The following is a 230,686-nucleotide window of genomic DNA, read 5'->3' as shown; positions in this document are numbered from 1 at the left end:
AATAATAAAATGGCACCTGTATATCTCCCGACTTTAATCATTGGACACCCCTTTCTCGTTCATTATTTCGAACGTGTTCTTAAGAGCAAGAATAATCCTGCTACAATGAGAATCACTGCGCCAAAATAGGGACCGCCGCTCGAGAATAAAAACTGGAGCCAAGCTGGATTGACACTAAACATCAACACAAAGACGCCGCACACAACAAGCACAATGCCAAGCGAGCTGCCTTTGAAAGCCACTCCGCCATTACTTATTAAAGGTGTCATGCCTTCTGGCACAAATCCATAGATGCGCTCTGCATTTACTCGATCCGTACATTGTAATGCGTCGAACAAATTATAGAAATAGATGCATGGAATCAAGAGACTTAACAGCACGATTATAGGCAAGCTTCCGCCTTGCGGTAAGTTGACACTATACACGATGGCAACGATATTCAGCGCTAAGCTTAACATGACCGTTAACCCGCGCTGCATCAGACCGAGATAAAAGTGTCCCAGCCCCGGGATAAAAAAAGCAAGCAAACCAGCTAAAAATTTACTCTTACGGGGTACATTGCTGCCATAAGGATGATTCGAGTTCGGAAATGCATTCATCATTGGCGGGGTATTCAATTGATGCATACGTTCATCCAAAAAAGGGTCATAGGTCGATTGTCTGTCTTTATTCGAATGCGTCATAGTTAGATCTCCTCCTAGAACGGGATAATGTGTGTAATGATTTCTATACCAGCTTCAACCACATGTTGGACTTTCGTTTTCATTTGATATTCAAGTTTGAAGGCATCCATTGCAAGGAGAGATTGCAAAATACCGGTTGTTATAAATAGATAAGTCGCTGCGCCAGCAACAGCAAAATGAATGAATTGCTTCCGCCGTGTAAAATAATTCACGGTCGGCGACGAAGCTGCTGTCGCGGGTTTTCTACTTCCTTGTGATGAGATACGCTGCATGATAACATCTGTAAACTCAGGAGATGTCTCATGGATAGGCATCTGTTCAATGACTTTCACTCGTTCCATCGGTAGGACATTAGCTTGATGAGGCGTTGTCCAGTCTTTTCTTAGATGCTGATGGCGTGGCTTTTCCTGGAATCGTCTTCTCATGAACTTGCACCTCCGTCCATAAACGTTCGAATTGTTGTTTGGCCCGATATAGACGCGTCTCTACGGTCCGAATTGGAATTTCTAGAATGGCTGCTATTTCTTGATAAGTAAGCTGTCTCATATGATAAAGCTCAAGAATAATACGATAGTTGTCCTTCATCTTTCTAAGTACACGCTGAACCTCAATCTGCTCTTCCTTCAGCAGCAGCCGTTCTTCCGGCTCTTCTTCTTCTGGAGATCTAAACCATGATTTAATCGAATCAATCAAGCTGGTCAGCGGCTTACGCTGCTGCGTGCGCCGATAATCCGTCAATGTATTAATCGCTAACCGATACATCCAAGTCGTAAACTTCGCCTCCCCACGGAAATGGGGCAAGTAGCGGTAAAGTTTAATAAAGACTTCCTGAGCGAGGTCTTCCGCGGTCTCACGATGGCCCAGCTCTCTGAACATCAATGTATAAATGTAATTCTTATGTCGATCAACCAAAATTCGATAAGCATCCTGATTCCCTTGACGGATCTGGTCAATAAGCTGTTCATCCGTCTGATTGTCCACCGTAATCCCCCCTCTCTCCATTTGAATCTATATTTATGACGTACCCATTTCAATAAACCCTTCAAAACTTTTCAAAAAAAATAACCTTCCCATCAGGAAGGTTATCGTAAGAGATGGACCCTCTTACTCATTCTACCGAAACATTAAATACACCAGCAATGGATTTTAGTTCCACGATCAGATGAATCGGCTCTAAATGCTTCGGTGCTGTGACATGCAACTGAAGCTCCATTTGCAAATCAATCTCGTGTTCTGTCACATGTCTCGACTCTGTTAATGCCATCTTCTTCGTCGTAATGGCGTGGGAAGCGAGCTTCGCAGTAACCTCATCCAGAAGGTCATGCTGCCCGATCGCTCGAATGGTGATGATTCGAACTTTCTTCCCTCGCAAGAAACGCTGTTCAATCTTATTCAAGACCCATAAATTAAGTAATACCAGAATTGTCGCCGCAACCGCTGCAAAATAGAAGCCCGCTCCAATAGCTAACCCTATGGAGGCAACGACCCACAGTGACGCCGCTGTCGTGAGGCCCGTAATTGATTTGCCTGTGAATAGAATCGTTCCAGCACCTAGAAATCCGATCCCTGTAATGACCGAGGCCGCAAGCCGCGCTGGATCACGATTCAAGGTCACAAATTCAGCAAATCCATAAATGGATAACAGCATGATTAAGGTGGAACCAAGACAGACCAGAATATGTGTCCGAAGGCCAGCCGCATGATTGTTATGTTCTCGTTCAAATCCAACCAAGCCGCCTAACAGCATCGCAAGCAGTAGTCTGATCATGACATGTAAATTATCAATGACCCATGGATCGTGCATGCTTACTCGTTCCTCTCGAATTATCCTTTGAGACGCTCCGCTAACAGCTGATTCACAAGCGCTGGATTTGCTTTACCGCGTGATTCTTTCATCACTTGACCGACGAGGAAGCCAATCGCTTTGTCTTTCCCCGCACGGTAATCCTCAACGGATTGCGGGTTCGCTTCCACAACTTTGTCAACAATCGCTTTGATTGCGCCTTCGTCGCTAATCTGAACAAGGCCTTTCTCTTCAACAATCGCTTGCGGCGCTTTACCGCTATCGATCATTTCTTTGAAGACGGTCTTCGCAATCTTGCTGCTGATCGTACCTTTCTCGATTAAGCCGATCATCTCGCCAAGCCCTTGGCCTGTAATCTTGACGTCGGACATTTCCAGGTTATTCGCATTCAAATGTGCAAGCAAGTCGCCCATAATCCAGTTCGCTACGGATTTGGCATCCTTCGTATACTTCAAACTTTCTTCGAAGAAATCAGCGAGCGCCATCGAAGCTGTGATCACGTCTGCATCATAGGTTGGCAAACCATGCTCCGCTGCATAACGTGCTTTACGTGCATCCGGCAATTCAGGGATCGATGCCTGAACACGGGATTTCCATTCGTCGTCAATCAAGACGGACACAAGATCTGGGTCCGGGAAGTAGCGATAATCATGCGCTTCTTCCTTACCACGCATCGAGAACGTCTTACCTTGCGTATCGTCCCAACGTCTTGTCTCTTGCACAACGACACCGCCGTCATCCAAAATTTCAGCTTGACGATATTCTTCATATTCAATCCCGCGTTGAACGCCGCGGAAAGAGTTCATGTTCTTGAGCTCGGCACGAATACCGAATTCCTTCTGTTCATAAGGACGAAGACTGATATTCGCGTCGCAGCGAAGCGATCCTTCTTCCATTTTCACATCGGATACGTCACAATATTGCATAATCGCTTTAAGCTTCTCAAGGTATGCCTTCGCTTCTTCCGCAGATCGCAAATCAGGCTCTGATACAATCTCTAACAGCGGCGTACCTACACGGTTAAAATCAACCAGTGAAGCATAACCGCCATCTACGTGCGTCAGTTTCCCTGCATCTTCTTCAAGGTGAAGACGTGTTACGCCAATCCGCTTGGTCTCACCATTCACTTCAATATCAATCCAACCATTCTCACCGATCGGTTTGTCGTATTGCGAGATTTGGTAAGCTTTTGGTGAGTCTGGGTAAAAATAGTTCTTACGATCAAACTTGCTCTCTGTTGCAATCGTACAGTTCAGCGCCATCGCAGCTTTCATCGCATACTCAACTGCTTGACGGTTGAGTACAGGCAATACGCCTGGATGTCCAAGACAGATTGGGCATGTATTGCTGTTCGGCGAAGCACCGAAGGATGTCTTACAGCCACAGAAGATTTTGGAATTCGTATGAAGTTCAACGTGAACTTCTAAGCCGATGACGGTTTCGTATTTCGATGTAGACATGGGAAACCTCCTCTTTACAACTGCGGGCGCAGCTTATGATGTTCTGTGTTCTGCTCGAACGCATGCGCTACACGCAGTACAGTCGATTCATCAAAAGCTTTCCCGATAATTTGCAATCCGACAGGCAAGCCATCAGCAAGTCCACATGGAACACTGATCGCTGGCACGCCCGCCAAGCTGACCGGAATGGTCACAATATCATTCATATACATCGTTAATGGATCATCTACTTGCGATCCGATCGGGAATGCCGTTGTCGGTGCTGTAGGTCCAATAATGACGTCATAGTTCGCGAATACTTGATCAAAGTCTTGCTTGATGAGCGTACGGACTTTCTGTGCTTTCAAATAATACGCATCGTAATAACCAGAGCTTAGTGCATAGGTTCCGAGCATAATCCGACGTTTCACTTCATCCCCGAAGCCTTGGCTTCTGGATTTCACATAGAGATCTATCAGGTTATCCGGATTCTCTGCACGAACGCCATAACGTACGCCGTCAAAGCGTGCCAAGTTCGAAGAAGCTTCCGAAGAAGCAAGCAGGTAATACGTCGCAACCGCATAATCCGTATGCGGTAAGGACACTTCGTCCCATGTTGCGCCAAGACCTTCTAGCACTTTGAGTGCAGAAAGAACCGATTCTTTCACTTTCGGATCGATACCTTGTCCAAGGTATTCTTTTGGTACCCCAATACGAAGCCCTTTAATATCTCCGTTCAATGCGCTGATATAGTCAGGAATTTCAACATTCGCCGATGTGGAGTCCATGTTGTCGTATCCTGCAATAGCTTGCAATACATACGCGGAGTCTTCAACATTCTTCGTGATCGGTCCGATTTGGTCCAGAGAAGAAGCAAATGCTACGAGTCCAAAACGGGATACGAGTCCGTAGGTTGGTTTCAAGCCTACAACACCGCAATAGGATGCCGGCTGACGGATCGAACCGCCTGTATCTGAACCGAGCGTGAAGTACGCTTCGCCCGCTGCAACCGCTGCAGCGGAACCACCACTAGAACCACCTGGTACATATTCTAAGTTCCATGGGTTACGTGTCGGATAGAAGCTGGAATTCTCGTTCGAACCCCCCATCGCGAACTCGTCCATATTCAATTTGCCCAGCGTAACGGATTGGGCTTTCTTCAACTTCTGAACAACCGTTGCATCATAGATCGGGTCATAATTCGAGAGGAATTGACTCGCACAAGTCGTGCGCAATCCTTCCGTCACGATATTATCTTTTATCCCTACGGGAAGTCCGAACAACAATCCACGAGGTGCATCCGTCGCGAGCTGCTCGTCCAATAATCTCGCATGCGCGCGAGCATGTTCTTCATTTAAAGTCAGGTAAGCTTTCACCTGGTCTTCTGTCTTGGCAATACGTCCATAAGCTTCGCTTACCAGATCCGTGACGGACAATTCTTTGGTATTAAGCTTGTTATGTATTTCCTGCAACCGCAAATCAAATAATGACAAGGGAATTCTCCTTTCAACCATTCAAAATAATATATGAATTCGTACCTTACGCTCTGTCAATTATTCAAGGACAGCCGGCACACGAATTTGATCGTCTTCTTCGTCTGGCGCATTGCGCAGCACTTTCTCGATCGGGAGTGACGGTCTTGTCTCGTCTTCACGCATCACGTTACGAATCTGTAGCACGTGTGTCGTCGGCTCCACTTCATCTGTATTCAATTCGTTCAATTTCTCCGCATATTTCAAAATCGCATTTAATTGACCTGTAAACTGCTCTTTCTCTGCATCCGATAATGCGAGTCGCGCGAGCTTAGCAACATGCTCAACGTCTTTCACCGTAATGCTCATCGTTACGTAATCCCCCTTAGGCTCTAATTTATATAGTATAGCGTAGTTGTTTTTCATACTCAATGCAGGGACCAAAATATGTATGGCCCCAATTCTTCGGGCCTATTCGATCTCGATCGGAATTTCGGCGCTGAATTTTCGATGCTGCGTCTCGTCCGAGGGATCGAACTTCTCGCCAATGTAGAACTCGGCATGTACCTTGATCGTGTAACGACCTTTGGGGAGGATATGGGGACGCGGGGTTTCTTGCAAATATTTATCTATATATGTAATCTGATTTTTGCTTGCCCAGTACGTAGTAAAGAGCCCGGGATCCAAAAACGAGACCACATTATCCCCTTGTTGAAATTTTTCATATACCAGCATAGCAGTCTTCACATATCCTTCCGTATACTCGTCTTCGTCCATTAAACTAAAATAGAGTAACGAACCGCCGTGCGATACCGTGATCGGTTCCTTGCCCCGGTACGTCAATGAACTCCAGATCTTGATCGGATCACCCTGCTTGTACTTTGCACTGGCTGACGAGAGACTAAGATCAAAATCCCCTTCTGTTCGTGTCGCGTTGAGCTTGGACTTTGTGCTTTCCTTGTTATTGTAGTCAATATACACATTGCGTGAAGTAGGATCGTAGCCTACTAAAGCGCCCATCTCGCTCGCTATAAATCGTAAGGGGACATAGATTTGATTCTTATAGTTCAAAATTTCAGGCATGGAATCAGCATGAAGCTGGACGTTATTAACGATCATAAACACATTGGAAACCGCCGCTTTGACGAGTAAGTTCACCGCTTCTGCCTTAGCCCCATACAACATAAACAAGACTGCGCAAACGGCTGCAATTTTCGTTTTCATCACGAACCTCCTAAAAAATATGGAATCTATTTATTGAAAATATTACCATATTCTACGAGGGTTCACCTACATCGTTCGATCTAACGAATCCTGTAATGCTTATTTAGGCGGAAATAGCCCTTTTTCCAATCTAACGAATCTCAAACGCCTTATTGTGTGAAAAATGACCGAATAAGAGCCGATTTGCCATGAATAACGTGCTTAGAGTTCGTTAGAAATTCTAAACGCGATATTTTGACCCAATAAGGTGATCTAGGTTCGTTAGCCTTAACGAGATGAAAAGCACAAGCGCGCTGCACAAAAGAAAAAGCCCGGCACAATGGCCGAGCTATTAAATCCATGCTTTGAGATTGACTTGTCGGATAAACTCCTCTTGCGAAATTTCTTCCGCTTCGGCCTCTTCTTCTTCGACGACTTCCTCACCACGGTTCATTACGCTGCGGAACAGCTCCTCATTGCGCGTAGCAAGGGCAAAATCGATCAAGGCTTCTCGCTCGATTCGCTCAACCTCTTGTTCAATCAACACTTCTTCGACTTCGATATCCGTGTATGGCACCGCAATGTTACGATTCACCTTCGGCACCCGAACGACATAGTCAAAAGCATTATCCGCATTACGATCATATGCGATTATATAACCATATTCCCCAATCGGAATGTTCTGTTCAAATCGATCAGCGACGATAATCACTTTTTGGCCTAAACTTAACATCGCTTCTTCCCCCTAGCTGTCCATCTATCATTTTATTTCCTCTATCCTACTACAAAAAAAATAGTACGTCCACGAGGGCAGAGGAAAAGAAGCGAAGTTCTACTGCGAGACATCCTGCTAACCTATGCTTTCGCTGAAATCGATTCTTGTGATTGCATCCGATAGACTGCTAACATCACACAAATGAGTACACTGCATAGGCTTATCCATAATACAGGCCCTACGGATGACAACGTCTCGACTTTCGTCAATATCTCCGATGCGATCGTACTCAGTCGACTCGGGCTCCATGATAAATATCGTGAAAGAAGACTCGTTCCGAAACTGAGCAGCATGATGAATGCCATCGTCGTAAAAGCGACCCCAGCCGAGTTCGGCAGCCATGCGCTAATTAGCAGCAGGACCGAAATAACGAAAACGAACCATAACATATACATGAGGCCTGCTTGAATGACGGTTCCGACATCCAGCGAACCAATCAACTGTATGGTATAGTAACAAGCTCCCGCGTAACCACAGGCAAATGCAGCGACCGTTAAGGTCAGCATGCTTGCCCATTTGGCAGTCATATAAGCAATGAATGAGACAGGCTTAGTAAAAATAAGCGAGGTCACACCGCTCTGCCGTTCACCAGATACGATCCCCATCATCGATAACACGAGCACAAGTACGCCGATGGTGCCAAATTGATTAAGGGTCTGCGCCAATACTTCACCCGATGTAGGTGTTGGCATGGTGATGATCGTACCTGCAGGCATATTGCCAGCGTGCTTCAGAATTTCAGGCATATAGTATGTTGTCACGGGTTGCATCACACCGAGAAGCAGGAATACCATCGGTACCCAAATCCACTTGTAACTGCGTGCCATCTCCAGCATTTCTTTCCGATAAAAGAGACCGAATTGCCTCATGCCCGCACCACCTTCATGAATAAATCTTCTAATGTGCTATGACCCGCTTCCAATTTACGAATAAAAATGTGGTGCTGCACAGCTTCCGTCATAATCCCCCGTTCAGCTTCTTCAAGATTAGAAACCGTTACACGAAGGGTTTGATGCTCAGACGCTACATGGTGCACATAAGGTTTATTTCTGATTGCGATTTCTAGCGCCTTGGCCTGTGCCTCGTTCAAGGTCTCAATCATGATCATCGGTTCGCTATGAGATTGACGTATATGCTCCAGACGTCCTTGAACCGCAATCTCGCCTTGCTCGATCAAAATGATATCATCACAGATCTCTTCCGCATCATGCAAAATATGTGTCGAGAACAAAATCGTCGTCTCTTGACGAATCCGCTCCAAAATCCGTAATACATCTCTCCGTCCAATCGGATCTAGTGCAGAGACGGGCTCATCCAGAATAAGCAGCTTGGGCCTATGAATGAGTGCCTGCGCAAGACCAAGCCGCTGCTTCATCCCACCGGAATATCCGCCAATGCGCCGCTTAGCTGCATCTTGAATACCTACGATTTCAAGCCACTCCTCCGTACGGCGTTCAGCTTCTTGCCTGGATAAGCCCGCGAGCTGCCCTGCATATTGGACAAACTCACGCCCCGTCATCCACGAATAGAAGACAGGCATCTGCGGCAAATATCCCAGATGAGGCCTTCGATCCGCAACCTGCTTACCTTGGAGATACAACTGGATATCGCCGGATGTTGGACGAAGCAAGCCGGTTAACATGTGTATCGTTGTCGTCTTACCCGCTCCATTCGGACCAAGCAAGGCGACACAGCGCCCTTCTTCAATAGAGAAGCTAATCTTCTTCACTGCTTGATGCTGTTTAAACTGCTTCGACAACTGATCAACCTTCAGCAGCGTCATGATCTATCGTTCCTTCCTACAACAAAATATAGAATAGGCCCGAGAATTTGACCGAAGACAATAATCAGCACCCACATCCATTTCGGCCCTCGTGTTGCGTCGGCCTTGTAGAGGGAAGTTAAGGCGGTCACCATGAGGATAAGTTGTATAACTAAAATCGGGGCAAGCAGCCCCCAATTCACTTCAAGATTCATATACATCCCTACTTTCTCAATTTAATAAACAATTGAATAATTAGGATGGATCACGATTAGTCTTTGACCTGCGATAGGGCAAGTATATATGAAATATGCTATAGAACAGAATCGGCATCGGAAATTGGATCAGTCCCCAAATCCCCCAGAACCAACGATTCTTCTCCCGTCGGCGTGCATCCGTGAATAACCAGAAGCTCTGCGTCATCAAAATCATGACGATAAGGACGACAACCCACCAAGGAATTGGATGGTAATACTCACTTGGCATGTCGAACATCCCCTTTTTTCTTGCGACGTACATAAGAGCCGAATAGGAACCCTAGTGCTGCCATGAACGTCACACCTTGAAAAATCCCGAATGCCGTCCAACTCGTCATGACGAGCAGTGTATTTCCACCGATCAATACCAAGGCAACAAGGAAGAAGCAAAGGAGCTCCAATTGATTACGTCGACGTACCGCCAACTTCTGCTCCGCAATCAACTGCTCTAGATGTCCCACATGCGGTGCGGTATTATGCGGGATCACTTGATCCATCTGCTGAAAACTCAGCATCAGTTGATCGATTAACTCTTGATCTTCCTGAGAGACGTGTGGTTCTGAAGATGAATTAGGCAATGACTGTTGATTCAAGTCAGATTTATTCTTTCGCATTCGGCATGAGCTCCTTTCGCAATTGTTGTAGCCCGTTATAAATTCGTGATTTCACCGTTCCTTGCGGGATGTCCATCATCTCTGCAATTTCATCGTATGCGTACCCATAATAGTGCTTGAGCAGGATTGGCAATCGCATATCGTAACGAAGTCTCGACAGTGCGTCAATCGCATCCGTCCACGCCTCTTGGTGCTGCTGCATATGCCACTGAACCCCGCGTAATGCTTGTTCCTGCTCTTGCCAACGCTGCTCTACTTTTCGCTTCCGCATCATGTCAATGTATAACCGTGTAGCGATCGTAATCATCCATGAGGAAAATTTCGATGATCCATTATAATAAGAGATTTTCTCGATACATTTGAGCATCGTCTCCTGCACCAAGTCTTCTGCAAGGGACGGATTCATTGTCACTTTGATCAAATATTTCATCAAAAAGGTGTAATGCTCGTGCAGCAATTGAGCTAACGCCTGGTCGTCACCGCGGATAGCCAAGTTTATTCGTTGTTGTTCATCCATTGCTACATCCTTCCCCCTTTTTGATATAAAACAAGTTGTGATTTGCAAATCAACCATAATACGAGTAGCTAAGCTAAAAAGTTCAGTGCGGTCAAAAATAAATAAAGAAGTTCTCATCGATGAAATGGATCCCACGAATAAAGAACTTCTTAGCGCGTTAATTATGAGAATAGCGAAGATAGCATCGAGTTAAATATAAATTCGCTCTCATCTTTATTTTCATCTAGATATTTTACCGTATCTCTCGCATCCTGCGGTATATCCGTAATGACACCATCGACGCCCATATAATAATACCCCTCGATATCAGGTGTATTGTTCACCGTCCAGACATAGAGCGTTTTGTTGAGTAATTTAGCAGATGCTATTGCACGTTCTGTCACCATAGACTCTTCCAATACGATAAAGTCAGCATGGATCCATGACATGACACCAGTACTCGCAAACACAACGTAACCTGTCTTTAGCTTAGGCTCCACTTCTTGCACCTTAACAACTACATGATAGTCTAAGGACTGAACGACACATTGTTCAATAAACTGATGTTTGTGGATAACAGCAACGACTTTGTCGACAATATTTTCTTGCTCACGGCCGTGCAGCTTGATTTCGATATTCAGCTTAATTTTACCTTTGGCATACACAATGAACTCTTCGAGGGTATGGATTCGACCCTTGAAATCGTCTTGCCTCAGCTCTAGCTTGCGAAGCTCATCCATCGTTAGATCATTCACCGCTACGTTACGGCCTGTGAGTCGTTTCAGATTCGTATCATGAATAACCGCCAGTTGACCATCCTTCGTTAACTGAACATCAATCTCCGCATAGTCTGCTTTTGCATCAATGGCTCCCTGGAGCGCCTCCAATGAATTCTCAACACCCTTCATGCTATATCCACGATGCGCCATAATGGTAAACGGATGCGAACGCTGCTGCTCCGTAAAATGGAACGAATAATCCAACAATAGTGACCCTGTGATTACCATCAAGCATAAGATCGCAAGTCTCCCACGATAAATTTGCAATCGAGTGCGATAACCCCGGGAATAAAAATGCTGTTCCCTGTCCCAATCGGCATGTCTGACCGCCGCATCCATCGGCTCCGCCTTATCCATATAGAACGCTGTAAGTGAATGTATGAAGAGCGGTGAAGCAAAATATGATGCAAAAAATAATGTGAAAATTGTAATCGAAGATAGAATTTTCACAAATAGCGGACTGTTCTCCAGATCTACCTCTTGTGCAACATAAGAAATGACGCTTACGAGAATAATGAACAGGATTAATAATAGAACGAACAACACGAAATATATAATGAAACCATACATAATGGTCAGGAACATTTTCCAATACGACTTTCGCATCATCCTTGCGCTTTTGCGGGCAGATTCAATAAATCCTTGCTTGCCTTCAATAACGATCATATGAAGCGACAAGAGCCAGCGAAAATAAAAAAGCGCAATAACAACAAAGGTTCCCCCAAGAATAAGCATCCCGACGTTCGTCTTGTACAATTCTCCTGTAATAAAATTAGGGATTTGTAGATAAGGCAGCAAGGTAGACGAAAATCCAATATTCAGCAGTGGGGTTATGAATAAGAAGTACAACGCCCATCCAAAGAAACCATACCGAAACATAAAAGGCAAGTACGTTAATGACTGCAAAAAGGAAGGTATAAGTTTAACCCGTTCCCCTTGGTGTGCGTAATACGATAGCAGAATAAGAACCGTAACTTCTATAAAAATAATAACCGTAGCGAGCGGAATGATGATCAAAAAGCATAAAATGCCGTAGGGGTTCAATGCGAATTTCAATAATTCATAATTGGTTGCACCCGCAAACCCACTTATTTGCACCGCCTGGTGAAAAATATAAGAAAAAAATGGTACAAAGATCGTAATCGTTAGCGTTTTATACACCAGCTCGAAAATAAAAGATTGCCAAAATATCAATTTGAATGATTTCAATGTACTTAGCATTAACCGAAATGCCGATTTATTGCGATAATAATTACCCCGCATGCGAACCCCTCCTCTCTCTACACATCACTAGGATATCCATATTGCAATATGTTCTTACGCATGGCAAGGGCTAGACGTGGATTTTGCTAATCTAGTGTACCGCCTACCACACGAATATCTTCGTGCTGCCGCAAGCTAACCTCCACGGCAATACGGATCCCTTGTACAATCGTATCCAGCGACATGCTCGGCTGATTGCTATATCGAGCGGCTTGCTCTGGCAAGAAGGGAATATGAATAAATCCTCCCTTTCCTTCGCTCGATCCCTCTGCAATTCGGTGCATCAGGCCATAAAAAAGATGATTGCACACATACGTCCCTGCACTATGCGATACCGATGCGGGAATTCCCTTCTCCTTCAAGGCATGTACGATTGACTTGACCGGAAGTGTCGACCAATAAGCTGTTGGGCCGTTCTCTACAATGGGGCTATCAATCGGTTGATTCCCGGCATTATCAGGTATTCGCGCATCGTCCATATTAATTGCGACACGTTCCACGCGTATATCGGAGCTACCACCCGCTTGTCCAACACAAATGGTCAGCACAGGAGAGGTCCGTTCTTGCACCTCCGCTAGCTGTCTAATCGAATCACCAAAGACCGTCGGAAGTTGGATCGATTGGATCCGCACGGTCCCCGAAATGATCTCCCCATCCAGACGTTTCACGGCTTCCCACGCTGGGTTCATCGTTTCCCCACCGAATGGATCAAAGCCTGTTAATAGAACTGTTCTCATGATTACCCACGCTCCTATTCCACTAACTTCCTATTGTATACTAACACAGTGATTATGACATCAAGGAGGACTTGTCGTTCATGTATACACCGATAACTTAACTTCTTTATCTTAAAATAAGATTTTCCACAAAAAAAGAGGCCTCCCTTAGCAGGTTCTGCTAGAGGTATGCCTCTTTCTCGTTCATTGCGTTAGCATCATCTATATCGTTAGAACACCTTCGCGTGAGATGGTAAGCTGCTCGAACCCTGTATCTGTAATAAGGTACGTATTCTCAATCCCCACAACCCCACGGCCTGGGAAGGTGAATTTCGGTTCAACAGCGATCACCATGCCCGGCTGCAGCGGAATCTTGAAGCCGCGTGCGAGAACAGGAAGCTCATCAATTTCGAGTCCGATGCCATGGCCGAGGAAACGAACCTGATCTGCGCCGAACCCCATAAAATGTTCCGCCAGTCCGCCCTCTTCTGCCATCTTCAGCGACTCAAAATAAAGCTGCTCCACGAGAGTTCCTGGGACAAGCTGTTCTTCCGTGCGTCGAATGATCGCTTCCGACAAATCGTATGCAGCCTGCAAATCGGCATCAAGCTGCCCAATGCAAAGTGTGCGTGTCTGGTCAATCACGTAACCATCGACGTTGCAGCCAATATCGAGCAGGATCGGCTCTCCTGCTGCAATCGGTCTTAAGCTTGCGCTCTGCGGATAAGCTGCACTCATCCCCCGCCCTCCTGCTGGCCCGTCGAAGTACGTCGGCTCCGCTGCTGCCTCACCTGCGCCGACCATGCCAGTCACAATCTCCTGATTGTAGCCGCGCATGCGCATGATGCCGAGATGGCCCTGACGCCGGAACGTGTACTCGATCCGGCTCATCAATTCCAGCTCGGTCATGCCCTCGCGCAGGTAGGACACCGCATCTTCGAGTGCGGTGTCTGCCAGTTGGGCCGCCCTACGGATGGCGGCCACCTCGAACGCGGATTTCACCATCCGCGTCTCACGGACCAGCTGCGAGCCGTCCACCCAGCGGGTCGACGGCGGCAGCAGTTCGACGAAGCGCTGGTACAATTGTACCGGCAGCACGTCGAACTCGGTCGCGAGCACTGGCGCAGCGCTCGCGAACACGTGCGGGAAGTCTGCCGCCAGCGTTTCGCCGAATTGGCGAAACGAGCCCAGCGGCTGGACCCGCACGTGCGATTCCTGCGCCGCGCGCGTTAAGCTGCGGCGCACGTAATAGACCGGCTCGCCTTGCGCCGGGATAAAGGCATAACCGGTCTGCATCGACCCGGTGAAATAATATAGATCGACATTTTGCGTTATAAGACAACCGTCTATCTGCTGATCGCGGCATTTCAACTTCAAACGTTCGATGCGGTTCAACATTTCCTGCTTCGGGATCGTCATCATACATTTCCTCCAATGCTAACAAGTGCTTCTTAATTATGTTCGCGCTTCATGACTGATATCCCTTGTAGAGGTTGTTCAAAAAGTCGTCATTTGATCACGAAGTCATTCAAGAAGCATAATCGACATCGAATCTTGCGAGAACCTTCTCGGTGCTGAATTGCTTACTTTTTGAACACGCACTTGTAGCAAATTCGGCGGATTCACTTGATGATCGACACACCAAGCCACAAAAACAAAAAAAGAACGCAAACCGGGAGCTATTCTCCTCAGCTTGCGTGCTTCGCAAAGTTAAGTATATCTAATTGAGTCTAGTATATCAGCACCTAGTGCTAAAGTCTAGTCTCATAATGTCGAAATTTGTAGATATGTCGAAGTGTTCACATAATGTTCTTACACGTATGGATTGTTCGCACGTTCAAATCCAATTGTCGTCCGCGGTCCGTGTCCGGGATAGACTTTCACCGCGTCGTCCAGCTTGAACAGCTTCTGATGTATGGAATCGAGCAAATCATTCTGACGTCCGCCTGGCAAATCCGTGCGTCCCACTGACATGCGGAAGAGAACATCCCCTGCGAACAAATCATTCCCATGCAATAAGCTTACGCTACCTGGCGAATGGCCTGGCGTATGCATCACTTGGAACGTATGTCCGATCAGCTCCAGGCTCTGACGATCTTCCAGAGCATATTCAGCTGGATCCGTCGACAAAGGTTCGGTCACTTGCGACCAGCGAAGCGATCCATTGAGCTTTGGATCTGTCAGCCAGTCCGCTTCCAGATCATGAATATACACAGGGCAATTCTTCAGCTTGCGAACTTCGTCCACGCCGCCCATATGGTCGAAATGCGCGTGCGTCAGTACAATCGCTTCCACGTCCAAATCCTGAATCCGACGAATTAATGCTCCTGGATTCATACCTGGATCAATGACAATAGCCTTATGAGTCTCCGCATTCATCACGAGATAACAATTCGTCTCAAGCGGCCCCAGTTGAAAAGATTCAATCTTTAACATGATAGTTCTACACTCCTGCTAGTAAGTCACGAAGCTCTGCTGCAATGACAGCCTGATAGCCCGTACCTTCTCCATATTCTTGGATCATTTTCTGACGAACGATCTGAATTTTCTCTTGATAATCAGGTGCTTCCCGATCTGGATTCTCGAGCTTAAATGCATTCATATGCGCTTGCACCGCTGCTGGACGAGGACCCCATTGCCCTAGGACATAACCGCCTGTATCAGCAATGATGATCACGGGCACAGATCGTCCGCCATTCGTCAAGAACTGATCCATCAAATCCAAATGCTCTTCCATGATGAATACCTCTGTTGGAATCCCTGCCTTCTCCATCAGATGGAATACGACCGGAACGTTGCGAACGACATCACCGCACCAATCCGCCGCAATGATTAGACATCGTAAATCATCACGATTGTTCAATGATTCGAAGAACTCTTCATCTTCTGGATTGTGCCACGAAAATGAATCGTACCAGCCATTGAATGCATCTTGATTTTTCTGCATCCCATCCATAAATTGCTTCGGTGTAATTCCTCCGTGCAACTTGCCAGACACATTTTTACTCATGAGACATCCTCACCTTCATTTTGCGGTATAAGAAACGTATCCATTAACCTCGTTTGGCACGGGTTTTGGAACGCCATATTTTAACGACAACATAAACAATTAACAAAGCAAGTGCAATAAGGAGCGTTGGCTGTACATATGGACCTGCCTGTTCACTCACATGCTGCCACTGATCGCCCATCTTCCATCCGAGGAAAACGAATATAAGCGACCACGGAATCGATGCAAGCAATGTTAACAGCGTGAATAAACCGAATGACATCCTTGCCATCCCGGCAGGCACCGAAATAATCTGACGCATGAACGGAACGAACCTCGCCGTGAATACAATGCCGGCGCCATACTTATTGAACCAGCCTTCCGCTATTGTCAGATGCTTCTCTTTGATCTTCAAATACTTGCCGTATTTCTCGAAGAACGGACGGCCTGCAAATCGGCCAATTGCATATAGAATCCAGTTCTGGCCCACCGCGCCGATCGTACCGAAGATCACGGCTCCAACAAAGGATATTTCCCCAGTCGAGACTAGGTATCCCCCATAGGCAAGAACAACTTCACTCGGAATGACTTCGAGCATCAGACCCAGCACAATACCAAAGTACCCTAACCCTTGAACCCATTGGAAAATGTCATTAATAATTGCGTGAATTGTATCCATTCTGCCCCCCAGTTATTTTCTCCCATTCCAGTATTAAGTTTTAATCTATATTATTCTAACACACGGTGGGACATGACTTCTACTTCTTAGGCATGGCTTGACCCACTCGCGCATACACTTGTCTCAAATGCATGATTCGAGGTGAATAAAGTGTCTAGAATCTGGGTTATTAATAAACGACAAGTCCAATGGATCGCCGTCGCGATGTTCGCTGTCATGCTGACGATCGCATATTTGCGCTGGGAACAATCCAAGCCCGTCAATACGGATCTACCGGAAGAACGCACCATTCATATCGTAACCGGTGAATTCAAGACCAAAACTGCGGATGGCAAGGAAATTGAAGTCTATCGCTGGGACCCAGGTACGATTCCAGCACGACTCGGGGAGAATCTCAAACTTAGTATTTATGGCGTCAATGGGGCGAATCATCAATTCTATATCGAAGGTACAACGATTCGTGGGGAAGTGCGTAAAGGGCGAGAGACGGTTGTCACTTTCACACCGGAGAAAAAAGGAATCTATCGTCTGATCTGCACCACGCATTCTGGCCATCTTGCCACGAATACAGAGAACAAAGAGAACAAGGAGAACAAACCCATGAGCCATGAAGAAGTAGCTGCCCCGATGATCGGATATATTGTCGTCGATTAGAATCGAAAGTCTACGCGGTAGCCTCTCCACTCCAGCCTGCATACATTGATATGGAGAGGAGTCGATGCCACGTGGCGAATCCGCATCAAACAGCCAAGCATACAGAGAAGCATCATGCCAATCTACCTTCCGCCCGAAAAATCCGCAGAACCTGCAATACCGAACTATATCGCGCCGTCAAACGTATGAAAGTATGGATTCCCGAAGAATCTATGAAGCAAGGAGAAACCCTCTATTTCCACAAAGTCATAGGCAATCTCATCTGGATTCATGAAAATTCCAGCAATCGCAAGCTTCTATCAGATTGGTGGGACGAAGCAGTCAGCGAGGAATTAGCCACACTCTGGAATGTTGATCGCCAGAAGCTGTGCCGCGCTTTTCGCGAGTCATTCGGAGGGTGAATTGGCAAGCAAAAAACAGGTAGCTGTCCAGCGTATGGACGAAGCTACCTGTTTTATTGTAACCCGAATAAATCTGCTATTGGGCCGTCTTTATCTTTAACTTCATCATCTCGTAATGGTTCTCGATTTGCTGCTTCAGAATAAACGCTCTTAAATTACGCTCATATTCTTCAGAGACCTCCAGCAGCTCTGCCCCATAGAAGATTCCCTCTTCCGATACTTGCTTGCGAACGATCATGAAGATGCACGGGAATCGATATCCTAGATCCAATTCACCATGAAACTTCGTATGGATGGAGAACAACTCTGTCTTGGGCAGCATGAAGCCTATCCCTTCCAGGCTGATATTCGACAAGTTAAACGACAACGGCTCATCTAATACGAACAAATCCTCATGACGTACAATTTTAAGAATATGGCCGCCCTTATTCGTCGCGATCCGTGGATACTTCCGCTTGTCCTCGAACTTGCTCTGATGGTTCGGGGGATGAATAATGAGGATGGCTCCCTCATATTTTGCAATGACAGAAGATTGCAGAATATGGATACCTACCGGCGAATAGATTGTAATTTTGACCGATTCACCGAGCTCGAAATCTTGGTATTCCGCAATTTCGACTTCGAGTAAATCGCCTTCCGCATACGTCAGCACACCCGTTGAAACATAATCTTTCCGTTCTACGACTGTCCTGCAGTCGAGTAATGAGGTTAGCGGAACAGATTCCCGTTCATTCGTATACTTCTTATCTTCCAACCTGCCGTCCCTCCAAATCTGGTCACATCTTCGTTTACACCATATATTACCATAGACACTTTAAGACGAACACCCATCCTAGAAAAACAAGGGCTACTTACGCGTTAGTGGCGGTAGCAAATCTTGGCAAGCCCGCTCTAGATAAGGCGATATATGAAGGAAATCGCGGTATTGCACGTACTCCTTAACCCACTGCTCTCGTTGTTCTACGGATGCATTGCCCTTCACTGCTCGAATCAGAATATTCTTCGGCGTATGCTCCATATCAATGAACTCGAGTAGTTGCGTACGATAGCCAAGAAGGTCAAGCAGCTTGGCACGCGCCGCATCGGTTGCGAGTGCAGAGAACCGTTCTTTCAATATGCCATGGGACAACAATGGCTCAAGGGCCGGATTATCGATCTGGCGGAATAATTCATGCTGACAGCATGGGACAGAGAGAATGACATTCGCTCCCCAACGCACGGCTTTCTCGAGGGCCGCATCTGTCGCTGTATCACACGCATGAAGCGTTACGACCATATCCACCTGCTCTAGTTCATTGTACTCGGCAATATCGCCGACGAGGAATTGCAGCTGCCCATAATCGAGACGTTCTGCAAGCTGCTGACAATGTGCGATGACATCGGCTTTGAGATCAAGTCCTACGACATTCAGGGACAAGCCTTGCTGCACATGCAAATAATGATACATCGCAAAGGTCAGATAAGACTTCCCGCAGCCAAAATCAACGATCGTAATCGTCCGATCCTTCGGCAAATGCGGCAATACATCTTGGATCATCTCCAAGAACCGATTGATCTGCCTGAACTTATCGTATTTCTTCGCTAGCACTTTTCCGTCGGCATTCATGATCCCGAGTTCAATCAAGAACGGAACGGGTTCCCCTTCTTCGAGGACATACTGCTTCTTCCGATTATGTGTTAAATCCGCTGCGACAGCAGCCGTCTTCTTCCGGATCACCGTCACCTTGTTCTTCTTCGAGAGCAGCACTTGCAGCTCCTCCGAAGTCGTCCGAAGCAGACCCTGCCGGAATGTGTGCTCGAAGAGCTCGGCAAGCTTCGCCCCAGCCTCTTCAAGCAGGACATTCTCATGCGTGACCCGCTTCGCATAATGATATTCAAACTGTACATATAACTGCTTCCGAAGTTCAATTGTCTTCAAAAGCACCTTCGAATACGTATCTGGCACTTTATGCCGTAATTGACTCATCGTCCCGGACACCAGCTTACCTTCTTGAATGAGTCCATTGAGCATTTCGCCCAAGGATTCAATTGTATAGGATTCATTAGCCAAAATTGTTGCCTCCATTTCTTACTTGAGCCTTCCATCGTCCTGAAGCTGGGCGAGCCCTTGCTGCACTTCCTCCCTAGGAAGTCTACCCTGCTCAAGTGCCTCATCCGCCTGCCCCAACAAGCGATTATAGAAGGCAATGCCTTCCGAGAGGATATCGGGATCTCGATGATAGAGATGGAAGAGATGATCTTCGGCCTTCGCATAATTTCCTATTCCCTCGTAGTGTTCCCACAAAAGCCGATGCAAGGCATTCGAGAGATATACACCTTGCAGCAGAGCTTCAAGCTCACCGATTTCATCGCATGTCTTCACCCATTTGACTGGATAACCCTGCGTTGATGCATAGGCTAACAAATGCAATGCTTTGATTCGAAGCTGTGCTGCTTTCTCGATATCCTGCCTCTTCTCTTCAATCATCGCCTGCTGCTTTATGAGCAGTGCAACCCCATGCAATCGATCCGACTCGAGCACACCATTAAAGGTGATCATCTTGATCAGATCCTCGGCAGATAGCGATTGAAGCAGCGGGCCGCGAAGACGGAATTTACGCTGCAAGAGCTCATCGATTTCCCACTCCGCCTCCGTCAATTTATTATCCTGACGAAGACCCATCACTTTGCCGAGCACACTGGTCATCTCTTCAATTAATCGCACCAGATAATCTCGCTGGAACATCCATCTCACCTGCCTGTCATATCAATCAATCTATGACTTGAATCCTTTCCGATACAGCATATAGGAATAAATCGTCGGTATTATGGTGCTTAGTAACAGTACAGTAATAAACGTCACCAAGAAATACGCTGTTGGGAAGAAGGCCGCAATGATCATCACCAATCCGCCAACGAACCAGCACTTCCCGCCGAAGCGGTGCGTCCTCCGCCAGACTTCCTCACTCGCAAGCGTCCAAGGGGTACGAATCCCCATAAAATAAGTAAATCGAATTCGGCCCATCACGTTCCCGATCATAATCCATAAGATCCCAAGACCGAGCGATACAGCCATGTTCATGGAAACCGGATACCCTAAATTATACGCAATCCCAAAGCCAAAAATAAAGTGAATGAACAAGACAACCGCCCAGCGTGAAAGTTGAAATGTCGATTCGAACAGCGAATAGTTGGCTTTGCGCGGATCGAGGTTTCGTGTCATTTTAATAACGATCGGCAATAAGATGGCCAACCCGCCATACAATAACCAGAATGCCCATTTGTCCATCGTCCGCGTAGGATTTCCATTCAGATCGAATTTCGAGATGACTTGGTCGGGCAGCCGCGGATAGAACAAGGAAGCTAGCACGAACAAGAGGGTGCTGACTACGACCAGTATAGTATCCTTGCAATCCCATAGCTTCGATGGATTGTCTTTCGTTGTTGAGGTATTCATCGCCTTTTCCCTCCTATTTATCCTTCTGAATCATGTTCAGGAACCAACCGAGCGCCTCTTGAATGACGGTCGTATTGAGCGAATAGATAATGTTCTGACCCTGACGTTGATCCACAATTAATTGTGCATGCTTCAGACTGTTCAGATGATGTGAAATACTTGGTTTCGTCATGGCAAAATGATCGGCGATTTCGCCTGCGGACATATCCCGTTCTTTCAACAACACCAGAATCTGACGTCGCGTCGGATCTGCCAGTGCCTTGAAGGCATCATTCACGGGTGCTCCCTCCATTCCTTAGATAATTAGGTAATCTTCTAAATGTATTTTATGCAATCCTAAGCAATGTGTCAATAAAACCTCCTTCCTCAGCAAAAAAGAGGCCTTCGCATCCAAAAATAGGACAAGCTTGGGCCTCTCTCTATGAAAATCTATCCATACACTCGCTGCAAAAAGCTTCGCAGTACAGGTACAAACTTGTCCGGCGTCTCCATCATGCTCATATGCCCCGCAGCAGGGATAATTGCTGGCTCAATATGCGTTGCTTCTACGGTGAACGCTTTGTCTGGCGGCACGATCTGATCCTGCTCTCCAGCAACGATCAGAACCGGCAATTGCGTCTCTTGCAATACGTGATTGCGATCAGGACGCGCTCGCATCGCAAGACTCGCACCGGTTGCACCTGCTGGTGCCGTTCCATAACCAATTTGCTTCGCCTGCTCAACAAGCTCTGGCATCATCGCGACATGTTCAGGTGCGAACAATTTCGGTACAAGGCCATCGACAAATGTCCGGATGCCTTCTTCTTCAATCGTCTTCACTGCTTTTAACCGGTTCTCACGCGCTTGCTCCGCATCGGGATTCGCCGTTGAATGGACAAGGGAGAATCCATGAAGTCGTGCAGCATATTGTTCAGCGAATGCTAGGGTTATATAGCCTCCCAGCGAATGTCCGAATAAGACAGTCTTCGCAATCCCTAGCTCGTCCAGCAATTCCACAATATCTTGGGCCATAGCTTCGATCCCGAACACCGTATCGATCACGGCCGATTGTCCATGCCCCCGTAAGTCGGGTGTAATGACCTGATATCCCTGTGCTATAGCGGGAACGACAGCTTCCCAATAATCTGAACTGCCGCAAAACCCGTGCAGCATCACAATGGGATTCCCTTCACCTTGAACCTTGTAAAATAATCCTGCCTTTGTCTTTCCTTGTTCGATTCCTGAGCTCATTTGCGTCCCCTCTTTTCAATCTCTATTTCGATGTTGAGATCACGACGCTTCGCGTCTGATTATAGGCGAATTCATGTTCAGGGTCTGTGACGATGAGTGTATGTTCCCCTCGCAAGTCATTCCAGAAGCATTCCACACCTTTGCCTTGCGCAGTCCCCCCGAACATTTTGCAGCCTACACAATAACTCATCAATTGCTGTTCATTGAAATTAACAATTTTATTACGCATGCAGCAATAGACTTGTCCATCCTTCGATTTTATATTCACATGATTCATCCATGTCATTGTCCATCTCTCCTCTCGGCCTCTAGAGCACCTGTGTATTAGCGTACCTAGATTATATGCGGCCTATATTAAAAAGAGACTCGAATTTTGTAAACAAATTAAAAAAATTTCTGCATGCGGATTGTCCTGGATCTACTGGCTCAAGAGCGCATGTGCAAGCCCTTCATCAACCGCGCTGGCAATCTGCTCCGCCATCTGCATCACATGATAAAGCGAAGTCATCTGCAGCGTCCAATACGGCTTCGGCCCACTTACGTTCACGACGCCTGCAACGCTGTAATGCCCGACCTCCGGCAGTCGCCCTCCTACGGATTCCGCAGGCTTCAGCGGTTTACACGACACATAGTATTGTCCGACCATTGAAGGATGGCCTAGACAGGCGTCGACTGCCACGACGATATGATGCTGCGGGATGGTCTTCAATCGGGTTGTAAGATTCGTCGCATCGCATGGATTGGCCAGCGTACCGATCACATGCTTGAATCCACGCTGTTCCAGCAAAGTGCCAAGGAAGGGACCGAGTGCATCTCCTGTCGAACGATCCGTACCAATACAGACGAACGAGAGATGATCCACTGAATGTGCGGTGAAAATCGACTGAAAAAAAGACGATAACTGATCCGCTGTCATTTTCTGCCGAGAGCTCCCTACCGATGAACTCGAATTCAATTCATGCATCGTCACCCAACCCCTCCTTGCATTAATCTGTCCGTATATTGCTATGATTGTAACTGAACAATATGTTCATGGCAATTTTTTGAGCACCTGTGATTTGAATCATGCTACAATAAAGATATTGAACCTGGAAAGGATGAATAATGTGGATCTTACTCAACCAACACAAGAAAACGTAGAATATATGATTGAAGCCATCAAAACCAAGCTCAAAATGGCAACCGCCGCTGCGATGCAAGCTTCATCCTTCTCCGTCGAACGTTATGAAGATATTCAAGAACTATACGATATCGTCGTAAGTAAACAGAACTTCAGCATTAGCGAAATCGAGGCTCTAGTCTCCGAATTAGGCAAACTCAGACACGCCTAATTCATGTGTAAAATCGAAAAACAGGCACTGCTCTTGCCGAAGAGCGGTGCCTGTTCTGTTCTATTCTATGTATTAGGCATGCAAAATGGAACGTACCGCAGCCATTCGCTCCGAATCGATCGGTGCAAGGGACTTGCCGTTTACTCGCACACCTGATCCGAAGTGAACCTGCTGTACACCTGTCTCATGTAAGAAAGGTACAAGCTTCTCCGCTTCCGGCGATAACCCGCTCCCCGCCAAGATCGTACAATGCGTTCCGGCCGTACGCTCGACCATCGCTCGAATGCGATCCGTTGCATGGAGAACATTCGGCTGTCCGCCTGAAGTAAGAATGGTCGTTATCTGTGGATAGACAAGGATCTGCTCGAGCGCCACCATTTGATCCTGAACTTCATCAATGGCACGATGGAACGTCATTTTCATATCTCCAGTGCGATCCAATACCCGTTCCAGCAATCGAATATCGATTTCGCCTTTGGGCGTTAGAGCCCCGAAGACTATCGCATTCGCACCTGCCCGTTTAATATGCCGAACCTCCGACAGCATCGTACGAATATCTTCACGATCATATTCGAAAGAACGGCTGTGAGGTCGAATCATAACATTTACTGGAATATTGACCAATTTGACCGCTTCCTCGATCAAACCTATGGACGGGGTCAAGCCCCCCTCCTGCATCGCCGTGATGAGCTCAATCCGATCCGCCCCATACGCGGCAGCCGCTTTAACTTCCGTTAAAGTCGTCGCAATCACTTCGAGAATTACACGCTGCTTCATAGCTTAAATACCCCCTTGCTGTAGCCTACAATTTTGCCCGCATCATTCCGGATGTCTGCAGGGAACCGCTCATGAATTCGCTCAATCGTCTCGCGATTGTCATATTGAATCTGTTCTAGAATCGAGACCACGATACGCGCCCATTCTTCATCGGAACCGTCAATAATTTTGAAGGCGAATCCAAGTTGTTCCTTCCTTAGACTAAACCCATAGATCCCTTTGAAGCCGCCTTTAGCGACAATGTTCGAATCTTGCAGCAAAGTCGAGCAAATCCGATTCGTACCCGAGACATTCTCAGGATACGCATGCATCGCTGAAGTGATCTTACGAACCGCTTCTCGTGTCTCTTCATCTTCGATCAACTCTGGACAAGCCAGCTTCAAGTAAGCAGTGGCAATATTCCGCAGCGGAAGCGCAAATACGGGAAGCCCGCAACCATCAATTCCACGCGCAATTTGATCTTCAGGCATCTCAGCCATCATGGCGAGTGTCTTCACAATCTCAAGCTGTGCCGGATGATTCGGGTCCTCATAGCCTTCGAGGGAATAACCCAACAGCTTGCAGTAAGATAGTACACCGAAATGCTTGCCTGAGCAATTATGATAGATCCGTCTTTCATGGCCTTGATCACGAATGATTGTCTCTCTTGACGCACGGTGCATTGGATAACTCTTCGCGCAGACCAAGTTCGACTCCTCAAGCCCCGTATGCTTCATGAAATCCTGTAATGTATCCATATGAAAAGACTCGCCGCGATGCGAAGCCGTCATAATCGCAATCTCGCGATCCGTTAAGTCATACGCTTCATGAATACCGGCCCGAATCCCCGGAATGGCCTGAAATGGCTTGCCAGCAGAACGCAGGAATGCCACATAATCGGCGTCGCCTACCTCATATTTCACTTGTCTATCTATTCCAACACCGCAAATATGACCACGATGCAAACATTCCAGTGTCTCGTTACGGTATTCCTCCACCAACACTTGTTCCATGATGATAACTCCCTTTCGGATCGTACTCCCTTTCAAGTATACAACAAAAAGCTACCCTCGGGCAGGATAGCTCTTCCTTTGAAGCTTCTTCACTTCATGGCTTTCTGAACATAGACATGCAGCTGTCTCCACTTGCCGTCCTCCCAAGTCCATAAGGAATGCACATAGGCAATCACGTCATCATCGCTGGCACCCGTAACCTTCTGTACACCCTGTAAATCCGTCGTTCCGTTCTTATCGAAATCAACAGGCTGAATCACTTCGAAAGATGCATTCGACACCTTCGTTGGACGCAGCAGCTTACCATTTTTATAATAGCCTGCTGCATCGTACTTTTCCTTCCGATCCCTCATATTTACAGCGTAGGTCTCTTGCCCCTTCGCCTTCAACGTAATCGTGTAATCATTCTCCAGTTGGCCGACGATTTCGATCGGATTCGGTGCAGGCATCGGAACAACCTCTTGGTTCTTCACCGTATACAGTCGATAATTTGCTTTCTCTGTGTTGCTTCCTTTTGGCAGCTTCACAAGAACATCATTCACCTGATCCCCATTCAAATCGCATACGACCATGCTCGGTCGATACCCGCCTTGGATGAACGTGACACTGGTCTTCTGATGTTTCACATCTTTATAGATCAGGTAGACGAGCTGATAATGATCCGAATTGGGATCGTCCTTGCCGCCCAGCAACCCGATCTGTTCCTGCTCACGATCCCCTGTTATGTCTCGCGCATCCGTCTGAAGCCATTGCAAATTCCGAAGCGCATTTAGCTGCGGATGATCTGGAATTTCCATTGGTACCGTTACGGACTGCTCAGGTGCAACTGTTACAGGCGATGACCCAGAAGAAGCGGAAGCACGCAAAATGCCTGGGAATAAGGTACTTGACATAAAGGTAATACAGATGACAGCAATCCAACTCGATATCGCGCGTTGCTTCATACAGCACATCCTTGTCTCTATCGTTTATTACCGATTAGGATGGCAAGATCGACCAAGGATTATGTACCGATACAGCACTCACTTACGTAAGATGATTATTTGGACTCGGAATTCTCAATCACTTGCTTGAAAATCGAAGTCAGATGCAACACATCCTCATCCGATACGTTACCGAATAAATCGTTCATCAGCTCATGTCTGCGCTTCGCGATTTCCTGCAGCGTCTGAATCCCCTTCTCCGTAATTTTCAAATATACAACGCGCCGATCCCGTTCATCGCGCAGCCGCTCTGCATAGCCGCCAAGAATCAGCTTGTCCGAGCATCCGGTAACAGCACCTGCTGTAATATAGATGGCATCGGCAATATCTGAACCTTTCATAGGACCTTCTACATACAATTTATCGAGTACAAGAAATTGCGTCCTTGAGAGCTCACTATTTACATTTCTAGCCCATTCAGACTGCACTTTTCTCATGAACTTTCTAAATTCATTCTCCATTTCCATAAGGTTCTCACGTTTAGCCAACGTACAACCTCCTCTAGGTCATAATAATTGTAACCACTCCATGAACCATCCAACAGTATATGACTTTTTCTTGATAAGGGTCAATACCCGCCATCACCTTCCCTATAGGGATTATCCCGGTTGAGGCTTCCTTCGTTCGACAGGATTCGTAATCTTATTTTAAATAGATTGATACCTTGATGTAACCCTAGGCCGTTTGAACACGTATAAAATATAGATGTAGAATACATATCCAACCCGCCCGAAATATGCTAATGACAAGGACGGACTGACAGGAGGTACATCATTTATGAGACAAAAAATCATGGCACTGACCCTATCGTTATCGATTCTCGCCACATTCCCTGCAGCGGCGTTCGCTGCAGACCACACGAAATCCGGTTCAGACAACCCGCCTAAAATTGGACAAACTTTTTCACTAGATGGCGTAACCGTTCCAGAGAACACCGTGCTGCTCGACCAGCAAAAGATTGATGTAAACAAAGACGGCGTTCTGGACACTGCGTATGTGGTTGGAACCCGTGAAGATAAGGAATCCCCTTTCTCCCAAGACATTAACCTCATTGTTGTCGATGGCAAAACATCCAAAATCATGAACGCGAACCTTATCGGATTCGATGGCTACATGCCTTATATTAATTTTGCAGGCGACTTCAACGGCGATAGAGCAAATGACATTATGCTGACAGCTGATACCGGCGGGTCAGGCGGCTATATTACGAGTCGCATCGTCTCGTTCTATAACAATACGCCCAAAGTTATTCTATCCGATAATTTACGGATTAAAGGCAATCTAGCCACATTCAATTCTCTTGATCCCCTCGACACGAATGGGGATGGGATCTACGAATTACTCGGCGAAGAACGACGTACCGGGGATAGCAATGCCGAAACCATCGGCTATGTGAACACCACGCTATCCTACCGAAACGGCGAGTTCACCGTCATGAAGCAAGCAAAGACGAAAGATGCACTAAGCTCTATTCATACGAGTCCGGCTCAAGATTTCATGTATGTCATCCCTGCATCATGGGACGGCATTGTGGATATAGAGAAATTGAACCAAGCGAAGCTGGACAAGATGAAACACGGCGGCGTTTACTCGGAACGGATTATGTATACACCAAGAGGGTCCAAAGCCAATGACGAGATGATCCTCTCCATCACGAAATATACGAAGAAAGAGTGGGCATCCCTTGCCAAGGGCCCGAATAATGGCGTTATTGTTGGAACGCAAAATGATAAGGTCTACGTGATCGAGACACCGCAGTCGAATCCATATCCTAATGGAAGTAAAGAGGCGCGAATCTTCAATGATCTCGTCTCATACATTCCAACATTCAACCGGATGTTCAGCGTAACGACACCAACATTCAGTAAGCCTGACAAATCTTACTCAATTACCAAACCGATTACGGCACACAAAACAACTACAAGTAAAGCACTCGGTACGTTGATGCCTCAGATCGTCACGATTAACAATGAGAAGCTCGATACGAAGGGGAACAAGTGGTATCAAATCCGCGATACGAAATTCGGAGAAATCTGGTTTCAAGTCCCTAAGTAATCTCTAATCGTTATATTTCAAAACAAGCCCACTGCGCAGTTCATCTGTTCAGTGGGCTTATTGGTATGATGTTGCCTTCTATAATTTAACTGGAACACCAGTCGTTGCGGAATGTAATGCAGCTGTTGCAATCCGCTGCGATTGGATCGCATCCTGATAGGTGGAACGAATATGCTGGGTATCTCCAGTGCGTACCGCATGGATGAACGCTTCATTTTCATGGACATACGGATTGGATTGGTTCTGAAGTGTATACGTCTCATCCTTCGTCCGATCTACAAGTTGGTTCGAATGAATCTCCATCACGCCTTGATCGGTATAAATATGAAGCCCTACTTGACCGGATGTCGGCAAAATACACGTATTCGAGATGTTCGCCACTGCTCCGCTCGCAAGCTTCAAGGTCACGGTACCGACATCTGCAACGGTAACGCCTTCCTCGACCTGATGCATGACGCGATTCGCATAAGCAGCATAAACTTCGGTCACTTCACCCAGCGTATAACGGAGTAAATCAACCATATGCGTCGTCTGCTCGAGGAATTGACCGCCAGAGCCCTCCTGCTTGCGCCACCATCCGACCTGCGGCATCCCTCCCATCCATGTACCGAGTGCCATCCCTACGGTTCGACCCTGTAAGAGCTCCAACGCTCTCTGCGCCGCATCGGTATACCGGAAATGATAGCCTACCGAAGTAATAAGGGATTTCTCCTGAATGTGTGCGTAGAGCTCCGCAGGGAGCTGATCATCTAACGCAATCGGCTTCTCGACAAAAAACGGAATGTTCCGTGCGATAACCGACTTCTCCATCTCCCCATGCGCAAATGGAGGTACACAGATATAGACGGCATCCAGCTTCTCCTGATCGAGCATATTCTCAACATTCTCGTAAGCCGATACATCACGCCATTTTCCTGCCAAGCGCTCAGCCTTCTCCATACTTGTCCCACATACAGCGCTTACATGTACACCTTCCATTTGCTCTAATAAATTGCAGTGCATCTCCGAGAACCATCCGGTTCCGATCATCCCAATCTTCATTGACCCATTCCTCCCCATTCATTGAAATTCATCATGCATGACGACCATCCCAAATCTCGTAACCTTCTAGCCCCATCCACGGCCCGTGCGCTTCACTTCATCCATGATCGCTCGTACACCTTCTTCAATGCGATCCTCGTGAACACGAGTAATACTTAGCCGAAGGAATTTGGAAGACGGCGTATGACCTTGCAAAAAGAAATGTTTGCTTGGTACCGTAATGATGTTAGCCCGCTTCAGCTTCGTATGCAGCTGATCCATATTGACGACTTTCGGCAGCACTAGCGAAATATACACGCCTTGTTGGACGGGAGCGACTTCTACCCATTCTGATGCTTGTACTTGCGTAAGCGCTTGGTTCATCCGATTCATCCGATCCGCATAGAGCTGTATAATCTTGCGCTTATGCCGGTCGAACATCCCGTTCTTGAGGTAAATCTCCAGTGCCCCTTGAGAGACAATCGAAGAATCGGCATCAGAAAAGGTCTTATATTGCACGAAGGTCGGATGAAGCAGCTTGGGTACTACCGCTGCACCGATTCGAAGCCCTGGGAATATGACTTTGGAGAAGCTTTTCAAATAAATCACATGTTCAGACGTATCATAGCTATAGAGCGGATTCATCCGAACCTCGGTTCCCAAGTCCCCCATATAGTCATCTTCGACAATATAGACATCATACCGCTCGGCTAGCCGAACAATCGCTTTCCGTTCTATAAGGGTAAAGGAAGTTCCCAGCGGGTTCTGATACCTCGGCATCGTATAGAAGAACTTGATATCCCCGTGCTTGAACATCTTCTCCAGCTCGTCCAGATCCAGGCCACGAGTTGTTCGGGCAATGCCTGCGACGTTCACGCCTTCCAGCTCTAGGAACCGCTGATAGATCTCATAGCTTGGCTGCTCAATCAGAATAACGGATTTGCCATTCGGAAATGGCATGCGGGTCAGAATGTTCAGCGCTTGCTGTACACCCGACGTGACAACGATCTGATTCAGCTTCGCGAACACTTGATCATCGGCAAGATGCTTCACCAGCATATGACGGAAGCTCTCTAGGCCTTGAGAATCGCCATACGTGAACAATTGATATTGATAGGTGTCGATCGCGCGATTCAGACAATGCTGAAAATCAAGGTACGGGAAAATATGCAGGTCTGGTGATGCCGACGAGAAATCCAGCTTGTCGTTGTCCTTCCCTTGATCCCACTGTTCTCCGCGACGATCTACCACATAATATCCACTCTGCGGCATCGCATAAATGATATGTAGACGTTCGAGTTCTGCATAGGCACGAATAATGGTGCTCTTACTGCATTCATACATCTGGGATGCATCACGGATCGAGGGGAGCTTGTGACCAGGAACATACTGACCTGTGCGAATTCGTTCTTCCATATCCGTCAGTACGGATACATATTTAGCCATCAACACACCGCGTTTCTATATAAAAATCATGAACCACTTAAAACTGTACCGATACAATTTAGTTAAATCCATCTCGTCAACTTCTAGTTATTATCGTATCTTCAGTATAACGATTCACACTATCACTGAATAGAAGGAAGATCGTCATTTTCAATAAATCCATGGGATTTATTCTAGGAGGAATATTTGATATGAATTCACAACAAAGCAATAAACTTGCCGTCGTATCCGCGGTCATCAACGCTAGCATCATCGGATTATCATTCTTGTTCATGAAGAGCGCGCTCCAATCGGCGGACCCCTTCACCACGTTAGCCTATCGGTTTATCCTGTCGTTCTTGGTTCTTAGTATCCCTGTTGCGCTCGGGTGGATCAAAATCGATCTTCGCGGCAAATCACTACGTCCGATTCTAGGCATGGCGATCTTGTATCCGACTCTATTCTTTGCGCTCCAAGCCTTCGGATTGCAGCACGCATCCTCTGCTGAAGGAGGCATTCTCTATGCATTTACGCCCGTCTTAACGGTTCTGTTCGCTGGATACTTCCTGAAAGAACGTACTACGCTTAAGCAAAAGTTAGCCATTGCACTCTCGGTATTTGGGGTATTGTTCGTGGTTATTATGAAAGGCACGAAGCTGGATATGTCTCATCTTGCGGGGATTATCTTGTTGTTCCTATCCGTCTTATCCTTCTCAGGATACAGCGTATTCGCCCGGAAGCTCACCGGCCAGTTCCGTCCGATCGAACTGACTTATATCATGATGGCGATCGGCAGCGTGGCCTTCGGTGCCATGGCACTGATTCAGCATGGCGTGAACGATACGATGGAGCAATTGATTCAACCCTTGTCCATCGGCTCCTTCTGGATTGCGATTCTCTATCTAGGATTACTCTCTTCCCTCATGTCGCTGTTATTACAGACGTATACGTTGTCCAAAATGGAAGCTTCCAAAATGAGCGTATTCTCCAATCTCGCAACTGTCGTGTCCATGATTGGCGGGGTGCTTGTATTCGGTGAACAGATCACAATCTATGATATGCTCGGGTCTGTCATGATTATCATCGGCGTTATCGGTACACTCATATGGGGAAAGCGTAAGACAGAGCAAGCAGAATCACTGAACACGAACAGCCATGCCGTGACGCCTCCCTCACAAGTACGTGCGAATCAATAAGTTTGCGATTGAGCTTGAACGACGAGCACTTCGCGAACGAATCGACCTTTATGAACCTGACAGCGGTCTACAATCTCGAAGCCAGCATGGGCAACCGATTCGTCGATCGGTTCCGTTGTAATCAATACGACGCGATCTGCGAATCGGTGCGCACTGCGCAGCATGGACAGCCGCTCTTCATCCGAGAGCTTCGAGCATAGGTTATAGGGCAGATCGATGATCGCCGTATCATAATGATCCGTAATATCCCGCATATCGCCTAACGTAACCACATTCGGGTAGCCAAAGTGCGCAAGATTCAGTCGTGCTCCACGGGTCGTTAACGGGTTGATATCGCGACCAACAATGTCGATTCCCATCGATAATGCTTCAAGCAATACGGTCCCAATGCCGCAGCATGGATCTATGACTCGAACGCCCTCCACTTCGGGGACGGCAATATTGGCGACGGCACGCGCAAGTCTTGTACTCAGTGCCGTTGAATAATTCTGAGGCTTGTCTTGATGATTCTTCCAGATCGCCTTACTCTGCATGCACTCACCGAGTATCCAACCCTCCGCATGCTTCGTAACGCCGAATATAAGCTCTGGGTTGCGCATATCCACCTTGCCGCGGATCGCTGCTCCGAGCTTCCGTTCAATCACCCGCTCCTCATCATAGGATACAAATTTACCTGATTTATAATATACGACCTTAAATGTCTTTCCCTGCTGGATTTGTAGGGAATCAACCTGCTCAACCAGCTCGTCAAGGGTCGGGGCCGTGTATTCGATTGTAATCCGTTCATGAATGAAAGGACTCCGGCTTGGATCGATAAAGCGCTCTGAGATAAGACTCTTGGCACCGATCTTCGCTCCTCTGAACAATGTACGTAGTTCCAATTGACACAACGCTTGTTCATCTTCATGTGCTGCATACGTATATAAATAGCTCTTCATTCGTATTAACCTCTTCCGTTATTCAACCTCTAGCCAGTATAGCGGATATTCACAGCCTGCTCCAGCAAAATAGCCATGACAGATAGCCGATCCTACATCGCTATCTATCATGGCTATTCTAAGTTTCTTTTCAAATGATATGCGAACTCATACCGTTATTGTGCGTAGTGCTGCTTGTACCAAGAAGCAGCTGCATCTACCTCTGCTCCAGTGAGCTGGTGACCTGCATTTCCCCAGTGAAGCGTCACCGAAGCCCCTGCATCACGCAGAAGTTGATCCAGCTCCTCGGATTCGGATTTCGAACAGATCGGATCATTCGTACCTGCACCAATAAAGACTTCGGTCCCCTCTAGATTCGGCAACGCGACTCCGCGGCGTGGAACCATCGGATGATGAAGAACAGCGCCTCTGACAGCGTTCGCGTAATGGAACAACAAGCTACCAATAATATTAGCACCGTTCGAATACCCTACGGCGATGAAATTGCTGCGATCTAATCCATATTGCTCAGCTGCTTGATCTAGGAATTCGTAGACTTCTGTCGTGCGGAAGATAAGGTCCTCTTCATCGAATACCCCTTCGGCCAACCGTCTGAAGAAACGAGGCATGCCGTTCTCCAGTACATTCCCTCGAAGACTGAGGATGCTTGACGATGGAGCGATATGCTTCGCAAGCGGTAATAGATCGCGCTCTGTGCCGCCTGTTCCATGAAACAGTACAAGTGTTGGTGCATTCGGGTCTGTGCCCTGCTCGAATAAATGAATCATACTTGACCCCCTCCTAAACTTCGAACTTCGATTGGAAGTAAATTCGCTTCTACCTGCGCTCGTCTTGGCTCGAACCAATGCGGTAGCATGAGCTGCTCGCCAAGTGCATCCGGATCCTCATCGCGTGCGAAGCCTGGAGGATCTGTTGCAATCTCGAATAGGATGCCTCCAGCTTCACGGAAATACAGCGCATGGAAATACTGGCGATCAAGAATATCTGTCGGTTTATAACCGCCTTGGATGACAGCCTGCCGCCACTGCGCATGCTCTTCATCGTCTTTGGCACGCCATGCTATATGATGCACGGTACCTGCGCCGCCATGGCCCCATTCCACATTATTGGCGCTAACATCAATTAAGTTGCCAATTTCTCCGGTTGCTTGATAACGTATATAACCTACATCTTCTCCAACCTTCGTTAGCCCCAACACATTCTCCAGTACGTCCATCGTACGCGCTGAATCCACGCTGAACAGCACAGCCCCGCCGAAGCCTTTGATTGCTGCCGATGTCGGAATACCGTCGAATGACCATGCACTCGGTTTTCCTTCCTCGCGTTCAACGAGTTCCAGCTGCAAGCCTTCTCGATCTGCGAATTGCAGATATTTCTCGCCGAAGCGCTCTGCCGTCGAGATCGAGATCCCAAAATGTTTCAATCGGTCTTCCCAGAAGCCCATAGCGCCTCGCGGAATCACATATGTCGTTCTCCCCACTTGTCCTCCACCAACCCGTCCTCTGCGAGATTCAGGCCAAGGGAAGAACGTGATAATCGTACCTGGATTACCAGCCTCATCGCCGAAATACAAATGATAGACCTCTGGCGCATCAAAGTTAATCGTCTTCTTCACAAGTCTTAACCCAAGAATTCCTGCGTAGAAATCAACATTCTCTTGAGGATTCCGAGCAAACGCCGTAATATGATGAATCCCAGCTGTTCGTAATGACATGTTCCCCTACCCCTTTCCAACCATAATTTATTGTGAAATTTCGGTATTATAGCTAACGAACTCCGCTATCGGCTTGCGGTAACCGCGCGGTCTTTGTCCCGCTACCTGCTCTTGCCCAATGACGATTAACATCGCTGGTACATATCGAGTTGAGATATGGAGTGCTTCTCTTATTGCTTCCGCATCGAACCCGATCATCGGACATGTATCCCAGCCCTTCTCCTTGGCAATCAACATGAACAGCATTGCGGATAAGCTCGCATTACGTATGGCTTCATCACGCTTAAAGGTATCGCCGCGGTCTTCATAGAACGATGTCACCGATTCAACGGTCATATCGTATTCTTGCTTATTCATGACCCCAAGATGAAGCATCCCTTCATTGAGCTCACCAACCTGCGTGTACGCCTCCAGATCGCCAAGTACCAGAATGGCAGCAGATGCCGATTGGACCTTATACTGCTTATTCGCCGCTTCATAGATCTTCCCATTCTTGAGCACCTCATCATCGATAACGATATAGTGTGCATGCTGCAAATTAAACGCCGACGGTGCATATTTGACGAGATTAAACATCTCATTGAGTTCTTCTCTTGTAATATGTACCTCTGGCTTAAATTTCATAGCCGATCTACGGTCCTTCACCACTTGCATGAAATCAGTCATGATATGTTCCCCCTACTGGATGATATATGAATTATTTCGTTCCATGATTCGCTCGTTATTTATAACTTGATTATAGTATATAACAAAAAGTAAGTCAATAACAATAAAAAAAGAAACGCTATCGCACTTGTTTTCAAAGTGGAAACGTTCCCTTTATCCTAACCCTTTATTTTAAATATAATCGTCGTCTTCGATCACATTGGATGCATGCTGCATCGATGCATCGGGAGCCGCAGGTGTTGCGGATGGAATCGCATTCCCTTCTTGCACATCATCACGCCCAAATTGCATCGATGTTAGTCCTGCACTAGCCGATGTTGCTGCATTCATCGATTCGAAATCCGCTTGAATCGCATCTTGAACAGCTTTTCTACTCTGATCTGACATGGTTGTCTCCTCCTCGTTCTCAAGCTTTTGCGTACAAGGATAGCGTGACCATTTCCGGAAAAACTATGTATTCGGCCTCATCCAAGGTAGGATTAACACTTTTCATAGTTGATTGCTTCTCTAGAAAGCCTTTAAATAAGAATATAACCGATACAACAGGAGGTACTTTCGCTATGAAATCATCTTATTCATCTTTCGATCAGATTACGAACCGATTCGGCACCAACAGCGATAAGTGGGATATCATGGCTCAGCAATTCGGGCAGAACCAAATTGCTCTCTCCGTCGCCGACATGGATTTGCTGACGCCCGAAGCCATCCAGAAATCCATTCGACGCATGGCAGATCACGGCATTTACGGCTATACGAATCTATTCGCACCTTATTATGATGCGGTCAAGCGATGGATGCGCAGCGCCTATTCATGGCAAATAGAACAAGAATGGATCGTCTTCTGTCCACGTATCGTCCAAGCAGTCTCTTTAATCATTCAGCATTTTACAGAGGAAACGGATCGGGTCTTGATTCACACGCCATGCTATCAGCCAATCCCGCGATCAGTTCGTCTGAATCATCGCACCTTGGTGGAGAGTCCGCTTCAGCTTATCAACGGACGGTATGAAATGGATTTTGATGATATGGAACGCCATATGCAGGAAGGAATCAAAATTCTATTATTCATCTCCCCGCACAACCCGACGGGACGGGTCTGGACGCGGCCTGAACTGGAGCGTGTTGCAGCGTTATGCGAGAAGTATGATGTACTTATCGTCTCAGATGAAATCCATGCGGATTTCGCACATGTTGGACATGAGCATACCGTCATTGCCACCTTGTCCGATGCGATCGCACAACGCTCCATCATCTGCACCTCCCCAGCCAAAACCTTCAATCTGGCAGGTCTCGAAATTTCGAACATCATCATTCCGAATGCAGAATTACGTGCAGGCTTCCGGACGCGTATGCTTCAATCTGGCGTATTCGATCCGACCTTCTTCGCTGTCCCGGCACTCGAAGCTGCTTATACAGCTTGTGATGAATGGCTTGGGGAGCTACGCACATACATTCAAGGCAATATTGCATTTGCGAAGCAATTCATTACGGAACATATGCCAGAGTTAGTCGTCATTGAACCGGAAGGCACGTACCTGCTGTGGGTGGATTGCCGTGCGGTTAGTAGAGATGAGCAGGCATTGAAGCAATGGATTGAGCAGGAAGCTGGCGTCACTGTTAGCTTCGGTACGGCGTTCGGCACTGGTGGAGATGGCTACATCCGTATCAATTTAGGCACACCGCGTGCATTGCTGCAAGAAGCACTTGAACGAATTCAGAGAGCCTATCCCTTAGCGAAGAGGTAAATGACGGACTTCTGGATATTCTAAACGTACAAAGGAGTCGTGCCGATGCATCCCTATTCTGAACAACTCGAAGCGTATTTCCGAACTCACGCGAGTGCTAAAGAAGCCATTCCGATGGCAGCTTATATGCGGGATCAATTCCCCTTTCTCGGTATTCGAACGCCAGAAAGAAGTCAATATTTACGCCAGTTCATGCAGGCGAATCCACTGCCTAAAGGTGAAGAACTTGTTCAAGTTGCCGACGAAGTATGGTCACTGCCTGAACGAGAATTCCAATATGTCGCGATGATTCTCTACGAGAAACACCGGAAGCATGCCGAACAAGCACATATCGATGTTTTAGAACACCTTGTTACAGATAAATCCTGGTGGGATACGGTCGATCTAATCTCCTCGCGGTTGATTGGATTCCATCTCGCCAAATATCCGGAGCTGATTACGTCCTATACAGAACGATGGATTGAATCCGATAACTTCTGGCTGCAGCGTGCTGCCCTGCTCTATCAGTTAAGTTATAAGAAGAATACCGACGAAGAACGATTGTTCCGATACATTCGGCGCCGTGCGGAAGAGAAGGAATTCTTCATTCGCAAAGCCATCGGCTGGGCTCTTCGAGAATACTCGAAGACAAATGAAGCGGCCGTGCGTAAATTCGTAGCGGAGACAGCCCTCTCGCCGCTAAGTCAGAAGGAAGCGCTCAAACATGTTGAGCGAAAGAACGCATGAAGCTATTTGACTTAGATCACATAGAACAGTCGATCACTACGCATGCGCTCCGAAGCTGTATTTTGGCAAAAGGCGATCAAATACTGTTCGAGTACCATCGGGAACCTGACTCAGCAGACGCACTGCATAAGATCAACTCCTGCACCAAAAGTGTGTTATCCGCACTCGTCGGGATTGCGATCGATCAGGGGATTTTGCCAGGGACTGACGCACCGATCTATCCCTTCTTCCCACAGCTGGAACAGGATGCCGATGCGCGTAAGCGCAGTATAACGATCGAACATTTACTCTCGATGACTGCAGGGTTCGAATGGATGGAGTTCGGTGGGCTAAATTCGTTCCCTCGCATGACAAAGACGATGAATTGGGTAGATTTCACATTAGCATTACCTTTGTCAGATCCTCCAGGTGCGCGAATGATCTACAATTCCGGCTGTTCGCAGCTGCTCGCGGCTATGATCATGCAAGCTTCTGGGCAATCGGTTGAAGAATTCGCCAAGCACCATCTCTTCCACCCTCTTGGTATAGAGGAATGGCAGTGGGAAGTCGATCCGCAAGGCATTCACACGGGAGGCTTCGGCCTCTATATGAAGGTTCGGGATATGCTTAAGTTCGGGCAGCTCTATCTGCAAAAAGGTCGATCACAAGATATGCAGATTCTTAGCGAGACATGGATCGAGCAATCGACTTTGCCGCGTGTGCATGTTAGTAAACCGCGCGAAGGCATGTACGGCTGGCATTGGTGGGTATCTACTTTCACGACCGAGCAAGAACCGGCGATAGAAGTTCCTTATTACTTCGCCCTCGGATTCGGCGGTCAATATATTATCGTTGTTCCGTCTCATGATCTGGTAGCCGTCCTTACCAATGACAAGCATAAGAAAAGGAAGCCGCCCATCGATGTGTTCCTTCAGTATATTGCTCCTACGCTTGTCAAATGAAAAAAGGCTTGTCCTCCTGTACAGTGGACAAGCCTTTTCTTATTGATTTACTTCCTACCATAGTCGGCTCGAATCTCGCCCCAGCTCTGTGTCTCCCACTTCAGGACTTTATTCTTGTACGTGTTCGTCCTAAGCCACTGTTCCGCTCGATCAACCAGGGTCCAGATCTCTTCCGTCGAAGCATCGCGAACAAGCGTGGAAGATACTTTTTTCTGCTTAAGCCATTTCAGCGCATTTGCCGAATCGCTATAGATTGTCTGTGTGCTGTCCTTCTGTTTCAGGTAGGCCAAACCATGTACAATGGCAAGGAATTCGCCAAGATTGTTCGTTCCCTTCGCAATTGGGCCATGTGAGAACAATACATCCCCTGTCTGAGTATCCACGCCTTTGTACTCCACCGGCCCAGGATTCCCACGCGTCCCGACGTCGACCGAAATGCTGTTATAATCAATTTCCGATAAAGGCACATCCTTAGCCGCAGGCTTACGCGATCCCGATGTCTTGGCAGCCCCGCTACCTTTCGCCCCTGCTTGATTCCAATACGACTTCGCTCCGCCTTGATAGGCTTTCTCCGCTTCCGCTAAGGTCTCATACGATTTATACTTGGCCTGCGGGAAATGATTGACCTGCTCTTGGCACTCCGGCCATGTCTTATAAATCCCCGGCTTTTTCCCAGCCCATACGACATAATACTTCTGCTTCGCCATTCTTGTCCTCCTCGTACCCTACTTGTATTTCCTTATTATAATGGAAAATGGACGACAGAAGAAATGGGGTGCTCGTCACCTTGCTCACATATCTGCCTCAAGTGAGAAACTGCCATGATTAATCTTCGGTAAACCTGCTTTACATTCAACATTTTCTTCTCCATAATGATCATAATTATGATTCTTGCATCATTTGATTATAGGGGATATGACATGGAAGACAAACTTGATCATTTAACATATGAGACCATCGAAATCTGCCTGCTCGCCGGCAAAATTATGCTACAGAGCGGTGCAGAAACATCTCGTGTTGAAGATACGATGACACGGATGGCCACATCGCTTGGTCTCCCACGTTCGCATAGTTATGTCACACCGACGGGCATTATTTTCTCGACGGATGGCGCAGAACCTGCCAAGTTAATCCGAATCACAGAACGAACGACAGATTTATCCAAAGTCGCCGAAGTGAACAATGTGTCTCGCGCACTAACAAGCGGCGCAATCACGATGCCAGAAGCCCGGCTGCGACTACGCGAAATCGAACAAGCTAAACATACGTACCCGATCTGGTTCCAGATCGTTGCTGCGGCGATTTCCAGCGGTTGCTTCCTGATTATGTTCCGAGGCGGCTGGTACGATTTCATCCCTGCTGTCCTATGCGGAGGTCTCGGACTTGCATCCGTCATCTACTTCCAGCGGATCGTGGCTGTGAAATTCTTCGCGGAATTCTCAGCATCCTTTCTGCTCGGTCTACTCGCCTTCTTATTCGTTAAGCTTGGAATTGGGTATGAAGTAGATAAGATCATCATCGGGTCGGTCATGCCGATCGTTCCTGGCCTGTTAATTACGAATGCTGTCCGTGATCTGATGTCCGGTCATCTCGTCTCAGGGATCTCCAAGGGGGCAGAAGCGTTCTTAACCGCCTTCGCTATTGGAACAGGTATTGCCCTCGTCTTCATCTTACTCTAACCAACTCATTCGAAAGAGGTCAATCTATGATCGCACAACTCATTACCAGTTTTATTGCCTCCGCCGCCTTCAGCGTGATCTTCAATGCCCCAAGACGTTCGCTGCCGCAATGCGGCCTTGTCGGCATGGTCAGCTGGGCTGTCTATATTTTGTTGAACGGAAGCTACAGCACCGTTCTAGCAACGTTCGCTGCGACATTCGTCGTCGGAGCGACTAGTATTGTGTTCGCGCGGCTGTATAAGACGCCCGTCATCATCTTCAGTGTCTCCGGGATGATCCCCCTTGTACCCGGCGGCATGGCCTACGATGCGATGCGCCATTTCGTCGAGAATGACTACAATGTCGCGCTGCAGCTCGCGGCCCAAGCCTTCTTCATCTCTGGAGCGATTGCGATTGGCCTTGTGCTTGCTGAGGTGCTGAATCAGATGCTGCGCAAGGTGGGGAGTAGGATCTGAAGGCTAGCTACATTAATAAAAATGCCCAGTAAGCAATAAATTTGCTTGCTGGGCATTTTTATTTGATGCGGGTCGTTTGGGCTGGTTCGGCGAAATAACTGCACTTTTGCAGTTATTTCGTCCAAGAGAGCAACTTTCTAGCCATTTAACTGCACTTCTGCAGTTATTTCGCCCAAGCGGGCAGCTTTCCCACCAATTAGCTGCATTTCTGCAGTTATTTCGCCCAAGCGGGCGGCTTTCCAGCCATTTAACTGCACTTCTGCAGTTATTTCGCCCATGCGGGCAACTTTCCAGCCATTTAGCTGCGCTTTTGCAGTTATTTCGCCCAAGCGGGCAACTTTCCCGCCAATTAGCTGCATTTCTGCAGTTAATTCGTCCGAGCGTGCAACTTTCCCTCCATTTAACTGCACTTTAGCAGTTATTTCGCCCAAGCGGGCAACTTTCCCACCATTTAACTGCATTTATGCAGTTATTTTCGTCCTCCCGCGCGAATTTCACGCCAAGGTAAACCACCGTTATGCAAGCTGCACCGTCCGCTGAAAGCTGCGCGCGGTGCCATAAGACACAAAAAAGGCTTGGCCCCTACGCCAAGCCTTTCTATATTTAAGCAACTTCTTGCTTTGATGCAACTGCTGCTTTCTCTTTGTGATTCGGAATCAACAGATTTAACAATACTGCCGCAAGTGCACCTACTGTCAGTCCTGAAGATAGAACATAATTTACGAAATCAGGCAATCCGTCCGTCGCGCCTTTCGGAAGCACTGTAATCGCAATCGTTAACAATACCGGAATACCAATCACCATCATATTGCGATCATCGAGCACGACGTGCTGGATAACTTTCAGACCATTAATGACAATCGCTACACAGACAATACAGAAGATGCCGTTAATTACGGGTTCAGGAATACAAGTAATCAATGCGGACAATTTCGGCATCAGTCCGAGCAAGACAAGAATACCGCCGCCCGCCATAATCGCCATCCGGCTGCCTACACCAGTAATTGCGATCAAGCCAGCATTCGAAGAATAACCCGTCATTGGCGTACCTCCAAACAACGAGCCGACAAAACATCCAAGACCTTCACCAAAAGATGCGCGGTTCAGACGCTCGTTCGACAGATCCTCGCCTGTAACAGAAGAAATAACGAACCATGTACCCGTCGTCTCAATCAAGACGATGAAATATACGAATACCATCGTAAGAATGGCACTAGTATCAAACACAGGTGCTCCAAAAGGGAACAGTTTCGGGAAAGAGAACCAAGCGGCATCTTTCACAGGTGAGAAATCGACTACGCCGAACAACGATGCGGTGATGATGCCGGCGACAATCGCAACGATAACCGAAATCAGGCGGAAGAATGTTCCTAGCCCTTTCGCTTTACGTCCAAGAAGAATACAAACAACAAGTACAGTCGCCGAGACAGCACCGATTAGAACATTCGTGCCCAGTTCTCCCTGCCCATGACCATATACATTACCCAAGCCGACAGGCATCAGGCCAATACCAACAATGAGAATAACCGTTCCCCCGACAAGCGGTGGAATAAATTTACGAACAGCTTTGGCGAACCATTTGAGTGGAAGGCCGAGCAGCATGACGATCAATGCACCTGGAAGCAAGCTTCCGGCCATAGCGCCCATGCCAAGTTTACTGCCAATGGCACCAATTGCAGCGATCGGTACGTAGGATGGTCCTTGGACAACCGGCAAGCGCAGTCCGATCCCCGTCTGAATCAATGTTGCGATCCCTGTCGCAAAGAAACACATTTGAATAAAGAAGGAAGCATTGCTGTTACTTAATGATAAAATCCCTGCAATAATGATCGGCGCGATATACAAATCCATCGCTAATACGTGCTGTAATCCTAACAAGAGCGCTTTGACGGGGCCAATCTTCTCATTCACTCCGACGATAAGCTGCGGTTTGTTCGGCTGCTGCTGTTCCAACGAATACCATCCTCTCTTTTATGGCAAAACTTTTTTGACACTCGACACAATATGACAAAAATCACAATTCCGATTATAGGCGACACTTTTCGATTTGTACAGCCCTAAATACGTACATTAAATAATTATCATAAAATTAATGTTCGTCTTTATGTTGAATAACCTGATTCATTTTGATAATATGTACCATATAAACGTTTTAATCGCGAAATAGTGACATTAAATATTAAATTCTATCAACTTTGAGTGAGCGAAGGAGTATGAAATCATGATCATTGAAGATGCGGTATTACGGCGTGAGTGGCTCGTAGCATGTCGAACGGATGAATTGCAGGAGAAACCACTTGGCGTGATGCTGATGGGAGAACGTGTCGTGTTATTCCGGAATGAGGAAGGCGTACATGCGTTCAAAGACTTGTGTATTCACCGCGGAGCGAAGCTATCTCTCGGCTGTGTACGTGATGGCAACCTCGTATGTCCTTACCATGCGTGGGAATATGATGGCAGCGGCGCTTGCGTCAAAATCCCACAGCTTCCAGCTGATCGTGCTATTCCAGGTAAAGCTCGTGCTTACAAATATGCTTGTAAAGAAGAATATGGTCTGGTGTGGGTATGCCTCGACAGCGAACAAGCTGCTCCGATGTTCGCACTTCCAGAATGGGCGGACGATTCGTATCGCAATGTGATGTGGGGATCAACGACGGTTGAAGCGAAGCCGCCGCGCGTGATCGAGAACTTCCTTGATGTTGGTCATTTGGCCGTCGTGCACGAAGGATACCTCGGCGTATCTACGCATACCGTGATCGGAGACTATCACGTGATTCATGACGAACAGTCCATTCGTTCCGAGGAAATCGAAGTGTTCCAACCTGATCCGGACGGTTCCGGTCAAGCCAAAAACGTATATTACACGTATGAAATTCTTCGTCCAATGACTGTGAAATTCACGAAACGCGACAAAGAGCAAGGCAACAAAATGTCGATCATTCTGACCGTGTCTCCGAAGGATACAGAGACGACGATTGCTTATGGCATCTTGTCCTTTAACTATCCCATGGACTTGTCGGATAGCGAAATCGCGGCGTTCCAAGATGTTATTTTCGCGCAGGACAAGCCTGTTGTAGAGAATCAGAAACCGGAAGATCTTCCACTCGATCTCCAAGCAGAGCTCTCACTCGCTTGCGACCGGATGAGTATCGCTTACCGTCGCTACCTGAAAGATACTGGCCTCGTATGGGGCACGGCATAATTCTACGAATAAATCAAAAAAAGCTGGCACCTGTCATCATTCAGGGTCAGCTTTTTCATCTATTCAGCACTTAACTTAGGTTGCACAGCATTGTTTGTACTTCCGTCCACTCACTGTGAGGATTACACGCCTAATATAAAATAAACCAAGAACAACGCTGCAATCACATACATCGCACCAGAGACCTCAGCCCGTCGCCCACTCACAATCTTCACGAGCGGATAGGCAATAAAGCCAAATGCGATGCCATTCACGATACTGAAGGTTAACGGCATGACCGCAATCATCAGATAGGCGGGGAAAGCATCGGTAAAGTCATCGAGCTTCACATGCCTCATTCCTTGAATCATCAAGCAGCCAACAATAATCAGTACCGGTGCAATGGCGCTGCTCGGGATGATTTTCAGAATGGGAATAAGGAACAACGCTGGAATGAACAATAGTCCGGTTACGAACGGTGTTAAGCCGGAACGGCCACCGGCAGCAATCCCTGCAGCCCCTTCTGCCGCTGTCGTTGTTGGACTGCAGCCGAGCATTGAAGCCGCAATAATCGATAAGGAATTCGCTTGAAAAGAACGTCTGAACTTCGACGCGTCCGGCAGCATACCGAGCTGCGCTCCCATATTCGCAAAAATAATAACCATCGATAAAGAGAACACAGCAATCCAGAATTGAAAGGAATGGATTTGGCTAAAATCAAATGCAAAGAATACTTCATCATACCCAGCCATCGAGAACTTAAAACTGCCCATTTGGGAGAAATCCACGATCCCTAACAAAATGCCAATGATCGTACCAGTGATAATCCCAATCAAAAAGTTTCCACGAACGCCACGTAAAAATAAAGGAACAACAATGATCAAAGTTAGAAGCGTCGTCAATGCATGTGGGTCACGCAAACTAGCTAGTGTAACAAAGGTCCCTTCGCTCGCGACGATCACGCCTCCATTTTTCAATCCGAGAAAGCCTATAAATAGACCGATTCCAGCTGTCATCGCATGAATCATAGAGCTTGGAATCTTCTTGGATAAATAGACCGCACCTTTCGTCATACTGACAATAAAGAAAACAATCCCTGCGATCAGAACGGCGGCAAGCGCCTGCTGCCAGGTCAGACCGAAGGAGAACACTAACGTGAAGACGAAAAATGCGTTATCCCCCATCCCCGGCGCAAGAATCAGCGGTGATTTCGCCCAGAAAGCCATGAGCATACATCCAATAAGCGCGGAGAATACCGTCGCGATCGTCGCTGCTTCATACGGCATGCCCGCATTGCTCAGAATGGCCCCGTTGACAGCAATAATATATGCGATTGTAATGAATGACGTCAGCCCAGCGAGCATCTCCGTCCGGATACTGGTCTGCTGATTATCAATTTGAAATATACGTCCCAATCTTGAGTTCAATGATGATCCCCCATCCATGCTGCCAGTAATTTTTGAATCTTGTCGAATCATGTTACAATAAAGTAGAATGCCCATCGTGAAAGGATTGGTACACATGATCGAAATTAATCAAGTCCCGATCTTCTCTGATATTCCAATCGATGAATTGCAACAGATTATTCCTCTGCTCCGAGAGCGTCAATATAAGAAGAATCATGTATTCATGTTCGAGAATGACCAGAGCGATAGTATCTTTATCCTGAGGTCCGGCAAGGTTAAAGTATACCGAGGTCAAGAAGGCAAAGAAGTCATCATGGGTATTCATTTCCCAGGCGACGTCATCGGCGAAGCCGAGGCACTAACTGGTGATAGTCACCGTATTGCGACCATTGAAGCATTGGAGCCGGTTGCGGCATGGCAAATTGCGAAGAAGGATTTCCTTGATCTTGTGGATCGTTATCCTCCCATCCTACGTCGAGCTTATGATATTATGTTTGCACGCGTCCGTGTCTTAAATCGTACCATTCGCTACTTAACGTTCTGTGATGTCCGCACCAAAATTGCAAATTTGATCATGGACCTTTATTATAATTTTGGTGAACATGAACAAGATGATATCGCTTACAAGATTGATATGAAAATCAATCACTCACTGCTTGCAAGCATGGTAGGAATTACACGCGAGTCGATCTCGAAGACACTTAATGATCTGCAGCATGAAGGAATTATCGAGATTAGGCAGAAATATATTTATGTGTTAGATTTGAACCACCTTGAGCGGATTTGTCAGGAGACCGAAGAAGTTCCTGCGCTTCGCAAATGGCAGCACGGCACCATATTAGAATAGCCTGTAATGACTATAACAAAAGAATAGCTGGCAATGCAGTTAGACCGATAACGTTTAGAATGTGATTTGGTTCATAAAAGTTAGGCTAACCCGTTCACAGAATAACCATGCATTGGAAATTAGGAACATTTCATTCGTAAGCACCTCTCCATGCTGTGCTTGCGAATATGGATAAGAAAGGTGATATAACGTGGCTAACGGATTTGGAAAAATGAAAACCCTCGAAGAAATGGGCATCAAACTTACTGCGCAAGAAATTCATAATAAGGATTTCAGCCGTTCCCTGCGCGGGTACAATGAAGAGGAAGTGGATGCTTACCTCGATGAGATTATTAAGGATTACGAACTATTCGCAAGGCTTTTTAAGGAAATGCAGAAACATATCTATGATATGCAAAATGCAGCAAACGTGGAGATATCCAATACCGACGATCTTCTGCAGCGTGTTCGTGAGCTTGAAATGTTTTGCTGGGGTAAGACAAAAGGTTAATGCAGGATCCCCAGATTAAAGAAAGCAGACATTGAGATGATGTCTGCTTTTTTAGTACCCTATTTGATAAGCCATTTCATTAACCCTCGTTCCACACTTCCGCTAGAGCAGCGCGAAATAAGACATCAAGCTCAGCATCCTGTGCTCCTTCCACTGCTTTTAACCCGGCTGCTTTGTGCTCGAAATCATTGATTTGCTCCTCCAAAAACGTATTGATGGGATGAATCCGAGGCTCGAAGTCGAGCTCGTCGCCTGTTTTTTTACGCCTTAGTAACTCTTGAATAACCTCTCTTAACTCCCCATCCTCAGGAATCAGTCGTTCCACGAGTACATCGAACTGCATAGGCGGCATTTCATTATAGTGCTCAATCCACGCACAGGCCAGAATCGGACGCAGCACGTAGAAATATTTCTTAATTTTCACCCGATCACCTTGTAAATAATCCCGATAATTTCCTTTCGCCATATTCAGATAGTGATACATATAGGATTTCGGCGAAAAGGTTAGCGGCGAAATGCGCCGGATTTGCTCTGCGATGGTGTACTTCTCCAAGTAGAGAATCGGCGACTGAAGCCATTCGAGCAGCGGAGGGTTCGATTTGCGGAATAAGTTCAACGCCTTCTTGAGATCCCATCCGTTAATATCCAACAGATCATTAATCGGACGTTCGATCACATCTCGCTTATCGAAGATAGATAAGTACCAGTCCACTGGACGAATGTAAATGAATCGGACGTCATAATCGCTATCCTGAGAGGGAAAACCCCACGCACGACTTCCCGACTCACAAGCATATAGAATGCGTACATTCTCTTCTTGTTCAATGTTATGAAGCTCTTGTTGTATGATCGATTGAATATCTGACATGACTGCACCTCCTCTGATTAGAAAATTACGATTCTCACGATAAAATAACAAAATCGGACATAGCCGAATCAACGATCCGGCTGATTCGGCTATGCCTATGAATTGCTATGTTGATTGCACGTTCGAACGGGTATCGCTGATTCCGATATTTCTTCCACTGCCGTGGATACTTCTTGAATTTGCAGATTAATTCACGCTTTTCCGATGATAGGTCAACAGATGATGCTTCCCGTCAAACGGGCTGTAATGTGTAAAATAGATCAGATCCCCATCCGCTGATTCACTGTGATATTGCAAATCATCTCCACGATAAGGTACATCATTATTGTGCGCGTAATCCAGCTCTTGGCTGGTGAGCAGCTTGTCGCACAGCTCAATTACAGAATGATCATTCAGATCAATCAACATAAGCAGCCCTGTCTTGTTCGGCCGAACAAGCAAGTAATCATCGCCGATCCCTTCAATCGTATATACATCATCTTGTCCAGCAAGCTTCGGCAGATCGTATTCTTGGACAAGTTGGCCTTGATCATTATACACGCTCAAAGTCTTGCCATCGGTCATCAAAAAATGCTCAATCCACTTTTCCGCATTCGAATCGAGAGATTGATAATATCTTACATTAGACCCGTAACGCTGGAAATAGCTCGCTTTCTTCTGCGTTACAATTTTTTTGTTAACTAGAAGTACGCTGTACACATCATAGTTCACATGCGGCTCGCCGTAATTATCCACGACGGTAACGATCCGGGCCCCCGAATGGACGCTCATCGTGTCAATGGATACGTTCCCTTGAAGAGGATGATCCAGCTCTATCTTACCGATAGGAACCGGTGGTTGTTCATAAGGATACGCGTAATAGAGTTCCCCCGTATTGCGATTCATCCAACATGTACTGCCTGTTTCATATTTCACAAAATCATTGGATTTCGTAATGGTTACCGTACTCTTCGATGGACTCCATTCCACGCCAGCGCCAATAGCTTCCGAGAAGAAACGAAGCGGAACGTACATCCTTCCATCTACCAACCGCAGCTGAGCCGTCAATTGTACCGCCTTCCCGTTGACCAACGCTTGCGTCGATCCGTAATTCAACTTCACGAACTGATTCGGATACGTCATGGTTATGACTTTGGTCGTCGAGTTCCAGAACACGATTGTACCGAGCAACTCCCCTGTATCCCGTAACGGCATATAGAGCACTCCATTCTCGATGAAAGGAGCCGATTTCGGTTGAAATTGGACATCGTTCAATACAACCTTAATACCGCTTGGGACTTGCTTATTCACTTGCGTCGCCCCCGCCGCCGAAGCCGCTATCGGTACCGATAAGGCCATAGCCGCGATTAGAGCCGCCGTAAGAATTCGAGAAGACATTTTTCTTTTATGATGCATGAAATAAGACCTCCAATGTCTACAATCTCTATCACGTTGTAAGAACACGCCTAATGATGAATATGAAAAAACTTAAGTGCTAGGGTCTAGCATCCGTGCGCTTCTCTCCTTCAATCGGAACGACTTTCCCATCGACCTCTTCGGATAAAAGCTTGCCAAGCTCTTGATTGTTCCCTTGAGCATCGGTCTTGCCGTAGTAATATACACCACCCATAAAATAATTCATGAAATAAACCGAGCTTTTAAACTTCGGCTTCACGCCCCATTCACGCTTAGCTACATCATCATACTGCCATTTCTTGATCGCTAGTAGTCCTTCATCATTAACCTCGTAGTACCCATAGTCGTATCCGGCATCATCGAAAATAAATCGCAAGGCCTCTCCTTCGGGGAACGTGAAACCATAATGATGATACCCTTCACCCGATTTTAAAGGCGGCGCATCTCCCGAGATCATTGGCAGTTTTAACGCAATTTCGCGTGCTTCCTTCAAATCGCCGCCGTGCATCAGCGTCTCAAATTCTTTCTGGGCCGTAGGCGTTCGCACGATGACACGATTGTCTTGCGCGTTATACTTCACATAAGCGCCAAGTGTCTCGCTGATGAACCGAAGCGGCACATACGTCAGTCCGTTCTTGTTCACGACTGCGGCGTCAATCGGAACGGATTTGCCGTTCACGGTTGCCTTCTTTTCCCCTTCCCGCAATTGCACCGTTATCTTGTTATCTTTCGTATGAAACATCACAACACGCGTCTTCGGATCATAAGCAAAAACAATCCACGCCGTATCCGTCAGCGCCCGCAATTTGATCATGGCATTTCCCTTGACCATCATGGCGTCGTATTGAAGCTCTCCGTTCACGAAAACCGAAGGGGAAGCGGCATAGGCAGGTGAACCCGCGAAGAGAACACTCCCCAGCAAAGCGGTACCCATTGTGAGCGTGAGCCATTTATTCCATCTCATCCAATCATCTCCTGGATAAATTTAACGAATATACTAATATTTACGCGGTGGGCAGCAGAAAAGTTGCAGGTTTGTACCGGAACACATGGCGATTTTTCCTGTTAATCCCAAGCGGATCATTACACTTATGAAAGAATCAAAATAAAAGAATAAAAAGAAAAAGACGATATTTCGTTCGAATTCGAACGGAATATCGTCTTTTTGATTTAAAGCATGCCTTTAAAAACGTAAGTTTTTCAGTGGCCTCCCGCGGGTATGTCCCTCTTTTCATTACGCGTGAATCGCTGCTTGATTCAACACCGTATACACATCCGTAAACGTATATCCATGCGCTTCTGCGACGGCATTGTAGGTCACTTGGCCATCAACAACGTTGATGCCTTTGGCTAGCGCCTTGTTGTCGAGCGCCGCTTGCTTGTAGCCTTTGCTTGCGATTTGCACACCGTATGGTGTGGTTACGTTCGTCAAAGCTAACGTGGAAGTTCGTGCTACCGCACCCGGCATATTCGCTACTGCATAGTGAACAACGCCATGTTTCTCGTACGTTGGGTTATCATGCGTCGTAATGCGGTCAATCGTCTCGATCGAGCCGCCTTGGTCAATCGCTACGTCGACGATAACGGAACCAGGGCTCATGCTCTGTACCATTTTCTCCGTTACGAGCCTTGGCGCACGCGCACCAGGGATCAATACCGCACCTACGACGAGGTCTGCGTTACGAACGGTCTCGGCAATATTGAATGGATTGGACATAATCGTCTTCACACGGCCTTGGAACATATCATCGAGCTGACGAAGGCGATCTGGGCTAATGTCTAGAATACTCACGTCTGCACCGAGTCCAATGGCCATTTTCGCTGCATTCGCACCAACGATCCCGCCGCCTACGATAGCGACTTTCGCTGGCGCAACGCCTGGCACACCGCTCAGCAATACACCTTTACCACCGTTCGCTTTCTCTAGGAATCTCGCACCGATCTGAATGGACATGCGTCCTGCCACTTCACTCATTGGGGTTAGCAATGGCAAGCTGCCATTATCCAATTGGATTGTCTCATAAGCAATCGCTGTCACTTTACTCTCGACGAGTGCTTTCGTTAACTCTGGCTCAGGTGCAAGGTGCAGATACGTATATAGAATTAATCCTTCATGGAAATAACCATATTCCGAAGGGATCGGTTCTTTGACTTTCACGACCATCTCTGCCGCCCATGCTTCATTCGCGGAAGATACGATGCGCGCGCCTGCTGCAAGGTAATCTTGATCTGTAAAACCAATTCCCGCTCCTGCGTTCGTCTCAACGAGCACTTCATGACCAGCATTGATGTAGGTTACAACAGAACTTGGAGTCATGCCGACGCGATTCTCATTGTTTTTGATCTCTTTTGGCACACCGATTAGCATAATTGTTCCCACTCCCTATTGGTTGTTCATAACCTCTTTAAATGTGTTAACAATGAATTCAAGGTCTTCATCTGTACAGGATAACGGCGGCGAGAAGGTTAACACGTTGTTATAGCCCGCAACCGTATCGCCATTCTTCCCTATAATTAAACCTTTCGCTTTACATTCGGAAATGATCTTGCCTACAGCAGGCAGCGGCAATGGCTCTTTGGTCTCTTTATTCTGAACCACCTCTACCCCCATTAAGAATCCGAACCTTCGAATGTCGCCTACGAGCGGATGATCAAGCAGCTCTGCCATACCCGCTTCCAGCTTCTCACCTAGAATCCGGGAACGCTCAACGAGATTCTCACGCTCCATAATCTCCAGATTCTTCAGCGCAAGCGCACAAGCTGCAGGTGTACCGCCGAACGTATTCACATGGCGCAAATGGCTATAGTCTTCCTTGCCCTTAAATGCTTCATAAATATCTTTGCGCACAGCCGTCGCCGATAATGGCAAATAGCCGCTCGTTAACCCTTTGGCCATCGTCACGATATCTGGCTTTACATTGTAATTCATATGTCCAAATTTACGGCCGGAACGTCCGAATCCGCAGATGACTTCATCAATAATGAGCAGTACATTGTGGCGATTGCAGATCTTCTGTACTTCTTCCATATAGACCGGATGCGGGACAATGACACCGCCGCCTGTGATCGCCGGCTCCATGATGACCGCTGCAATCGTCTCTTGGCCTTCCCAAATGATCGTATCTTCGATCTCTCGCGCACATTGCAGATTGAAATCCTCTTCGCTCATGCCTGCAGGACGACGATAGCTATCTGGCGGATGCACATGCACGAATCCCCCGCCAAGCGGCTCATATTTATACTTCCGTTGCGCTTGTCCTGTTGCAGCTAGAGCACCCATGGAATTGCCATGGTAAGCACGATAACGGGAAATGAATTTATACCGATTCGGTGACCCCGATTGATCATGATACTGACGCGCAATCTTGAATGCCGTCTCATTCGCCTCAGAACCACTGTTGGAGAAGAAGACCACATACTCCCCTTCAAGCCATTCGTTCAGCTTCGCCGCGAGCTCGATGGCAGGAATATGGCTCTGTGTTAGTGGATAATATGGCATTGCAACGAGCTGATCATAAGCTGCTTTCGCCATTTCCTCGCGTCCATAGCCCACATTCACACACCATAATCCAGACATGGCATCTAGATAACGGTTGCCATTCAGATCGGTAATCCAAGACCCTTCGCCGGAAGTGACGACCATCGGCGGAACGTTCTCATTATAGGGGGACATTGCGTGCCACAAGTATTGACGATCTTTTGCAATGATATCGATTGATTCACTTTTGATTGACATGTCTTCAACACCTCCGCCAGATTAGTAACGAGCTGTGAGCATTTTTTTACGCGTATAGAATTCGACGCCGTCTCGACCATTCGCATGGAGATCTCCATAGAACGACTTCTTATAACCGGAGAATGGGAAAAATGCCATTGGTGCGGGCACACCCAAATTCACGCCTAACATGCCAGCATCAATATCTTCACGGAACTGACGAATCGCCTTCGCACTATCCGTATAGAGACACGCTCCATTCGCAAATTCAGATTGGTTCGCAATGTCGATTGCTTCCTTCAAATCCTTAGCCCGAACGATCGATAAGACAGGCGCGAAAATCTCATCCTTCCAGATTTGCATACCAGGTTTCACTTCATCGAAGATCGTTGGCCCAACGAAATAACCCTCACCATCTACCGCTTGATCAAGTCGGCCATCCCGCGCAAGAACCGCGCCCTCGGATTGACCAATCTCTATATATTTGATCGTACGCGCTTTGTTATCTTCACGAATCACAGGGCCTAAGAACACATCCGATTGCATACCGTTACCGATCTTAATCGCATTCGCTGCTTGTAACAGACGATCAACCAACGCATCCGCAACGTCACCTACCGCAACGACAACCGCACAAGCCATGCAGCGTTCGCCCGCTGATCCGAAAGCAGCCCCGATAATGTTCGTCACCGCGTTATCCAAATCTGCATCCGGCATGACAATCGAATGGTTCTTCGCGCCAGCCAAGGCTTGAACACGTTTGCCGTTCGCAGCAGCCGTCTTATAGATGTACTCAGCCACAGGCTGGGAACCAACGAAGGAAACCGCCTTAATATGCTCGTTCTCCAGAATTCCGTTCACGACATCATGAGAACCATGGACGATACTGAGGACGCCTTTCGGAAGACCTGCTTCCTCGAACAATTCAGCTAGGCGATTCGCAAGAATCGGTGTACGCTCCGAAGGCTTAAGTACGAACGTATTCCCGCAAGCAATGGCAAGAGGGAACATCCAGCAAGGCACCATCATCGGGAAGTTGAATGGGGTGATCCCGCCGACAACCCCTATCGGGTAGCGATACATCCCGGATTCTACGCCTGTCGCGATGTCTGGCAGTTGATTGCCCATCATTAATGTCGGTGCGCCCGCAGCAAATTCGACGCACTCAATTCCGCGTTGAACCTCACCATAAGCTTCCTGATAGCTCTTACCATTCTCCATCGTCACGATCTTCGCTAGCTCTTCCCAATGCTCCACGAGCAATTGCTGATAACGGAACAAAATCCGTGCTCGGCGCGGAACGGCAACGCTCTTCCAGCTGGCAAATGCCTTCGCCGCTGCTTCCGCTGCTTGATCCAACTCTGCACGACTCGAATGCGGCACCTGCGCGATGATCTCGCCCGTTGCCGGATTAGGCACTTGATCATAACGGCCGCTCGTGGATTCGATCCACTCCCCGTTAATATAGTTCTTTATGGTCATGACTTGCGTCTTTACTTCAGACATTTGCGTACCCTCCTGCGATTTATGATATAAAAGTTACCTTTAGTATAGGGACTTCCCTCATGCAAAACATTAGACAGGATGTTAGGAAGAAACATCAAACTTTTTACTACAATAGAAATTATATGTTCCTATCGCTTAATGTCTGAACCAACCGGAAGGCGCCGTCTGTAAAGATACATTAATTTGCTTCGTCTCGAGATATTCTTCGAATCCGTAGGTCCCTAACTCACGGCCGATACCACTCTGCTTGTAACCGCCCCATGGCGCCTCATTGAAGGTCGGATGATACGTATTAATCCACGTAATCCCTGCACGAAGCTTACGGATGACGCGATGCGCCTTCGCTACATCACTCGTGAACACGGCGCCCGCCAAGCCAAATTTCGTTCCATTCGCGAGCGCAATCGCTTCCGCTTCCGTTCGGAAGGTCTGAATAGCCAATACTGGCCCGAAAATTTCTTCCTGTACGATTCGCATATCTGGCGTGGTATCACCGAAGATCGTCGGTGCGACGAAGTTACCGCGGTCGAGCCCGTTGTCCATGATACGGTAGCCTCCACACAATAACGTTGCGCCTTCGTTCTTCCCAATCTCGATATAGTCCAGCACACGCTGCATTTGGCGCTCACTAATGAGCGGTCCCATCTCTGTTGTCTCTTGCATGCCATCGCCGACTTCAATCAACTGTGCACGGCGCACCAATTCCGGAATGAATGTCTCGACAAGCGATTCTTCGAGCAATAACCGTGATCCCGCAGAGCAGACCTGCCCTTGATTCGCGAAAATCCCGAATAACGCATAATCCACCGCCGTATCGAAATCCGCATCCGCGAACACGATATTTGGCGATTTGCCGCCCAGCTCAAGACCCACCTTCTTGATGGTCTCAGCAGCGGTCTTCATGATCTTAATCCCTGTCTCAGTCCCGCCTGTAAAAGCTACCTTGTCTACAAGCGGGCTGCTCGCCAGCTCATGTCCGACCGTTGCCCCTAAGCCAAGCACCAAGTTCAATACGCCCGGAGGACATCCCACTTCGTCAATGATCTCGAAGAGACGAATCAGCGTAAGCGGTGTCTGCTCCGCTGGTTTAATGACGACGGTACATCCCGCTGCTATAGCAGGCGCAATCTTCTGTGTTGCCATCACAAGCGGATAATTCCACGGAATGATCTGACCGACAACGCCTACCGGTTCGCGTACAACCATCGCTTGGATCTGATCCGGTACATCGTAGGTCACTCCATGCGGTTTGGACGCAAGACCTGCATAATATCGGAACTGATTAATCGAATCGGTAATATCGTACTCCGCTTCACGCAGCGGCTTCCCATTATTTAGCGTCTCGAGCTTCGCGAATTCTTCTACCCGTTGTTCAAGGCGATCCGCGATTTTATGGAGCAAATCTGCACGTTCTCTCGCATGCATCTCTGGCCAAGCTCCTTGATCAAATGCCGTTCTCGCCGCTTGAATCGCAGCTGCCGCATCTGCATTGCTTCCTTCTGTCACAACAGCGATAACTTCGCCATTGGCCGGATTCACAATTTCTCGCGTCTCCCCGCTCATCGCCGATACCCATTTCCCGTTAATATACATATTCTCGATTGCCATTGGTTCTTTATTTAACATGATGTTGATCATCCTCTCATAATTAATTGTTGATGTTCAATATGTATCGCAAGTAATTCCATACATCGTACTGTATTGCTTGCTTCCTCAGCTGTTGGTTTCCTCGCATAGGACATCGGCGGAATAAGTACCCAGATGAAATCGCCATAATTCGGCGCGATCCGTACAGTCCACCTCTGCGAAGTGCGATTATACTTCAGCTCCATCTGATCAACGTCCATCTTATTGCATAGCTGGATCAGCTCTGGATCACCATTCAACAAATCGGCAAGGACGCTATCTCCAGATACGAGCAAGAATTGTGCCTGATTCTGCCCTCGGGTCGATCCTCGGTAATGCAGCTTGATTCGCGCATCGGAGGCAAGGGAAATACCCGGAAGCGAGAACTCCCAGGTATAAATATAGACGCGTCCCATCCATTTATTAATCATGTTGTGGTAAGCCTTCATTGAATCCATGCCATACTGCGAACCGTCTAATTCGATCGCATTATCTTCCGCATGTAGAATCGGAATCATGGCTTGGAATTTCTCCACGATCTGGTTCAATGCCCGGTTCGCGCGGCGATCTACGATGCTATATACGCCCATATCGGCTTCCCCCTTCTATGCTGTAATTTGTGAATTCGGATCTTGCTCGCTGCCCGTCACAGCTAAACCATCGGACTCGCTACGTGATTGAATGCCGCGATAGACTTGATCGAGCGGCACCGGTGTAAAAAGCTTCTGCCCTGTCACTTTCAAGTAGCTGATCGCGAATATCAAAATCAAAGCAATGGTTACAAGCGAAATTTTTAATACGGTTGGATTCACATACAAGGTATAGATCATATAGATACATGCAAGAATGCCTACGATTTGCGGAAGCGGATACAGCGGTGTGCGGAATGGACGATGTTGATTCGGATACTTCCGACGCAGTACGATCACGTTAACTTGGGCAATGATGTAGGACATGAGCCAAGTTGCACAAGCCACATTAATCATCGTCGTAATAAAGCCGATATTGGCATTATTGAGCCCCGCATAGACAAGAACGATCGAGATCAGTGCCGTGACGAATAGAATGCCATACCATGGCGTTCTTGTTCTTGGGTGCAAATAAGAGAAGAATTTCGGCATCAAGCCCTCTTTGGACAAGCCGTACAGCATTCTTGGAATCGCCATAAGATACGTATCGCAGGTTGTAATCGCAGCAAGGATAGATACGACCCCCATCAGGATCAATCCTGCTCGGCCTAGCATGGCTTCGGCTCCTGCGACGTGAGGAATCGTCGAAGCCGCTAGTTCATCAAGCTTGATATATTTCGTAATGCCGAGACCAAAGAATAAGTCTACGAGCCAAATCGTCAAACAACCGAATATCATCGCCATCGGGATCGTTCTACCCGGTCTCTTCACTTCTTCAGCAAGCGGTGCGACGAATTCCATCCCGATAAATAGCCAGATCGCTGCACCGAGGGTCTTGAATTGATCTCCCCAGGACATCGTCGAAAAAGGCGGTTGTACATCTAATTGACTGTGCAGCCCAATGCCTGTCATTCCCCATAGACCAATCAGACCTAGCAAGCCCATCATGCCCAGTGCCAGTATCGTCTGCACTTTGCCGAATACGCCAACACCCGCCATATTGACAGCGACTAAGGCAACAAGGATGATCACGACGGCCAGAACCCATGGGATGCCGGTCAATGTCTCAATACTCTGACCTCCGACAATCATGTTCGTGCCGCCATCCGTTCCGACGAGTACGATATATCCCGCGAGTACCGCGAACATCGCTGCTAACTTCCCTAACGCAGGTGTCGTATACTCGCCAATCATCCCCGCTCCTGGGATCATGGCAGCTAGTTCAGAGTAAGATAAAGCTACACATAAAATAACGATAAGAGCGAAAAAAGCAATAATACTAAATGCCGGACCTCCAACACCATAACCATTTCCTAAGGAAACCATCGCTGTACCGGAGACGACCAGCCCTACTGATGCCGAATAAGCTGCCCAGAATCCCAATGTCCGATTTAACTTGACTCCACTCATTTATCTTCCTCCTCGAATGACCAATTAACACCGTTAAGCTTGTACTCCGATTTGACCATAAGCTTTGTGAAATAATTGAAGATAATCCTCTTGTGTCGCTGGACGCGGATTACTAGGGGCAGATACATTCTTGGTGGCGCCTTCGGCCAGATACGGGAAATCAGCTGGATTGATGTTATGTAAATCTCTCATTTTGGGAATCCCTACAGTTTCGGCCAGCTCCATGAGTCTAGTAACTCCCTCCACAGCAAGCTCCTCATCCGACTGACCTTGGCGAATTGCGCCCAGGCGCTCTGCCACAACGGCATGCTTCGCAGGGTTCGAAGGGATGTTATATTCGAATACATAAGGTAAGAGGATTGAATTAGCCACGCCGTGCGGGGTATCATACAGTCCGCCGAGGGCTTCCGCCATGCAATGAACGCCGCCTACGTCGGAATTGCCAAATGCGATGCCGGCAATCAGACTTCCCATAAGCATGTTCTTACGCGCTTCTAGATCTGTACCATCATGTACAGCCTTCGGGAGGTTGGTAATAATCATATCCATGGCATATAGAGCAAGTGCATCGGTTATTGGCTCTGCGATATTGCACGTATAGGCTTCAATCGCATGTGTCAATGCATCCATCCCTGTCGAGGCTGTGACAGATGGAGGCAAAGTGAGGGTCAATTCTGGATCGAGCAGTGCGAGTACAGGAGCCACGTGAACGTCCAGAATGTTCATTTTCAAATTGGTAGAAGTGTCTGTTATGACAGAGAAAAATGTGACTTCACTGCCGGTCCCTGCCGTGGTAGGGATACAAATCGTCGGAGTAATCGCATGCTGCAATGTGTTGAGCCCATACCAATCTTGAATCGAACCGCCATGACTGAGCAGTGTGCCTACCGCTTTTGCCGTATCCATTGAACTGCCCCCGCCAAGGCCGATCAGCAGATCAACGCCTTCTTGACGCGCGAAATGATAAGCTTCCATACAATCCGTGTCGCGTGGATTCGGTTTCGTCTTGTCATACACCACATAATCCACACCTGCCTGCTCAAGCACATCGAATACTTTCTGAGCAACGCCGTACTGGATTAATCCCTTGTCGGTCACGACAAGCACTTTGCTCCCTCCGAACTCTTTAACGTGATGACCTAATTCGTTGATCTTACCCATTCCAAACGCAATACGTGTCGGTACATTAAATTGAAAATCCCATAGCATCCCTTTGACCACCTTCCTGAGTCGTTGTGCAAGAGGTATTTGAAAGCGATTACAACATTTCTAATGTGCTACGAAATTAAGTATAAATTGTTTTAGGTTCATTGCATTAGACAGATTGTTAAGTAGAATCTTTCACTTTTTTGACAAAAATGTCTAAAATGTGTCGTGTCATACGACAAAACGCCTACCACATCCGCATTCGACTGGTAAGCGTTTCGGTACATAGCCATATCGTAATGAACCTAATCCTGATTCGATAGCCGTTCCGGATTCAGCATCTGATAACCACGAAGCGCGACCTGCAGGGCGATGCGGTTCTCTGGTTGGATAAAGTCTGCACCGAGCAACTCTGCGATCTTCTCAAGGCGGTAATAGAGCGATTGTCTGACAATGAACAGCTTCTGCGCGGCAATTTGCTTCGATCCGTCATGATCTAAGTAGACTTTTAACGTGCGAATTAATTCGCTGCCTCTTGTCACATCATGCTCGATTAACGGACCCAGATAGCTATGAACAAAGGATTCTAGCATCTCTCGATTATCGATATTAAATAGCAGCTGAAAAACACCCAAGTCTTCGAAGAACATCACGGGCTTCTTGAAGCAAGGATAGAGCGAGATCGCCCGAATTGCCTCTTGGTAACTGTGATGAGCATTCATTAATTTAACATAAGAGCGGCCGACACCGATGAGCAGATCGATATCGCCGATCTTCTCATCCAACTGAATTTGTTGTAAGGACTCAAAGACCTGCTGCAATCGAATCTTCGACGGACGTTTTGGATTCAGATCAATCGCAACAAGGATAAGGCGGTTATTCTTCAACGTAATGAGAGGCAAGAAGGAATGCTGCTCGAAGATCGAACGGAGTACCATCGATAGATGAATCCCAATCGACTCGGTCCCCTCTTCCACCGCATGAAAAGACTGGTCGCCATGTTGATCGAATTCTATCAAGCACACCCGATAGTTCGCCTCGTTCAAACGTTTGAAATCTGTACCCATCAGCGACTTAATCTGATCCTCGTCCTTAATCCGGACATGTAGCAGGTCGTCCACCCATAGGTTCTCTGTATACAATTTACGTTCATCAATATAACGTTTGCGTAGCAAATCCTGCGCAATGGATAACGATGCGGAATCAAGAATGAGGTAATCATACTCCTGCGGCGGATGTTCGAGCACCATGACGATGTAGGCCCATGTCTTCCCTAAGGCACCTACAGATTGCAGGATCATGGTCTTGTTATCGAACTCCCACTCCATTGGCACGACATTGGGTTTATTCTCTGGCATTTCCGGAATTCGGTTCGATAGCGCTTCCAAAAAACTCTTCTGTTTCTGGATCGGCAGCGCTGGGTTGAAGGTTGGTTGCCCCTGTGTCGGGACGTAGATAACTTGCGCTTTGGTACTCGTATGTAGGAGCTTAAGGACATTAGTAACTCCTTGCGAAGTTAACGTAAGTCGATGGAATTCCCTTGATACACTCTCTAATTCTTGCAAAATGCGATGGTGACTATTAATGATCATCGAATGTAGATCTTGCGTAATATCCACAAACCGAACGGTATGCGGGAAAATAATGAGTGGTAGCTGATGTCTATTCGACGCCTCAATCATCGCCTCAGGTACTTTGTCAAAAAACTTGCCCAGTTCAATACATAGACAAGAAGCATTCTGCTTCGCTAATTCCTCTACATAACTCACGGCATAGGATGGATCCGAATGAAAGCTAATGCCTGTCGTCAGAATTAATTCTTCTCCATTGATCAATTGGTCGAAATTCGATACTTCAAGGATATGAACCCAACGCACGCGACGGGCTAATCCGCCAACACCCGCGACTACCTTCGCATTCTGAAAAAGAGGACGTTGTAAGATGTCATGTACGGTTAGAATGAATTCCATAAGCGAGCTTCCCCTCCCCTAAATCACCCTCATATTACTGGAAATGGAGAATCTATTCAATCCTCCACCACATCGATCAAATAAATACGATCTTGAAAACCCCCGCGCTCTGCAGCCTTTTTCGCACGGATTTGTTCGAGCTCGTCCCAAGAGGCCCCATGTACAGCCGCTAACGCTCGGATGACCTCTAGGGCATCAGCCAGTTCTTCAAGTGCCTCTCCATCATTCTCCGCTTCAAAATATTCCTGGGATTCCTCGCGATATTTAACTTTCAACGCTTCCTTATAATCGGAATCTTCTAATACTCTCGTATTCGCTCTTTTGCCTCGTGCCTCAATAATGTGTGGAATCAAGTCACGAACGAGCTTGTTATAGGTATGGGTCGGCATTCATTTCTCCTCCAATTCTGCTTGCAGCATCTGAACAAACAGTACATCCGCCGGGGCAAAAGCGATCTCAGTAAGTTCCTCACGCCGTACCCAGCGATACGCATCATGGTCGATGAGCCGGATATCCCCTCGAAGGTATGTGACTTTATAGGCAATTAACCGGATATTCGCCGTCTCATATGGATGTTCGTGCATACCGAAATACGATTTAATCGTGATTTCGATCTGAAGCTCTTCCATCAGCTCACGCCGAATACAAGCTTCGATGGATTCACCGGGCTCTATTTTGCCGCCTGGAAACTCCCATAATCCTGCCTGCGATTTCCCTGCCTTCCGTCTCGCGATCAGAATCGAACCTGCTTCATTCTCAATAATAGCGGCTGCAACTTCAATCCATTTCATATCTTCCATCCTCATTCTGCATCCTTTTCTTCTATTAGAATATCATTTGAAGCCTTTTCTGCCACCCTATTATTTACGTTTTTCCCTGTTGGTACACTTTTCCTTTACCTATTGACGTTTTAAATCAAAAGATTTATACTGTCTAAATATTCGATAGTGAATTGTTTTAGTCATAAAAAATATGTGTCGCAAATAAACTGAGCATTGGGGTGGGCTGCTGCTAGCTGCTGTTGAACATGCTGAATCGTGCATACCCCGAAGCCATTCGAGGAGAATCAACATGCCGATCAACACAGAATTGGTTGAAGTATCTACCTTATTTAAGACGCTAATCAAGAGCATGTCTCAGAATTGGAACAAACGTATGGTTCACCAATTGACCCTCCCTCAATTCAAAATGCTCTTCAAACTGGAGCAGCATGGTCCGCAGAAAGTGTCGCAGCTTGCAGAAGCCTTATGCATTACTTCAGGTGCCGTGACTGGCGCAGCCGACCGACTATTGTCGGAAGGCTACATTGAACGTACACGTGCAGAAGATGACCGGCGCGTCGTCTACATTCAGATTACGGAGGAGGGCAGACAGATCACACATCAAGTGATGGAAGACCAGAAAGAAACCATCGCGATGTTCTTCGGTTCATTACCGGACGAAGATATCAAGCACTTGAAGCGAATTTTGACGACAGTGCTTGCAAAGATAGATAAATAGAGTAAAAGGAGTAGAAGAAAACATCATGGAGCATTTATCCTTGAAACGTAAAATTACGATCATGGTCGCCATCATGGCTGCCATGTTCTTCGCGGCGATCAATCAGACGATTGGTAGTACCGCCATGCCGCGCATTATTTCCATACTGGACGGTATGGATCTATACACATGGACGATTAACATTTATTTGTTGACGTCGACGATCGCGACCGTATTGGTCGGTAAATTGTCCGATATTTATGGACGTAAACCATTCCTGCTAGCCGGGATCTTATTCTTCATGGTCGGGGCCTTCCTGACCGGGACATCAACCGATGTCTATCAATTTATTACGTATCGGGGGATTCAAGGGATTGGCGCAGGGATTATTATGGCGACTTCCTTTACCGCTGTAGGTGACTTGTTCCCGCCGCGTGAACGTGGTAAATGGACTGGACTCATGACAGCCGTATTCGGATTCTCGAGTGTCATCGGGCCTACGCTCGGTGGTTATATGATCGATAACATGGATTGGCATTGGATCTTCTGGATCTTCTTACCACTTGGTGTTGTCGCATTCTTCATGATTATTTTCTTGTTCCCGAAAGTGGATCGCAAAAAATCAGAATCGATCGACTACTTAGGTTCGATTTTCCTGACAACGTCACTCGTTCCATTACTACTTGCCTTCTCTTGGGCGGGCACCGAATATAAATGGGGATCACCGCAAATCCTAGGATTACTCGCAGCTACGATTATATCTGCAATCATATTTATCTTTGTCGAGAAACACGCGAAAAGCCCTGTGCTGCCGCTGTCTTTATTTAAAAACGGTATCGTTACCGTATCCAACTTAATTGGCTTCATGATGAACTTCGGAATGATGGGCGCCTTGATCTACTTATCCTTCTTCGTGCAAGGGGTTCTTCAAATTTCGCCGACTTATGCAGGGTATGTCACAATGCCAATGTCCATCTTCATGGTCATTACCGCTGCCATCACTGGTCAAAAGATCTCAAAGATCGGAAAATATAAACGCTTCGCTATGCTTGGCATACCGATCATGATCGCTGGTATGGCCATCATGGTCTTCATGACAAATGTAACGACGGCTGTAATCAGTATGATCGTCTTCGGTATTGGTCTTGGACTTGGGATGCCGGTCTTCTCTCTCGCTACGCAAAATGCCGTACCGCACAAGGAAATCGGTGTTGCAACAGCATCATCGCAGTTGTTCCGTAACTTAGGTGGTACAATCGGGATTGCTGTTATGGGTTCCGTTATGGCGACGAGCCTGAAGCATAATATTACAGACAAAATGCAGTCCGCTGCAGCCCATGGCGTCGATATGACGAAAATGGATCCGAATATTGCGAAGCAATTAGCAGGGTTCGCAAATCCGCAGACCTTGATGAACAAACCACTGATTGATGCGACGATGGCGAAATTGCCAACTGATATTCAACCGTTGTTCACCAAAATGCTGGATATGATCCGCGATGCACTAAGCTCCACTTTGTCTACGGTATTCTTAACAGGTACGATTGTGCTAGTCCTTGCGCTTGGGTTGGTCTTCTTCTTGAAAGAAATCCCGCTTCGTACTTCCAACTCAGCACCCGCACCTGCTGCAGGTGACGGGCAAGCGAAGACTGAAGGTATCGATGCAAGCACGAAGCAAGTGCTCGCAAGCGATAGTATGAACTAATTCCATCGTATGATATACGAAAAGGAGCTCCGACCAAAAGGTTGGAGCTCCTTTATTGTTCTAATGCTATGACTGCCTATTCTTGTGCACGCAGTGCTGCGCGCAGTCCTTCCACATCCAGTCCATCCTCAGCAAATGCCAAGCGAACCAGTTCAGGCAAGACAAATTCATCATATTTGCCCAGATAAGGCGACTCATCGGGTTTCAGTAGTCCCATCGGGTCCACATCGTGCGTACATTCAGCCTGAATTTCTGCCAGAAGGCTCTCTGCATCGGCTCGCCCCGAGATGACCATATAATACGGCTCCATCGGTACGATCGAACGTAGCGAAAGCCGATCTGCCAGTCTATGCTTCACCAGCCTCTCCAACGTACGGAATGGCTTCGTACCGATCCATGGCAGGATGAACATCGAGTCTCCCCCTGCGGGGATGACGGTCTTCTCCAGCAAGCCGCTCTCACGAGCGAGTCGCCGCGCACGTTGCAGACGATTCACGGCACGCGGAGCAAGATACGGATAGATCGTATCGTCCGCTAACACATCTTTCATTTTGCGCATCACTTCCGTATGAATGTCCCCTCTGCCTCCGAGCCATAACGTATCTACTTTGCCCAGCGATGGCTTCACATAGACCGCCTTATGTTTGCGATCAATCTCGATGACCTTCCACAGCTTGCCGGCAAGCGAGAAGCAATATTCGGGCGGTGGCACCGTCGTAATGGAGCCGATCTCTTCCGAGCCGTTATAGACGACATACTCTTCGTCATCTTGGAAGACCGCATAGAATCTGTAGTTATTTACGGTCTTCTCCCCCGTCAGCCCGATAATCAGGCCGCCCACTTCGGTCCGCTGCAAGTGATCGGTCTGTAGCAAATATTGCAGAAACTGCTGATATTCTTCCGGCGAAATATGCTGGAATGGGGGCAACGACAAAATCATTCGCGCTAGGTCCTTCGGCTCCGCTTCCCCCATACTCTTCAAGACGCTCATCGTCTGATGATACAGCAGTCCGACAGGCTTCTTCCGAAGGCTTAGCGGCTCCACCCACTTGTGCCGTACATACAACTCGATGATGGCAATGGCTCGCATCAGCGTCCAAGGCATTCGCGCGGGCAGCTGCGCCTGTTCGTCCTCCTCTTCGGGAATGACGAACATCATCTCCGAAGGCATATCGCCGCGCCGCCCGGATCGACCGAGCCGCTGCACGAAGCTTGAGCAGCTGCTCGGCGATTCCAGCTGCACCACCCGCTCCAGCTCGCCAAGGTCAATTCCAAGTTCGAGCGTCACCGTCGCCATCGCCACGGCTGGCCCATGGCCTGTCCGCAGCGCAGCTTCCGCTTCTTCTCGCAGCATGGCAGAGATGCTGCCGTGATGCACATGGAACACATCCGGCTCCTGCCGTCTTGCCGCCGTGCGTCGCAGCTCAAGGGTTGCGAGCTCTGCGTCGGAGCGGCTATTCGTGAAGACGAGTGCTTTCTTTAGCCGCGTATGATCGTAAATGTAGTCAAAATAAGCACGGCTTGCATTCGCAAGCTGCTCCGCTTGCTCTTCATCCCTTGCGCTGGGGAATGAGAAATGCTCAATGGATAGGCGAAGCTTACGTCCTCCTTGGGGGGCAACCACTTCAACGCCATCTGCTGAGCCCGCGCGAAGCCATTCAGATGCCGTGGCATAATCACTCAGGGTGGCGGACAGTCCGATTCGCCTTGGTCTGCAGCCTGCCATACGTTCAATCCGAGCGATCTCGCTGAGCACCTGCATCCCGCGATCTGCGCCCATAAAGGCATGGACTTCATCGATGATGATGTATCTCAGATCATGGAATAAGGCTGGGATGGCGTTCGGCTTATTCATTAAGAGCCCTTCGAGCGATTCCGGCGTAATCTGAAGAACACCTGAAGGATCCCGTACAAGCTTGGTTTTCTCTGACTGTGGAACGTCGCCATGCCAATGCCAGACCGGGATATGTGCTTCTTGAAGCAGTTCCTTCAGCCGTTCGAACTGATCGTTAATGAGCGCTTTGAGCGGCCCGATATAGAGAATGCCGACCGATTGTGACGGCTGATTATGCAGTTCCGTTAGTGCCGGGAAGAACGCCGCTTCCGTCTTCCCGGATGCAGTCCCAGATGCGATGAGCAAATGATTCGGCGTATCGAATAACACCCGGCACGCTTCGACTTGTGCTTCGCGAAGCGTGTCCCATCTTTTCCGATAAATATATTCTTGAATGAACGGCGCCAGCCGATAGAATGGATGATCACTCATAGCTCGAACTCCGCCAAGAAATCATCAACTTCATCGGGATTCGCAGCGGCCGGCTGCACATGACGTTCACCGAGCAATACTTCGAAGTTGCTATCCGGATGTTGATGCAGCGTATGCAGCAGATCCAGGAAATCGCGCACGATCTCACGCGTCGTTAACAGCTCGTCTGCCCCAAGTCTGCCGACGGCTAGCTTCATGAAGGCGATCATCTGATCATCAGTGACTGACGGTGTGTAACCGAAATGCAGGGCATGAATTTGTCTTAATCGCTGCAAGAGGATCAGGATTTCCTCATAGGACAGCATGTCCAACTTCAGAATCGGCCCCGCGTAATTACGTAATTTGTCTTTCGCATATCGACCTTCAATCAGGCGGGAACGCAATGCTTCATAGCTGTACAAGCCCCGACGCTGATCCTCCACGAACTGCGGCGTGCCGCCCAGATAGATGCCGAGATGCTCTGCTTTGCCCTGCATTGTATCGTTGAACATCGTCAGCAATTTTTCGTAGTTGCTCGTACGGGAAATGCTATTCGATATTTTGTACAAATTGACGCCCTCATCGATGAATAGGAGCAATCCTGCATAACCGATTTTCGCGGTGAACTCCGACCATAACTTCATATAATCATACCAATTGTCGTCATCGATAATAACACCAACGCCCAGCGCTTGCTTCGCCTCCGTCTTCGTAGGGTATTCGCCGCGCAGCCAGCGCATAGCCGATTGTTTCCGCTCATCGTCACTCATGCGATATCCATTCCAATACGCCGATAGCACGCGAGCAAAATCAAACCCATGCACCATATTCTGCATCTCGTTCGTGACGTGGACGATGCGCTGCTCCACTTCGGCATTCAAGGCAGGATCATCCATCGCGAGACCTTTCTCCTGCATGACTTGCTGTTGAAGTGCACCGAACCATCGTTGCAGCACCGTCTCGAGTGCCCCGCCGTCAGGTCTAGTACGCGTGGACAAGTTCATCATGAGCTCACGATAAGTAGCCAGACCTTGCCCTTTCGTACCGACGAGCCGCCGCTCTGGGGATAAATCACCGTCCGCGACCACGAAGTTACGATCCATCGCATAGTTACGGATCGTCTGCAGCAGGAAGCTCTTGCCGCTTCCGTAACGGCCTGAGATAATGCGGAACGCTGCCCCGCCCTCTGCGATATTATCCAGATCCGATAGAATCGCCTCGATCTCCGGTTTGCGTCCGACCGCTACGTGCTCTAGCCCAATACGCGGCACGACACCAGCCGTTAAGGAATTGACTAGCGCTGTTGTGACACGCCTCGGGATTCTAATCTCTTGCATTTCATCACCTTACCCTAATAGATTCTTAAGCATATCGATATATTCATCAACGAGGACATCACCATCCACGATCAAATCCCCAATCGTCTCCATCGCCAAATCATTCATGCCATCAATCAAGAGTGCCGGCATCGTGCTATGTTCACGTGCGATCATGAACATTTCCGTATCCCACATCCCTTGAACCAAGGCCGATAAAGCCGCACGATAAGCAGGTGTCAATGCTGCTTGGAAAGCTTGCCAACTATCATCCAGATGCTCGCTGCCCGCTAGTTCAGGGGTTGAGGCTGAAGTCTTAGCCATTGGCTCAACACAGTTAGAGACCTCATGCTGCGTTGTATCGACGTTCAACGGTTCTATCGCCACGTTCGTCTCACCCACCGATACGCGGTCCGACTCCTGAACCGTCTCCTCCTCTACCGTCAGCAATTCACGCACATGATCGGAATCACGCTGCAATTGCAGCAATCGATCCGTATCGATCTGTACCTCCGACTCCACTCGCTCCAGGGCAGCCTGCCGTTCGAATTCCGTCTGCAGCGCCCGAGTAATCAGTGGTTCTAGTGCAGCGTCGATTCGCACACCTCTCAACTTCCCTTTATAGCCGCATAAATCACGCAGCTGATTCTCGCAATACCGAATCAACTGGCTTACGAAATCCCGAAAAAGCTTATGCTCGCTGATCTGAACGGCATGGACCGTGAGCGTTCGGCCATATAACGACGTATCATACACCGCACTACCGAATAGATATCGCTCTCGCTGCACTTCTTTGCCCGGCTGGAACATCTCAATCAGTCTGCGTCCCTGTGTCTTCCGATAATAAGCGTCAACAAGGGTGACCACGCGCGGAACATAAGCTTCCATATGAACCTGACCGTCACCCAAATAGAACTTGCTCTGCTGCACATTATAATTGGACAGCTTCTGCAGCATATCCCAGGAGACGTCAACCGGTTCCGCATGCAGTCCGCGCATCAATTCCAGATCGAGCAGCTCCCCATTCAAGCCGTACGTCGAGCGACGCATGATGTCTTGAAAAGAAACATCCAGCCGATGTACAAGCACGAAGTCCGACACCCAGTCCACGATATAGAAGTTAAGCTTCGCATATTGGGCTCGGTATGCATCCCATAACGCAAGCAATGCCCGGTACCCTTCCATGGGCTCCTGCCAGCCTACGCCATTAATCAATTCATAGATGTGGAGAAAAATATACGATAAATCCGACTCAGGATACCTCCCGCTTCGCACCTCGTTCCGCCAATAATAGTACCACTTGGCCTGCGATTCATTCATGTTGGCATACGTCGGCCAATACGTCATAAAAGGAACGAACGGCACTTCCGCTTCAACATGGTGCTCCATCTGTCTCGCCCGCTCCAGAAATCGCTGCTCCCCCGTAGGGTAATTCTTCGCTTCTTGGATCGCTGCTGGTGCCGCGGTTTCCTGATTCTTCGATCCTTGTTCGATCGCAGATGTCTGTGGGCGCGACGGTATTGAAAGCCCCGAGTTCTGCGTCTCCCCTTGGTCGATCTCTATTTCTGCAAATTTCACTTCATGATTGTGATTCGTCATTAGAATTTGAACACCTCAAAGGTCGTCAACCGACTCGAATGTATGTTCTAATTATAACATTGGTTGGATGGAATGTAATCTTGTAACCGGCATTATGCACAAAAAAAGCAACGGGCATAAAACCTTGACACACAGATTAATCTCTGGTAATTTGTGGGGGCTATAGTGTGTTCGAGTCTATCTTCCATCAAATCATGATATGAGAGAGGAGCAGTCACATGAGTCAAGTGAAGCAACCGAATGTTGTATTCATCATTGCTGATGACCATCGTGCCGAGTCGATTCACGCTTTCGGAAATAAGGATGTGTTCACACCTACGCTTGATACGCTGTCCAAGGAAGGAACGTCATTTTGCAGCACCCATATTTTCGGAGGGCTGACGGGTGCCGTCTGTGCGCCGAGCAGAGCTTGTGTTAACTCTGGCCTGTCCATCTTCCGTTCGATGATCGGCAACGATGTCACCAATTGGGATCATGCAATCACGCTAAGATCCGATGTCCTGCTCATGCCACAAGCGCTGAAGAACGCCGGCTATGTCACCCATGCCATCGGCAAATGGCACAACGATAAGCCCAGCTTCGCCCGCAGCTTTACCGGCGGTGACAAGCTGTTCTTCGGCGGCATGAGCGACCACACGGCAGTGCCTGTTCAGGATTTTGATCCAACTGGCGTGTATCCTTCGGAAAAAGAATATATTGCAGACGGGTTCTCATCGGAGTTGTTCACCGATGCTGCCGTGCAGTTCGTAGATCATTACGCAGAGGATAAACCGTTCTATCTCTATATAGCTTATACGTCGCCGCATGATCCACGTACCGCACCGGAGCCATATGCCAGCATGTATCTGCCTGGCGAGATTCCGCTGCCGCCGAATTACTGCACCGCCTTCCCATTCGATAACGGGGACATGGATGTGCGGGATGAGCATCTGGCCGCGAAGCCGCGAGACGAGGATGAAATACGCCGGCATCTCGCCGATTATTATGGCATGATTACGCATATGGATGCCCAAATCGCAAGAGTCGTCCAGGCGCTCAAAGCCAAGGGCATCGAAGATAACACCATCATCGTATATACCGCGGACCATGGCATTGCGATCGGTCAGCATGGCCTAATGGGCAAACAGAACATGTTCGAGCACAGCATTCATATTCCACTCATAATGAAAGGACCTGGCATTCCGAGCGACAAGCAGGTACAAGCACTAACCAGCAATATCGATATCTTCCCAACGGTTGCCGAGTTATGTGGCATACCCCAGCCGGTAACCGACGGAACCAGCATGGTTCCCCTGCTCCAAGACGAGCTGCGAGCGAAGAACGTCGTCGGTTCGGTCTACGCTGACATTCAGCGGACGATTCAGGATGGCCATTGGAAATTGATTCGCTATTACGTATCCGCGAGCTCTGGTCGAGGAACGGAATACCTTCAATTATTCGATCTGGCGCAGGACCCTTGGGAGACGACGGATGTATCCAAGCACCCAGCGAATGTGGAACATCTTCACCGATTAGCTGCAGCATTGCAAGCTTGGATGGTGGAGCATGACGATATTCTGCAGGAAGTTCCCGTTCTCATCTCCTCTCCGCATCATTCATAAACGGTCAATAAGCAGCTTCCGGACGAACCCGGAAGCTGCTTTGATTAACCCGCTCAAATAAAAAACCGCCTCGGATCTCTCCAAGACGGCTTTGTGATTTGATTAGACTGTTTTCAAAAATTCAACAATAGTGAGTAAACCTTTATCGAAATTCTCGAGGTTAAAATGTTCATTCGGTGCATGCAGGTTCTCATCTGGCAAGCCAAAGCCCATCATCACGACCGGCGCTTCGAGCACACGGGAGAATGTCTCCACAATCGGGATGGACCCCCCATCCTTCGTGAACAACGCGCGAGTTCCATAGATTGTGCCATAGGCATCTGCAGCAACCTGCAGCACGCGATCCGTCGGATCGATATTAAATGCGCGAGCTTTCTCACCATCGGTAATCGTTAGCGTAGCACCCGGTTGAATGTGTGCGTTCAGATGTTTTCTAATTTTATTGAGCATGTCCTGAGGGTCTTGATCGCCCACCAAGCGGCAAGTAATCTTCGCATGCGCTTCCTTCGGGATGACGGTCTTCGTCCCCTCCCCTTGGAATCCACCGTAGACACCGTTAAGCTCAAGCGTCGGTCTAGCGCCAACACGTTCCACGAACGTGTAGCCTTCTTCACCATATAGCGTATCGAGACCGAGCGATTTCGTAAGTGCATCTTCATTCAGCCCTTGCTTCGCGAACTCCTCGCGCATCATTGCCGATAGCTCTGGTACACCTTCGTAGAAGCCTTCTACCGCGATGCGGCCTTGCTCATCATGCAGTGTTGCCAGCAATGACACGATCGCGTGAAGCGCGTTCGGCACGCCGCCACCATAAGTACCGGAATGAAGATCCGTATTCGCTGTGTTCACAGCTACCTCTAGGGAACAAAGTCCACGAAGTCCTGTGCTGATCGCTGGTTTGCCCGGTTCCATTAAGGATGTATCCGAGATGAGGATCGCATCCGCAGCCAGCTTCTCCCGATTCGCTTCCAAGAAAGGCGGCAGACTTGCGCTCGAAATCTCCTCTTCCCCTTCGATACAGAGCTTAATGTTGACCGGAAGCTGCTTCTCTTGATTCAGAATCGCTTCTATTGCCTTCACATGTAAGAACAACTGCCCCTTATCATCCGTTGCACCGCGTGCATATAACTTGCCGTCACGAATCGCTGGTTCGAATGGTGGTGTTGTCCACAAGTTCAGAGGATCGACCGGTTGAACGTCATAGTGGCCATAGACCAGAATGGTTGGTTTGCCCGGCGCATGCAGATGATCGGCTGTAATGATCGGATGACCTTTCGTCTGATGAACCTCTACATGCTCAAGTCCGATTTCTTTCAGGTGGTTGGCAAGCCATTCGGCTGCGCGGTTCACATCTTCTTTATGCGCGGATAATGCGGAAATACTCGGAATCGAGAGCCACTCTTGCAGTTGGCTTAGATGCTTTTCTCTATTGGTTTGGAAATATGTCTCGTAACTCATGGGAATTGAAATCCTCCTCGTCGTGATTGATGTATGTATGACACTATTGTACTACGTTTTCGAGAAATTACGAAAAATTTGACTAATATTCCCTCACTTATGCATTCGTTGATGCAGTGATAGGTGCAGCTAACCAACTCCTACTCCTTACCCCTTCGGCACAAGCCGAATCAGCTTGTCATCCCCTTCTTGGGGATTCCCTCGGCCATCGCGATTGTTCGTCATGAAGTAAAGCACGCCGCCTGGCGCCTCGTACACGTTGCGGATTCTTCCGTAGTTGCGGAACAAGGACTGCACATTCGCAACCTTTTCGCCGCTATCATCGAGCGTCATGCTCAACACCTGTTGCCCCCGAAGGTTCGCAACGAGCAGTTGCCCTTTCCATGGCCCTTGCGAGACGAAGGTGATCCCCGACGGCGCCCAAGTCTCGTCCCCGCTATGAATGATCGGCATCTTGAATGCCGGATGCTCAAGCGATGTCTCGTCACCTTCAATGACTGGCCAACCATAATTGGCGCCCGCTTCAATTAGGTTAATCTCATCATGTGCCGATTGCCCGTGTTCTGAAGCATATAGCCTTCCCGTCTCGGGATGCCAAGCTATGCCTTGCGGGTTTCGGTGGCCCATGCTGTACATCGGCGACCCTGCCACCGGATTATCGGCCGGAATCGATCCGTCCAGGTTGATGCGCAATATTTTGCCGGATCGAACGTTCGGATCCTGCGCGAGCTCTGGTTGATATTGCTCACCCATCGTCACATACAGTTTACCATCTGGACCGATCTTGATCCGACCGCCATTATGATTGCCGGACGTCCCACCTCCTAGCCCATCAAGTAGAATGCGATCGACCGTAGCCCGGTTATTCTGTTCTTTCAGACGAAGAACCCGATTATACAAAGCTCCATTCTTGTCATAGGTATGATACACATAGAAATACCGGTTCTGCTCAAAATTTGGATCCAACACCAGTCCGAGCAGACCACTCTCCGCTTCTTGATGAATATCCTCAGCAAGATTAATCACGGGTTCTGGCAAAAGCTGATCATCCACCATCACACGCACTCGGCCGGAACGTTCAGCGATAAAGATCCGAGCGTCCTTCGCCACATCCATCTCCCATGGGACATCTAAATGATCGGCTGCAACCTCTACTCGATATGGCAATTCAGTTTGATTTTCGACCTGTCTCGTAAGGTGCTCTTGTCTTGCCTCTCTCGTACAAGAAGACATCACCAACGTCAACAACAACATTCCAATTGCGGCGAACTTCAACGCTATCTCCCCTTTCGATGGACGTACTGCCGTTACTCCCTATCCCCTATGCTATATTCGAGAATCACCTTATTTTTCCTGTACATAGAAAAAAGGTTACCCTTTGCGCTTAACGCTCAAAGGATAACCCCTATTATTAGATGAATTCAGACTTCTGAAGAAATCGTTCAAGCATAACCGCAACTTCTGCTCTTGTAATGGCTGCTTGCGGTGCAAGCTGTGTACTGCTGCGGCCAGAGACGACTCCTGCCTGCAAACTCTCTACAATGCCGTTCACTGCCCAAGAAGAGGCTTGATTCTTATCTTCGAAGGCACGTAGAATTTCTTCATTCGAAGGTTTTGGCAAGTTCGTGCTTAGTGCGGTAAGCTTCATCGCTTGCGCAATCATAACCATCGCTTGTTCTCTTGTGATTTGGTCCATCGGACGGAACTGTCCGTCTTCATAGCCACTGATCAAGTGATAGACGTAAGCCGTCTGAATAACTTCATGGTACCAATCCGACACCAACACATCCTTGAATCCCGATTCACCTCCTTCAAGTTTTAAGCCTAATCCACGCACGAGCATCGCAGCGAACTCTGCCCGTGTAATCTTTTGATCAGGATTGAATCGACCTTCATCATCACCCCGGACCACCATCCGTGATCCCATATCGGTAATCGCGTCTTTCGCCCAATGCTGTGCCACATCCATGAATTCAACCGGATGCCAGATGACAACATACGTGCTATTCGTAAGACTATGGATGATCGCAACAACCTTACCATCCTTACGCACAATTTTCGTTGGCACATGACGTACGCTGCCGTCTTCTTCAATCACAATAGCAGTCGTGATCCGATTCGGATCTGCGACGTCAGATAGAACAATTGTCCGCTCCACATAGCTATCAAATTTAGACAATTCTACGCTCTTGCTTCCATAGAACGCTTTGACTGTAAATTGGAGCGGTGTTGCTACCAGTGTAAATGCCCCTTTGCTCGCCACTTGTTGTATCTTTTTCAATGTATCAGCGCTTGGTACGGCTATTTCGATCTGCACTTTGATATCTTGAAGCACAACATCTTTCCCAAATCGGTTGGCTAACTGATTCATTCCGAGTTGCTTAGCGGAGATCGTATAAGATCCCTTCTCCGACTGAAGGGTTAAGGTAACTCCTGCCTTTTCCAACATTTGAAGAAGATGACCATTCAACTCACCAATCGTAACATCGGAATTGAATATTGGAATCACGATAACCGCCCCATGCCCTTCCGACGCCATCATTTCCTCCAGCTTCTTCTGATCCAATGTCACTGTTGTGACGGTCTGCCCATTCACTTGTTTCTTCGTTACTTTACCAATATGAATCGCTTTGCCGTTAATAAGAACATCCACGAGGTTGTCTGATGGAACAGGCGTACTTGGCTGGGAAGAGGAGCTTCCTCCATCGTTGTTCCCTCCACCATTTGTAGGCGCTGCCGGTGTTACCGGATTCGATATTGGCGAAGCAGCACTTTTACCTGCACTATTCATAGCTTGGACTGTGAACGTATAAGTCGTCCCATTCACAAGCCCTGTGATGGTAATCGGACTGTTCGAACCCGCTACAACGACATTGCCCGGTGACACCGTCACCTCATAACCCGTGACAGAACTTCCTCCGTCATCTGTCGGTGCCTTGAATGTGATGGTTGCTTGACCATTCCCTGCTATCGCCTTAACATCCGTAGGTGCTCCCGGAATCGTCCGAGGCTTCGCGCTGACTTCATTTGATGCCGCACTATCCCCACCTGGATTCGTCGCCTTAACAACGAAATTGTAGGACTCCCCGTTCGTCAGTCCCGTGACATCATAGCTGTATACCGCGCCTGTAACGGAAGCGACTTCCGTATCGTATACGCCTGGTGTTCGGCTTTGATACACTTTATAGCCTGTCGAGCCGTCTACTGGACTCCAATCCAAATGGATTTGCATATCCCCTGCTACAGCTGGTAGTAGAATCGGTGCACCCGGTGCTGGCACTTGCGGCGTTGCGCTAACTTCATTGGACGCTGTACTGATGCCCCCAGGGTTAATTGCTTTGACCACGAAATGATACGTTGTTCCATTCGCCAGTCCTACCGCATCGTAGCTCGTTACCGAGCTGTCTACCACCACAAGTTCCTGATCATAAACGCCTGCATCAGTGCTCTGATAGACGGCATAACTTACGGATCCGTACATTGCACTCCATTGTAAAAGAACATGTCCGTCGCCTGCTGTCACGGACTCAATGCTAGGTGCTATAAGCGAAGGCCATGGAAGATCTACTACTGCACTTAATATTTCAGGCATAGCGGCCGCATTGAATGCCAATTGTGCTCCAATGACTTCCGCTTCATTCGTTGCGCCAAGCCCCGAGAATGTGACAATGCCTGCTTGCGCTGTCGCTACCATTGGACCTGTCAGCTTCCACGTGCCTGTATCCTTGATCGATGCAGTCACGACGGTGCTGTTATCGCCAGCGTTCACGTTGCCGTACTTATCATATAACGTTACAACAGGCTGAATCGCAAATGCGCCACCATTGCTTGCCGGGGCAGCAACATCCTTCGTCAACTCCATGGATGCTGTGTTGCCTGCAACCAGTGTCAGGACAAGCGAATTCGTATCCGGCTTCGCAACGCTAGTGATGCGGAAGTCAATCGTCTGCGCATCTGATTTGTTCAACTTCAAGTCAGCTTTTGCAACACCATCCACAAAAGTCACGCTGACTGTGTTAGGCGACGCGGTTAGTTCCGTTGCCTCGAAGCTTCCATACGATTGATCCGGTGCTTGCTGGTAACCTGTCACAATGACATCCTGTGCACCATTAAATGTCTTGTCCGTATGTCCTAACGAATTTAATACCGTTAATGTGATTTCAACATCTGTGCCTACGGTTGGATTGATGTTGTTAGCTGCAGCGGTTACGCTCTGTGCTCCAGCAGGTGCCGGCAGATTCACTACTGTGCTCATCACATCAGACATACCCGCCGCCTTGAATTGCAGTTGTGCGCCGGTGACGCCTTCATCATTCGTCGCTCCTAAATTGTTGAAATTCACGATTCCAGCTTTTGCTTTAACTGTTGCGTCGCCTGTCAAGGTCCACGAGCCAACATCCTTCTGAGATGCCGTTACTACTGTGCTATTATCATTCGTACTAATGTTCCCGTATTTATCGAGTAACTCTAATACAGGCTGTTGGGCAAAAACTGCACCATTTAAGGTCGGTGCGGTCACATCTTGGCTTAGCTTCATCGCGACTGCATTGCCTGCGACTGGCGTTATACTAATCGTATTCGCACCCGGTACCGCTACGTCTGCGATACTGAAATGAATCGGCTGTGCTTCTGCTTTGTTCAATGCCAATTTCACATGTGCAACACCACCCGCGAAAGTGACAGACGCCGTACTACTTGAAGCGGTTAGATTCTTCCCGTCCAAACTGCCATACGACCCATTCGGTGCTTGCACATATCCCGTTACTGTTACGTCATGCGCTCCGTTAAAAGTAGCATCTGTTTTATTTAGGGAATTGCGTACCGTTAAAGTAATATCATTATCCACACCAACGCCTGGATTGACATCCTTAGCCACCGCGGTTACGTTCTGCGCCCCAGCAGGTGCCGGAAGATTCACGACGGCACTCACAGCATCAGGCAAGCCTAGTGCCTTGAATTGCAATTGCGTGCCCGTAACGCCCTCATCATTCGTCGCACCAAGATCTGAAAATGCGATGACGCCTGCAGCTGCTGTTCCGTTCAAAGTTCCTGACAGCGTCCACGCCCCTGCATCCTTCTTCGATACAGATACGACGGTGCCATTGTCGTTATTGCATGGGTTGCCAAAGGCATCCAATAGTGTCACCACAGGCTGATTCGCAAAGGCTCCGCCATTCACGGACGGTGCTGTAATATCTTGCGTCAGCTTCATCGATGCTGCGCTGCCTGCGACCGGTGCCATGTTCAATACATTCGTCGCATGAGCAGCCACGCCCTCGATCTGGAATCCGATGCTCTGAATAGCAGCAAAATTCAGCTTCAATTGTACTTTCGCGACACCATCCACAAAATTTACAGATACCGCACTAAGTACTGCCGCTAACGGCGTTCCATGGAAGCTGCCATACGAACCATTCGGCGCAGGCTGCGTACCTGTTATCGTTACATTTTTATTGCCGTCAAAAGCGGCGTCTGTATGGCCTGCCGAATCTAGCACCGTCAAAGTGATCTCATCATCTTGACCTGCTGTCGGTGTCAAAGTCGCAGCTGCAGCTGTGGCACTCTGCGCGCCAGCAGGTGGACCTAAGGATACAGTCATTCTCGTCATATTACTACCTGCAATGTTGAAGTTCACACCGTCATAGGCAACGCCATTCAAATTGGATGCTGAATTAGAGGATTCCTTACTCCATGTCGTTCCATCGGGTGACGACATCATTTCACCAGCATTACCTACTGCCAGAAAACTCCCATTACCGTAGGCAACGTCATTTAGACTACCAGCATTCACAGAAATCGGATTCCATGTCGTCAAATCTGCTGATTTGTAGATGATCCCTTTGCCTGTAGATGGATTCTGACCTACCATGACGTACTGACTTCCGCTATAAGCAATGCCCGTCATGATGGAATCCGGAGCAGCAACCTCAAGCGGTGTGCCCCACGTCTCTCCATCTGATGATCGAGCAACCACAATTTTCTCTAAATTATAGTTGCTATCATATTTCGTCCCTAACGCGATAAATTGATTATTCAGATAGGTAACCGTATTGAAGCTGTAGTCCACATTCGTATATTTCGACCAGGCACTCTTGTCTGCCGCCCTCACGTCTGCTGTGCTATAAATCGTCCCATAATCAGAGACCATGACATATTTTCCTGCGCCAGTCGCGACGCCTGTTAACGACTCATTAAGACTGTTCGCTTCCCCCCAGACGACTCCGTCATTGGAAGATAATATCTTCGCTTTTCCATCATTACCCGTTCCTGACACGGCAACAAATTGCCCATTCCCGTAGTTAACTGCATTTAGGCCAGGAATCCGCGAGGGCGTAACTTCGTTCCAATCTTTAGCATTCGTAGATTGATAGATTGATCCAAAAGAACCATTGTTCGCAATCTCAACATACGTGCCCTTCCCATCATCTACAATACTTTGGAGGCTGCCCGTTAGAAGCTTCCAATTCTTAAGATCCAATGACACGACCATGCCTTCGTACCCGGAAGCAATGTAATTTTTACTAACGTCGTCGTATACGATATTGTCGAACATCATGGATGTCTTCGTATCGCTGACACTCCAATCTTTGAGTTGCGGTGTGGGATTACTCGTATAATAGATTCTCCCTTGATCCCCAAGCAATACATATTGGCGATTCCCTACCGGTCCCACTTCTGCGCCACCATAAATCGGGTTGTTATCCCAAGATGTATTCACGGACCAATTTGTCCCGTCCGTTGAAGTGAACATCTTCTTCTGGAAGGCCGCCGCATACGTGAAGAACATGTTTTTTAAATAGGTCACATTGTTCATATAAGGCCACATCGAATTGAATTCGTTGATGACAAGCTGGGTTAGTGTAACCGTCGTCCAAGAAGATAAATTCGAAGAATAATAGAACGTAGCATTTAATCCTGATACAACATTTCTTTTATTAAACGTATCATAGGCAATATCCGTTATAGATTGCATCCCCATGATATGATCGGTAGAGGTAATGTTGGTATTCTTCCACGTACTGCCGTCTAGCGAGTATTCCAACCGAACTTTGTAGGCTGGCGGATTCGTACCCTGCACGTAATCCGAACGCCATGCGAAGAATGTATCACTTTCGATTCCATTCGGGTCGATCTTGCTTTTCACCATTTTGAGCTTCGTAGGCACATAACCGATATCTGTACTGATCCAATTTTCACCTTCTGCAGAAGTATAAATATTGCTCGTCGTGCCATCAATCGCAACAAACTTCCCGTTCGCAAACGTAATAGTTGTCAAAGTCGGATCATTGACGTTCCGATTTACAATCTTCCAATCCACCCCATTGGTAGATGTCGAGACACTTCGATTCATCCCTACAGCGACGAATTTTCCATTTCCAAATGCAACATTCGTTAATTGCCCTGTAGATATCGCGCTTTGTTCTTTGATCACTCCAGTCGCAGCACTCGCTGTATCAGGTACGACCAGCATACTTACGAGCGGTAATAAAAGACCTAGCACGAGAATTAAGCTTAACCTACTTTTCATACTCGGTTGTCGCCCCATCCCTTTCTGCCCAGCATTTCTGTGCTTCATTGACTTTGAACTCATACATTCGATTCCCCCTATGTATTCTCCCAATCTATTAAAAATGGAGGTATGTTTCCCTCCTTACATCTGCTCATACACATCATGCATCGACATAGTTTTCATGCCCTTTTGTCAATGGTTTTTATCACACTTCAAAAACGGCATAACTGTCCTCACCTGCAGACGATAACTCAGGAAAACCCCCTCAAAAAAACACGACGAAGAGGTCGTCGTGTTCTTTGTCGTATCGTGATTGTCTTATAGCGCACGCATCCGATTATTTCTTGGGTTATGCTCAACTTCTGCAAGACCTAGGGCTTCCATCAATGGCGGAACGTACATGCCGAAGCGTCCGCGAAGTCCTTTTTTCAGACCATACCAGCCTCCGACTGGATTCTCGAGAGAACGCCCCCAAGCTTCCACCGTACCATCCTTCGCCGGCTTCTGTTCGTCAGCGCTGCTGAGCTCCATCCAATCTCCATGAGCTTTCAGCATTTCATGTAAATCTGCAATGCACCGCGCATCGTAATGCAGCACGGTCTTCCCAACCGTACAGACGATAATTTCTCGTCCATCCTTCTCATCCTTGTACATCTGATACTCCGATGTTAATGGCGGCGTCTTCAATTGCCAAGGATTGTCCTTCGTTCCGAGCTCTGACATTCCATTCACTCCTCAACTTATATTATGTTTCTTTTCACACCATCATCTCAACAAATTCTTCCTCCGAAATGACTTTGAACCCTTCACGTCTTAGCAGCGCGGTTGTAACCCCAACACCCACCATCCGCGTATTCGAGAAGCTGCCATCATAGACCATTTTCCCACCACAGGAGGGACTGTATTCCTTTAGTACAATGATCGTCGCCTGCAGCTCACGTGCGAGTTCGAGGGTACGCTGCGCCCCAAGGAGATAGAGCTCGGTCACGTCGCTCCCCGATTTCTCTACGATCTTCGCACGGCCATCCAGCACTTCTTCGCCTGTGCCGTTCACAATCTCTGCAGGTTCACGCGGCGTCTGGAACCCTCCGAGCAATTCCGGACACACCATCTTGGCTCGTCCCTGTTCTACAAGTTCATGAATTTTGTCTACCAGGCGATGCGTTGCATTATACCGGCATTCTACACCAGCAAGACAAGAACTTACGAGTATCATGCAGTTTCATCCTCTTTCTATCACGTTCGATATGGTTTGACATTATTATACCAATAATTCTATCGTTTGCTCTTGCACATGAACAGGAAATAGATGATTTTCTAGAATCTATAACATTATTGGGTTTGAGGAGAAATAATGTTAAATTTTGTAATGTACTACACTCAAAAAAAGCGGTGTAGACCCCTAAAACACAGGAATCATACACCGCTATGAATATAGCAAGCTAGACTCTACGCCCCCGCAATCCGCGGCATCCACATCGGATCTTTGTCCAGCTCAGCCCACATGAACTCCATGAGCAGTCTAGATTTCAAATCTCGGTGTTCTGAGCTATCCCAGAGATTGCGAATTTCATTCGGATCCTCGACTAAATCGAACATCTCGCCGTACTCTTGATTGCAGTAGACGGTTATTTTATAGCGTTCATTCACATAGGTTCGCAGGTTTACAGTCGTCGGTTCATGATGGAACTCGCATATTATGTTGTTGCGAGCCTTCTCCTGATTCCCAAGCCATACTTCCGACTGGTCTTTCCCCGTCATGGCGCCAGGAATCGGCACCCCCGCGAAATTCAAGAACGTCGGTGCCAAATCTACAAGTGATTGCATCGCATGACTTGTCGCGCCTGCGGCAACTTCCTTCGGATAACGGACGATGAATGGCAATTTCAATAAATCTTCATAATGGAACGCACCTTTGGCAATTAAACCGTGCTGACCGATAAAGTGACCGTGATCCGTCGTGAATACGACGATCGTATCCTCAGCAAGCCCCAGCTCATCGAGCTTATTCAGAATCGAACCGATGTATTTGTCCATCAGGCTCACCATGCCATAATACACGGCAATATCCTTCTTCAGCTGCTCTGTCGTATGTAGATGGCTATGGAATCCATGAACCCCATACCCTGACTCGTAATACGCGGAAAAGTCCGGACCTTGCTCTTGCGATAGCTTAAAATGCGGCGGATTGTTGTCATGCTCGCCCGCTACGACAGAAGGAATCGTAAGCTGATCTGGGTCATACATGCTGGACCATGGCTCAGGCACGAGATATGGCGGATGCGGATCCGGGAAGCTTGCCCACAAGAAGAAATTCTCATCATTCTGCTTGCAGTCCGACAAGAGCGCATTCGTACGTTCTGCAATCCACGTACTATAGTGGTATTCCTCGGGAATGTCCCACTTGTGCTGCACATCATACGTCAATTTGCCAGTCGGCTGTGCATAGTAATCCCGCCAGTTCTCGCAGCCCTTCTCTTCCAACCAGATCGCATAATGCTGACCTACCAGATGCTCGTGCGCATGATTGCGCAGCATCTCGATCTGCTCGAAGCCATAGTACGGGCCTTGGAACTTCTTCCAGTATTCCAGATCTTGTAGCAGCGGTTGCGACTCAATCGACGGATAAGCATCGGAAGTATACGCGGGTTGGAAATGCGCCTTCCCAATCAATGCCGTCCGATAACCTGCCTGCTGCAGATCTTCCCCTACCGTATGCGCTTCTTCTGGCAGCTTCGTGCCAAGTGTCCATGCGCCATGCTGGCTCGGATACATCCCCGTAATAATGGAAGAACGGGATGGCGTACATGTCGGGTTCGGGCAATAAGCCCGAGTGAATGTCGTTCCTTCTGCAACTAGTCGATCCAAATGCGGTGTCGAGATTTCCGGGTTGAATGCTCCAATCGTGTTCCAATGCTGCTGGTCACTCGTAATCAACAAGATATTCGGTCTTTTCTTTGCCATGTTGACCTCCTATGGATGTTATTGCAACGCCACAATACGATCATAGTTCGTCTGGTAAATTGTTACAAGATTATTAAACTATTTCATCATATTAAATAGTTCCAATCTCTGTTGAAATCCTGTTCATTTATACAAAAAAAGCAGGCATAATGCCTGCTCCTCTCATTTGAACCAGCCCTTCTCTTTGAACCGCGTGATCGCTTCGATCCGATTCGTTACCTGCAGCTTATCGAGAATGACGGATATATAGTTACGTACCGTTCCTTGCGTAATGTACAACTGGGTCGCGATTTCTTTCGTATTCTTCCCGTCCGCGATTAAGCCGAGCACTTCCTTCTCCCGCTGCGTCAGTGGGTTCTCCTCGCCATACGCGTCATCGACGAGCTCCGATGCGTAGATCCGACGACCTGCCATAATGCTGCGAATGGAATCTGCCAACTCTTCGCTCGGGCTGTCCTTCAACAAGTAACCGTGCGCTCCTGCCTTAATCGCCCGTTCGAAATACCCCGATCTCGCGAAGGTGGTCAAGATCATGACTTTACAGCCGCTGCCTTTGAGCTCTTCTGCCGCTTCGAGTCCGTTCTTGCCCGGCATCTCAATATCCATCACGACGATATCCGGCCGATATTGGTGAGCCAGCTTCACGGCATCTTCGCCATTGCTCGCCTGCCCGACTACTTCCATGTCCTCTTCCAAATCGAGCAATGAAGCGAGTGCGCCGAGCAACATCCGCTGATCCTCTGCGATCACAATTCGAATCATACGACCACCTCCTTCTCCGGTTGATTCACGATATTCGGAACGCGAATGATCAGGGTCGTCCCGGATTCAGAACGAATCTCCATACTGCCGTTCACGAATTCAAGCCGTTCCTTCATACCGCGCAGTCCATTGCCTCGCTTGCACATCGCTTCATTCGTTAGCCCCACGCCATTGTCCATGACTTTTACCGTGAGCTCCGTTCGCGAAGGAATGATGCAAATACTGCAGAGCGTCGCGCTGCTATGCTTGACTACATTCGTCACGGCTTCCTTGAGGCACATGCTGATCACATTTTCAACAAGGAGTGATGTATTGGTGAGTTTCAGGTCCCCTTCAACATGACATTCAATGAAGGCCGCCTTCAGAATTTGCTTTACGCGGAACATCTCATCCTCGAGACTCGTCCCGCGCATTTGCGTCACCATTTCCCGCACTTCCTTGAGCGCATGTCTCGCCGTCTGCCGTACGTCTTGAATCTCGGCGTGTGCACCTGCCGGGTCTTTGTCGATCAGTTTTCCCGCCAGATCACTCTTTAATCCAATTAATGAGAGTTTCTGCCCTAGCGTATCATGCAAATCCCGCGCAATCCGTTGACGCTCTTCCAGCTTCACCAGCTCCGAGATCCGCTTGTTGGCGTCCTCCAGCTGAACTTCGAGCAACTCTCTCTTGTTCCGGAAATACGTCGTTACAGGCAAGAGAATGACAGCGATCAGACTAACCAAGACGAACGGAATTTGCGTGATCATGATCGGATTTTTCGTTGCAAATCCATAGTTAATCGTCACAAGCGTCGTAATGAGGTGGATCGTATAGAGTGTAATAAAGCCGGCCCGATGATGAATATTCCCGATGAAGAACGCCAGGAACAACCCAAAGTATACATAACCGAACAGCACTGTCATCGTAACCGAAATCAGAATCTGGATTGACGTCCAGAAATAGACAAGCCATCCTTTGGAGACAAAGGACAGCACATAGCAGCCAAAAAAGGCCATGATCATAATAATACCGATCGCCACCTCATACGGAGACGAGGAGCGGAATATGAAGTAGAACGGGAGAATGTAAAAGACGACCCATACATAAGGGCTAAGCCCCGTACTCCGGTGAAAAATTTGATACCATTTCTGCAAGGCTGCTCCTCCCTAAGGTTCACGAGATACGTTATAAGTATCTTATCACAAACGATGGCGGCGTAGTTATTTGCCTTGAACACTTGGACGACGACTATTAGCCGGTTTCACAGCTTCACGAGCTGGATTCTTCAGCAAATGCTTGATCTGCTTGAAGCTTACGAATGTCTTGCGCTCCTCATCCCACAGACGGAACCGCAGTGACTGCAAGCTCGTACGAAGCGTAATCGTCGTTGCATGCTGTAATGGCGGCGTATCATTGTGCGCTTGCTCCAGCAGGTAATTCGGCACCTTCGGGCTCAAATGGTGTACATGATGGAAGCCAATGTTGCCCGTCATCCACTGCAGCAGCTTCGGCAGCTTATAATACGAGCTCCCCTCTACAGCCGCTAGTACATAACTCCACTCGTCTTCATGCTCGAAATACGAGTCTTCGAATTGATGCTGCACATAGAATAACCAAATCCCGAGCATACCAGATACGAAAATAATCGGAACCTGAACCAAGAGGAATGCCTGCCAACCAATCACCCAGCACAGCAATGCGTATAATGCTACGATAAGGACATTCGTCAGGTACGTGTTCATTCGTTCCTTGCGCTTCGCGCCCTTACGGTTGAAACGGTAGGTCAATACAAATATAAAAATCGGTCCGAGACCGAGCATAACAATCGGATTGCGATAGAATCGATAAGCAATGCGCTGCATCAGCGGTGCTGCCACATATTCATCCACCGTCATCACCCACATATCGCCGACGCCCCGTTTATCGAGGTTACTGCTCGTCGCATGATGGATGGAATGGCTGTTCTTCCATTGCTGATACGGGACCAGCGTCAGAACGCCTGTAATCGTGCCGAGGATATCATTTGCACGACGGCTCTTGAAGAAGGATTGATGACAACAGTCATGAAAAATAATAAACGTCCGAATGACAAAGCCCGATGCGACGATCGCGATCGGCAGCGTGAGCCAGTACGATACGGACAGGCTGGCATAAGCCGCGATCCATAGCAGGACTAAAGGTAAAATCGTATTTAAAATCTGCTTCATACTCGTCTTGATATTGCTCTTCTCATAGGGAATCATTTCTTTCTTCAAATGGGCGACATGGGAATGTGTCATCGTGTCATTTCCTCCTCAATTCACGCATGGGAGAACCTACCCAGCAGGTCTATTCTATCTTCATTATAGAAAATGTCGTGTTGGCCGAGTAGTCATGAACGTCAGGTGACGAGTATGACAAATATCATATAAACGGGGGCCTATTTCCCAATTGTGCCCAGATAAGATGATAAAAGCCTCCTGCCGCGAAGGTTATTGTTTCCCTCGCAGCAGAAGGCCTGCTGATGATCGTCTTATTTGCTTGCGCGCCAAGCGTCAAGCTGCTTCTGTGCTTCTGCAATGATCTTGTCGATGCCTTGCGCCTTCAGCTTCTCAATCGCTTTTGGCAGCATCTTCTCTGGATCCACGGATCCTGTGTTGAAGGATGGACCGAATTCATCGACCGCATTCTTCACGTTCGCGATTTCTGTCATGACATTCGTTGGGTCGAATTGGAATCCGAGCAACGGTGCATTTTTCGCGGAATCATTGAATTTCTTGTATTGCTCCCACTTGTCTGCCGGGTCAGCCTTCAGCTTATCGAGCAGGAACATGTTGCCGAGCGTAAAGGACGGCATGCTGTAACCGGAATCCGGAATCGGCTCGTACGTATCTTCCGTCAATCGTTTGTAGTGCACGCCTTCAATCCCGTTGTTGATTAAGTTGCGCAGATATTTATCCGTATTCAGCAAGTTCAAGAACTCCATCGCTTGCTGCGGATATTTGGTTTTGGACGAAATCGCCTGCATTGAACCCGTTACAGACCAGTTAAATACGAGCGGCTCATGCATTGGTGTCGAGACGATCGGATACTTCATACTTTCTGTCCATTGAATGTCGGCGAACGGTACGGTGTGCTGCTTATCCACGAGCCATTTGCCCGTTTTCTCGAAATCATTACCTTGCTTGGTTGCGACATCTGGCGGCAAATAGCCCGCTTGGTAATACTCGCGCATCGTTTTGAAGACTTGCTTCGCTTCCGCAGACTCCCAAATATTCACCATCTTGAAATCTGTTGTATTCATTGGCACCCCAACCGGAATGCCTTCTAATGCAAAATCAAACGGAAGGAACATACCAATGTTCGATGGAATCGGATACACATCCGGTTCGCCCTCTTTGACAGCTTTCAGCATTGGCGCAAGACTCTCCAGTGTCGTTGCCTTTGTGATGTCCAGCTTGTATTTGTCGACGAGGTTCTTATTGAACCGCCATACCGCTTGCGCTGGAAGCTCTTTATTCGTCGGAATCGCATAGTTATGACCATTGACCTTGGAACCTTCGAGGAACGCAGGGTTCAGCACTTCCTTGATGCCTTGGCCATGTTGGTTGATCAGGTCATCCAACTCCAAGAAATAGCCTTTTCTTGCTCCCTCTACATAGTTGAATGCCCATGAGCTCGTGAACGCGATATCGAACGGCTCACCCGAAGCGGCGATGACTTGCATTTTCTGCGAATAGTCGCCCCAATCGATGACTTTCATGTCCAGCTTCACGTTGATTTTCTCTTGCAAATATTTGTTAACCTCAGTCAGTACTTTATCTTGGTCTTTCTGCGGTCCACCAATTGTATACCATAATAGCGTGACTGGATCTTCTTTCTTCTCTGGCGTAACCTGTGTATCTGTCGTTCCTGTGTCCTTCGTGCCCTCACTGGACTTTGTGTCATTGCTGCCGCTAGAGCAGCCTGCGAGTGCGATTGAAGCAAGCATGATGAAGGTTAATACGAGTAGTACACTTTTTCTCATCTCTGTCTTCCTCCCTTTTATAAGAATCTTAGCATCTATCTTCGTAATCATTCCTTCACTGCGCCAATCGTCAAGCCTTGCACGAAATAACGCTGGAAGAATGGATACGCGAAAATAATAGGAACGGTAGCCAGCACAACCATCGCCATCCGTGTCGTCTCGGCCGGTAACGTTCTGACCATATCCGTTCGATCAGCCGCACCGCCAACCCCCGCATTCTGGAGAATGAACTGTATGTTCGTCTCCACCTTCATGAGCAAGGATTGCAGCGGAAGCAATCTCGCATCGTCAATATAGAGCAGTGCATTAAACCAGTCGTTCCAATAACCTAAGGCGGCGAACAGCCCAATGGTAGCTAGGCCCGGCAACGAAATCGGCAGTACCAGGTATAGGAAAACGCGGAACTCGCCTGCACCGTCAATTTTGCCCGATTCGATAATGGCGTCAGGAACCATGGTCTTGAAGAAGGTCCTCATGATGAGGATCGAGAACGCACTGACACACATCGGGAGAATTAGCGCCCACATGGTATCCTTCAAATGCAGCACTTGCGTCACGACGATATATGACGGCACAAGTCCGCCCCCGAACAGCATTGTGAAGAAGGCGATGAAGGAGAAAAATCCTCGGAAATGAAAATAGCTTCGGGATATCGCATAAGCATACAGGGATACGATCACGAGTGTGAGTAGCGTCCCCACGACGGTGATGAATAACGTAACCCCGTAGGATCGCAGCAGCTGATCACCTGTTTTGAACAGGTAGGTATAAGCATCGACGGACCACTTCTCCGGAATAATGGAATATCCATTCTTCGCTAATGCCGTCTCATCCGTGAAGGACAGCACGACAACGAACAAGAACGGATAGACACATGCTAGTGAAAATAATCCAATCCCGAGATGCGCCATGGCATTCCAGAAAGGCGACAGATGATGAATGTTCCGCAGCTTCTTTCGCGGTGCACTCGGTTTATTCGATGATGGGTGTGAATCGATGACGGTTCTATTTTCCAAAATGGAGTTCCCCCTCTCGCTAAAGATGTCGGTCCATAAATCACGGGATGACCATGGCCATTTAGAATAACGCTTGTTCTTTATTGATTTTTCGTACGATAAAGTTCGTGACCAGGACAAGAATGAAGCCAACAACAGATTGATACAATCCGGCCGCGGTACTCATTCCGATATTGCCCGTTACCTTAAGTCCGCGATAGACGAACGTGTCAATGACATTCGTAACTGAGTAAAGTGCGCCGGTATCGCGTGGTACTTGGTAGAAGAGCCCGAAGTCTGCCCGGAAAATTCCCCCTACCGCAAGGATGAACATAATTACGATAATCGGTGTAATCATTGGAATCGTAATGTTGCGAATTTGCTGCCATTTGCTAGCTCCATCGATCATCGCCGCTTCGAAATACGATTTGTCGATCCCGACGATCGCCGCCAAATAGATGACACTGCCGTACCCGACACCCTTCCACAAGTTCACGATGATCAGAATATAAGGCCAGAATTTGGTCTCCGTATACCAGAATTCCGGATCTGCGCCGATCCAGGTTAAGAACTGGTTCAACACCCCTTTATCCACGCTCAGAAAGCTGAATACGAAATAACTCACGATAACCCACGATAGAAAATGCGGCAGGAACATGCCCGTCTGATAAATTTTGGCCAGCTTCTTATTCGCAATCTCACTAATGACAATCGCGACAAGCACGGCGAAGAGTGTCCCGAGAATGATAAAGGCTGCGTTATAGAGCAGCGTGTTCCGCACGATGAGATAAGCGTCTTCCGTCTTGAATAGGTACTCGAAATTTTTGAATCCGACCCATTTGCTCTCGATCATACTGGCTAAGAATCCATCTCGGCTGAACTGATAGTCCTTAAATGCAATTAACGCTCCCGGCATCGGCAAGTAACAAAAGAGCAGAAACCATACGAACCCCGGCAGCACCATTAGGAGCAAAGCTTTGTTACGGCCAACCAACTTCAGCCAGCGCAATAAACCTTTCATGTTGTCCCCCCTCAGCTCGTCATTTGTTGATATGCCTAACTTTACAGCAATGTAAGCGCTATCTAAAGTGAACAAATCAAAAGTCGAGGTGGATAAAACAAAGATCATATTCCTTTCTTTTTCCGAAGACAGTACAATAAGTGATGGGATTCCTGAATATTAAGAGGAAGGAATTCTTCTTCATGAAAGCGTATACAAAAAGGGGTACGACAGCAATGCGTTTGATGATCGATTTCTACCAGAAGCATTTCAAACAAAAGTTGTTCAATAAAATCTTGATGATCTACTCCCTCATCACCATCGTGTCGCTGGCGACGCTATCCGTCTTCGTCTTTACGTATTTCAGCAATAATCAAATTAAGAAGGAGCTCGATTCGAACAACCATGTGCTGTCGAGCATCGGCAGCTACTTCGATACACGCCATGCAGCTTCGCAGCAGATCATTCAGCAAATTTATCAAGATGGCTCCTCCACCCTGCTGGATGATGCGTTGTCTTTTCTGAAGAATAACTTCTCGGACTATTTGAATGACCGTCTGACACGGTTTAGCGATACCGGCATTCGGCGGCTAGACGTATTATCTTTTCTCCGCATCCAATTAAATACGTTCTCCGACATTCGGACCATCGGACTCTACAGCTCCAAGAAGAAATTCACCTTGCTTCTCACGAAGGATAATCAAAATTATTACCAAGTGAACAGCGATTTTCAAACGATGCTGAATCAATATGTCATTACGCCCAAAAGCATCACGACCATTAGCAACATTACAAATTTGACGACGCTTGAGACCGACGGGAATCTCATTATCGACTATAACTCCGATGGCATCTACCGTGCGTTTCAGAACAATTGGAGCGAAATGAAAGGTTATGTGCTCGTCTTAACGCCAAGTGGCAACGTTGTATTCGATTCCTCGAACCGATACTACGGCGCCAAATATCCATACCTGTCACAGCTAAATGCACCTGCATCCATCCAGCAATTCGAGGAACCGTCTTATGTGAACGTGCAGACGACGAACCGATTCGGGTATTGGATTGTCGGGGTGATTCCGAAAAGCGAGATGTCGGCGAGCATGGTCGGCCTTCGGAATACGCTGCTGCTCGTAACCAGTCTCGTCATCGTGGCTGCGATGGCGCTCACGTACTTTACGATCGTCAATTTCTCAAGGCGTACGAGGACCGTTGTACGTGCGATGGAGAAGCTAAGGAATGGGGATTTATCGGTGCGGATCACGATGGAGAAGGAAGATGAGCTCTTCCAGATCGCAGATCGGTTCAACCATATGTGTGAAGATTTGACTCGCTATATCGACCGTGTCTACGTCTCGGAGATTCGGCAGAAGCAGGCAGAACTAGTCGCTTTTCAAGCGCAAATTAAGCCGCATTTCCTCTATAACACCCTAGAAGCAATTCGGATGCGGGCCCTCTCCTACCAAGCCGAAGACGTCGGGGAAATGATCTATATTCTGTCCACGCTGTTCCGGTATTCCGTTCGGCGCGATACCATCGCCCCGCTCGAAAATGAGATCGAATATTGCAGCCTTTACCTGGACTTGTTCCGCATTCGCTACATGCAGAACTTCTCGTATGAAATCGATATCGAGCCGGAGCTCATGAGCCTTCGAGTGTTGAAATTATCCATCCAACCCATCATTGAGAATTACATTGTGCACGGACTGATTATGTCTCGCACGGATAATCGGATCTGGATTCAGGCCGTGCTCGAAGAAGATGTGCTGGTCATTACGATCAAGGATAATGGCAGTGGCATAACGCCAGAGAAGCTGGAGTTCATAAGGCAGAAGCTGAATACCGAGGTGTCAGACGATGCAGCAAGTCAATCGATCGGACTGATGAATACCCATGAACGGATTAAAATTTGCTTCGGTCCTGCGTATGGGCTTAGCGTGGAGTCTGTTCCGGGGCAAGGCACGATGGTTACGATGAAAATACCAGCAAGCCAAGGAGGAGAACTATATGCGTAAAGTATTTATCGTTGATGATGAGCCATTCATTCTGCAAGGTCTAACAACGGTGATCGACTGGGAAGAGTTCGGCCTTCATTTGGCAGGCAAAGCTTATGACGGTTCAGAAGCCTTTGAAGCGCTGCAGCATTTGGGATCAGAGGTGGATATTCTGATCACCGACATCATGATGCGCGATATGAACGGCTTGGCATTGATCGAGCGGCTGAAGCCGCTCTATCCGCATATGAAGTTCATCGTACTCAGCGGGTATAACGAATTCAGCTACGTCAAGGAAGGGATGCGCCTTGGGATTGAGAATTATCTGCTCAAACCGGTGAACATCAAGGAGTTGACGGAGACGGTTATGAGCACGGTTCAAAAGCTCGAGCAAGCCGATCGGCAAGCCTCCATCGTGCAGAACCAACTGGATATCTTGCGTGACAATGTGATGGCGCGTTGGGCTACAGGGAATATCGACCCCGCGGAACTGCGGAATCGGTTAGAGTTCCTGGAGATCCCGGTGGATCGCCCCTTCTATGCCGCTGCAACGGTGAAGATGGTACAGGATTCCGCTGCAGAGAATGGCAGCGATGCCTCGATATGGGAAGAACAGCAGAATAGCGAAGCTTATCGCATCTGCCAGACGCTCTCGCGTAAGATGGAGGGCAGCTATAGTTACTGCGATAATGATGGCGACACGATTATTCTGATTACTGGCGCAAGCGCAGAGGCAGGTCTATCGGCGACACTGCCCTTGCTAGAGCAGATTCGATTGGAATTGAAGCAGCGGCTTGGCATGCATGTATTTATCACGCTTGGCAGCATGGAGCTGAGCTATCTGGATATGCCCCAGAGCTATGCGCATGCCAAACGGCTGCAGGAATATTTCCTTACGAATACGGATAATGCCATTATCTCTTACGATCATATCGTTGCGGTCGATGAGGAGCTGGAACTGCCTTCGATGGATGCCTTCGAATATGAGCGCCTCCTGCTCGGTAAAGACAAGTCGGCTGTTCATGCCTATATCGATAAACTGTTCCAAGAGCTGCAATCGACTGCTTCCATTACGCCGGCACATATTCATAATCGTGCTGTGGAACTGATCCTATGTACGAAGCAGGTCGTGCGAGACAATAAACTGAATCATGAGTTGGCGACGAGCGGCTATAAGCAGCTGTTCACAGCCCTGTTCCGCGCGCATACGATTGGTCAGCTGACGGCGCATGTCAAGTTCATCGCGGATTCGGCCATCGACTACCTGTCGACCGAGGACGACGAATTTAGCTCCGTCGTGAAGCAGGTCCTGAACCAGATTCAGACGAATTATGCAGAGGAGCTGTCGCTCAAGACGTTGAGCCATACGCTGCATATCCACCCCTTCTATCTCGGGCAGCTGTTCCAGAAGGAAACGGGAGAGAGCTTCTCGGATTATCTGAACGCCTTTCGCATTAAGAAAGCGCAGAAGCTGCTAAAGACGACCAACATGAAGACGAGCGATATTTCACGCAGCGCCGGGTACTTGGAGCCGGGGTACTTCTACAAGATGTTCAAGAAGTACACGGGCATGTCGCCAACGGCTTACCGAGGCCATCGGGGCGGCGCTGGATCGGAGCAAGGGAGTGTGAGTGAGACGCAGGTGTGATGCGGCGGACTCTGGTGTGGGGCGATGCGGGTGCAGATGTTCGTTGCAGGCGTTGGCATGTGGCGCGGCGCGGATTGCGGTGTAGTCGAGCGATATGGATGAACGAAAGTATGCGGAACATACAACTCTTCTCCTCCACTAATTAAGTATTTTGAAATACATCTCCCCCACTCCTGTCCCTATGACGCCTATGTTGGATCTCTGCATGATAGTGATCCATCAGAGCTCACTATCGTGCTCTATCATGGATCCTCGCATCGTAGAGACTCGAATTTATACCATTTGAGCTCAAAACCCTACTCTACCGTGCAAATATACAGGATAGGTGCCACTTCGAGCGAATTTAATCCAAAGTTAGTGCAAGAATCCAGGATAGAAGTAGTTCAGACGACGGGCTACAGCTACTACTACCATCCATCCGCACAGTGAACCGCAGCATCCACCAAACAAAAAAAGGGCCGCACAGAGGATCCATCACCGGATTGCCTCTCTGTACAGCCCTACTTCTATTTTTCCCGTGCAATATACCAATATGCAATGCCCACGAACAGCATGCCGCCGACGATATTCCCTAGCGTAACAGGAACGAGGTTCGCCGCCATACCCGCCCACGATACTGTCTCCGGATGCGGAATAAATAACGAAATCGATAACAATGTCATATTCGCTACACTATGTTCGAAGCCTGATGTAATGAAGGCGAACAGACACCAGAAGATCATGATGAGCTTGGCTGTCTCTTCTTTCAATTTCATCGAGCACCAGATCGCCAGACAGACGAGCGTATTACACAAGATGCCGCGCATGAACAACTCGAGGAACGGTGCATTCATTTTGGCTCCCGCTACCGTGTTGATGAAATCAGCAACGCCACCCGTTGCAAGCCCTGTACCAACGAAGATCGCTGCCACGAGCATGGATCCTGCGAAGTTACCGATATAGCTATAGAACCATATTTTCATTGTCTCAAGCCAAGTGGTCTTCTTCTCTAACGTACTGACCGTGAGGATGAAGTTATTGCCCGTGAACAATTCACCGCCCGCCATGATGACAAGACTCAAGGCAATGCCGAAGGAGATCCCCATAATAATCTTCGTGCTCGGCACATGCGCCGGCGATAACAGCCCGCCAATCGTGAAGATGAGAATGATGCCAAGACCTACGAACAATCCTGCGAGCATCGAGGAAGTCAAGTACTTCCCCTTGCTGCGCTTCAGCAATGCGACTTTACTCACGCCTGCATTGTTAATAACGTTAATGAGTTCCTTCATCTATCACAGCCCCCCTAGATACACGTAACCGTCGCGAATTTCCGTCGGATATACTTCAATGCATCCATCATCCGGCTTCTGGACTTCACCTGTGACAAGCGAGATTTTCCAGTCATGCAGCGGACAGAACACGAATTCCCCGGAGACGATCCCTTCGGCAAGCGGACCATTCTTATGCGGACAACGGTTGCTCACCGCACGGACATCACCATTCGATAGACGAAAGATGGCAATCGACTTCTCCTTCACATGCACTTCTTTGCCTATCTGTATCGCAAGATCTTCGAGCTTGATAACTTTGATCATATTCATCGTTGTACTCATCGCGATCATCCCTTCTATCGTTGTTCAATGGTGTACATATTCCGGCGTTGTTCATCTTCAAGCGTTGCACTCCATGCCTCACGGTACGTGTCTCGGGCGAGTTCAAATCTAGCAGCTAGCTTCTCGACCTGATCCTGATTCTCGAGGACCATACGTACTTTGTCTACGCCAACGCGGTCAACCCAAGGGGCAGTACGCTCTCCATAAATCCCCGTCTCCCGATACAATTGAACGTAGGCTTTCGCCATTTGCACCACTTCATCTTCCGTCGTTACCGTCGTCAAGCTATCGCATTCCCGGACTTCCGTCCCGCCATTTCCGCCAAAATACAACTGGTATCCGTTCTCCACACAGACGACACCGAAATCCTTCGTTAACACTTCGGCACAGTTCCGCGGACAACCCGTAACACCCATTTTCATCTTGTGCGGTGTATCGACCATCTCGATCTCTTGCTCCAAGCGAATGCCGAGTCCGAGTGAATCTTGCGTACCGAATCGGCAGAATTGCGAACCAACACAAGTTTTCACATTGCGCAGCGACTTGGAGTAGGCGTAACCAGAACGCATTTCGAGCTCAGCCCATACCTTCGGCACATCCTCTTTCTTGATTCCAAAGAGTCCTACACGGGCCGCACCCGTGATTTTCACGAGCGGCACATTGTACTTCTTCGCCACTTCACCAATACGAATCAAGTCTTCCGGTGTCGTCGTCCCTCCGTACATCCGCGGAACCACCGAGAACGTACCATCATTCTGGATATTGCCGTCCATCCGTTCGTTGACGAATCGGGAGGCTTTGTCATCTTCATATTCATCCGGACGCAGCATGCGCAAATAGTAGTTCAACGCTGGACGACATTTCGAACAGCCCTCTTCATGCTTGAAGCCGAGCACGATACGGACTTCTTTTGGCGTATGCATCCCTTTCTCACGAATCGCTTCAACCACCTCATCGCGAGATAATGTCGTACAACTGCACATGCCGGTGACTTCCGCCGATGCGTCGAATTTGTCGCCCAAGGTATGAGCAAGAATCGCTTCCACGACCCCGCGGCATTTACCACAAGATCCGCCTGCTTTGGTCACGGCTTTCACTTCGTTGAAGGTACTTAATCCATGCTCCAGAATAGCTCCTACAATTGTGCCTTTGGTAACCCCGTTACATCCGCATACCGTCTCATTGGCACTCATCGATGCTACGTCGATCCCCGACTCTTCCCCGGCTTTGTGAAGAACCGATGCACTCGTATACTCTTGAATATCGGCTTCTTTCTTCAGCATGCTGAACAACCGCGTACCGTCCGATGCATCGCCATAGAGCACGACACCGACTACTTTATTGTCACGGACGAGCACTTTTTTATAGACACCCTTCAATTGGTCCTGCACCACAATCGCCTTCGTATCATCGCTCTCATGGATTTCGCCACCTGAGAACAGATCACACCCGGCCACCTTCAGCTGTGTTGAGAGAACGCTACCTTGGTATCCAGCCGTCTCTTTGCCTGTTAGAACATCCGCGAGTACAATCCCTTGTTCATACAGTGGTGCGACGAGCCCATAAGCGATCCCACGATGCTCAGCACATTCGCCAACCGCATAAATCTGTGGGTCTGAGGTTTGCATGTAATCATTCACTTGAATCGCGCGACCTACAGCAAGCCCAGCTTCCCGCCCAATCGCAGCATTCGGTCTGATCCCTACCGCCATCACGACAAGATCACATTCGACACTTGTGCCGTCATCGAATCTAAGTCCTTCAACCCGCTGATCGCCATAGATTTCCGTCGTCTTCTTCTCCATCAGGAACTTCATACCTTGCTTCTCGAGGTCCTTCTGGAGCAGCTTCGCTGCTTCACGATCGAGCTGCATCTCCATCAAATTCGGCAGCAAATGAACGACATGTACGTCCATCCCACGATCAATTAGACCGCGTGCCGCTTCTAGTCCGAGTAAGCCACCACCAATAACGACGGCTTTTTTGTATTGTTTCGCAGCATCCATCATCCGCTCTGTATCTTCAATCGTACGGAAACCGACGACACCTTCCAGCTCATGCCCTGGTACAGGCAGAATGAACGCGCTCGACCCTGTCGCAATAATCAACTCGTCGTAAGGAATGACCTTCCCTTGATTCGTAACGACTTGCTGCTGCTCTCGCTGAATTTCGGTTACTCGCTCATTGGAGATCAGCTGAATGTGGTTCTCCGTGTACCAATTCCAATCATTTATATTAATCTTGCTAAATGTTGTTTTGCCTTGTAAGACATTCGACAGCATAATCCGGTTATAGTTCGGATACGGCTCATCTCCAATCATGGTGATGTCGAACATGTCAGCATCTCTTTTTAGAATCTCTTCAATACAACGTGCGCCCGCCATCCCATTGCCGATCATGACCAACTTTTTTTTCATTGAACACGCCTCCATCACCACTTTGTGAAAAAATTAACATACTTAAATTATAACTATTTTCACACAATACAGTGTGATTCTACGCACATTTTTTAAGGAAATTTTGTGAAATTAATGGAAAAACGCCTCAGAAAAATACCAAAAAGCTGTTCCACACGTATCAGTCGCTACGTCGGAACAGCTCTTTTTGTTACATCTATCTGTAAAGGAAGGTTTCATAAACACGCTTCAGTTCTCACATTATTTCGAACTGGAAGTCGTGTAATTCTCAATAATATTTTTCTGGAAAATAATAAAGATGATAATAACTGGCATAACCATGAAGGTTGCGCCCGCCATCTGCAGGGCAAAATTCCCGCCATACTGACTTTTCAGTAATGAGAGACCGACGGACAAGGTATATAATCTTTCATTATTTGCCATGATTAACGGCCATAGGAAGCTGTTCCAACCACCGATAAAGGCAAGAATGGCCTGTACAGCAAGAATTGGCTTCGAACACGGAATAATAATCTGCATGAAAATTCTGAACTCACTAGCTCCATCGAGTCGTGTCGCTTCCAATATTTCATCTGGAATGGTCGTCATAAACTGACGGAACAAGAAAATTCCGAACGCCCCCACGAGACTAGGTAATACAATCCCCAGCATCGTGTCGGTCAAATTCATTTTGTTTAAGATCAAATAAACCGGGATCATCGTTACTTGGCTTGGAATCATCATTGTTGCCAATACCATAAGGAATGTACTTTCTTTCCCCTTAAAATCGTACTTGGCAAAACCAAAACCAGCCATCGCATTTAAGAACATTCCAAAGAATGAGAAAAGAACGATGATCATTGTATTTTTCAAATACACGGCAAAGTTCATATTTTGAAATAAATTGGTGTAGTTATCCAAAGTAAAATCTTTCGGCCACAATGTTGGTGGAATCAGAATAACTTCACTTTCCATCTTAAAGGATGATAAGATCATCCAAATAAAAGGAAGCACAAACATAATACCTCCAATTGTTAATACAATCCCGGCCACCCATTGAAATAATTTATCTTTATTTGCACCTTTCATCGGTTCACCTCCACTCTTTTAATAATCTGATTCTTTCGCTTGCACTCTATATTGAACCAACGTTACCGCGATGACAGCGATGAATAAAATAAATGATCCAGCCGCAGCATATCCAAAGTTACTCAATTGGAAACCATTTTTATAAATAAACAATGCAGCTGACATCGTGCCATCTAGTGGTCCACCCTTGGTCATAATGAACGGTTCTTCGAAGAACTGAAGCCATCCGATCATCGTCGTAATCGATACGAAGAAAATCGCAAAGCGCAGCATCGGAATCGTAATTTTCGTAACTTGTTGCCACGTATTGGCACCATCCAATTGCGCAGCTTCATAATAAGACTTCGGAATACCTTGCAATGCAGCAATGAAAATGATCATATTTAAACCTACCGCTCTCCAGAGTGCCATAAGAATCAATGATAATTTGGCTACTGTAGGATCGGTCAACCACGGAATTGCAGATAAATTCATAGATTCTAGAATGTAATTGAACAGACCAAATGCAGGGTTGTACAAATAAGTCCAGACTACCGCTACCGCTACAACGTTCGTAACAGAAGGCAAATAATAGACAACACGAAACACTTTGAAGATTTTAGAAGTACCTAAGTTAATCAATAAAGCCACACCAAGTGAAGTTACAATAACGAGAGGAACCCCAATAATAACGTAAAACAATGTATTAAAAATGGCTTTTAAAAAAACGGGGTCCGAAAGCACATTGATGTAGTTTTTAAAGCCAATAAAGCTCAAATTTGAATAGTCTGCTAATCCAGCCAAGTCCATATTCGTAAAACTAATGAACAGAGCCACGAAGATTGGCAATAATGAAAACACAAGGAGCAATATGATCGCTGGCGCAATGAAAAAATATGGTGCCTTCCTCGAGGTGAAACCTTTCATACCCTAGTCACTTCCTTTACTCAGGTTCCTGTAAACAAATAATGAGAGAGCTAACCGGCTATTGTAGCCGGTTAGCTTCATTGGTCTATATTCTTATTACTTATTAATAATCGATTCAGCTTTCTTGTTGAAATCGTCCATTTCCTTTTGTACGTCAGCACCTTTTGTACGGTACACTTTTTCAAAGCTACTCAAAAAGCTTTGGGCAATTTCTTCAAATTGTTTTGTAGAAGGCATTGGAACCGCCGTTTTTAATTGTTCACCAAATACTTTATAATTCGCATCTTCTTGAAGAACTGGGTTGTTCCAAGCTTCTTTTGAAGAAGGAAGGGATTTAGTTAACTCCATCCATTTCAATTGTGTTTCAGGTTTCGCCATGAACTCAACGAATTTCACTGATGCTTCTGCATTCTCTGTGTATTGGAATACAGACATGTTCGATCCACCAAGAGAGGAGAAGTTGTTATCTTTACCCGCTGGCAATACCGCTGTTGCCCACTTACCATCAATATCAGGCGCTTGATCTTTAATCAATTGAACCATCCAAGGTCCGCTGATAAACATTGGTGCAACACCATCCCCACGGAAGCCTTGAATCGCATCAATACCCAGATCCACTGGAGCAGAGCCATTCTCAACGAAGCTATTCATATATTTCACAGTATCTACGAAAGCCGGTTGGTTAAATAATGGTTTACCTGCTGCATCGAACAATTCAGAACCATTTTGGCGAGCTAACATAAAGGAAAGAGATTGTTCTTTAACGTCAAGGGCGAAACCGTATTTTCCTTGACCGCGATCAGCAAGTTTCTTCGCTGCATCTTGCATTTCTGCCCAAGTTTTTGGTGCTTGATCGTATCCAACTTCTTTGAGTAAATCTGTACGGTAGTAAAGAACGCGTGTATCGATGTACCAAGGTACGCCTACATAAGCACCTTCAAATGTTCCAGTTTGAACTGATCCAGGGTAGAAGTTGTCTTGTTTCAATCCAGGATATTTATCTAAATACGGAGTTAAATCCATCAATGCTTTTGCGTTCGCAAATTCTGGAATCCAAGTTGTACCCATTTGTACAACGTCAGGACCTTTTTTTGATGCAACAGCTGTTAGCAATTTGTCGTGTGCTGAATCCCACGGTAGCGCTTGTACTTCAACTTTAATGTTTGGATTCTCTGCTTCGAAAAGTTCAGCCATTTTGGGAAGTGACTTCGCTTCCTCCCCCATCCCCCATACACTAATTGTTGTTACTTTATTGCCGGAGTTATCTGTTGTTTCTGCTGATTTTGACCCGCATCCTGAAAGGATACCCATAACAAGTAAAGTAGATGCTAGTACGGTTGCTGCTGTTTTTTTACGCATATTTAACTTCCTCTCTAATCATGATAGTAATTTGCGAAACGTTTCAATTTAGTTTACTACTCCGCATCAAAATCGATCAACCAACTAATTTAAAACGTTTCGATAGTCATTATATAACATACTGTAATCGTATACAAGTGGAATAATTCGTGATATTCAAAACGATTCTCCACTTTAAAAAGTTATAGAAACCTAGGTTGACGTCGCTATTAAAGGTGTTTATAATGGTTTTTGTGTGATAATAGAAACGTTTCTATAATATTCGGATGTCCTTGAACATCGCTTTTGAGGCTTAACAAAATGGAGGAAAACATATGTCGGAACAACAGTTAATTTCATTAATAAGCCAAATGACTATAGAAGAAAAAATCAGTCAGCTACTTCAGTTAGCGGGTCCATTTTTTGAAGGCTCAGAAAGCCAAGGCGAAATAACAGGACCTATGGCAGCTATGGGAGTTTCAGATGATTCGGTTCGAAATTCGGGTTCAGTATTAGGTTTGACAGGAGCTAAAGAAGTCATTCAAGTACAAGAGGCCCATTTAAAAAATAATCGACTAGGTATTCCACTATTATTCATGGCAGACATTGTTCATGGGTACAAAACGATCTTTCCTGTCCCTCTTGCGATCGGCTGCTCCTGGGATATGGATATGGCGGAGAACACCGCAGCAATAGCCGCCAAAGAGGCTTCAGTCGCTGGTGTACACGTTACGTTCGCACCAATGGTCGACCTCGTACGTGATCCACGTTGGGGGAGAGTCATGGAATCTACCGGAGAAGATCCATTCCTTAATAGTGAATTTGCACGAGCCTTCGTAAGAGGTTTCCAAGGAACGGATTTAACTGATGATCATTCTCGTGTAGCAGCTTGTGTGAAACACTTTGCCGCTTACGGTGCAGCAGAAGGCGGTCGTGACTACAATACGGTGGATATGTCCGAACGCCAAATGCGTGAATATTACCTCCCCGCCTACCGTGCTGCGTTAGATGAAGGCTGCGAGATGGTAATGACCGCATTTAATACGGTCGATGGAATTCCGGCTTCTGGAAATCGCCGTTTAATGAGGGACCTGCTTCGAGACGAATGGGGATTTGACGGTGTCTTAATTTCCGATTGGGGCGCAGTTAAAGAGATGATTCCTCACGGCATTGCTGTGAATGAAGCAGAAGCAGCTTATAAAGCGATCCAAGCTGGTGTTGATATTGAAATGATGACGCTTTGCTATGAAAATCATCTAAAAGCATGGATTGAAAACGGCCAAGTTAATGAATCACTCATTGATGAAGCCGTCCTGCGTATTTTGACACTGAAGCACAAATTAGGTCTGTTCGATAATCCGTATCGTGGCGCAAGCATCGAGCTTGAAGAAAAACTCATCTTATCCGAAGCACATCGTCAAGCTGCTCGAGATGCAGCCGCTAAATCTTCTGTGTTATTGAAGAATGACAACGTTTTACCTTTAAAAGAAGAGCAAAAAGTCGCTTTGATTGGTCCGTTCTCTCAAAGTGGAGATATTCTTGGCCCATGGTCTTGGTTGGGATCTAAAGAAGAAGCTGTTCAGTTGTATACCGGTATGGTTGATCTCGTAGGCTCTACGCATATCAAGACCGCACAAGGTTGCGCAATCGAGACGATGACGGAAGCTCAATTGGCAGAAGCATTAGTCACCGCACAAGATGCCGATGTCATTGTGCTCGCTTTAGGTGAACATTCCGATATGAGCGGCGAGGCTGGTTGCCGTGGAGACATTACTCTACCTAAGGTTCAGCTAGAACTGATCACCGCATTAAAGTCGTTGAATAAGCCCATGGTTGCGGTTCTTTTTAACGGTCGCCCCCTAGACTTACACGGAGTCTACGACCAAGTGGACGCCCTGCTTGAAGCTTGGTATCCAGGAACCGAAGGCGGAGCAGCCATTGCTGATTTATTATATGGCAGACAGAATCCAACAGCTCGGTTAACCATGTCATTCCCATATGCATTGGGTCAAGTGCCTGTCTACTACAATCATTTCAATACAGGCCGTCCACAAGGTGCACCGGATGCACAAATACGTTATGTATCGCAGTACTTGGACATGCCTAATGAACCGTTATTACCTTTCGGATTTGGTCTTAGCTATACAACCTTTGAATATAGCAACGCAACCCTTTCTTCATCAACGATTACCATGGAACAGCCTTTGACCATTAAGGTACTTGTCACCAACACGGGAGATCGGACCGGTGAAGAGCTTGTCCAATTGTATGTTCGTGACCTATCCGGAGAAGTAGTACGTCCAGTTAAAGAATTGAAAGCATTCAGCAGAATCTTACTAGAGCCGGGAGAAAGTCAAGAAGTTACCTTTACATTAGCGGAAGAACAGCTTCGCTATCATCATTCTAACTTAGAATTTAATAGCGATTCCGGTGACTTCTTCGCCTTTATCGGCGGCAACAGTCGAGACGTTGCCGAACTAAAATTCACTTTAACGAAGTAAGGAAGGCGAGTGGAAAAAATGACAACAATTAACCCTTCAAATTTTCAAATAAAAAGTAATAACTTAGCGTTTACATTTATGAATAGCGGAGATATTCGTGAAATACGAATGAAACAAATGATGATTAATCAATGGATCGCAAATCCATTAGATGGATCACTGAATAATCTGTATCTTCGTGTACACCATGAATCTGGTATGAACTGCGTGCCACTCCTTGGCGTTCAATCCACAAGTGAAGTAAGCTATACGGATACACAAGTGATATTTAAGGGCACATTCGAATCCCTTCGCTACCTTGTTACGTTCACTTTAACACCGATGAATATTTGGTTCTGGGATGTTCAGGTTGAAGGGCAAGGTGAGGTTGTTGATGTCATCTACGGACAAGATATCGGTCTAGCAGATCAAGGGGCTGTACGCTCAAACGAAGCTTACCTATCTCAATATATTGACCATACTATGTTTGAAGATCCAGAGAAAGGTTATGTCGTATGCTCACGTCAGAACATGCCGCAAGCTGGCGCATTCCCTTATATCCAACAAGGTTCATTGACGAAGGCTGTGGGCTTCTCAACGGATGGATTCCAATTCTTCGGCCTATCTTATAAAGCTACGAATGAGATCGCTGCACTTCAACAAGCACAATTAAATAATGAAGTTTATCAATATGAATTTGCCTACACGGCATTGCAATCAGAGCGCGTTACAGTGAATGGGACTGCACGGTTTGTATTTTACGGCCTCTTCAGCCCGGATCATAAGGCAGCCATCACATCTCTTGAATTCAACAAAGAGATTGAAGAAGCATGGGCGCAGGTATCCGGAATTCAAGCTACAACAAGCACTTCTGTAACGAAGGTAAACCTTGCACCACATATCGGATCACCGCTAACAACCGAATCCATGACATTAGAAGAAGTGAAGAGTCTCTTCCCTAACCGACACCAAGAAGAGTGGCAAGGAGAAGAATTGTTATCCTTCTTTACCGATACGCACGAACATATCGTATTGAAGTCCAAGGAATTGCTTGTTGAGCGCCCACACGGTCACATTCTAATGACTGGGGATAACGCGCACTTGAACGATCATATCTTAACAACAACTTCTTATATGTATGGTATATTCAACTCCCAATTGGTTGTTGGAAATACATCTTGCAATAAAATGTTAACGAATGCTCGTAATGCTCTGAATGTGATGAAAACATCCGGTCAACGGATTTATATCGAAATCCAGGGTGCGTATCACCTGCTTACCATGCCTTCGATGTTCGAAATGGGCTTTAACTATGCTCGCTGGTATTACAAAATGGCAGACGATATGCTCGTCATTACGAACTTCACAACCGTAAACACACCGGCATTGCACTTACAAGTTCGCTCTACTTCCGGCAAAGCTTATCGTTATCTCGTAACGAATCAAGTATCGATGAACAATAATGAATACGTTGCCCCTTATCACATGGAGCAGTCTGATTCTGTACTTACATTACGTGCGGATGCAGCATCTGATAGTGCAAACACGTTGCCTGACCTTTGCTATCGCATGAAATTTACAGGTACAGCTATGACAATACAAGATGAAACGGCGATGTCTAAACAGGTGGATGCTGGATCGGCTTCACTTGTAGTCCTTGAACTATCTGCTACAAACGAATGGAATATGACGGCACAAGGGTTAATTGATGGTGGAGACTTACCATTTGGAACTCCAGATGTAGACACGGAAATTGCTAGCTACCGTGCATTTTATGAGCAAGTTATGAACGGCTTTAATCTGAATCATCCAGAAGGTCTTACCGATGAGATTCAAAAAGTAAACGCCCTGGCATGGTGGTATACACACAATATGTTAGTGCACTATTCTGTCCCTCACGGATTAGAACAATACGGCGGTGCAGCATGGGGTACGCGTGATGTATGCCAAGGGCCAACAGAATATTTTATGGCAACTCAAAAGTATAATGAGGTACGGGACATCATCAAAGTGGTGTTCTCTCATCAATATGAGGATGAAGGCAACTGGCCGCAATGGTTCATGTTCGATCAGTACAAACATATACAACAAGAAGAAAGCCATGGCGATATTATTGTATGGCCACTCAAAGTTTTGAGCGACTATCTGAATTTCACCAAGGATTACAGCATCCTTCAAGAAGAAGTGCCTTATTCCATCCGTCATACAGGTGAGCTAACAGAGAAGAAAGCAACGATCTATGATCATGCTAAAAAGGAAATCGAATATATTAAAAATCATTTCTTGCATGATACACACTTATCTTCTTATGGTGATGGCGACTGGGATGATACGCTTCAACCAGCAAATGCACAGTTGAAACAATATATGATCAGCAGTTGGACGGTTGCATTAACATACCAAGTGTTCAACCAACTAGCTAGGGCGCTATCCCAAGTTGACGAAGCGATGTCTGTAGAATTAAGCGAACATGCTGCTGCTATTCAAGCTGACTTCAATCGCTATATGCTGAACACGGATGTAATTCCAGGTTTTGTATACATGGAAAAGCCAGGTCAAGCTGAATTGATGCTACATCCAACAGATACGAAGACAGGCATTCAATATCGCCTCCTCCCGATGACGCGCAGTATGATCGGTGAATTACTAACCGAAGAGCAAGCAGCAGCTCACTATGAGCTTATTAAGAAAGAACTCTACTGTCCGGATGGTGTACGCTTGATGAACCGTCCCGCTCAATATCTCGGTGGTGTAAGCACAAACTTCAAGCGAGCTGAACAAGCATCCAATTTTGGTCGTGAAATCGGTCTGCAATACGTCCATGCTCACATCCGTTTTGTAGAAGCGATGGCGAAACTCGGAAAAGCCGATGAAACATGGAAAGGTCTTGCCATGATTAATCCAGTAGGCATTCGGAACGTCGTGCCAAATGCTGAATTACGTCAGAGCAACGCTTACTTTAGCAGCTCCGATGGGAAGTTCAATGATCGTTATGAAGCACAGGAACGATTCAACGAATTACGTACGGGCGATGTCGCGGTTAAAGGCGGTTGGAGAATCTATTCCAGCGGTCCTGGGATCTACATGAATCAATTGATCTCCAACTGCTTGGGTATTCGTCATGAAGGCGGCGATCTTATTCTGGATCCTATCCTACCAACAACATGCGATGGTATGCAATTTGACTTCACAATCCGTGGATCTAAGACACGTTTTGTCTACCATATTACCGGCCAAGCGATTAGCCGTATAACTGTAAATGGAAAAGATGCTGCTACAACCGAAACAACGAACCGTTATCGTAAAGGCGGCATTCGGATCGACGAGCAACAACTAAGCGATTTGATGAACGATACGATGAATGAAATCAACATTTATATGTAAAAGCTACTTAGCACTCTATTAGGATCCTCATCACATTTGGTATAATAGAACATTATGAGTGAGTGAACGTTAGGAGCGTATATCGTGGTCAGTATAAAAGATGTCGCTAAAAAAGCCGGGGTTTCGATCTCGACCGTTTCTTATGCGCTAAACGGAAATCCCAAAGTCAACGAGGAAACTGCATCCAAGATATTAGCTATTGCAAAAGAATTAAAATACACACCCAATGCAGCGGCTCGAAATTTAAAAAGACGAGAAACTAAAATTATTGGTGCATTCTTAACGGATTTTAATGGCGCTTTTTATGGTGATTTATTGCAAGGAATGAAGGAAATTCTGAACAAAAATGACTATGATCTAATCGTCTGCAGTGGAAAACAGTCGCATCGTTTGTTGCCGGAGAAAATGATCGATGGCGCCATCGTTCTAGATGCCTTTTTCTCTAGTGAGGAATTGCTGCTCCATGCAGACCGAGGTCATAAACTGGTTGTGCTCGACAGAGAATTAAAGCACCCTAATATCAACCAAGTATTACTCGATAATAAAGCAGGGGCCGGGCTTGCCGTTGAATACTTAATTGAACAGGGGCATCGTAAAATATATATTGTTACAGGACCTCCTGATTCTTTCGATTCGGTTCAACGTCTACAAGCCGTAAAACAAACGATCGATAGAAATCAACCTATTGAATGTATTCACATTCAAGGAAATTTCAATAAATCATCAGGAGAGCAAGCGGCGCACAAAATTATGGAAGATTATACGGAACCGGTTGCTGTCTTCTGTCTCAATGATGAAATGGCCCTCGGTGTGTATGATGCCGTGCAACAAAGTGAATTCCGCATCGGCGAACATATTCACCTGATCGGGTTCGATAACATGGAGCTAACGCAATATACACAACCTCGAATAGCTACCATCGATTATTCCAAGCACAAATGGGGTGCAGTTGCTTCGGAGCAACTATTAAAACTTATCGCTTCGGAAGAAGTAGATCAGGAACGAATCTATGTCAAGTTAATCCAAGGTGATTCTGTACATCGAATATAATTCTTTTCTAATCCAAAGACGAATTCTATCTAACAAGGTAGGATTCGTCTTTTATTATCACTTTCAACTATTCCCTCAACTCCACCGTCGTCTCCGCTACTTCCACCCCATTCACTACCAGGACAATCCGATGTTCCCCTCGATAATGGCGGCGCGTTGTTAAGTCTGCCCAATTATGGCTTCGTCGCCCGTTCAGAACGGTACCTCCCGGGACGGTTTTATCCGTTAGCAGGAATAATTTGCGAGACGTCTGCCCCTTCGCTTTCACGAAATAAATCCCATATTCAATCCGAACGCGCACCTCTTCCCCTTCTCGCACGCGCAGCGCATATTGAAGCTCGCAGCGCTCGCCAATCGTGAGCGAAGTAGGCTCTACAGCAATAGAGGCTGAGGTCGTGAGCGAAGATGCATCCTCAGCATATCCGAAAATTTGCATGATCTCCGGGTCGGCTTTACGAATCAATGTCCTGCATGCGTGGCGAATGATCCAATCCGTATCCGGGTGTTTCCCCTGCCAACGCCGCGCTGTCTCGATCACGATCGACGGATGATCCTTCGCAATATCATTCAAGTTGTTCGCAACGCTTTTGCGCACGTAGAGGGATGGGTCGGCTTTCAGCATCTCCAGAATCGGTAGAATCGGCGCTGGGTCGCGCTTGAACATCGATAACGCTACGCCCCATGGCAGCCTTGGACGACACCCTTCACTGGCAAGCCGTCGTACATGCTCACTCGGATGCTCTGCCCAAATCGCCATCTGGCGCATCGCCCGCTCGGGATCGCGCAACAAGAATGGACGTATCGCAAACTCAGAAGAAGATCCTGACGTGAACCGCTCCAGCGCCTGCATCGACAGCTCCCAATGCTCATCGGCTTGTCCATAGACCTCGACGAAGTCGGGCAAGAAGAGATACGGAAAGCCCGTACAGGTCTCATCGATCGCGAACAGTACATTGATTGCTTCTTCATAACTAGGCGGCAAATACCGTCCGAGCGTCACCGATATTTTCCGCATCCGTTCTTTGAGCGCTAGCTCGTCCCACGTCTCGTCGATGACATCCGTGATAAATTGCTCCAGTTGAAATGCGCCAAACGCAGATTGCACTTTCTCACCAAAACCGCGTAGAAACGCTTCATGATAGACTAATTTTAATGGCTCAGCCAATGCTGTCCCCTCCTGCTTAACATGTTTGTTCTAGTATAACGGATCAAATTGGACAACAGGGTGTCAGGGAATAAAACCGCAAGAAAAGAAAATAACCTTGATAACTTATACATTCTTATCTCTTCAAAAAAACGCCATTACACTCCAAAATAAAGAGTGAGAATGACGTTAATTAAATGAACTATTTCACCGCAGACAAATAGGACTGCAAACTCTCCCAGCACTATATCAACTTCCGGCTATACCACTTCTCCCCTCTGAACCGCCACCAGAAGATCACACCGCGGATCCCCCATTCACTGACCATCGCAATCCAGACGCCCATGATGCCGAGGCCAAGCGTAATCCCAAGCACATAGCCGAAAATCACGCGGAACACCCACATGGTAATCAAGGATGAGATCGATGTGAAATTAGAGTCTCCCGCTGCACGTAACGCAGAAGGCAATATGAAACTGATTGACCATAGCAGCGGCTGCGTCACGGCAATCAAGACCATAAGCCCGTATAGTGTCGATACGATTTCCGTAGGCGGAGAGAACAACTTCACGATCCACGGCATCAATGGCATCAGAATGGCAGCTGCGACCAGGAAGATCACGGTGGACAAGCCGATGAACGACTTAATGAACTTCCGCGCATCCTGAATGTTCCGCCGCCCGATACATTGACCGACCACGGTCACGACCGCAATACTGAGCGCACTGGCCCCAATCTGGAAGACGAGCGCAATCGAGTTCCCAATCGCATTCACCGTGATCGCCATCGTCCCGAGTTGCACAATGAACGTCTGCGTTAACAGCTTCCCGCCATTGAAGAACATCTGCTCCGCAGCGAACGGGACGCCAATGATCATGACTTTCTTGAGAATCGAGAAATCAATCTTCAAAGCATTTTTAATCCGGAATCGCAGCGTCTGATTGTACTTGAGCAGATAGATGAGCGACACCGCCATCCCGAGTACCCTAGCTGTGATTAACGAGATAATTAACCCGGTAACTCCCATATCGAGCACAGAGATGAACAAAATATTCAAACCTAGATACGTCAAATTCATAATGAGCGACAAGCCGAGGCATGCCTTCGTCTCTGCTACCCCGCGCAGCGCGCCTGTTACCGCTTGGAATATCGCAATGAAGGGGTACGAAATGCAACTACCAATCAAGAATAGCCTCGCATTATGAAAGACATCTGCATCCGCCTGACCGAATAATAAATCCAACGTCGGATTGTGAAAAATAATGACGATCGCACTGATCAAGACCGATAGGATCGCAACCGCCGATATGGCCTGGGCCGCAGCCTTTGCGACCATCTCCTGATTCCCGCTTCCCCGGTACTGGGCGACAATGACGGTTCCCCCCGTAGCTACGGCGACGAACACATTGATCAGGAAAATATTCAGCGAATCGACCATACTCACCGCACTGACCGCCGCCACCCCGGAGGAGCTGATCATGGCCGTATTCACCAAGCTCATCAAAATAATAAAAGCTTGATCCACAAATATCGGAATGATGATCGCGATAATCTGTTTGTAATCAAGCGTGTCTCCCGTGAAATATTTATTTAACAGGACGTTCGTTTTACGTTTTAAATTAGGACTAATAAAATTCACTATATCATCTCTTTTGGCTGTATTCAGTCTGGTCAAGGTCCGCGCTTGACCTGAATGCTGTAACATTAAAATTATACCACTCTTCCAAAGAGAATGAAGTGATGAGTATTGCTATATAGGGGAGCAAATGCCAGATAGGATGCGGATACCCGGAGCTACGATCCCTATTTGGACCGTCAGATGGTTATACGCCGGTTTATCGTCAAGTTCCGAAGTAATTCGGAAAAATAAACGTAAGCACCAGCCGAATGTTAAAGCGCCATAAGTCACCGCAACAAAAAAAGACTGTCGAAGGTTCTCAACAGTCTTTCATCATCAGGAATTTATAATTTGTCGCCCTTCTTCAAATCCAATGGATCTGGAGATTCGGACGGCTTCTTCGTTCCCTTGCTCTTATAAGGTTTGGGCGTGTTCATTGCCCGCTTCTCAGCAGCTTGCCAGCGGTTCCAGCCTTTTTTGCCCGTTCCGCGGCCTGTTCCGCCTTTACCTTTTGCCTTGCTCATGCCATCACTCCAACTACCCTTGCGTTCGGGTAAATCTGTTACTTCTTATGCGTCTCCAACGACTTCCACATTTTCTCGAGCCACGGATCGAAGTCCGCCCCCTTCTCACCTTCGTACGCGTCGTAGATATCAATGCGCATCTTCTGCACTTTCTCTTTGAATTGCTCGTACGTATGGTCTTTCGGCAAGCTCTTCTTAATGCGCATCATAATTTTCGAGATTCCTTTGAACAGCTCCGGCTTGTTGCGGGAAGGCTGTTGAACGTTCTCCCCCATCGCCTTAAGCTGTTTATATGCCGCCTCTTGAACAGGGTATACGAGATCATGCGTCATCATCCGCGATAGGATCGCAATCGACTGAGGATGATCAACCTGGCCTAATTCTTCAACCGCTTGAAGACGTTCTCTCCAATTCGCGGAACGCTTCGCAGATGCTTTTAATGCCTCGAAATTTTCAGGCAATTCTTGGTGTATATCTTGATTATTCAATGGATTTAATCCCCTTCGCTTGTCTTCTTATCACCATTCCCTTAGAATAGCTTGTTTTCGGGGTAGAATCAAATTTTTCTGTAAAGAAAATCCTGTGCAAACGGGCCAAGAAATGGATTGCTTCGTATGAAGCTTTCCGCTCTCTCCATGGTGTCCGGTCCAATTGGCACACTACCGTATCGATGCAGCAGCACCCATCGCAGACAAGCCAACGCTTCGAACCGTTCAAGCTCATCCTGTGAGATGCTATTTTTCGCCAAATATGCGGAACGGAACATCTCGGCATGTCGATCGGATATATGTATTTGCAACAAGATAAACGACCATGCGAAATCATATCTTGCATCCCCTAATTGCCCATTCGTCCAATCGATGACGGTGTATCGGTCATTGTTCTCTAGAATGTTGCCTAAGTGGAAATCGCCGTGAATAATCTGGTCCTGTTGAATTGTGGTCACTTCGGTAACATGCGTTAACGCTTGCAAAACATCGGGATGCTCCCTCACGCCCGGGAAGAAGTAGTCGATGAAATCAAACTTCGGAAGGTAGAATTCACCCATTTCCTTCGCATCGGTCTTATGGATGTCACGCAGCATGCGTGCAAATTGGGTCATTTTCTTCTTATTCACGCGAGTTATTGGCGAACCGTCGAACGTTGTTAACAGCACCGGATCGCCTTTCGGATTGATCCCCCAGCCGAGCGGCTTTGAGACGGATAATCCACGCTCAGAGAGGACATGCAGCAAATGATATTGGGACCTGATATCCGGTTTGGAGTGCTTGCTCCATATTTTCAAGACGAAGCTCTGTTCAGCGATGGTAATCCTCACGACTTCGGCTTCGAATCCCTGATCCAAGGGATACACAGTTAAGGAATGGGCTTGCACTAACAGCTCGTCCAGCTTTTCGTTCTTGTCCTGCCAATTTACGCTGCGGATTAGATCCAACATCCAATTACACCCTTTCGAATCGTTCATTCATTCATTCAACTACTAGAAAAAACAAGAAAATCTACCGATATTTAAAATATATCACATATCTTAAGGAGTGAAATGATTTTGCACCCACGATTCAAGACAAAAAGAACGATGTTAATTTGCCTTACCTGCCTCTTCTTGCTAAGCAATGCATTCGGATATACCAAGGCGCAGGCGGCTGAGACAACAAATGTACAGGAACTTGTGAGCAGCCGTACATCAGCGGATATTCTCGCGAAATGGAAGCAATATCAACCTATGAGCACGGCGTCGAATTATATGGATGGCGATTATATCTATGACAACAAGCCTTCCTTTTCTCCAGGTTCCTATCAAGCTGGTAAGCTCAAGGAAATCTATGTAGAGGACGCTATTCGCGCCACTAATTTTGTTCGCTACTTAGCGGGATTGCCGGATGATGTCACAGCCGATTGGAGTCTGTCCGACCAAGAACAAATGGCTTCGATTCTCAATGCGATGAATGGCGGGTTGTCCCACTATCCGCCTCAACCTGCGCAAATGTCCGATTCGCTCTTCAAGCTTGGTTATAAAGGTGCTTCGTCCAGCAATCTATCGGCAGGGAGACCTACGCTGTACTCGACGGTCCTATTCGGTTACATGTCTGACCGCAGTGCTTCCAATATTGATCGCGTCGGGCATCGCCGCTGGATTCTCAATCCGCCCATGAAGAAGACCATGTTCGGAATGGCCCTTTTACCGGAATCTCGTTACGGCAGCTATTCGGCAATGTATGCATTCAACAAGGATCGCAATCCAAATGATGTGCAATATGATTATGTGAGCTGGCCATCGGCTGGATATTTTCCAAATGAAGTATTTGCTGTTGATGACCCATGGTCTATTGGACTGCAGCCGAATCGCTATGATGCGAACCGCACCTCCGATATTCAGGTCACGCTGAAGCGCGAACGTGATGGGCGTGTATGGAATCTCGACAAGTCGTCAACTGACAAAGAGGGAGACTATTTCAACGTGGATACGGGAGGGTATGGGATTCCATTGACGATCATCTTCCGTCCAAAAGGTATTGAATCCTTCGCGAGCAATGACGCATTCCAAGTCACGGTAACCGGGGTCTATACCAAAGACGGTCAACCGACGACGATTTCGTACAAAACAACGTTCTTCGATATGGTACCGGCGATCTCCACTGTTACGCAACTCATCAAGTTAAATGTCGGTGAATCGTTCACCATTCCGATTCAATTCGAACATTCCAAGGATGAGAAGCAGCAGCTCACGTATACAAGCACAAATCCAAATATTCTATCTATTGATCAGCAGGGCGTCGTGACAGCGTTGCGTGAAGGTGAGGGCACCATTCAAATCAGTGGATTTTTCAATAGTTATGCAGATGTTCGCTTTAGCGTTAGTACATCCAATGGAACGGATCGTCCAAGTGCGTGGGCGTTAGAAGACTATACATTTGCGAAAAGCAAAGGGCTTGTAAGCCTAGAATACGATGAGCGATACCAATCTGCGATGGACCGCTATGGATTCGCTCAAGCAGCAGTAGGGCTCATCGAGCAGCTCCAGGGCACACCGATTCCAACGAAGGAATCCCCTTTTACTGACACGAAATCCGAAGTCGCGATCAAGGCATACTATAGCGGCATCATGAAAGGGAATGCCTTGAGCCAATTCACTCCGACGATGTCCATCACGCGGCAAGAGGCCGCTGTCTTGCTGATGAATATATACAATAAACTGAACAAATCCGCAGCATCCGCCATTTCAGGACCGGCAAAAACATTATTCAAAGATGATGCCGCCATTGCATCCTGGGCTAAAGCCAGTGTCTATCAAGCCGCACAGCTGGAATTATTGAAAGGGAATGATGAGGGTACCTTCCTCCCGAAAGGCCAGCTTACACGTGAACAAACCTTTGCTATGTTAGCTAAATTGTATAAATTGATAAGTGAATAAACATAAGCATAGTTGAACTGGACGTTCCTTTGATGCATTACCGTTCATGAGTGAATTGGGGTTCCAATCCACTTTAGCTCGTTCACTTGATCCTCTGTCTATCGTGGAAATTTGCAGGATAGCGCGTCGAAATAACGCTAACATGAGACCTATGATGGATTTTGGCATTAACTCTCGGGCTGGGATTCGATATAGAGTAAGATTTGGTATGCTATCCTGTATGAACTCCAACATATAGCCGGAATGAGGACGTAAAGGAGCATCTACAATGCATGAACTCCAATGTAGATGCTCCTGACGATTCAAACCACTTGCGAGGACTCCTTATGCTTTCATGAAAAGACCGTCAGGGAAGATCACCCTGACGGTCTTTTCGATTTAGCGCGCATACGCTACTTATTCAAAACCTCATACAACATCTTCGCAATTTCAGCTCTGGTCACCGAGCCATGCGGATCAAAACGGTTATCGCCTTTTCCGTTAATAATACCCGCTGCTTGCAGCTTCGTCACGGCATCCTTCGCCCAGCCAGAAATGCTGTTCATGTCGGCGAATGCCGCTCCGGACGTGGTCTCAGTCATTGGCTTCTTCATGTACTGTGCCATTTTGACAAGTACAAGCGCCGCTTCTTCCCGTGTAATCTGATCCTTCGGACGGAACTTGCCGTCACTGCCTTGAACAAGACCAAGCTCGGCCGCTTTGCTGACATAGCCTGCATAATAAGCATCTGCTGCTACGTCGGCGAACGCTGGATTGTTCTCGGCCGTCTGGATTCCCAGTGCACGAATGACTAGCGTCGTAAAGTCTGCTCGCGACACCTTCAGATTCGGTCTGAAATGGTTATCGTCCATGCCTGTAATGATGTTCTTCGCAGCCAGCTTGAGAATATACTCGTCTGCCCATCCGCCTGTTAAGTCTGCGAACTGCTTGTGCAGCTCGAGCGCCGCGAATTGCGCCAGTTGATCCGTCGTGAAGCTAATTGTGCTGCCAACGAATGTGCTATGGATCAGCTCTGCTTGGCCGCCAACGAGACGGTACATATTCGCATAATCTTTCTGCAACTGCTTCATTTGCTCTGCCGTTAGCGAGCGCTTCACTGTAATCGGACCGCTGAACTGCGGAACCGCTGTCTCCGTTTTCCCTTTAACCGTTACGAGTTTGAGCGTGAATACCACACCCGTCGACTTCAGCTCACCATTCGAACGGAGCGCATCCTTGACGGCCGTCTGAATCGTAGAGTTCATCGTCGGATCGATCTGAAGCACGATGCGATCCGCATCTGCTATGCCATTTGGCAGGGAAGCTGCCGGAATCGTCACGGTAAATCCAGAAGCTACAATTTCAAGGCTGAGCTTGCGATCCTTCGCTTTTTGTACGCCAGCTGCATCCAACGTGAGCTGGGCCGCTTGTTCAGCGTCGGCAGCTCCTTCGAGCTTGATCGCAACTTTGCCGTTCTCTGCTTCGTTTACCGCTTTTTCAAGTGCAGCACGATCTGCCGTATATGCGCCGTCCGCACCCGGTTTGATTTTCACAACCCCTTTATCCGAAGAAGGCTCCGGCTTTGGCTGCGGTTTTGGATCAGGCTTTGGTTCTGGCTTCGGATCTGGCTTCGGATCAGCCACTTTGCCCGTGTAGAAGCCCCAAATATCCGATAGCACTTGTCCGCTGTTGCCATCTTCTACCTTCGTGTACCATTGGTAGTAGCTATTGCCTTGGAGGCTATTCCATGTCAGAGAAGCTTGCTTCCCGCTCTCCACATGACTCACCTTGCCAATTGGTAGATCGCTGTATACCTTCACCCCGATGTAATCGGTCGCGACACGTTTCGTTTTTGGCTGCAAATCCAGATCAAGCGAGAACTCGTCTTTGCCTGGAAATAACGTAGGATCGTAATAGTTGTAATCGTTCAAATAAGGCGAATACGTCTTCATATGAAGCTTATTGTTCTTGACATCGAACTGCATCAGACGGATATAGCCAAGACCGCCTTCCGGCGCACCTTGATAGTCCGCAAGCATCTGATACACTTTGCGCTTCTCGCCGTTGTCGTCCAGCTCATCGATCTTCAGCTGTGCATCATGATAATGTCCAGACAATGCCGCAATGACGTTCTTGTTCGGCTTGATGACCTTCTCGAAAATCTTATCGGCGATCGGAGCACGGTTATTCGATACCAGCATATATTCATGCAAGCACAAGATCGCCTTACGCTCCGGATATTTCGCCACGACTTCATTCATCCAGTCAATTTCCTTGTCTCCAAGGCCCCAGCCCATATATACGATGATAAAATCGTTGCCGCCGGCGGAGACTAGATCATAGTGTCCACGATTGTTCTCGTAGGATCCGCCGTACGTCGGCATATCTTTGAAACGCTTTTCCCCAAAATACTGCCAATACTTCGCATAGTCGTTGTCTTGGTGACCAACGTCATGGTTACCCGCTAGTACGCCATAAGGAATTTTCGCGTCTTCCAGCACTTTCATATCTCTGTCGGCTTCCTCCCATTGATACTCTTGATAGGATTTGTCAACGATGTCGCCCGTGTGGATGACATATTTGATGTTGTTGCTTTCCTTGTTCTTCGCAACCCAGTTCACAATATCCTTGTAAATCGTCGGATAGCTCTGTGAATAATATTGCGTGTCCGACATCCATACGAAGGAGAAATCATACGGATCGGTAGATTCCGGCGTTGACTTCGTTCCCGGCTTCTGCTCTGCGATCTCATCCTGCACGATGATCTGGATCGTCTGTTCGTTAGCATAATCGCTAGCTTTCACCGTGGACTTTAATTCGAAGTCCTCTGCACCTGCAATACGGTGATCCAACTGCACCCATTGCTTCACTGCCTGACTCCATGCATACAAGCTTACTTTGCGTCCTTCGATCGATTTCCCTTTCCAGACGATATCGACACGATCTGTACCTTGCACAGCCGGGTCAAGCTTAATCTCATAACGTTGGTATGGGAACTGCTCCACCGCATCATTGATTAAATAGTCGCCGTCTTCAGCGCTAATTTTGCGATAATCCTCGGCCGTTAATGCCTTCTCCCCTTGCGGAATCATTTCTTTCGGCGGTTCAGTATCGGATGCATTCTTGAAGCCCGTGAATCCTTCCCCGCGATTTCCGTCATATTGGAAGCCTCTATAGAACGTCACGTTCATCGGATCATCCGTTGGATCTTGCACCTTCACCTTCAAGTCTGCGCTGCTGCCTACCCCAGATTGATTGTGCGTCGGAGCGATCAATACAGGTTTCAGCGGGTTTTCCTCCGGTATCGCGAACGTTACCGTTTTCTCCGATTGATTGCCAACCTTATCAGACGCCGTAATGGTCAGCGTATGGTTGCCTGCCGTCATGCTGCCGGAAGACAACACATGTGGAAGCGTGATGTCTTGGTTATCTAGCTTAACGATCACCTTGTCTACGCCGGCAAGCAGGTCTTTAATCTCCGCATCCAGCTTGAAGTTGCCGCGGTACAGTTTGCCTTCTTCCACATTCGGTTTAATCGATGGCGGCGTATTATCTACCGTGACATTCGCTGCCACTTCACTGTTCTTGCTCTCCACCTTCACCTGATGAGTACCATCAGCCGATTTGGTCGTATCCCAGACATAAGCATGCGATTGGAAGGACTTCGCATCCAAATTGAAATTAAAGCCAATCGATTCCAGTTTCCCTGGGCTGTCACCGATCTTAATTTCTTTGTCCTTCGCATAGAGAGGATCCCAGATCTCGGTGCCGTCCGCCAGCATCAGACGTACGTTTCTCACTTCGAAATCGTCTTTATTCTCTTCTTTGCGATCATCGAATGGACTTGTCTTCGACCCTGCGCGAATGTAGATCACGTTATCCGCACCGATATGCAGACGACTCGCATCGATCTTATACGTCAATGTCGTATACGTCGGAATCGGATCCATGAACGTATAGAGGATCGTCTTATCCTTGTCGCTTGGCGGTCCCATCGTGACGGCATTCTTAAAATAGTAATCGACACCCTTCGCTTCGAAGACGAAGTAAGCATCATGCTCTAGTGCATCGTACGTATCTTGCGCAAGCACTTGACCGTCAACGCTTAATTGCAATGTATTCGGAGAAGCGGCCTCGGACGTACCTTTCAACGTCTTCGTGCCGTTCACGATATCCCCGTTCTTCACGTTGAGACGAAGCGGCTCATGGCCCGGCTTGCCTGTGATGTTCACCTTCACCTTCCCCGTCTCAACCTCATTCGTACCGTCAGATACCATGAAATAATATTCGATGTACTTACTGCCGATTAGGGTTGCTGCCGGCACGAGATAATGATACAGCGAATCATTGAAATTCTGTGTAAGCGAGTAACCGATATACTCCGATTCTTTGTCCGTACGGATAAGAACTTTCACCGTCGCCACTTGCTGTTTATCATCTGCAAAAGCCTTCAGATCGAGGTTCTTCGACTGGTCGATCGCCGTGATGCCTGTCCGATCTTCTGCCGTTGGCGGAACCGTGTCCACTTCCATATGAACGGGCACTGATGGCACTAACGTACTGTCCACAGCCCCAGGAACAGGAGTAACTTGGCCGGAGCTTGCCTTGATCATCGTGATGCTGCCGTCCATTGGATATTTGAATACAATCACTTTATCTTCCTTGGTCTCGTCGCTCACTCCGCCTTCATACACGGTGGTTGCGTCATAGTTGGCATAGGAAATTTCTTTGCCTGTATTCGTCTTGACCACAACACCGCGACGCCCGGAATTCGCCATGCCATCGCTCTTGATCACGAACAAGTTCGTGTCTTCAATCAAGCTCGTCTTATAGAAGCTGTTGAAATCCGCAAACGTATAACTGCTGTTCGTGTCGTTCTTAATCCAGAACACGACCGACTGTTGGGACGGAATAACGAAGTCTTCTTTGATCGTCGGCCACTTCACGTCAGCTTCCGGACCATCGTCAGGATAACGATAGTTGATCTTATAGTTCTTGAAATTGATTGGTGCATCGGTATTGTTGTATACTTCGATCATTTCGAATGCATCCGAAGACGTGTTCGGCACATTCGTCGTGTTCGGAACGATCTTCGTCACGAGTAACGGCGGTACCTTCGCAGGATCAAATGCCGGGATTTTGACACCTACCGTATAGCTCTTCTCCACGTCTTTCACACGGATTTTGTAATCCAAGGTTGGCTCGACAAGCGCACTAGCTGGAATAACTGCGCCATAATCGCCGGTAGTCTTCTTCTCCATCGGCAGAACTCTATATCTCGCTTGCGATGGCGACTTGAACAGCAATTCGACCTTGCCGATGGCTACATTATCTGGATTAGTCAGTTTAGCGGAGATTTCCAGATCCTTCACTTCGACGCTTTGTGCCGGGGTATGCTCGATCTGAAGCTTGTCCCCTTGCACCGGCGGCAACGATTCAATCTCTACCGCATATGTACCCGTTCGCTCAGGCAGCAAATCGCCGTCCGCCGCTTCGATATAGTATTGAAGCAGATTGCCGTCAACGACCGCTTGACCAGGAATCGTCGCCGTATGCGTCACACCGTCCGCCGATGTCATCGCAAGAGGCGTATTATAAGCCGTCTGAACGTCTGTCTTATAGTAGACGGAAGCGGTAACCGAATTCAGGTTGCCCGTAATGGACGCTTCGATCGGCAAATCTTGATTCACGGAAATCTTAGGCGCCGCTGTGTGCGCAATATTCAGACTCGTAGCGGCAGGCGGCTCACCGATATCCGAAGTAAACGCCGGCACTTGATTCGCTTCGACTGTCCCTGGTGAAGCCGGCTGCGATTCCGGCGCGCCTACCATGGCCATATTCTTGCTTGCATCCGTAGGATAGCTGTAGTGGATACCATAATTAGAATTAGACTTGCTGACCGTGTATGAAGCCTTAACAATCTCCACGTTGCTCATCGATTTAATGGCTACACTGCGAGAGCTCGTGTTCGCCATCCCCCCACCGCCATCAATACGGAACAAATTCGTTCCTTCGACTAAGTTGGAGATGTAGCCATTTGTCGTGTAGTTTGCGTTAAAATTACTTACAGGCTCATTATTGTTACTTCCATTTAGAACCCAAAGTACAATTGACTGCCGTGAATGAATGATGACAGGTTCATCTTTCTTGCTTAATAGCCAATCGACATCAGAGCCATTATTATAAACAATCTTATAATCTCTAAAATCAATATCCTTGCTTGTGTTGTTGTAAATCTCGATAGACTCATAACCATCGACCGTATCCTTCGGTCCTTTCGGTGTTCCGTCCGGATTCAATTCTGGTATGTTCGAGGTATCCGGCACAAGCTCCGTAATTAATAGCTTCGGTACGGTGGTATAATCGAATCCAGCTGCTGCTTGTACCAATGCGGGCTGCAGCACGCCGAGCAGCATACTCCCGAGTAGTGCCAGAGACAACCATTTTCTGCGTCTTAGCATGTGATTATTTCTCTCTCCTTTTTATCTATTCCAAATGATGGATGTATCGCACCTGTAGTCTAACCCTCCATTGTAAAATCTAGGTCATCCCCATATGGAGTATATGTAAAGGGAATTGAAAGACAAAAAAGGAAGTCGAAAGTCATGATAGACTTTCAACTTCCCTACTATTTATCCGATCAGCTCATCACGGCAGCTCAATCCACTGATAAGGACGCTGCGCCGCGATGCGGCCGTATTCAATCCATGTCACAATCGCAATCGTCTCAACCGAAGGAACTGTTGCACGTCCTGTCTCGAAGAATGCCACTAAATCACGGATGAACAATTGGAAGAAATCCGACTCTGGCCGCAGCACGCTGCAATCCCCCGAATCGTAATTCACCGCCATCGTAAAAGGACATCCAGGTCCCGGATGCTGAATCGTCGCCTGCCGACCATCCGAGAATTCGATCATCAAGGCTGGAGCGGCCTCTGTTCCGATGAACATCAAGCGCTTCGCATCCGTTCCCATCAGAGATGCGATCGGCTCCAGCTGATGGATCGAATAGTTGTCGAAGGACCCGGGACCCCAGCTGGAGACAACTCGAATACCCTGACGTTCCGCCTCGACATACTCCGTCGCGAACCGCAGCGCCGATGAGGAATAGAGTGGCGTATCATGCTGCGCAGCACGTTCGAACAATCGGAGAGCCGTCGCCCGATCCGGGGCGAAGGTCTTATCGATATACGTCGGCTTCCCCGAGGCGAGCGGCAGCTCGGAGAGCGCTTCGTGCTGCTCCGGGTGATCGGGAGACAATACGATTAAGTAATCGCTCTGCTCCACAACCGCTTCAATCGTTGGCAGCAGCGTCACGCCGTGGCGCTCACACCACGCTGCATTGCTGAGCCCGCCCTCGGCATCCTTCATGCCGTACGCGTAAACGACCTCCATGCTCCCGCCGGATGCTTCCCGTATCCATGTGGGGTAATTATTGGCGTGCCACTCATCCAGATAATAATCGATGAATCCGATCTTCTTCATTGGACGACCCCTTGCTTCACGAAGGAGATTTCCTCCCCTTGGTCAGAGGATTGATAGATCGCCTCAATAATCTTGGAAGATTGGATCACATAGTCAATGTGCGCCGGCAATTTCTCACCCGACTTGACGCACGCCAGGAAGCTATCGATTTCGTTCTGGAACATATCGCTCTTCGTGAACTTCGGTGTGCTCTCGATTAACGCACCATGCTTCGCACTGTAGATCGTGAAGTCTGAACCGTACTGCAGCCGGATGCCTGCTTTGTCGCCGAGGAAATCGATATACATCTCATCGACGCCGATATTTTGTGCCCATGCGCCATTCATCGTAATCGAAGGCCCTTCCGTGCGAATCATCGCCGTGACGAAATCATCGACATCATAGGTTCCCGAGAATTTCGGTGGTCCTGCCCACATATTGAGATACGCGTAATTTTGCATATCCTTGCCCAGCTTGGAGTACGCCTGCCCCGTCACCGTCTTCGGCTGCGGATCGCCTGTGCAATACATGACGATATCGAGGAAATGTACGCCCCAATCGATAAGCGCTCCGCCACCTGCAACGGCTTTGGTCGTGAAGTCTCCGCCGAGCCCCGGGATCGAACGGTGTGCACGGAAACTAACATACACATGATATAGTTCGCCTAGCTCGCCGTCGTCGATCATGTTCTTAATCAGATTGACGCCTTTATTGAACCGATTCACGACGCCGATGTTCAGCGTCTTCCCTGTCTCATGCTGCACCTTCTGCATTTCTAGCGCTTCCGCATACGTTCTCGCTGCCGGCTTCTCGCAGAGGACATGCTTCCCTGCACGCAAGCAGTCGATCGCAATGGATGCATGGACATGGTTCGGGGTACAGATCGAGACTGCTTCCACTTCCGGGTCTTCCAGAATGATATGGTAATCTTCAATCGCCTCGCCGCAGCCATGCTTCTCGACCGCCTTCTCTGCCATTTCTTTGCGGATATCGCAGAAATATTTGATCTCCGCGTCTGGATTCGCCAGATACGCAGGAATATGCGCGCTATTCGCGATCGTTCCACAGCCGATAATTGCTACAATGGTCTTGCTCATTGAATCGTCCCTCCAATTATTTGAACCCAGTGAAAGCCGAACCGGATTGCATGAAATATTTTTGTCCGAAAAAGTATAAGAGAATCATAGGAATCGCCATAATCGTCGACGCCGCCATGAGCTGTTCCCACTGTGCGCCGTGATCCTGCTGGAAGCCCTGCAAGCCGACCGTGATCGTCCATTTCGCCGCATCATTCAGGTAAATGAGCGGTCCCATGAAATCGGTATACGATCCGACGAAGGTGAACAGCGCTACCGTGGCCAGTGCAGGCTTTAAGGTCGGCAGGATAATCTGCCTGTAGATGCGGAACTCGGATGCCCCATCAATTTTGGCCGCCTCAGACAGCTCTTTCGGAACACCTAACAGGAACTGCCGCAGCAGGAAAATATAGAACGGTGCCCCGAAGAAAGCCCCAATCGTGAGCGGCAGAATCGTATTGACCCAGCCCAGCTTCGTAAAAATAATATACTGCGGAATCAATTGCACCTGAGATGGCAGAATCATCGTCGCGAGGACGATCGCAAAAATAATTTTGCTCCCCACCCATGGAATGCGTGAGATCGAATACGCAACGAGTGGTGCGGCGAACAATTGCCCCACGATGCAGATCACGCAGATGACGAGTGTATTCAACATATAGCGTGGGAACGGCACCGTCTCTAAGGCCGCTAGGTAATTCTCAAAGTGGAACGCCTCAGGCAAAATGCGCGGAGGCATAGCAAAGATCTCATTCGACGTCTTCAGCGAAGTGAATACGAGCCATACGAATGGGAATAGAAAGAAAATCGAAAATAAGATTAGCACCATATGCGGCAGGATCTTAGTTCGCAACAGCTTAGCTGTCATCCGCTATTCACCTCCATAGTAGACCCATCGCCTGGACGTTTTCAGGAGCACGAGGGTTATGGCCATCACGATGATAAATAGAATCCAAGCCAGCGCGGAAGCGTAACCCATCTTCAGGTTCATGAACGCTTCTTGGTATAGATTGACCGCATAGAACAGCAGCGATTGATCCGGTCCGCCGATCGAACCGCTAACCGACTTGCCCCCGGCAAGAATATAAGACTCCGTAAAAATCTGAAATGCCCCGATGAGACCCATGATGAGCTGAAATAAGATGATTGGCGATAGCGCCGGGATCGTAATCCTCCAGAAGCGATGCCACCCGTTCGCACCATCCACCTGAGCGGCTTCGTAATATTGCTGCGGCACGCCCTGAAGCGCTGCGAGGAATATCAACGCTCCCGCTCCGGAACCCCATAACCCCATGAGAACAAGGGATGGCTTGGTGTATCGCGGATCCATCAGCCATGCCGGATCAGGAAGGCCTACCGCCCGAAGGAACATATTGATCAGGCCAAAATCCGGGTTCAGCATCCATGTCCAGAGCAGCGCACTTGCCACGACGGGAATAACGGCAGGAAGATAGAAAATCGTACGGTAATAATTAATGCCCTTCACCTTAAAGTTCAGCATGAGCGCAATGATTAAGGAGCTAGCGAGCGAGATCGGCACCGAAATGAAAGCCATAAACAAGGTGTTATTAATCGATTTGTAGAACCTTTCGTCGGTCATAATTTTCCTGTAATTATCCAGCCCTACCCACTGCGGCGGATTGAACAAATCGTATGTCGTCAAGCTGAAGTACAAGGAGCTGAAGAAGGGATACACCGTAAAGACCAGAAATCCGATAATCCACGGGGATGCAAAGAGGAGTCCCAGCCAGAAGTAGCGCCATTCCCTTCTCGTCCAACCCTTTCGCTTCGCAGACAGCTTCATGGATGCGGAGTCACTCATCGACTCGTACTCCTTTCTTAGGTCTCGGATCTAATCCAGCGCTCCGGCCAACATGGATCGGCTGAATTAGATCCGCCAGGTTTACAAGCTCCTATTTGACCAAAGGCTGTATCTTATCCTTCACCTTCTTGAGCCCTTCATCGATACCGATCTTTCCTCTCAGGATTGCGTTATATTGGTCCGTGAACTCCGTCATATATTCATTCGCGAACGCAGTGGCAGGGAACGAGTGCAGGTTCGGGCTTTGCGAATAGGCTAGAAATTCTTTGAACCCTGGGACACTCGCATAAATCGGATTATCCAATAACGATGTTCTCGTCGGCAGGTTCCCTAGCGCCGCAGTGAATTCCCCCATCTGCTCCGGCTCGGTCAGCCACTTCAGGAATTTCCAAGACGCATCCGGATTCTTCACGCCCTTCGGAATGTAGAATACGCTCGTCGTGACGTTCCCCGGATTTATCAGATTCGGGTTAGCGTCGTCATACGGAATCGGCGCGATGCCGTAGTTCAAGTTCGGAGCGAACTGCTTGATGAAGGTCGGCAGCCATTCCCCGTCGATCGTCATCGCATATTTGCCCGTGAAGAACGGGTTCTGAGCGGACATATACTGTCCAAGCCCGGATGCGAAACGATCCAGCTCCTCCGATCCGAATTGGTCCCATATGCCTTTGGCCAGCTGGATTGCGGATTTCACACCTGCATTGTCAGGCGTCACTTGCTTCGCATCAGCATCATAATAAGAACCCCCGAATGCATTCGTGAAGGTAAACGCATCTACCCCAGGCCACAATCCCAGCTGCTGCAACCTCCCTCCGTCCTGCTTGACGCTGAGCTTCGTGATATACTCCTTCAACTGGCTGATTGTCTGTGGCGGACCATCGAATCCTGCTTTTGCCAAGATATCTTTGTTGTAGAACAACATCGTGGTGTGCATCGCAATCGGCAGCGCATACGTCTTGCCATTCCCTTGTGACGTGCTGAGTGCGGCTGTAATATAATCGCTGAGATCGACACCGTCCTTCTTGATGTAATCGTCGAGTGGCATCATCGCCCCGCGTTCGCCCCAAGGGACAACATCCTGCCCGAAATTAGAAGCAATGTCCGGCGGATTGCCTCCCGTAATCGCGGTGAGCTGCTTCTGATAGTCACTCTGTGACAGCCCCTTGACCTTGATGTCCGGATTCGCCGCATTCCACTTCGCAATGATCTTCTCGAGCGCCGCCGCTTCCGGCCCCGTCCAGCCATACCAGAAGCTGAGCTCTACAGCGCCTTTGGTTGATTCACCACCCTTGGAACCGTCTGACTGATTGTTAGCATTCTGAGTTTCTTTTCCCGTACAGCCTGATGCAACCGAAATCATAAGAACAAGAACTAGACCCCACAGCCATGGTTTTCTTTGCATGCCGCCCGTTCCTCCTTTGATTCTTGCTAATTTCGTGCAAAACCGTAGAAACCTCACCCCATCATTTGGTTGATAGCAACGACCTGTATCCGCTACAGGCTATCAATATCCCACATGTTATCATGTAAGCGTTTTAGTTCATTTCACTATCGTCTTCAAAAATAGGATTATCGTATGATTTCACGATTTTCGAATCGCCTGCTTGCGAAAGTCATTGGGAGAGATTCCCGTGTACTTTTTGAAGATTCTGCAGAAATAAGACAGCTCATTAAACCCCGTCGCATAACACACATCCGTGACCGATAAGGTTGGCCGCTGCAACAACGTCATGGCATTCAGAATCCGCAGATCAATCAGATAGCGGTTGAACGTCTTGCCTGTCCACTCTTTGAACAAGCTGCAGAAGGTTGACTTCGACATATTCGCTATGGTGCAGACATGCTCCAGCTTAATATCTTCATGCACGTTCGTATGAATATAGTCTACGACGCGGGTCATGATGTCTAGGTACTTCTCTGATTTCTCGAAGCCTGCTCGAACCACGTCTCCATTCACTTGCCGAATAATGATCGAGAGCATAACCAATAGATTCGATTTCAGCACCATTTGAAAAAAAGGCGTGCGTCTCTCATACTCGCTCAGCATTTCTAGCATCAGATTTCGAATTCTTCCTTCCGTTACGCCGTCTAATGTCATTTGCGATTGAGCGGTACAGTCGTTATGCCAGAAGTGCTCCAAATAGCCGGCATCGAAAAACGCCTGATCCGCCGTCTGATCATCAAACCGTTCATTCACGAAGCCCGGCATAAATTCGCAGCCGATGATCTCCATCTCTCGATCGCTCTCGACATGGATGCTATGTAAAGTAAAAGGGGCTACGACGAATAGATCCCCTTTCCTGATAGTATAGGGTCGGTTGTCCACGGTATGGATAAATTCGCCTTTGGACACATACCAAATCTGAAAGTAATCATGGAAATGTGTCCACAGGTTATAAAGCCTGCACAATTTGTACATCTTGCAATGCAGATCCTCCAGCATCTCGAGCTTTGAGTTGAAATAAATAACCCCAGAGCGCGTCAATTCCTCTATATCTATCGATCTCATATGCGCGATGAACCCCCTTATCGAAATTTCAAAGTCATTCATTTCTTCCTCTTCCCATAATTATCCTATACAACACTCACAATGTGTACGGTCTATTCCATGTATATGCAGAATATCGCATTTCTACGAAAGGAGCTGAGCTTGCTATGACATCCAAAATCGCTTATTTAGACGGTTTACGAGGATTGGCAGCATGTGTCGTCGTTGTCTCTCACTATTTTCAAGTATTTGCTCCGTCTGTCTTTGAAGGAAGAGCTGAGATTGAGCATTTCGCCTTCGAGCGCTACGCTGCGGTAACACCGATCAATTTGCTGTTCAACGGCAACTTCTCGGTCTGCCTGTTCTTCGTTTTAAGTGGGTTCGTGCTCAGTTATCGGTATTTTCGTACGAAGGATTCGCTTCCCGTCTACTCCTCCGCCTTACGAAGATATTTTCGATTGGCTGTGCCTGCCGTGCTCTCCGTTGTACTCGCCTATCTCGTGATCGTCTTCGGATTCGGATACTATGATGACATTCGCGGCATGACCCTATCTTCGATGCCTGATCCCTCTATCGCCAGTGCTAGCTTTCTCGTCATGATCCAGGAAGCTTTCTATCATACCTTCTTCACGTATGGCATGACGTATAATCCCGTGCTATGGACCATGACCTATGAGCTATTCGGTTCCTTCCTCATCTTTGCATTTCTGCTGCTCGTCGGTAGATTCAAGCTGCGCTTTCTCGTCTATCTGGTTCTCGGATGGGTGTTCATCGATTCCTATTATCTAGGATTCGTGCTCGGCATGCTGCTGAGTGATCTGGTATACAGCGGTCGGAATTGGTTGGATTTGATTCGTCGTCCTTGGGTGAACTTCTTGCTCCTCATAGCAGGTCTTTACTTGGGCTCCTTCCCGTATCTAGGTGTTGAAGGGACGATCTATGCCCTACTCGTGTGGCAGCCGGGGTCGGGGTTCGCATACTTTCCGTTCTACCATGTCATCGGCTCCTTCCTGATCTTAATCGCTTTACTGAATTCCCCCTGGTTGAAAGCACTCTTCAGCCGCACACTATTCTCATATCTCGGCAAAATATCCTTTTCGCTCTACCTCGTCCATTTTACGATACTCTGCTCCTTCGGCAGCTTTCTATTCCTTCAGCTTCAGCTCCTGCTCCCTTACTCCATTAGCGTAGTCCTTACGATATTGATCACGACGCCCGTCATCTTCGCTTGTGCCCACCTATTCTATCGATGGGTGGATGCGTCCACGCTCGCTGTGCTCGCACGATGGAGTAAGCGCATGTTGCTGCCAATCACGAATCGGAGGAAGGAACGGCTGCGTGCAGGTGTTGAAGAGAGGCTTGGTCAGTAAGACATGAAAAAACGCACGGCTCCTCATGAGAGCCGTGCGCTTCGTATTATTGTAACGCGGAGAGATTCTTGGAATAGAAGTCATAGCTGCCTCGCCATGCGAACTTCTCCCCTTGCTTAAGCCCCGGTGTCGTTCCTTTGATCTGCAAGAAATAGGTTTTGCCGTATTCCTGTGTAAAGATGACAGGCATATGGTCCGCGAGGTTCGCTAACGCGCCTAGACCATACTGCCGATCGAGGCGAACGCGCAGCATATGCTTGAATCCGCCCTGATCGCCGGAGCTAAGCAAGTAACTGTCTACGTTCGGATTCACGGCTTTGGTGCCCGAATCGCTATACATGCCCGCTGGGCTGGAGGCGACCTCCTGCTCGCCTGCGAAGTAGCGAACCGTATCATTCCATGCACCATTCACCGACTGAAGCCCGTAGTACGTGTCGAACGTGATGTCTTCCAGCGCTTCGATCTCGTTATGAACCTGCACATGACCATTCGAAATTTCATACGTGACGGTTTCCCGCAGTACAGGTCTTCCGGAACCATCCGCCACCTTCGTATTATAGGCTTGGATCAGATTAACCACTTCGATCTTCGTGTAGACGCTTGCTGTCACACTGCCATCTGCTACTTCCACGCCGTCCGCCCATACGCGGAACGATTCCGTCGTGCCCGTATGCGAGCTGTTGCTGCCGCCATCATAATTGTGATTGCCTCCCGTGAAATCCCACGGATTGCCATTGCCGTTCGCATTCGCTCTCACGACGTATGGCCCGATCCAGTCCGAGACATCCGCCTGGAGAAGCGTCGATGGTCGCGACATGTCGGGATTGACGCTCGCTCCCGAATTTTGTGCGAGCCTCCATTCCTTGAGGCCCTCCAGCTTGTTAGCGCCGAACCGGTCGAATACGATCCACATATCGCTCTGATCATTGTATTTGTGAGCAATCGTAATTTCAGTGCCGCATTTCACGACGTATTGTGCCGCATTAGGCGCCACTGGACCTTCAGGACTCTTCATGCATGGCCTTGGCTTCGCATACGTCCCTGTCACGAATTGATACATAAGATCATAATTCTGCCGTGCCATCGGGTCCGAGCTCTTGGCGCTGTTGAGTAATGTCGCCTTGCCTTGATCATAGGCTTTAAAAGCATTACGCATATAGCCATAGTCGATACCGCCGTTCAGTATATCGATATACCGCTCACGTCGATCGGTGTCGGTGTTGATCTGCTCATCGAACGCCAGCTCAAGCCCCATTTGATACTGCTTTGCTAGACCTGAGGCATCTGCCAAGCGCTGTGTCACCGATGAAGCGTTGTATGCACCCGAATCTAGCAGTGCTGCATCGAAGCCAAGCGCCTCTCCATCGTAATTCCGGTTGCCTTGGAAGCTCGGCATCCAGTAGAAGTTCAGATCCTTCTTATGCGCTTGTTTGCTCGTCGCTTGAATCAGGTTTGGTTCTAGTAAATCGGAGGTGCTGATGCTTTTGCCGGTCCAATAGATGCCGTTCAGCTTTAATTTCGAATATTTCTCCTCTTTCCACCGTTGCTTAATCTGCTGAATCCACCAGGTGGCCGCCTTTTGCTTGTTGGCATAAGCCGCTTCTGCACCAATGGCTGAAGAACTGAAATTTTCCGTCACGCCATCGCCGTCCACATCGCCGAAATCCGTTAATGTATCGCCCGGATTTGGTATCATCAACACGACATTCTCCTTATGTCCTCGTTCACCGAGCTTCGTACCCGCTTCGGTCACCGCTTCGTTCAACTGCTGCAGATCCCCTTGATCCGCGAACATCTTGTCCAGATACCCTATCCAATCGCTAAGGGTAGCGGTGCCCTTCGTGAAATCCTTCCCGCTAGGCGATTGAACGCTGTGGAACAGTACCCCGTCGAACAACCAATCCTGCGGTTCGCCTTGTTTGTTCACATAGCTGATATACGGCATCAGGGTATCCTTCGTCCAGCTGCCAGAACCGCCCGGACCGTTCCCGTTATTCAGCAGTACGAGATTGCGCATGCCGCCAGTTGCTTTCCCTGGTTCTTGAAACGTAAGCCGATCCGCAGATACCTGCTTGGCTTTGTTCATTTTGCCGTCCGTCCCCCAGATCTCGATCTCATCCACGAACACAAACACATCGGTGGTAAACGTAACCTTCACATATTGGGCATAAGCCATCGTGGCGTTCGGATGATGCTTGGCTAAACCATCCTTGCTGCCATCCCAGACATAATCTTGGGTGCTCGCTGGAACATCGGCCCATCTGACTTCTCGGCTCGGAATATGTGCCAGGTTGCCCCACTGTATGCCATCATTCGACGCGTACATGGACACCGTATTCGGAAATGCGATACCGACCGATGAATCTTGGAGGAAGTTCGCACTAATTCGGGCGATCGATTTCTTCTCCCCAAGGTCAAAAACGACGCTTCGCGTTGACTTACGTAGATGTCCTGCCCATGCCGGATCCGTGAAGACAGTCGTACCGTACTTCCTGTCCGTTAATTTATTACCGGCATCGCCATAGCTCGGCTCCGGCTGCTCCGACCACGTATACCCGGTGCCTGCTGCGAGATTTCGCAATTCTGGCTGGTCTTTGGCGGCCTCGGCTGTCGGCAGCCATAACAGTACCATCAGTAGTGCAACTGCTGCGGCAATCCCTTGTCTCCTGTTTTGTTTCATTCATTTCCCTCCCGATTTGGATGAAATACTAGATATATGAATGCGGTTTCAAATGTGACTTGGTATTACTGTGCCATACAAGGCGTTATTCTCACCATCGGCTATCAGAACTAAGTGAAAATTTTGGATTACCGTCGAATGCTGTATTTTTATGATGAATTTTAGCGAATGAAAAAAGACACCTGCGGAAGGTGCCCTACGTTAGACCTAGATGAACGATGATAACGAAAAAAGCCAACCAGAAATATCTGGCTGACCTTATCCTAATTGCCGCGATGCGCCGAAGTCGCTGCATTCAGCATGGACGTCCAATTCGGGAAGTCCGTCTCCCTAGCAACATGCCGATCGAACAGCTCTTCAGGCAGATTATCGATATCTTCCCGCGTACTTACTTGAAAGTTCCCTTTCGCAAGAAACTCCCCAAAGCTTTCGCAACGGGTATGTTCGTTCATGAAAGCGTCATTGAATAATGCTTCAAGCGACGCCTCCTTCTGCTCTTCTTCTACCGACTTTTGTCCTTGTAATTCCTTCAACAGGTCGTCAAACGACATAGGCTTATGCTTTCTCAGACGATCACTCCTCGATTAAATTTGATCTCACAGAATGCCTTAATTAAAGGTCATCCATGCTGTGCTTCCCAGAACCTCGAAATTTTGCTTGAACCAGAAATTCCGTGATTTATCCAGGGTATAGACGTACATTCTTTTGCTTGGATACTTCGCTTTGAGCCAGTTCATGAAGGAAGCCGCGTACCCTTTGTTTTCAAATTCTTTGAGCACATCCAAGGCTTCGATAAAGATAAAGTCCTTCTTGCTCTTGATATCAATATAGAAGTCCTTCTCCAAATACCGCTCATCGGCGCTAAAATAATCTTGTTCGGCTTTCTGGATAAGCTGTTTCCCGTTATCGTATTCCCACACGACCCCGTACCCAACCATCGTATCTTCCGCTTCAATGATATAGATCTCTTCCGGTAATTCAGATAGCTCCTTCGTGCTCAATTCCCCTGCATGATAAGCAGATGTGACTTCACTTAGACATCTCTGCATTTCATGATCAAATGGCTTTGCAATAATCGTTGGCATTCCTGTTCTCCTTATTATTATATCCAGTACCTGACATCTTCAAATGAAAAAAAAAGCAGGGCTCTCATACGTTCCCTACTTCTCCAATTGAATGTGTACGGGTTATTGTCCTTCGTTATTCTACCACAGATTCGGCAGATCGTAACCGTATTTTCCTTTACCATTTTCGAATTGTTATCTAAAAGGCAAATGAATCGTCACGATTTTCTTCGATCGAGCTGCTCCGGTTCGGTTGCTCACTCACGCTTGCAATTGCATATCTCATGTATCTGACTTATTTTGAAACTGTTTAACAAGTCGTCCAATCACTCTCCCTTTGTCCAACATACTATGAAAATATCAAATGAGAGGAGATGATTTATTGGTACGTATTCTAGATAAAGCTGCCGTCCAGCCACGTCGTAGATTCAACTTAGCAACGTCATTTACTATCAGACGTTCACCGGCGAGATCTCGCCTAGCAACCATTCGATTAAGAATACCCGCTGTGAATGCTCAACCTAATCGTGTTGAATTAGTAGCAACTGTTGGTGTACGGGGGGTTACTGGTATTGCTCAAATTCTCTTTAAAATCTTCCGTGACGGAGTACAGATCTTCAATACAATACAAGGTATTGAATCAGCTGGTTCAGAACAAAACTATGCTGTTACATTTCAGGCGATTGATCGAAATGTAAGATCAGGTAATCATGTCTACACAGTAACCGCAGAAAACCTGACTGCAAATACCAGAGCTGATGTTGTTGGTCCGATTTCATTTAGTGGGCTAGCCGTTCAAACGAGAACCTAATATTTTACGCACCTAAGTCCCCTATTAACAGGAAACGATCGATGAATAACAGATAAAAGCAGCCCAAAACTGTATTATTCCAGTTTTGGGCTGTTTTTATTGATGCTTCCACCAAGGATTGTTGACGCGACACCTACCTAAGCCAGTACAGGAATTTCATCGATATCGCGGTATACCCTCTTCCCCTTGGCCTCAGCAGTCCTTACCATCTCATCGGCACCCTTGGACGGTCCTCCTATTCTAAGAACTGCATCACAATGGGATAACAGCCGAACGGCCGATGGGTGAAACATACGCTCGAATATCTCATCTCCGATCCGGCGAGAACCGGCCGTCTCCATGAGCGGCAGGGCGTACCATTCGCCGAGAACCGGCAGATGCCCCATCTCATACACGTGCAAGGCCGCTTCATTCATCAGCCGCATATTGGCCTCGATTAGCTCCGAATCGTCTCCCGTATTGGAACGATAAGGCCCCGCGATTAGTATATGCTGAGGTTGGCTCACAGGATGAAGCAACCCGTGAAGCTGGGCATATTGCAGCAGCATAATCGTTTTCGCATCACGTATTTCACCGTTCTCAGCCATGTTCAGGGCTTGTCCGAAGGGCAGCTCCAGCACTTCGATCTCTTCCTGTTCTTTTTCTACGCCTCCGCCCTGACCGGTCTGCATATACGGCGTATATTCTGCCACGAAGAAATAGAGTATTTCCGTCACCGATCCAGGGGACATATAAGCTTCCCCTATCTTGTGCACGTTGGATACCCGATAGCCGGTTTCCTCTTCCGTTTCACGGCGAATGCAGTCCTCTGGCGAGTCCTTATCCAGCAGCCCCGCACAAGCCTCAATAAGCAGACCCGTCTCATTGCCGTTCATATACGTCGGCATCCGAAATTGACGGGTTAGAATTACGGTTTGCTTCTCTCGGTTATACAACAGAATCACAGCGCCGTTGCCGCGGTCATACGCTTCTCGAGATTGCGTTTCCCAGCTGCCGTCACGCTTCTGATACTTGAAGGTCATTTTTTTCAGCACATACCAATTGTCCGATAAAATCTCTTCTTTCACGATTTCAATGTTCGGTTTCATCCCTATCTCCCCTTATCCTCATCCGTTTTTCTGGCCACAAAGAATCCCGTATCCTTCGTGATGTAGAGACTGCCTTGTTCCGCGATCTTACCCTTCAAATAAGTCGTGAAATGGTCGAGCTTCGTACCGACAAGAACCTTCCTTGCATTCATCGGTGTTGAAGTTATGTATTGGATGAGCGGCTGCACCTCGTCGATCAGCATGTAATCCTCGAACCGGATCTGTTCGATCACGGTGAACTTGGCCTGCAGCGTGTCTCTCCCGTTATCGAGTTGGAATCGTTCCATAACAGGGTCAAGCACCTGAATATGCGGATCGAAAGCTTGGGTCAACTGCTCGATTTCTTGCAAATGACTTGTCCTCATCGTAGAAGCATACAAGCAGCCGCCAGTCTTTAGCACACGGTGCATCTCGGATACGGCACGATTCATATCGAGCACATGATACAACATGTGATTGGCTATCACGATATCGAACTCGTTGTCGTGGAAAGGAATCTCCTGGGCGTCGGCAAGCAGAAATTTGAACCGTCCGCTGTGAGCACCCAAGCTCATCCGCGCCTGCTCAAGCATCCCTGCCGATAGATCCGTAAGCGTAATGCTCCAGGTTTCTGGAATGAGGTCTGTATTCCTTCGCCATAAGGCCGCATCACCACAGCCGAGCTCCAGTACCTTGAGATGGGGAAGCGAGCCCAGATGCTCGAAGAACCACCGATGCCATCCAGTCTTATTCGAACTAAACTGATCATACAATCGCATTCTCGCCTGCAGCCGCACCGCATTATGGTACTGCTCACTCCAGTCCTTCTCCTTATGAATCGTTCGCATCACGTCCGCTACACCTTCCCAATCGACTTGCTGTCCCTGTTCATCCACCTTCCCCAGTGCTTCTTCAATGGCTTTGGATACGTACTGCAAATGAGCGATTTGGGATTGGATGATTTCTTTTTGCATCTTCAATGAGCTCCCCAGGTCTTGTTCGGGGGTGGTGTCGTCTTGGATGAATTGTCTGATCTCGGCCAGGGACAAACCGATGTACTTAAGCATCTGGATCTTGTGCAGCCGTGCCACATCTTCCTTACTGTAGAGGCGGACAGAAGCATGGTTGTGCTCTGACGGCTTCAGCAATCCAATCTTGTCATAGTAGCGAAGCGTTCTAAGCGTCATCCCCGTTCGCTTCGCAAGTTGCCCCGTTGTGAAGTAATGGTGTTCCTCCAGCATCACGCACTCCTCCTCCTCGTGATTCCTATTGTATTCGGTGACGCTGCGTCACCTGCAAGCTTTATTTAACTTCATCGACAATGAAAAAAAGACGGTGATGTAAAGTCATTTACAATTTCACCGTCTATACTCCAATTATTTTTTCTTCTTCGCCGCTTTCTGTTCAGCCTTCGCGAGGTTCTCCGCGACCCTGAACTTCACGATCTTGGCGATCAGTTCCATCGGCATCGGCTGGCCGATCGGGAATTGAATCGTCCCTTTGCCTGCCTTGTAAGGAGCTAGCTCCTGCTCGAATTCCTCGATCCCGCTCGGAGCCGGATAGAAGCCGATATGATGCTTGAACGCGGCAAAATGAACCACATTGCCCTGCTGCGCGAACGTCGGCATCTGATAGCTGATCTTCTCCGCCGCTTCGGGTGCAGCTTCTCGGATGACCTGTCGGATCGATTCCAGGATTTCCTGAATGTCCAGCGGAAAGGTTGAAATATAATGATCGATGGATTCATACGTCGTTTTGTTCCCGTCCATAGTAACGTCCCCTCTCCTACTCATTCATTCTTGCAAGTATTACAACGTCATGGCTTGTCCATATCTTGCGAGAAACGCTTCCTTTGCTTTGTAATCCGGCATGATGCTTCCGACACGCCGCCAGAAGGATCGATCATGATTCATATGCAGGAGATGGCAGAGCTCATGAATGACCACATAATCGATCACCTCGATAGGTGCCATCGCCAGCCGGTAATTGAATGTGAGATGCTTAGCCGAGCTGCAGCTCCCCCACTTCGTTCTCGACTCCTCAATGATGTAGGATTTCGGCGTGACCTTCAGCTGCTTCTGATAGATCTTGATCCGTTCCCCAATCACCTTCTTGCAGCTGGCGAAATAGAACTTCTTCAGGTCGCGTTGAAGCTCGTCTTCCGTTCGTCCATTCGTCTCGATTAGCTCATGCAGCGCATGGTATTTCCCGAGATGCAGGAACTTGCCTTCTTCTTGATATTCTCTCACCTTCGGAGCTGTCCGAGCCGCCTCAATCGCTTGTAATTGCTTCACAATCTTGCTTCCATGCTGCTTCACCGCGCTCATCACGACATCGTCGCTTGTATCATTCGGCGCTTTTACCGTAATGAGACCTGAAGGGTCGATATGGATCGAGAGCTTTTTGCGTGGTCCGTATTCTACATGACATTCGATACTTCGTTGTCCTAATTCTATTTTCATCATCAACATCGTTCCTATAAAGTTTTGTCTCATTCTCTATCCCCTATTGTAGCAGAATGGGATGACGCTAGAGAGAGGCAATATTTCCTGCATAGGGATAAGAAAGTTGCACGTAGGAAACATTAAGAAGATACTTGCACGTATTCTTCAGGAGGTTGTCATGTTCTACCTATATAGCGTTGTACTCCTATTCGGAGGACTAACCGTCATTAACTTTATATTCTCGTATCAGAGCAAGCATATTGATCCAATGTTCTGGACCACCTTCAAATTCCAGCTCATGATGATTCCGGTATTCTTAGCAGCCAAGTGGGTGTCGGCGTCATCGCGATCGGCCTTGTTCTAATAAAGCAAAAATAAGCTCAGAGCATACAGAAGAAGCTGTCTTCCCTCACGGGAAAACAGCTTCTTCTGTATGCTTATTCTTGGCCTGGCGTGAACGTGCGCTTACCCAGCTCGGAATCGAGCATATAGAACGCGTTGCTGTCGTTGTCGATACGGCGCAGCTTCTGAATGATGCTATCGAAGGTTGCTTCTTCCTCTACCTGCTCATCAATGAACCATTTGAGGAAGTTGATCGTTGCATGCTCCCGCTCATCCCACGCGATGTCGGACAATTCGTAAATTCGCTTCGTTACCGTCTTCTCATGCTCGAAGGCATGCTCGAAGGCATCCAGCAAGGAGCTGTATTCATTCTGAGGATTCTCCATGCCTGTAACGACGGCCCGTTTGCCTAGTGCATTTATGAAATGGAAAATTTTCATTCCATGATATTTCTCTTCTTCCGACTGCATGATGAAGAAATTCGCAAACCCATCAAAACTCTCCGAAGAACAATACGCAGCCATCGCCAGATACACCTGCGAGGAATAAAACTCATAATTCATTTGATCGTTCAACTTCGCGAGAAGCTTCTCACTTAACATTCGGATCACTCTCCCTTATTCGCTTGTCTAGATGAAAGGTAAGCTTGTACCGTATCAGAACATCATTCGACACCATTCCATGTCAATCGATGTTATCCTGCACGATTTGGCTTCCTTCTATTCTTAGTATGTTGGAAATATGCGGGAAAGTAAAGAGCCCCCGGTGACTCGAAGCGTTACGTTGCAATCCTTGCGGATAACTGCAGATGGATATCGTTCACGCAGTTCAGCAGCTTTGTTAGTTGAGGGGTATCCATTTGCTGAAGAAGCGAGAGATCATTACAACCGGCCAGAAAATGAATATTGTAAATCAAGGTCATCATGTTCAAATCGAGACCGGAATCTTGCGCAGGCAGTAGAATGACATCACTTAGCGAAAAAGATGCCGGAGGTGCCATACTGCTATTCCGCTCCACGTACAGCGCCTTCAATAAATACTCTATTGCACGATCACTGAATAAGATGCACATATGAACAGAGACTGGGTGATTATAGCGGGTTGCCGCATTCATATAGTCTTGCGAAAGCTGCTGCAGCTTCCTAATCGTCTTGGCTTGGATTGAGCGATGATCTCTGCATTCATCATTGATGGTTGAATGATTCACATGCCTCAGCTCCCACTCGGATTGTTGCACGATTCAACGGGCACGGTTTTGATTTGGCGAATCGTGGAAATACTTACCTTTATATCCCATTATACAACAAAATGATATTAATAAGTATAATTTATGATATCTAAATGATGGTGTATGGTGGGTCGTATTTTATCTACACTTTCTAGTAGAGAGGTGTGGAAGGAATGACGGATAAAGAAGTACTTCTTCGGGTTGGGGCGCGCATTCGCGAACTGAGGAAAGAAAAGGGATTAACGCAGGAAGCGCTCGGCGAAAAAGGCGGCTTTCACTTTTCCTATGTCGGACAGGTTGAACGAGGCGAGAAGAACGTCGCGTTATTGAACCTTGCCAAAATTGCGGAAGCGCTCGATGTGGACATCTCGCAGCTCTTCACCCCGATCAATCAAGATAATACCGAGAAATCGCAATCAGATATTCAGGAAATTACATATATGCTGAATCAGCAGAACCCTCAGAAAATCGCCATGGCGAAGAATGTGGTGAGGGAGATTTTTAATTATAAGTAAGGTCATGCCAAAACAAAGAAGCTTCCATAACCACTTCAGTTGTGGATTGGAAGCTTCTTTTTCTGTGTTTGGATTTAATAAGCTAGCAATCTTTAGTTGCTTTTTGCATAAGCAAATACATCAACACCAATGTTCTCTCCAACCAGATTTGGCATTCCACTTGTTAACCAAGTTTCTATGTCAGTATTTTGTTTCTGATAGGAAATCGTGACCTCATTTTTTTGTGGTGCGATCATGACTACGGATACCTTAGCGTTAGCGCCTGTACCTTCCGTAAATTGAACGGCCAGATACTTACCCGTTAAATCATTACCTTTGTCTCCACCAATCGTAATATCACGGGTATAACCAGCTCCACCTGCAGTCGCCTTGCCAATTGTAAGTGTATATCCACTTTCTACACCAGGTGTATACTTTGGAATCTCCATCTTTAACACTTCACTCACAACATTACCGTTTTTAACCACAATATAAATGTCATTGGCAGTCGCTTTCTTTAAGCCTTCTACACTAATTAGTACGAGTCCTTTTTTACTTGGAGCACCAGGCTTACTCGTATCCATTACTGGCATTTTAGCTCCACTCTCAACGACTTTATAATAATATTGTCCGTCTTTACTAGTATTGAAGGAGACGGAAGCTGTCTTCTCGGTTAAACGAGTCGCTTTCCCTGCCGTTAATACAGGTTTAGGATCATTATTGTCCTGTACCTCCACGACTTGTAAAATATCGCCTGCATATCCTTCTGCTGTGCCAACCGCAATAATGGTTCCTTCTTGTGCATATAAGGAAGTATCCAATTGTGCAAAAGTCAGCGGCAGCTCTCTCGTGTCGTTTAGGTACTGTGCATGAACTGTAGTTGCCAATTCTGGCGCTACACCAGCAAGCGTAGTAACATGGCCTAACTTATCGATGGATTGAATGCCATCTACGGTTACATTTACGCTAACTGATCCTTTTAGACCTACAAGCTGACCTTTTACAGTAAATGTACCTGGCGTTTTATACAATGATGGATTCACTGTATCCCAGTTCACTTTAGCGATCTGAGTAGTGCCATCATTAAAAGTAACTGTAACCTCCGCAGGTAAATTTGGTGCATGATCAACCGTTGTTGATACATTCTCCTCTATACCTTCGATGGAAGTAACCTCATAATCCTTATTCATATAAATGAAATAGTCTTTACTTCCTGCTGAAGAAATTTCGGATACTATCAACGTATTTTTCCCTTTGACTAATTTATCCGGTGAAATAGATGCACTATCACCTTCAAATTGGATTTCTTCACCATTCATCTGTAATTTAATCTCTGTGCCATCAAGTACGATATGAGGTTTCTTGATTGTAATAGGCTGCGCAGCGTCAGTTATAGCAGCATAATACGTATAATAATTAGGATTAAAGTTGCCGTTTAGTACTGCATTGCCTAGTCCGAGATCAACCGCATAATCAACAAATTTAGGATTGGATATGATTTCAATATCATCCAGGTACACAGTAGCATTAATTCCTCCAAAGCCTACTCCACCTGTTTTTAATTGACCATCATCAACAGATATCAATTTTTGTCCATCCAATACGAAACCAATTTTGCCATCAAAGGTTTGTATCTGCAAATGATGCCACTCATTCGCATTAAATCCATTCGGAACGTCTGCTTTACCTAATGATGAATCTCCACCGGTAGTATGTTTCATAATTTCAAAATACGGTGCATTTCCATTTTTATTTCTTCTATAAACCACTTGATAGGATATCGGCGCTTTACCAGGGGCTAAACCTTCATTAGATGCCATGACATAAATCGTAAAGTTATCATAGGCACCATCTAGAACATTTGTTGTACCCCAGCCTTCAAATTTCCATTTCATATTGACCAGATAATTATTCCATGGGGCATTCAACGCATAGAAATCATTGCCGTCTCGAATCTCATCCTTTAGAACCTGATTTCCACTATTTCCATTATCATATACAACACTTGTCACAGATGGCTTGCCACCTATTTTTGTAAAATTAGGTACAATTCCATCTTCAAAATCCAGCTCCAACTGTTGCTTATTCACATCGGATCCATCATATGCCGGAGGTGCTGGTATGTTGGATGGAGGGATTGGCAATGTCGCTGGATTCCCGCCAAAGACATAAAGCTCATCGTAGAAGGCTTGTCCTCTGCCATTATCAGTACCAAACGAGATATAATCAAATCCGGATGCAGGTAAAGTTTTAACGAGTTGATTATCAATGTATAGCCCTACATCCGTACCCGATGTATAGTCAAACTTCAACTCATGCCAACCAAATGTTCTAGGGATGTTCGTTGTTTCCTTTTGATTTCCAATTTGGATGATATAATTATTTTTCGTATCATAATCCAAACCCAGACCAATCATGTTATCCCCATCATCAACTCGTGCAATGGAAGTAACTCTAGCCGAATTTTGTTGCCCTGAATCGTACGCTGCCAAATTATAATTCTGTCTGTCAAACATCTTCACTGTTACGACTTTGTTCAGCATTTCAGGGAGATTCTTGGATACTCGCGTTTTATCCAGCAGTTCAAGACTTTGTTTGCCATTAATAGGTCTTTCAGACATGAATTCTGTTGAAATTTTGGCTTGACCGTTTTGAATGGACCACACGGTATCATCCAGTCCATGTTCAAAGTTCTCTTTAAAATAAATATCTGCTGGTTCTATAATCAGATCTCTGTCTGTTAAGTATTGTTTAGGGTAATCTGATGTGACTCCAATCTTGTCATACTCCATCTTGGAGTCGTCAAATTCCTTAATATGATTTGCAAGTTTCCCATAGTTAACATTCGTATTATCAAACTTGATGACATCCCCATATTGAAGAATCGTGTTCACTTCAATATTAAAATTCATAGGATTTGTTGCTTTTACATTACTTAACTCTAAGCCTGAGGCTCCCATATCCAAGTTCATATCATTTGGCCCATAATCTGTCATGGTAGGATTTGCCCCTGTGTTATCAATAATCACTTGGTTTAAGGAGTTAGGTTTGTAATTTGCACCCTTGTACAAATAACATGCAAAGAAAGCTCCATCATCTCCACCATCTTGTTGTGCATCATGCAAATATACATATTCAATTTTATTATTGTGGGTATACATATCCGTCATCATATTGAAATCTTTATCACCATCCGGGAACGCTGCATTCGGATTGCGACTATGTCCTGCCGTTAAGAAAATTCCTCTTCTTGGTGAATTATAGACCTCTACATGAGAAACCGTATTATAGCTTGACTGTTGGATGGTAATACCTGAGGCCTGACCAATCAGTTCACCAATATCATGAACAATCGTATTTGTTATCGTATTATCTCTGCTATAGCCATCTCCGTTTTTATCTCCAGCCACACCAGGGTAGCCGCCATCAACGTTTATACCACCATGGCCTGTGTATTCAATAAGATTATCCTTTATGGTTGCATTTTCATTCGCTAGATAAAGTTCGATACCAAACATACCTGAGTTTTTAATATGTGTTTTCGATATCGTAATATTTTTGGTATTCGTAAGTGTAATCACACCATATTGGAACTCTATTCTTTCAGTCTGCTCGGCATAAGATGGTTGTGTACTTCCTTTAGCTTCCGGAGGATAGAAACCTAGACCAGCTCCTGCATCTCCCCAGTTCCAACCATAGGCATACCAATCTGTTGTATTGGTATCCTTTAATTGCAAGCCGCTGAATTCAATATTGGATACCATATGAGTTCGATCGGAACCTTCGACACGGATCACTTCTTTGACCGTAGGAATGATAAATTCGTTATCATTTATGTTTCCTTCAGAATAATAGTACAAGTCACCCGTCTTTTTATTGAAATAGTATTCACCTGGAACATCCAAGAAGCCTAAATTTCCTTGTACAAAATATCTTGCATCTGTACCTGTATTATATTTAGGTCTATATATTTCTGGTTTTCCTGGAACCGTTTTGTACACAAGTTGACGACTTGCCGTGTTAATAGAAGAAACCGGTATCGTATCCGTCATCCAATCCCAGTATCCGCCATCCCACATATAAACCGAGGCATCCAAGTCTCCACGCTTTTGGGAATTGACCATACCGTTGATGGACTCTTGATCAAGATCGCCTGCTCTATAAATCAAATCACCTATTCCACCGCCTGCACTTCTCATGTAAGGCGTCAGAGCAGCTGGGAAATCTTTATACTTATTCAAATTTTGAGTACGTGCCAACGTAGCCCGTCGATCATTTACATAAAGTGTATCAAAAGTAACATCCGTACCCACGTGCGTTTTGTATACTTTACCTGCAGCCGCAGCTGGCAAGTCTGCATCAGCACCAGTTCTTTCAACGGGTTGCCATGGTGTGTCAACAACCTTACCGCCGATCATTTCAGCACTAGCCAATTCATCTAAGTTTCGATAGACGATATGATAACCATTCGTACCCGAGTCTTGTTCATTGAAAGTAATCGTTTTATCAAGATAATATTTACCTTTTGCAATAAAGACGTAAATATCACCTGTCATGTTCTTATTAATCGCTCGAACGGCATCTCTTGCAGCTTGCACCGTTGCAAATGGCTTATCATATGAACCATCATTTGCATCATTTCCATTTGGTGAAACGAAGAATTGCGCTTGTATTCTGTTAAGAGAATGTACTGCTCCATCTGCTGCTTGAACACTATTCGTAGGGACCAATAATGAAGTAGAAATCATACAACATGCAATCATGATACTAAAGATTTTTTTCTTAGCCATATCAATATACCTACCCCTTCTCATTAATTTTGCAATGTTTACGATGTTAAAAGGGATTACCTATTATATATCCTATACAATATTACGGCTGCCTCAGCTCTTGTTGTCTTGCCATTCGGATTGATTCCGCTTTCATTTCCTGTGATGATTCCATCTTTAATTAAGGATGCTGCGCTATTTCGTGCATAATTTGCGATCTTGTCCGCGTCACTAAATTTCTGAAGATCCTCGTTACTTCCTTCTAAACACGGTTTACCCGCGATTTGAAGCGCTTTATCTACCATGACCATCATATCTTGTCTGCTAATTTGCGCACTTGGTTCAAATGTATTGTTTCCTAAACCAGATGTTATACCTAGTGCTTTGGCTATAGCGACTTCGTTAAAGTAATGAGCATTTTCCGCGATATCAGCAAAGTTTCCATTGATATCAGCTTTCAAGCCTAAAGTATTTACTAGCATCTTCAAGAAGTCTGCTCTCGTAATGTTCTTTTGAGGAGAAAAGGTTGTTTCACTGGTTCCTCTTATAATTTCTTTTGAAGCGAGTACAGATATCTGTTTTTCTGCCCAACTATGTTTGGAGGTGTCCTCAAAGGTTTTCTTTACGAAACCTATTGCATATGTTCCATTAACCTCACCATCTACAGTAACTTTTCCAGTTTCTTTGTTATATCTGCCATTTGAAACGGTACTCAAGCTACCATCCTTAGCTACTTTGTACACTACGATATGTTCATAGTCTGCCATTTCTTTTCCTACAGGCTTATAATCAATAGCGATCTTTATATCAGCTTCTACTGGCTTGCCTTCTTGTAAAAGTGATACATGAACACCTGCTCTGCTGCCTATCGTTTCGCTAGCTATTGATGTAAGGCTGCTCTTATCGATTGGGCTTATGACAAAATCTACTTTACTATTGATATTTTTTGCTAAGGATTTCATCGTGTCATTTGATAATATAATGTCACCAAAGCCAGTACTTACTGTGACATCGATCTTTTCATTCTTTGCTGCTATTTGCCCCACAGGAATCGTTACCGTATTTTGCTTCGCATTACCTGTAGTTCCTATTTGAATTGTGAGTTGCTTTACTCCATGTTCATCTGTTGCAGCACTATTAATCGCTGAATCTACATGTTCTTCCATAATTTCTACTTTTACATTTCCATCCTTGTCCGGCTTTACATGATCAAAAGATAAACAACCATTTTTGATGGTAGGCTCTTGGCTCGGATTTGGATCCGGCTTTGGCGTTGGTTTTGGATCTGGTTTGGGATCTGGCTTTGGATCTGGTTTGGGAGGTATTGGATCAACCTTTCCAGTCAAAGTTGTTGATGAAACCAATGCACCATCCATTGTATTCACATATACAATATGATCCTCTACTTTTTCTAAAGCACCTGTCGTAATCGAACCTGAAATGGTACCATTCGCATTTGCTTGAGCCTGTCCCATCGCTTTAAGGGTTTCATTTACTTTATCAACTACTCTTACCATATACTCCTTACTTGCTTCATATCCTGTACCATCTATAGCAACAACGCCCTTATTATAATTTGCTTTAAGATTAGAAGAAGCTGCTAAACAATTTACAGGCAATGTGGCTATACATAGTATTACTGCAAGTATTACGGAGATTCGTTTACACATACTCTATCCTCCCGATGTCTTGTTTAACGAACCATTCATTCAGTAACTCGTTGCATACGCATTTACAGATAATGTAGCGCTTACATTTTACTTTGCTGCAATAAACCCTATTCATTAATCCCCTCCTTAGTTACGGCTGCATTCTGTTGGTTTAATAAATCAAGCTATTCGACAAAATATGCAGCTTCCTTGCATTGTAGCCGGGCTGAACTCCAATCAACAATCTCAAAAACTGTAGTTATTCATGTTTTCTGCGACTTCTATACTTTAAATTGTGTGATGTAACTCATATTTTTAATACAATCTCTAATTTCTTCCGATCTGGTTCATAAAAATCATGAAAAAAGAGGCTCCGCGGATTCCATCTTTACGATGAATCGCTTGAGCCTCTCTTACTGTTAATCACTATCGTCTTCCTGTCCAAGCTGCAATTTGTACTCACTAAGGGACATACCAAAATGTTTTTTGAATCGCGTGTAAAAATAATTATTCTTTTCAAGACCAACCTTCTCGATTATGGTCGACAAGGACATATTGGTGTTGCGCATATATTCGTCCAGCTTTTGCATGCGGAAGTCAAAAATGTATTGTGCAATCGACTGCCCGTGTGCTGCTTTGAACAAATGACCGACATAGTTCGGTGATAGGCGCAATTTTTCGGCAATGGAACTGAGGCAAAGTTCGGTGTTGGGATATTCCTGTTCTACCATTCCGATAATGCGCTGCATCAGAAGGTCGTTGCTACTCGATGTGTTTTTGATGGCTGTTATCTCATTGCTGAGCTTTTGTAAGAACGCATTCATCAGGATATCAATATCTGCACCCACTTCTGCATGTTGTATATCTTGTAAAAACGCCTGCAGCGTTAGATCCTGATTGTCCTTTATGGCAGGCATCTTACTGAGCACACCAGAATAGATTCTGTAAATTAAATGTACAATGCTGAACAAAACCTCGTTGTACGTATATTGATACAGCTGTTGACTAATAGATTGATAGATCGCACTGGCTTTTTCATAGTCACTCTCCAGCACTTTTTCGATCAGCTGTTCCTCCTTTTTGACGGAAACGTGGAATTCATCGGTATTGATTTCATCCATCATGTAAGGAGTGATAATGCAACCATGGCCATATCGCATTTTTAGAAGAATAGAGCCCTTCATATTGTTATACATGCTCGGCAAATGTTCCAGCCCCTGGAACATCGTGCTGTACGCCATAGACAGCGAAATATGAAGATACTTTTGCGTATTCCATTGTATTTCGCGTAAGAAACGTTCTACTTTATCCTGCAGCACTTTATATTGCGATACGGAGTCACAGTCCATTATCATTACAAATTTATCGGAATCACAGCTGAAAACTTCGCATTGACCGTAATTCTCAGCAATCTCTGTTGCGATATTCACAATCGCATAGCGCAATGCCCAACGTTCCTTCTGACTATTTTGGGACATAAACTGACTGTAATTGTCAATTTTAAACAGACACATACACAACTGATTGGAGACGATATAGTCCAGTTGCAAGTCATGCAATTTTTCCCGTACGGTTTCCATGGAGTACATCGTACTTCCGCTCAACAGTGCATTCAGAAAATCTTGTTTGGCAGCATAGCCTGTTTCACGCATGATTTTATCGAGCTGCACATTCTGCTCCTTCATGGATTCAAATACAGACAGAATAACTTGGAATTCTTCCGTTTCAGATACAAGTTCATTACTTCTTGCGGGAGCTTCCCCGTTAATAATTTTCGTCATTGCTTGTATAGGGCTGTTCAGCCTGCGTGCCAAATACAGACAAATGACTGCACAAATAATGAATACAGCTACTACGATACATACCGACACGATCGATGCAGTAATTACATCTTTGAAAATTGTATTAAAGGGTGTAACACCCATGATGTACCAGTTGTTAGCATTACTTTTAGTGCTCGAAACTAGGTAACGGGTCCCATCAATTTTTTGCACCCGATTGTTGCTGCCATCCAGTTCCTGTGCTTTCTGGGCTAATGTGCGCACTTCACTCATGTCATGACCGAACTCCGGTGAGAGTGCCATACTTAATATAGAACCGTTCGTGTCAACCACTAAAAAAGAAGTTTCCTGTACAGGATCATGTCCGTTGATTGCTTGGATGGAATCCGTAAGCGCTTTCGTTCGAATGTTGACAACAATGGCATTTTTCAGACCAGCTGCAGTGGCGCCCGGTTCAAATAATATATAGGAGCATGTATTTGCCGATTGTGTTGCTTCATCTACAGATGTCACAATGGGGCGACCACGATACTCAGCTACAAATTTTTTGTCTGTTAATAGCTTTGCAATCGCCTGATCTGAAAATGCAGATGCTGGTCGACGTTCACCGCTCCGTGAGGAATAAAACAAATCCAACCCTGCATTATAAAGATATACACTGTCTATGTTATTCAGTGTCAGAAAGTGCTTGTCAATGACCTTACTTGTTAAAAGAGCCACCTCTTCATCATGTACATTCATGTTTAAAAATTCAGTGATATGATTGTCGCTATAAAGAGCCCTACCTAATTTTTTGGCGGTCTCGTCAAGATAAGTAATACTATAATTCGATTGCGCAAGCAATCTGTCGTTATACCGATTCGTCATCGTAATCGTGGTACGCAGAAAAGTAAATGTCAGAAAAAACGTAAGTAAAACCGTAATAATGATGGTGATAACCAAAAAAGAAATAAATGATTTACGCTGAAAGCTCGTACGTTGAGTTTTAAGTTTTGAGAGCTTCATGCTGACCTCCTAGTAATGCGACTATCTAGTATTATATTCCTAGTATAATTCCAATTTATATTATAGTGTTAAATAAATTTCACCTCAACGATTTATAACACTTTGAAGAAATCGTTAGTTTTTAGAGATTTCTAGTGTGAAAAAACAAAAAGAACAGCATATTTGTTTGTTGAGCAAAATACTCCTCCTAACTACACTGAAAGCAGACATACAAATGATGCTCAGAAAGGAGTGAATAACATGAAGACGATTACAACGCCATCTCACAAGGGCAAGTCCTACAGAACGTTACGTAGCGCACGCCGTCAGGCACCCTTCTATCTCATGATGGCACCTGGTTTAATTTTTATTACGATTTTATTTTACATCCCGATGGCCGGCGTGATCATTGCCTTCAAAGATTACAATGCACGGGATGGTATTTTCGGAAGTCCATGGATGGACCCGTTGTTCAAAAACTTTGAGTTTTTCTTTAAATCCGACGCAGCAAGGACCGTTACCTTTAACACGCTTTTTTACAATCTACTAGAAGCTGTTACCGTTACGCTTTGTGCATTGGCAATCGCTATTCTATTAAATGAAGTAAAAAACAAAGTTACATCTGCTACCTATAAAGGTTCCATTTTGCTGCCAACCTTTCTCTCATGGATTGTCATCCAGTACATTCTCTTCAGCCTGCTCAGTGTTGACCGTGGTATTATCAACAGCACGATCACCGGAAACGGCGGAGAAGCCATTTACTGGTACAGTGAACCGTCTTACTGGCGCTTCATCTTGCCAATTGCCTATCTATGGAAGAATGTCGGTTACTTCTCGGTGCTATATGTGGCAGCGATTGCCGGAATTAACCCCGATTACTATGAAGCTGCCCAACTGGACGGTGCTTCGAAGTGGCAACGCATTAAACATATTACATTACCGCTTCTGAAACCGACCATCATTGTCCTTTCACTGCTTTGGGTAGGTAAATTATTCAATGGCGGTTTAGGCGACTGGAACGGATTCTACACGCTTCCGAATGATGCGGGTGCGCTTTATCCGGCAACAGACGTTATCGACACACTTGTATTCCGTTCGCTGAAAAAGGTCAATGACTACGGTATGGCGTCTGCAGTTGGTTTATATCAAGCGGTAGTTGGCTTCTTCCTTGTGTTGATCTCTAACTACATCATTAAAAAGAAAGATCCCGACAACGCACTATTCTAAACGATCAGACAGGATAGCGTTTCTACTTGGGAGGGAGACACATGCTACTTAAAAAGCTGCATTTTTCAAAAATAACAATTCATCTTATTTTCATTGCACTGAGCCTTGCCTGTATCCTTCCATTGCTTTTGGTTGTATCCATATCGTTTACGGACGAGCAATCATTGATGCTTGACGGATATCGCTTTTGGCCCAAAGAGTTCAGCACGGCAGCTTACCAGTATGTATTCAGCGGAGCGGGCTCTATTCTAAATGCATATGCCGTTACGATTTTTGTGACGGTTGTCGGCACGCTTCTGCATCTGCTGATTACTTCCATGCTGTCGTATTCGCTGACACGTCCCGAAGTGACTCACCGCAGAGCGCTCACTTTATTTGTGTATCTTCCGGTTCTGTTCAACGGCGGTCTTGTTCCGCAGTACATTTTGCTGACGCGCATCCTGCATCTGAAGGACACCATCTGGGTGCTGATTATCGTCTATCTGGTATCGACAATTAACGTGCTGATTATGAAAAACTTCTTCCGCACGATTCCAGACTCATTAATTGAGTCAGCGCGCATCGATGGATCCGGTGAAATCCGTACTTTTTTCCGGATTGCACTACCGCTCTCCAAGCCGTCGCTCGCAACCATCGGTTTGTTCGTCGCCATTGCATACTGGAATGATTGGATGACCGCATCGCTTTATATCGAATCGCCGAAGTTGCGGCCCCTGCAATATCTGCTCCAATCGTTAATGAACAATATTGGATATTTGCAGTCGAACGCACAGGCTTCCCAATCGATGGAAGCAGCGATTGGCATGCTGCCTAGTGAAGGCGCGCGCATGGCAACCTGCGTACTCGCCATCGGTCCGATTATTTTGCTCTACCCTTTACTGCAGAAGTACTTCGAAAAAGGTTTGACAATCGGTGCTGTAAAAGAGTAATTTTACCGGTAAACCAACCGGAAAATGAGAAAAACTCTATCGAGGTCCATTCGAAGATGAGCGACCGCGTTTAGAGGTGGTTTTTATCGCCAAGTAGAATTTTCAAGTTTCGATACGTCGAAATTTTTATAAATTCTATTGGGGTTATATAAATTTTAGGGGGAACGACAATGAAAAAATTTTCTGCGATTCTGTTGTCCGTAACGATGCTATTTACAATGCTGCTAGCCGGCTGTGGGCAGAAAGAGACAAGCTCTACCGGCGATTCTGCTGAGAAACCTGCTGCGGGTAAGGAAGAGATGACTGAGCTCAATTTCTACATGATGAACAGCCCCGTCAATGACTTTGACCGCGTCATGAAGAAAGCGAACGAAATCATTGGCAAAGAAATCAATGCTAAGCTGAATCTAATTCTTGTAGACAGCAGTACTTATGCCGAGAAAATGAACCTGATGATCAATTCCGGCGACGATTGGGATCTCAGCTTCACTGCTAACTGGGGTGGCATCAACTTCTTTGAAAACGCCGCCAAAGGAGCTTATGCCGACCTAACGGACCTCCTTCCTAAATATGCACCTCAAACGTATTCCCGTATCCCTCAAGGACTGTGGGAAGGCGTTAAAGTAAATGGTAAGATCTATGGACTCGTGAACTACCAACAGTGGGGCACTGCCAAACGAGAGGGCTTTAAATTCCGTTCTGATCTTGTAGAGGAAACCGGGTTCGACTGGAAAGCCTTGAAAGGCAAGCCTACAATTGAGGCACTTGATAAGATCGGGCCTTTCCTTGGCGATGCTCTAGCAAAACACCAAGGAATGATCGGGTTTGAAACCAGCTCCATTGAAAGCTTGTTTGCCAGCAATCCGCTGTTATGGAACATGGAATCCGTAGGTGATACGAGCATCCCTGGCTGGATTAACCTTGACAATCCAGACAAAGTCATCAACCAGTTTGAGACGGAAGAATTCAAGAAGTACACTGAAATGATGCGCGACTGGTTCGTCAAAGGTTATGTTCGCAAGGATGGCGCAACCGTAAAAGATACTTCTCCTGACCGTAAAGCAGCCAAATTTGTCGCTGAGAAAACAGGCAGCTGGCCTGATAGCATTGAATACCCTGGTAATCCTGATGCCAGCAATATGTCTATGACGAAAAGCGCAGGCAATGCTCCTGCAGTAACCGTCTCCACCACTCGTACGATGATTCCTGCGGGCGCCGCTTCTACTGCAGCGATTGCAATCAATTCGGATTCCAAACACATTGAAAAAGCTTTGCAGTTAGTTGAACTGCTCAACACCAACGATGATCTGTACAAATTGATTACGCTTGGCGAAGAAGGCGTTGACTACAAATATGATGAAAATGGCAAGTTCACTATGATTGAAGGCAAATACAATTTCAACTTTAACGAATGGCAACTTGGCCAATCCTACAGCCCTAACTTCACACGTACGAACTATGACAAGAACAAAGACGGCGAAATTCAACAAGCGACCCAAAAATTGATCTATGAAGCTGACAAAACAGCAGAAATTTCACCGGTAACGGGCTTCGTATTCGACCCGACTCCAGTAAAGACGCAGGTTGCAAACTGCGCTGCAGTTACCTCTGAGATGATTCCGGCACTCAGCTCCGGTTCTGTCGATCCTGCTAAAACATTGCCTGAATTCCTGAAGCGCCTGAAAACTGCCGGCGTGGACGACATTATCAAAGAAAAACAGGCTCAATATGACGCCTGGAAAGCAAAAAAATAATCTCACGATCCATTGTGAAATCCGGTGTATTTCTTTATATCGTACACCGGATTTCTATTTCAATTAAGCCCAAAGAGAGGAACTCAACATGCGCTATTCTCTTATTTGTAAATCTTTTACTGGCAGTGAAGTGCAAGACGCTGAAATCGTTGACGTGAATTTACAAAATAACGAGGTTGCTTTTTCACAGTTCCCATGCAGTGCGTCGATGACAACGCAACGACTTCCGCATGGACAACGATTGGATATTACCCTGTCATTTCATGAAGATACAACCGTTCCGATGAATTTTTCATTTTCTATGGCAACGGAGCAATGGGACAAGAGCAACTATGTGCTGATGCCCGGTGCGGTTTATAATGGCAATCGTTTTGTAAGCTTACCTCTTCCCTACCCGCCTTATTATGAGCCTCCCCACAACAGTCGATTTACAGATGCCGAAGTCATTACCAGCATTCCTCATTTGGATATGGAGAACAGAAAATCACAAATTTCTTTACTTTCCGGTGATATGGCATCGCCTTTATGCGGGTTCTATGATTTTAACGGCCAATCCGGCTCTGTTCTATTGGGAGAGCACCAATGCGGCAGTTATTATACAGGCTTTACTGTTGATGAAAATCAAATCGATGGCAAAGCTTCTTTTGTGCTTTCTGTTCCAGGTGTACGCGAGACTACTCAATATTTTTTTGGGGACCAGAACGACGGGCAAGGCTTTCGTCCAGACGTCTCAGCTCCTTCACAAGATACCGGCGCTATGTTCAAACAGGGCCAATCACTAACGCTGACGGTCTGTGTCCTTCATTGGCAGCAAATATCTTTGCCGGACTTTTTCAAGCTGGTAAACAGCACCAAGACAACATTGGAAGCCCCGAATCAATTCTATAATGTTCCGTTCTATAAGGCATATACAAGCATCAAAGAAAAGTACCAAAAGGAAAACTTTACGGAAGAAGGATATTACACGGTAGGAACCAACTGGAACATCCATCAGCAGTGTTGGCAAGCGGGTTGGATTGGCGGAGGTATCAACAGCTATCCGTTGTTGATGGAAGATTCATCTGAAGCACGGCAGCGCGCGCTTTCTACGCTCCGCTTTATTTTCTCGCGCTTGCAGCATCCTAGCGGCTGGGTATTCGGCATGTATGGAAATGGAAAGTTTTATGGTGACGGTGGCGACAGTAACCCTGATACCATTCTGTTAGTTCGAAAAAATGCCGATTTGCTTTATTTCGTGCTGAAGCAGCTATTTTGGCTTTCGGATAACCACCATTCCACAATAGAGTTTGAGCAACCCGTAAAAGCGCTTTGCGATGCCTTTGTTCGGTTGTTCCAACAATACGGTCAGCTCGGACAGTTTATTGATATGGCTACAGAAGAAATCGTAGTCGGTAACTCGGCCGGAGCATGTATGGCTGTAGGCGCGCTGGCACTGGCGAGCGAATATTTTCAATGTACAGAATACCTCCACGTTGCAGAGCAGCTTGGGGAGTACTATTACCACAACTATGTAAATAAAGGGATGCTGAACGGTTGTCCTGGGGAGATCTGTCAAGCGCCGGATAGCGAAGCGGCATTCGCCATGCTGGAAAGCTATGTGCAGCTGCATGAGACGACCCGCAAGAGCATCTGGCTTTCTTATGCAGAAGAAACTTGTGAAATTGCCATGACGTGGGTTATGAGCTACGACTTTGTGTTCCCTGCACATAGTACAGCAGCCAAGCGCGGTGTTCACAGCAGCGGCACGGTGTTCGCCAACGCACAGAACAAACACTCTGCGCCTGGTATTTGTACACTTTCAGGCAACAGTCTTCTCAAGCTGTATCGCTTTACAGGCAAAGCAAAATATCTACATGATCTACATGCTATCGCACACAGTTTACCGCAGTATGTATCTCTGGCAGAAGATCCGGAGCTGACGCTCGAGAAGCAATATTTGCCCGCAGGCTATATGAACGAGCGTGTGCAAACAAGTGACTGGGAAGGTAAGGAAACGATTGGTGAATTCCTCTATGGTTCCAACTGGCCGGAAGTTTCCATGCTGCTTACCTTTGTGGAAGTACCGGGCGTCTATGTGGATTTTACAAGCCGAACATTGCAGGCATTTGACCATGTGGAATGCTTGGTTACACAGTGGAATGAGGATTCTGTATCCATGGAAATGTATAATCCTACTGCATACAGTACGATCGTTACGGTGCTTGCGGATGAACGTACCGACGGTCAGCGCGTAACGCATCATTACTTTGGAAGCATGAAAACTGTCCCCCTCTCAGCCGGAGAGCGTGTTTATATTGAAATTAGAAAATAACGGGAGGTTCTCCTTATGTTGAATATTGGTGTTATTGGATATGGCGTACGGATCGACATGCTGATGGATGATTTGTTCGCGCTGCCTTATGAAGTACAGATCAAGGCAATAGCAGATACCGACCATGAGCGCGTGCGGGCTTTGATGAAAAAAGACGGCTCGAAAGAAATGATGCATAACATGGAAATCGATAAAATCGACGGGCTTTTGCGCAGCTGCGAGATGAATCCAGATACGATTACTTTTTATACGGATGCAGACGAAATGCTGGACAAAGAGAAGCTGGACGGCGTGATCGTGGGTACGAACTGCAACACGCATACTTATTTCGCTCAAAAAGTGCTGAATCGCAATCTGCCGCTGTTTTTGGAGAAACCGGTAGCTACGACGATGGAAGATCTAAGAACGCTAGCGGAGTGCGAAGCAAAAGCAACGGCTCCCACGGTTGTTTCTTTCCCGCTGCGCGTCACACCACTGGTGCAGGAGGTAAAGCGTATTCTGGATGCCGGCACGATTGGCAAGGTGGAGCATGTACAGGCGTTTAACGATGTTCCCTATGGGTATGTATATTTCCACGACTGGTACCGCGATGAGTCCAAATCGAAGGGGCTTTTCCTGCAAAAAGCTACGCATGATATCGACGTCATCAACTATCTGCTCGGTGAAGAACCCATGAACGTCTGTGCCATGAAGTCCAAACAGATTTACAAGGGCGATATGCCAGCCGGGCTGCGCTGCAGCGAATGCGACAAATGGGAAACCTGCATGGACAGCACTTACAATATCATTAATCTACGCAATGACACGCCGCGCAGCGATTATTGCGGTTTTGCGGTAGACACCGGCAACGAAGACTCCGGCAGTATGATTGTGAACTACGCGAGCGGCATGCACGTCATGTATTCACAGAACTTCTTTGCCCGCAAAGGTGCCGGGCGGCGCGGTGCAAGGCTGTACGGCTACAAAGGCACCGTGGAATTCAATTTCGCTACGAATGAAATCAAAGTATTTGACCATATGAGTGACAAAGTAACCACCGTGCGTCTTGATGATCAAGGTTCGCGTCATGGCGGCGGAGATATTGTACTCATGCGTAATTTCGTACACCTGATGCAAGGCAAAACGACCGAATCTGTTGCCCCGCTGAAAGACGGCATCCGCAGTGCTCTTGTATGTCTGCAGGCCAACGCATTTTCCGAAAGTAATCAATTTTATCCAGTCACTCTATGAGAAAACCCCTATCGAGGACTTTCGAAGATGAGCGACCGCGGTTAGATGTAGGTTTTATCGCCAATCAGGAAATATAAGTTTTTGCATGTCAAAAACTTATACTTTCTGATGTGGTGACACACGGTAATGGGATTTGCTCAGACGAAATCAATGATGTGATACCAAAATGGAATTGTAATCTTATACAGGGGCGGAGTTATACTCCGTCCCTGTTGCATCCCTCCTGCTGCAAAAACACCTGCCATTATAGCAGGTGCCTACTGTCAAAAATATTTTTTTCGTGGGACCACCCATCCATACCTAAGTTTCAGCACCCGACAGCCATTTCAGCTTCAACAGATAGATTGGCAGATAGGCTGCTATGATCATTGGGATAATTAGCTCGAATGGGAATATCATCATCAAAATCAATACAACAGCGATTGGCTTTTTGAGGATGGCACTGGTAAGTGCAGTCGTGATGATGGCAATGGATGTTACGTGATCTATTGGGAAGATCGACGCCATTGCGTACCCTATACTTACCCCTGCGAAAATAATAGGAAATATGTGTCCTCCGCGCCAGCCCGTGGATAGACAAAATTCGGTTAAGAATAACTTTACAATGCCTAATATCAATAATAAATAAATAGACATCTGGGGCCAGTCTGCCGCTAATTCTGTCAGCTCATGCTCCCCTGAAAACATCGTTAGCGGAAGAACCGTTCCTACTAATCCGAGTACTAATCCGCCAATAACCGCTTTGACGATTTTATAATTATCAAGCGGTTTAAGTACCTTATGAAAAATAGATCCAGAAAGCTCGTATAGCTTGGCCAACAATACCCCGATCAGTATCAGCGGGATGATCGCCATGATTTCTTTTCCACCAATACTTGCCGGACCAAAATCAGCTATCGTAAATTTTCTGTTATCGATTTTGGATAAAAATACAAATACGCCAAAGCCAGCAGCCGTCGTTATGGTATACACAAGTGTCTTGATCAACTTGATAAATCTAGGGTCTTTCCAATCCTCGAAGAATGTCGTCACACCAAATAACGGGGATCTGAAAATCATACCAATGGTCGTCTCAACACTGTACTCGATGATGATATCTCCATATTCATTGGCGACTTCTTTTTTCTTCACTCTAGATTTAATAGCATCCCCTGCCCATGTAGTAAGACCGCCTACAATACCAACCAAAGCTGCCTCGGGACCAAGACTGGCTCCAAAAGAAAGAACACAAAGCGCAGTGATCGCACTTTTAAATGTAGAACTATAATCAATCCTTTTGGTTTCCTTGAACTCTGCCATTACTGCTTCCATATTACGCGGGTAATTACCAAAGTACTTCTGACATAATCCCACCAAAATACCTCCGACTAAACACACGATGAAGGTCCAATATGGAACATGAACCACACTCGGTATCGTATCCCATAAAAAGTGAGTCGTTAAAGAGACAACAGCTAAAAAGCTCCATGTCAAAAGCCCAGCAACCCCGCCGATTATGATGCTATTTAGCGTTAAACGACTTAAGCCTAATAATTTCATCTTGTATTTCCCCTCCTTCCGTCAGAGCTCAACCTTGATTGCTGGATTCGTTCGTTTCGAATTGAATAATTATTTGAGTATAGCATAAAATTACTGGTCATCGCCAAACATCGCGCACCAAAAAAAGCAGGGCGATGATTCGTCCCTGCTTCTTGATTGAGTAATGCTATTTAAAAATAAATCCACTATTTTATCCACTCCAACGTAAAGCGGAACTGCGCATCCCCTTCCACCCACATTGGAAAATTGGTTCCCCATACATTGTTATGAAGATTGAAATGCATCCCGCCGTCCAGTGGGGCAAATGTCTGATCGAACTGAAGCAGTCTTGGCTCTCCCGGGCATACTAACGGAGCATCTAAAGTGGTGATCTGCACATGTCCGTCGGTTCCCAAGTATCTTACACCCTCATTCACCGCATGCATATTGCGATTGCCATTCTTCACGACGAACAGCGGAGATACCCACTGCCCCATCTTTCCAAGCTCCCAATGGTTGGGATTATCTATAGCCAAGTTGATCGACATCCAGCCCGCTTCTGGTAATCTGAACGCTTTTTTGTCCTTCCACAGCAGGATGACATCCATAAGGTCACATGATTTCGAAAAGATATATTTCAGTACAAGCTCTTTCGGCGCTCCCGTATCCTTCACAGTGTTGGAAGGCATGGTTAATCTCACGATGACCTGATCCTCTGAGCAAGAGCTGATATGCTGTAAACTTTGTAAAATCGGGGCATGAAGCTGGTGTACCGGCTTAGGAAGAGCAAATTCCATGCCCGGCTTGCCAAAATCGCCTTCTGACCATGGGTGCGTCACTCTTATATTCTCCAAATATTCCTCAAACCAGCGCTCATAATTCGCTTTGCTGAACGTTTCGTACCGGTAAGAACCGATTCTATGCTCGGGATCGACCCAGACTTTGCCTTGAAGATCCTTAAGACCGTTCACCGAACCGTCTGCTGCAAATCGCACGTCAAAGGTGCCTAAGCGATACCACTCACCCACGTTCAGAGACATGCCATCTTCCCCCTGCTGTTGCGGAATATCGCAGCAGCATAGCTTCTGAAGCGCCGACTTGGCCTCATCCTGCAAATGAACAGGCAGTGCATCGATCGCCTGCTGAAGATATCCGCGCTGTTCCTGCCAAGAGCTTTCGAATAAGCTGTAGGATTTAGACGAGGCCCCACCGTTAAATAAGTCCGAGGAGCGCTCATCTAACTCGTCCATGGCAAAAGCACCAATATAATCGTATTTACGTGAAGCGTTCGGCTGCACGCGGTCGATTTGCCGTGCCGACTCAAAATCTGTCAGCGAATAATGTTCAAAGTCAGGAAGGTACTTCTTCTCGTCCATTCCCCACGTATGCTCTGGTATAAGCAGCAGTCGCTCACTAAACCGATAATACGCTTCGCTTTCCATGTCCAGTACACCCGTGTCGATCCAGTGACGTCGTAAGCGAAGAAGCTCCCGATATTGAGATACCTTTAGCGGGTCACTGCCTGCGCCATGAATCCAGCTATCGCCGATTTCATCCTTTATGATCGGAAGCTTGTCCCGTACCGTCAACAGCCGTTCCGCAAAAGCATCCAGCGTCGAGGCTTGGATGACCGCTCCCGGGTATTGCGCTGCCAGACTATCCAATTGAGACTGTATATCTTCAAGGGACGGAGGGCCGCAATTATCGCCCGTATGCGCAAATACAAGCGCATCCTCCAACCCGTCAATTTCTAAAGCTTGGCCATAATTGTCCGCGTAATTGACGATCACTTCAGATCCGTCCGAAGCCTGCCAACGGAATACCGCGGGAACATTTGGCGTTTTGGATGCCGGGTTGACCCCCAAGTGCAAATATTGAATGCCGAATTTCGCCAGATGAGGGACCATCGCAATCGTATGCCCAGGTACATCTGTCATTTTGGCCGCAATCGTCTGTTTCCCAAATTGTTGATCCAATCGGCTGGAAAGCGACAATCCAAATTCAAACAGTGAAGGATCTATAAGCTCCGTATGCGTTGTAAAAGGCAACCCGTGCCATGCAATTCGGCCGTCTTGAATCGCCTGTTCCATCCGAAGACGGTCCGGCGGCGCTGCTGTTCTCAAATATTCATAGATAAGCCAAGATCCTGTCGTCCATATGAAATCACGGCGACCATCCTGATGCATAGCCTGTTCTGACAAATCCAACGCCTTCGGAATGAACTGATTCATATATTGATCTACGACGTTGGCTGCCAAATCTGTAAATCCAATATCCAGATGCGTTTTATAGATAACATGTACGGTCTTGACTGCTGTCTTTGCCATATGCCCCCTCCTCTTATCCTTCCAAATGAATCTATTTATCCTTTAATTGCCCCGCTAGCGATCCCTTGAATAATGTATTTCTGCATAAATAGGTACAAAATGAGAAGCGGCAAAATACTAAGCACCATCATCGGGAAGAATGAAGTCCAGTCCACGGAGAATTGGCCGATATTCCGATACACCTCCAACAGAATAACCCCTTTTTCACGAGATTGCAGGAACAACAGCGGAATATAAAAGTCGTTCCACACGCTTAATGAAGCCAGAATAGCCAGTGTAGCAATAATCGGTGTCAATAAAGGAAATACAATGTTCCAGAATGTGCGCCATGTTCCGCAGCCATCAATCGCCCCAGACTCTTCGAGCTCCATCGGTACCGTCTTGATAAAGTTCTTCATCAGGAAAATATTAAACGGCATTTGAAGAAAAATGTTAATGAGAATAACCCCAAGCAGTGTATCATTTAGTCCGAAGCTTTTAATTAAACGGAACAGCGGGATCGTAGCCACCTGAAACGGGATCATCAGACCAATCAGGAACAGAACAAAGATCCCGTTCGTCAGCTTAGTCTTTCTGCGTTCCAACCCATATGCAGCCATCGATGCCAGCAGTACAATGCCGGCAACGGAAAAGAATGCGATAATGACATTGTTCAGAAGAACTCTCGTATAATTCATCGTATTCCATGCGTTGATATAGGTCGTAAAATCGAGACTCGTTGGTAAGGACAGCGGGGAAGCCGCAGCCTGCTCACCCGTTTTGAAGGTCGTTACAATTAGATAGTACAATGGAATTAGCGTGGCAAGTGCAATTAAAATCATAATAATTTCCAAAAATAATGTATTTCGTTTCTTCTTCGAAAAAACAGAGGAGTGTGCTTTCTTCTGGGGTGATGCCATCGTCATATTCAAAACACTTTATCCTCCCATCTCTTCAGAACTTTAAGCTGTATCAATACGACAATCATGATCATGATCGAGAATACAACTGCGAATGCGGATCCATAACCATATTGTCCCTCGGAAATCCCTTTGGTCATCAGGGTCATCACAATGGTCTCTGTCGAGTGACCCGGTCCACCCTTCGTCATAGAGAAGACAACATCAAATACTTTGAGACCGCCGATCATACTCATGACGGTATTAAACGTAATCGATGGAATAAGCATAGGCAGCGTCATCTTCCAGAATTTCTGCCAGCTGTTCGCTCCGTCAATATTTGCAGCTTCATACATTTCCGTCGATATACTTTGGAGATTAGCCAGATAGATAATCATCGCGTACCCGGTCCATTGCCATACTTGTGTAAAGATGACGGAGAATAACGCAATGTTCGGATCACCAAGGAAGTTAATAGGTCCAAGTCCCATATAACCAAGCAATTGATTGATGAGACCATAATCTGTCGAAGACATTAAGTAGGACCACAAATAACCTACAACCAATGGGCTTAATACGGCCGGTGCAAAAAAAACCATCCGCAATATATTCTTGCTCTTCAATTGCTGGTTCAGTGCAATGGCAAGCGGGATCGCGAGTGCATTTTGAAAAATCGTCATCAGGATGGCATACACCACCGAGTTCCTGATTCCTGTTAGCACATCGGAATCTTGAAATAATCTCGTGAAATTCTCGATGCCAATGAAGCTCATCTTCGGTTTAAATAATGACCAATCTGTAAAACTGTATACGAAGGTTAAAAGAATCGGGAGAATATAAAATATGAAATATCCTATGAATGCCGGTAAAATAAATCCTGTAAATATCAAGTTACGCTTCGTATTTAATCGATTTGTTCCCACGTACCATCCACACCTCTTTTCGATAGAACAGGAGTGTGAACCTCATCAGTACACACTCCTCTCCACATCTCTTACTTTTGAGCTACTTTTCTAAATTCATCTGCTTTTTTATCTGCTTCTGCAAGTACTTGATCAATATCGTTGCTGCCTACAATATAGTTCTGCAATTGCTTGCCAAGCTCGATAATGACGGAGTTCCCCGCAAGCACTCCCCAGTTCGGCCATGGTGCATACACATGTCCTAACTTGAACGCTTCTGCACTATCGGCATATTGTTCTGGAAGATTATTTGTCTGCATCCCTTTCAAGAAGGAGGTACCAAAATTATCTTTAATCAGTGCTTCTTGCGCTTCTGGTGTGGAAGTAAACTCTAATATTTTCAATGCGGCTTCTTTATTTTTACTGCTGCTATTAATGGAGAAGGAGCTGCCTGGACCGCCAATCAACCAGCCTGGACCTGCTTCCTTCCCAGGAATCGGGAACATGCCCAGCTTGATATTCGGGTTCTTCTTCATGATGGATTCATAAGACCAAGGACCCGATTCATACATCGCTGCTTTGCCTGTAGCAAATTCGTTCTCTGCTTGATCATTCTCATAACCGAGCATTTCTTTGGTGACGTTACCGCGCTTAACGGTCTCGCTCCAAATTTTGTAGCCTTCGGTCCAATTTCCGCTTAATTTCTTCGTTCCTTTTCCGAATTCCTCATCAAAATTCTTATTCTCTTCTTTGGAATAAAACTCATTTAATACGACAGCCGTTGCTTGCTTCATCATAGGCTCCCAGCTCTTACCGCCCATGGTTTGCGGCTTGATTCCCGCTGCGCGAAGTTTATCATGGATATCCATCCATTCATCGAAGGTCTTCGGCACACTCAGATTATTCTTCTCGAAGATCTCTTTGTTGTACCAAATCCCCTCGAACCAGGATTGAAGCGGAATGCCGTATACTTTGCCATCAAAGGTAAATGGCTTGAGACCTGTATCATAATACTTCTGTACAAAAGGCTGTCCTGATAAATCTTCTAAGAAACCGGAATAGGCAAACTTGGAATCCGTACCCTCAATAATGTCCGGCCCTTCGCCAGTTGCAAAATAAGTACCTAAAATATTTTCATATTGACCATTCTCTACAAATTGATATTCAATTTCGTATTCTGGGAATTTCGTACGGAGTAGATCCAAATACGTTTTACGCGCATTTTCAGCATTAAATCCCATAATTTTGACTTTAGTTACTGTTTTTTCCCCTGTTTTAGCATTTTCTGCATTCGATGTGCTGCCTTCATTCTTTGCATTACCACAGCCTGTCAAGAAGACGGAAAACATCAGAGACACTAGTGTTAGCATTGTAAGTACCTTTTTCATAAAATCCTCCCCATTTAATAATTCTGTTCTTTGTATATATTCGATAGCGCTTACAAGACCTATTGTATAATAAGAAAAGCGTAACAATTGATACGAAGTTACGCTTTTTCTAACACTATATTATGTTCATGATGGCGCTTACATCAAACCAGCCTTAACCAGCATTCTGTATTCATTTGGCGAGGATCCTGTCGCTTTCTTGAACATCTTGGTGAAGTAGCTCGGATTATCGTAGCCGATCTCCATGGCAATTTCATAGTTTTTCATCGTTGTCTGTACGATGAGTTTCTTGGCCTGCTCCATTCTCAGCTCTGTCACGTAATCCCACACATTCATGCCTGTTTCTTTCTTAAATAAAGAACTAAAATAATTTTTGCTTACGGCAATATATCCGCAAATCGCTTCCAAGGTAATATTCTCGTTATAATGCTTCGCGATATACCATTTCGCCTTATCGATCAGCTGACTGTTCGCGGATTGATTTTCTTTCATTGCAGCAATATCCGCAAGCAGCTGGCTCATAAACCTTTTCAGCTCAATCCATGTTTTATACTGATGTAATTTAGAGGAAGTTATTCCATTTACGTATACGTATGCTTGATCCCATTTCATTTCCCATAACCGTATTTTAAGCTGCATCATCATACTGTAACACAGCTCGTACATTTGCTCCGGTTCCGTTCCCACCGCATCGCTAATATGTTCGAACAACTGATCCAGCAGCATATGGCCTTTGCTCATATTGGACGCCACAATGGCCGCTGTCATCTCATCAATCAAATTCATTTCATTCCAATCCTGATGCGCTTCCTCCCGATGCTGCAGCAGCTTCTCACTATCAAATAGGAATTGATCTGCCAAATAAAATCGCAGCCTTGTCACTTCCACCGTTTCCTGATAGGATTCCCATAGCTGCTCCCAGCTCTGTTTCGCTTTACTCATTCCAATCAAATAATTGGCGTTCTGATTCATCATCTTTAATTTCAATTCTTCTATGATCGTGCCAAATTCCTCTTCTTGAATGATGAGCACCCATTCAGCAGAATGAATCTTAAGTGGTTTATTCCATATCCCCTGCACGTTCATCTCGCGATCTCGAATAAGCTTGACGGACTCCCATAAGAGCTGATCCTCATAGCTGTTCCCTTCAACGCGGATATTCACAACACGGTAGGGCTGCAGCAAATGAGGTAACATCGCCGTGACTCTATTCGACTCTGGCCGCGATTGACTTAACAGAAAGTCTCTTATCAAGGTCTCCTGCTGCATCTCCTGATCCCGCCATACCCGTTCCTTCATTTCCCTTAACCGTTCCACTTCTATCGCGGCATCCCGAAGCAATCCAATAAGCTCTTGTTCATCCACAGGCTTTAATAAGTAACCCATCACACCATACTTCATGGCTTCCACCGCGTAATTAAATTCTCCATAGGCGCTCATGATGATCATTTTCAAGTCAGGATATATGGCATTGGCAGATTTAATAAGCTCTAATCCATCCATCCGCGGCATTCGAATATCGGTGATCAGAATATCCGGTTTCTCTGCTGCAATCAGATCCAAGGCTTGCTGTCCATCCGCAGCCTTTCCGACTATTTGAAGGGATAAAGCTTCCCAATCAATTAAATTCTCCATCATACTCAGTGTCAAAACCTCATCATCAGCCAATAGAACTCTCATGATCTATACCGTCCCCCCTCGGGAAAATAATCGTAATGGTTGTACCGATATTCAATACAGATTCAATCAATACACCATATTGATCTCCATATTTTCGTATAAGCCGCTGGTGAACATTGCTGAGTCCAACACCGCCATCATAATCGCCTTCCACATGATCCAGCAACTCCCGCCGGATGTCCTCTAATTTCTCGAGCGGAATCCCTACGCCGTCATCGGAAATTTCGATTTGAATTCCCTGGGAGCAAGGATGAATTTCGATCTTAAAGCACCCTTGATTGCGATGTTCAAACGCATGGGAATAAATATTCTCTACAATAGGTTGAAGCGTAAATTTCAGGCAGGGTTCTCCAAGCAGTTCCTCATCACAACTAATCTCGCTCGTAAATTGATTCGGGTACCTGAAGTTTTGAATTTCCAAGTAGCTTCGAACATGGTCCAGCTCCTGCTTGATCGTTACCACTTCCTGCATATTGTTGATCGCATAACGAAGCATAAGTCCGATTTGCGTCACCATATTACTGATATCCTTGGTTCTCCCCAGCACCGCCAGCGCCTTAAGGGATTGCAAGGTGTTGTATAAGAAATGAGGGTTAATCTGATTCTGCAGCGCTTTGAGCTCCATATTCTTACTAATCAGCCGATACGAATATACATCCTGGTTCAACTGCTGGATGCTCTGAATCATGTTGTCGATACGCTGACTAAGCTGCTTAACTTCCTCGGTACCACTTGCATCATACAGAACAACATGCAATTGGCCCTGCTCTATTCGTTTCATCTTTTGCATGAGCGTCATCAGCGGTTTCGTAATTTTAGATGAGAGCAAGATCGACGTCAACAGGACTAAGATCAGCGCAATAATGATCGTAACAATGATAATTTTCTGGATCGGACTCATATGACTGAAAATCTCATCCATCGGAATGAATGCCGCAATTTTCCACCCCGTGACGTTGGATGTCTGATACGCAACAGCATATTCTTTATTCTGAATTTTGACGGTCATTCGCCCTTCTTCATTTTCAAATTTTAATTTTTGAATTTCTTGTAAGCTTGATTTGAAATGGGAAGGGACCGGATTCACGGCCTTATTGTCATGATCCAGAATAAACAGGGTGCCTGTTTTCTCCAGCGTAGGCTTATTTAATAGAGCATCCAGATTATCCACCTTCAGATTGAATAAGACCATCGAGTTCATCGCTTCACTCGGTTTGAAAAAATCAACAACAGGTGCAACAGCTGAAATCATCTTTTGATTGCGCGCACTGGCTCCATCTTCGGCGTATAGATAGTAATCTTGCGGATGGACGCCAATGAACTCCACTTTAAAGAGTGGATACTTTTTATTCTCAAACCAAGGCTGATTGTAAAAATTGTAGCTTCTATTAATCGCTTTGCCGACACCCTCGATAATTTGCCCATCCTTATTCAGAATACCGATCTCTTTGATTTGCGGATTAAAATTGAAGACATTCTGCATCAAGCTGACGGTTTCCCGGCTATAGTACAGCTTGCGTTCATAATTGTCAGATGACTGCTCTCTGACTAGACCGATCGTATTGGAGTTCGCTGCGACCAATTCCACCAAGGATTTGATCTGGTTAAAGTAGGTGTCCATACTTATTCGTTTTTCATCAATGATTTTTTGCGTGTACGCATAGATTTCCGTGGTTAGCTTGTCTGACATGAAGCGATAAGTTACGATTCCTAATATCGATAGGACAAACAGGAAAATAACACTAAAGTAAACGACGATTTTTACACGAATCGTATTCAGATTCCATCTGCTGATCACGGTATCACCTGCCTAGAACATATTACATCACATTCTATCAAAATTTATCTGGTACAACTATTACAATATCTCTAACGATTCAGCAAAAAAGCTGTCTTCCCTCGGGAAAACAGCTTCTTCATTGTTTATGCTCAATTTAATCAATTTGCTGGGTGGTGCGCGTTCGCGGTAAGCTAGATTCTCTCACGATGAGTCTTGGCTCGAACTGGATCCGCTCGTACAGGCCTTTTTTCTGCTCATGGATGCGCTGCAATAGAAGCTCTGTCGCCACCTTCGCGACTTCCGACCCCATAATGGAGACGGAGCTAATTTTCGGCGTCGTGATCGTACACAATAGATTGTTATCGATGCCGACGATCGCGATATCTTCCGGCACACGTACACCTAGTTCTTTGAACCGATTCAGCAGCCCAATCGCGACCATATCATTGCCCGCATAGATGGCATCCGGCATATGGGTCAGATTCACGAAATAATCTGCTGCTCTTGCCCCCGTCTGGAGTGAGAAATCATCTCCGAAATAGACCAGCGATCGATCGACTTGATCCAGCGCATCCTCATATGCAAAAAACCGCTCCTCAATGATCTCTTTCGGAGCCCCCGCATAGCCGATTCTCGTCCTGCCGATACTAATCAGATGCTCCATGACAAGCCTGCCTTCTTGCGTGGAGAGACTGACGATATCCGCCTTAATATCTGGCTCTAATTTTTTGCCATAGTTGATAATGGAGATCGGAAGCTTGGCTTTATTAATCAGATCCTTGAGTGTATCCGGATAAGCAAGCGGCAGAATAATAAGCCCGTCTACATGAAGCTTCTTCATATCACGCAGCAGCTCGAGCTCTGACGTTATATTACCTAATGTATTAATCTGAACCACGCGATAGCCATAATGCTTGGCCGCCTGTTCGACCGAATAGGCGATTTCCGGAACAAACGCGTTGCGAATATCCGGTACGGCGAGCGCAATCAGCTTGGTCTGACGCAGCTTCAAGTTCTGCGCATTCGTATTCGGAATGAATCCTAGCTCCTCGACCGCTTCCATCACCTTGGCCTTCGTCTTCGGGCTAATCCCACCCATATTGTTAATCGCTCTCGACACGGTTGCGATCCCAACCCCCGCTCGTGCAGCGACATCCTCGATCGTCACTTTATCTTTACTCAATTCCAGCACGTCCCTACTTATCCGAAATCGTTTCCACAATCGTATGTGTCGTTCATGAATATTTGTATTATAACATAAACGCAATAGAATCAGGTACATGGTCAATTTTGTACGTCAATAACATTTTTAACATTGACAGTTTGACGATTTAGTGACATAGTAGTCATCGGAAACGTTTCCTAAAATTATCTCGTATTTCCGAAAGATAAATATATTTTTTCGTAATTCAACATTTCTAAGGGGATGAACAAGGTGAAAGCACTCAGATGGCATGGCCTCAAAGATTTGCGTGTAGAACACATTGAAGAACCAACGGCTTTACCAGGTAAAGTGAAAATCAAAGTCGAATGGTGCGGCATTTGCGGCAGCGACTTACATGAATATACAGCAGGTCCAATCTTCATTCCTGAGGGTACTCCGCATCCAATCACAGGGGAAAAAGCGCCGATCGTGATGGGCCATGAATTTTCCGGACAAGTCGTCGAGATTGGTGAAGGCGTGTCCAAAGTGAAAGTCGGGGATCGCGTCGTTGTGGAGCCGATCTATGCTTGCGGTACATGTGATGCGTGTAAATCCGGTTACTATAACCTATGCTCCACCATGGGCTTCCTCGGTCTTGCGGGGGGCGGCGGTGGATTCTCCGAATACGTAGCTGCGGAAGAATATATGGTTCACAAAATTCCGGACAGCATTTCCTATGAACAAGGTGCACTGGTAGAACCATCCGCCGTTGCGCTCCATGCCGTGCGTCAGAGCAAACTGAAAGTTGGCGATAAAGCTGTCGTATTCGGCGCGGGCCCTATCGGCTTGCTCGTGATTGAAGCATTGAAAGCCTCTGGCGCAGCCGAGATCTATGCGGTGGAGCTGTCTCCTGAGCGGAAGCAAAAAGCAACGGAGCTTGGCGCCATCGTCATTGACCCGAAAGAGTACGATGTTGTGGAAGAAATCCACAAACGCACAGGCGGCGGAGCAGATGTCGCTTATGAAGTGACCGGGGTCCCTCCTGTCCTTACACAAGCTCTTAATTCCACGAGAATCGGCGGCGAATTGATGATCGTCAGCATTTTCGAGAAAGAAGCATCCATTAAACCAAATAATATTGTCATGATGGAACGCTCAATCAAAGGAATTATCGGTTATCGCAACGTCTTCCCTGCCGTGATCAGCTTGATGGCGCAAGGCTACTTCTCCGCTGAGAAGCTTGTTACGAAACGGATTAAGCTGGATGAGGTTGTTGAAGAAGGGTTTGAAGCGTTGTTGAAAGAAAAGAATCAGGTGAAGATTTTGGTGAAGGCGGAATAAAAAACGAAGCTAGGTTAGTCACAGCCTCGTTCGAAAAAAAGCGTTGTATAAACGGCGAGCGTATCTCTGAGTTCAACAAGAGAATGCTCGCCTATTTTTGTTAGGAACCGATCGTTATGATAGCAGGCTTATAAATTCTTCCTTGTCTAATTTTCAGAAGATTCGTAGTATTGCCAACTTAAAATATCCACTAAATTCCATTATGTTTATATGCAAAATTTTGCATAAATTTATGGTTGACATTCGACAGGATGGTCCAATAGAATAAAGGTGTAATTGATAATAATTATCAATATCAAATGGATACATATACAGAGGGAGTCGATATGAATCATGAATTTACCAAAGGTATTTAAATCCTTATTAGCTGGTACGCTACTAACGATTGGCCTAGCTGGCTGCGGACCAACTTCAAGTAACACAGAAGACAAAGCAGCTTCAACACCGACAACAGCTAAAAATCAAGAAGTAAATGTTTATACGGCAAGACACTATGAAGTGGATCAAGAGCTTTTTAATAAATTTACAGAAGCTACAGGCATTAAAGTGAATGTTGTCAAAGGAGAAGCGGAAGAGCTAATTGAGCGATTAAAGCGTGAAGGCGAAAGTACACAAGCTGATTTATTCGTTACAGTAGACGGCGGCGTCCTTGCTAATGCCAAGCAGAATGATATCCTGCAACCTGTTACTTCAGAGACGATTGATAAGAACGTACCCAAAAACCTTCGTGATGCAGATAATAACTGGATCGGGTTGGCAACAAGAGCACGGATCATCGCCTACTCGAAAGATAGAGTCTCCCCTGACCAATTGTCTACTTATGAGGATTTAACAAGTGACAAATGGAAAGGAAAATTGTTGGTTCGTTCATCAACAAGTCTATATAACCAATCCCTGCTTGCTTCCTTTATTGAATTGAACGGTGAAGAAAAAGCGGAACAATGGGCCAAAGGAATCGTGAACAATTTTGCCCGTCAACCAGACGGCGGTGACCGTGACCAAGCCAAAGCCATTGCAGCAGGTACTGGTGATGTGGCCATTATGAACACCTATTATGTTGGATTGCTAGCAAATTCCAAAGATCCTGAAGAAGTCAAAGTTGCGAATAATATCGGCGTCTTCTTCCCGAACCAAGAAACCAATGGTACGCATGTAAATATCAGCGGAATGGGATTGACGAAGCACAGCAAGAACAAAGAAAATGCGATTAAACTGATTGAGTATATGACAAGTGTTGAAGCTCAAGAGTTCTTGTCAGCCCATAACTATGAATTCCCAGTCAATGCTAATGCGAAAAAACCAGAATTGCTAAATAGCTGGGGCGACTTCAAAATGCAAGAATTAAACTTTGATACGCTAGGGGAGCATAATAAAAAGGCAATCGAAATCTTCAATAAAACAGGCTGGAAGTAAGATGCGAGCAGAGTTGATAAAGCGTAATCTAAAAAAAGAGTTTAACGGTTGGTGGATCATAAGCATCGTTGGGGCAGTAGTTATTCTACTGCCTATCCTTGTTATATTCTCTTCTATCGTTCAAGAACCTAATGAGAACTGGCTGCACATTCGTCAGTACTTGCTGAAAAATTACGTGACGAACACCATCCTACTCGTGGTCATGACTGCTATTCTTACAGCCATCCTGGGTGTTACCTTGGCGTGGTTGATTGCGGCCTATGATTTTCCGCTGAAACGTTTTTTCCGTTGGGGATTAATGCTGCCCCTCTCAATCCCGACATTTATAGCTGCTTATACTTATCGAACCATGCTTGGTTATACAGGCGTGGTTCAATCTACGTTAAGGAATCATTTCGATTATCAGATGAATCCGGAATTATTAACCGTTTCAGGAATAGGTGGAGCCGTTTTTATTTTCACGCTATTCCTATTTCCATATGTGTACATGATCACGAGAGCTTTTCTTGAAAATCAGAGCACGTCATATATCGAGAATGCAAGACTATTAGGCCGAGGCCCATTTGCAGTATTTTTTAGAATCGTCCTCCCTCTTTCCAGGCCGGCTATTATTGGAGGTGTCGTATTAGTTATCTATGAAGTGCTGGGTGACTATGGAGTTACGAGCTTATTGGGTATTCACACGATTTCCACAGCTATTTTTCAGACATGGTTCGGGATGTACGATGTCGATTCCGCGATGAGACTGGCTGCTTGGTTGATGGTTATCATCGTTGGCATGTTCTTGTTCGAAAGACTGCTTAGACAGCGGCGGCGTTATCATGTAAGTAATAAATCGAGACCGCTTGTACCTGTGAAGCTGACAGGGATGGCTGGGATCGCTGCCTTCATGTATTGCGGAATCGTGTTTCTAATAGGGTTCCTCATCCCGTTCGTTCAGTTGATTGCTTGGGCCAAAATGACGTTTCATAAAGTGTGGGACACTTCCTTTTTTACATTGTTATATCAAACCGTGTATGTAGCAGTCATCTCTACAATGATCATTCTTATACTTGCTGTTGTTGTCGCGAACGTATGCCGATCGCATTCTTCATTATCATTCATCCTATCGAAATGCGTAACTTCAGGGTATTCGATTCCAGGTCCCATTATTGCAATTGGTGTACTCGCGATGTTCATTGCGTTGGATAAATGGCTTGCACCGCTGTACTCGTCGATGGGGCTGGGTAAAGCACCTCTCATCTTAAGCTTATCTTTAGTCATGTTAATCGTTGGCTATTGTATTCGTTTTATGGCTACCGGATTTAATGCGATTGAAGTGGGCTTTGAGAAAGTGGGTACGAAATATACGGAAGCTTCAAGAATGCTTGGACTAGGCAAGACAAGAACATTCTTTAAAGTGGATCTCCCTTTAATTAAAGGGTCTATAATTAGCGGCTTTATATTAACTTTTGTTGAAATTTGCAAGGAGCTGCCGCTCGCTTTGTTGTTGAGACCTTTTAATTTCGAAACGTTAGCAACTAAGACGTATCAATATGCCAACGATGAGCAAATCCATGAGGCCTCGATCTCATCGCTTCTCATCATCGCAATTAGTATTGTATCTGTAATAATCATTCAGATGATAGGTAAGAAGGTGAAACAATGAGTATTGTCGACATTCAAGGTCTCACGTTTTCATTTTCTCGGAAAGAGGATCCCGTGATTCACGATTTTTCGTTCTCTATGGAAAAGGGTGAAATTGTCGGTATTCTAGGACCCAGTGGAAGCGGAAAAAGTACATTACTTCGACTAATATCAGGCTTAGAAATGCCGAACAAAGGAACCATTCATATTGCGGGCACTATCGTAGTAAGTGAAGGTGTATTTATTCAACCTGAGAATAGAGGCGTTGGAATGGTGTTCCAAGACTATGCCCTATTCCCTCATATGACGGTAAAGGATAATATTCTGTTTGGTCTATCCCATCTGCCTCGAAAACAACGGAAATCGCGTGTAGATGAGATGCTGGAGCTTGTCCAAATGGAGAACTTCGGTGAAAGGTATCCGCATGAATTAAGTGGAGGACAGCAGCAAAGGATTGCTCTTGCTCGCGCGCTTGCCCCCAAGCCGAATGTGTTATTGATGGATGAACCCTTCAGCAACTTAGATGCGAATCTAAAAGAGTCGATTCGAGAGGAACTTGGGGTGATATTGAACAAAGCCAACATGACTTGTATTATGGTCACGCATGATCGCAATGATGTGGAGGCGATATGTGGTCGTAGTATTGTGCTTGGGAAGATGAGTGTTGTGAAATAATGCTTAATCTAAGAAAGGTAACGCAGAAGGTTCATCTTCTTGCGTTACCTTTTTTTCTACAGCCCCGGGCAGGCTACCATTATTTCGCTTGAATATATCCTTCTGCCTTTAGAAGCTCTGCGATGAGAACTGCACCGCCTGCTGCGCCACGCAATGTGTTGTGGGAAAGACCTACGAATTTATAATCATAGATGGAATCCTCACGCAATCTACCCACGGAAACCCCCATGCCACGCTCGATTTCACGATCTAGCTTCGTCTGTGGTCGGTTATCTTCTTCAAAATACGTAATGAACTGCTTCGGAGCACTTGGTAGTTCAAGCTCTTGCGGACGGCCTTTGAAGTTCAACCAGCGAGCAAGAATTTCGTCCTTCGCAGGCTTGTTCTCGAACGATGCGAATACGGTTGCCAAGTGTCCATCTGTAACTGGAACACGGATACATTGCGTTGTAATGATCGGTGAGCTTGCTTTTACAATTTCACCGTGGTTCAAGCTTCCCCAGATGCGAAGCGGCTCTTGTTCACTCTTCTCTTCTTCGCCGCCAATATAAGGAATGACATTATCCAGCATTTCAGGCCAGTCTGTGAAATTCTTTCCCGCTCCCGAAATCGCTTGATACGTCGATGCAACCACTTGAGTCGGCTTGAAATCTAGCAGCGCATGAAGTGCTGGCACATAACTTTGAATGGAACAGTTCGGCTTCACCGCAATGAAACCTGTTGAAGTCCCAAGACGCTTTCTTTGCGCTTCGATCACTTCAATGTGCTGCGGGTTAATTTCAGGAATAACCATCGGAACATCCGGTGTCCAACGATGTGCGGAATTGTTCGAGATGACAGGCGTCCCCGTTCTCGCATACGCTTCTTCTAACGCTTGAATCTCAGCCTTCGTCATATCGACTGCACAGAAGATAAAATCCACCTGAGCGGCAACTTCCTCTACTTTAGCTGCATCAAGAACGACGATATTTTTTACCGCATCAGGCATTGGTGTAACGAGCTTCCATCGGCCTTTTACAGATTCTTCGTATGTTTTGCCTGCGGATCTGCCGCTTGCTGCAATTTTCGTTACTTCAAACCAAGGATGCCCATTCAGCAGTTCGATAAACCGCTGCCCAACCATTCCTGTTCCACCAACAATACCTGCTTTTAATTTACGTGCCATAAGAAATTCAGATCCTTTCCTATTCGAACATTATAGTTGATGTATCGTATGCTGCATGTGTGCTGAGTACGCTTTTTCACAACAAAAAAGATCCCACCCCCAAGACGTATAGTCTTAGAGACGAGATCTGTATATTCCCGTGGTACCACCCTAATTTCGCTAGTATATCACCATACTAACCTCTTCAAGTACGGCATTACGATGTAATGCTTATACTCTAGCTCTATAACAGGAGCACCTGGCACATCATCCCCCAGATAGGTTTCTACGTGCTGCTCTGAGTCTTTTTTCAATAACGAATTCTTTGCCCCTTTCCAGCTGCCGGAGCTCTCTGTGTAAGAATAAAGTTACCTACTCTTCTCTTCATCGCATTTTAATGTTGGGTTTATGTTATCAGATTATGGCTGGGATGTAAATAATCTCTCTGCTTCAAGCTTTTCAAGAATCTCCTTCTATGCAGAAGCAAATCGACGCATGAAAAGGATATTGACGATATTATTTCCAATATTGTACAATTACCACATGCCACACGTGTGGCACACAAGTGAAAAACAATAGCAAAGGAGGGCTTCAATGGTAACATTGCCAAGAAGGATCAGGGTGTTCTACTCGCTTGGGCAGCTAGGCTGGTCGATTCTGGCCGGAATCATGGGAACATGGCTCATCTATTTTTATTTGCCGCCAGTAGAATCCGGCATTCATGTGGTGATCCCGCAAGGCAGTGTGTTTATGGGCGTTACGATTATTGGCGTCATCATGGGAATCTCTACATTGATCAATGCAGTGACCGACCTGTGGATTGCGAACATGAGCGATAGAACCAAGCACCGCCTCGGGAGACGGACACCTTTTATGAGACGAAGCGCGCTGCCTTGCGCCATTTTGCTCGTGTGCATATTTTTCGTTCCTTTTCAAAACGGCATTCATACCATCAATTCCTTATGGCTTCTCATCCTTCTGCCTCTATACTTTGTTGCATTTACTTGTTATGTGATACCCTACACTGCCCTTCTAAGTGAATTGGGCCGCAGCATGGAAGACCGAATCGATCTGTCGACGTATATCTCGGTTACCTGGTTTCTAGGCCTGATTATTGCAACGTTCGCCCCTAATATTTGGGAGGCCGTCATGACGGTCTTCGGAATTTCAAAAACCGCTTCGATTCAGTGGACCTTTGCAGGACTAGCAGCCATTGCATTGATTCTTATGCTCATACCCGCCTATACAATTGATGAGAATCTGTATGGTACCACTACCGCGACAAGCTTGGACATCAAAGCATCCGTTAAAGCAATATTTCAAAATCGAGATTTCAGATTTTTCTTAATGAGTGAGCTGGGGTATTGGTTCACGAACAGTTTCTTCCAATCATCCCTTGTTTACTACATTACGGTGCTCGCACGGCAGAAGGAAACGCATGTCGGGCTAATTGTGGCTGCCGTCGGCGTACTTTCGTTCCTGCTGTATCCGGTGGTCAATCGATTAAGTAAAAGGTATGGCAAGAAGAAGTTGATGATCGTATCGTTCGCTTCTCTTATCGTTTCTTTCATCTATATCTCGCTTATGGGGATGTTTCCGTTTGACGGATTTCTACAGTTGATTCCCATCGTAATTCTCTCTGCGGTTACCGCGGCCATATCAGGCATATTGCCGAATGCCATCGTTGCGGATTGCGCCGTATATGACGCCAGTTCAAGCGGAGAAAACAAAGAAGCGCTGTACTTTGGCGTACGCTCGTTCCTAACGAAATTTGGAACGGCTTTATCCGTTATCATCTTGCCCACCGTATTGGCAATCGGGAATTCGGTTCATGATGATTCCGGGATCCGAATATCCGTCGTCATAGCTGCCCTTGTCTCCCTCTTTTCCTTATTTGCTTTTCTTAAATACGATGAGAAAAAAATCAGCGCAAGTCATCACCCGATAGGGAAATTGGAAGCTCAAGAACCGACTCACCACGCGTAAGTTGAAATTCATATTTACCCCATTTCAATATAAGAACAGGAGAGGATTGTATGTTTACAGTAAAGGGAAAACCATTCATGCCGATGGGAGGCCAGTCCAAAAACTCCAGCGCCTATACCGCGGAAGAATTGGCATCTGCTATCGCTGGTGTCAAGGCATTGGGAGGCAATACGCTGGAAGCTCCGGTCTATTGGGATCAAGTGGAGCCGATCGAGGGGCAATTTGATTTTTCTTCGGTAGATATGCTGCTCGAGGAGTGCCGGAAGAATGACTTGCACCTGATCGTATTATGGTTCGCAACCTGGAAGAATGGCGAGATGCGTTATTGTCCCGGTTGGATCAAGACAGACAAGCAGCGATTTTTCAGAGTGCTTCGCAGCGACGGCGTCCCTATGAATATCCTTTCTTCTTTTTGCGAGGAAGCACTTCAGGCGGATGCAAGAGCGTTCCGCGCATTGATGGGGCATCTGAAAGAAAGAGATAGCGAGACGGAGACCGTTATTGCAGTGCAAGTGGAGAATGAACCGGGCATTCTTGGCTGTGACAGGGATTATGGACCTGAGGCAAATGCCGTATTATCCGGGGCTGTCCCCTCCGAACTTCTCGAACATGTGAAGGGCCTTGGAGAAGGCAACGTCTGGGAAGTCTTGCAGAAGAACGGTTCTAAAGAACAAGGAAGTTGGGAGGAAGTTTTTGGCGTCTCGGGCGGAGAGTTCTGCACGGCTTGGTCTATTGCCAAATATATCGATCATATCGCCGCAGAAGGCCGCGCGGTATATAACCTTCCTATGTATACCAATGCTTGGCTCTCTTTTCCGGGTTGGCCGATTCCGGGATTCTATCCTGCCGGCGGGCCTGTCAGGAGCACGTTAGACATTTGGAAATTTGCGACGCCTCATTTGGATTTGATCGCACCGGATATTTACTCTGTAAATTATAGCGACTACAGGATTATTTGCGAAGACTATCTCCGGCAAGACAATCCTTTATTTGTTCCGGAATCCAGCCCAGACGGGCTTAATGCGAGAAATATGCTCCGAGCTTTGGCTGACTACAACGCGATCGGTTATTTTTGTTTTGGCGTAGACAGCATCCTGGATATGGAAGGCAATCTGCTGGAAGATGCCGTATTATTCGCCGAGAGCTTCCGCAGCGTAATGAGTTTATTGCCGTTGATTCAGAAGTATCGAGGCACAGGCAGAGTTCATGCCGTCGTAGAAGAGGATTATCAAATGAACCAGAGTTTTGAATTCGAACAATACATCGGAGCAGTGCCTTTTATCAATATGGGCCCAACGAGCGAGAACAAGGACCATAGACATGCCCGTAATCCTAAGTTAATTGAAGGACGACCGAAACACGGACTTATCATTGAAGCCAGACCGCATGAATTTTACTTGGCCGGCAACTTCCATCTCTTTATGGTTCCCGGGTCAGGACCTGGATGGTTGGATGCTCTGAAAATGTCGTTAGTACAAACCCCCGTGGACTATCTTTCCGTCGAGGAAGGCTATCTGACAGAGACAGGTGAGTTCGTGCCCACTCGCACCCGAAATGGCGATGAATCCGTATTCGGAAGTTTCTGGGCTACTCCCTATTGCGGCGTCGTAAGGATCGTTCTAACGCCATAGCTATCGAATAACCGCCCCTGCCGAGCGCACATGAAGCCGTAGTGAGAAAACCTCTATCGAGGCCATTCGAAGATGAGCGACCGCGATTAGATGTAGGTTTTATCGCCAATCAGAAAGTCGTTTTTGCATATCAAAAACCTATACTTTCTGATGTGGTCAAATAAACTCTGGTATTCATGTGCGCTTTATTCCGCTTAACACAACATTCCGAAAAGTTTTGTGAAAATCAATATTATCGCAGTATTCATGCTTCAAGTGGTTCTCTCTCAGTATCAGACGTTGGAAGAGGGAGAGAAAGCTGTGGCTAATAAAGTGGTACAGCTCTTCGACCGTCAGATCGTTACGTATGGAGCCATCTGTCACCCCTTCGCGAATATAATGAAACAGTGGGTCCCGATCGGGATTTAAAGCTTCAATAAACGATTGTTCCAGCTCTGGATTCGGATAATTGTCCTGAAAATACCTGTCGAACTCGGCAGTGAATTTGATCTGTTCTTTGACTTTATCCAGATCAACCTGAAAGAAGTACGCTTTTACTTTTTCAAAACCCGTTTTGCCGGTCGTATCCCCGATATCCAGCGTAAGATAGTCCTGTATTTGTTTCATCACCAGGATTTCAATTTCGAAAGCTAATTCATCTTTCGTGGGGAAATAACGATACAGTGTTCTCCGATTGATGTTTGCAGCCGATGCAATATCTTTCATTTGAGCATTTGCGATCCCGAGCGCTATAAATTGTTTTTCTGCTTCTACCAGGATACGTTGCCTTGTCGTTTGCATATCCATTCCTTCATCCCCTCGCTTCATCCCTATATGAAATATACATTACTCATATACTGAATGAAATACTAGGCTCCATCACCTAAAACATCCACTGGTATTTCAACTGATATCCTGTACAAGCCTTCTTCCCTCTCGATAAAATCTATTGGATAAGAATCAATGGGCTATTTCTATCATTCTACCTTCCAATACGAAGTCCAACCATTTTTTTAGGTGAGGCGACAATCCGAATACACTCTCTCTTATTTCTGGTCCCTCTTGAATCCAACTTTCTGCTCTATCAATCAGAAACTTTAATCCATAGTTACCCTGATTGGAGACAACTTCTATTTTCAAATTTTCCGCCCACCACAACAATTCAGGAGAGAAACCCTTAAAACTTGCCACCGATTCTACATGAACGGTACGCGGAAACATATATATGCCTTATGTAATCTGCTTTAGCCCGTAAGACTCTTGATCTAATAAGCTTTCTAATAGTGGTTTTCCGTTTACGAAAGTTACAATCAGCTCAGTTCTGATAATGTTTTACATCAATTTTACATCAGCATGGGCCAATACTCTAACCCCGTTTGCATTACTTATTTCTGTCCCCAGGCACAAAATCATTTTTACACCATCTGGCGAAATTGGAGGAGTGAGTTAGGTACGTCTTGGCGGTAGTTTCCTTCAGAATACCGGCTCTTAGCTTCTCCGTTACTTCTTTCTCGTAAACTTCATATAGAAGCTCCAACTGCTTAATGAAATCTTGAGATGCTTTCATGTTCATCGTCTCCTTATTGAAAGTTTATTTCTATTATACTTAGTTGGTAGCATTTGCATAAGTAATTAGAGTGTTGTGATTAAGCAGTTGTGACGGCTGTTGTGATCAGACGTTGGTAATCGTGACAGAATAATTTCCCTATACCAATCAGAGAAAAATTCGGCTCAAAAAGAAAAACTGCCGATTTTTCAGCAGCTTAGAACCCCCATATAAGGAGCAGCACAGCAATAACCGACACATGCCATTGCAGGAGCATCGCCAGCAACTGGTCCATCTTGAGCGCAGCGCCGCGATACTGAGCGGAATTGGAGGTGAACTTATGACCCATATCATCAATATTCATGGAATGTATGTACAGAAAGTCAGGATCGTACACTTGCCTCAGATGCTCCGCATCCGCAAGCGAATCTACCCCCATCTTACTCTAGCTCTTGTATCTCATATGTGCCTTTTATAAATTGATAAGTCCAATCGTATAGCTCTCTATGCTCAGGGTTCGTGCTGCGGGCGCTGTCCAGCAATGAGGTGTTCCCTTGATAATACCCTCTCAAGGTATTCGTCATATAGCCGTACTTGACGCCTCCGTTCAGGTACTCTATATACCTGCGGCGATATGCGGGATCCTCATTCATCCTTTCATCGCATTCCATCTCGATGCCAACTCCATATAGCTGGGCCAAATAAGCCGTATCTTCTATACGTTCTTCCTTCGTACCGTTAAAGAAGTGATTCGGCTGCAATACGACTGCATCAAATCCCAGCTCTCTCCAGTCAAAGCTGCGTCCGCCGTAGAAAAATGGAATCCAGAAGAAATGCAGGCCCTGTTCATGCACGATCTCACTCATGTAGCGGATCAGGTTATCTTCCTGCGGGATGTCCACACTTACTCCTTCGCTCAGCCAATAGATGCCTGACAGTTCCAGATGATCGTAGCCCTTCAAGCTCCATCTGGTCATGAGTTCATCCATATACCAGCGCATCAGCAGCTTCTTCATATCGAGTTCTTCCGCCACACTGAGCGCGCCGCTATCATAAGCGGCTAACTGGCCTTCCTTAATCTCAAACGAAGAGCTAAGCGTGCCTGGGTTAGGCAGCATGAGCACGACTTTCATACGCTTATCCGATTGCCCTAGCTGTTCAGCCGCCTCTTTCACCGCATCATTCAATTGATCAAGATCACCGTCAACACCAAAGGTTTTATCGAGATACCATTTCCACTCCGTCTCGATTACCGCGGTTCCCGTTTCAAAGCTATGTCCGGAAGGACTCAGCAAACCAAGATACAGCACGCCGTCAAACATCCAATCAATAGGCCTTCTCTGCTCATCTACGTAGCTGATATAAGGAATAATGTTGTCCTTCGTCCATGCGCCAGTGCCGTTGGAATAATGTCCATTGTACAGCAGCACCAGATCATGGATGCCAGCCGTATGTTCTCCCGGAGCCATATACCCGGGCAGATACGAATCTGTTCTACCCGTTTCATCCGTAACCGCGTCCGTTCCCCATACCTCCAGCTCATCAGCCATTAGATTGAGATCGGCTGTAAGAGTTACCTTCAAGTATCGCGCTGCGAAGGACTTCGCTTCCTTATCTCCAGTACGCAGGCCATCCGCTTTACCATCCCATACGTAGAGCTGGTCATGCGGCGGACCGGCATGCCACATAGGCTTACGGGTAGGGATGTGAGTGACAAGCTCCCATCCCTGTCCGTCTGCGGATGCAAACACGGATACGGTAGCCGGGAAAAATACCTTCTGATCCGTATACTGCAAGAACCGGATTGCAACACGCTCAATCGATTTCTCATCACCAAAATCAAGGATGATTCCGTGTGTGGTCCCTTCAGAAAAGCGAACCCACCGTGGATCATCCGGGTCCAGTTCCGCCCGTTGCCCGTCCGTCAATAGCGTTTGCTCCAGGATCGCCGCTCCTCGCACCGAATCTATTTGATAGGGCAAGCCAGCCGCAAGATTGCTTTGTAGTATGTTCATCTTCCCTTCATCCTCCTAGAAGTCATACGTCCCTTTCTATCCGACAATACCTGAGCGCTCTACGCTCTCGACAAATTTCTTCTGCAGCAGCAGATAGAAGATGATCAATGGGATAATGACCAATACAATACCCGCATTGAGTCGGTACGAGTTCAGAATAGGCTCAGAACTGTTAAGGCCAAGCGTACCTGGCAAAGCAGACAACTGCATGGATAATACGGATGACTCCGTTAAGAACATGGATACGTAATAAGTATCGCTGTACTGCCATACAAACGAGAACAGCACGACGGTCACGATAGCTGGCACCGCGTTCGGCAGCATGACGCTTCTGAATGTCTTGAACGGTCCCGCTCCATCGACTAAGGATGCTTCTTCCAGCTCATTCGGCAGAGACCGGAAGAACTGACGGAATATAAAAATATAAAGTCCATTCTTAAGGCCAGTCGCTGTCAGGTACGACAAGATAAATGGCCACTGTGTATTGAGCAGATTAAGTTCGGGCTTGCCGGTCAGCGATTCCACTAGGCCAAATAAATCGAAATAGCGATAATGCAGATAAGTAGGAACCATGATCGTTTGCGGTGGCACGATAATCGTGAATATGACCAGTACAAACAGAACGCTGGATCCCCAAAATTTCAAACGCGCAAATCCGTAGCCCGCCAGCGCGCATGAAATGGTTTGCAGAATAGCCGCCATAGCCGCTATGAAGAGCGTGTTCATCAGCGACCCCCAATAATCCATCTTCTCCATAACGTAGATGAAGTTATCGAATGACACATGCTTAGGGAACCAGAAGATCGTCTGATCAAACATATCCTCTTGTCCCCGAAATGCAATCGATATTTTGAGAAGAATGGGATAAAGGATAACGTAGCTGATCCCAACTAGGAGCACGGTGCGGAATATCTTCCACAGCCATTCTTTGCTCTTATTCGTCACTGCAGGTAAATGTCTGTGAACTGATTCCGCAGCCTGATCGACCTTCTCGATGACAGAGATCTCTTTCTTACGAATCATAGTAGAACACCCTCTTTGAAATAATGAGTGTAAACAAGCCAAGGAGCACCAGTATAGTAAGGAAATAAACCCAAGACATGGCCGCGCTTAATCCAAAGTTATAAAGCCTAAAGGATGTGGTCTTCAACAAGCCTGACATCGGGCTATTCAAGAAAGAGTCAATGATCGAATAGATGGTGTTTGTCAGGATGAGCGGTGTCATTTGCGGAAACGTAATTTTCCAGAAATTCTCGTACGCCGTCGCTCCTTCAATCCGCGAAGCCTCATACAGTGACGGCGATATGGATTGAAGCCCTGCTAAAAAGATGATGATCTGCACACCAGAAGCACTGATGATCTGGTAGATGCGGTTAACCGCATCTGATAGATAGTGGATCAATCCAGAGGGGACGCCCATCTGGAAGAGAATTCTCTCCAGCTCGAAATTCTTCAAAGCTGTCAACGTTCCACTTGCACTATCCGCAATCGAGCTTCCCTGTGCGGCTTGGCCCATGAAATCCGCCCAATCCAGACTTGAAATTAGTCCTGTTGAGATAATGACCGGCAGGAAGAAGATTGCGCGCGCAATCGAGCGCCCTCTGAACTTCTGATTCAATATCGTAGCTATGAATAAGCTAAAAAAGATAATCAAGGGTACATTGATCACCATATTAATTACCGACTCATACAGCACTCGATTAAACGTCGGATGAACAGTAAAGACTTCAATATAGTTAGCCCAGCCTACGGGATTCATCGACAGCCCCGTCTCCCCCATCTTCAGATTGCTGAAGCTGTACTGAAGGGATTGGAGCAGAGGAACTGTAAATAAGAATGCTAAGCCGAGGAACCAGGGCAGGACGAACAGCATGCCCATCAATGCCTTCTTGCGCGATAAAGTTAGGCGAGATTTACGCATGTCAGTTTCCTCCTACCTTATAGCCCAGTCCATCTATCGATATGCCATCGACGGAAACAGGCCATTCGTTATAATTCACGTAAATTTTAATGCCGTCCTCATAAGTAGTACAATACACACGATCCGACAGTTCTGAATGTCCGGTTATCGTCATGTGCCGCACCCCTTTTAAGGCCTCGTTGACTTCTTGATAGGCTTGAACCGCTTCATCGATCCAATTTTGATAATGATTCGCATACAGCATATTGGCGGTCGTCTTTGTCAGATCTGTACCCTTCTCATATATCCAGCGATAATACACGTTGCTGCCGGTTTCAATCGCCTTCAATACATTCATCCGACTCGACTGATCCAACGCTTCATTAAATGGTACGGTGGAGATATCCATGTAGCCATGCAGAACCAGTTGATAGAAAGGAACGGCTTCATCAGTGATGTTGATGCCGTTGCTGCCGCTAGGCGCGTTGACCACCGTCTTCACGTACGGAAGCGTGTACGCATTGCCACCGCTAACCATCAGGTCTGGAAATGACTGCTTCGCTTTCTCAAGCTCCACTTCGACGATTGCAGCGCTATGTTGACGTGTCGCGGGTCTGCTGTCATCAAAGTTGGAATTCAATTCATCCCCCAGATCTCGGTAGGACAAACCTGCGACATCCGTCTTGCTCATCCGCTTCGTGAATGCTTCCATCAGATCTGGGAGCCGGTGCAACGCAAGCGGGTAATAAGAGAACACATCTTTCATGTGCAAAAAGCTTGGCATATCGACCGCATAGACTGAAGCTGGCAGCTGCGACATGTACTTGATCGTATCCTTGGATGTGCTGAAGCCCGCTCCTTCCTTATAGATCCGATTAAATGCCGCATCAGGGTACACGCTGACATTGCGATTTGACGCTTCCTGTACGAAGCGGTTGAATTCCTTTGCGCTGCCTACGGCCCCATCAAAGTCTACCTCGCCTGGAGCGGAATGAAAGAGCCCTCCGTTGAACCAACCGCTGTATCGAAGCTTAATCGCATCGATCTGCTTATTCTGCAGCTGAGAGATTATATCCAGCGCTTGATCATATGTCGTCAAACCTTCCACCGCGTCATAAGGAATACCGAGAAAGGTTCTGGCTGTGTCTGTTCCGCCAACCAACTCAAGTGTGAAAGGTGTGTTCGGCTGCGGCTCCAATGGAGTCATGCCATGGCGATCAACCAGATAATTACGGTACATCTCGGCCATCCCGGCATAATTCGCTTTCTCACCGTGTAGGAAGCCATAGCTGACTACAATATCTCCTTGGTATGGATGCGTCTGACTGACAAGGTTGGAGGTTGATTTACCCGCACCGGAAATGACCAGGATGTCTTGGCTCTTCAACGTAAAGCGCGGAGCCACGATATTGTAATCGTGGAGTCGGCCGCTTACATCTGCCTTGATAGTTGCAAGCGCATCCCCCTTCTCGATGATCGCAAGCCAAGCATCGTCGCCTTGCTTCATGCCATATACCGGCATCCGTATCGGTTCCAGCATGTTCAGCTTTTCCGTTGGCATAATGGCCTGATCAACACCATAGACAGGCGCGATATAGGCCGGAGAAGCGGTCTTGCCGTTATTATTGTGGATGAGCGCGCCTGAGCCATCCGGCACAAACATATAACCATCCTGTTTGCTGTCCGCCGCCCCGAACATTTCCATCACCGTTATCGTTTGAATCGGCAATGAGCCAAGCTGTTTAATGTCGGCGCTGTTGATCCGAACGTTCAGACGATCACCGACGAGCTTGAATTCGACCGGAATCTCATACTGCGCAAACTCTTTCGAGCTCCCTCCTTCAACACCGTTCTCTGCCAAATCATAAGCAAGGTCTTCCTCGGTATATCCGGCCTCCTTCAGAATCGACAATACCGAATTGACCGCAACCGAACTTATTTCTCTGCGCGTGTACGTTTCTGTTGCTTCATCGTACTTGAAACGCTTCTTGATCTCCGATTGCTTCTTCTTATCTGTCAGCTTGTTAAGGATCTTCTCCTCCATCCGACTCTTGCTAATCACACTGGGGATTGAATCCACGCCGTTCTCCATCACTCCGATGGTATAGGTCGCCTTCACGCCGTCTTCGATGCTTTCCAGCTTCACTTGACCTGCTTCAACACTGTCTGAGAAGCTGTTTTGCTCCACAGGCTGACCATTCTTCGTCGTAGTGGTGACGCTCAAGAGTGCAGACAACTGCTTCTTATTGGCTCCCGAGGCAATCGGATCATTCTCACGTCCCTCCGGGTTAGAACGCCATATTTTGCCGCCAGCCTTATTCTTGACGGCAATCTCTGTCGTCTCCCGGTTCATATACAAGACTAATTGCTTTGTCTCAGCTTCCTTCGTAAAGCCTGCTGGTGCAGCTTCAGGATCGGGCTTCCAATCAGCCTTGGCCACATCCGACATGACGCTCACCGCGGCAAGGTCGGCGGACATCCGCTGTTCAGCGGCCGCTATGGCCTGTTGATAGCTGTCGTCATTCCGTTCGAACAGCAGCCATAAGACCAGAAGCAGGAGACATGCCGATACTGCGGCAACTATGAGGATTATTCGTTTGTTCATGGCTCCACCTCGTTAACGTAATGACAATTCCCTATAGACTGTTGTCGCGAATATGACCAACTGCTGTACCAAGCTAAAGAACAATAACGCTAAGAAGATGATAATTCCAATCACGACAATCGTAAGCAGCATCGTGATGACTGTTTTGAGAGGTGTATATTGGTGCGCTGTCATCGTGCCGACAAACAGCAAGCCGATAAACCATAGCGTGGCGATCGATTCAAACATTAAATAGAAGGCTATCTCTTCCTGTGTAATGAACCAACTGAACACCAGTTGAATCACGGATACCACGAGCAGCGGCAGCATAGCGTAGCCAGTAGCGATCACGATATCCTTAAATGTGCCTTCACCGTCCATTAACGTCGTTAAGGACCAGTTTGCGATACACCAAACGAAGAATGGGATGATGATAACAGCGGCTTCCTGCAAGCTGTTCATATATTGGTCGGAGTCACCGTAAATAAGAAAGCCGGAATAGAAGGCTCGCATCACATTCATGAAGGCTACACCGGCAACAATACCGAGCGCTACCCATACTCTGCCTTTCTTCTCATACTTGAGCTCCCAGAACATCGAAAACGGCCTTATGCATGTGCGGAATGCCAGCCTGATCGGACCTCCGTCTTCAGCCGTCAAACGCGGCAGCCGCTTTCTCGCAAATAGAGCAGCCGCGATAAACAGCACGACACCAATAAAGATGTAGGCGAAGTTCTCCCACATGAATTCCTTGCGATACATGCCGAAAGCACGGGAATAATAAGGGAAGGACATCCCCGTTTTAAAGCTCTCGATAGCCGCTTCGCTATCGCCAGCTTCCAACTGCGCCTTACCGATACCGACATGCGCCAGCTCCAGGTTATTGTTCAGCTTAGACACTTCCATCCAAAGCTGCGCCGCATCTTTATCGCGGCCCTCCTGATAAGCCGAAGAGGCATCCAGCAGCAGATTGCCGTATCGGGTAGGTGTGAATACCGTAATTCGATTCAACGCTTGGTCGAGAACCAGCACGTTTTTGTCGACCCATTCCACCTTGACAGGGGCGCGAAAGTTACCCAACTTATCCCCGACCTGGCCAAATTGGAACAGCGGATTACCGTCGTCGTCATATACAAACACTCTGCCTCGTTTGGCATCAAGCGCTGCATATATTCCATTTTCATATACGGAAATGGACACGAAAGTAGAGCTTCCCTGAATGCTTCCTGCCCTCGCACTGCGGTAATCACCGATAACCGGGAAGTCGCTGTCTTCACGCAGCACATCAATACCGGAAGGATTCAAGCGCTTCACCATCTTGGTCTTAAAGCTGTTCTCCGACGTCGTTGCATAGATGAAGCCATCCTTGTCAATGTCTAAGTTGTTGAATTCAATCGGAATGAACAGTGCCATCTGTTGGCGCTGCACGTCGGTCGCAAGCCGCTTCCAGAGCAGATCGGCCGCATTGAATTTGACATCATTTCGTCCAGTAAAGCCAGTGAAGACACCGTTGGCATCGTACTCTACAATACCGTCATATATACCCTGGCTAATAACGAATAATCGTCCTGCTCGATCGGAAGCCAGCTTGGTAGGTATGAACTTGAAATCTTCCCTTACGACATCAGCTTCTGGTGCATTCACGATACGGATCAGCTTGCCCTGTTCATCCAGAATAACGACTCTGTTGTTGTTCGTATCCGCCACATAAACATGGTTCAGTCCATTCACGAACACACCGCGCGGCTGGTTGAACGTTTCCTTGCTGCCATTATTCATAAAGGAATCAATAATGCGAGTTTGCTTCCATTGCTCATTTATGACCACGATGCGGTTGTTGCCCGTATCCGCGACATAAACTGCTCCATCCGGCCCTACAAACAGATCCTCTGGACTTTTAAACTCTCCGGCACCTGTAGCCTTACCGTAAATAACGGTATCTGGCAGATACGGCAGAGGAGCCGGAGCTGCTTCTCCATAGCTCGTATACTGATAGCCGTAGTAGGGAGCGGACGAGACCACAGAACCGAACGGCAACGTAAGGATGAGCATAGTAAAGAACAATTTCCATAACCGTTTCATTGAGTCGTCCCACCTTTCAATCCTTCATTCCAGAGGTAGTCATCGTCTGAATGACGTTGCTCTGTGTAATGAGGAAGAGGACAATCGGCACTGAAATCATAAGCAGTGTCGCCGCCATAGAAGGTCCCGTTCTGACGATCCCCCCCGACAATATTTGACCTAGCGCATAGTCAATCGTCTTCAATTGTTCACTGTAGATGTACACCTTGCCTGAACCTCCGCTTCCCCACAGCCCTTGAAAGGAGAAGATGATGAGCGTCATCCAAGCCGGCTTGACCATTGGCATCACAATCTTCCAGTAGATTCTCACTTCACTGCATCCGTCGATTCTCGCCGCCTCAAGCACACTGTCTGGAACCATCTGTTCCATAAACTGCTTCATGAGAAATAGTCCGAGCGAGGAACCGAAGGCCGGGATAATGACAGCCCAATAGCTATCCAGAAGTCCGAGCCAAGACATCGTCATGTAGTTCGGAATCGCTGTAACGTTCGCAGAGAACATGAGCGATAGTACGACGCACGTAAACAGCACTTTCTTGCCTGGAAACTGCTTCTTCGCGAGCGGATAAGCGGCAAGCGAAGCGAGAATGACATGCCCTGCTGTTCCAACGACAGCGATAAATACCGTATTGAATATATACCGTGTATAGGGGACCCAGAACGCTGCCAGCAGATGATAGAGATCCTCGAAATTTTTCAAAGTCGGATAACGAACGAAAAACTTCGGTGGGAATATAAAGATCTCATCGATCGGCTTAAACGCATTGTTAATCACAAAGACTAGCGGCAGCGCCATAAACACTCCAACTGCGGAAAGCAGCAGGAACAACAAAATGTCTACAGGCATTGAACGGTTAAGGCGCTTACGGCGAATTCGAAGTAATTTCATCGTCATTCACCGACTTTCCGCAGCAATTTTTGAACGACCAGGTTCGAGCTGAGCATAATCACAAACAGTACAGTAGCGATTGCTGATGCGTAACCCATCTCGAAACGAATGCCGCCATAATCATCTAGATGCGTTACAATCGTATGACCGGCATACTGAATGCTCGGGAAGCCCGCGATTTGCTTGGACACTTCCGAAATAGCGAAGGAAGCTGTAATCTGAATGACCGCTCCGAACATAAGCTGCGGTCTCATGGATGGCAGAGTAATATACCACAATTCCTGCCAGCGATTGCGAATACCGTCAACTGCCCCCGCTTCATACAGTGTCTTATCCATGCCTTGCAGACCGGCGATGAATGCGAGAAAGCTCGTTCCTAAGCTGAGCCACAGCTGGACAATAATCAGAATCGGTAATATTAAATCTGTTCTTGTCGACCACAAGATGGGATCCGATATGAAACGGTTCTCCAATAGAAACGCGTTGATATAGCCGTACGAATCGTCTGAAAAGAGCAGCTTCCATACGATAAAGGCGCTGCCTGACAAGGATGGTGCATAAAAGACGAGCGTTACGAACGCGCGCATTTTGGGAGACAGCTCGTTTATGAGCCATGCCAGTATGAAGCAGGCAATGTAGCTGACCGGTCCAGTAATGGTCGCGAGTATGATCGTATTTTTAATAGCGATCAGAAATACTTCATCCGTTATAAACAGCCGAGCATAGTTCTGAAGCCCAACCCAATCGGGAAATTGAAGCATATTAAAGTCAGTGAGGCTAAGCAGCATGGACATTAATACCGGAAATACAGTGAACGTGAAAAAGATTAAAAAATACGGCGCCAGCATGAAGTAAGATTGCCGGTTCAATCTCATCTGATGAAGCAGCTTGCCTGTTCTTAACTTCAGACCGCGACGCTTGGCTTCTGCTTTTGGTTGAACCATGTTCATATTTCTCGACCCCTATTCAGCGATCGGCAGATCAAATTCCCGCCGTTTAACCGTGATTTCCTGATTAATGATTCGCACATAGTCCTTCAATGTCTCGCGCGGATTCGATCCGTGGTTCAACACTTTGAAATAGGCATTGTTCAAATGACGCTGCGTCGAATATGCGCCCGGCACATCTGGCACACCGCGCACCCACTCCATCTGATCCATTAAAGCGTTGATATCTTTAACGGGCCATGGAAGCTCTTGAAGCGCTTCCAGGTTAGCTGTCGGATATCGTCCCGAAGCTCCCAGTATCGCTTCCATCTCTCTGCCGTAGGCTAGCTGTGCTTCCTTGCTAGTCCACCAGTCGATGAATTCCCATGCCTGCTCCTTGTTTTTCGCCGATTTGAACATTACAGAACCTTTCGCACTCGTTACGGTTTCTCGATGAATCTTACCATCACTGTCCTTATAGCCGGGTATCGGCATAAAGCCCCATAGTCCTCGAATCTCAGGCGCAAATACGATCAATGAATTATAGGTTGTGTAATCGGCAATACCGATCGGCATCTCACCGACACGGAAGCGGTTAAGGAAGTCAAAGGTTTGCGGTGCCTTGTAATTCCGGTATAGATCCGTCCACTGCTTAAACGCCTCCATCGCCTCTTCCGAATCCAGCGCCGACTTAATCCCGTCACCCTCATAATAGCTGCCGCCGTTCTGGAAGAGGAGCGTATCCATGGTCAATTGCGGTGTCAATCCGATATTCATATGATGCTTGTTCAACACAGGGATCAAATCGTAGATATCTTCCCAGGTCTCAGGCATCTCGACTCCGAGCTCATCCAGCACGTCCTTTCGATAGAACAGCATTGGAAACGTTTGCTGCTCTGGGATCGCATATGTACCGCCGTTAAATTGGAGCGGAACGAAAGCTTCTGGATGGAAGCGTGATTTCACCTGTTCAAAGGTATCGAACTGCGAGAGATCTATGATTGCATCCCGTAAAGCAAAGTTGACTACCTCACCGTGCATAAGGGCTACGTCCGGACCCGAGCCTGCTAACGTGGCAGGAAGCATGACAGCTGGATCAACAAGCTGCAAATTGACCGCAATTCCCTTTTTCGGCGTGAACTCTGTCTCGATCATCGTCTTGATAACCTGCGCCTGATCTCGACCTCCCGTGATCCATACTTCCACTGCATCATCGCTTGCTGCACTCGATCCCACACTGCTGTAATCGGTAAAGAAGGAATAGACGAATGACTTGCTTTCGTGCCATACCTTTTCATACCAAGCAGCTTCCGGATCAGGCAGCTCGGTACCGTCAGAAGTCAATAGAAGATAATCGATCTCTAGCGGCAGCTCCTTCGCAGTCAAGATCCATGTACCTAAAGCAACGATATTGTTCTTAAATGAACCTATGCGATTCACAATAGACTCCGGATCCCTGGCCAGCTCGCTCAATTGAAACTGGAAGGTCTGGATGGCAGCGGTTCGTTCGCCAAGTCCTCCAGACATCCTCTCCAGCTCTGTAACAATAGCTTGGAGGGTATCTGCGTGCACCTGGAATTGCTTCTGAAGATCCGGTATCCGTTTCGTCATCTGATAATCGCGGTAAGGGTCTGGCGAAGCCCCCGTGATCATGATGATCTCGCGATACAGTCGATTAAGCTCCAGAATGGATGATTCCACTTGGCTCAGAATCGGTTTCATGTCGCCCAGCGTCACTTCAAGCGTCAGCTGATGCATGCCCTTCTCGAGGTAGAACCAATACGGCTCTTCCTCGCCGCCGACCTCCATCATCTGCCAACCAGAACTTGGCTCAAATATGACCTGACTTGCTTCCTTGAAAGGCACCTTGCCATCAATCGTCAGCCTGCGAGGTACATTTTGAGACTTAACGAGGTTCTGTCTGTACTTAATTGCAATATTGTACAAACCGTCCTCCGGCACTTCAATGCCCCATGTGACCGACTGGCCAGGCAAACGCCAATTGGTTCCACCGATCGTGTTCAGCCGGATGACACTGACCTCATACGGCTCAGTTGCAGGGCTGGATCGATCTGATGTTGGATACAGTGTTGGGCTCGATGTATAGAGCGGCTGCTCACCTTGTACCTTCAACTGTATTCCCTGTTTCTTCTCGTATCCTTTATTGGTAAATTCCCGCTCCCAATCCACATATGTCAGCATTGGCTCCGACTTCTGGATCTCAATGTAATCAATAAGCATGGGCTCTCGTTCCGACTTCAGGGTCAGAACGTGCTTCCCTGCGGTAAAATAGAAAGAAAATGGCTCATCCACATAGCCATCACTATCCTGAAGCTTCATATCGCGCCATGCCGGCTTCTCCACCTGCGATGGACGAAGATCGTTTCCATTCATATCCTGCTTGATGGAATCTTGCTTATTGCCCCAGATACGAGGGAATAACATACGATCCGCCTCGTTAAACGGCGACTCTCCGTCGATGAGCAGCTTTCTTTCAATGGATTCATTTCTTCCCGCCACTGGGTAATAACGAAGTGCGATATCATACAAGCCGCTCTCTCGGACTTCAAACTCCCAGCTTATTTCACCAATCTCATCGGTAAGTACCCCATCTGTACCGTCCATATTCATTGGTTTAGGAGTCATCTCTGCGGAGCTCTTATATTGCTCTCCTTCAAGTCGAATAGTCGCCTCAGGACGCGCCTCATTCTTGTATCGATCCGCATAAGCGGCATATGATCGCGGATCCGTCAGCGCAATGTTAGCGTCGCCGTCTGACTTCTGCTTTACTACTTCTTCCTCAGCAGAGCTATAGTTCACAAGCAGCAATACTGAGAAGAGCAGCATTGCTAGGACGACGAATATCACACGGTTGCTAATAACTCTAGCTCTCATGCATATCCCCCTTTGGTGTCAGCAAAAAGGCTCTAATAAACCGGAGCGGAACCAACATGAGATATCATGCTCGATCCGCTCCGCCCGTCCATTCGATCCGATTTACAACCTTGTTATTTTTCTGCCGCTTTTATCAAGCCTTCCAATACAGGTTTAACCTTTGCCATACCTGTTTCAGGAGTCTCTTTTCCTGCGCCGATGTCGTTCCATGTTTGTCGGATGGTAGCTCCAAATTCTGGAACACCGGCCCAAGTTACCAAATTAATATAATCGGCCATCTTCTGACTGTTTTGCAAGCTTTTCTCATCAGCGAACTGCGCTTCTACCCAAGCGTCTACTTCACCTGCTGGAGGCGCGGTTTCAAACAGATAATCGATAAACAGCTTCACTGCATCCTGATTAGCGCCCTTAGGTACCCACCACATACCTACAGCATCTGTGGAGTACACGTAATCTTGAGCTTTTGGTCCTTTAGGGTAGAAAATAAAGCCGTAATCGTCACCGATGCTGTTTTTGATGCCTTCGCCTTCCCAGAACTCGCCATAGCGCATCGCGATATTGCCTTTATTAAAGGAATTGATATAATCATCCCAGTTGCCGTCCTTATTAGGCTTAACAACCTTATGAACTTGGTACAGATCGTTAAAGAAGTGCAGCGCTTCCATAGCTCCAGGATTCTCACCGTCATAAACGACCTTACCGTCTACGACCTTTGTAATGTCCGATCCATTCGAAGCTATCAAAGCACGAACAAAGCTGTTCGCATCGAGGGCCACGCCATATTGATCAAGTTGACCATCACCATTTGTATCTTTCGTTACCGTCTTAGCAATGTTGAGGAAGGATTCCCAATTCCATTGGCCCTTCTCCATTAGCTCTTGCGGATCTTCCAGCCCTTCCTTCTTAATAAGGCCGCGGTTGTAGTATATGCCTGAGCCTCCGCCAAGACTTGTTGTAAAACCGTATGCTTTACCGTTATAGCCGCCAATTTCTTTCATTTTCGCAGGCCATTTCGGATCATTTACATCCAAGAAATCACTGATTGGTGTCAACATATCGTTCTTTACCATTGCAGGAATCGCACGATTGGTTTCGATCAAAAAGATATCAGCAATTGGTTCGCCTGCCATTACCGAGGTCACAACTTTATCGCCAATGTCATTCCAAGTTGCTTGAACATGTTCAAATTTCGTGTTGTACTTAGCTGACATTTCCTTTTCCAGCGCGATCTTCTTTTCACCTAATTCTGAGCCCGCTTCACCGAAAGGAACTCCCCAAGACATAACGCGGATTGGCTTGTTTTTCATGTCGATGACTTCTTCTTTAGGTGGTTCTGGTTGCGGATCTGGCTGTTTGTTCTCCACTGCAGGCTTATTATCGTTGCCTTTAGCCTGATCTGCTGGCTTCGCACCGCCTCCGCCGGAACAGGCTGTGACTAACACCATCACTAACACAATGGATAGTACGGAAAACCGCTTCGCTTTTTTAAACACAAATCCCAACCTCCCAATTTGATATGCTGACATTCAACCATCACACAGATACGGCTTGGGCTCTATACATGGGTGTGAAATTATTATGCCGTGTCCGATAAAGCATCATGAGCAGCATCCCCCCTTTCAAGCGATTCAGTCCTTAAGATTAACTCCTTCACTTTACAACCAAAATAATCCATTATACATGTAAAAAAATAAGAGAAATAAGGAAAATTGTTAATTTTGTAGAATATTTTCTTTCGGGTTTGATAGTTAGATAGAATATATTCTCCAAAATAATTTTAAAAAACACCCTTGTTACTCTGATTGCTAACTTATTTGTAAGCGCTTAACAGTCATAGTAACATGGATGTCATATTTTTCGTTTCACTATTGTATGAAAAAATTGGATTATCGTACGATATTGCATCTCGCTATTGTATGGCCTGCTTTCGATAGTAAGCCGGAGAAAGCCCCGTGTATTTCTTGAATATTCTGCAAAAATAGGGCAGATCATTAAAGCCCGCAGAATAGCATACATCCGTAACTGTTAATTCTGGCTGTTTTAACAGTATGGTTGCATTACGGATTCGAAGGTCGGTTACATAGCGGTTGAACGTCTTGCCTGTCCATTGTTTAAAAATTAACATGTCGAAGGTTAATTAAGGAGTCGTAGTTGGGATTATTTCATACTCCCCCCCTTCAACCCCACACTCATAACCTTCTTCGCATCAAGATTTGCCGCATACGTAAATAGGCGATTGCATAATATGTAAATGATTTCGTTTCCCAAAAATGTAATATATCTCCATCAAATTGAAAGGCTGGTGATAAATAAGAGAATTATTACATACACGATGGCAGATACAAAGAATTAAATCATTTGGAGGTAATCGTATGCGTAGGTTCAAAGTGTTATTGTTATCCATTGCATTGGTATGTGCCCTATGGATCCAGACAGGCGTCATGAGCAAACTGACTCCAACGGCATATGCATTAGATGATGGACTTGCCCTCACTCCCCCTATGGGATGGAACAGCTGGAACAAGTTTGGCGGCAATATTGATCAATGGAAGATTATGGCCATGGCAGACGCTATGGTAGAGAACGGCATGAAGGATGCAGGCTATGAGTATATCAACATCGACGATAACTGGATGGCTGGATCCAGGGATGCGAACGGCGACCTCGTGCCCGACCCTACTAGATTCCCCGACGGAATCAAGGGGGTTGCGGATTACGTTCACAGTAAAGGCTTAAAGCTTGGGATTTACTCTTCTAACGGTACGAAGACCTGTATGGGTCTACCGGCGAGCCAAGGCAATGAGAAAAGAGACGCTGCAAAATTCGCGGAATGGGAAGTGGACTATTTAAAATATGATTTCTGCTATAATGAGAGACCTTCTACCTACGCGCCAGATCTAGATAAGATCGTTATATCCGATGGAAAGAACAGCAAGACATATGAAGCGGAATCACCTGACAATACGCTTGTCGGAAACGCCAAAATAGCTGGCTCGAAGGTCGGATTCATCGGCAATAACTCCGGTGAGTTGATTATCAATAAAATCAATGCACCTACGGCAGGCACTTATACGTTAACCATTTACTATCTTAATGGGGACGCCAGTAGAAATCTGTACGTCAGCGTGAACGGCGGTACGGGACAACAATACAGCCTTCCTTCTTCAGGCGGCTGGGGTACTGTCGCTGCTTATCCTATTCAAGTTACTTTACAGCAAGGTGAAAATACGATAAAGTTCTACAACCCGGAGGACGGCTCCAAGATCTCGGAACAACAATACGGAGCCATGAGAGATGCACTCGTAGCGACAGGACGCCAAATCATATTCAGTATTTGTGAATGGGGAGCCAATAAACCATGGTTATGGGGTCCGTCGGTAGGACATCTCTGGCGTACAACCGGCGATATCACCGATACATGGGACAGTATGACAACCTTATTGGACGAAAATTCCGTACTTGCCCAATATGCAGGCCCGGGACACTGGAATGATCCGGATATGCTGGAGGTTGGCAACGGCGGGATGACAGATACGGAGTACCGTGCGCACTTCAGCTTGTGGAGCATCATGGCATCGCCTCTCATCGCAGGCAATGATATTACAGCCATGTCGGATGCTACGAAGGAAATCCTTCTGAACAAGGAAGTCATTGCCATCGACCAGGATCCGGCAGGTGTACAGGGAAGTAAAATACGTGACGACGGAGACTATGAAGTATGGGTAAAACCATTATCTAACGGTGACAAGGCTGTATTGTTCTTTAACCGGAGCCAAGCATCGACAACCATGAGTCTCAACATCGATGAGCTCGGCTTGAAGAAGGCTCCCGTATACGTCGTGCGAGACCTATGGGAGCATAGTGAGAGCGCAGCAACGAACATCATTAGCGCCGTTGTGCCGTCCCACGGGGCAGCCATGTTCAGAGTCCAACCCGGCACGCCGAATATGGCTCAGCCTGCAACGACTCTTACAATAGCGGCAGATCCAACGGTTGAAGCAGGTCAATCCGGCCAGGTCACGACGACATTTACGAATAACGGTAAAATAGCGCTTCAGAGGATCGCAATTCAGTTACAGACGCCTAACGGATGGGTCGTGAATGCAACTTCGCCGACCAACTTTCATAACCTTCCCCCAGGAAAGTCCATTACCACGACGTGGGATATGACCGTATCCGGCGATGCGTCTACGGGGGTATACGACATCCATGCCAAGGCAGATTATAATTATCGAGGTCATGAACAAGGAGATAAACAGGCAACAAGCCAGATCAAAGTGTTTGCAGCTCCGCCGGCAGCGGATACCTACCTTAGCGATATAAATTGGCTTGAAGCGGAGAACGGCTGGGGCCCTGTTGAGCGAGATCGGAGCAATGGAGAGTCCGGTTCAGGGGATGGGCAAACAATCACCATAGATGGCACAACGTATGAGAAAGGACTTGGAACGCATGCAGATTCAACCATAACCTATTACATTGGCGGCAAATTTGCCAAATTCATTGCCGACGTAGGGATTGATGATGAAGTTGGGGACAATGGTTCTGTCATATTCCAAGTATGGTCCGATGGGAATATGATCTACGACAGCAGCGAATTGCACGGCAGCTCACCGGTACAGCATGTCGATGTCGATATCACCGGAGCCAACATGCTAAAGCTGGTTGTCACGAAAGTCGGCGACACGAACGCTTATGACCATGCAGACTGGGGCGGCGCCAAGATCTTAATTAACGCCAATCCATAGCTTGTTTCAACGGTATTGAATAGATGCGATATACAAAACCTCCGATGCGCAGGTCAAGACCTGCGCATCGGAGGTTTCTCTGACGAGAGTTTCCTGGGATCAACAGGAGAATGCTCGCCTTGTTTGATTAGGAACTGATCATGATGTTACCAGGTTCATTGGCCATCTCGTAACAACGCTTTGACTTGCTCCAGATCAGGGCTGCACAGCTTCTCAAGATTCGTGAATAGCTTCTCAGCAGGCCAGTCCCACCAGCGTAGCTGTAGTAGACAATCAATCGTCTCGTCATCAAATCGCTTGCGGATGACTTTGCAAGGATTGCCACCGGCGATGTGGTATGCAGGCACATCCTTCGCCACTACCGAATTCGCCGCAATGATCGCCCCATCCCCGATATGTACGCCCGGCATCACGGTTACGTTTTGCCCGATCCACACGTCATTCCCCACGACGGTATCCCCTTTGAATGGCAGCTGATCCAGCGTTGGCGTGCTCTTCTCCCATCCGCCACCCATAATATTGAACGGATACGTACTGGCAGAGTTCATCCGATGATTCGCGCCGTTCATCACGAACTCCACACCCTTCGCAATTGCGCAGAACTTCCCGATGATCAGCTTGTCACCGAGGAATTCATAGTGATGCGTAACGCGCTCCTCGAACCGCTCGGGACCATTCGGATCGTCGTAATATGTATACTCCCCTACTTGGATGTTCGGACGCGTGACCACATTTTTGATAAAGCAGACGCTCTTGATCGCCTCGTTCGGATAGATCGCATTCGGATTCGGACCATGTGCCATAGGTGATTCCTCCTCTATTGAGCCAATTTTTCAACTATGACTTTATTATATTCGGGATGATAACTGGATACAAAAAAGGGAATCGATTGTAGTGAATATCTCATCAAGGTACATCTTATTTATGTGTACTCATTCTGTCCCCTTAAGCTTTTTATCTTCCTCTCGAGAACACCCATTTCTAGCTGCAAATGAAGCAACTCTGTATCGAGATCCTGTCCCATCGTATGGATGACAGTAACAATGTCCTCTGCAGTAGGCAAATGAATAGCATCTGCCTTATTGGAGATATACTCTAGAATAACGTTAATGATTTCTTTGCAAAGTCCGATTCTTTGAATCAGTATGTTTTCTTCTTGGATGGCTTCTTCATATTTGGTAAGGATATCTTGCATTGCTATCACTCCAATTCGATACGCATGTACGTACCAGTTATGGACATATTATATGGTACGTTAATGCGTATAGTCAACGTTTTATATGATTGCTCGAAAGGTGATTCATTTGATGTCCAAAAAAGTCGTTGTTAAAATAACCGAGCTAACCAAACAACATAATATTTCCTTGCGTGAGTTATCTAGGCTGTCTGATGTAAGACATGCTGCGTTAAGTGAATTGTCTAATGGCAAACGGGAGAATATTAATTTTAGTCATATTGAGAGGATTGCAGAAGCTTTGAATATAGAGGATATTCGGGAGATTATTGATTTGGTTGAGGAATAGAACTCTAATAAAAAGAAGCTTCATAATCATTAACATGATTACCGAAGCTTCTTTTTCTATTCTTAATGATCCGGGATCTTACTCCCCAATCCGTAAACGATACAATCGCAACGAGACTTCATCCAGACGATCCTTGATCAAAATGGCATTGGCGTATGTCGATGGAATCTCATTATAGCCCCAATATATCCCCGCAAGACCCCCAGCGATAGCACCGATCGTGTCCGAGTCTCCACCTAGATTGGCCGCTTGTTGTACGACCTCGCTAAAGTCCGAAGAATTGAGCAGAATATGCAGCACCCATCCGAAAGTATCAACGACATACCCGCTTGGTTCATAATCTGGTTTCGCTTTTATGAACGCTTCATATTCCGTCCCTGCTACCTCACTAACGATTGCATCTCTTAATTCTTCACCTCTAAGAAGTCGGTGGGCAATTCGATTATAGATCACACACGCTTCACTACAACGCTCATCGTAATGAGTCATTTTCGATTGCATCCGTGATACTCGTTCGATGTCGGGTAAATCGGTATATGCTAATGCAACAGGAAGGCACCTCATTAGTGAGCCGTTCCCACCACTCAGACCCCTATCCATATCCGATAAAAACGCTGCCTCGAACCAATTATCCTCGTAAATTTCGAAAACATGGCGAATCGTGTTACCAATATCCTTTGGCTTCGTGTGATACCATTCCATAAACCTACGTCCAATCGACTCCATTGGAACCGCTGGATTTTCCAGAATGCCTTCTGCTACACACAGTGTCATCATGGTATCATCGGTCACTTCCCCAGGTTCCAGCTGCCAGACACCGCCCCCGATAATTTCTGTTAAATATCCATACTGGGCTTTAATCTCCCGAGGATGCATGAACTCAGTCGTTCCTCCCAATGCATCGCCGACAGCTACGCCGTATAGTCCGCCTTTGATTCTATCGAGTAATTGTTGATCGCTCATAGAGATACCTCACTTCTCTTTAAAATCATCCAACAACCCTAACCGCATTATCCTTAATGCTATTAACCAACTCCACTAACTGCTTTTGCTTAATCCCATCAAATAGCTTAATAAAGCTTTGTGGACGATCGAAAGGAGGACGCATTAGCATAGATGTGGCTTCGATATATCCATTCTCAGCAATATAATCAATGACCTTACAAAGAATTACAATCTGAGCTTGCGTAAGTTTGTATAAGTAAAATCAGGCTTGGATGCAACAAGCGCCTCGAACTTTCAGCTGTTCTTTATTTTTGCTTTTGCAACATGCTCTGCTCTAACTTTTGGATCCGTTATATTGATACCATTCGTTTTCTCGAAAATAAGTTGGATGTTTTCATGCGTAAAAATCGGCGTGGAAAGCTCAGACTTTAGTCGAATCATTTTCCGGTTCATAAACTCCGATAGCTCTACATCATAGACGATTAGCTCATCGGAATGAATTTTACGCAGTTCAGGATCTATGCTGAATCTGCATCTCATCGTAAAAGAGATCATGGATATGTATTTTGCCGTTTTAAATTCGCCAAGATTAGACTGAAGCGCCTTAATGTGCCCATAGTTTTGCAGGAGAGGATTATACATTTTGAAACGATTGTTTACGCTCCAATACTTATCGCTTCGACCTCCCTTGATTTCCCCATGATAATTTTTCGTTTCAATGACGAATAGTCCATAGGGTGAAATAACGAGATGATCGATCTGAGAATAGCCCGAACGTGATTTCAAATTCGGAATTAACAGATCACTTAAATATTTGCAATCCGATGGTAATTGATCCAACTGGATGTTTATTTTATGCTCACCTAATTCTCCAATACGAGTCGCTTCGATCCTTTTTCGCTGTGGTTTCTTAGAGTTTTTCGAAACATCCGTTTTCTTGGGAGATTCCTTTTTAAATAGGGCAAATAATTTGTTTAACATCTCTACAACTCCTCTTGCGACTTTACGGGACTTGTCCATCTTTCTATATCGCGTTGAAGCATATTTGTCTGGAGCATCCCTGTATAGTAAGCTTATCTGTCAGGTTTTCTGTAATAATTATAAATGAGAGAGAAACTAAATAACCCGAGCGTTTTCACAAATATCGCTCGGGAAATCTACTTGTTCGTTCCACGCCAACATTCTGGAGCCTTCTCTGATTTAATCGGCTTATTTTTCTCACCAAGCGAGCCACAAGTAATATCTTCTATACTAACTCTTCCGCACACACTTCCACTACAAGCATTTTAAAAAGTTCATTTTTCCCAGACCCTACTGTTAAAAATGGAACCCAACACAAGACGTACTTTCCTGCAATAGTAATAGCCTCTTCTCGTTTAAAAGTAGTTCCGGCGGAAGCATGCTTCCAAGCGAGTTTCCCATGTACAGCACGTTCTTGATAAACACGAAAATCTTCATCTACAGAAGTAACTCTCTTGCTTTTCTCCCAATAATTGTGGTCATTAGTTATTATAATGGCATACCCCTTAACCCCAGGCCTACCTCTTACTACTTTCTCTAATTTTTCAAGATCCTTTAAATAATCATACCGAGAAATGTCCTGCGCCCATTGATTCTTTAGGTGTATTTCTTTCCCGTTATAATTAGTTTGAAGTAAGGCAGTTTTATAACGAACTTCTAGAGCAAGCTGCTCATTGTCACTCTCTGCCCAAATATCTATTTTAGCCTGACCAAAATCTCTGTTAGCTTGTGTCCGATAACCTGCAGCTTTAAGCTGTTCGCATATTTTATCTCGTAGATCATTTTGGGACAAAGGGATATTATTAATGGAACTGATCAATTTATGAAGCGGTAAGGTTTCTATATTCAGTACATTGCTAGTACGAATTACTGCTTTTTCAGGTCTTTGTGTATGTATGTTTTTAGGTTTATTGACGACTTCACCAGAGAGGGAGCTTTTCTGTGAGTTAACGTGAACAGTCAGTGCCATTATGCTGCCTTGAGACGATTGATCCACTTGGCTATATGGGGTCCATTCTAAAGTATATTTTCCTTCTACTACAATCGAATCCTCTCTTCCCTTCATGGTGCCTTCTCCAGTATGTTCGCTCCACGATAAAATGCCGTTAACCCCTTTACCTTGATGAATTCTAAAGTCTTTGTCAGCTGTAGCTTTTTCAGTAGATGGCTCAAGATAATAGGAAGAATCGTTTGTAAGAAAAATTAAATATCCCTCATCTATCAATCCTCTTTTTGATAATTGTTCTAATCGTTGTAGGTCTTTCAGAACATCATACCTACCAATATCATGAGCGCCTTGATTTAATAAAGAAAATGTCTCTCCTTGGATCGAACACTCGATTGCTTTCATCTTATATTTTAATTCAATAGCAACTTTACGATTATCCTTCTCTGCCAAAATATCTAAGTATACTCTCTTACTATCGATATCCATCCGACGTTCCAGACGGATTTTACAATCATAAAACTCCCGCAACTCCCAAGCTAATGCATGTTGAAAATCCGCCTCATTATGAAAAATACTTCTTTTGCACGCAAGTGATTGCAAAACATCTTGTATGTTCACCGTAATCCCAGCTCCTCTTCCTTGAATTACTTATTGAGACAATACTTCAGTAACACGCATCGTATATGGAAGAACGGTTTGCTTTTCTTATCCGCCTTTGATTCTATCGTAGAAAATCATCCAACAACCCTAACCGCATTATCCTTAATGCTATTCACCAACTCCACTAGCTGCTTTTGCTTCATCCCATTAAATAGCTTAATAAAGCTTTGTGGACGGTCGAAGGGACAAGGCTAATTAAGGAGCTTTTCATCGTAGTCGTAAGATTTCACTCTTCCTTCAACCCTACACTCATAACCTTCTTCGCATCGTCAAGATGCTCACGATCTAACTTCACTTCCACACGACCTCTTCGGCGAGCTTCACGCCAGAGAAGTAACTCTTCCTCATTCTCCAGCTTTAATTCAGCAATTTCCATTGCACGATCGAATATGTATTTTGACGTAAATGCGATGCTACGAATCCCGTGGCCACCAGGGAGAATGAGTTGTTCCCTTACTTCCCACTCCTCGATTTCAAACACAACATAAAGTTTATCCGGGGGATTATGTTTGGATGGAATAGCCGTAATTTCACTGCGCTTCACAATCTTCCAGTCTTTTATTTTCCCGTAATACTTCACGCCAACGCTCTCGCTCGTCTTACCAAAAAACTTCTTCGATTGATAAAGTGCCACATATTCCAGTTGTGTTAACAGCTTGTGATTTGTAATGTTTTCAAGTGGTGTATGGTAGAATTTATGCCGCAACGAAATCTCCAACTGTTCTTCTCGACTCATGCAACCGACCAGTACATTTTTGCCGTTGTACTTGTTATCGTAATACTCTTTCGACCCTTTAGGCCGAACAGCGCGCTCATAGGCATTCTCCGGACTGTCTAGAATGATCTCATCCAAGAACTCTTCCAACAATGTTGTAGATCCCGGTAGAAACGGAAACGCACCGACATTTACAGCCTTAATACTTTTGTAAAAATGATGTTCCCTATACTTCTCTTCATCCGGGTAAGGGAATAATACATATGCTCCGAACATCGTTCGCTCGAATTCTTCTGAATCTTTCTCTGAATGAACGATAGCGTCTCGATAACGATGCATCGTGTTAATATCGCCCTCCTCAGGTCCGGGAAGTCCACTATACTTCGTATAATAAGGAGTCCCTGGCTCTGCTGGGTTCAATCGATACTTCGCGTCGAACACATATTTATACTCTGTAGACGTTTCCATTTTCCTAAGCGTAAGGACGTTATCTGGTTTTTGCGTAAGCGTCGGTCCCCGAAGGGTCTGGTTGTAATACAATTTAAAAAATTCCCCGTTATTCGGATTGCGATAGGTTACGGTCGACGCGGCAGATTTTTTCAGTTTAACGAAGATTCCACTATAGTCTAGCTTGATGATGTCCTGACTTACCAACTCATACTTCTTACTAAGCAGTTGGTGGATCTTAAGGAAGCACCAATATTCATACAAAGTAGCTAGATCCTTCAATGACAACTGGAATAAGTCATCCTGGATGGCAAGACCTTTCATCAGCATAAGATATGACTTATACACTTCACGATACCCCGGAGCCAACTGCATAACCAAGGAAACCGACATTTGCTTCATCAATCCCACTTGCAGAAAATCGAGCTGAAGCACTCTGCGCACTTCCTTCTGCATGCGGGTTATCTTCTGAACTAACATGGGATCTTGAAGTCTCTTCTGATCATTCAGCAGTTCCCACAAATCTTTCAATTTTCGCTCAATGCGAAGGAACACCCAACGAACAAATCGGTTTTCCTGCGTGTCATAATTAACGATTCTTCGCGTATCTAACACATGCGTAGGAGCATAGCGTTCTCCCTTAACCTGAACTATCCCATTCGCTGGGTCTTTCACTAACAGCTTCGGATGTCTGCTCAAGTATTGCATGGTTTTGTGATTGATTTTCTTTGCCCTCTCAGCCGGGACGATGCGCTCCTCTTGATGCATCTTGGTATGAGGGGAACCTTCAATTCGTTGAACAGCTTTTATTAATTGGTCAAAAAGGTACCGTAATATTGTGAAATACTCCGTCAAACTCTGCTGGTTCGTCTCTTTGAGCCCGGTTAGTTGATAGGTTTTGCGCAGAAAATCGAACGTCAAGTTATGAATCTGATGATTCACATCTTGTAGAATAGCATGATAATCTCTTTTGTAATCCATTTTCACAGGGAAAATTTCCATCCGAAGCTTCAATAGCGGTGAACGATTCAGTCGAAGTTCCAGCTCCGTAAATCCGATCTCATTCTGAAAGTTAAGATTCCCCGATAAAATATGCTTACCCTTCGGCATAACGGCTTCGCGCAACGCGTAGTTCTCATGGTAAAAAGTTAGATCGATATTCGCCTTCTTCTCGATCAATAAATTATAGGTTTGTGTCTCGTAGAAAATTGGAAAGCTCTCCTGGTTATTCTGCCAAGGCTCTAACTTTCCCGTCTTAGGATTAAAAACTGCAATAGATAGAATCTCCAATTGTTCATAGAAGGAAGCCACATGAAGATCCGCCCGCCCCCATTCTCTCTCCTCTGTTCGATGCAGTTGAAGTAAATCTACCGTTGGGTGATACGGTTTTCCCTCTAGGTAGAGATCAAATAGATTCGTTTCAATGTGTAGCAGGACCACACTCTTCTTAAGAGACCCAGAATGAAGTGAATCCATCATCGTCTAGCCTCCGTAACATGTAAATGAGCTTTCTAGCCGATTGAGGGTATTTCACATTATTCTCTTTCAGTTGCTTGGCCCATAGCTGCTCGATATCTCTCTCGCCGTCCACATAATCTTTACTGTTTGTGGTGGATCCGCTAAGCGTAAGCAACAAGAGTTCAATAATTACCTTTCTAACGACAGCGTTATTCCCTTGTATGCGGGGGAGGATTTTCTGCATAATTTGCATATCCATTGCCTCTTCAGTCGTCATCAAAGAAAACCGCTCGTTGTATATCGCATAGAAGCAGATGGAATCCCTGACACGGAAACCAACATGGGCATGGATACTTTCCAGAATCGTATTGATCTCTACCAACTGACTAACCGTACTCTGGATGAGTGCTTTATGCTTTGCGTACGCGTCTTTTAACTGTAAATAGTTGCTCCTCAGAAAACGCGCAGTTGGATACTGTGGCTCTGCATCCTCTTCAGTAGAGACTGCCGCTTCTTCTAGGTCACTAAAATTGTCGAGCTCAATATGGTTGAATTCGATGGTATTCGCTCGGTCCAGTACCTTTTTGCTAAAAGGATGCGTGGTTTCGTCCATGTTTACTGTCCCAATGAAGAATACATTTTCCGGAATGCCAAGATTACGACCAACCTGATCTTCAGCTACCACCGTATCTGTCACAATGCGATCTTCTTGCCAACGCTGTGTTTCTAAGATGCTAAGTAAATCACTGAAGTAATGTTCTACCCTCGCAAGATTCATCTCATCCAGGCATATAAAATATGGCTTCTGTTGATTCTCTGGCGCGGATGCTTCTTCCAACACATAGGTTAATTTGCCTCGACGGAACGTACCACTAAGGTCCTTGTAACCGATTAAATCAGAAGGATCATTCCAATCCGGTCTAACAGGTATAAGAGTAAACTGTCCATTCGCTTCCGTTGCACCGAGGGCTTCGGCGAATTTCTGGATCAGCTTCGTCTTTCCTGTACCGGATATCCCAGCTAGAATAACGAATGGTTTCGTCTTCAACGATAAATAAAAGTTCTCAATCATGAACTCTGGATATGTAAAACCTTGCTGCTGAATATAATCTTTGACGATTTGTAGATGTGCGCTCGTCTCTTCATCGTTAATCGTTACGAGTTCCACGTTCTGCTCTACCTCTTCCATCTCAGAAAGGAGCGTAAAATCTGGCCATGGCGTGTCCTTTGATTTGTTCTGAACAATACTTAACCCTTGTATCGTGAATGGGAAGAGATACCCTTGGTTTACACCACCTATTTTGTTAATCGGCCCCTTCGCAATATGCAGCTGGAGCAAATCTTGCGAAATGGCTTCTAGAGGTATCGGTGGATTCAATTCATGGTACTCCGTTACAACTAGACGCCCCGTCTCCTCCCACTGCTGATCGGACAAACTAGCTGGCTTCGGAGACTCTATCGCTGCTGCCTGAACCTGACTGACGGCGCGTAAAGCCCCCGAAGAATAATGAAGTACAATGTCGTTCACCTTCACGTCCTTCATCGTCTCCCAATGATGTTGCGTCCTTCCATTGATGTTCTTGAGTGGAGCCCACAGAACGCCCTCCTGCTTCTGCGCATTATAAGACGTTCCTTGACAGACCCACCAGATAGACGGTTGATCTTCCGGGATTGGCGTATCATTCGTGATGAATTTTAACTCGTACACAAATGGTTTATCCGTTGCGTAAAATTCTAAGTATTCCGAGAATTGCTCAGGGACTGTGATTGGGTTTCTCGTACTCGCTGCCAGGCTTCGCTTATGGAGCAAATAATTATATGTTGAGTTATATTTGGTAATCATGTAATCCTTAAGCTCTGCGTTCGCGTCATATCTAATCTGGAGTGCTTCTCTATTTTGTTTTCTTTGGTTGATTCGGCTTAAGTTACACTCAAACTGATCCCCTTCATGGATCAGATAAACTTTTTTACTTTGCCCTAAGGGAATCTCGATATTTCGATTTGCTAAGGAAAAATCTTCATAAAAATCAATAGGGATCTGCGTCCCATACTCAAACATAGACCAATCGATTTGCTTACGCCCTATCAGATTAGGAATAGTGTCATCTTTCCACCAGCTGCGGTTTTTTTTGATCATCGGATACCTACCTACTTATGTATTGTGGAAAATCAATAGATTATAGGTAGATTATAGTACATTTGGTTGGGTAAGAGCACGGTTATCTTTGGAGTTCATTCGTACTTACAAACTTCCAGAATGATAGTGCTGTTCTCTTAGTATAGGAGTGGGCAGAATGAAACAAAAAAGATAAAGGGCTGCTTCAACTGCGTCAAATCTTAATGGTTAAGATTCCGCTTGCTAATCTCAGCGTTTCCAATATAGGGACTCCTTTCCAAAAATCTTTTATACTGATAATAGTTGTTATACAAGTGGAGGAAAATTCGCATGGGAAATGAATGGGATGAAATAGATAGAAAAAGCTCTTTGAAATGTAATTGTCCTTGTGGAGCTGGCGGGTATTATACAGATACTATTACATACCGTGATGACTACATGCGTACAAGGAATGAATACGATAGTTACATGACCTGTTCTAAATGTAATGAGAAATATATCCTTAAACAGTACGGATGCATTGAAAAGGCGGATTATACCGAGTACACTAAAATAACTCAAAGGAATAACACAGAATTAATCAGGATTCACAAAATACTTTTAGACAAATACCATACGGCTGTGATTAGCCGTATACAATCTATAAGTACGAAGTAAGCATTATCCGAATTGTTTTCAAGAACCAATGCAGTTTTCATGCACGGCACACTCGAAACTTTTCGTAAACACTTGAATAAATATGGATTAAACAGCTATATAAAAGAAATAGGTTCTTTGAAGAAAATAGACGGGTTCATTTCAATCATTAAAGAATTTGGTCTGGGTTTGGATTCTTATGACATGGACATGCTTGAAAAATATGAGGTAATGAAGAATTAGGCAAAGGAATACCTTAAAACGTATTGTATACAAACAATAAAATCATAATTACAAAATGGCTTTCCCCTTCTGAGGAAAGCCATTTTGTATTAGTTAGTCTTTTATCAAGAACTGGATGAATGGCGAATACTCGTCCATGATGGAACAACGTTACGATCATCAATTGTATATTGGTATTACCGTGTTCCAAGAAAGGGGGAAATTGGAATACCCGGTTCGCAAGAGTTGGTCCCGTATTTCCTGGAAGATTTAGATACATTTATCGTTGTCGACCTCCGAAGAATGAGTGACATTGATACTTCCTGTATGGGCATCATTTCTTTCTTCCCTGTAGGATTCGAACGCTGTTCGAAGAGTTCTTAACTCAACTTCCAAGTCATCTAACTTACTCCATAAGGACTCCATGGCTTTGTTCCATTTTTCAAATTGGTTAAAATAAAGTATTAGACCGAGATCCCTTAAGTTATAAGGGTTCCCGGTCTTCTAAATCATCAATCATTTCATATAGTCTCACTGACAATCCCTTAACTTGGATCTAAAGCAAAAGATATAATAATATACAAAGAACCTCCGCGGCAACCTCCCGGTAATGCAACACATTCTAAGCTTCCGCTACTTTTTTGAAACCAATGTATTTTGCTATTCATAAACAATTGAATTAGCGACATCTAATTAAGCGACCGGAACTACTCCCGTATTTACAGGATTGATAAATATCACTAAAGTACATATTAATAAGGGATATTAAACTTTGATCCCATTCCCAAATATAAATGTATTATAAAATAAGGATTAATTATATAAATAAGGTTATCATAATTGACTTATCTTACCTTTATACTTCTTACAAAACCTTCTCCTAAAAATCCCTCATATGTACCGTGACCTACTCAGTCTGGATCGGTGCTATTGAAAATACATCATCAAATCGTAGTTCTAAATATAAACCCCTATCATCACTGTAAATGTCTTTCATGGCCTCTAAGATCAAAAAAGCTAACGTTAGAGAAGGGGTTTTCCCACCATTCTCTATTTTATTGATGAAAGTTGGACTAACATCTAGTTTAGTAGCAATTTGTTCCTGTGTAATATTTAATTTCTTCCTATACTCCCTAATGAAATTTACAACCTTGTACTGTTGCTCCTTCTTTTCCATACTGGATCATCCTATCAATTTACTTGCAAAAGAGCTAACCGTTCTTTAAATTGTTCGTATCCAATAATCCCTTTGTTTAGATCCTCTTGGTTGAGTACTGCGGCCGCCTCATCCAACTCCTCAATAATTAATGAATCAAAAATAATCTGACCACAAAGTTCATTTTCACATACATATGCCGGAATGTTTTTAAATGTGAACTTCTGTCCTTTGACAACTCTCCTGGCATTTGCAGTTTTCTCCACGAGAGTGGATTTGCAAATGGGACATTTCATATAGGTATCAACTCCTGTTTTATTTTATATGTTCTGTCAATGACCAACAAAATATGTGATCGGTTTAAGATCTATGATATTTGGTGATTACCCCTCGAGGCCCCACATTCCGGTGAAGGGTACCTCAAGGGTATGTAATACCGTTATTTTCAACGTCAAGTTAAAACATCTTAAAAGTGCTACTTCGTCCTAGGTTGTCTAGTCTTGTTATCGCCTTTATACTTATCAGATGAAACCAGATAAGCTGTAATTACAAATGCCTTGTCATTGTCCACCTTACAAACGACGTGGAAAGGTGGGAACTCATCCGGCTCACAAAGAAAAATTCCTTTAGCTTGGGTGTCAGGATACTCCCAACGGAACTCAATGAGCTCTGGTTTTTCCGCCATACAGTTAATCAACATTTTAGCGGTAATGTTTTCATCTGCCATTTCTTCTTGAGCGTGATAGCTCAGTAGTACAGTTTTAGCCCCCCCGGTCTCCTTACGATACTTAAACACGGAAATCGCTTGATCCGTCATCTTTGCTTTCATCTGGTCGTGTAGCGAGATCTCGTCCGACATTTTTTCACACCTCTCTCCCCCGGTCGGCAAAACCGTATTGTAAGTATGCCCTCGGAGTATAAGTTGAAGGTCATCGTCAATGAGCACATCTTACCGTAATCTTATATTATCGAAACTTGACCTATAAGTCAATTTTCGATGTACCTATAGATGAATTTATAAATGACTAAACATAAATACGCACAATCTCCTCTGTATTCGACTGAAATTAGATTAGTTCGTATGGATTGGAAGGAATTGTCATACCGGGGTTGTTAAGAGAAAGCATATACTGATGTTCTTCAAACATGTCAAATAATTGAGAGAATAACTCCTCATCCAACTCAATTGGATAAATGACCCCATCCGCAAAGATGTAGGCAGGTACGGCGCCTTCAAATATTGGCGTTGCTGTGGTAGCTCGAATATAGCCTTTACGCTTCCACATTTGTTCAACAATTGGATCAACATCCATTCCAACAACTTCGTAATAGAAAGGAGTTACGAATAAAATGTAGCCATTCGTATATAGGTTGTTATCCCCACTAATCTCTTCACACAATTCCAGATCACGAAGGGGCCTTTCTTTAGCTTTTTGGATCTTTGTACAGCCAATGCATCAATAACTGACAAATAAATGCCCCGAATGTGTTCGTTAATGGCATCATCTTGCGAGTTCTCCAATTTTGATAAATCGAATAGGTAAGCCCATCCATTGGATTTAAGCATTTCTTCGGATAGTTCGATCGCAGCCAAGTATTCCAACTCCATTCTGTTTCAATATTTACAAATAAGCATACACGATCAAATGGTCAACAGATTGTCATGGAACGTATGTTTCTCATGGGAATATTATCCTATCCTGCTATTTCGACACACTTCGCTGTTAGTCCTTTTATAAGCAAAAAGACGACCTTTTACAGTCGTCTACTAGCAAATATTGAACTAAATTACCTTTTCACAGTTATTTTTTATGACCGAAACAACATTCATTAACTCTCTGGCTTCATTCATATGATCCTTAAATAACGTCGTTATGCTGCCCAAGCTGCGAAAAGGCTCTTCCATCAAGACCCGATTATCTTCAATCATGCCATTCGCCACGATGTAATCTACGAGAAGCTTAACGAACCGAATCTGCATTGCATTCAGCTTTTCATCGCTCAGGAATGCACTGAAAGCTTCATTCGCTGCGGTACGGTCAAGCCCAACCATTTTCCGCACTAATTTACTTACTGGTGTATCGCCGAATTCTTTCTCATAATCAGACTGGGTGCCGAGATCTTCCCACAAAATCCGTTCCAGTGTCTGCAGGTCCAACTGATTCAAGGGCTTGTTGTTGCGAAGCTTGAAGATCGCCAGCTCATCTTGATGTTCCTTCAAGTAATGCTCTACCTTCTTCTTATAGTCCTTCAGATTGTTCGTATTATAGATGGCTCCGCTCTCACGGGTCTCTAAAATCTGATCTTTGAAATTCGTATAGTAGATTTTCTGCTTGCTCTTCTCGATAAACTTGATCAATTCCCGAAGGGCAACCCGAACTGCTTCAAGCTCTAACATATCTGCACTCTGCCAGAATTCATCCGTCTGCACTTTCTCGATGATATATTTTTTCTCCACAACCTGTGGGATCGTTCCAAGCTTCGACAGTGCTTCTGCGGTCTGCACAATACTGCGGATTGGCTTAGACGCATTACGCTGCTGCAGATAAGCAAGGTCAACGGTATAGATCAGTAAATCGAATCGTTTGGCCAACTCATCATCCTGCAACGGGGTAATGAGCGGAGCAATATATTCTTTGATTTCTGCGACAGATGCTGTACCTAAGCTCTGCCAAGCGTCCTTATTCTTATACGTATCTACATACCGCTGCTTCAGCTTCACGCGGAAGCTATCTTCATTCAGACTCCGAACACTGTCCAATAGCTCTTGGAGCAACTCATTTCGATAACGGATATAATCCTCTTCCTGATATTTCACGTGCTGCAGTTCCCGCACAATATCCAGTTTGGCATTGAACAGCTTCTCCGTTAAGCTCTCACCGATGTTCCCTTCCATTCCCTTCGGGTTCGCTCGGAAGAATTCGAAGTTATTGCAGAAGTCGAAGATCAAGAACTTATCTTTATCCATCCCCGCTCCAAGCAGGTCTTTACACAATCTTGTTCCTCTGCCGATCATTTGCCAGAATTTCGACTTGGAACGGACTTTTTTGAAGAATACGAGATTCAGAACTTCAGGAATATCCACTCCGGTATCGAGCATATCGACGGATACGGCAATCTGTGGGAATTTATTCGCCGTGCTGAAATCGTCAATCAAGGTATCCACATATTTGATGCTGTAATCAATTTGTTTGACATAATGCGTACCGTACTCCGGATATAACACGTGGAAACGTTCCACAATGGCTTCTGCATGTCGACTGCTCTTGGCAAAAACAATCGTCTTCCCCAGCTTGTCCCCGCCTTGAATACGAAGCCCATTCTCCATTAGCTGATGAAGCACCATATCGATCGTATTCGCATTGAACAGCCATTCATTTACGGCCGTATTCGCGATCGAATCATCAACCGTCTCATCGTCTTCGAACGTTCGCTCGAATTCTTCTTGTTCTTCCTCACTCAGGTCATCATAATGAATCCCGTCTTCCATAATCTTCGATTTGATCTCTATCGTGCGATAGTCGACCAAATATTCATCCTCTACCGCTTTTTCCAGCTCATAGGCGAATGTTGGCACGCCGTTCTCGAGCTCGAAGATCGAATATGTATTTTTGTCGATTTCATCCTTCGGTGTCGCCGTCAATCCGAGCAGCATGGCATCATGGTAATCGAAAATGTCTTTGTATTTCTTATAAATACTCCGATGACTCTCATCGATGATAATCAGATCGAAATGGCCCGGCGTGAACAGCTTCTTCCCGTTCTGCCGCTTCGTATCATCGATTGCGTTCATCATGGTCGGATAGGTCGAGAAAATCATTCGGGATTGCTCCGGGTTTTCCTTATTCTCCAGCAAATTGCATAGCGTCAGACTTGGCAGCAAATGGCTGAAGTTATTCTTGGCTTGCTTCACCAACGTACGGCGATCCGCCAGGAAAAGAATATTCTTCGCAACATTGTGCCGCATTAAGACATCCACGAAAGAGACCGCTGTTCGTGTCTTCCCACTGCCCGTCGCCATAACGAGCAGCATCTTCCGCTGCTTCGCCGTGATGGCCGAGCACACATCCATAATCGCCTGCTTCTGGTAATACCGATTGGAGATATTCTCATCAATTTCAACGGTTGTGAACGGCAGCTTGCTGCTCCGACGATCCACCATACGCTGCAGCTCTTCTTTCGTAAAAATCGCCGCAACACGGCGCATCGGATAGCCCTCAGCATCGTCGAACAGGTTGATGTCAAATCCATTGGTCGTGAAAATCACAGGACGCTGCCCATATTGATTCTCCAGACAGTCTGCATACAGCTTGGCCTGCTGAGAGCCGACAATGGGGTCGACTCCTGTTTTCTTCGCTTCAATGACCGCAAGCGGTTTGCCGTTACTGCCATAGAGCACGTAATCTACGAAGCCCTTACCCGTAGCGTTTGGCATCCCTTCGACCGGAACCTCAGAGATACAATCTCGTCCAAGCTCCCAGCCTGCAAGCTTTAGCTCAAGATCAATATATCGATTCCTTGTCTCTGCTTCACTAAGTGCATCAACTTCGAAATGATATTCCTCAGTACTCGCGACCCGCTGTGCAGTCATCGCTACACGCAGTTCTTCATTCTCTTTGCGGAGTTCTTCCAGCCGTTGATCCTTCGAACTAAGTCTTTCATACAAATCTTGCAATTCTTGCGGTCTTGTCCTTCTCTCTTCTCCCGCATGAAGTAGTTCTTCATCAAAGTCAGGACAGGTATATTCAACCGCATAACAATAATCGATCCAACGGACGACTTCGTGCAAATTCCGCAGCGAGAGCACAGCCTCATCTCGGGAAATGGAAGCATTCGTATGTACCGCGGTATTTCCAAGTTTGATGATATATTTCATCAATGGAAATAGCTGCGGATCGATAATCTGCCGGAACGTTGGCTCGTGGATTAGACTTGAAATATTATCTTGATACGGGATCTTCAATTCAGTATCGAACGTGTACACCCACTTGATAGCCAGCTCCAGAGCCCTTCTCGTAAGAATGGCGCTGGTGGCAGGGGATACAAGTAAACTTTTCTCAGACTCTACGGCACTATCAGCAAAGGATTGAAAAATTGATTTGTCTCTCAGAAAATCAAAGTTCGTACACATGGCTGTCCTCCTAGAATAATTCGCCTTTGAACGCTCGCTGCATAAGTGCTTGGAAGTTGTTTTCAAGTTCAATTAATCCCTTTTTGAGCGACTTCTTTTGTTCATTTATTTTAGTAACTATCATTGCAAAATTATTTTGCATTTCAATCGGAGGCACAGCCATCATAATATCCTGTAGTTCTTGAGCATTGATGTTAGCCATGCCTACAATATTTTTACACATATTATTTAAAGTTTGCTTACCATACGGTGAATTTAGAAATGCGGAAATATACTGTGTATTAGCCCTTTCATTTGTTCTCACCCTAATTAAGTATCCAGCAAACGCCATTTTTTCATCTTCCACATATACTGCCGTTTTCCCTACTAATTCTTTACTGTTGGTTCTGTTGAAAAGCAAGTCTCCTTTTTCTACTAAATACTTTTCTTCATTTTTCTCTTCAAGATCTATATACTTTAAATCCGAAAAATCCCAATCTCCCTGATATGTAATATTATTCATTCTCAATATAGGATATCTGCCTTTAGTTTCGTCAGCCTTTTGACTTGATCCATATTTTGCTTCAGTTATTAGATTCCTGAGAGGTTCAATTTCCCAGCCCTTAGGATTTGTAACTGGATCCCCAAAGATTTCATAAAACAAGCTTTTTACAAGTTCATCACAAGCATCGATTTGTTCTTTTCTTTTGTCTATTAGTTCTCGGGCTTTGTCGAGCAAAATTGCTATTTTATGTTGAATCTCAATTGTTGGAACAGGTAGTTCTACATGCTCAATAATGCTTTTATTTATCGCCTTAAATGTACTCCCTGTTCCTAGATTACTGATTTGTTCTTTTTTTAGAGTCAAATAGTAATAGAGGTATTTGAAATCCAATACACTCTCTATTGGAGTTATTGCAGCTAATCCCCTACCTATACAACAAGATATATTACATATATTCACATCACCAACAGGTGCTCTGACCGACATTAATATATCTTTTTCTCTCGCTTTTTTTAATGGACTTGAACAATACATCCTGATACTAGGGTACATATCACCAAAATCTGCTTTACCTTGAAAGAATGGTTCTCCGATTCCTTCTGTGTTATAACTACTGGATTCTGGTGATTGCCCCATATTAATGTTTGCAACATCATTTAATTTCTTAATCAATCCCATAACAATCACCCCTCAATCATCCCAGCCAGCTCTTCTATCCCCGCCTGAATTTCCTCTTCCAACACTTGAATCTTCTTCAGAATCTCTCGAGGATGTGCATAGGCTACTTCCTCATACTCGATTTCCTTATATTTATTAATCGACAGGTCATACCCATTGTCCCGGATCTCTTGCACATCGACCATAAAGCTCTGCTCTGTACGCTTCCGAGCGATCTCATCCTGCAAGTTGCCGAATCGTTCTACAATATCCGATATATCATTCTGCTCAATCGGCTGTCTCTTATCATCCAATGAGTAGCCGTCGGCCTTCATATCATAGAACCATACATGATCCGTACCGCCTGCACCTGTCTTCGTAAAGATTAGGATTGCCGTACTAACTCCCGCATAAGGCTTGAACACGCCGCTTGGCATCGAAATAATGGCTTCAAGCTTATGATTGTCTACTAATTCTTTACGAATCTCCTTATGTGCATTGCTGCTGCCAAAGAGAACGCCATCCGGCACAATGGTAGCACTGCGTCCGCCGAGCTTGAGACTTCTTAGAATCAGCGCAAGGAAAAGAAGCTCCGTCTTCTTGGTCTTCGTGACTTTTAGCAAATCGCTGCTTACGGCATCATAATCTAGAGACCCTTTGAACGGCGGATTCGCTAACACGATCGTGAACTTTTCTTGATCTTCATTTAACTCAGATAAACTATCCTTATACTCAATGTTCGGTTGATCCACGCCATGCAGGAGCATATTCATCGCACCAATCCGAAGCATGGTCCGATCCATGTCGAAGCCGTGGAACATCTCTTCATGAAAATGCTTCTTAAGTCCCGCGTGCAAGAACAAATCCGCATGGTTCTCCCTCACATACTCCTGAGCAGCGACAAGAAATCCCGCACTTCCCATCGCAGGATCCGCGATGACATCGCTTGGACTTGGCTTCATGAGTCGAACCATCATCTCGATAATATGACGGGGTGTACGAAATTGTCCGTTGGTACCAGCCGTAGCGACTTTGGATAAAAGATATTCGTACAAATCGCCTTTGGTATCCCGATTATCCATATCAATCCCGTCGATGCCATCAATAATTTTGGTAAGCATTTGAGGCGTTGGAATTTTGAAGATTGCGTCTCCCATATATTTCGCATAAGCGGAGTCTCCGTCTTGATGCAGATTTTTAATGAAAGAGAATACGTCATTCATCATTAGGTTATACATTTGGATAGCTTCCATGTTCTTGAACTTGCTCCATCGCAAGCTTTGTTTGTTACTCGGGAACATCCCTTCATAGGTTAATCCTAGAAAGGCAGCTTCGCTTTCTTTCGTCGTCTCAATATCATCTAACCCTTTAATAAAGAGCAGGTACGTAAATTGTTCAATCACTTCAAGCGGATTGGTAATCCCACCTGTCCAGAATGTCTCCCAAATTTTATCCACTTTGTTCTTCATTTCACCAGTAATCATAAGCTCCTCCAGTTATATGTGATGTATCATCGTCTTTTGTTGAACCAACTATAATCAATACGCTTGATCACTTTCTCACTCTTCTTGTTATATACAAGCAAGAAGGACTTGAATAAGGTTCCCTTCCCCTGTAGATAAATCATATTTCCCTTCTCGCTGATCTCTAATCGACTCGCTTGAAGTTTATTTTCTGCCAAGATCCGGCCAACAGTCAGCGGTATCGCTTGCACCTTCTCTAAATGTCCACAATAATAGCATTCACCATTCAGATGGCATGACCGGCAGTAATACTGTTCACAGCTCTGGCATCGAATCATCTCTTGCTCCGATACATCGTTCAGACAGCACTCGCATGGATGCGCATGATCTGGACATAAAGATTGCTTCGAAATATGTGATACATGATGGCAAGCCGAGCATAGCTTTTTCGAACAAATCTTACAGCTATTCGAATTACATGACTGACAGTATTCTATCCCGCAAGATTCACAAGCGACGAATTCGGATGTGCTTACCGTTCTCGAACAATGACTACAAGATTTAGCATGTTCCGTACAGATGATGTGCTTGCTAATGGCTGAGGATGCAGCGCATTCCTTGCATATATCACTATCACAAACTTTACAGTATGTGGACAATTTCTTCTGCCTTAATTTCCTACAAGTTTTACACTGGTAAGTATTGAATAGTAGAGCCGTTGTATTGTCTGAAGTGATCGTGTAAGGGCCGTCTTGCTCAGAAATATCGCGAGCTTCTCTAAATCCCCTCTCCCCATCCCCATACAGCGTCGAATGACCATAAGGGCTTATGACACGAAGCTCTGCCTTCTCGATTCGCTTCTCTAATACAAGGCAGGCAACAATCTCTATCTTCACTTGATCCACAGCAACTTCATATTTCTTATGAAGCTGATCGATTAAATTCCCCTTCTCCGCGGCTAACAGTTCGAGTTCATCTAACGCAGACTTATTGCGAGAAGAGCCCGACGTCGCTTCCAATTCGAGATTGCGATAATAAGATTCTATTCGAAGAACCTCCTGGTCAAGATATTGCTGAACTTCCGCTTGTTTCTCCTTAGCATATTGCTCTGCGCAAGTTGTAGCATAGGCTGTCAGCTTCTCCATCGACTTTTGTATCGAACTTACCGGTATTTTATCTCGATTCTCCATCGGTGCAAGGTCTGGGATGCGCGTACTCTCGCTTCTCTCTATTCGTTCGTTCGTCAAATCTATGACATAGTGATCAAGCCTCTCTTCTACGAAAAAACCTTGCACGCTAATCTTGACCCACAGATGGAGCTCATCAACTTGCTCATCATGAAGCTGAACTATCTCGCAAGAACAATCGGGTGTGAATTGAGCCATGATCTCCTCGATTTTCGACTCTGCGGATAGTCGTACTGCCCCCATTGTGTAACTGTTATTTTTCCGAGCAACGAGCTCAGCCAATTTCTTAACAAAGAAGGAATCCTCCGACATCAGCAATGCATTAGGGTTCCCCTTCGTTTGAAACTTGATTTCCGTCATCAAATAGGGTAATTCTTTCTGAAGTATATTCGGAATAATCAGCTGGAAGCTCGCACCTCCATCTTGTTCAATGACAGAAATACCCAGCAGTTTACAGCTTTCCATGACGAATTGTTGTATTGACGACAATGCTCTCATCTCATCCCTATCCCAATTTCATCTAAAATTTTGGCCGATGCATTGGCATTCTTATGCCAATCTTCCTTGGCTTTTAATAATTCCTCTCCGATTTCCCGAAGCCTCAGCTCCATCTCGATTGAATCTTTGGATCCGAGAATCAACTTGCCGATTCGTACTTCCAGAGATTCATGATCATCAAGGACAAAGCTAAGAATCGTGTCCAGTTCACCGACCACCATCTCGAACAAATTAACTTTTGATGTTAAGATGTAGAGAAGATATTCATCTATCGTACCACGAGTAGGCATCGTATAAATATAAACTTCATCCTTTTGTCCAAATCGATGAATTCGGCCAATTCGCTGTTCAATACGCATCGGATTCCATGGGAGATCATAGTTGTACATTCGTCGGCACACTTGTAGGTTCAAGCCTTGTCCCCCTGCTTCCGTAGACAGGAATATTTGAGTCTTGCCCGATTTGAAGGCTTGAATACTTCTCTCCTTCTCTAAGGCATTCAGACCTCCATGATACAGAGACACCGAGATTCCAAACTGTTGGAAAGCGTTCTTGAGCAGTTCGATCGTCGCTAAATACTCTGAGAACACGATTGCTTGCTCTTGATTCTTAAGGATATGTTCAACAAGCTTTTCCGCTTTGCTCGGGAGTCTTATCGCCCTCCCTAGTGCAATGAGCTGCGCGCACTTTTTTTGTTCTTCTAAAGTCTGAAGTTTGGGCATCATTTTATGCTCTAATGTCGGAATGACAGACTGCGGACTGCTGCAATTTTGCTTCAACAAGCTGAGCAGCATCATTAACAGCATAGAGACTGGTGTGTTGTTTAGGCCAACTTTAACCGTACCACTAAGATATTGTGCGAAAATGTGCTTCGTAAAATCGACGACACCGTTGTAAAATTGCCGCTCAATTGGATTCATTTCAATATCCATGTTCACCACACGTCTACGAGGCAGCTCTACCAACGTATTCGAACGGCGGTTCCGAATCATCACTTGGGACAATAACTCTCTGAGCTTCGCGACATTCTTGGGTTGAAAGCGATCTTGCATATATTCCGTACGGAATGATCTTCTCGTCGTAAAATAGCCTGGTTTCAAGATATTTACAAGGCTATACAGCTCATTTAAATCATTCTGAATCGGTGTGGCCGACATCAGGATGGCATTCTTTCTTTTGATGCCGAACACAAATTTATAGGTTGCTGTTGCATGATTTTTCAAACAATGCGCTTCATCAACAATCATGAGATCAAAATGCTTCTCATCCAACATGGCCCTTCGAATACCGGAACGAGCCAGTAATGGCAAAGAAGAAATAAGGAGTTGGTGCTCCTCCCAACCATCATCTCGCACATCATAGAACGAAATCTGAAATTTATCCATCATTTCATTTTTCCATTGTTCAACGAGAGGTGCCGGAACAAGAATGAGTATAGACTGGATCATTCCGCGGTGAAGGAGTTCCTTGATAATTAACCCCGCTTCAATTGTTTTCCCTAAGCCCACTTCATCCGCAAGAATCGCACTGCCCCTCATTTCCCTTAATACTTTTAAAGCTGCTTCGATCTGCCAAGGTTTTGGTTCAAAGAAAATATGATCAAGACATCTTAGGCGATCGAATCCTCGTTGTAATTGTATTTCATGCGCCCGCAAATGAAGTCTAAAATGCTCCAATGATGCTCCGCCCTGTAATAGTTTTTCTTGTTGATATTGTAAGGGGATCAATTTCATTCATAGTTCCTCCAAGCAACCCTTCTAGGTCCAAGGTATTAAATTTCGAAAAACCGACCTTCAGTTCCTTCTATCCCTAGACCCTATTGGAACATTAAATATTGTAAAGAAACGTATGTTTATGGCATCGTGCTGACGGAACTTTGTTAATCCTCAATAATATAATCAGCATCAAAATAGAACGTATTTCTCTGTAGAGGGGAATCAGAGAGTGTTATCTAATAGTGCAGTAATGATTATTTATTTTTCTAGTCCTTCATAGATTTTCCCTGAAGTTAATTCCAAGTTCATTCGATAATAACGAACTCCGATTGAACGCCATTTGCTTAACTGCTTATCTTTAAAACCTATATTACATGTCTTCTTTGAATTTATATTTTTAGGAACTCTTTTCGCAAATTCGGCTTGTACAACTTCATCTGATACCAACACATAGTATGCTTGTTCAGGGAAATACCGATCTCCCTCCCGATAAGTCCTGGATAGAACGATGTAATTTTGATCCCCTTTATGAAAAAAGGAATTAGTCTTATCCCCGTAGTCTTTGTGATCAATCATAACTGATTCATATGGATCCCCTTGCTGTTTACTTTTACCAGGCTTGTGATCTCGTGGGATAACAACAATTTTGTATGACAGGCCATCCTTATTGCCTACTACATAACGTTGATCAAATGATCTAATATACGTAATCCCTTGTTCCTCGAACCATTGTTTCGCAAATAATACCCCATATGGGATAAGTTTATCCTCATTCATGTTTATCCCTCATTATCAATTTTCGATTAATTCGGTACCAACCGCTGCATAATCTCCTCTGGCACCTTACCCAAGAAATAATCTTCGATCAGATCCCAAAATTGCATAGTATCGACCTGGTTCTCAAATATATATTTCAACATTTCAACAGAGAGTCGATGCCGTTGGTGAACGTTCTCTAGAATATAATTTCGATAACGCCCTGGATTATTTACACTACGTTCCAGATGCATTCTTGAGTTAATCCGAATATAGATTTCAGGATTATCCCCACCATTAATACGGTACATAAGGAGCCCTAGCGATTCCATCAGACCTAAATAGATGAAACGCTTCTCTTGCTCACTCCCGAACAACTTAGGTAAATATACATCTCGTTCTTGTTCACTAACCTTAATAGACATTGGCTGTCGAAGTACATGACTCGTCTCCTGCATGATCCAGTCTGTAAAGCCTGCATAACCGCTGCCAAGAAGATGATACTTGTCTCGCGACTCATCAAATGCAAGGAATCTATTATAGAAATTACTATTCTGACGCATCAAGCGGTCATAGGTATAGCAGGTATCCAGTATAACTTCAGCCATCATCTGTGCAGCATACTTGCTGCCACCTATGGACGAGCGAACTTCTGTTGCAAATTCTTCTATATTGAAATACGCCTTCGTCTTAGCATATCGGCCGAGGATCGCATTGATTCGTTCTACCCAGGACTTCACCTGATTCTGAAACACATTTTCGTTTTCAGCTTGTAGATGTAACTGAACCTGCATTACGGGTGTGATACATCCCTTAAAAGGTAGTTTCACCCGATTCTCTGCACTATAGAACTGGTATTTAAATTCAGCAAAAGACATGTTCTGATACTTATCCTGCCATATTCCCTTGAGATCCACTTGATAAATAGACCGATGCTGCTTTCCCTCGCCAAATTTATGTTGCAACGTGAAATATTGATTGTATAACGGGAACACTTTATCTTCTGCCTCAAATGGAACAATAAAATACTCCTTAGCAAAGATACTTCGAGGGCGCGCAATAATCGGCGAATAGGTCAACTTGGCTTGGAAGTCTTTCTCGATAATTAGTAGAGCTGTCTTGATTTTATTATCGAAGTTATCATTCTCCTGGCTGCTTCCCTCATTAAAGATATAACGAAACTCATCAGCACTAACAAGTAAGTTACGGACATTCTTACCCTTTTGCTCATCTAGTATAGATAGAATCTTCTGCATAACCTGTAGAAGCTGCCCTTTGCGAATCGTCGAAATCCCATGCAGGCGCTGAACATGCACAAAATCCTGAGGAAGAAAATCAAAATAAGCGTATCCTTGATCTAACGCACGTGCCGCACGACCAATCTCCTGAACATAATCACACACATTCCCTGTTGGAGCGAAATGATATACATTCTGTATATCAGGAATATCGATCCCCATCCCAAATGCTTTGGTCGCAAGCATGATCAATGCATCATTCTGTTTGAATCGCAGATAGTTCTCGTGCTTCAATTCTTTCTCTAGTGGCCCATAATAAATAGACAAGTTTGCCTTTGCTGCTTCACTTCCATAAATACGAACAAATTCTTTAAAATCAAGAATTGCCCTTACTGTTGGAAAATAAACAAGCGTCTTAGACTTTCCTTGAACAAATCTCTCTACACGGTTCAAGAGTAGCTTGTTCTTATCCATGAGATACTCCTTGAAGCGCTTATCATAATCTAACTTGCGTTGGATTTTAATTTCTAAATCATCCCGTCGTACATATCCAAAATAGCTTATTGGGCTAATCAAATTCAAACTATCACGCGTCTCAACATACATATCTTCAACACCACCATATATGGCTGTTGCTGTGAATGTTGCGATCGGGAAATTTTTCTCTTTGCGGAGCTTCGATAAATATGTCCCTAAATACCAATAATCTGAACGGAACGCTTTGCCCCATGTGGTGACAATATGTGCTTCATCGATGACAAACAATCCTACTTCGCGCTCCCCGATCAATTGCGTAATATCTGAACGACTAAGCAACGTTTCAGGAGAAATGTATAATATTGAGACCCTACCGTCTTGAATACGATTTCGAATCTCCATTTTCTCTACGGGACTAATCTCCGAGTTGATCGTTGCAGACATATGTACTTGGTTAGCATGCAGACCTTGCACTTGGTCATTCATCAGACCAATTAGCGGAGATATAACAATTGTCATTAGATTATACTTCTCTGCCATATAGATTGCTGGCACTTGGAACATAACCGATTTACCTGCACCCGTAGGAGAAGTTACGAATAGATCTCGATAATCTTCACCTGCTTTTGCTTTCAGTGCCTCCTGGACGATATCGTCAACAATCTGGGCTTGTGATATCTCTGTTATGCTCTTATCCCCAAGCCCGCTTCTAAGATTGCTATACATTTTGAGGGTTCTGAAGTTCGAGTATCCCCAATAACGTTGTAGCACTGATACATATGGGGTATCGTCTATATTTGCTTTTAGTACAGTCTGTTTCATGATCAAGTAGAACTTATAATCATTATTGTATAGAGTCTGCAATGCAAGTAACCGCTCATAGTATCGATGTGGTATTGTACTTAATTCACCTGAAGCAGCAATATAGATATCACCATGTGGAATATGAGCATTCATGATGTCCCATTCTAATAGCAGAAAAGCATCTTCATCCTCCGACAACTCGACATGGGGATTCACTTCCTCTTCAAGAAGTATCGTAGGCAACGTCTCTACCCCATGTGGATATAACGGTATATCATCTTCTCCTGACTCCGGATAAGTGACAAATACATAAGTACCGAGCTGCTTAACACTCCCATAATAACGATATATTAAGCTGATCTCATCTTCTTCATTATCTTTCATATCTAAATCTGCATCACTCAACAAATCCCATATTCGTTCAGTTGCATCAATACGGTATACAGTAGGGAATGTACGATGGAACAAATTGTTACGAATGACTCTAATCGTATAGTAGAGTTGCAATAATTCTTCTCCGAACAGAAGATATTCTTCGAAAGTGCACCATGAAAACTCTGTTGATCTCACTCTGCTAAACAATTGGGGAATAAGCGTCGGTTTAAGATGATCTAACTCTTGAATCGAAATCGTCGTTGGTGCATCTATTAATTTATAATCTTGAATCTGCTGGAAATTCTCATTATTAAATCCTTTAAACACGAATAGAAAAGGCTTTGTTGTCGATTGTGAGGCTGCAATCTGTTTGCAATATGTTAATATATTCATTGCTAATTCATCTCCTTAAGATATCCAAACCCACTTTTCGATGTCTCGAGTAGCTCTTAATTTCCTTAATGCCTTTGCTTCGATTTGTCGAATTCGTTCACGTGTAACCCCTAATACTTTACCTACTTCTTCTAAAGTACGGGGCCGTCCGTCATGTAAACCAAAACGAAATTCGAGAATAACTTGTTCGCGTTCCGTTAATCGTTTTTCTAACAAGTGTTCGATGTTATCATGTAGAATGTTATGTTCAGTAAGTTCAAATGGATCTTTGAACTCCATCGGCATAGATACGAATACTTCTAATGGATCGTTGGGAACAAAATCGCCTAGTTCTGTGTCACCCTCTTCACTAATCCCTACGTGTTGATTTAGCGAAGTAAATGATAAATAGCGGTGTTCCGCTAGCTTCGCATCGAGATACTGTTGCTCCGTGATTTCTAGCTCTTCACAAATATGTTTAGTGACTATCGGATTATCCTGGTTGTCTATATAAGTAGCTTCCGTTTTCTTGATCTTTCGAATCCGCTCAATAAGATGAACTGGAACTCTAACAGTGGTTCCATAATTCATCATTGACCGAATCACTCGTTGCCTAATCCAATGTGTAGCGTATGTAGAAAATGTACCGCCAATGGAGGTATCAAATCGTTCAATAGCATCCATCAATCCAAAAACACCCTCTTGATGCAAATCTTCATCCGTCATGCTATGGCTCATGTACTTTCTGTGCTTATTCACAATGGAATGAACAAGGCTCATATTGGCAACCACGATAATTTGCTTTATCAAGGGATTATGACTACGGCTATATTCATCCAACATATAATCATTCATTTGGTAGGATGTTGAATATGATTCGTTCGTGTCTTCTATAAATGGTTGCTTAGGTTCAAGAGGTTGGTCCAATATATCATCAATGTCGTCGAACTTTATCGCCTTCTTATTAACTGAACTTTCTTGATGATACTCGTGTGATGAAGAATTCATTATCTTATTATCCTCAATCATACTTACTTCGAGATCTACATCGATATATCGATACCGATGTACCTTCAAGAATTCCAATACTTCCTCCGGCTCCACGGAATGAGCTAATGACTGCTCAATCATGCGTTGTGCATAAGACAATTTGATAGAATGCTTATTTGGAAAAGCAACAATAAACCATTGAAGTAAATCCATTTCTGAAGCAAGAATCATATATTCCACACCTTCCAGTTTTCGAATGTGCATTGATATAGTTAATCTCACTGATAATATTAACGTATATCTGTGACAGCCGACTGTCACCGAATGGATGTTCTTATTATTTACAACACATCAGAACTACCTGTCCTCTTTATTAAAAATTCGAGGTGTATAACTTTATTCCTACCTTTATAGGAATTTAGCCTCTTAACTTCATTCTACAATACTGCATCGACAACCGCCTGTCATAAATACCCATTCGCCTTATTCTTTTTAGAATTCTAAAAGATACGTATGTATGGTATGGGTGAGGACATAAGTCTACCATCTAAACGAAGATTAATCTCATGAAACTAGAAAAGAACGCGACGGCATATTTTCAAGAATGGGCAAGAAAATACTTTAGGGATAACAGGAAGGGAACAAGCACAGAATTATTTGGAATAATTGTAATTATTATTTCTTTGGATTTGGAGGTAATGCGAGTTGGCGAGTTTAGAAAAAAGAGGTAAACATTCTTGGAGATTAACCGTAAGCGTCGGAAGAGATGCAATAGGTAAAATATATACGTTGGTAAAACCGTTCATTGCCGCACTAAAAAGGAAGCTGAATTTGAACTTGCAAAATTCGAGATTGAAGTTCACGCCGGAACATACATCGCACCTGATAAAATGACGCTGCACGCTTTCGTCGACGAGTGGAGAGACAAGTATGCCTTACAGGAACTTGAAAAAAAGACATTATCCATTTACCTTCGAATTTTAAACAAACGAATCCTTCCCGCTATTGGGCATTTGCGATTAGATCAAGTTAAACCCTTGCATATCGCTTCCTTAATAAGTGAATTAAGTAAAGAAGGCAACAGACAAGACGGGAAGGATGGTAAGCTTTCTTCTGGAACGATACAGTACGTATATCGAGTATTGAAAAATATCTTTACAAGAGCTGTGGAGTGGCGAGTTATTAAATCTAATCCTGTTGCGGATGTTAAGTCGCCCAAAGTCGTGTATAAAGAAAGTGAAGTATACGATGAAGATGAAATTCAATTATTGTTTGAGGCTTTAGAAAAAGAAGCTTATCATTGGCGTATGATGATTACTCTTGCCTTAACCACCGGTCTTCGCCGCGGTGAATTGGTTGGACTTTGAGTGAAAAAACGTTGATTTGGAACAAGGTACGATCTATGTAAAACAAAGTATCTCAGATTTTATTAATGGTACTCCCGTTATTAAAGAACCCAAAACTAAAATGTCTACTCGGAAAATTAACCTGTCTGATGCGGTATGGGAAGAACTAAAAGAATACTACGCGTACTGCGTACAGGAATGGGATGAACTAGAGGAAACTAGAGATAACGATCATTTCTTTGTTTTCTGTAATCAGTACGGCAGAGCATTCTATCCTGAAAGCCCATATTTTTGGTTTCGCGGCTTCTTAACAAATTAAAATACATTAAATCCCATGATTTGCGACATACTTCTGCCACTTTACTCATCAACCAAGGCGTCCATGCCAAAATTATTTCCGAGCGTCTTGGACATGCCAACATCACGACAACCATGAATATTTACGGTCATGTGTTATCGAAGGCGGATAAACAAATAAATTCGATCAGATCATTCCATTCAAAAATCGCAAAGAAGCATAAGAACCCGAACGATATCTGTATCAATCGTTCGGGTTCTTATTTTAAGGACTATAACGTTCATTCAAAATCTGCCCTGTTTTAGGCTTATTTCTGATGTTTTCCGTTGATTTTGGTTCATTTGTGTTAAAGTTTTACACCAACTTTGCACCAATGGCTAAGAAATCACAGTTGTATTACTATTTTCAATCCACTGTTTCATTGGAAAAACCCTGTATTAATAAGGTTTTTCAGCAACTGTTTCATTGTCCCCATGCAAATAAGTTTACCGTCCCGCATCCTCCACCCTAAATCCCCCTCACCCTTACTCCCACAAGGCTTCCCACCCCTTCCTCCTCCCTGCCCCCTATTCCCTGAAGCAATTTAAGCTTGATGCAAAACCAGGAAAATGACCGAGTAAATCACAAAAAATCGATTAAAATCGGGGCTAAAAAAGCAAAATAAGTTTGAACTGAGAACAGGGAAAATCACAGGGACAGTTCTGGACTTAGGAAGAGATTGATCGGGAAAGAAATCGAGAAAAAGCCTGATATAGCAAGGGATTCGGGATGTTGAATCGAGTGAATACCTAGGAAAAGAGCAAGAAAAAAGCCGAGTGAGAATCAGGGAAGATGCCTGAAATTCGGTCGGCTTAGTGGCAAACTTATTTTGATGAGTGGCAGACTTTGTGAGATAGGTGCAGACTAATTTGGTTTTCTACATAGTAGGGATTATTTAAAATATTCTATATAATAACATTTTTTTCAATACATCTACGAATATGTTAGGTATGCAGAAAAATAAAATATATATCTTAATAATTATCTCCCAAAATTTAATTTATTAATGCTTTCATTTCTTCCATTAGGCCAGGGATATTAACCTTTGGGACTCTATTTGTATAATCATCATCCTTACAGTATTTGCGGATTATTTCATCAACTTTTTTAGATAAACCTTTATAGGATAATTCATATTCATAATCAGCATAAATCCTACGAAATGAAAAAAAAGGAATCTTCATTGTCTTACAATACTCTTCGTACTCCCAATAAAGGCCATATTTCGGATTGAGTGTTTTTCGTAAGATATAAACCTTTGTCTATGGCTTGTTGAATATTAATAGTAACAGAAAAAGGCTTTCCCTTATAACTCTCTAAATGTTCCTTCTTAATCCTCTCTAATTCTTTCCGAAACATCCCCAAGTAAAATGCCTGCTCTTCTATGTCTTTCACATCAGGAAGTCTTTCGAGTAGAATCTCAAGCTTATGGTACTTGTTTTCCAGCTGGTTTCTATTGTCAGATAATTTTTGCAATCCTAACTCATAACCTATTTGAACCTTACTTAGTTTAGCTTCTGCTTCTACTTTTAATTTCCTGAAAAGTTCCTTTGTTTTAGGGGATAGTGGATAAAGATTCTTATAGAATAGTAGTAAGATCACCCAAAATAATCATCAAAACCATCGAGTTTTTCTACTGATTTATCTGGATCAAATGTATTCCTTTCACGTTCGTAAAAAAGAGCCGCTCTCGCATCAACATTAAAGAATTTGCAATATCACTCGGGTTTATTAAATAAATAATAGCTGTAGCTGATACTTTTTCCTTTTTCCTATACAATCTAATAAAATCATGTACAATACATTCCTTTACACATGATAAATCAATCGAAATTAAATTGTCTCCCCTCTTAATATAATCATCAACTAATTTATCTATCATCATTACATTAATCTGTTCTTGAGCCGATATAACAGCGATTTCTTGTGCAAAGTGTTCCAACAATTTCTCCTGATCAAGTCACACTTAGAAAGATTTGTAACAGCAACAAGAAACATCTTGTGACTATCATATACTTTATCAATCACAAATCCATTTTCTCTATACACACCATCAAAATGAAATATGTTTTGAAAATGAGATGTCTGATATCGTACGTTTTCGTAATGATCCCAGCCAACCTTATTTCTGTAATTGGTTTGACTCGAGTATCTGATGTAGTTTCCCTTCTTCTCAAATATTATATCTTCAAAATCTTGATTTTGTTCACCTAAAATCTTCATTTCAAATATAATAATATATTTATCACGTATTAGATTAAAATCCTTTAATGAATCATCTACATTTTGTACAGTTCTTCTTGTCATATTCATTATTTTAATATTCTTACTGAATGAACTAAGATCTTGCTTTAATAAAATCTCTAACTCGTAATCGCAGTCGTTACCTTCGTAAATAGAATATTTACTGGGGTGTACCTCATTTATTTGATGCACCTCTGCATAATGTCTAATATTTTCCAAACTTTGTTTATTCCAAAGCACTTGTGATATTTTAATGGGTAAGTATCCTATAATACGATTATATTTGTTTTTAACCCTAACTCTTTCTGTCGAGTGCGTAGGATGCTCCAGTATAACGACCTCACCAATTGAGGGCATATCGAATTGATCAATTGATTCAACTTTAACAACAAGATTATGTAAAGTATTATTTATATGTCCTTTTTCTCACTTCTTTTCCGAACAACACTGTCTCCCTTTGGAATATTATCTATTACTGGGTCATTTTCATTCAAATAGGCCTTGATTTCCTCCAAAGGAAAATTTGAAAGGATTAACTCATAGTAAGAAACCAGTTCCCTTTTTTTCACTTTGGCTAACTCGTTTCTGTAATCGGTATTATTTTTTTTATACCACTTTCGAATAGTATCACTGTCAGCACAATCCCATTTTTTATAAAAATTCAAGAGATTTTCTGGACCAACGTCTATCTTATATTCACGTCGTCCAAAAATATAATACAAAATTTTCAGGAATTTCAATTGGCTCTTTTATTGGATAGACTTCCAATTTTGATAAATCTAGCCTCTCATAATGATTTATTTTTTTGCTTCGTTTTTTCCTCTCCATTTTTAACAAGATAATACATGATTCTTCTTCGAAAACAGATTTCAACGTATTTTGGAATGTCTCTGTATCGATGATTTCTGTTAAATTAATTAACATGATTGGCTTCATATCATTTACCGTCCTCATTTTCTTTCGCATACTCTATTCCATCGTTTACAGAGTTCTTTATTTTTTTCAATGCAACTCTCAATAATTATTTCTCTATTATATTTTTTTATTATAACCATATTAAAGAATTTCCGAAAAGGGGTGTTTCTCTATAAATAGCGATACGATCTCCTACCGATCATCATGGGGATTAGAGAGACAGGTAAGAACAACGAGTAAACGTCGCACTGGCAAGGGATTTGCAGGATCTTGGTAGGGTAAATGAATCGGGAAAGCATCGGAGAACAATGAAAAAAACCGAGGAAAGCGTTAATACCTGAATTTCGCTCGGCTCGGCAAACTTTTTAAGCTTCAGGCAGACTTTTAGATTTTATGTGAACTTTAATTGCTTTCTACACTTGTTTCTGCCATATAGATTTTTATTGAAAATTACGCTAAGTCAGAGAACTTTTCGTAATTCATCATGGTATATATCTCACCACTATCAATGTTTATGTATTTTTCGAGCTTATGAAGCGTCTCCAGCTTTGGAAGGTGCTTCCCATTCTCAATTTGTCTTACAGTTGATTCTGCTAATCCAGTAATAGATGCCAGTTTGCTTACTGACAGATTTCTTCTCTCTCTTGATCCTTTGATCATTGCACCAATTTCTTTGCTCATCCTGATGCTCACTCCTTATGTGGGTATTTATCCAATTTTATACTCTGTCTATTATGAAATGAAATGAATAATTGTACAGGCGGAATCTTAAAATACCTCTCAAGTAACAGGAAAAACAATTCAAACAGACAAAAAATGAGGAAAGACAGGAAAGAGCTTCTGCTTTTCACTCAGCTCGTAGATAAACTCGTGCAAAAAACAGCCCTTCAACCCGTAGTGTCAAACTCATTTTGCTTTTTTGCTACGTTTTGACCTGCAATTTCCTGATTGTAACCCCAAAATTAAGTTGTGTTATTGAGGAAACGGTGGAATGAGGGCAGGGAAAAACATAGGGAAAGTGCTGAGATTAGGAAGAGATTTATCAGGAAAGAAATCGAGGAAAAGCTTGATAGTTAAAGGGAATTCTGGGCGTTGAATTGAGTGAATGCTTGGGGAATAGAGCGAAAATAAGCCGAGCGAAGTTCAGTTATAGATACCTGAACTTCGTCGGTTTTGCGGTAAACTTATTTTGCTCAATTACAGACTTTGTAGGAT

General features: G+C 45.8%; 190 protein-coding genes, 2 pseudogenes and 1 other annotated feature (1 of these 193 running past the window's edge). Of the genes and pseudogenes, 42 read left to right on the top strand and 150 right to left on the bottom strand.

Features of this window, described 5'->3' with window-relative positions; translation table 11 throughout:
* From ACFQZR_RS20695 to uptA, 22 genes are all read right to left on the bottom strand, one after another.
* A protein-coding gene (locus ACFQZR_RS20695; RefSeq protein ID WP_379349432.1) for a DUF4097 family beta strand repeat-containing protein crosses the window boundary here: on the bottom strand, window positions 1–41 show its 5' end (the start). The gene continues 1,201 nt to the left of window position 1, outside the view; 41 of the gene's 1,242 nt are visible here — the first part of the coding sequence; its start codon is at window positions 39–41; its stop codon lies beyond the left edge, outside the window.
* A gap of 21 nt (window positions 42–62) precedes the next feature.
* Entirely contained in the window at window positions 63–683 is a 621-nt protein-coding gene (locus ACFQZR_RS20690) for a TM2 domain-containing protein (RefSeq protein WP_379349430.1), read from the bottom strand.
* Between the two features lie 14 nt (window positions 684–697).
* Window positions 698–1,024 carry a hypothetical protein gene (locus tag ACFQZR_RS20685; protein ID WP_379349428.1) on the bottom strand — a complete coding sequence of 109 codons (327 nt, stop codon included), beginning with the start codon at window positions 1,022–1,024 and terminating at the stop codon, window positions 698–700.
* Window positions 1,025–1,034: 10 nt separating this feature from the next.
* Window positions 1,035–1,664 carry an RNA polymerase sigma factor gene (locus ACFQZR_RS20680; protein WP_379349426.1) on the bottom strand — a complete coding sequence of 210 codons (630 nt, stop codon included), beginning with the start codon at window positions 1,662–1,664 and terminating at the stop codon, window positions 1,035–1,037.
* A 127-nt stretch (window positions 1,665–1,791) separates the two neighbouring features.
* Window positions 1,792–2,487, bottom strand: coding sequence for an MgtC/SapB family protein (locus ACFQZR_RS20675; RefSeq protein WP_379349424.1), 696 nt, complete (start codon window positions 2,485–2,487; stop codon window positions 1,792–1,794).
* A gap of 20 nt (window positions 2,488–2,507) precedes the next feature.
* The gene (gene gatB / locus ACFQZR_RS20670) at window positions 2,508–3,947 is read right to left on the bottom strand and encodes an Asp-tRNA(Asn)/Glu-tRNA(Gln) amidotransferase subunit GatB (RefSeq protein ID WP_379349422.1); all 1,440 of its coding nucleotides are present in this window, start codon (window positions 3,945–3,947) and stop codon (window positions 2,508–2,510) included.
* Between the two features lie 14 nt (window positions 3,948–3,961).
* Window positions 3,962–5,419 carry an Asp-tRNA(Asn)/Glu-tRNA(Gln) amidotransferase subunit GatA gene (gene gatA, locus ACFQZR_RS20665; protein WP_379349420.1) on the bottom strand — a complete coding sequence of 486 codons (1,458 nt, stop codon included), beginning with the start codon at window positions 5,417–5,419 and terminating at the stop codon, window positions 3,962–3,964.
* A 60-nt stretch (window positions 5,420–5,479) separates the two neighbouring features.
* Window positions 5,480–5,767 (bottom strand): Asp-tRNA(Asn)/Glu-tRNA(Gln) amidotransferase subunit GatC, encoded by a 288-nt coding sequence (gene gatC, locus ACFQZR_RS20660; RefSeq protein WP_018758650.1) that lies wholly within the window; start codon window positions 5,765–5,767, stop codon window positions 5,480–5,482.
* A 102-nt stretch (window positions 5,768–5,869) separates the two neighbouring features.
* The gene (locus ACFQZR_RS20655; RefSeq protein WP_379349417.1) at window positions 5,870–6,622 is read right to left on the bottom strand and encodes a stalk domain-containing protein; all 753 of its coding nucleotides are present in this window, start codon (window positions 6,620–6,622) and stop codon (window positions 5,870–5,872) included.
* A 331-nt stretch (window positions 6,623–6,953) separates the two neighbouring features.
* Window positions 6,954–7,334 (bottom strand): hypothetical protein, encoded by a 381-nt coding sequence (locus ACFQZR_RS20650; RefSeq protein WP_018758648.1) that lies wholly within the window; start codon window positions 7,332–7,334, stop codon window positions 6,954–6,956.
* Between the two features lie 122 nt (window positions 7,335–7,456).
* On the bottom strand, window positions 7,457–8,245 hold the full coding sequence (locus tag ACFQZR_RS20645; protein WP_379349414.1) for an ABC transporter permease: 789 nt from the start codon (window positions 8,243–8,245) through the stop codon (window positions 7,457–7,459).
* A complete protein-coding gene (locus ACFQZR_RS20640; RefSeq protein ID WP_379349412.1) occupies window positions 8,242–9,159 on the bottom strand; it encodes an ABC transporter ATP-binding protein in 918 nt (305 codons plus the stop codon). The genes ACFQZR_RS20645 and ACFQZR_RS20640 overlap by 4 nt, the downstream gene beginning before the upstream one ends.
* Window positions 9,156–9,293, bottom strand: a complete 138-nt coding sequence (locus ACFQZR_RS20635; RefSeq protein WP_379349410.1) for a PLD nuclease N-terminal domain-containing protein — start codon at window positions 9,291–9,293, stop codon at window positions 9,156–9,158. Before ACFQZR_RS20635 ends, ACFQZR_RS20640 begins: the two co-directional genes overlap by 4 nt.
* A gap of 100 nt (window positions 9,294–9,393) precedes the next feature.
* Window positions 9,394–9,624, bottom strand: a complete 231-nt coding sequence (locus ACFQZR_RS20630) for a transcriptional regulator (protein WP_379349408.1) — start codon at window positions 9,622–9,624, stop codon at window positions 9,394–9,396.
* On the bottom strand, window positions 9,614–10,009 hold the full coding sequence (locus ACFQZR_RS20625; RefSeq protein WP_379349406.1) for a YxlC family protein: 396 nt from the start codon (window positions 10,007–10,009) through the stop codon (window positions 9,614–9,616). The genes ACFQZR_RS20630 and ACFQZR_RS20625 overlap by 11 nt, the downstream gene beginning before the upstream one ends.
* On the bottom strand, window positions 9,996–10,526 hold the full coding sequence (gene sigY, locus ACFQZR_RS20620) for an RNA polymerase sigma factor SigY (RefSeq protein WP_018758642.1): 531 nt from the start codon (window positions 10,524–10,526) through the stop codon (window positions 9,996–9,998). Before sigY ends, ACFQZR_RS20625 begins: the two co-directional genes overlap by 14 nt.
* A 161-nt stretch (window positions 10,527–10,687) precedes the next feature.
* Window positions 10,688–12,547 (bottom strand): glycerophosphoryl diester phosphodiesterase membrane domain-containing protein, encoded by a 1,860-nt coding sequence (locus tag ACFQZR_RS20615; RefSeq protein WP_379349403.1) that lies wholly within the window; start codon window positions 12,545–12,547, stop codon window positions 10,688–10,690.
* Window positions 12,548–12,633: 86 nt separating this feature from the next.
* Window positions 12,634–13,284: a pyroglutamyl-peptidase I gene (pcp, locus tag ACFQZR_RS20610; RefSeq protein ID WP_379349401.1), complete on the bottom strand. Its 651-nt coding sequence runs from the start codon at window positions 13,282–13,284 to the stop codon at window positions 12,634–12,636.
* A 201-nt stretch (window positions 13,285–13,485) separates the two neighbouring features.
* Window positions 13,486–14,685 (bottom strand): M24 family metallopeptidase, encoded by a 1,200-nt coding sequence (locus tag ACFQZR_RS20605; protein WP_379349398.1) that lies wholly within the window; start codon window positions 14,683–14,685, stop codon window positions 13,486–13,488.
* Between the two features lie 390 nt (window positions 14,686–15,075).
* The gene (locus ACFQZR_RS20600; RefSeq protein ID WP_379349396.1) at window positions 15,076–15,699 is read right to left on the bottom strand and encodes an MBL fold metallo-hydrolase; all 624 of its coding nucleotides are present in this window, start codon (window positions 15,697–15,699) and stop codon (window positions 15,076–15,078) included.
* A gap of 7 nt (window positions 15,700–15,706) precedes the next feature.
* Window positions 15,707–16,273 carry a thioredoxin family protein gene (locus tag ACFQZR_RS20595; protein ID WP_379349394.1) on the bottom strand — a complete coding sequence of 189 codons (567 nt, stop codon included), beginning with the start codon at window positions 16,271–16,273 and terminating at the stop codon, window positions 15,707–15,709.
* A 43-nt stretch (window positions 16,274–16,316) separates the two neighbouring features.
* Entirely contained in the window at window positions 16,317–16,931 is a 615-nt protein-coding gene (gene uptA / locus ACFQZR_RS20590) for an undecaprenyl phosphate transporter UptA (protein WP_379349392.1), read from the bottom strand.
* A 150-nt stretch (window positions 16,932–17,081) separates the two neighbouring features.
* On the opposite strand from uptA, the gene ACFQZR_RS20585 reads away from it, so the two are divergent.
* Complete coding sequence (locus tag ACFQZR_RS20585; RefSeq protein WP_379349390.1) at window positions 17,082–17,585, top strand: cupredoxin domain-containing protein; 504 nt, start codon at window positions 17,082–17,084, stop codon at window positions 17,583–17,585.
* A gap of 50 nt (window positions 17,586–17,635) precedes the next feature.
* Window positions 17,636–17,986, top strand: a complete 351-nt coding sequence (locus tag ACFQZR_RS20580; RefSeq protein WP_379349388.1) for a dehydrogenase — start codon at window positions 17,636–17,638, stop codon at window positions 17,984–17,986.
* A 76-nt stretch (window positions 17,987–18,062) separates the two neighbouring features.
* Here ACFQZR_RS20580 and ACFQZR_RS20575 read toward each other — a convergent pair whose 3' ends face one another.
* From ACFQZR_RS20575 to yyaC, 8 genes are all read right to left on the bottom strand, one after another.
* A complete protein-coding gene (locus ACFQZR_RS20575) occupies window positions 18,063–18,740 on the bottom strand; it encodes a PilZ domain-containing protein (RefSeq protein WP_379349386.1) in 678 nt (225 codons plus the stop codon).
* Window positions 18,741–18,833: 93 nt separating this feature from the next.
* Window positions 18,834–20,039, bottom strand: a complete 1,206-nt coding sequence (locus ACFQZR_RS20570) for a class I SAM-dependent methyltransferase (RefSeq protein WP_379349466.1) — start codon at window positions 20,037–20,039, stop codon at window positions 18,834–18,836.
* Between the two features lie 15 nt (window positions 20,040–20,054).
* A complete protein-coding gene (locus ACFQZR_RS20565; protein ID WP_379349464.1) occupies window positions 20,055–20,711 on the bottom strand; it encodes a DUF6483 family protein in 657 nt (218 codons plus the stop codon).
* 30 nt (window positions 20,712–20,741) lie between these two features.
* Window positions 20,742–21,422 (bottom strand): SdpI family protein, encoded by a 681-nt coding sequence (locus tag ACFQZR_RS20560; RefSeq protein WP_379349384.1) that lies wholly within the window; start codon window positions 21,420–21,422, stop codon window positions 20,742–20,744.
* Window positions 21,423–21,435: 13 nt separating this feature from the next.
* Window positions 21,436–21,699 (bottom strand): autorepressor SdpR family transcription factor, encoded by a 264-nt coding sequence (locus ACFQZR_RS20555; RefSeq protein WP_018758629.1) that lies wholly within the window; start codon window positions 21,697–21,699, stop codon window positions 21,436–21,438.
* A 152-nt stretch (window positions 21,700–21,851) separates the two neighbouring features.
* Window positions 21,852–22,652, bottom strand: a complete 801-nt coding sequence (locus tag ACFQZR_RS20550; RefSeq protein ID WP_379349382.1) for an alpha/beta fold hydrolase — start codon at window positions 22,650–22,652, stop codon at window positions 21,852–21,854.
* A gap of 22 nt (window positions 22,653–22,674) precedes the next feature.
* Window positions 22,675–22,938: a hypothetical protein gene (locus ACFQZR_RS20545; RefSeq protein ID WP_018758627.1), complete on the bottom strand. Its 264-nt coding sequence runs from the start codon at window positions 22,936–22,938 to the stop codon at window positions 22,675–22,677.
* Between the two features lie 132 nt (window positions 22,939–23,070).
* Window positions 23,071–23,616 carry a spore protease YyaC gene (yyaC, locus tag ACFQZR_RS20540; protein WP_379349462.1) on the bottom strand — a complete coding sequence of 182 codons (546 nt, stop codon included), beginning with the start codon at window positions 23,614–23,616 and terminating at the stop codon, window positions 23,071–23,073.
* A gap of 133 nt (window positions 23,617–23,749) precedes the next feature.
* On the opposite strand from yyaC, the gene ACFQZR_RS20535 reads away from it, so the two are divergent.
* Window positions 23,750–23,983 carry a DUF1128 domain-containing protein gene (locus ACFQZR_RS20535; RefSeq protein WP_379349379.1) on the top strand — a complete coding sequence of 78 codons (234 nt, stop codon included), beginning with the start codon at window positions 23,750–23,752 and terminating at the stop codon, window positions 23,981–23,983.
* A gap of 72 nt (window positions 23,984–24,055) precedes the next feature.
* On the opposite strand, the gene ACFQZR_RS20530 is transcribed toward ACFQZR_RS20535, so the two are convergent.
* The 4 genes from ACFQZR_RS20530 to ACFQZR_RS20515 all read right to left on the bottom strand — a co-directional run bounded on the left by ACFQZR_RS20530 (window position 24,056) and on the right by ACFQZR_RS20515 (window position 27,223).
* Entirely contained in the window at window positions 24,056–24,760 is a 705-nt protein-coding gene (locus ACFQZR_RS20530; protein WP_379349377.1) for a copper homeostasis protein CutC, read from the bottom strand.
* Complete coding sequence (locus tag ACFQZR_RS20525) at window positions 24,757–25,752, bottom strand: asparaginase (RefSeq protein WP_379349375.1); 996 nt, start codon at window positions 25,750–25,752, stop codon at window positions 24,757–24,759. Before ACFQZR_RS20525 ends, ACFQZR_RS20530 begins: the two co-directional genes overlap by 4 nt.
* 89 nt (window positions 25,753–25,841) lie before the next feature.
* On the bottom strand, window positions 25,842–26,696 hold the full coding sequence (locus ACFQZR_RS20520) for a hypothetical protein (RefSeq protein ID WP_379349373.1): 855 nt from the start codon (window positions 26,694–26,696) through the stop codon (window positions 25,842–25,844).
* Between the two features lie 95 nt (window positions 26,697–26,791).
* Window positions 26,792–27,223, bottom strand: a complete 432-nt coding sequence (locus ACFQZR_RS20515; RefSeq protein WP_379349370.1) for a MarR family transcriptional regulator — start codon at window positions 27,221–27,223, stop codon at window positions 26,792–26,794.
* Between the two features lie 289 nt (window positions 27,224–27,512).
* Between ACFQZR_RS20515 and ACFQZR_RS20510 the strand changes: the two genes are divergently transcribed.
* Window positions 27,513–28,790, top strand: a complete 1,278-nt coding sequence (locus ACFQZR_RS20510; RefSeq protein ID WP_379349368.1) for a GW dipeptide domain-containing protein — start codon at window positions 27,513–27,515, stop codon at window positions 28,788–28,790.
* A 78-nt stretch (window positions 28,791–28,868) separates the two neighbouring features.
* Here the strand turns inward: ACFQZR_RS20510 and ACFQZR_RS20505 are convergent, their stop codons facing one another.
* Window positions 28,869–29,831 carry a Gfo/Idh/MocA family protein gene (locus ACFQZR_RS20505; protein ID WP_379349366.1) on the bottom strand — a complete coding sequence of 321 codons (963 nt, stop codon included), beginning with the start codon at window positions 29,829–29,831 and terminating at the stop codon, window positions 28,869–28,871.
* 66 nt (window positions 29,832–29,897) lie between these two features.
* Window positions 29,898–31,256, bottom strand: a complete 1,359-nt coding sequence (locus ACFQZR_RS20500) for an aminotransferase-like domain-containing protein (RefSeq protein ID WP_379349364.1) — start codon at window positions 31,254–31,256, stop codon at window positions 29,898–29,900.
* A 191-nt stretch (window positions 31,257–31,447) separates the two neighbouring features.
* Between ACFQZR_RS20500 and ACFQZR_RS20495 the strand changes: the two genes are divergently transcribed.
* Window positions 31,448–32,431: a DMT family transporter gene (locus ACFQZR_RS20495; protein WP_379349362.1), complete on the top strand. Its 984-nt coding sequence runs from the start codon at window positions 31,448–31,450 to the stop codon at window positions 32,429–32,431.
* Here the strand turns inward: ACFQZR_RS20495 and ACFQZR_RS20490 are convergent.
* The 5 genes from ACFQZR_RS20490 to ACFQZR_RS20470 all read right to left on the bottom strand — a co-directional run bounded on the left by ACFQZR_RS20490 (window position 32,425) and on the right by ACFQZR_RS20470 (window position 36,136).
* A complete protein-coding gene (locus tag ACFQZR_RS20490) occupies window positions 32,425–33,369 on the bottom strand; it encodes an RNA methyltransferase (RefSeq protein WP_379349359.1) in 945 nt (314 codons plus the stop codon). The two genes, ACFQZR_RS20495 and ACFQZR_RS20490, sit on opposite strands and share 7 nt — an antisense overlap.
* Before the next feature lie 155 nt (window positions 33,370–33,524).
* A complete protein-coding gene (locus ACFQZR_RS20485; RefSeq protein WP_379349357.1) occupies window positions 33,525–34,136 on the bottom strand; it encodes an alpha/beta hydrolase in 612 nt (203 codons plus the stop codon).
* Window positions 34,133–35,083, bottom strand: coding sequence for a ring-cleaving dioxygenase (locus ACFQZR_RS20480; protein ID WP_379349355.1), 951 nt, complete (start codon window positions 35,081–35,083; stop codon window positions 34,133–34,135). Before ACFQZR_RS20480 ends, ACFQZR_RS20485 begins: the two co-directional genes overlap by 4 nt.
* A gap of 27 nt (window positions 35,084–35,110) precedes the next feature.
* The gene (locus tag ACFQZR_RS20475; RefSeq protein WP_379349353.1) at window positions 35,111–35,749 is read right to left on the bottom strand and encodes a nitroreductase family protein; all 639 of its coding nucleotides are present in this window, start codon (window positions 35,747–35,749) and stop codon (window positions 35,111–35,113) included.
* A 171-nt stretch (window positions 35,750–35,920) separates the two neighbouring features.
* Complete coding sequence (locus ACFQZR_RS20470; RefSeq protein WP_018758612.1) at window positions 35,921–36,136, bottom strand: hypothetical protein; 216 nt, start codon at window positions 36,134–36,136, stop codon at window positions 35,921–35,923.
* Between the two features lie 173 nt (window positions 36,137–36,309).
* Here ACFQZR_RS20470 and ACFQZR_RS20465 point away from each other — a divergent pair, with 173 nt between their 5' ends.
* The 3 genes from ACFQZR_RS20465 to ACFQZR_RS20455 are packed head-to-tail and all read left to right on the top strand — an operon-like array spanning window position 36,310 to window position 39,161.
* Complete coding sequence (locus ACFQZR_RS20465) at window positions 36,310–37,494, top strand: MalY/PatB family protein (RefSeq protein ID WP_379349351.1); 1,185 nt, start codon at window positions 36,310–36,312, stop codon at window positions 37,492–37,494.
* Window positions 37,495–37,539: 45 nt separating this feature from the next.
* The gene (locus tag ACFQZR_RS20460; RefSeq protein ID WP_379349349.1) at window positions 37,540–38,220 is read left to right on the top strand and encodes a DNA alkylation repair protein; all 681 of its coding nucleotides are present in this window, start codon (window positions 37,540–37,542) and stop codon (window positions 38,218–38,220) included.
* Complete coding sequence (locus ACFQZR_RS20455) at window positions 38,217–39,161, top strand: serine hydrolase domain-containing protein (protein ID WP_379349347.1); 945 nt, start codon at window positions 38,217–38,219, stop codon at window positions 39,159–39,161. Before ACFQZR_RS20460 ends, ACFQZR_RS20455 begins: the two co-directional genes overlap by 4 nt.
* A 47-nt stretch (window positions 39,162–39,208) precedes the next feature.
* On the opposite strand, the gene rnhA is transcribed toward ACFQZR_RS20455, so the two are convergent.
* On the bottom strand, window positions 39,209–39,868 hold the full coding sequence (gene rnhA, locus ACFQZR_RS20450) for a ribonuclease H (protein ID WP_379349345.1): 660 nt from the start codon (window positions 39,866–39,868) through the stop codon (window positions 39,209–39,211).
* A 213-nt stretch (window positions 39,869–40,081) separates the two neighbouring features.
* On the opposite strand from rnhA, the gene ACFQZR_RS20445 reads away from it, so the two are divergent.
* Entirely contained in the window at window positions 40,082–40,840 is a 759-nt protein-coding gene (locus ACFQZR_RS20445) for a threonine/serine exporter family protein (RefSeq protein WP_379349343.1), read from the top strand.
* Between the two features lie 26 nt (window positions 40,841–40,866).
* A complete protein-coding gene (locus ACFQZR_RS20440) occupies window positions 40,867–41,295 on the top strand; it encodes a threonine/serine exporter family protein (RefSeq protein WP_379349341.1) in 429 nt (142 codons plus the stop codon).
* 137 nt (window positions 41,296–41,432) lie between these two features.
* On the opposite strand, the gene ACFQZR_RS20435 is transcribed toward ACFQZR_RS20440, so the two are convergent.
* A complete protein-coding gene (locus ACFQZR_RS20435; RefSeq protein WP_379349339.1) occupies window positions 41,433–41,756 on the bottom strand; it encodes a hypothetical protein in 324 nt (107 codons plus the stop codon).
* 142 nt (window positions 41,757–41,898) lie between these two features.
* Window positions 41,899–43,248, bottom strand: a complete 1,350-nt coding sequence (locus ACFQZR_RS20430) for a uracil-xanthine permease family protein (protein ID WP_379349337.1) — start codon at window positions 43,246–43,248, stop codon at window positions 41,899–41,901.
* A 268-nt stretch (window positions 43,249–43,516) separates the two neighbouring features.
* On the opposite strand from ACFQZR_RS20430, the gene ACFQZR_RS20425 reads away from it, so the two are divergent.
* Window positions 43,517–44,497 (top strand): Rieske 2Fe-2S domain-containing protein, encoded by a 981-nt coding sequence (locus ACFQZR_RS20425; RefSeq protein ID WP_379349335.1) that lies wholly within the window; start codon window positions 43,517–43,519, stop codon window positions 44,495–44,497.
* A gap of 122 nt (window positions 44,498–44,619) precedes the next feature.
* Here ACFQZR_RS20425 and ACFQZR_RS20420 read toward each other — a convergent pair whose 3' ends face one another.
* Window positions 44,620–45,903 (bottom strand): NCS2 family permease, encoded by a 1,284-nt coding sequence (locus ACFQZR_RS20420; RefSeq protein WP_379349333.1) that lies wholly within the window; start codon window positions 45,901–45,903, stop codon window positions 44,620–44,622.
* 94 nt (window positions 45,904–45,997) lie between these two features.
* Between ACFQZR_RS20420 and ACFQZR_RS20415 the strand changes: the two genes are divergently transcribed.
* Together ACFQZR_RS20415 and ACFQZR_RS20410 are read left to right on the top strand one after the other, a co-directional pair.
* The gene (locus tag ACFQZR_RS20415; RefSeq protein ID WP_379349331.1) at window positions 45,998–46,729 is read left to right on the top strand and encodes a Crp/Fnr family transcriptional regulator; all 732 of its coding nucleotides are present in this window, start codon (window positions 45,998–46,000) and stop codon (window positions 46,727–46,729) included.
* Between the two features lie 190 nt (window positions 46,730–46,919).
* On the top strand, window positions 46,920–47,219 hold the full coding sequence (locus ACFQZR_RS20410; RefSeq protein ID WP_379349330.1) for a DivIVA domain-containing protein: 300 nt from the start codon (window positions 46,920–46,922) through the stop codon (window positions 47,217–47,219).
* A gap of 79 nt (window positions 47,220–47,298) precedes the next feature.
* Here ACFQZR_RS20410 and ACFQZR_RS20405 read toward each other — a convergent pair whose 3' ends face one another.
* The 13 genes from ACFQZR_RS20405 to mutT all read right to left on the bottom strand — a co-directional run bounded on the left by ACFQZR_RS20405 (window position 47,299) and on the right by mutT (window position 62,284).
* Window positions 47,299–48,087: a nucleotidyltransferase domain-containing protein gene (locus ACFQZR_RS20405; protein ID WP_379349329.1), complete on the bottom strand. Its 789-nt coding sequence runs from the start codon at window positions 48,085–48,087 to the stop codon at window positions 47,299–47,301.
* Between the two features lie 186 nt (window positions 48,088–48,273).
* On the bottom strand, window positions 48,274–49,482 hold the full coding sequence (locus tag ACFQZR_RS20400; protein WP_379349327.1) for a copper amine oxidase N-terminal domain-containing protein: 1,209 nt from the start codon (window positions 49,480–49,482) through the stop codon (window positions 48,274–48,276).
* Window positions 49,483–49,561: 79 nt separating this feature from the next.
* On the bottom strand, window positions 49,562–50,446 hold the full coding sequence (locus ACFQZR_RS20395; RefSeq protein WP_379349325.1) for a copper amine oxidase N-terminal domain-containing protein: 885 nt from the start codon (window positions 50,444–50,446) through the stop codon (window positions 49,562–49,564).
* A gap of 270 nt (window positions 50,447–50,716) precedes the next feature.
* The gene (gene ald, locus ACFQZR_RS20390; protein ID WP_379349458.1) at window positions 50,717–51,850 is read right to left on the bottom strand and encodes an alanine dehydrogenase; all 1,134 of its coding nucleotides are present in this window, start codon (window positions 51,848–51,850) and stop codon (window positions 50,717–50,719) included.
* A 15-nt stretch (window positions 51,851–51,865) separates the two neighbouring features.
* Entirely contained in the window at window positions 51,866–53,218 is a 1,353-nt protein-coding gene (locus tag ACFQZR_RS20385; protein ID WP_379349323.1) for an aspartate aminotransferase family protein, read from the bottom strand.
* A gap of 21 nt (window positions 53,219–53,239) precedes the next feature.
* Window positions 53,240–54,703 carry a CoA-acylating methylmalonate-semialdehyde dehydrogenase gene (locus ACFQZR_RS20380; protein ID WP_379349321.1) on the bottom strand — a complete coding sequence of 488 codons (1,464 nt, stop codon included), beginning with the start codon at window positions 54,701–54,703 and terminating at the stop codon, window positions 53,240–53,242.
* A gap of 135 nt (window positions 54,704–54,838) precedes the next feature.
* Window positions 54,839–56,329: an aldehyde dehydrogenase family protein gene (locus ACFQZR_RS20375; protein WP_379349319.1), complete on the bottom strand. Its 1,491-nt coding sequence runs from the start codon at window positions 56,327–56,329 to the stop codon at window positions 54,839–54,841.
* Window positions 56,330–56,337: 8 nt separating this feature from the next.
* Window positions 56,338–56,919, bottom strand: coding sequence for a DUF3156 family protein (locus ACFQZR_RS20370; protein WP_379349317.1), 582 nt, complete (start codon window positions 56,917–56,919; stop codon window positions 56,338–56,340).
* A 15-nt stretch (window positions 56,920–56,934) separates the two neighbouring features.
* Window positions 56,935–58,368, bottom strand: coding sequence for an APC family permease (locus ACFQZR_RS20365; RefSeq protein WP_379349315.1), 1,434 nt, complete (start codon window positions 58,366–58,368; stop codon window positions 56,935–56,937).
* A gap of 33 nt (window positions 58,369–58,401) precedes the next feature.
* Window positions 58,402–59,577, bottom strand: coding sequence for an iron-containing alcohol dehydrogenase (locus tag ACFQZR_RS20360; protein ID WP_379349313.1), 1,176 nt, complete (start codon window positions 59,575–59,577; stop codon window positions 58,402–58,404).
* 242 nt (window positions 59,578–59,819) lie between these two features.
* Entirely contained in the window at window positions 59,820–61,484 is a 1,665-nt protein-coding gene (locus ACFQZR_RS20355) for a PucR family transcriptional regulator (protein ID WP_379349311.1), read from the bottom strand.
* Window positions 61,485–61,540: 56 nt separating this feature from the next.
* Window positions 61,541–61,873 carry a phosphoribosyl-ATP pyrophosphohydrolase gene (locus ACFQZR_RS20350; RefSeq protein WP_379349309.1) on the bottom strand — a complete coding sequence of 111 codons (333 nt, stop codon included), beginning with the start codon at window positions 61,871–61,873 and terminating at the stop codon, window positions 61,541–61,543.
* Entirely contained in the window at window positions 61,874–62,284 is a 411-nt protein-coding gene (mutT, locus tag ACFQZR_RS20345; RefSeq protein ID WP_379349307.1) for an 8-oxo-dGTP diphosphatase MutT, read from the bottom strand.
* Between the two features lie 271 nt (window positions 62,285–62,555).
* On the opposite strand from mutT, the gene ACFQZR_RS20340 reads away from it, so the two are divergent.
* Both ACFQZR_RS20340 and ACFQZR_RS20335 read left to right on the top strand, forming a co-directional pair.
* Window positions 62,556–62,984: a MarR family winged helix-turn-helix transcriptional regulator gene (locus tag ACFQZR_RS20340; protein ID WP_018758585.1), complete on the top strand. Its 429-nt coding sequence runs from the start codon at window positions 62,556–62,558 to the stop codon at window positions 62,982–62,984.
* 25 nt (window positions 62,985–63,009) lie between these two features.
* Window positions 63,010–64,668 (top strand): MFS transporter, encoded by a 1,659-nt coding sequence (locus ACFQZR_RS20335; protein WP_379349304.1) that lies wholly within the window; start codon window positions 63,010–63,012, stop codon window positions 64,666–64,668.
* A gap of 76 nt (window positions 64,669–64,744) precedes the next feature.
* Here the strand turns inward: ACFQZR_RS20335 and ACFQZR_RS20330 are convergent, their stop codons facing one another.
* Genes ACFQZR_RS20330 through ACFQZR_RS20320 form a run of 3 tightly spaced genes read right to left on the bottom strand, consistent with a single transcriptional unit; the run spans window position 64,745 to window position 69,828 of the window.
* Window positions 64,745–66,934, bottom strand: a complete 2,190-nt coding sequence (locus tag ACFQZR_RS20330; protein WP_379349302.1) for a DEAD/DEAH box helicase — start codon at window positions 66,932–66,934, stop codon at window positions 64,745–64,747.
* Window positions 66,931–68,250, bottom strand: coding sequence for an ATP-binding protein (locus ACFQZR_RS20325; RefSeq protein WP_379349300.1), 1,320 nt, complete (start codon window positions 68,248–68,250; stop codon window positions 66,931–66,933). Before ACFQZR_RS20325 ends, ACFQZR_RS20330 begins: the two co-directional genes overlap by 4 nt.
* 9 nt (window positions 68,251–68,259) lie before the next feature.
* Window positions 68,260–69,828: a TerB N-terminal domain-containing protein gene (locus ACFQZR_RS20320; protein ID WP_379349298.1), complete on the bottom strand. Its 1,569-nt coding sequence runs from the start codon at window positions 69,826–69,828 to the stop codon at window positions 68,260–68,262.
* 218 nt (window positions 69,829–70,046) lie between these two features.
* On the opposite strand from ACFQZR_RS20320, the gene ACFQZR_RS20315 reads away from it, so the two are divergent.
* Entirely contained in the window at window positions 70,047–71,429 is a 1,383-nt protein-coding gene (locus ACFQZR_RS20315; RefSeq protein ID WP_379349296.1) for a sulfatase family protein, read from the top strand.
* A 102-nt stretch (window positions 71,430–71,531) separates the two neighbouring features.
* Here ACFQZR_RS20315 and ACFQZR_RS20310 read toward each other — a convergent pair whose 3' ends face one another.
* The 12 genes from ACFQZR_RS20310 to ACFQZR_RS20255 form a co-directional block, all read right to left on the bottom strand.
* Window positions 71,532–72,887, bottom strand: a complete 1,356-nt coding sequence (locus ACFQZR_RS20310; RefSeq protein ID WP_379349294.1) for a dipeptidase — start codon at window positions 72,885–72,887, stop codon at window positions 71,532–71,534.
* Window positions 72,888–73,034: 147 nt separating this feature from the next.
* Window positions 73,035–74,162: a PQQ-dependent sugar dehydrogenase gene (locus ACFQZR_RS20305; protein WP_379349292.1), complete on the bottom strand. Its 1,128-nt coding sequence runs from the start codon at window positions 74,160–74,162 to the stop codon at window positions 73,035–73,037.
* A gap of 136 nt (window positions 74,163–74,298) precedes the next feature.
* The gene (locus ACFQZR_RS20300; RefSeq protein WP_379349290.1) at window positions 74,299–80,415 is read right to left on the bottom strand and encodes a fibronectin type III domain-containing protein; all 6,117 of its coding nucleotides are present in this window, start codon (window positions 80,413–80,415) and stop codon (window positions 74,299–74,301) included.
* A 300-nt stretch (window positions 80,416–80,715) separates the two neighbouring features.
* Window positions 80,716–81,120, bottom strand: a complete 405-nt coding sequence (locus ACFQZR_RS20295; protein ID WP_379349287.1) for a DUF6855 family protein — start codon at window positions 81,118–81,120, stop codon at window positions 80,716–80,718.
* 34 nt (window positions 81,121–81,154) lie between these two features.
* Complete coding sequence (locus ACFQZR_RS20290) at window positions 81,155–81,613, bottom strand: 2-thiouracil desulfurase family protein (protein ID WP_379349285.1); 459 nt, start codon at window positions 81,611–81,613, stop codon at window positions 81,155–81,157.
* A gap of 233 nt (window positions 81,614–81,846) precedes the next feature.
* On the bottom strand, window positions 81,847–83,361 hold the full coding sequence (locus ACFQZR_RS20285; protein ID WP_379349283.1) for a sulfatase family protein: 1,515 nt from the start codon (window positions 83,359–83,361) through the stop codon (window positions 81,847–81,849).
* Between the two features lie 162 nt (window positions 83,362–83,523).
* Window positions 83,524–84,123, bottom strand: coding sequence for a response regulator (locus ACFQZR_RS20280; RefSeq protein WP_379349281.1), 600 nt, complete (start codon window positions 84,121–84,123; stop codon window positions 83,524–83,526).
* Window positions 84,120–85,256, bottom strand: a complete 1,137-nt coding sequence (locus tag ACFQZR_RS20275; RefSeq protein ID WP_018758573.1) for a sensor histidine kinase — start codon at window positions 85,254–85,256, stop codon at window positions 84,120–84,122. Before ACFQZR_RS20275 ends, ACFQZR_RS20280 begins: the two co-directional genes overlap by 4 nt.
* Before the next feature lie 66 nt (window positions 85,257–85,322).
* Window positions 85,323–86,381, bottom strand: coding sequence for a Delta(5) desaturase DesA (desA, locus tag ACFQZR_RS20270; protein WP_379349279.1), 1,059 nt, complete (start codon window positions 86,379–86,381; stop codon window positions 85,323–85,325).
* 233 nt (window positions 86,382–86,614) lie between these two features.
* A complete protein-coding gene (locus ACFQZR_RS20265; RefSeq protein WP_379349277.1) occupies window positions 86,615–88,108 on the bottom strand; it encodes an ABC transporter substrate-binding protein in 1,494 nt (497 codons plus the stop codon).
* Between the two features lie 47 nt (window positions 88,109–88,155).
* A complete protein-coding gene (locus ACFQZR_RS20260) occupies window positions 88,156–89,019 on the bottom strand; it encodes a carbohydrate ABC transporter permease (protein ID WP_379349456.1) in 864 nt (287 codons plus the stop codon).
* A 166-nt stretch (window positions 89,020–89,185) separates the two neighbouring features.
* On the bottom strand, window positions 89,186–90,124 hold the full coding sequence (locus tag ACFQZR_RS20255) for an ABC transporter permease (RefSeq protein WP_018758569.1): 939 nt from the start codon (window positions 90,122–90,124) through the stop codon (window positions 89,186–89,188).
* Between the two features lie 182 nt (window positions 90,125–90,306).
* Here ACFQZR_RS20255 and ACFQZR_RS20250 point away from each other — a divergent pair, with 182 nt between their 5' ends.
* Window positions 90,307–92,115: a sensor histidine kinase gene (locus ACFQZR_RS20250; RefSeq protein WP_379349274.1), complete on the top strand. Its 1,809-nt coding sequence runs from the start codon at window positions 90,307–90,309 to the stop codon at window positions 92,113–92,115.
* Entirely contained in the window at window positions 92,108–93,742 is a 1,635-nt protein-coding gene (locus tag ACFQZR_RS20245; RefSeq protein WP_379349272.1) for a response regulator, read from the top strand. Before ACFQZR_RS20250 ends, ACFQZR_RS20245 begins: the two co-directional genes overlap by 8 nt.
* Before the next feature lie 506 nt (window positions 93,743–94,248).
* Here the strand turns inward: ACFQZR_RS20245 and ACFQZR_RS20240 are convergent.
* The 6 genes from ACFQZR_RS20240 to ACFQZR_RS20215 all read right to left on the bottom strand — a co-directional run bounded on the left by ACFQZR_RS20240 (window position 94,249) and on the right by ACFQZR_RS20215 (window position 101,087).
* Complete coding sequence (locus tag ACFQZR_RS20240; protein ID WP_379349270.1) at window positions 94,249–95,013, bottom strand: formate/nitrite transporter family protein; 765 nt, start codon at window positions 95,011–95,013, stop codon at window positions 94,249–94,251.
* Window positions 95,014–95,016: 3 nt separating this feature from the next.
* Window positions 95,017–95,337, bottom strand: a complete 321-nt coding sequence (gene nirD, locus ACFQZR_RS20235; RefSeq protein WP_018758565.1) for a nitrite reductase small subunit NirD — start codon at window positions 95,335–95,337, stop codon at window positions 95,017–95,019.
* A gap of 14 nt (window positions 95,338–95,351) precedes the next feature.
* Complete coding sequence (gene nirB / locus ACFQZR_RS20230) at window positions 95,352–97,754, bottom strand: nitrite reductase large subunit NirB (protein WP_379349267.1); 2,403 nt, start codon at window positions 97,752–97,754, stop codon at window positions 95,352–95,354.
* A gap of 240 nt (window positions 97,755–97,994) precedes the next feature.
* Window positions 97,995–98,822 carry a carbohydrate ABC transporter permease gene (locus tag ACFQZR_RS20225; protein WP_379349265.1) on the bottom strand — a complete coding sequence of 276 codons (828 nt, stop codon included), beginning with the start codon at window positions 98,820–98,822 and terminating at the stop codon, window positions 97,995–97,997.
* Between the two features lie 18 nt (window positions 98,823–98,840).
* Window positions 98,841–99,728 (bottom strand): carbohydrate ABC transporter permease, encoded by an 888-nt coding sequence (locus tag ACFQZR_RS20220; protein ID WP_379349262.1) that lies wholly within the window; start codon window positions 99,726–99,728, stop codon window positions 98,841–98,843.
* Between the two features lie 96 nt (window positions 99,729–99,824).
* Window positions 99,825–101,087, bottom strand: a complete 1,263-nt coding sequence (locus ACFQZR_RS20215) for a sugar ABC transporter substrate-binding protein (protein ID WP_379349260.1) — start codon at window positions 101,085–101,087, stop codon at window positions 99,825–99,827.
* A gap of 314 nt (window positions 101,088–101,401) precedes the next feature.
* On the opposite strand from ACFQZR_RS20215, the gene ACFQZR_RS20210 reads away from it, so the two are divergent.
* From ACFQZR_RS20210 to ACFQZR_RS20200, 3 genes are all read left to right on the top strand, one after another.
* The gene (locus tag ACFQZR_RS20210; protein WP_379349258.1) at window positions 101,402–103,567 is read left to right on the top strand and encodes a glycoside hydrolase family 3 N-terminal domain-containing protein; all 2,166 of its coding nucleotides are present in this window, start codon (window positions 101,402–101,404) and stop codon (window positions 103,565–103,567) included.
* 18 nt (window positions 103,568–103,585) lie between these two features.
* The gene (locus ACFQZR_RS20205; protein WP_379349256.1) at window positions 103,586–106,930 is read left to right on the top strand and encodes a GH36-type glycosyl hydrolase domain-containing protein; all 3,345 of its coding nucleotides are present in this window, start codon (window positions 103,586–103,588) and stop codon (window positions 106,928–106,930) included.
* Between the two features lie 84 nt (window positions 106,931–107,014).
* On the top strand, window positions 107,015–107,980 hold the full coding sequence (locus tag ACFQZR_RS20200; RefSeq protein WP_379349254.1) for a LacI family DNA-binding transcriptional regulator: 966 nt from the start codon (window positions 107,015–107,017) through the stop codon (window positions 107,978–107,980).
* Window positions 107,981–108,047: 67 nt separating this feature from the next.
* On the opposite strand, the gene ACFQZR_RS20195 is transcribed toward ACFQZR_RS20200, so the two are convergent.
* The 5 genes from ACFQZR_RS20195 to ACFQZR_RS20175 all read right to left on the bottom strand — a co-directional run bounded on the left by ACFQZR_RS20195 (window position 108,048) and on the right by ACFQZR_RS20175 (window position 112,704).
* A complete protein-coding gene (locus ACFQZR_RS20195; RefSeq protein ID WP_379349252.1) occupies window positions 108,048–109,145 on the bottom strand; it encodes a DNA alkylation repair protein in 1,098 nt (365 codons plus the stop codon).
* 223 nt (window positions 109,146–109,368) lie between these two features.
* Window positions 109,369–110,763: an MATE family efflux transporter gene (locus ACFQZR_RS20190; protein WP_379349454.1), complete on the bottom strand. Its 1,395-nt coding sequence runs from the start codon at window positions 110,761–110,763 to the stop codon at window positions 109,369–109,371.
* A gap of 323 nt (window positions 110,764–111,086) precedes the next feature.
* On the bottom strand, window positions 111,087–111,266 hold the full coding sequence (locus ACFQZR_RS20185) for a DUF3934 family protein (RefSeq protein WP_018758554.1): 180 nt from the start codon (window positions 111,264–111,266) through the stop codon (window positions 111,087–111,089).
* Between the two features lie 38 nt (window positions 111,267–111,304).
* Window positions 111,305–111,754 (bottom strand): HEAT repeat domain-containing protein, encoded by a 450-nt coding sequence (locus ACFQZR_RS20180; RefSeq protein WP_018758553.1) that lies wholly within the window; start codon window positions 111,752–111,754, stop codon window positions 111,305–111,307.
* Between the two features lie 68 nt (window positions 111,755–111,822).
* On the bottom strand, window positions 111,823–112,704 hold the full coding sequence (locus ACFQZR_RS20175) for an aminoglycoside phosphotransferase family protein (RefSeq protein ID WP_379349249.1): 882 nt from the start codon (window positions 112,702–112,704) through the stop codon (window positions 111,823–111,825).
* A 165-nt stretch (window positions 112,705–112,869) separates the two neighbouring features.
* Between ACFQZR_RS20175 and ACFQZR_RS20170 the strand changes: the two genes are divergently transcribed.
* Window positions 112,870–114,678, top strand: a complete 1,809-nt coding sequence (locus tag ACFQZR_RS20170; protein ID WP_379349247.1) for an S-layer homology domain-containing protein — start codon at window positions 112,870–112,872, stop codon at window positions 114,676–114,678.
* 392 nt (window positions 114,679–115,070) lie between these two features.
* Here ACFQZR_RS20170 and ACFQZR_RS20165 read toward each other — a convergent pair whose 3' ends face one another.
* The 7 genes from ACFQZR_RS20165 to ACFQZR_RS20135 form a co-directional block, all read right to left on the bottom strand.
* Complete coding sequence (locus ACFQZR_RS20165) at window positions 115,071–121,118, bottom strand: S-layer homology domain-containing protein (RefSeq protein ID WP_379349245.1); 6,048 nt, start codon at window positions 121,116–121,118, stop codon at window positions 115,071–115,073.
* A 187-nt stretch (window positions 121,119–121,305) separates the two neighbouring features.
* Window positions 121,306–122,142, bottom strand: coding sequence for a Gfo/Idh/MocA family oxidoreductase (locus tag ACFQZR_RS20160; RefSeq protein WP_379349243.1), 837 nt, complete (start codon window positions 122,140–122,142; stop codon window positions 121,306–121,308).
* Complete coding sequence (locus ACFQZR_RS20155) at window positions 122,139–123,218, bottom strand: Gfo/Idh/MocA family protein (RefSeq protein WP_379349241.1); 1,080 nt, start codon at window positions 123,216–123,218, stop codon at window positions 122,139–122,141. The genes ACFQZR_RS20160 and ACFQZR_RS20155 overlap by 4 nt, the downstream gene beginning before the upstream one ends.
* Window positions 123,219–123,234: 16 nt before the next feature.
* On the bottom strand, window positions 123,235–124,065 hold the full coding sequence (locus tag ACFQZR_RS20150) for a carbohydrate ABC transporter permease (protein WP_379349239.1): 831 nt from the start codon (window positions 124,063–124,065) through the stop codon (window positions 123,235–123,237).
* A gap of 3 nt (window positions 124,066–124,068) precedes the next feature.
* Window positions 124,069–125,019 carry a carbohydrate ABC transporter permease gene (locus tag ACFQZR_RS20145; protein ID WP_379349237.1) on the bottom strand — a complete coding sequence of 317 codons (951 nt, stop codon included), beginning with the start codon at window positions 125,017–125,019 and terminating at the stop codon, window positions 124,069–124,071.
* A 91-nt stretch (window positions 125,020–125,110) separates the two neighbouring features.
* Window positions 125,111–126,421: an ABC transporter substrate-binding protein gene (locus ACFQZR_RS20140; protein ID WP_379349235.1), complete on the bottom strand. Its 1,311-nt coding sequence runs from the start codon at window positions 126,419–126,421 to the stop codon at window positions 125,111–125,113.
* Between the two features lie 180 nt (window positions 126,422–126,601).
* Window positions 126,602–127,528 carry a helix-turn-helix domain-containing protein gene (locus tag ACFQZR_RS20135; protein WP_379349233.1) on the bottom strand — a complete coding sequence of 309 codons (927 nt, stop codon included), beginning with the start codon at window positions 127,526–127,528 and terminating at the stop codon, window positions 126,602–126,604.
* Window positions 127,529–127,674: 146 nt separating this feature from the next.
* Here ACFQZR_RS20135 and ACFQZR_RS20130 point away from each other — a divergent pair, with 146 nt between their 5' ends.
* A complete protein-coding gene (locus ACFQZR_RS20130) occupies window positions 127,675–128,877 on the top strand; it encodes an acyltransferase family protein (protein ID WP_379349231.1) in 1,203 nt (400 codons plus the stop codon).
* 46 nt (window positions 128,878–128,923) lie between these two features.
* On the opposite strand, the gene ACFQZR_RS20125 is transcribed toward ACFQZR_RS20130, so the two are convergent.
* From ACFQZR_RS20125 to ACFQZR_RS20115, 3 genes are all read right to left on the bottom strand, one after another.
* Complete coding sequence (locus ACFQZR_RS20125; RefSeq protein ID WP_379349229.1) at window positions 128,924–131,557, bottom strand: DUF4855 domain-containing protein; 2,634 nt, start codon at window positions 131,555–131,557, stop codon at window positions 128,924–128,926.
* Window positions 131,558–131,820: 263 nt separating this feature from the next.
* On the bottom strand, window positions 131,821–132,108 hold the full coding sequence (locus ACFQZR_RS20120; RefSeq protein WP_379349227.1) for a hypothetical protein: 288 nt from the start codon (window positions 132,106–132,108) through the stop codon (window positions 131,821–131,823).
* A 57-nt stretch (window positions 132,109–132,165) separates the two neighbouring features.
* Complete coding sequence (locus ACFQZR_RS20115) at window positions 132,166–132,642, bottom strand: GNAT family N-acetyltransferase (RefSeq protein WP_018758540.1); 477 nt, start codon at window positions 132,640–132,642, stop codon at window positions 132,166–132,168.
* A gap of 361 nt (window positions 132,643–133,003) precedes the next feature.
* Here ACFQZR_RS20115 and ACFQZR_RS20110 point away from each other — a divergent pair, with 361 nt between their 5' ends.
* Window positions 133,004–133,432, top strand: a complete 429-nt coding sequence (locus ACFQZR_RS20110) for an exosporium protein C (RefSeq protein ID WP_379349224.1) — start codon at window positions 133,004–133,006, stop codon at window positions 133,430–133,432.
* Window positions 133,433–133,569: 137 nt separating this feature from the next.
* Here ACFQZR_RS20110 and nudK read toward each other — a convergent pair whose 3' ends face one another.
* From nudK to ACFQZR_RS20090, 4 genes are all read right to left on the bottom strand, one after another.
* Window positions 133,570–134,520 (bottom strand): GDP-mannose pyrophosphatase NudK, encoded by a 951-nt coding sequence (nudK, locus tag ACFQZR_RS20105; RefSeq protein WP_379349221.1) that lies wholly within the window; start codon window positions 134,518–134,520, stop codon window positions 133,570–133,572.
* Between the two features lie 2 nt (window positions 134,521–134,522).
* Complete coding sequence (locus ACFQZR_RS20100) at window positions 134,523–135,740, bottom strand: MerR family transcriptional regulator (RefSeq protein WP_379349219.1); 1,218 nt, start codon at window positions 135,738–135,740, stop codon at window positions 134,523–134,525.
* Window positions 135,741–135,875: 135 nt separating this feature from the next.
* The gene (locus ACFQZR_RS20095; RefSeq protein ID WP_379349217.1) at window positions 135,876–136,268 is read right to left on the bottom strand and encodes an iron chaperone; all 393 of its coding nucleotides are present in this window, start codon (window positions 136,266–136,268) and stop codon (window positions 135,876–135,878) included.
* A 39-nt stretch (window positions 136,269–136,307) separates the two neighbouring features.
* Window positions 136,308–136,961, bottom strand: coding sequence for a M48 family metallopeptidase (locus ACFQZR_RS20090; RefSeq protein ID WP_379349452.1), 654 nt, complete (start codon window positions 136,959–136,961; stop codon window positions 136,308–136,310).
* A gap of 160 nt (window positions 136,962–137,121) precedes the next feature.
* Here ACFQZR_RS20090 and ACFQZR_RS20085 point away from each other — a divergent pair, with 160 nt between their 5' ends.
* A complete protein-coding gene (locus ACFQZR_RS20085; RefSeq protein WP_379349215.1) occupies window positions 137,122–137,307 on the top strand; it encodes a hypothetical protein in 186 nt (61 codons plus the stop codon).
* A 73-nt stretch (window positions 137,308–137,380) separates the two neighbouring features.
* On the opposite strand, the gene ACFQZR_RS20080 is transcribed toward ACFQZR_RS20085, so the two are convergent.
* Both ACFQZR_RS20080 and ACFQZR_RS20075 read right to left on the bottom strand, forming a co-directional pair.
* Window positions 137,381–137,887, bottom strand: a complete 507-nt coding sequence (locus ACFQZR_RS20080; RefSeq protein ID WP_018758527.1) for a ferritin — start codon at window positions 137,885–137,887, stop codon at window positions 137,381–137,383.
* 176 nt (window positions 137,888–138,063) lie between these two features.
* On the bottom strand, window positions 138,064–138,492 hold the full coding sequence (locus ACFQZR_RS20075; protein ID WP_379349212.1) for a hypothetical protein: 429 nt from the start codon (window positions 138,490–138,492) through the stop codon (window positions 138,064–138,066).
* 194 nt (window positions 138,493–138,686) lie between these two features.
* Between ACFQZR_RS20075 and ACFQZR_RS20070 the strand changes: the two genes are divergently transcribed.
* Complete coding sequence (locus ACFQZR_RS20070; protein WP_379349210.1) at window positions 138,687–139,028, top strand: helix-turn-helix domain-containing protein; 342 nt, start codon at window positions 138,687–138,689, stop codon at window positions 139,026–139,028.
* A gap of 92 nt (window positions 139,029–139,120) precedes the next feature.
* On the opposite strand, the gene ACFQZR_RS20065 is transcribed toward ACFQZR_RS20070, so the two are convergent.
* From ACFQZR_RS20065 to ACFQZR_RS20055, 3 genes are all read right to left on the bottom strand, one after another.
* Window positions 139,121–143,797, bottom strand: coding sequence for an Ig-like domain-containing protein (locus ACFQZR_RS20065; protein ID WP_379349208.1), 4,677 nt, complete (start codon window positions 143,795–143,797; stop codon window positions 139,121–139,123).
* A gap of 56 nt (window positions 143,798–143,853) precedes the next feature.
* Window positions 143,854–145,446 (bottom strand): S-layer homology domain-containing protein, encoded by a 1,593-nt coding sequence (locus ACFQZR_RS20060; RefSeq protein ID WP_379349206.1) that lies wholly within the window; start codon window positions 145,444–145,446, stop codon window positions 143,854–143,856.
* Window positions 145,447–145,844: 398 nt separating this feature from the next.
* Entirely contained in the window at window positions 145,845–148,211 is a 2,367-nt protein-coding gene (locus ACFQZR_RS20055; protein WP_379349205.1) for an AraC family transcriptional regulator, read from the bottom strand.
* 240 nt (window positions 148,212–148,451) lie between these two features.
* Here ACFQZR_RS20055 and ACFQZR_RS20050 point away from each other — a divergent pair, with 240 nt between their 5' ends.
* The 5 genes from ACFQZR_RS20050 (at window position 148,452) to ACFQZR_RS20030 (ending at window position 155,641) form a co-directional block, all read left to right on the top strand.
* Entirely contained in the window at window positions 148,452–149,417 is a 966-nt protein-coding gene (locus tag ACFQZR_RS20050) for an ABC transporter permease (RefSeq protein WP_379349203.1), read from the top strand.
* A gap of 41 nt (window positions 149,418–149,458) precedes the next feature.
* Window positions 149,459–150,346, top strand: a complete 888-nt coding sequence (locus tag ACFQZR_RS20045; RefSeq protein ID WP_018756846.1) for a carbohydrate ABC transporter permease — start codon at window positions 149,459–149,461, stop codon at window positions 150,344–150,346.
* Window positions 150,347–150,516: 170 nt separating this feature from the next.
* Window positions 150,517–152,100, top strand: a complete 1,584-nt coding sequence (locus ACFQZR_RS20040; protein WP_379349200.1) for an ABC transporter substrate-binding protein — start codon at window positions 150,517–150,519, stop codon at window positions 152,098–152,100.
* A gap of 208 nt (window positions 152,101–152,308) precedes the next feature.
* The gene (locus ACFQZR_RS20035; RefSeq protein ID WP_379349198.1) at window positions 152,309–154,411 is read left to right on the top strand and encodes a hypothetical protein; all 2,103 of its coding nucleotides are present in this window, start codon (window positions 152,309–152,311) and stop codon (window positions 154,409–154,411) included.
* Between the two features lie 15 nt (window positions 154,412–154,426).
* Window positions 154,427–155,641, top strand: a complete 1,215-nt coding sequence (locus ACFQZR_RS20030) for a Gfo/Idh/MocA family protein (RefSeq protein WP_379349196.1) — start codon at window positions 154,427–154,429, stop codon at window positions 155,639–155,641.
* Between the two features lie 300 nt (window positions 155,642–155,941).
* Here the strand turns inward: ACFQZR_RS20030 and ACFQZR_RS20025 are convergent, their stop codons facing one another.
* The 8 genes from ACFQZR_RS20025 to ACFQZR_RS19990 form a co-directional block, all read right to left on the bottom strand.
* The gene (locus ACFQZR_RS20025) at window positions 155,942–157,180 is read right to left on the bottom strand and encodes a chloride channel protein (RefSeq protein WP_379349194.1); all 1,239 of its coding nucleotides are present in this window, start codon (window positions 157,178–157,180) and stop codon (window positions 155,942–155,944) included.
* A 185-nt stretch (window positions 157,181–157,365) separates the two neighbouring features.
* Entirely contained in the window at window positions 157,366–159,486 is a 2,121-nt protein-coding gene (locus tag ACFQZR_RS20020; protein WP_379349192.1) for a DUF5054 domain-containing protein, read from the bottom strand.
* Window positions 159,487–159,521: 35 nt separating this feature from the next.
* Entirely contained in the window at window positions 159,522–160,391 is an 870-nt protein-coding gene (locus ACFQZR_RS20015; RefSeq protein ID WP_379349450.1) for a carbohydrate ABC transporter permease, read from the bottom strand.
* A gap of 2 nt (window positions 160,392–160,393) precedes the next feature.
* Window positions 160,394–161,287 (bottom strand): carbohydrate ABC transporter permease, encoded by an 894-nt coding sequence (locus tag ACFQZR_RS20010; RefSeq protein WP_379349190.1) that lies wholly within the window; start codon window positions 161,285–161,287, stop codon window positions 160,394–160,396.
* Between the two features lie 71 nt (window positions 161,288–161,358).
* On the bottom strand, window positions 161,359–162,654 hold the full coding sequence (locus ACFQZR_RS20005) for an ABC transporter substrate-binding protein (RefSeq protein WP_379349187.1): 1,296 nt from the start codon (window positions 162,652–162,654) through the stop codon (window positions 161,359–161,361).
* Between the two features lie 138 nt (window positions 162,655–162,792).
* Window positions 162,793–164,334, bottom strand: a complete 1,542-nt coding sequence (locus ACFQZR_RS20000) for a response regulator transcription factor (protein ID WP_379349185.1) — start codon at window positions 164,332–164,334, stop codon at window positions 162,793–162,795.
* The gene (locus ACFQZR_RS19995) at window positions 164,315–166,132 is read right to left on the bottom strand and encodes a cache domain-containing sensor histidine kinase (protein ID WP_379349183.1); all 1,818 of its coding nucleotides are present in this window, start codon (window positions 166,130–166,132) and stop codon (window positions 164,315–164,317) included. Before ACFQZR_RS19995 ends, ACFQZR_RS20000 begins: the two co-directional genes overlap by 20 nt.
* A 136-nt stretch (window positions 166,133–166,268) precedes the next feature.
* Window positions 166,269–167,297, bottom strand: coding sequence for a LacI family DNA-binding transcriptional regulator (locus tag ACFQZR_RS19990; RefSeq protein WP_379349448.1), 1,029 nt, complete (start codon window positions 167,295–167,297; stop codon window positions 166,269–166,271).
* A 252-nt stretch (window positions 167,298–167,549) separates the two neighbouring features.
* On the opposite strand from ACFQZR_RS19990, the gene ACFQZR_RS19985 reads away from it, so the two are divergent.
* The 4 genes from ACFQZR_RS19985 (at window position 167,550) to ACFQZR_RS19970 (ending at window position 172,313) form a co-directional block, all read left to right on the top strand.
* Window positions 167,550–168,599 (top strand): 2,3-butanediol dehydrogenase, encoded by a 1,050-nt coding sequence (locus ACFQZR_RS19985; protein ID WP_379349181.1) that lies wholly within the window; start codon window positions 167,550–167,552, stop codon window positions 168,597–168,599.
* A gap of 333 nt (window positions 168,600–168,932) precedes the next feature.
* Window positions 168,933–170,012, top strand: coding sequence for a Fe(3+) ABC transporter substrate-binding protein (locus ACFQZR_RS19980; protein ID WP_379349179.1), 1,080 nt, complete (start codon window positions 168,933–168,935; stop codon window positions 170,010–170,012).
* A 1-nt stretch (window position 170,013) separates the two neighbouring features.
* The gene (locus ACFQZR_RS19975) at window positions 170,014–171,660 is read left to right on the top strand and encodes an ABC transporter permease (RefSeq protein ID WP_379349177.1); all 1,647 of its coding nucleotides are present in this window, start codon (window positions 170,014–170,016) and stop codon (window positions 171,658–171,660) included.
* Window positions 171,657–172,313, top strand: coding sequence for an ABC transporter ATP-binding protein (locus tag ACFQZR_RS19970; protein WP_379349174.1), 657 nt, complete (start codon window positions 171,657–171,659; stop codon window positions 172,311–172,313). The genes ACFQZR_RS19975 and ACFQZR_RS19970 overlap by 4 nt, the downstream gene beginning before the upstream one ends.
* Window positions 172,314–172,392: 79 nt before the next feature.
* Here the strand turns inward: ACFQZR_RS19970 and asd are convergent, their stop codons facing one another.
* Window positions 172,393–173,478 carry an aspartate-semialdehyde dehydrogenase gene (gene asd, locus ACFQZR_RS19965; RefSeq protein ID WP_379349172.1) on the bottom strand — a complete coding sequence of 362 codons (1,086 nt, stop codon included), beginning with the start codon at window positions 173,476–173,478 and terminating at the stop codon, window positions 172,393–172,395.
* A gap of 113 nt (window positions 173,479–173,591) precedes the next feature.
* Window positions 173,592–173,854: a binding site (T-box leader), on the bottom strand.
* A 197-nt stretch (window positions 173,855–174,051) separates the two neighbouring features.
* On the opposite strand from asd, the gene ACFQZR_RS19960 reads away from it, so the two are divergent.
* Window positions 174,052–175,443 carry an MFS transporter gene (locus ACFQZR_RS19960; protein WP_379349170.1) on the top strand — a complete coding sequence of 464 codons (1,392 nt, stop codon included), beginning with the start codon at window positions 174,052–174,054 and terminating at the stop codon, window positions 175,441–175,443.
* Between the two features lie 50 nt (window positions 175,444–175,493).
* Window positions 175,494–177,074: a DUF5597 domain-containing protein gene (locus ACFQZR_RS19955; protein WP_379349168.1), complete on the top strand. Its 1,581-nt coding sequence runs from the start codon at window positions 175,494–175,496 to the stop codon at window positions 177,072–177,074.
* Between the two features lie 174 nt (window positions 177,075–177,248).
* Here ACFQZR_RS19955 and ACFQZR_RS19950 read toward each other — a convergent pair whose 3' ends face one another.
* The 13 genes and pseudogenes from ACFQZR_RS19950 to ACFQZR_RS19890 form a co-directional block, all read right to left on the bottom strand.
* Entirely contained in the window at window positions 177,249–177,860 is a 612-nt protein-coding gene (locus tag ACFQZR_RS19950) for a TetR/AcrR family transcriptional regulator (RefSeq protein ID WP_379349166.1), read from the bottom strand.
* Between the two features lie 574 nt (window positions 177,861–178,434).
* A complete protein-coding gene (locus ACFQZR_RS19945) occupies window positions 178,435–178,620 on the bottom strand; it encodes a hypothetical protein (RefSeq protein ID WP_379349164.1) in 186 nt (61 codons plus the stop codon).
* 247 nt (window positions 178,621–178,867) lie between these two features.
* Window positions 178,868–179,020: pseudogene (locus ACFQZR_RS19940) on the bottom strand (alkaline phosphatase family protein); the annotation flags it as partial.
* Window positions 179,021–179,039: 19 nt separating this feature from the next.
* Window positions 179,040–180,614: a DUF4855 domain-containing protein gene (locus tag ACFQZR_RS19935; protein ID WP_379349162.1), complete on the bottom strand. Its 1,575-nt coding sequence runs from the start codon at window positions 180,612–180,614 to the stop codon at window positions 179,040–179,042.
* Between the two features lie 36 nt (window positions 180,615–180,650).
* The gene (locus ACFQZR_RS19930; RefSeq protein ID WP_379349159.1) at window positions 180,651–181,637 is read right to left on the bottom strand and encodes a carbohydrate ABC transporter permease; all 987 of its coding nucleotides are present in this window, start codon (window positions 181,635–181,637) and stop codon (window positions 180,651–180,653) included.
* Window positions 181,627–182,535, bottom strand: a complete 909-nt coding sequence (locus tag ACFQZR_RS19925; protein ID WP_379349156.1) for a carbohydrate ABC transporter permease — start codon at window positions 182,533–182,535, stop codon at window positions 181,627–181,629. The genes ACFQZR_RS19930 and ACFQZR_RS19925 overlap by 11 nt, the downstream gene beginning before the upstream one ends.
* Window position 182,536: 1 nt before the next feature.
* Window positions 182,537–185,119 carry a DUF5696 domain-containing protein gene (locus tag ACFQZR_RS19920; RefSeq protein WP_379349154.1) on the bottom strand — a complete coding sequence of 861 codons (2,583 nt, stop codon included), beginning with the start codon at window positions 185,117–185,119 and terminating at the stop codon, window positions 182,537–182,539.
* A 12-nt stretch (window positions 185,120–185,131) separates the two neighbouring features.
* Window positions 185,132–187,180 carry a YIP1 family protein gene (locus ACFQZR_RS19915; protein WP_379349152.1) on the bottom strand — a complete coding sequence of 683 codons (2,049 nt, stop codon included), beginning with the start codon at window positions 187,178–187,180 and terminating at the stop codon, window positions 185,132–185,134.
* Window positions 187,181–187,196: 16 nt separating this feature from the next.
* Window positions 187,197–188,075 (bottom strand): carbohydrate ABC transporter permease, encoded by an 879-nt coding sequence (locus ACFQZR_RS19910; protein WP_379349150.1) that lies wholly within the window; start codon window positions 188,073–188,075, stop codon window positions 187,197–187,199.
* Complete coding sequence (locus tag ACFQZR_RS19905; protein WP_379349446.1) at window positions 188,072–189,013, bottom strand: carbohydrate ABC transporter permease; 942 nt, start codon at window positions 189,011–189,013, stop codon at window positions 188,072–188,074. Before ACFQZR_RS19905 ends, ACFQZR_RS19910 begins: the two co-directional genes overlap by 4 nt.
* An 18-nt stretch (window positions 189,014–189,031) precedes the next feature.
* Window positions 189,032–191,890, bottom strand: coding sequence for an extracellular solute-binding protein (locus ACFQZR_RS19900; protein WP_379349147.1), 2,859 nt, complete (start codon window positions 191,888–191,890; stop codon window positions 189,032–189,034).
* Window positions 191,891–192,003: 113 nt separating this feature from the next.
* On the bottom strand, window positions 192,004–193,383 hold the full coding sequence (locus tag ACFQZR_RS19895) for an ABC transporter substrate-binding protein (RefSeq protein WP_379349145.1): 1,380 nt from the start codon (window positions 193,381–193,383) through the stop codon (window positions 192,004–192,006).
* Between the two features lie 416 nt (window positions 193,384–193,799).
* Window positions 193,800–194,015 (bottom strand): helix-turn-helix domain-containing protein, encoded by a 216-nt coding sequence (locus tag ACFQZR_RS19890; RefSeq protein WP_379349143.1) that lies wholly within the window; start codon window positions 194,013–194,015, stop codon window positions 193,800–193,802.
* 247 nt (window positions 194,016–194,262) lie between these two features.
* Here ACFQZR_RS19890 and ACFQZR_RS19885 point away from each other — a divergent pair, with 247 nt between their 5' ends.
* Entirely contained in the window at window positions 194,263–196,635 is a 2,373-nt protein-coding gene (locus ACFQZR_RS19885; protein WP_379349141.1) for an NPCBM/NEW2 domain-containing protein, read from the top strand.
* Between the two features lie 155 nt (window positions 196,636–196,790).
* Here the strand turns inward: ACFQZR_RS19885 and ACFQZR_RS19880 are convergent, their stop codons facing one another.
* Window positions 196,791–197,438: a Vat family streptogramin A O-acetyltransferase gene (locus tag ACFQZR_RS19880; protein ID WP_379349139.1), complete on the bottom strand. Its 648-nt coding sequence runs from the start codon at window positions 197,436–197,438 to the stop codon at window positions 196,791–196,793.
* Between the two features lie 119 nt (window positions 197,439–197,557).
* The gene (locus ACFQZR_RS19875) at window positions 197,558–197,830 is read right to left on the bottom strand and encodes a hypothetical protein (protein ID WP_379349137.1); all 273 of its coding nucleotides are present in this window, start codon (window positions 197,828–197,830) and stop codon (window positions 197,558–197,560) included.
* Window positions 197,831–197,942: 112 nt separating this feature from the next.
* On the opposite strand from ACFQZR_RS19875, the gene ACFQZR_RS19870 reads away from it, so the two are divergent.
* Entirely contained in the window at window positions 197,943–198,158 is a 216-nt protein-coding gene (locus ACFQZR_RS19870) for a helix-turn-helix domain-containing protein (protein WP_379349135.1), read from the top strand.
* Between the two features lie 78 nt (window positions 198,159–198,236).
* Here ACFQZR_RS19870 and ACFQZR_RS19865 read toward each other — a convergent pair whose 3' ends face one another.
* The 18 genes and pseudogenes from ACFQZR_RS19865 to ACFQZR_RS19780 all read right to left on the bottom strand — a co-directional run bounded on the left by ACFQZR_RS19865 (window position 198,237) and on the right by ACFQZR_RS19780 (window position 224,842).
* Window positions 198,237–199,121 carry an ADP-ribosylglycohydrolase family protein gene (locus tag ACFQZR_RS19865; RefSeq protein ID WP_379349133.1) on the bottom strand — a complete coding sequence of 295 codons (885 nt, stop codon included), beginning with the start codon at window positions 199,119–199,121 and terminating at the stop codon, window positions 198,237–198,239.
* Between the two features lie 25 nt (window positions 199,122–199,146).
* Window positions 199,147–199,341: pseudogene (locus ACFQZR_RS19860) on the bottom strand (hypothetical protein); the annotation flags it as partial.
* Between the two features lie 56 nt (window positions 199,342–199,397).
* Window positions 199,398–200,084, bottom strand: a complete 687-nt coding sequence (locus ACFQZR_RS19855) for a nuclease-related domain-containing protein (protein ID WP_379349131.1) — start codon at window positions 200,082–200,084, stop codon at window positions 199,398–199,400.
* Window positions 200,085–200,349: 265 nt separating this feature from the next.
* Window positions 200,350–201,690 (bottom strand): hypothetical protein, encoded by a 1,341-nt coding sequence (locus ACFQZR_RS19850; protein WP_379349129.1) that lies wholly within the window; start codon window positions 201,688–201,690, stop codon window positions 200,350–200,352.
* Between the two features lie 268 nt (window positions 201,691–201,958).
* Entirely contained in the window at window positions 201,959–204,373 is a 2,415-nt protein-coding gene (locus ACFQZR_RS19845) for a DUF2357 domain-containing protein (RefSeq protein ID WP_379349127.1), read from the bottom strand.
* Entirely contained in the window at window positions 204,342–206,489 is a 2,148-nt protein-coding gene (locus ACFQZR_RS19840) for an McrB family protein (RefSeq protein ID WP_379349125.1), read from the bottom strand. Before ACFQZR_RS19840 ends, ACFQZR_RS19845 begins: the two co-directional genes overlap by 32 nt.
* A 1,744-nt stretch (window positions 206,490–208,233) precedes the next feature.
* Window positions 208,234–208,503, bottom strand: a complete 270-nt coding sequence (locus ACFQZR_RS19835; protein WP_379349123.1) for a helix-turn-helix transcriptional regulator — start codon at window positions 208,501–208,503, stop codon at window positions 208,234–208,236.
* Window positions 208,504–208,517: 14 nt separating this feature from the next.
* Complete coding sequence (locus tag ACFQZR_RS19830) at window positions 208,518–208,778, bottom strand: YgiT-type zinc finger protein (protein ID WP_379349120.1); 261 nt, start codon at window positions 208,776–208,778, stop codon at window positions 208,518–208,520.
* A 179-nt stretch (window positions 208,779–208,957) separates the two neighbouring features.
* Entirely contained in the window at window positions 208,958–209,311 is a 354-nt protein-coding gene (locus ACFQZR_RS19825; RefSeq protein ID WP_379349118.1) for a DUF4258 domain-containing protein, read from the bottom strand.
* Between the two features lie 238 nt (window positions 209,312–209,549).
* A complete protein-coding gene (locus tag ACFQZR_RS19820; RefSeq protein WP_379349116.1) occupies window positions 209,550–209,795 on the bottom strand; it encodes a hypothetical protein in 246 nt (81 codons plus the stop codon).
* Window positions 209,796–210,265: 470 nt separating this feature from the next.
* Window positions 210,266–213,613 carry a DEAD/DEAH box helicase family protein gene (locus tag ACFQZR_RS19815; protein WP_379349114.1) on the bottom strand — a complete coding sequence of 1,116 codons (3,348 nt, stop codon included), beginning with the start codon at window positions 213,611–213,613 and terminating at the stop codon, window positions 210,266–210,268.
* 10 nt (window positions 213,614–213,623) lie between these two features.
* Window positions 213,624–214,775, bottom strand: a complete 1,152-nt coding sequence (locus ACFQZR_RS19810) for a restriction endonuclease subunit S (RefSeq protein WP_379349112.1) — start codon at window positions 214,773–214,775, stop codon at window positions 213,624–213,626.
* Window positions 214,776–214,780: 5 nt separating this feature from the next.
* On the bottom strand, window positions 214,781–216,238 hold the full coding sequence (locus ACFQZR_RS19805; RefSeq protein ID WP_379349110.1) for a type I restriction-modification system subunit M: 1,458 nt from the start codon (window positions 216,236–216,238) through the stop codon (window positions 214,781–214,783).
* A gap of 26 nt (window positions 216,239–216,264) precedes the next feature.
* A complete protein-coding gene (locus tag ACFQZR_RS19800; RefSeq protein WP_379349107.1) occupies window positions 216,265–217,869 on the bottom strand; it encodes a hypothetical protein in 1,605 nt (534 codons plus the stop codon).
* Between the two features lie 29 nt (window positions 217,870–217,898).
* Window positions 217,899–219,635: a DEAD/DEAH box helicase gene (locus ACFQZR_RS19795; RefSeq protein ID WP_379349105.1), complete on the bottom strand. Its 1,737-nt coding sequence runs from the start codon at window positions 219,633–219,635 to the stop codon at window positions 217,899–217,901.
* Between the two features lie 240 nt (window positions 219,636–219,875).
* Window positions 219,876–220,394 carry a hypothetical protein gene (locus tag ACFQZR_RS19790; protein ID WP_379349103.1) on the bottom strand — a complete coding sequence of 173 codons (519 nt, stop codon included), beginning with the start codon at window positions 220,392–220,394 and terminating at the stop codon, window positions 219,876–219,878.
* Window positions 220,395–220,420: 26 nt separating this feature from the next.
* Window positions 220,421–223,660 (bottom strand): DEAD/DEAH box helicase, encoded by a 3,240-nt coding sequence (locus ACFQZR_RS19785; protein ID WP_379349101.1) that lies wholly within the window; start codon window positions 223,658–223,660, stop codon window positions 220,421–220,423.
* A 15-nt stretch (window positions 223,661–223,675) separates the two neighbouring features.
* Entirely contained in the window at window positions 223,676–224,842 is a 1,167-nt protein-coding gene (locus tag ACFQZR_RS19780; RefSeq protein WP_379349099.1) for a sigma-70 family RNA polymerase sigma factor, read from the bottom strand.
* Window positions 224,843–225,519: 677 nt separating this feature from the next.
* On the opposite strand from ACFQZR_RS19780, the gene ACFQZR_RS19775 reads away from it, so the two are divergent.
* Genes ACFQZR_RS19775 through ACFQZR_RS19765 form a run of 3 tightly spaced genes read left to right on the top strand, consistent with a single transcriptional unit; the run spans window position 225,520 to window position 226,578 of the window.
* Window positions 225,520–225,996: a site-specific integrase gene (locus ACFQZR_RS19775; RefSeq protein WP_379349097.1), complete on the top strand. Its 477-nt coding sequence runs from the start codon at window positions 225,520–225,522 to the stop codon at window positions 225,994–225,996.
* Between the two features lie 16 nt (window positions 225,997–226,012).
* The gene (locus ACFQZR_RS19770; RefSeq protein ID WP_379349095.1) at window positions 226,013–226,294 is read left to right on the top strand and encodes a hypothetical protein; all 282 of its coding nucleotides are present in this window, start codon (window positions 226,013–226,015) and stop codon (window positions 226,292–226,294) included.
* A complete protein-coding gene (locus tag ACFQZR_RS19765; RefSeq protein WP_379349093.1) occupies window positions 226,267–226,578 on the top strand; it encodes a tyrosine-type recombinase/integrase in 312 nt (103 codons plus the stop codon). Before ACFQZR_RS19770 ends, ACFQZR_RS19765 begins: the two co-directional genes overlap by 28 nt.
* Window positions 226,579–227,500: 922 nt before the next feature.
* On the opposite strand, the gene ACFQZR_RS19760 is transcribed toward ACFQZR_RS19765, so the two are convergent.
* From ACFQZR_RS19760 to ACFQZR_RS19740, 5 genes are all read right to left on the bottom strand, one after another.
* Window positions 227,501–227,914: a hypothetical protein gene (locus ACFQZR_RS19760; protein ID WP_379349091.1), complete on the bottom strand. Its 414-nt coding sequence runs from the start codon at window positions 227,912–227,914 to the stop codon at window positions 227,501–227,503.
* 282 nt (window positions 227,915–228,196) lie between these two features.
* The gene (locus ACFQZR_RS19755; protein WP_379349089.1) at window positions 228,197–228,913 is read right to left on the bottom strand and encodes a hypothetical protein; all 717 of its coding nucleotides are present in this window, start codon (window positions 228,911–228,913) and stop codon (window positions 228,197–228,199) included.
* Between the two features lie 53 nt (window positions 228,914–228,966).
* Window positions 228,967–229,278 (bottom strand): hypothetical protein, encoded by a 312-nt coding sequence (locus ACFQZR_RS19750; protein WP_379349087.1) that lies wholly within the window; start codon window positions 229,276–229,278, stop codon window positions 228,967–228,969.
* On the bottom strand, window positions 229,253–229,480 hold the full coding sequence (locus tag ACFQZR_RS19745; RefSeq protein WP_379349085.1) for a hypothetical protein: 228 nt from the start codon (window positions 229,478–229,480) through the stop codon (window positions 229,253–229,255). The genes ACFQZR_RS19750 and ACFQZR_RS19745 overlap by 26 nt, the downstream gene beginning before the upstream one ends.
* 441 nt (window positions 229,481–229,921) lie before the next feature.
* Window positions 229,922–230,152 (bottom strand): helix-turn-helix domain-containing protein, encoded by a 231-nt coding sequence (locus ACFQZR_RS19740; RefSeq protein WP_379349083.1) that lies wholly within the window; start codon window positions 230,150–230,152, stop codon window positions 229,922–229,924.
* Between the last annotated feature and the right edge of the window lie 534 nt (window positions 230,153–230,686).

It is taken from the genome of Paenibacillus sp. GCM10027629, from assembly GCF_042676425.1.
Taxonomy (GTDB): Bacteria; Bacillota; Bacilli; order Paenibacillales; family Paenibacillaceae; genus Paenibacillus_K; species Paenibacillus_K terrigena.
The sequence above is the reverse complement of the archived record's forward strand: the minus strand, read 5'-3'. Positions and strand labels throughout refer to the sequence as shown.

Bases quoted from the DNA above. Each gene is read 5' to 3' on its own strand.
- ACFQZR_RS20405 (WP_379349329.1), bottom strand. From the start codon at position 48,087: ATGTCAGATATTCAATCGATCATACAACAAGAGCTTCATAACATTGAA.
- ACFQZR_RS19945 (WP_379349164.1), bottom strand. From the start codon at position 178,620: ATGAAAGCATCTCAAGATTTCATTAAGCAGTTGGAGCTTCTATATGAA.
- ACFQZR_RS19815 (WP_379349114.1), bottom strand. From the start codon at position 213,613: ATGTGTACGAACTTTGATTTTCTGAGAGACAAATCAATTTTTCAATCC.
- ACFQZR_RS20560 (WP_379349384.1), bottom strand. From the start codon at position 21,422: ATGAATACCTCAACAACGAAAGACAATCCATCGAAGCTATGGGATTGC.
- desA (WP_379349279.1), bottom strand. From the start codon at position 86,381: ATGACACATTCCCATGTCGCCCATTTGAAGAAAGAAATGATTCCCTAT.
- ACFQZR_RS20535 (WP_379349379.1), top strand. From the start codon at position 23,750: ATGAATAATGTGGATCTTACTCAACCAACACAAGAAAACGTAGAATAT.
- ACFQZR_RS20335 (WP_379349304.1), top strand. From the start codon at position 63,010: ATGGAGCATTTATCCTTGAAACGTAAAATTACGATCATGGTCGCCATC.
- ACFQZR_RS20505 (WP_379349366.1), bottom strand. From the start codon at position 29,831: ATGAAGATTGGGATGATCGGAACCGGATGGTTCTCGGAGATGCACTGC.
- pcp (WP_379349401.1), bottom strand. From the start codon at position 13,284: ATGAGAACAGTTCTATTAACAGGCTTTGATCCATTCGGTGGGGAAACG.
- gatB (WP_379349422.1), bottom strand. From the start codon at position 3,947: ATGTCTACATCGAAATACGAAACCGTCATCGGCTTAGAAGTTCACGTT.
- ACFQZR_RS19960 (WP_379349170.1), top strand. From the start codon at position 174,052: ATGGTAACATTGCCAAGAAGGATCAGGGTGTTCTACTCGCTTGGGCAG.
- ACFQZR_RS20245 (WP_379349272.1), top strand. From the start codon at position 92,108: ATGCGTAAAGTATTTATCGTTGATGATGAGCCATTCATTCTGCAAGGT.
- ACFQZR_RS19740 (WP_379349083.1), bottom strand. From the start codon at position 230,152: ATGAGCAAAGAAATTGGTGCAATGATCAAAGGATCAAGAGAGAGAAGA.
- ACFQZR_RS20325 (WP_379349300.1), bottom strand. From the start codon at position 68,250: ATGCAAGAGATTAGAATCCCGAGGCGTGTCACAACAGCGCTAGTCAAT.
- ACFQZR_RS20385 (WP_379349323.1), bottom strand. From the start codon at position 53,218: ATGTCAATCAAAAGTGAATCAATCGATATCATTGCAAAAGATCGTCAA.
- ACFQZR_RS19855 (WP_379349131.1), bottom strand. From the start codon at position 200,084: ATGTTAAACAAATTATTTGCCCTATTTAAAAAGGAATCTCCCAAGAAA.
- ACFQZR_RS19885 (WP_379349141.1), top strand. From the start codon at position 194,263: ATGCGTAGGTTCAAAGTGTTATTGTTATCCATTGCATTGGTATGTGCC.
- ACFQZR_RS19925 (WP_379349156.1), bottom strand. From the start codon at position 182,535: ATGCGTAAATCTCGCCTAACTTTATCGCGCAAGAAGGCATTGATGGGC.
- ACFQZR_RS20685 (WP_379349428.1), bottom strand. From the start codon at position 1,024: ATGGAACGAGTGAAAGTCATTGAACAGATGCCTATCCATGAGACATCT.
- ACFQZR_RS20545 (WP_018758627.1), bottom strand. From the start codon at position 22,938: ATGACATGGATGAATCATGTGAATATAAAATCGAAGGATGGACAAGTC.
- ACFQZR_RS19920 (WP_379349154.1), bottom strand. From the start codon at position 185,119: ATGAACAAACGAATAATCCTCATAGTTGCCGCAGTATCGGCATGTCTC.
- ACFQZR_RS20395 (WP_379349325.1), bottom strand. From the start codon at position 50,446: ATGAGATGGAATAAATGGCTCACGCTCACAATGGGTACCGCTTTGCTG.
- ACFQZR_RS20475 (WP_379349353.1), bottom strand. From the start codon at position 35,749: ATGACTGATTTCATGCAAGTGGTGAAGGACCGTAGATCGGCTATGAAA.
- ACFQZR_RS20125 (WP_379349229.1), bottom strand. From the start codon at position 131,557: ATGAAACAAAACAGGAGACAAGGGATTGCCGCAGCAGTTGCACTACTG.
- ACFQZR_RS20255 (WP_018758569.1), bottom strand. From the start codon at position 90,124: ATGAAAGGTTTATTGCGCTGGCTGAAGTTGGTTGGCCGTAACAAAGCT.
- ACFQZR_RS20360 (WP_379349313.1), bottom strand. From the start codon at position 59,577: ATGCTATGGGATTTTCAATTTAATGTACCGACACGTATTGCGTTTGGA.
- ACFQZR_RS20445 (WP_379349343.1), top strand. From the start codon at position 40,082: ATGGAAGACAAACTTGATCATTTAACATATGAGACCATCGAAATCTGC.
- ACFQZR_RS20605 (WP_379349398.1), bottom strand. From the start codon at position 14,685: ATGATGACGATCCCGAAGCAGGAAATGTTGAACCGCATCGAACGTTTG.
- ACFQZR_RS20650 (WP_018758648.1), bottom strand. From the start codon at position 7,334: ATGTTAAGTTTAGGCCAAAAAGTGATTATCGTCGCTGATCGATTTGAA.
- ACFQZR_RS19835 (WP_379349123.1), bottom strand. From the start codon at position 208,503: ATGGAAAAGAAGGAGCAACAGTACAAGGTTGTAAATTTCATTAGGGAG.
- ACFQZR_RS19905 (WP_379349446.1), bottom strand. From the start codon at position 189,013: ATGGTTCAACCAAAAGCAGAAGCCAAGCGTCGCGGTCTGAAGTTAAGA.
- ACFQZR_RS20030 (WP_379349196.1), top strand. From the start codon at position 154,427: ATGTTGAATATTGGTGTTATTGGATATGGCGTACGGATCGACATGCTG.
- ACFQZR_RS20380 (WP_379349321.1), bottom strand. From the start codon at position 54,703: ATGTCTGAAGTAAAGACGCAAGTCATGACCATAAAGAACTATATTAAC.
- ACFQZR_RS19790 (WP_379349103.1), bottom strand. From the start codon at position 220,394: ATGAATGAGGATAAACTTATCCCATATGGGGTATTATTTGCGAAACAA.
- ACFQZR_RS19785 (WP_379349101.1), bottom strand. From the start codon at position 223,660: ATGAATATATTAACATATTGCAAACAGATTGCAGCCTCACAATCGACA.
- ACFQZR_RS19915 (WP_379349152.1), bottom strand. From the start codon at position 187,180: ATGAAACGGTTATGGAAATTGTTCTTTACTATGCTCATCCTTACGTTG.
- ACFQZR_RS20635 (WP_379349410.1), bottom strand. From the start codon at position 9,293: ATGGTGACCGCCTTAACTTCCCTCTACAAGGCCGACGCAACACGAGGG.
- ACFQZR_RS20435 (WP_379349339.1), bottom strand. From the start codon at position 41,756: ATGCAGTTAAATGGTGGGAAAGTTGCCCGCTTGGGCGAAATAACTGCT.
- ACFQZR_RS19935 (WP_379349162.1), bottom strand. From the start codon at position 180,614: ATGAACATACTACAAAGCAATCTTGCGGCTGGCTTGCCCTATCAAATA.
- sigY (WP_018758642.1), bottom strand. From the start codon at position 10,526: ATGGATGAACAACAACGAATAAACTTGGCTATCCGCGGTGACGACCAG.
- ACFQZR_RS19830 (WP_379349120.1), bottom strand. From the start codon at position 208,778: ATGAAATGTCCCATTTGCAAATCCACTCTCGTGGAGAAAACTGCAAAT.
- ACFQZR_RS20615 (WP_379349403.1), bottom strand. From the start codon at position 12,547: ATGCGGGGTAATTATTATCGCAATAAATCGGCATTTCGGTTAATGCTA.
- ACFQZR_RS20470 (WP_018758612.1), bottom strand. From the start codon at position 36,136: ATGTCAGATCAGAGTAGAAAAGCTGTTCAAGATGCGATTCAAGCGGAT.
- ACFQZR_RS20485 (WP_379349357.1), bottom strand. From the start codon at position 34,136: ATGATTCATTTATTCGAGCAGGGCACAGACCCGAATGCACCAACACTT.
- ACFQZR_RS20460 (WP_379349349.1), top strand. From the start codon at position 37,540: ATGCATCCCTATTCTGAACAACTCGAAGCGTATTTCCGAACTCACGCG.
- ACFQZR_RS20630 (WP_379349408.1), bottom strand. From the start codon at position 9,624: ATGCCAAGTGAGTATTACCATCCAATTCCTTGGTGGGTTGTCGTCCTT.
- ACFQZR_RS19840 (WP_379349125.1), bottom strand. From the start codon at position 206,489: ATGATCAAAAAAAACCGCAGCTGGTGGAAAGATGACACTATTCCTAAT.
- ACFQZR_RS20375 (WP_379349319.1), bottom strand. From the start codon at position 56,329: ATGTTAAATAAAGAACCAATGGCAATCGAGAATATGTATATTAACGGG.
- ACFQZR_RS19875 (WP_379349137.1), bottom strand. From the start codon at position 197,830: ATGCAAGATATCCTTACCAAATATGAAGAAGCCATCCAAGAAGAAAAC.
- ACFQZR_RS20040 (WP_379349200.1), top strand. From the start codon at position 150,517: ATGAAAAAATTTTCTGCGATTCTGTTGTCCGTAACGATGCTATTTACA.
- rnhA (WP_379349345.1), bottom strand. From the start codon at position 39,868: ATGGCGAAGCAGAAGTATTATGTCGTATGGGCTGGGAAAAAGCCGGGG.
- ACFQZR_RS20690 (WP_379349430.1), bottom strand. From the start codon at position 683: ATGACGCATTCGAATAAAGACAGACAATCGACCTATGACCCTTTTTTG.
- ACFQZR_RS19890 (WP_379349143.1), bottom strand. From the start codon at position 194,015: ATGTTAATTTTTAAACAATGGACAGGCAAGACGTTCAACCGCTATGTA.
- ACFQZR_RS19900 (WP_379349147.1), bottom strand. From the start codon at position 191,890: ATGAGAGCTAGAGTTATTAGCAACCGTGTGATATTCGTCGTCCTAGCA.
- ACFQZR_RS20045 (WP_018756846.1), top strand. From the start codon at position 149,459: ATGCTACTTAAAAAGCTGCATTTTTCAAAAATAACAATTCATCTTATT.
- ACFQZR_RS19775 (WP_379349097.1), top strand. From the start codon at position 225,520: ATGACGCTGCACGCTTTCGTCGACGAGTGGAGAGACAAGTATGCCTTA.
- ACFQZR_RS20315 (WP_379349296.1), top strand. From the start codon at position 70,047: ATGAGTCAAGTGAAGCAACCGAATGTTGTATTCATCATTGCTGATGAC.
- ACFQZR_RS19755 (WP_379349089.1), bottom strand. From the start codon at position 228,913: ATGCCCTCAATTGGTGAGGTCGTTATACTGGAGCATCCTACGCACTCG.
- ACFQZR_RS20260 (WP_379349456.1), bottom strand. From the start codon at position 89,019: ATGGCGCATCTCGGGATTGGATTATTTTCACTAGCATGTGTCTATCCG.
- ACFQZR_RS20340 (WP_018758585.1), top strand. From the start codon at position 62,556: ATGCCGATCAACACAGAATTGGTTGAAGTATCTACCTTATTTAAGACG.
- ACFQZR_RS20310 (WP_379349294.1), bottom strand. From the start codon at position 72,887: ATGAGTTACGAGACATATTTCCAAACCAATAGAGAAAAGCATCTAAGC.
- ACFQZR_RS20525 (WP_379349375.1), bottom strand. From the start codon at position 25,752: ATGGAACAAGTGTTGGTGGAGGAATACCGTAACGAGACACTGGAATGT.
- ACFQZR_RS20350 (WP_379349309.1), bottom strand. From the start codon at position 61,873: ATGCCGACCCATACCTATAACAAGCTCGTTCGTGACTTGATTCCACAC.
- ACFQZR_RS20155 (WP_379349241.1), bottom strand. From the start codon at position 123,218: ATGAGCAAGACCATTGTAGCAATTATCGGCTGTGGAACGATCGCGAAT.
- nudK (WP_379349221.1), bottom strand. From the start codon at position 134,520: ATGAAACCGAACATTGAAATCGTGAAAGAAGAGATTTTATCGGACAAT.
- ACFQZR_RS20330 (WP_379349302.1), bottom strand. From the start codon at position 66,934: ATGAGTGATCATCCATTCTATCGGCTGGCGCCGTTCATTCAAGAATAT.
- ACFQZR_RS20280 (WP_379349281.1), bottom strand. From the start codon at position 84,123: ATGATTCGAATTGTGATCGCAGAGGATCAGCGGATGTTGCTCGGCGCA.
- ACFQZR_RS20210 (WP_379349258.1), top strand. From the start codon at position 101,402: ATGTCGGAACAACAGTTAATTTCATTAATAAGCCAAATGACTATAGAA.
- mutT (WP_379349307.1), bottom strand. From the start codon at position 62,284: ATGGAAGATATGAAATGGATTGAAGTTGCAGCCGCTATTATTGAGAAT.
- ACFQZR_RS20025 (WP_379349194.1), bottom strand. From the start codon at position 157,180: ATGAAATTATTAGGCTTAAGTCGTTTAACGCTAAATAGCATCATAATC.
- ACFQZR_RS20500 (WP_379349364.1), bottom strand. From the start codon at position 31,256: ATGGCTAAATATGTATCCGTACTGACGGATATGGAAGAACGAATTCGC.
- ACFQZR_RS19845 (WP_379349127.1), bottom strand. From the start codon at position 204,373: ATGATGGATTCACTTCATTCTGGGTCTCTTAAGAAGAGTGTGGTCCTG.
- ACFQZR_RS20600 (WP_379349396.1), bottom strand. From the start codon at position 15,699: ATGTTAAAGATTGAATCTTTTCAACTGGGGCCGCTTGAGACGAATTGT.
- ACFQZR_RS19950 (WP_379349166.1), bottom strand. From the start codon at position 177,860: ATGGATATGCAAACGACAAGGCAACGTATCCTGGTAGAAGCAGAAAAA.
- ACFQZR_RS20300 (WP_379349290.1), bottom strand. From the start codon at position 80,415: ATGAAAAGTAGGTTAAGCTTAATTCTCGTGCTAGGTCTTTTATTACCG.
- ACFQZR_RS20530 (WP_379349377.1), bottom strand. From the start codon at position 24,760: ATGAAGCAGCGTGTAATTCTCGAAGTGATTGCGACGACTTTAACGGAA.
- ACFQZR_RS19820 (WP_379349116.1), bottom strand. From the start codon at position 209,795: ATGGATGTTGATCCAATTGTTGAACAAATGTGGAAGCGTAAAGGCTAT.
- ACFQZR_RS20580 (WP_379349388.1), top strand. From the start codon at position 17,636: ATGGAGAGGAGTCGATGCCACGTGGCGAATCCGCATCAAACAGCCAAG.
- ACFQZR_RS20095 (WP_379349217.1), bottom strand. From the start codon at position 136,268: ATGGACGGGAACAAAACGACGTATGAATCCATCGATCATTATATTTCA.
- ACFQZR_RS19870 (WP_379349135.1), top strand. From the start codon at position 197,943: ATGTCCAAAAAAGTCGTTGTTAAAATAACCGAGCTAACCAAACAACAT.
- ACFQZR_RS20160 (WP_379349243.1), bottom strand. From the start codon at position 122,142: ATGAAGAAGATCGGATTCATCGATTATTATCTGGATGAGTGGCACGCC.
- ACFQZR_RS20400 (WP_379349327.1), bottom strand. From the start codon at position 49,482: ATGCATCATAAAAGAAAAATGTCTTCTCGAATTCTTACGGCGGCTCTA.
- ACFQZR_RS20265 (WP_379349277.1), bottom strand. From the start codon at position 88,108: ATGAGAAAAAGTGTACTACTCGTATTAACCTTCATCATGCTTGCTTCA.
- ACFQZR_RS20595 (WP_379349394.1), bottom strand. From the start codon at position 16,273: ATGAGTAAAAATGTGTCTGGCAAGTTGCACGGAGGAATTACACCGAAG.
- ACFQZR_RS20140 (WP_379349235.1), bottom strand. From the start codon at position 126,421: ATGCAAAGAAAACCATGGCTGTGGGGTCTAGTTCTTGTTCTTATGATT.
- ACFQZR_RS20550 (WP_379349382.1), bottom strand. From the start codon at position 22,652: ATGAGCTCAGGAATCGAACAAGGAAAGACAAAGGCAGGATTATTTTAC.
- ACFQZR_RS20100 (WP_379349219.1), bottom strand. From the start codon at position 135,740: ATGCTGGAGGAACACCATTACTTCACAACGGGGCAACTTGCGAAGCGA.
- ACFQZR_RS20465 (WP_379349351.1), top strand. From the start codon at position 36,310: ATGAAATCATCTTATTCATCTTTCGATCAGATTACGAACCGATTCGGC.
- ACFQZR_RS20640 (WP_379349412.1), bottom strand. From the start codon at position 9,159: ATGACGCTGCTGAAGGTTGATCAGTTGTCGAAGCAGTTTAAACAGCAT.
- ACFQZR_RS20055 (WP_379349205.1), bottom strand. From the start codon at position 148,211: ATGAAGCTCTCAAAACTTAAAACTCAACGTACGAGCTTTCAGCGTAAA.
- ACFQZR_RS19980 (WP_379349179.1), top strand. From the start codon at position 168,933: ATGAATTTACCAAAGGTATTTAAATCCTTATTAGCTGGTACGCTACTA.
- ACFQZR_RS20565 (WP_379349464.1), bottom strand. From the start codon at position 20,711: ATGTTCCAGCGAGATTATCTGGTGCGATTAATTGAAGAGATGACCAGT.
- ACFQZR_RS19975 (WP_379349177.1), top strand. From the start codon at position 170,014: ATGCGAGCAGAGTTGATAAAGCGTAATCTAAAAAAAGAGTTTAACGGT.
- ACFQZR_RS20135 (WP_379349233.1), bottom strand. From the start codon at position 127,528: ATGAGATCGATAGATATAGAGGAATTGACGCGCTCTGGGGTTATTTAT.
- ACFQZR_RS20365 (WP_379349315.1), bottom strand. From the start codon at position 58,368: ATGAGTGGAGTCAAGTTAAATCGGACATTGGGATTCTGGGCAGCTTAT.
- ACFQZR_RS20070 (WP_379349210.1), top strand. From the start codon at position 138,687: ATGACGGATAAAGAAGTACTTCTTCGGGTTGGGGCGCGCATTCGCGAA.
- ald (WP_379349458.1), bottom strand. From the start codon at position 51,850: ATGCTAATCGGTGTGCCAAAAGAGATCAAAAACAATGAGAATCGCGTC.
- ACFQZR_RS20015 (WP_379349450.1), bottom strand. From the start codon at position 160,391: ATGACGATGGCATCACCCCAGAAGAAAGCACACTCCTCTGTTTTTTCG.
- ACFQZR_RS20655 (WP_379349417.1), bottom strand. From the start codon at position 6,622: ATGAAAACGAAAATTGCAGCCGTTTGCGCAGTCTTGTTTATGTTGTAT.
- ACFQZR_RS20440 (WP_379349341.1), top strand. From the start codon at position 40,867: ATGATCGCACAACTCATTACCAGTTTTATTGCCTCCGCCGCCTTCAGC.
- ACFQZR_RS20370 (WP_379349317.1), bottom strand. From the start codon at position 56,919: ATGGGCGTATATAGCATCGTAGATCGCCGCGCGAACCGGGCATTGAAC.
- ACFQZR_RS19745 (WP_379349085.1), bottom strand. From the start codon at position 229,480: ATGTTAATTAATTTAACAGAAATCATCGATACAGAGACATTCCAAAAT.
- ACFQZR_RS20425 (WP_379349335.1), top strand. From the start codon at position 43,517: ATGATCATTGAAGATGCGGTATTACGGCGTGAGTGGCTCGTAGCATGT.
- ACFQZR_RS20295 (WP_379349287.1), bottom strand. From the start codon at position 81,120: ATGTCAGAGCTCGGAACGAAGGACAATCCTTGGCAATTGAAGACGCCG.
- ACFQZR_RS20185 (WP_018758554.1), bottom strand. From the start codon at position 111,266: ATGAGCAAGGCAAAAGGTAAAGGCGGAACAGGCCGCGGAACGGGCAAA.
- ACFQZR_RS20220 (WP_379349262.1), bottom strand. From the start codon at position 99,728: ATGAAAGGTTTCACCTCGAGGAAGGCACCATATTTTTTCATTGCGCCA.
- nirD (WP_018758565.1), bottom strand. From the start codon at position 95,337: ATGAGTACAACGATGAATATGATCAAAGTTATCAAGCTCGAAGATCTT.
- ACFQZR_RS19930 (WP_379349159.1), bottom strand. From the start codon at position 181,637: ATGATTCGTAAGAAAGAGATCTCTGTCATCGAGAAGGTCGATCAGGCT.
- ACFQZR_RS19910 (WP_379349150.1), bottom strand. From the start codon at position 188,075: ATGACGATGAAATTACTTCGAATTCGCCGTAAGCGCCTTAACCGTTCA.
- ACFQZR_RS20225 (WP_379349265.1), bottom strand. From the start codon at position 98,822: ATGAAAGGTGCAAATAAAGATAAATTATTTCAATGGGTGGCCGGGATT.
- ACFQZR_RS20320 (WP_379349298.1), bottom strand. From the start codon at position 69,828: ATGACGAATCACAATCATGAAGTGAAATTTGCAGAAATAGAGATCGAC.
- ACFQZR_RS20175 (WP_379349249.1), bottom strand. From the start codon at position 112,704: ATGTTGGATCTAATCCGCAGCGTAAATTGGCAGGACAAGAACGAAAAG.
- ACFQZR_RS20285 (WP_379349283.1), bottom strand. From the start codon at position 83,361: ATGGCAAAGAAAAGACCGAATATCTTGTTGATTACGAGTGACCAGCAG.
- ACFQZR_RS20495 (WP_379349362.1), top strand. From the start codon at position 31,448: ATGAATTCACAACAAAGCAATAAACTTGCCGTCGTATCCGCGGTCATC.
- ACFQZR_RS20205 (WP_379349256.1), top strand. From the start codon at position 103,586: ATGACAACAATTAACCCTTCAAATTTTCAAATAAAAAGTAATAACTTA.
- ACFQZR_RS19810 (WP_379349112.1), bottom strand. From the start codon at position 214,775: ATGGGATTGATTAAGAAATTAAATGATGTTGCAAACATTAATATGGGG.
- ACFQZR_RS20000 (WP_379349185.1), bottom strand. From the start codon at position 164,334: ATGAGAGTTCTATTGGCTGATGATGAGGTTTTGACACTGAGTATGATG.
- ACFQZR_RS20130 (WP_379349231.1), top strand. From the start codon at position 127,675: ATGACATCCAAAATCGCTTATTTAGACGGTTTACGAGGATTGGCAGCA.
- ACFQZR_RS20150 (WP_379349239.1), bottom strand. From the start codon at position 124,065: ATGACAGCTAAGCTGTTGCGAACTAAGATCCTGCCGCATATGGTGCTA.
- ACFQZR_RS20455 (WP_379349347.1), top strand. From the start codon at position 38,217: ATGAAGCTATTTGACTTAGATCACATAGAACAGTCGATCACTACGCAT.
- gatC (WP_018758650.1), bottom strand. From the start codon at position 5,767: ATGAGCATTACGGTGAAAGACGTTGAGCATGTTGCTAAGCTCGCGCGA.
- asd (WP_379349172.1), bottom strand. From the start codon at position 173,478: ATGGCACGTAAATTAAAAGCAGGTATTGTTGGTGGAACAGGAATGGTT.
- uptA (WP_379349392.1), bottom strand. From the start codon at position 16,931: ATGGATACAATTCACGCAATTATTAATGACATTTTCCAATGGGTTCAA.
- ACFQZR_RS20165 (WP_379349245.1), bottom strand. From the start codon at position 121,118: ATGCTAAGACGCAGAAAATGGTTGTCTCTGGCACTACTCGGGAGTATG.
- ACFQZR_RS20145 (WP_379349237.1), bottom strand. From the start codon at position 125,019: ATGAGTGACTCCGCATCCATGAAGCTGTCTGCGAAGCGAAAGGGTTGG.
- ACFQZR_RS20065 (WP_379349208.1), bottom strand. From the start codon at position 143,797: ATGGCTAAGAAAAAAATCTTTAGTATCATGATTGCATGTTGTATGATT.
- ACFQZR_RS20240 (WP_379349270.1), bottom strand. From the start codon at position 95,013: ATGAAGGAACTCATTAACGTTATTAACAATGCAGGCGTGAGTAAAGTC.
- ACFQZR_RS20005 (WP_379349187.1), bottom strand. From the start codon at position 162,654: ATGAAAAAGGTACTTACAATGCTAACACTAGTGTCTCTGATGTTTTCC.
- ACFQZR_RS20415 (WP_379349331.1), top strand. From the start codon at position 45,998: ATGATCGAAATTAATCAAGTCCCGATCTTCTCTGATATTCCAATCGAT.
- ACFQZR_RS20520 (WP_379349373.1), bottom strand. From the start codon at position 26,696: ATGAAGCAACGCGCGATATCGAGTTGGATTGCTGTCATCTGTATTACC.
- ACFQZR_RS20120 (WP_379349227.1), bottom strand. From the start codon at position 132,108: ATGTCGTTTGACGACCTGTTGAAGGAATTACAAGGACAAAAGTCGGTA.
- ACFQZR_RS20675 (WP_379349424.1), bottom strand. From the start codon at position 2,487: ATGCACGATCCATGGGTCATTGATAATTTACATGTCATGATCAGACTA.
- ACFQZR_RS20115 (WP_018758540.1), bottom strand. From the start codon at position 132,642: ATGCCAACGATTATTGCAAAGCCATTTGATCATGAAATGCAGAGATGT.
- ACFQZR_RS20290 (WP_379349285.1), bottom strand. From the start codon at position 81,613: ATGATACTCGTAAGTTCTTGTCTTGCTGGTGTAGAATGCCGGTATAAT.
- ACFQZR_RS20215 (WP_379349260.1), bottom strand. From the start codon at position 101,087: ATGCGTAAAAAAACAGCAGCAACCGTACTAGCATCTACTTTACTTGTT.
- ACFQZR_RS20020 (WP_379349192.1), bottom strand. From the start codon at position 159,486: ATGGCAAAGACAGCAGTCAAGACCGTACATGTTATCTATAAAACGCAT.
- ACFQZR_RS20090 (WP_379349452.1), bottom strand. From the start codon at position 136,961: ATGAAAATAGAATTAGGACAACGAAGTATCGAATGTCATGTAGAATAC.
- ACFQZR_RS20060 (WP_379349206.1), bottom strand. From the start codon at position 145,446: ATGTGTAAACGAATCTCCGTAATACTTGCAGTAATACTATGTATAGCC.
- ACFQZR_RS20645 (WP_379349414.1), bottom strand. From the start codon at position 8,245: ATGAGGCAATTCGGTCTCTTTTATCGGAAAGAAATGCTGGAGATGGCA.
- ACFQZR_RS19800 (WP_379349107.1), bottom strand. From the start codon at position 217,869: ATGGAAAGCTGTAAACTGCTGGGTATTTCTGTCATTGAACAAGATGGA.
- ACFQZR_RS20080 (WP_018758527.1), bottom strand. From the start codon at position 137,887: ATGTTAAGTGAGAAGCTTCTCGCGAAGTTGAACGATCAAATGAATTAT.
- ACFQZR_RS20480 (WP_379349355.1), bottom strand. From the start codon at position 35,083: ATGTCATTACGAACAGCTGGGATTCATCATATTACGGCGTTTGCTCGG.
- yyaC (WP_379349462.1), bottom strand. From the start codon at position 23,616: ATGCATGAATTGAATTCGAGTTCATCGGTAGGGAGCTCTCGGCAGAAA.
- ACFQZR_RS19970 (WP_379349174.1), top strand. From the start codon at position 171,657: ATGAGTATTGTCGACATTCAAGGTCTCACGTTTTCATTTTCTCGGAAA.
- ACFQZR_RS20050 (WP_379349203.1), top strand. From the start codon at position 148,452: ATGAAGACGATTACAACGCCATCTCACAAGGGCAAGTCCTACAGAACG.
- ACFQZR_RS19825 (WP_379349118.1), bottom strand. From the start codon at position 209,311: ATGAAAGCAAAGATGACGGATCAAGCGATTTCCGTGTTTAAGTATCGT.
- ACFQZR_RS19805 (WP_379349110.1), bottom strand. From the start codon at position 216,238: ATGATTACTGGTGAAATGAAGAACAAAGTGGATAAAATTTGGGAGACA.
- ACFQZR_RS20355 (WP_379349311.1), bottom strand. From the start codon at position 61,484: ATGGAATTCATTCTAACCGTACATGACATCTTACAACGTCCTCTTTTT.
- ACFQZR_RS20250 (WP_379349274.1), top strand. From the start codon at position 90,307: ATGAAAGCGTATACAAAAAGGGGTACGACAGCAATGCGTTTGATGATC.
- nirB (WP_379349267.1), bottom strand. From the start codon at position 97,754: ATGAAAAAAAAGTTGGTCATGATCGGCAATGGGATGGCGGGCGCACGT.
- ACFQZR_RS19795 (WP_379349105.1), bottom strand. From the start codon at position 219,635: ATGAAATTGATCCCCTTACAATATCAACAAGAAAAACTATTACAGGGC.
- ACFQZR_RS19865 (WP_379349133.1), bottom strand. From the start codon at position 199,121: ATGAGCGATCAACAATTACTCGATAGAATCAAAGGCGGACTATACGGC.
- ACFQZR_RS19880 (WP_379349139.1), bottom strand. From the start codon at position 197,438: ATGGCACATGGTCCGAATCCGAATGCGATCTATCCGAACGAGGCGATC.
- ACFQZR_RS19780 (WP_379349099.1), bottom strand. From the start codon at position 224,842: ATGGATTTACTTCAATGGTTTATTGTTGCTTTTCCAAATAAGCATTCT.
- ACFQZR_RS20490 (WP_379349359.1), bottom strand. From the start codon at position 33,369: ATGAAGAGCTATTTATATACGTATGCAGCACATGAAGATGAACAAGCG.
- ACFQZR_RS20085 (WP_379349215.1), top strand. From the start codon at position 137,122: ATGTTCTACCTATATAGCGTTGTACTCCTATTCGGAGGACTAACCGTC.
- ACFQZR_RS20035 (WP_379349198.1), top strand. From the start codon at position 152,309: ATGACAACGCAACGACTTCCGCATGGACAACGATTGGATATTACCCTG.
- ACFQZR_RS20625 (WP_379349406.1), bottom strand. From the start codon at position 10,009: ATGCGAAAGAATAAATCTGACTTGAATCAACAGTCATTGCCTAATTCA.
- ACFQZR_RS20510 (WP_379349368.1), top strand. From the start codon at position 27,513: ATGAGACAAAAAATCATGGCACTGACCCTATCGTTATCGATTCTCGCC.
- ACFQZR_RS19955 (WP_379349168.1), top strand. From the start codon at position 175,494: ATGTTTACAGTAAAGGGAAAACCATTCATGCCGATGGGAGGCCAGTCC.